Below are 202,710 nucleotides of genomic sequence, written 5' to 3'. Positions count from 1 at the left end.
GGGTTGGGTTGGGTTGGGTTGGGTTGGGTTGGGTTGGGTTGGGTTGGGTTGGGTTGGGCAGAATCCCATTTACAGCTCTAAATTATGAGCAATAACAAATGTGTATATCTTTATGTATAACCAGCGTAGACAGAAAAAATAATATAATTATAAATCAGATGCTTGCATTTATTTTACTATTCCTGCAGGGGACGCCATTTCATAGTTCGCCCACTTCCGACACCTTTCGCTTACAATCAGACATGGCACTGGTTTTTCGTTCCCATTTCTACTTGCCGTATACCAGCTTTATGCATGGGAAATTTCGGATGAAGAAAGATAATCTGTCTCAACATGCACACTGTAGGCGCTAAAATTATTACTTTCGTTACTACTTAACACCACTAAAAGTGACTTAATTGACACACAACGTCAAAAGGCACAAAATTCATCATTAATAATGTCATTTATTGTATTACTGTTTTATGGATAATGTTAAATGTATAAGACAAGATATCCTTATTCATTCCATTTTTATCGCCACGCCCGTTTAGCGATTTGTTATCCTGCCAGATTAGATACAAATGACTCACTTCAGAAATTAAAAAACACACTTATTGATGGCTTAGCTTTTTACCTTACAAAGGGCTATATAGATCCATATTATTTCAACCCTGACTGCGAAGATGAAGGTTCAGAAGAGGCTGATCGTTATCTGAGTAAGCTTGATATGATCGATATAGAAGCATCAATGTATTTCAGAAAGAAAATAGTAGAATCGACGTTTATAAAGAATGGACTTTTCAAATCCTTTTGCCTGGATAGACTGCTTCTGTCAGATAATCATAATTCCTATGCAATGGATTACTTAGCTGAAAACCATACACGTTTATCGTTACACCCATTAAGAGCTGCAATGTTTCATTTGATTTGCACTAAAAATGATTTTTCTAATCCTAACGATATGCCTGCCGAACTCATCTCAGGCCTGAAAAACCGTTATAACAAAATTATAGAAGAGAACAAAGTACCGCGCTATCAGGAGTTGTCAGCCTGTGAGATATTTTCAGATTTTGAAATATTTGAGCTTAACACCGAATATGAGGCTTTCTGTAAAGCCTGGCCATAGCAGTCATTTTTTAGAGGAGATCTTAATATTATTAAGACCCACATCAGAACATATATTTAAGCCTTCACGCCTAAAAGTTTAAGCAATTATACTTTTACCACTCACTCATGGAGCAGGCTGTATATTGCGCGCCCTTCAATATTTCCTTTTAAATCACACGCAAACTCAACACCTCCCTAACACAACATCAATATGCTTTTATTTAATTCACAAAAAATCATCATATTTTCACAACTGACAACATTTCACCCCTGATTAAGAATAGCGCCTGGTTCCGTTATTTATTTTAAACGCTATGATATTCCGCCGTTAAATAAATACGTAACGGTCATAGTGTAAATAAGGACAAATAATATGTTGAGAAAAAGTGCGGCTGAATTTTTCGGCACATTCTGGCTGGTGTTTGGAGGCTGCGGGAGCGCGGTGCTTGCCGCCGCGTATCCTGAGCTGGGCATTGGTTTTACGGGGGTTGCGCTGGCGTTTGGTCTGACCGTCCTGACCATGGCGTATGCCGTAGGGCATATTTCCGGCGGTCATTTTAACCCGGCCGTCACGCTGGGTTTATGGGCGGGTGGACGTATTACCTTTCAGGATGTCATTCCTTACATCATTTCCCAGGTCATTGGCGGTATTGCCGCGGCGGGCGTGCTGTATGCGATTGCCAGCGGTAAACCGGGCTTTGACGCCGTCGCGAGCGGCTTTGCCGCCAACGGCTATGGCGAACACTCGCCGGATGGCTATAGCCTTTCGGCTGCCATCCTGACTGAGCTGGTACTGACGGCGTTTTTCCTGCTAATTATCCATGGCGCAACGGATAAAAACGCGCCGGCGAAATTTGCGCCACTGGCGATTGGTCTCGCCCTGACGCTGATTCATCTCATCAGCATTCCTGTCACCAACACGTCGGTGAACCCAGCGCGAAGCACCGCTGTCGCTATTTTCCAGGGCGGCTGGGCTTTACAGCAACTGTGGGTTTTCTGGCTCGTACCGATTGTGGGCGGCGTAGTGGGCGGCCTGATGTATCGCTTCCTGTTGCAGAGCAAAGACTAAATACTGTCATTTGCTGCGGGCAAATCGGTATTATTGAGCGCCTGGTATAAACGCTACACGTCTTTATTTAAAAGCCCCGAAAGGGGCTTTTTATTGTTCGGAAATCTTTGCTGTGGTGAATTTATGGCGTCGAAAATCTTACTTCAATAATGCGTTCTCGTTTACGGGGAATATCGCCACGATAACACCATAACCCCCCTAAAAAACCCGCTTTACCTCGCCATAAAAAAACCCACCGCAGTAACGGTGGGTTTTCGGCATGTCCGAAAAGATAGATGATAAGAATTAACTGAATACCATACCGCCGTCGATCAGCAAGGACTGACCGGTCATGTAGTCGGAATCCGGGCCTGCCAGGAACGAAACGCAGGCAGCGACATCTTCCGGCTCGGAGAGGCGGCCAAGCGTGATGCGTTTGGCGAACTCTTCGGTGCCGTAGCCGAGCGGTTTGCCAGCGGCTTCGGAGATCTGACGGTCGATTTCCGCCCACATCGGCGTTTTCACAATGCCCGGGCAGAAGCCGTTGACGGTGATGCCGAGCGGCGCTAAATCGCGCGCGGCGGTCTGGGTCAGGCCGCGCACCGCGAATTTACTGGAGCTGTAGACCGCGAGCTCCGGGTTGCCGACGTGGCCCGCCTGCGAACAGGCGTTGATGATTTTCCCGCCGTGGCCTTCGGCTTTGAACGCTTCAATCGCCGCCTGCATGCCCCAGATAACGCCTTTGACGTTGATATTGTAGACCCTGTCGATCACCTCTTCGGTGATGGTCTCAATCGGCGTTGACGGCGCGATACCGGCGTTGTTGACGATAACATCGAAGCCGCCAAGCGCTTTACGGGTCTGCTCTACTGCGGCAAACACCTGGTCGCGTTTCGAGACATCCACGGTCACCGCCACGGCGCTGCCGCCCTGCTCGTTGATTTCCTGCGCCACGGCATTGGCCGTTTCGGTGTTGTAATCGGCAATCGCGACCGCAAAACCGTCTTTGACCAGTCGGAGGGCGATGGCTTTACCAATCCCCTGCCCTGCGCCGGTCACCAGTGCTACTTTTTTCATAATCCGTTCCTTTTGGTAAGTCAGAGAATCTGGCTGAGATGGAGCTGTCCCATCAGCAGCGGGTTATCGCTGTAGTCCACCGGAATGGCGACCACCGCCGGCCCGTCGACATCCATCGCGGCGCGCAGCGTCGGCTCCAGCGCCTCAGCGCTTTCCACCGCGAACCCGGCCGCGCCGAACGCTTCGGCGTAAACTTTGAAATCCACCGGCCCGAAGCTCACCCCTGAAAGCCGCTGGTATTTTTTCTCTTCCTGAATCGCCACCATGTTGTAGGCGTTATCCACCCAGATGATGTGCAACACGTTGGCTTTGAGGCGCACCGCGGTTTCCAGCTCCATGCTCGATTGCAGAAAACCGCCGTCGCCGGAAACAGAAACCACTTTGCGCGACGGATCCACCAGCCATGCGCCGATGGCCCACGGCAGCGCCACGCCCATGGTCTGCTGACCGTTCGAAATCATTACCTGGCGGGCGCGGAAGCTGTAGAGATAGCGGGCGATCCAGATATGGAAACTGCCCATGTCTACGGTCAGCGTCACGTCGTTGTTAATGATGTCCTGCATGGCGCGCACGATACGCAGCGGATGCAGGGCGAACTGGTTTAACTGCGCGCCCCGGCGCGCCAGCAGCTCGCGCTGGTTCTGACGGTCGATCAGGATTTCAGAGGCGCGGTCGCTTAACACCAGCGGCTGCTCGATGCGCCCGGCCAGTTTTTCCAGCGTGCCCGCGATATCCCCCACCAGCTCGATTTCCGGCGCATAGTGGCTCTCTTCATACGCTGGCAGCACGTCGATATGCACCAGCGTGGCGTTACCACAGTTCCACATGGCAGGCTCATATTCCACCGGGCTGTAGCCGATGCAGATAATGAGATCCGCCAGATGCAGCAAGCGGTCGCCCGCCTGGTTGTTGAAAAGCCCGACGCGGCCCGCAAAGCGCGTGAAGTGCTCCTGATTGACCGCGCCCGCCGCCTGATAAGTGCTGGTAACGGGAATATGGCTTTTCTCCAGCAGGCGATGCAGCGCGCGGCTGTTCTCCGGCTGGCTCGCCATCAGGCCCAGCAGGATGACCGGGTTTTTAGCGTTGCGAATCAGCCCGGCGACGTGGTCGATACACACATCCGGCGCTGGCCCCAGTTTCGGCGCGTTGCCCGCAGGCAGAATGTTGCCCTGCGCCGGTTGGTCAACGATATCCTGCGGCAGGCTGACAAAGGCGCTGCCCGGTCTGCCGTGCTCCGCCACGCGAAAGGCGTTAGAAACCACTTCGGCGATAGCGTCCGAGGACGAGACTTCAACGGAATATTTGGTGACCGGGCTGAACATCGCCACGGTATCCATGCTCTGATGCACCTGGCGTGCTTTATCCGCGCGCTTAACCGCCCCGCCGAGCGCGACCACCGGGTCGCCTTCGCTGTTGGCGGTCGCCATGCCGGTGATGAGATTGCTGCACCCCGGCCCGGAGGTGACCAGCGCGACCCCGGCTTTGCCAGTGATACGCCCGACGGCGGCAGCCATAAACGCCGCGTTCGCCTCGTGGCGCACCGGAATAATCTGGATGCTGGAATCCAGCAGGGAGTCGAAAACTTTATCGATTTTCGCGCCGGGAATGCCGAAGACCTGTTTTACGCCCTGGGCCTCAAGCTGGCCGACCACCATGTCAGCGCCGTGCGCCCACTGGCGCATCCGGTTTTCGTTATCCATGATATTTCCCCTTTCTGACTGTTAGTTTTCAACCGAGCGGATGGCCGCATCAAGATTGTCGGGATGCAGGTTGGCGTTGAGGAACGCCGGGTCCGACGGCAGATCGATCATCAGTTTGTGGATCTCCCCGAAGGTGAGAACGCCGTGCTCTAACTGGTAGTCGAGCAGATGTCCGCCGCCCTGACGATCGTCGGTGATGAAATGTTCGTGGTAACCCGCGACGTTAATGCCCTGCATATGCTGCGGCGTGCGAAACCCGACTAACACGCCGTCGCGACCGTCGAAGCGGAACACCGGCTGGTCGTCCAGCACATCGGTCATCGCGCGGTACGGCGGCGTCTGGCGCGGCACCGTGCGGGTGTGGGCATGGCGGAAGTGGCCGTCGATGCGCAGCGCGCAGAAGACGTTGTCGGACGGCACCTGGCGGTCGATCACGTCGTGAATTTGCTGGCGGCTCATCGGCCGGTCAAAGCGCTGGCGGTAGTGCGGTTTAAACCAGGTCATTACCGCGAACGGTGTTTTCTGGTCGGGCTGCGCTTTACGGGCGCTGCCGTCGGCGCGCAGCTGGTGAACCTCATGGCTGAAGGCAATTAATTCGCCGTCCAGCTCGTTAAAGGTGCCAAGGCCAAAATCGCCTTTGGTCAGGAGATCAGCAATGGTGGTATTTCCTTCGTAAACCCCACTGAGCAATGCGCTCATCATGGATGTTTGATATATCACACATTCTGTATCTTTTTCCCGCAGCGCCCGCACGGTTTCCAGCAAGCTTTCCTCGCAAGAACAATCGGTTGCATGGCTCATCGCACTGATCCTCACTCATATTTCGTAAGAAAGATTAATCAAATGTTGACGCGATTCAGCGCAGGGTTCCAATATAGAAAGCATCCCGGTTTGAGTCGTATTTGATATGGAACTTCGATATTTGCGTTATTTCGTGGCGGTAGCCCAGACGCGACACTTCACCCGTGCCGCTGAATTACTGGGTATTTCTCAGCCGCCGCTCAGCCAGCAGATCCAGCGCCTTGAGCGCGAAGTGGGCACGCCGCTGCTGCGTCGCCTGACGCGCGGCGTGGAACTTACCGAGGCCGGCGAGGCCTTTTATCAGGACGCGTGCCAGATACTGGCGCTTAGCGACGCGGCGCTGGAGAAAACCCGCGGCATCGCACGCGGCGTTAACGGCACGCTGTCGGTCGGCATCAGCAGTTCTAATGCTTTTCATCCGCGTATTTTTTCCCTGCTGCATGAATTTCAGCACCGTTATCCGGCGATTACGTTGCTGCAACAGGAGGCGAATATGGCCTCGCTGATGCACGATTTGCAGGAAGGGTTGCTGGACGCCGCGTTTGTCCGCCTGCCGTGTGAGAGCAGCAAAGCGTTTAACCTGCGTCTGATTGACGTGGAGCCAATGGTGGCCGCGCTGCACCGCAGTCATCCTCTGAGCGAGCGCGATGAAGTGGCGCTGAGCGAGCTGGCCGGCACGCCGCTGGTACTCTTCCCGCATGAAGTGGCGCCGGGGCTCTATGAACTGGTGTTTAACGCCTGCCTGCGCGCGGGGCTTGCGCCTGCCGACAGCCAGCAGGCGTCGCAGCTCTCCTCCTCGCTCAGCATGGTGGCGGCCGGGTTTGGCTTCGCGCTGGTGCCGGTGTCGATGCAGTGCATCGGGCACCCGGAGGTAACGTTCCACCGGTTAAGCGATCAGATGCTAAAAACCGATATCGCGCTGGCCTGGCGCAAGTTTGAGCGCTCGCCGTCGGTGCGCCGCCTGGTGGAGATGTTCTGAGCGCCAGAATCGCCTGAATTCACGCGAAAAAGAGGAAGACGGCACGCACGGTGTTTATAGTTACCCGATAAGCGTACCGCCAGGGATGAGAAAATGATTGTTAACAGTATGGTGTACCGGCGCGACAAAAAGCCGGAAGTGATTAACCTCGAAGATATCAGCGAAGCGATTGAAGATCCTGACGCCTTTATCTGGCTGGGGTTGTGGCAGCCCGACGCGCCGTTTATGCATATCATCCAGCAGGAGTTCGGCCTGCACGAACTCGCCATCGAAGATGCGCTCACCGCCCATCAGCGCCCTAAAATCGAACAGTATGGCGAATCGCTGTTTATGGTGGTGAAAACCGCGTGGATGAACCGCCAGGAGCAGATTGAATTTGGCGAAACGCATCTGTTTATCGGCAAAAACTTTCTGATAACGGTGCGCCACGGTGCCTCCGAAAGCTATGCGCCCATTCGCGCCCGCGCCGAGGAAAAGCCCGACATGCTGGCCATCGGGCCGGGCTACGCGCTCTACTGCCTGCTCGATTTTATCGTCGATAACTATCTGGAAATCACCTCGTCGCTCACCAGCCGCATCGGCGAGATGGAAAACACGATGTTCCGCACCGAGTTTGACAAACAGGCCGTGCAGCAGGTCTATACGCTGCGCCGCCAGTTGCTGGCTATCCGTAACGCCGCGCTGCCGGTGGATGAAATCTGCAACCAGTTGATCCGTCTGCATGAAGATATCGTGCCGAAAACGCTGCGCCCTTACCTGCGCGACGTGCAGGATCACGCGCATCACGTGGTGATGGATGCCGAGGATATGCGTGAAATGCTGACCAGCGCCATGCATGTGAATCTGGCGCTGGTGACGGTGCAGCAAAACGAGGTGGTGAAAAAGCTCGCAGGCTGGGGGGCGATTCTGGTGGTGCCGACGGTCATTTTCAGCATGTACGGCATGAACTTTGAAAATATGCCGGAGATACGCTCGGCGTTCGGCTATCCGGTGACTATCGGCGGCACCATTGCCGTCTGTTATTTGCTTTACTGGAAGCTTAAACGCTCGGGCTGGCTGTGAGATTAACCCGGTCGCCCCGCGTGGTCGGCTGGGAGATAACCAGAAATTCCACCGTCTCCTGCCCGTCGTTACGCGCCTGGTGCGGTGCCAGCGGCGGAATTTCTATCGCTTCGCCTGCCGTAAGCGTGACGTGCTCGCCGTTCAGCGCCATCGTCAGTTCCCCACTCAGCACAAAAAAGCACTGGCGCGACTGCTCGTGATAGTGGCGCTGCTCCGCCCGCCCGACGGGCATCCGCTCATGAATAACGCTAAGGTTTTGGTTTTTGACCAGATGCCAGCCATCGCAGTCACCGCCCCACAGATAATGTTCCGCATTTGCCTTGCTGATTTTCATTGCTGCTCCTGTTTTTTTACCCCTTCCAGAATGGCAGTCAGCGAAGCTGCTGGCAAGCGCCTGGAAGCGGGAGTTACGCCCCGTAATTAATTTCTTTTTAATTGTTTTTTAAGGAAAAAAGCAGGATGAAAAAATTTCTTTTAACGAGCCCGCGTGTCGCTTGTCACCTCTGAAATAAAGGATTACATTAGCGCCCGCTGACGTCATTTGACGCGCACGATTTTAGAGAGCGGCAGCCGGATTGGGGAATAGTCCCAAAGTGATTCGGCTGCGGCGTCAACTTTGTATACTGTGACCTTGCGTATTGATTCAGGCGTGTTTTAAGACATGCGGAGCGATGTAACGTGAAATATTTCTTTATGGGCGTATCGGTGATTTTACTGTTGTGGGCCGGCACGTTTGCCCTGATGATTTAGTAAAACACCTGAGTAAAAAGAAACAGGAGCCACTGGCTCCTGTTTTTTTATTCGGCGTCCTGGGCCGCGGCGCTCTTCGCGCTTGCCGGCAACAGCCCGTCGGCCCGGAACATCGCTTTAATGCCGCGCACTGCCTGGCGAATGCGATCGCGGTTTTCAATCAGCGCGAAACGTACGTGGGTGTCGCCGTAGTCGCCAAAACCAATCCCCGGCGACACGCAGACTTTCGCGTCCTGCAGCAGCTTTTTGGCAAATTCCAGCGAACCCATCGCCGCGTAAGGCTCCGGGATTTTCGCCCAGACATACATCGAGGCTTTCGGGCATTCGACCATCCAGCCCGCCTCGTGCAGCCCTTTCACCAGCACGTCGCGGCGGCGTTTGTACTGCTCAGCGATATCGCGCACACACTGCTGATCGCCTTCCAGCGCGGCGATGGCCGCCACCTGGAGTGGCGTAAAAGTACCGTAGTCGTGGTAGCTTTTGATGCGCGCCAGCGCGCTAACCAGTTCCTGATTGCCGACCATAAAGCCGATGCGCCAGCCCGCCATGTTGTAGCTTTTCGAGAGCGTAAAGAATTCCACGGCGACATCGCGCGCGCCCGGCACCTGCATGATGGACGGCGCTTTCCAGCCGTCGTAGACGATATCGGCGTAAGCCAGATCGTGTACCACCAGCACGTCATAGCGCTTCGCCAGCGCCACGACTTTCTCGAAAAATTCCAGTTCCACGCACTGCGCTGTCGGGTTCGACGGGAAGCCTAAAATCATCATTTTCGGCTTCGGATAGCTTTCGCGAATCGCACGCTCCAGCTCGTTGAAGAAATCCACGCCCTCCACCAGCGGCACCGAACGCACCTGCGCGCCGGCAATCACCGCGCCGTAGATGTGGATCGGATAGCTTGGGTTCGGCACCAGCACCGTGTCGCCGTGATCGAGCGTGGCGAGCATCAGGTGCGCCAGCCCCTCTTTCGACCCGATGGTGACGATGGCTTCGGTTTCCGGATCGATCTCCACCTCGTAGCGCTCCTGATACCATCGCGAAATGGCGCGGCGCAGGCGCGGAATGCCGCGCGAGGTGGAGTAGCCGTGCGTATCCGGGCGCTGGGCCACGGTGCAGAGTTTTTCAACGATATGCGGCGGCGTGGGGCCGTCCGGGTTGCCCATGCTGAAATCGATAATATCTTCGCCGCGCCGACGCGCAGCCATTTTCAGCTCAGCAGTGATGTTAAAAACGTAAGGGGGAAGGCGTTCGATACGCGAAAAACGGCGTTTGGGACTGAAGTCAGCCATAGGTTCCTCGATGTGACGTAAGCGCCCGGACCGTCCGAGCGACGCTGCCGCTGATGCGGCTTTAAGAACATAGCCTGGAAAATTTTCTGCTGTCGAGAGGCAATCGCAAAAATAATTTACGGAACAAAAAACGGGAACTTTCATTTGAAAGTTAACCCTGTTTTATTTGATGAGGCGTAGCTATATTAACTTCGACGCAACAAAACAATAACCCTGTTCCCGATTGCCGGAGTACACGCTATGACCCTGCACATTCCCGATCTTCCCACCGCTATCCGCGAGATAAAACAGCAGCTACGTGCGGCGCTGCCGAACTATCAGGCCGTGTTTGCCGAACTGGAAGCCGATATCGCGCGCCAGATTGACACCATCAAAAGCGAAACCGCGCGCGGCGAAAGCCCGGTGCCGCAGATCCATGCCGACGACATCATTAATGGCCGCATCAGCGACGCGCAGAAAGCCCGCATCCGCGAGCGCGGCTGCTGCGTGATTAAAGGCGTCTTCCCGGAAAACCAGGCGCGCGCCTGGAATCAGGAGATTGGCGATTACCTGGAGCGCAACGACTTTGTCGAAAAGCTTAAGAACGCGGCGGAAGATAACTATTTCGGCACGCTTGCCGACAGTAAGCCGCAAATTTACGGCATTTACTGGTCGAAGCCGCAGGTGGAGGCGCGCCAGCACGAGCGTATGAAAGCCGCGCAGGTGTTTCTCAATAATCTCTGGCAGACGGAGAGCCACGGCAAACAGCATTTCGACCCGAATCGCGTGGTGACGTACGCCGACCGCACCCGCCGCCGACCGCCGCGCTCGTCCTCGCTTGGCCTGTCGCCGCATGTCGACGGCGGCTCGGTAGAGCGCTGGCTTGATGAGAATTTCCGTCACGTTTACCGTCACGTCTTTAGCGGCGAGTGGCAGCGCTACAACCCGTTTGAAGCCGAGGGCCGCGTCGAGGCGCGGGAGATCCCCTCACCTGCCGTCTGCTCGATGTTCCGCACCTTTCAGGGCTGGACGGCGCTCTCCGAGCAGCGCAAGCACGGCGGTACGCTCACCCTGCTGCCGGTCGCCAACGCCATGGCGTATATCCTGCTGCGCGCATTGCAGGACGACGTGCCGGAGGATTCGCTGTGCGAGGCGAAGCCTGGCCGCGCGTTATCCATTAACGAACGCTGGCATCCCCTTTTACTGACCGGGATTTCCTCAATTCCCGATATGGAGCCGGGCGATACCGTCTTCTGGCACTGCGACGTTATTCACGCGGTGGAAAACGAGCATCAGGGCGAGTTTGACAGCAACGTGATGTATATCGCCGCCGCGCCGTGGTGTGAGAAGAACGACGCCTACCTGAAGCGCCAGTGGCCGGCATTTGTGGAAGGCCGTTCGCCGCCGGACTTCGCGCCGGATGATTTCGAAATCGATTTCAGCGGGCGCGCCACCGAAGCGGATCTGACCCCTGCCGGACGCGAACAGCTCAAAGGCGCATAACCGGCAACACCTGGCGGCTGGTCAAGGGCCGTCAGGTTTTCTATCATGTGCGCTTTCCTGCCAGACTTCGGGTTTTCCGTGCACGAGATTTTCGACATGCTGCTGGCGGTCTTCGACCGCGCGGCGCTAATGCTGATTTGCCTCTTTTTCCTGATTCGCCTGCGGCTGTTCCGCGAGCTGCTGCATAAGAGCGCCCACACGCCGAAAGAGTTGCTGGCGGTCACCGCGATCTTTTCGATGTTCGCGCTGTTCAGTACGTGGTCCGGCGTGCCGGTGGAAGGCTCGCTGGTGAACGTGCGCATTATCGCCGTGATGTCCGGCGGTATTCTCTTCGGCCCGTGGGTCGGCATCATTACCGGCGTTATCGCCGGGCTGCACCGTTACCTGATTGATATCGGCGGCATCACCGCCATTCCCTGTTTTATCACCAGCATCGTCGCGGGCGTGATCTCCGGCTTTATCAGCCGCCGGGTGCCGAAAGCGCAGCACTGGCGCGCCGGTATTCTCGGCGGCATGCTGTGCGAAACGCTGACCATGATTCTGGTGGTGGTCTGGGCGCCGACCACGGCGCTCGGGCTGGATATCGTCTCGAAAATCGGCGTGCCGATGATTTTAGGCACCGTGTCCATTGGCTTTATCGTGCTGCTGGTGCGAAGCGTTGAGGGCGAGAAAGAGGCCAGCGCCGCGCGTCAGGCCAAACTGGCGCTGGATATCGCCAACAAAACGCTGCCGCTGTTTCGCCATGTGAACAGCGAATCCCTGCGCCAGGTGTGCGATATTATCCGCCGCGATATCAACGCCGACGCGGTCGCCATCACCAATACTGAAAAGGTACAGGCCTATGTCGGCGTCGGCGAGCATAACTATCAGGATAACAGCGACGCGCTAAGCCCCACCACGCAGCAGGCACTCCGTCACGGTAAAATCATTATCAAAAATAACGACGAAGCCCACCGCACGCCGGAGATCCACTCCATGCTGGTGATCCCGCTGTGGGAGAAAGGCGTCGTCACCGGAACGCTGAAAATCTACTACTGCCACGCGCATCAAATCACCTCGTCGTTGCAGGAGATGGCCATCGGCCTGTCGCAGATTATCTCCACACAGCTTGAGGTGTCGCGCGCCGAGCAACTGCGCGAGATGGCGAACAAAGCGGAGCTGCGCGCGCTGCAGAGCAAAATCAACCCGCATTTTCTGTTTAACGCGCTAAACGCGATCTCATCTTCCATACGCCTGAACCCGGACACCGCGCGCCAGCTGATTTTTAATCTCTCGCGCTACCTGCGCTACAACATTGAACTGAACGACGACGAGCAGATCGATATCAAAAAGGAGCTGTACCAGATTAAGGATTACATCGCGATTGAGCAGGCGCGCTTTGGCGACAAGCTGACCGTGATTTACGATATCGACGACGAAGTGAACTGCCGCGTCGCCAGCCTGCTTATTCAGCCGCTGGTGGAGAACGCTATCGTGCATGGCATCCAGCCTTGCCGCGGCAAAGGCGTGGTGACGATTAGCATTGCGCAAAGCGGCAGCCGGGTGCGGATCGCGGTGCGGGATACCGGCCACGGCATCGACCCACACATTATCGAACAGCTGGATACCAACGAGATGCCGGTCAATAAAATCGGGCTGGTTAACGTACATCACCGCGTGAAGCTGTTATATGGCGAAGGGCTGCACATTCGCCGCCTGGAGCCAGGCACCGAGATTGCGTTTTACGTGCCCAATCAACCGCCGCGCCCTGACGCTGCAATGCTGTTGTAAGAGAGAATGCGATGAAAGTCATTATCGTTGAGGATGAAGTCCTCGCGCAGCAGGAGCTGAACTGGCTGATTAAAACGCACAGCCAGATGGACGTGGTCGCCACGTTCGAAGACGGGCTGGATGTGCTGAAATATCTGCAGCAGCACGATGTGGACGCCATTTTTCTTGATATTAATATTCCGTCGCTGGACGGCGTATTGCTGGCGCAGAACATCAGTAAATTCGCCCGCAAGCCGTTTATCGTGTTTATCACTGCCTGGAAAGAGCACGCGGTAGAAGCGTTCGAACTGGAAGCTTTTGACTACATTCTGAAACCGTATCAGGAGTCGCGCATTATCGGCATGCTGCAAAAGCTGGAAGCCGCCTTTGCGCAGCAGAGCGCGCCGCACGCCGCCGCTCCCGCCGGGCGTGAGAACGCGACCATTAATCTCATCAAGGATGAGCGGATTATCGTCACCGATATTAACGATATCTATTATGCCGAAGCGCACGAGAAGATGACGTTCGTCTATACGCGCAAAGAAGCGTATGTGATGCCGATGAATATCACCGAGTTTTGCAGCCGTCTGCCGGAGGCGCATTTCTTCCGCTGCCACCGCTCCTACTGCGTGAATCTCAATAAAATCCGCGAGATTGAGCCGTGGTTTAACAACACTTACGTGCTGCGCCTGCGCGATCTCGATTTTCAGGTGCCGGTGAGCCGCAGCAGGGTTAAAGCATTCCGCCAGCTGATGCGGCTGTGAGGGAAAAAGAAAAGGCGCCGCGCGGCGCCTTTTTCTCAGAGGATCTGTCCGAGCGTCTGGCGCAGATGCGCGCCCGCGCCGAGCAGCCCCGGCTGGTCGTGAACAATCAGATAGACCGGAATATCCTGCACATAAGATTTAAAGCGGCCTTTATCTTCAAACCCGCCGCGGAAACCGCTGGAGGTGAAGAAATCCAGGAAACGCGGCACGATACCGCCTGCGATATAGACGCCGCCGAAAGTGCCGAGCGTCAGCGCCAGGTTGCCGCCGAAACGGCCCATGATGACGCAAAAGAGCGACAGCGCGCGACGGCAGTCGGTGCAGCTGTCATCCAGCGCGCGTTCGGTGATGTCTTTCGGACGCAAATTATCCGGCAGACGGCCATCGGCTTTAACAATGGCGCGGTAAAGATTCACAAGCCCCGGCCCTGAGAGCACGCGCTCGGCGGAGACGTGCCCGACTTCGGCGCGCAGCTGCTCAAGAATAATCGCTTCTTCTTCGCTGTTAGGCGCGAAATCGACGTGACCGCCCTCGCCCGGCAGGCTGACCCAGCGTTTATCGACATGCACGAGGTGCGCCACACCAAGCCCGGTGCCCGCGCCATAAACGGCGATCGGTTTATTGGGCTGCGGTTCGCCGCCGCCAAACTGGATCAGATGGTCGGTTTTGAGCATCGGGATCGCCATAGACACGGCGGTGAAATCGTTAATAATTTCCAGATGATCGAAGCCGAGATTCTTTTTCATTTCGGCGACAGAAAACGCCCATACGTGGTTGGTCATCGCCACCCAGTCGCCGGTAATCGGGCATGCGATGGCGATACAGCCATCCGTCACCGTGGCGTTATGCTCTTCCAGATACACCCGCACCACCGCTTCCAGGCTCGGATAATCAAGGCCAGAATAGGTTTTCGCCTTGAGTATCTCGCCGCTGTCTACGTCGCACAGCGCTAAGCGTGCGTTGGTGCCGCCTACGTCTCCCACCAAAGCATATTTGGTCATTCTGTTGCTGCTCCGCTAAATACAAAATAATCTTGGCACACTCTAAATTCACGGCGCCTGAACAACAATGACCATAGCATAAGTGCCCCGCGTTTAGAGACTTACATCACAGATTACCTTGAACGTTTCAGCATCTTCTGTACCGAAAGGCGCTTATTCGTCCTGCGCGCCGTTGCGGGCCTCCAGCGCACGGCTGACGGCGTCGAGCAACGGCGGCACATCGTCGCGCGGCAGCATCACCTCAATTAACGACAACCGCTCGGGCCGCGAGAGACGCTCCAGCACCTCTTTGAGTTGCGCTGCGTCGCTGACGCGCCAGCTTTGCGCCTGGCTGTCAGCATGCAGCGCGTGCGGCAGTTTCGTCCATTGCCACGGGGCGATGTCGTTATAACGCTGCGTCGCGCCGTGAATGGCACGCTCCACCGTGTAGCCGTCGTTATTGAGCACGATAACCACCGGCGCCTGACCATCGCGCAGCATAGAACCCATTTCCTGAATGGAGAGCTGCGCCGCGCCATCACCGGTGATCAGCACCACGCGGCGGTTCGGGCAGGCCGTCTGCGCGCCGAACGCAGCAGGCAAGGCGTAGCCTATTGAGCCCCAGAGCGGCTGCACCAGGAAATCACAGCCAGCGGGCAGACGCAGCGCGGCGGCACCAAACGCGGCGGTACCCTGATCGACGGCGATGATGTCGCCCGGCTGTAAAAACGTCTCAATCAGCGGCCAGAAGTTTTGCTGGTTAAGCGCGCCTGCGGTGGTGGGTTTGGCTACAGGCGGCGCAACGTCCGGCGGCGGCAGGCGCGCACTGTGGCGTCTGGCGATGTCATGCAGAATCGCTACCGCCTGATCCATCGCGATCCCGCTGAACCAGCGGTCGCCTACGCGCGTCGCCCAGGGCTGGATGTCGATGGTCTGATCGCGCGTCAGACGCTGGGTAAACCCGGCGGTGATCGTATCGGCGAACTGCACGCCGACGCAGATAACCAGATCCGCCTCTTCTATCGCCTGGCAGACCGCCGGATCGCTCGCCGCGCCGCTGTAAGTCCCGGTGAAACCGGGTTTGGTTTCATCCAGCACACCTTTGCCCATCAGCAACGAACTGTGCGGCATCGGCGTGTCGTCCAGCCACTGATGCAGCGCGTTTTGCACGCCGAAGCGCTGGGCCAGAAAATCCGCCAGCAACGCCACGCGTCCGGCGCTGGCGAACCGCGCCTGCGCCGCCTCGCGAAATGCGGCCAGTTGCGCGTCGTCGCCCTGCGGGCGTGGCACGGTGATAGCGTTTACAGGCGCAACCGCCGGCGCACTTGCCACATCGGTGGGCAGCACCAGATATCCGGGGCGGCGGGTACGCAGCATTTCAGCAATCACCCTGTCAATTTCGCTGCAGGCGTTCGCGGGCGTGAGCCAGCCCTGGGCTGCGGTCACTTCGCGGGCGATGCGCATAAAGTGATGGAAATCGCCATCGCCCAGCGTGTGGTGCAGCACTTCGCCCTTACGCTGTGCCGACTGACACGGGGCGCCGACGATATGCAGCACCGGCACCGCCTCAGCGTAACTACCGGCAATCGCGTTGAGCGCGCTGAGTTCGCCGACGCCGTAGGTCGTCAGCAGCGCGCCGATGCCGTTGCAGCGGGCGTACCCGTCGGCGGCATAAGCGCCGTTAAGCTCGTTCGCGCAGCCGACCCAGGTAATACGCGGGTGGGCAATGACGTTATCGAGGAACAGCAGATTGTAATCTCCAGGCACGCCAAACAGGTGCTTAACACCACATCCTGCCAGACGATCCAACAGATAATCGGCAATACAATAGTGAGCTGGCATTTTTGCCATCCTTTTTCAGGGACCTGTAGTGAGTATTAATGAAGTGTGATCGCTGTCCAGAATGCGGCAGTAAAAAGCGGTGGCAAGCAAGATTTACGCGCGTCGGGCGTGTAGGCTGTCAGCTTTCGCGTTGAGTGTAAACGTATACACTTGCGGTACGGGTGAGTCACTCAATTCGATAATTTCACAGTGCACTAACCACATACAGAGGTGAAGAAGCATGGTTTATCAGGCAGATCCGGCGCGCTACGCCACCATGGAATACCGCCGTTGCGGACGCAGCGGCCTGAAGCTCCCGGCCATTTCTCTCGGCCTGTGGCATAACTTTGGCGACGCCACGCTGGTCGAGACCAGCCGCCAGTTGCTGCGCCGGTCGTTTGACCTCGGCATTACCCATTTTGATCTCGCCAATAATTACGGGCCGCCGCCGGGCTCCGCCGAAAGCCATTTTGGTCGCCTCCTGAAAGAGGATTTTCTGCCGTACCGCGACGAGCTGATTATCTCCACCAAAGCGGGCTACACGATGTGGGACGGCCCTTACGGCGACTGGGGCTCGCGCAAATATCTGATTTCGAGCCTTGACCAGAGCCTGAAGCGCATGGGCCTTGAATATGTCGATATTTTCTATCACCACCGCCCGGACCCGGAGACGCCGCTCGAAGAAACTATGCGCGCGCTGGACCATATCGTGCGTCAGGGTAAAGCGCTGTATGTCGGCATCTCTAACTACCCGGCAGACCGCGCGCGCGAGGCTATCGATCTGCTGGCCCAGCTCGGCACGCCGTGTGTTATCCATCAACCCAAATATTCAATGTTTGAGCGCTGGGTAGAGGATGGCCTGTTGGATCTCTTGCAGGAAAAAGGCGTCGGCAGTATCGCCTTCTCGCCGCTGGCTGGCGGGCAACTGACGGACCGTTACCTGAACGGCATTCCGGCAGATTCTCGCGCCGCCAGCGGCAGCCGTTTCCTGAACCCGGATCAGATCACGCCAGAGAAACTCGATAAAGTGCGCAAGCTGAACGATCTCGCCCTACAGCGTGGGCAGAAACTGTCACAGATGGCGCTCGCCTGGGTGCTGCGCGATGAGAAAGTGACATCAGTGTTGATTGGTGCCAGCAAGACCAGCCAGATAGACGATGCGGTGGGAATGCTCGCAAACCGGGGCTTTTCCGCCGAAGAACGGCAGGCGATCGAGGCGATACTCGCATAGTGCATCAGGTGACACTGCTTTAGCAAAAAGTGCGGTCATACCTGTTTTCAGAGTCGGAGCGATGCTGCAGGGATTTACAGGTCCGTAATATTACTGCAACAGGCCACTACGGCCCCGATCGTGAAGGAGATAAGTATGTTCAGGTCACTGATTCTTGCAGCAGCGTTACTGGCGGGCACCGCGCCGCTTATCGCCAGCGCTGGTGAAATCACCCTGTTGCCATCCATCAAATTACAAATTGGCGATCGCGACAATTACGGTAACTACTGGGACGGCGGCCGCTGGCGCGACCGCGACTACTGGCGTAATCATTATGAGTGGCGCGGCGACCGCTGGTGGCGTCATGACAATGGCCTGCACCGCGGATGGGATAAACATCGCGGCTGGGATGACCGCCGGGCGTATGAACGCGGCTATCGTGAAGGCTGGAACGATCGCGATGACCGTCGCGGTTGGGGTAAGCATGGCCGCGGCCATGGTCATCACCACTGATTTCACACGCTACATCACAAAAAAGGCAGGCTTAGCGCCTGCCTTTTTTACGTCTTTTACGTCGCTATAACCCAAGCGCCGTGCCCACCAGCAGCCAGATATTCAGCGCCACCACCAGTACGACAATCGCCCACCCGGTACGTTTCACCCACGGCGTGTTGACCAGCTCGGCCATCAGCGCTTTATTGCTGGTAAAGAACAGCAGCGGCACCAGCGCCAGCGCGATACCAAAGCTCAGCAGCACCTGGCTCATCACCAGAATACGCGTCGGATCAAGGCCCATCAGAATGACAATAAACGACGGTGCCATAGTGACCGCGCGGCGCACCCAGAGTGGAATACTGAAGCGTACAAACCCCTGCATCACTACCTGCCCAGCCAGCGTGCCCACCACTGTGGAAGAGAGACCCGCCGCCACCAGACTTAACCCAAAAATGGTCGCCGCCGCGTGGCTGAGCAGTGGTTCGAGCGTAAGATACGCCTGATCGAGCTCCGCCACTTTGGTGTGGCCGCTGAAGTGAAACGCGGCCGCCGCGGTTGCCATCATCGCCAGATTCACAAAACCGGCGATGGTCATGGCGATCGCCACGTCCCATTTGGTCGCCGAGTAGCGTTCTTTGCGCGAGCCGTCATGCAGGTTTTGCGTGAGCGACGAGTGCAGGTAGATAACGTGCGGCATGATGGTCGCCCCCAGCACGCCTGCGGCCAGGAACACCGCTTCGGACGTCGGCAGGCTTGGGATCAGCATCCCTTTGCCGAGCTCCGCCAGTTTCGGCTGCGAGAAGAAGAGCTCGACGATATAGGCCGCCGCCACAAACAGCAGCAGCCCGCCGATGACTTTCTCAAGCGGCTTTTGCCCGCGCTTTTGCAGCATCAGGATCAGAAACGTGGCGATACCCGTCAGTACCGCGCCCTGCAGAAGCGATACGCCAAGAATGAGTTTAAAACCTATCGCCGCGCCAATGAATTCCGCGAGATCGGTCGCCATCGCGATGATCTCCGCCTGCACCCAGTAAAACCAGACAACCGGGCGCGGATAGTGATCGCGAATTTGCTCAGCGAGATTTTTGCCCGTCGCGATGCCAAGCTTGGCCGAGAGCACCTGAATCAGCATCGCCATCAGGTTCGCCCAGACGACGACCCACAACAGCTGATAGCCAAAGCTCGCGCCTGCCTGAATATTGGTCGCAAAGTTACCCGGATCGATATAGCCAATGGCAGCGATGAAAGCTGGCCCCATCAGCGCCAGCCTTAACTTCCGCGCTGTACGGCCACGATTTTGCTCAACGCGAGTGTGGTTCATGCTCTGCCTCTGAAATATAGCCTTTGCTATGTTTCATGCTACCAAAATGAGAATGATTATCAAGTTCATTAAACCGGACAATCCTTAATGGCTCTGATAGCTGAAATCAATGAAAGGTGGGTTAAGATCGAGGAATACGCGGAAAATACTTTGCCGTGCGCCCACGTATGTTAAAAGTGTAGCAGCAAAAGATAACCTTTCACTGCTTTACGCAACATAACATTTTTGTATGTTTGATCACTCTTTTAGCGTTTGGTCACATGACGTAACTATAGTGTGTTGCAGATCTCGTTTTCTAAATGGTTGTTGCATAGAATGTGCACGGAAATTAAACCTGCCTCATATTTGGAGCAAATATGTCCCGCGTTCTTCATTTCGTTTTGGCGCTCGCCGTTGTAGCGCTGCTTGCTTTGCTGGTCAGTCATGACCGCAAAAAAATTCGTCTGCCTTATATTGGCCTGCTGCTGGTGATTGAAGTGCTGCTGGCCTGGTTCTTCCTTAATTCAAATATTGGCCTGGGCTTTGTTAAAGGCTTTGCCGATATGTTTGAAAAACTGCTCGGCTTTGCTAATGAAGGGACAAACTTTGTCTTCGGCAAAATGAACGATGAAGGTCTGGCATTTTTCTTCCTGAAAGTGCTTTGCCCTATCGTCTTTATCTCTGCGTTAATCGGTATTCTGCAACACATTCGCGTACTGCCGATTGTTATCCGGGCTATCGGTACGGTTCTCTCTAAAGTGAACGGTATGGGTAAACTGGAATCCTTTAACGCGGTAAGCTCGCTGATTCTGGGACAATCAGAAAACTTTATCGCCTATAAGGATATTCTCGGCAAAATGTCACGCAACCGTATGTACACCATGGCCGCAACTGCGATGTCCACGGTGTCCATGTCTATCGTCGGCGCGTACATGACCATGCTGAAACCGCAGTACGTGGTGGCGGCGCTGATCCTGAATATGTTCAGTACCTTTATCGTCCTCTCCATCATCAACCCGTACCGCGTTGAGAATGAAGAAGATTTGCAGATGTCTAACCTGCATGAAGGGCAGAGCTTCTTCGAAATGCTGGGCGAGTACATTCTGGCAGGTTTCAAAGTGGCGATTATCGTAGCCGCGATGCTGATTGGCTTTATCGCGCTGATTTCTGGTCTGAACGCGCTGTTCGCCGCAGTGCTGGGCATCTCCTTCCAGGGTATTCTGGGCTACATCTTCTACCCGGTTGCCTGGGTGATGGGCGTGCCGGCTAACGAAGCGCTGCAGGTCGGCAGTATTATGGCGACTAAACTGGTCTCCAATGAATTCGTCGCGATGATGGATTTGCAGAAACTGGCAGGCACAATTTCTCCGCGCGCGGAAGGCATTCTGTCGGTATTCCTGGTGTCGTTCGCTAACTTCTCCTCTATCGGCATCATCGCCGGCGCTATCAAAGGCCTGAACGAAGAACAAGGCAATGTGGTTTCCCGCTTTGGCCTGAAGCTGGTGTACGGCTCTACGCTTGTGAGCGTGCTCTCTGCGTCCATCGCCGCACTCGTGCTGTAATCAAACTCGATGCGTTAAAAACCGGAGCCTGGCTCCGGTTTTTTATGCCTCGCACTCAAGCCGTTCTGGCCGGCCCGGCAGGTGGCCCTGAATGTATTCCACGCCAAGCGCAAACAGCAGATCGCGCTGCGCTGGCGTTTCCACAAACTCTGCCACGACAGTCAGCGAACGCGCTTTCGCCAGATCGCAAATCGATTTCACCACCAGCGCGTCAAAGGTATTGCTCACCACGTTACGTATAAAACAGCCGTCGATTTTAATAATGTCAGCCTGTAAATTTTTAAGCCGCTCGAAGTTAGCGTAACCGGTCCCAAAATCATCAATGGCGATGCAAAACCCTCGCGCCTGCAACAGCGAAATATTTTGAACGGTGTTTTCCGAGCCGGAGAGCGCCTGCTCTTCTGTTACCTCCAGGATCACCGCGCTGATGGGCACCCGGTAGCGCTCAAACAGTGCGATAGCCTGTTGAGCGATGCCTTGCTGTTCCAGCGTTAAGGGCATTAGGTTAACGGAGAAGCGCGCGCCAGGGCGCGTTTGCGGGTGGGTATGCAGGTAAATAAGGAGTTTCTCAAGCACCTGCATATCGAAACGCGCGCTAAGATTAAAGCGGGTGATAAGAGGGATAAATTTGGCGGGCATGATGAGTTCGCCATCGCATTCAAGGCGCGCCAGGATCTCGGCATACCCCTCGCCTTGTGCGTTTTGTATCGGTTGTGCAAACAGCGTAACGCCCCCTTCTGAAAGCGCCTGTTTGACTTTCTGCAGCATAAGCACCGGCTCGCTGGTTTGCCCGGAAAGCCCCTGACTGCGACTCTCCAGCGCCACAACCGGATCGCCGGGGCCAGCAACCTCTGCCAGATAACTGAGTTGCCCAATGGTGCGGTAGAGCTCTTCTGGTGTCTGTGCCCGAGGCACGGGTGCCCAGGCGGCGCTATAGTCGAGTTCAAGCTGTGCGCCATTCCACTGGATGCGTTTGCTGTTCAGCAAATCCACCAGGTGGCGCAACCGGCTCTGCGGCTCGGGGCCTGCCAGATAAATGAGCAGGTCGCTGTCGGGCAACTGAAAGACTTTCTCACCGGTGTTAAGCCAGGGCAGCAGCAGCGTCGTGACCTCTTTTTTGCACTGAATGCGCATCATGAGGCCATAGTGGCGGCTCAGAAACTCAAGATTAGCGACGCGCAGGCAGCAGAGCGCGCCCCCGGAGATACCTTGCAGGTGCCGCTCCAGCGCACGCAGGTTCGGCAGGCGGGTAAGCGGGTCGGTCAAGGCGAGCATACGGTATTGCCGTTTCATCCATTCACTCTTGTTAAAAATGACCGTCATGAAACGCATTGAAACCGTAAATGCGATAAAGCCAGACAGCATAAACGCCAGTAAAAAGCCGTTTTTTTCAGCCGGTAAAAAGTTGCTGCTGCTGCCCAGTAATAATAACAATGAAAAAGACCACAACAGCGTAATTAACACCGGACCAATAAGGAAAATCCCGGCGGTAAATAAAACAAAGATGACCGGCAGGGTATAGATCGAAATTAAAAATAGTTTAAAGGGCAACAGGAAGAGTATCAGCAGAATGAAGACGCCCGCAAACCACCCTGCGGCCAGCACTTTCTTTTCAGGTGCCAGCAGCGGAATAACGCAACGATGCCAGAAAGCCCGCGCAAAAGCCCGGCTTAACGCCATACGAACGGGATAATAAAAAATATCGACAAAAATGACCGAGGCCGCCATTAACCCCTGCACGGTGACAACACTATAAAACGAGGTGCTTTCACCAAAGTAAGATGAAATAACCTCTGGATAATCAAGCCAGTAGCCTGAAACCACCATTAAAAACTTTATCAGGCAAGGGGCTAACAGACCGGGCAGAAATAGCCGCAGCCCGGTACTGTGACGGGAGATCGCAAAGCGCCAGCGCGGGCCTTTTAACGCGCGAAGAATAGCGCAAGTCAGAATCACCGGTAATAAAAAACTCGCGATAAACGCCAGCAGTTGTTGACTATTTAACGGGAAAAACCAGCCATAAAAAAATAAAAAAGTGATGACCAGAGGAAATAATGCATAGCGACCGAAAAGATAAATCATCGCCAGCATCAGGCTTAGCGGTAAAAACGTTAAATATATTCCCGCGCCATCGACAATGGCTTTGGGAGATAACAGGCGCGCTAGCGGCAACAGCAGGACGCAGAGCAATAACGCGATGCCTGACTTACGCAAACCGTAGCGAGCATTCATAGGGAGCTTCTCAGGCATCAGGGCGGCGTGTCGTACAGACTTTAATAATAAAAACCTTTCGACGGGCTGGCAAGGAAATGGCAGAGAACAAAGCACGAGCCGTCAGTGGCGACCTGCGCGCAAGACCCTGAAAACAAAAACCCCCGCTATTAAGCGAGGGTTTTAATTTTGGTGGAGCTAAGCGGGATCGAACCGCTGACCTCTTGCATGCCATGCAAGCGCTCTCCCAGCTGAGCTATAGCCCCACGAGATTTTAGTGTTACTGACCAAACCTGATGGGATGTAGGTTTGGTGGAGCTAAGCGGGATCGAACCGCTGACCTCTTGCATGCCATGCAAGCGCTCTCCCAGCTGAGCTATAGCCCCGTCGGAACACCTTGTCGCGTTGACGGGCGGGATAATAAGAATTCCACCGGACAGTGTCAACGCCAAATTCATCTTTGCCTTTCAAGTGCCGAAAAAGGCAGCAAAAAGGTTCCAAAAACGCGGTTCTCCCGATACGCTGTAGTTATTCACGTCACAGTTTCATGTACTGTGTTCTTGTACGATTAACTACTAACAGGTTTACATTTTGTAAGGATTAGTCATGGTCAAGGATCGAATGACCCCGGACGAGCTGGCGCACTATACCGGATATAGCCGCCAGACGATCAATAAGTGGGTGCGTAGAGAAGGCTGGCATACATCGCCGAAGCCAGGCGTGCAGGGCGGTAAAGCGCGCGTTATTCATATTGATGAAGAGGTGCTGTCATTTATCCGCAGCGCCCGCCGCGTCTCTGACAACGTGGCCCCTTATACAGCCACGGTCGACGCGCCGCTGGAAAATCTGCTGCTAAATTCATTGCGAGAGATGAGTCAGTCAGAGCAAAAACAGCTGACCTCGTTACTGCTGCGCGAAGGCATCGCCGGACTGTTGCAGCGTCTGGATATTCGCCATACGGATTAACGCATGAACCAATTTACACGCTGGATGACAGCGGGAGAACTGGGCGAGCTGTCAGGCTACACGGCCCAGGCCATCAGCCGCTGGGCGCGAAAGTATGGCTGGAAGCGCATTCCGCTTAAAGGGCGTAAAGGCGGCGCGCTGTTAATTCTTATCACGCAGCAGGTGTATGACTATTTCCTTGCCACCGATAAGCTGCGCTATTCCGCGCATCTTTATAACCGCATTGAAGAGACCCCTGCGCCCTACGTGACCTGGGATAACGAGATGATGGCACAGTTTATTCGCACGCTGGAGATGCTGAGCCCTCAGGAGCAGGCGCGCCTGAGCGAACTCATCAGCGAAGAAGGAGCGGCGGGCCTGGTGAAAAGGCTCGGCCTTCGCGACGAAAAGTAAAAGCCGGCGTGCGCCGGCTTTTTTATTACTGCTGGTTTTCGCGCTCGGCGATAAACGCCAGCGCTTTATTGATACGTTCCACGCTTCGGGATTTGCCAATCGCATGAACTGTCACATCCAGGCCCGGCGACTGCCCTGCCCCGGTCACAGCGACGCGCAGCGGCATACCGACTTTACCCATGCCCACTTCCAGCTCATCAGCCGTGGCCTGAATGGCGTGGTGCACGTTTTCGGCAGTCCAGTCGGTCAGGGCCGAGAGTTTATCGCGCACCACTTCCAGCGGCTGACGCGCGACCGGACGCAGGTGTTTTTTCGCCGCATCGGCGTCGAACTCGCTGAAATCTTCGTAGAAGTAGCGGCAGGTTTGCGCCATCTCTTTAAGGGTTTTGCAGCGCTCACCCAGCAGTTTCACCAGCTCCGCCAGCTGCGGACCGTTGCGGGTATCGATATTTTCCTGCTCGATATGCCACTGCAGATGCGTCGCCACATATTCCGGCGCCAGCGTATTAATATAGTGGTGGTTCAGCCACAGCAGTTTATCGGTATTGAACGCGCTCGCCGATTTACTGACCGCGTCAAGCGCGAAGAATTTGATCATCTCTTCACGGGAGAAAATTTCCTGATCGCCGTGGGACCAGCCCAGACGCACCAGATAGTTCAGCAGCGCTTCCGGCAGATAGCCGTCGTCGCGATACTGCATAACGCTCACCGCGCCATGGCGTTTAGAGAGTTTTTTGCCGTCATCGCCGTTGATCATAGAGACGTGCGCGTACAGCGGTACCGGCGCGCCCAGCGCTTTCAGAATGTTGATCTGGCGCGGCGTGTTGTTGATATGGTCTTCGCCACGGATCACGTGCGTGATTTCCATATCCCAGTCGTCTACCACCACACAGAAGTTGTAGGTCGGGGAGCCGTCAGTACGACGGATAATCAGATCGTCAAGCTCAAGGTTGCTGAACTCAATCGGGCCGCGGATCTGATCGTCAAACACGACGGAGCCATCCTGCGGGTTCGCAAAACGCACGACGCAAGGCTCATCGTCCGCGTGATGCTCATGGCTGTGACGGCAGCGGCCGTCGTAACGCGGCTTTTCACCCTTCGCCATTTGCTCTTCGCGCAGCGCTTCCAGACGCTCTTTCGAGCAATAGCATTTATATGCCGTACCCGCCGCCAGCATTTCATCAATGACCGCGTTGTAGCGATCGAAGCGTTTGGTCTGGAAATACGGGCCTTCATCCCACTCCAGGCTCAGCCAGTTCATCCCATCCATAATGGCTTCGATGGCTTCCGGCGTGGAGCGCTCAAGATCGGTGTCTTCGATACGCAGCACAAATTCGCCGCCCTGATTGCGGGCGAAAAGCCAGGAATAAAGAGCGGTACGAGCGCCACCGACGTGCAGATAGCCGGTCGGGCTTGGCGCGAAGCGGGTTTTGATTTTCATTGATTGGCCTTAGTGTTAAACAATGCCATTAAGCGGCACATGCCAGGGAGTGACAAAGTGGGCAATATTCTACCACCGTGCGCTGATTCCTCAATGTTGATACCTTCCACCCCTTATTTTCCGGCGTTATCTGTTGAGAAATCATACCTTAACGACCATAAAATCAGCGCACTGTCTAATTTTACGACGAACAAACAAAAACTTTGGAAAAGGCGTTGACTCATTTTCAACTCTCCCTATAATGCGACTCCACACAGCGGGGGTGATTAGCTCAGCTGGGAGAGCACCTCCCTTACAAGGAGGGGGTCGGCGGTTCGATCCCGTCATCACCCACCACTCTAAGTGGTTCCCGCCGTGTAGATAAGAAATGAGAAGTGGGTGATTAGCTCAGCTGGGAGAGCACCTCCCTTACAAGGAGGGGGTCGGCGGTTCGATCCCGTCATCACCCACCACTTTCTCGCCAGCGAATTTCTTGTCATTAGTAACAGAAGTACCGAAGTGGGTGATTAGCTCAGCTGGGAGAGCACCTCCCTTACAAGGAGGGGGTCGGCGGTTCGATCCCGTCATCACCCACCACTTCGGGTCGTTAGCTCAGTTGGTAGAGCAGTTGACTTTTAATCAATTGGTCGCAGGTTCGAATCCTGCACGACCCACCAATGTAAAAAGGCGCCCTAAAGGCGCCTTTTTGCTTATCTGTATGCCAAAAAGATTCGAACCTGCAGCAGGTTTGAGTCGAGCCATTTATGGCGAGACAACGGAGCCGCTTGCGGCGACGGCCCGAAGGGCGAGCGAAGCGAGTCATCCTGCACGACCCACCAATGTAAAAAGGCGCCCTAAAGGCGCCTTTTTGCTATGCGCGTTATTCTCATCGCTCACGTCTTTCCATATCCACCCGCCCTGCTTCGCTTTTATCCACGATTTATCCGTTGAACACTCAGTTTTCCCGTTGCGGTGCCGATACCTTCTCCAGGCTTATAAAAAAGGAGAACATGATGTCGACGACCATTACTGCTTCAACCCCATCGGTACAGACGAGCAGCAGCAGCGCGCCCACCGGCAACGATATTGCGTCGCAGATTGCCCGCCTGACCCAGCAGATCACTAAGCTCACAACCAAGCTTAAAGATCTTGCGACCAGCGAAGGCAGCGCGGAAGAGAAGCAGAAACAACAGCAGCTTATTCAAAACCAGATCAAAATGCTGCAGGCGCAGCTGGCTCAGTTGCAGCGTGAGCAGGCTGAACAGGCGCAGAAAAAACAGGAAAGCAAGCAGCTTGAAGCCGTGAAGCAGGCTTCCGGCGACCATCAGATTGACATCTACGTATAAGAACACGTTCTCACCGGCCGGTAACAGGGCCACGGTGGAATGGCAGGAAAAATCACGGCGCGAAGGTTCGCGCCGTTTTTTCAGGGCTTTTTCAGCGGCTGAACCAGGTGGCCCAGCCCTTCTGATTTGATAAGCAGCGTCACCGCCATCAGTTCGCCAAGTTTACCGGCGGGAAATTCATCCTTACGGGCAAACCACAGCAGGTACTCCTCCGGCAGGTCGATAAGCCGGCGGCCTTTGTATTTTCCAAACGGCATTTCCGTATTAGCGATAGCGATGAGTTGCTCTTTTTCCATATTACTCACCTAACAGACGCAGCATTTCCGCCTCGTCGATGACCTCAATGCCTAGCTCCTGCGCTTTCGCAAGCTTGGAGCCTGCCGCTTCACCGGCAATAAGCAGATCGGTTTTCTTCGACACGCTGCCGCTCACCTTCGCGCCCAGCGCGGCAAGTCGCGCTTTGGCGTCATCGCGCGACATCTGGCTTAACGTCCCGGTCAGCACGACCGTTTTTCCGGCGAACGGGCTGTCTATCTCTTCGGCTTTCACCACCTGCGGCGCGGGCCAGTGGATGCCCACCTCCTCGGTAAGATCGCGAATGACAGCGCGGTTGCTCTCTTCTTCAAAGAAGTTGAACACATGCGTCGCGACCACGATGCCGACATCCGGCACTTTTTGCAGATCGTCAATCGAGGCGTTAATCAGCGCCTCCAGCGTGCCGAAATGCGCCGCAAGCCCGGCGGCGGTCGCCTCCCCCACTTCCCTGATGCCAAGGGCATACAGGAAGCGCGCAAACGTGGTCTCTTTGGCTTTCTCCAGCGCATTGACCAGATTTTGCGCCGATTTCGGCCCCATACGATCGAGCCCGGTCAGTTTGCCCGCCGTCAGACGGAACAGATCGGCAGGCGTATGCACATATTCTTTCTCAACCAGCTGATCGATGATTTTATCGCCCATGCCGTCTACATCCATCGCGCGGCGCGAGACGAAATGCTTGAGCGCCTCTTTACGCTGCGCGCCGCAGATAAGCCCGCCGGTGCAGCGCGTTACGGCCTCGCCTTCAACGCGCTCGACATCCGAGCCGCAGACCGGGCACTGCGCCGGGAAGACCACAGGCCGCGTCTCTTCCGGGCGTTCTGAGAGCACCACATTGACCACCTGCGGGATCACATCGCCCGCGCGGCGAATGACGACTTTATCGCCGATGCGCAACCCAAGGCGCGCTATCTCATCAGCGTTATGCAGCGTCGCGTTGCTCACCAGCACACCTGCCACCTGCACCGGCTCAAGGCGCGCCACCGGCGTGATAGCGCCGGTACGTCCGACCTGAAACTCCACGTCGCGTACGGTCGTCATCTGCTCCTGCGCCGGAAATTTAAACGCCACGGCCCAGCGCGGCGCACGCGCTACGAAGCCAAGCTGCTCCTGAAGCTCGAGCGAATCGACTTTAATCACCACGCCGTCGATATCAAACCCGAGCGTCGGCCTGTCGGCCTCGACCTGATGGTAAAACGCCAGCACCTCTTCCGGCGTTTTCACGAGACGAATACGATCGCTCACCGGCAGGCCCCAGGCTTTAAACTGTTGCAGACGTTCCATATGGCTGCGCGGCAGTTCGCCGCCTTCCAGCAGCCCGACGCCATAACAGAAAAACGTCAGCGGTCGTTTGGCCGTAACGCGTGGATCGAGCTGACGCAGCGAGCCTGCCGCCGCGTTACGCGGGTTCGCAAAAACTTTCCCGCCGGTGCGACGGGCTTCTTCGTTGATCTTTTCAAAGCCCGCCTGCGGCAGAAACACTTCGCCGCGCACTTCGAGGCGCGCCGGAATGTTGTCACCACGAAGCTTCAGCGGAATGGCGCGAATGGTGCGCACGTTGAGCGTAATGTCTTCGCCGGTGGTGCCGTCGCCGCGAGTGGCGGCGCGGACCAGCAGACCATTTTCATACAACAGGCTGACCGCCAGACCATCGAGTTTTAGCTCGCAGCAGTACACCAGCGCATCGGTGCTTTTCAGGCGATCCTGTACGCGTTTGTTAAACGCGAGGAAACTCGCCTCGTCAAACACGTTATCCAGCGACAGCATCGGCACTTCATGTCGCACCTGGCTGAACTCGGTCAGCGGCGCTGCGCCAACGCGCTGAGTGGGAGAATCGGGCGTTACCAGCTCCGGATGCGCCTCTTCCAGCGCGCGCAACTCGCGCATCAGGCGATCGTATTCGGCGTCCGGCACTTCCGGCGCGTCCATAACGTGGTAGAGAAATTCATGATGGCGAAGCGTGGTTCGCAGTTGAGTCAGTTTTTCTTCGATTGATTCCATAACGCACCATCAATGATAAAAAACCCCCGACAGGCGGGGGTTAGGGGAGAAAACTTAACGGCGGGCGGTTAACCGTTCGCCTCTTTCACATCGCGAATTCTGTCCTGATATTCACGCAGCTTTTGCGGCGTCATCATACGGCGCTGATCGTCCAGCACCACGCCGCCGACTTCATCGGCAATATGCTGCGCCGACTGCAGCATCAGTTTAAAGTTTTGCAGTTCATCGCCAAAGCCTGGCACCTGCATAAAGATGGTGATACCCGGCGTGGTGAAATCGGTCATAGATTCCGGATCAAACGACCCGGGTTTAACCATATTCGCCAGGCTGAACAGCACCGGGCCGCTGCCGTCCGGGCTCAGGTGACGATGGAAAATATTCATGTCGCCAAACTTAAAACCGGCCTGCTGAATACTGTTGAATAACACATCACCATTCAGCTGGCTGCCCGCATGTGCCGCGACATTCATGATAATAACGGTTTCTTTCGGCTGCGGTTTTTCCGGGGCGCTCACGGGGACAGGCTCAGCAACCGGCTCGGGCTGTGGCGCGGGCTCGGTGACCGGCTGCGGCGCAGGCTGGCGCATGGCAGGCTGTGCCGGTGCGGGCTGCGACGGTTGCGGCGCGGTCTGGCGAACCGGCTGTGGTTCTTGCGGCTGATGCAGGGGCGCTTGCGGCGCTTCTCTGTAAGCCACTTCTGGCTCCGGCTCAACCGGCTCACGAACAGGCTGACGCGGCTGCGAAGGCGCGTAAGGCGGCTGATAGTTATGCTGAGGCTGGCGAGCAGGCGCGCTTTCCGGCGCCGGCGCGCTGCGGCGCACGCGAACTTCGCCAACGCCGTCATCATCCGGCTCATCGACGTCGTCTTCGTCTTCATCCTCATCGCGCTTCGATTTCATGCGCTTCATCGGACGATCGCGGAACATAGAAGAACGCTCCTTACGGCTGGTCCACAGACCGTGCACCAGTAAGGCGATTATGGCGATCGCGCCAACAATGATTAATATCAGACGCAAATCCTGCATCATTATATTCTCTGTTGTTCTAACACCTTGCCATGACGGCAAACATTTACTCACTAAGAGTATTTGCCCATTACGGCAAGTGCAAGTGCGCGCTCGGTTTTCCGGACAGAAAGATGAAAGAAATCGTGCTTTTTGCTGTTTTTTCGACCATTTCTCGGGTGGCGCAAATTTCCCTCTCGGTTAAGATAACCGGGCCCCGGTTCGGGGAGGCTAATAAGGAGCTTTGCGGAACTATGGTTTCAACGACAGGCGCGGGTTCGCGCAGCGGTCTGTACTACCTTTCAGAAGGATTCAGGCTGATAAGCCAGCCCGGCATTCGGCGCTTCGTCATCCTTCCCCTGCTGGTCAATTTCCTGCTGATGGGCGGCGCGTTCTGGTGGCTGTTTACCCGCCTCGATAACTGGATCCCGCAACTCATGTCCCATGTACCGGACTGGCTGCAGTGGCTTAATTACCTGCTCTGGCCCCTCGCGGTTATCTCCATTGTTCTTGTTTTCGGCTATTTCTTTTCGACGGTGGCGAACTGGATAGCCGCGCCGTTTAGCGGCCTGCTGGCGGAACAATTGGAAGCACGCCTCACCGGTGCCACGCCGCCGGATACCGGTATTCTCGGCATCATGAAAGATTTGCCGCGCATTATGAAACGCGAATGGCAAAAGCTCGCCTGGTATCTGCCCCGCGCGCTGGTGCTGTTACTGCTCTACTTTATTCCGGGTATTGGCCAGACCGTCGCGCCCGTGCTGTGGTTTCTCTTCAGCGCCTGGATGCTCTCAATCCAGTACTGCGATTACCCCTTCGACAACCATAAAGTGCCGTTTAAAACCATGCGCGCGGCGCTGCGCGAACGTAAGAGCTTAAATATGCAGTTCGGCGCGCTGGTCAGCGTTTTTACGCTGGTGCCGGTGCTGAATCTGGCGATTATGCCCGTCGCGGTCTGCGGCGCAACGGCGATGTGGGTGGATTGTTATCGCGGTAAACATGCCAGCTGGCGCTAGTCCGGCTGGCATATAGCCGGGCTTATTCCATACTCTTAAGCATTATTTCGCACGAGTATAACGATATACGAAATCCTTACTTCCTCACACGCGGTGAGCGGGTATGCTGGTGCGGTTCCCAAATTTCATACAGTTAAGGACGGGCTATGAGCAAGATTTTTGAAGACAACTCGTTGACTATTGGCCATACGCCGCTGGTTCGACTGAACCGCATCGGTAACGGACGCATTCTGGCGAAGGTGGAGTCACGTAACCCAAGCTTCAGCGTTAAGTGCCGTATCGGTGCCAATATGATTTGGGATGCGGAAAAGCGCGGCGTACTGAAGCCGGGTGTGGAGCTGGTCGAGCCGACCAGTGGTAACACCGGTATCGCGCTGGCGTATGTCGCCGCCGCCCGTGGTTATAAGCTGACGCTGACCATGCCGGAAACTATGAGCGTTGAGCGCCGTAAGCTGCTGAAAGCGCTGGGCGCAAATCTGGTACTGACCGAAGGCGCTAAAGGTATGAAAGGCGCTATTCAGAAAGCGGAAGAGATTGTCGCAAGCGATCCGTCGAAATATCTGCTGTTACAACAGTTCAGCAATCCGGCTAACCCGGAAATTCACGAAAAAACCACCGGCCCTGAAATCTGGGAAGACACGGACGGCCAGGTTGATGTATTTATCGCAGGCGTCGGTACTGGCGGTACGCTGACCGGCGTGAGCCGCTATATCAAAAATACCAAGGGTAAAACCGAGCTGATTACCGTCGCGGTTGAGCCGACCGATTCCCCGGTAATCGCCCAGGCCATCGCAGGTCAGGAGCTGAAACCAGGCCCGCATAAAATTCAGGGCATCGGCGCAGGGTTTATTCCAGGCAACCTGGATCTCAAACTGATCGATAAAGTTATCGGTATCACCAACGAAGAAGCCATCTCCACCGCGCGCCGCCTGATGGAAGAAGAAGGGATTCTGGCCGGTATCTCTTCCGGTGCCGCCGTTGCCGCTGCGCTCAAGCTTCAGGAAGATGAAACCTTTACCAATAAGAATATTGTGGTTATCCTGCCATCCTCGGGTGAGCGTTATTTAAGCACCGCGCTGTTCGCCGATCTCTTCACTGAGAAAGAACTGCAACAGTGATGCCAGATTGTTAAATATGCGCAAAAAAGCACCCAAAGGGGTGCTTTTTTGTGGCGTGCATCAAACTTTTGTCTTGTATGGCATTGCCTGGATCGACCGGGTCTGGTATTTAACCAGCAATTATTTCGATGCGTGAAATTAATCCTGAGGCGAATTGATGTGTGCTGAATCGATTTAACGATTTGGTTATGCTACTTCGATCGCGTCATAATGATTAATGACGAGCGAAACGCGAGCCGCATGGAACAAAAAGCCATGCGTTTTTCGTGGTTCTGGCATCCGTGCTGCGTTCCGTTACGCCGACGCTAACAATACAGGCTAAAGTCACGCCGCCAGGCTAGACTTTAGTTCCACAAACTAAACCTATAAGTTGGGGAAATACAATGTTCCAGCAAGAAGTGACTATTACCGCTCCGAACGGTCTGCATACCCGCCCTGCTGCTCAGTTTGTAAAAGAAGCGAAAGGCTTCACCTCCGAGATCACTGTGACTTCCAACGGCAAAAGCGCCAGCGCAAAAAGCCTGTTTAAACTGCAGACTCTGGGCCTGACTCAGGGCACCGTTGTGACCATCTCCGCAGAAGGCGAAGATGAGCAGAAAGCAGTAGAGCATCTGGTAAAACTGATGGCTGAACTCGAGTAAGTTCCGGGTTCTTATTAAAATCAGTCACAAGTAAGGTAGGGTTATGATTTCAGGCATTTTAGCGTCTCCGGGTATCGCTTTCGGCAAAGCATTGCTGCTGAAAGAAGATGAAATTGTCATCGACCGGAAAAAAATTTCTGCCGATAAGGTTGATCAGGAAGTAGAACGTTTCCTGAGTGGTCGCGCCAAAGCCTCCGCTCAGCTGGAAGCTATCAAGATCAAGGCCGGCGAAACTTTCGGTGAAGAAAAGGAAGCTATCTTCGAAGGCCACATCATGTTGCTGGAAGATGAAGAGCTGGAGCAGGAAATCATAGCCCTGATTAAAGATAAGCACATCACTGCCGACGCGGCAGCGCATGAAGTTATCGAAGGTCAGGCGACCGCCCTGGAAGAGCTGGATGATGAATACCTGAAAGAACGCGCCGCTGACGTGCGCGATATTGGTAAGCGTCTGCTGCGCAACATTCTGGGCCTGGCCATCATTGATTTAAGCTCCATCCAGGACGAAGTGATTCTGGTGGCAGCCGATTTAACCCCGTCGGAAACCGCACAGCTGAACCTGAAAAAGGTGCTGGGCTTTATTACCGATCTGGGCGGCCGTACTTCCCACACCTCCATCATGGCGCGCTCCCTTGAGCTGCCAGCGATTGTGGGCACCGGCAACGTCACCACTCAGGTGAAAAACGACGACTACCTGATCCTCGATGCGGTTAACAACAAAGTTTACGTTAACCCGACGAACGAAGAGATTGAATCCCTGCGCGCGATTCAGACTCAGGTTGCTGAAGAAAAAGCAGAGCTTGCGAAGCTCAAAGATCTGCCAGCTATCACTCTTGACGGCCACCAGGTTGAAGTCTGCGCGAACATCGGCACCGTGCGCGATGTCGCAGGCGCCGAGCGTAACGGCGCAGAAGGCGTAGGCCTCTACCGTACCGAATTCCTGTTCATGGACCGCGATTCTCTGCCAACCGAAGAAGAGCAGTTCCAGGCCTACAAAGCCGTTGCTGAAGCGTGCGGCTCGCAGGCCGTTATCGTGCGTACCATGGACATCGGCGGCGATAAAGAGCTGCCGTACATGAACTTCCCGAAAGAAGAAAACCCGTTCCTCGGCTGGCGTGCAATCCGCATCGCGATGGATCGTAAAGAGATCCTGCGCGATCAGCTGCGTGCCATCCTGCGCGCCTCCGCGTTCGGCAAACTGCGCATCATGTTCCCGATGATTATTTCGGTTGAAGAAGTGCGCGCGCTGAAAAAAGAGATCGAGATTTTCAAACAAGAACTGCGTGACGAAGGCAAAGCTTTCGACGAAACGATTGAAATCGGCGTCATGGTAGAAACCCCGGCGGCCGCGACTATCGCGCGCCACCTCGCCAAAGAAGTCGATTTCTTCAGTATTGGTACCAACGATCTGACGCAGTACACCCTGGCGGTTGACCGCGGTAATGATATGATATCGCATCTTTACCAGCCGATGTCACCGTCTGTCCTGAACCTCATCAAGCAAGTTATTGATGCATCTCATGCTGAAGGTAAGTGGACCGGCATGTGTGGTGAGCTTGCTGGCGACGAACGTGCTACACTTCTGTTGCTGGGGATGGGTCTGGATGAATTCAGTATGAGTGCCATTTCTATCCCGCGCATTAAGAAGATTATCCGTAACACGAACTTCGAAGATGCGAAGGTTTTAGCAGAGCAGGCTCTTGCTCAACCGACAACGGACGAGTTAATGACGCTGGTTAACAAGTTCATTGAAGAAAAAACAATCTGCTAATCCACGAGATGCGGCCCAAATTACTGCTTAGGAGAGAAGGCTAATGGGGTTATTTAGTAAACTGTTCGGTGATAAAGGCAATAGCGACACCGGAACCATTGAGATCGTTGCTCCACTGTCTGGTGAAATCGTTAATATTGAAGACGTGCCGGATGTAGTGTTCGCAGAGAAAATCGTTGGTGATGGCATCGCTATCAAACCGACCGGTAACAAAATGGTTGCGCCGGTTGATGGCACCATCGGTAAGATTTTCGAAACTAACCACGCTTTCTCTATCGAATCGGACAGTGGCATTGAGCTGTTCGTCCACTTCGGTATTGATACCGTTGAGCTGAAAGGCGAAGGCTTCAAACGCATCGCTGAAGAAGGCCAGCGCGTGAAGAAAGGCGATCCGGTTATCGAATTCGATCTGCCGCTGCTGGAAGAGAAAGCAAAATCCACGCTGACGCCGGTTGTTATTTCCAATATGGACGAAATCAAAGAGCTGACCAAGCTTTCTGGTAGCGTGACCGTCGGTGAAACGCCGGTAATCCGTATCAAGAAATAAGACTGACTCGTGTACAAAAATGGCGCCGCAAGGCGCCATTTTTTTATCCCTGCCCCGCCATTTTAGTCACACCCAGCCCCCCTTCTTTCCTTAAACTCACAGACGCTTTGCGCCAGCGACTGGCTCATAAGCAATATCGACAGGAATGTTTAATGTTATAAGGATATCAATGATGAAAAGGAATGCGCTGCTCTTCCTGCTGTGTACACTGTTTGCCACCCCGCTTTTGGCCAAACTAAACGCCCACGAAGAAGCCCGAATCGCTGCGATGCTCTCAGCGCTCGGTGAGAAGAAAGATCTGACCTTTATCCGCAACGGCAGCAGCCACAACAGTGAAGAAGCCGTTTCGCATCTCCAGCTAAAGCTCAGCAAAACCCGTAACCGGCTTGATTCGGCAGAACAATTTATCGATAACGTCGCCTCGACCTCATCGGTATCGGGCAAGCCTTATCTTGTTCGTGTTGATGGAAAAGAAGAAACCGCTCAGGTGTTTTTACATCAGTTGATAGCAGAAACAGACAAGACGGTAAAACCCTGAAACGAACCGGGGAGCCAAACGTGGCTCCCCGGTCTGGAGATTAGGCATGTAGCCGCACGCCGTTAAATCCCCGCGCCCTGGCTGTAGCTGTTCTCTTCGCTAAAGATGCCTGTAGAGAGATAACGGTCGCCCCGGTCGCAGATAATCGCCACCACAACAGCATCCGGGTTCGCACGCGCCACCCGCAGCGCGCCGCATACCGCGCCGCCGGAACTGACGCCGCAGAAAATACCTTCTTTACGCGCCAGCTCACGCATTGTGTTTTCTGCATCACGATGATGAATATCCAGCACTTCATCTACCAGCGACGGGTCAAAAATCCCCGGCAGATACTCTGCGGGCCAGCGGCGAATACCCGGAATACTGCTGCCCTCTTCCGGCTGTAAGCCAACGATGGTCACCGGTTTGGCCTGCTCACGTAAGAAGCGGCTGACGCCGGTAATGGTGCCGGTCGTGCCCATGCTGGAGACAAAATGCGTGAGACGTCCTTCAGTCTGGCGCCAGATCTCCGGCCCGGTGGTCGTATAGTGCGCCCAGGGGTTATCCGGGTTATTGAACTGATCGAGAATAATCCCTTCGCCCCGTTTCGCCATTTCAGAGGCGAGATCGCGCGCGCCTTCCATTCCCTGTTCGCGGCTCACCAGCACCAGCTTCGCGCCATAGGCCTGCATCGCCGCCTTGCGCTCCATGCTCATGTTATCGGGCATCAGCAGCGTCATACGATACCCTTTGACGGCGGCGATCATCGCCAGCGCAATGCCGGTATTACCACTGGTGGCTTCAATCAGCGTATCGCCGGGCTTAATCTCACCGCGCGCTTCGGCGCGGCTAATCATCGCCAGCGCCGCCCTGTCCTTGACGGAGCCCGCCGGGTTATTGCCTTCGAGTTTGACCCAGATTTCACTGCCGTTGTTCGGCGCAAGGCGCTGGAGCTTCACCAGAGGCGTATTGCCGATCGTTTGTTCGAGTGTGTTCACGATGTTTACTCAATAAAAAAGCCGGGTATCGCTTCGCTTACCCGGCCAGGAAAATGCGGTGATGACTGTCGGCACGGCAAGCGTAGCGCCACCGGGCGATAAACCTGCGCAATAAGCTATCAGGCAGACTTCGCCAGAGCAATATTCTCGCGCGTCTCGATACGCTCATTACCGTGGTAAATGCGCGCATGCTGCAGGCCGACAAACAGCCGCTCGCCGCGCTGCGGCACGTAATCCTCGCGCAGCACCACGGTGAGCGGTTCGTCATACCAGCCCTGCGGCTGTACCACGAGCTGCATGTAGTGGCCTTTCGGGCTCACTTCCAGCACGTGCACCGGCAGCGGCGAATCAAGGCTCGTGCGGCGGCTCACGTCCACTTCCCAGGGGCGTAAGAAAAGATCCACCGGCCCCTGGTATGCAGGCGTAAAGCCGAGCGGCCAGCGATGCGCGCCGACGTGGAATTGCCCGCCGCGCACGGTGCCCTTGAGCCGGTTCACTTCGCCTAAAAACTCCAGCACGAAGCGGGTCGCCGGTTCACGCCACACCTGCTCCGGCGCATCGGCCTGTTCGATATCGCCCTGGCTCATCACCACCACGCGGTCGGCCACTTCCATCGCCTCTTCCTGGTCATGGGTCACGAAGACGCTGGTGAATTTCAGTTCTTCATGCAGCTGACGCAGCCAGCGCCTGAGCTCTTTACGCACCTGGGCGTCAAGCGCGCCGAAGGGCTCATCGAGCAGCAGAATTTGCGGTTCAACGGCGAGCGCGCGCGCCAGCGCCACGCGCTGTTTCTGGCCACCAGAAAGCTGTGCCGGATAGCGGTCGGCCAGATGCGCCAGTTGCACCATTTCCAGAAGCTGCGTCACTTTTTGTTTAATCGCGGCGGCGTTCGGACGCTCGCGGCGCGGCAGAACGCTCAGGCCGAACGCGATGTTGTCAAACACCGTCATATGGCGAAACAGCGCGTAATGCTGGAACACGAACCCGACTTTACGCTCGCGCGCATGCAGGCGGCTCACATCGGTGCCGTGAAAGCGGATCTGCCCGCTGGTCTGGTGTTCAAGCCCGGCGATAATGCGCAGCAGCGTGGTTTTCCCGGAGCCGGACGGCCCCAGCAGCGCCACCATCTGGCCGGAAGGGATATCCAGAGAGATATCATTCAGCACCTGGGTGCGACCAAAAGACTTCTTAATATTGGCAATCTCAATGCTCATGATTTCCCTCCTGTTGCACGCGTTTCTCCTGATTATTCAGGCGCCATTGCAACGCACTCTTTAAAAACAGGGTCAGAATCGCCATCAGCGTCAGCAGCGCGGCGGCGGTAAACGCGCCGACGGTGTTGTAGTCCTGCTCCAGCAGTTCAATCTGTAACGGCAGCGACAGCGTCTCGCCGCGAATAGAGCCGGAGACCACCGACACCGCGCCGAATTCGCCGATGGCGCGGGCGTTGGTCAGCACTACACCGTAAAGCAGCGCCCAGCGAATATTCGGCAGCGTCACGCGGCGGAACATCTGCCAGCCCGAAGCGCCCAGCAAAATCGCCGCCTCATCTTCATGGCTGCCCTGGCTTAACATCACCGGCACCAGTTCGCGCACGACGAACGGACAGGTCACAAATATCGTTACCAGCGCCATGCCCGGCCAGGCGAACATAATCTGCATGTCGTGCGCGTCCAGCCAGCCGCCGAGCGGGCCGTTGGAGCCGTAAAACAGCAGATACACCAGCCCCGCTACTACAGGCGAGACGGCAAAAGGTATATCCAGCAGCGTCAGCAGCAGCTGACGACCGGGGAAGTTAAAGCGCGTCACCAGCCAGGCCAGCAGCGTGCCGAAGACCAGATTCACCGGCACGGTAATCAGCGCGATCAGCACCGTCAGCCAGATCGCGTGCAGCATATCCGGGTTAGCGATATTCTCCAGCACCGGCATCAGACCGTCGGAAAAGGCTTTGGCAAAGATATAGACCATCGGCACCACGAGAATAAACGCCGACAGCAGCATCCCGATGCCGATAAGCAGCCATTTACCCCAGTTTATGCGCGCGCTTTCGCGCGCCTGTGTCATCATCGTCATCAGTGTCCCACCACCCTGCGTCCAAACCGGCTTTGCAGCGTGTTAATCGCAAACAGCAGCAGCAGCGACGCGGCAAGAATCACGGAGGCAATCGCGCTCGCGGCCGGGTAGTCAAACTCCTGCAAACGAACAAAAATCATCAGCGAGGTCACTTCGGTTTTCCAGGCGATATTGCCCGCGATAAAAATCACCGCGCCGAACTCGCCGAGGCTGCGGGTAAAGGAGAGCGCCACGCCCGCCATCAGCGCCGGCGAAAGCTCCGGCAGCACCACTTTACGAAAGCTTTGCAGACGGGTAGCACCTAAGGTTTCCGCCGCCTCTTCATACTCCGGGCCCAGCTCTTCGAGCACCGGCTGAACGGTACGCACGACAAAAGGAATACTGGTGAACGCCATCGCCACCGCGATGCCAAGCCAGGTATACGTCACTTTGATATCAAACTTCGCCAGCCACTCGCCGTAAAAACCATTAACCGAGAACAGCGAGGCGAGCGTCAGGCCAGCCACGGCGGTCGGCAGCGCGAACGGCAGATCCATCAGCGCGTCGAGCAGCGTGCGGCCCGGAAAACGGTAACGCGTTAAAATCCAGGCCATCAGCAGGCCAAACGCGCCGTTAAAGAGCGAGGCGACCGCCGCGGAGAGCAGCGTCACTTTGTACGCTGCCACCACCTGCGGATTAGAAATCACGTCCCAGTACTGCGCCCAGGTCATCTGAGAAAGCTGCATTACCAGCGCGCTCAGCGGCAGCAGCAGGACAAGGCAGACAAACAACAAACTGGTGCCGAGGCTTAAGGTAAACCCCGGCAGCACGCGTTTAGACACAGCAAACATCACTTACGCCCCGCCGCCACCAGCTTGTCGAACTCACCGCCGCTCGCGAAATGGGTTTTCATCACGTCCGGCCATTTGCCAAAGGCGTCTTCCACGCGGAACAGCTCAGTTTGCGGGAATTTATCTTTCAGCGATTCCATCACCTGCGGGTTATTCACGCGGTAGTAATAGCTGGTGATAATCTGCTGCGCCTGTGGCGTGTAGAGCCAGTTCAGGTAGGCTTTGGCCGCTTTTTCCGTGCCGTTGGCCTTCACGTTTTTATCGACCCACGCCACCGGGAACTCCGCCAGGATATTCACTTTCGGCACGACCACTTCGTAGCCTTCTTTGGCGTACTGATTACGGATGTTATTCACTTCCGATTCAAAGCTAATCAGCACGTCACCCAGGCCGCGCTCGACAAACGTGGTGGTCGCGCCGCGCCCGCCGGTGTCGAACACCTCAACGTTTTTCAGGAACTGGGTCATAAACTGCTCGGTTTTGGCTTTATCGCCGCCGTCGGCTTTATCCGCCGCGCCCCAGGCCGCCAGATAGGTATAGCGCGCGTTGCCGGAGGTTTTCGGGTTCGGGAAAATCAGCTTCACGTCCGGGCGCACCAGGTCATTCCAGTCGTGAATGTTCTTCGGGTTTCCTTTACGGACCAGGAACGCCATGGTGGAGTAGAACGGCGAGCTATTGTTCGGCAGACGCGCCTGCCAGTCGGCCGGGATCAGATTGCCTTTGTCATGCAGGATCTGAACGTCGGTCACCTGGTTATAAGTTACAACGTCTGCTTTTAAGCCCTGTAAAATCGCGAGCGCCTGCTTTGAGGAGCCTGCGTGAGACTGTTTGATCGTCAGCTTGTCGCCGTTGTTCTCCTTCGCCCACTGCTGTTCAAACGGCGGGTTCAGGGCAGCGAACAGCTCGCGCGAAACATCATAAGAGCTGTTAAGCAGTTCAGTCGCCTGCGCGGAACCCGCCATCAGCAGAGAAATCGCCAGCGCGCCCCATGCTTTTTTCACTGATTTCACGGCCATTTTGCACCTTATAAATGTGATAACGATCGAGCCATCAGTGTATTTATACGGGTGAGAAAGCTATACCGCTTTTATATACCGTTTAGTGATTTGCAAGCGCAAAAGGATATAAGACGAAAGGCGTGACGGCGCGGCCCGTAAGGCCGCGCGCGAAGGGAATTAAAGGGCAAGCAGGCGGGTCAGCGACGGCGCGAAATAGTAGCCGCCGGTCACCGGACGCGTGAAGCGCAGCATGGCGTCGCGCTTGCCGTCGGTATCGCCGAACATGCTCAGCAGTTGCTGTTCGATGTTATAGAGTCGCGCGCAATAGGCGCAGAAGTAAAGGCCATGCACGCCGCTGGCCGTGCCGTAAGGCAGGCTCTGGCGCACAATCTTCAGTCCTTTGCCGTCTTCTTTCAGATCAACGCGTGAAAGATGCGACGTAACAGGACGCACGTCGCCGTCGATCTCTTCGTTAGCGACTTTGGTGCGCCCTATCATCATCTCCTGATCCGGCACGCTCATACGATTGAGCTGTTTGAGGTTATGCTCCCAGCGCTGCACGAACACGTAGCTGCCGCCCGCGTCGACGCCGTTCTGAATCACCGCCACTTCGCGGCGCGTCTCTTCGCCCGCCGGGTTTTCGGTGCCATCGACAAAACCGCTCAGGTCGCGATCTTCCACCCAGCGAAAACCGTGAGTTTCCTCTTCGATTTTCAGCGCGTCGCCGAACGCCTCCAGCGCCGCCTGGGCCACGGAGAAATTCACATCGTGACGCAGAGAGAGAATGTGGATCAGCACGTCATGCTGCGTCGCGGGCGCGAGCCCTTTACCAAGCGGCGCAAAGTCTTTCAGCTCCGCTGCGCTGTCATCCTTCGTCAGCGCCCGCCAAAGGGTGTGGCCGAACGCCACGACAACGCCAAGATTCGCCTCGGGAAACTGCGCCTGAAAGGTCGCGACTTTATCGGCGAAAATTTTACTCGCCGCGCGCAGCGCCTCACGCTGGCTTTCATCAACGCTCGCCTCAAGCCAGATAGCCGCACGACAATGCTCCGGCAAAATGCCGCTTTGAACCACAGACATCACTCCTCCTGATAAACCGCTGCCACCGGGTGGCAAAACCGGGCGTATTGTACCCGATTTCGCGGTTCAGGCGTTGCGTTTACGCAAGACTCAGCGACGCCAGATAATCTTTTTCAGCGTCCAGCCTTTGAGCGTGTCATCCGGCGGCATCAGCTCCTGCGGGCCGCGCCATTCACCGCTGAACACATAGCTGATGTGCTCGCTGTCAGGCGCTTTGCACTCCACGCCCTCATCATCCGGCGCGTTGGCTTTCTGGCAGACGCCCTGCGCTTTTTTATAGAGATCGCCAAACGGCGTGCCGATCTCCACACCGTTGTCTGCAGGAATCGCTTTATCCAGCACGTCGATGCGGCTCACCGTGCCGTTTTCGCCGTCAATGACCAGCGCCAGCTGGTTCTCTTTCATCGCTTCGAAGTAGCGCACAATCGTGCCGCCATTAGCGCGCATGCCGCTGCGCAGGCGATAATCGTCGCCCAACGCCTCGCTTATCGCGCCTTCCTGCAGCGGCGTCTCGGCAGTGATATCGCCGACGCCCTTTTCGGTGACTTCCAGCGACGATCCCCACCCGTCAAACCAGTGCCAGGGCGCCGCCTTTGACCAGTTAACGTTAGAGAGCGTTGAGCAGCCACCCAGTAACAGCGACGTTCCACAGAGCAGCAAAGGCAATTTCTTCATCCCGGTTCCTTTTATCAGTCGACAATGTCTCGTTGGAGCGTAAAGACGGCAAAAAGTGCCGTTCAGGGCTGTGGTGTTTCAAAACAGGCACGCAGTCGGCGATGCGAGGCCAGCAGCCAGAGCGCCCAGGCGTCCAGCACGAGCAGGGCCAGCGCGATGCCGCCCGGCGTATCGCGCCAGAGCAGCAGCGCCTGCGATAGCAGCATTACGGCCTGCGTCAGCATTAACAGATAACGCGCGCCGCGCCACAGGCGGGGGAAATCGTGCCGCCGCCCGCTTAATAGAAACGTCAGCAACGCAGGCAGGCCAGCAGCCAGCCCCAGCCAGAAGCTCTGACGGTCAGGGTAGAAGAGCCCCAGCAATGCCTCGCCCTGCCCGCGCGACGCGCCCGCCAGCACAAACAGCGCCCAGGTGCGCGCCTGCAATAACAGCACCGCCCAGAACAGCAACGGGAGTTTAAGCCAGCCGCGGCTGTCGTAATCGGAAGGTAAATACACGTATAAACCCTGGACTCTTTCGGTATTAGATCCAAAATTATGTCTTGTCTTATCCGACGAAGAAAGGTCTTCGTCGTACCTAACCCAAGGAGATGGAAATGAAAAAACAGCTTATCGCTCTGTGTATCGCCGCTTGCGCGCTGTCAGCGACGCCCGTGATGGCGCAGAAAGGCGGCTTCTCCGGCCCGGATAATAGCGCCAGCGCGACGGCCACAAAAGGCGGTTTCCAGGGGCCGGACGCCGCAAGCACGACCGTCAGCGAAGCGAAAAACCTGCGCGATGACGCGTGGGTGGTGCTGGAAGGCAACATCGTGCGCAAGATGGGTAAAGAGCTTTATGAGTTCCGCGACGCCAGCGGCACCGTCAACGTAGACATCGACGACCACGTCTGGAATGGCGTCACCGTCACGCCGAAAGACAAAGTGCGCATCGAAGGTGAAGTGGATAAAGACTGGAACTCCGTCGAAATCGACGTGAAGAAAATCACCAGAGGCTAAACGCCTGGCTCACCCGGCTACGGCCGGGTGAGTGGTTATCAGTACTCCTGATCCTCGATAAGCCGTTTGCCAAGGCTAATTACATCCTGATGTTCATAGCCCAGCCGCTCGTACATGCCGAGCACGACGTCGTTTTCTTCGCGGATCTGGATATTGATTTTCGGGCAGCCGCGCGCGATGAGTTTTTTCTCAAGCCGGTTTAATAGCGCGTTGGCGATGCCGCGGCCGCGAAACTCCGGGTGTACGCCCAGGTAATACGCCGAACCGCGATGGCCGTCATAGCCGCCCATAATGGAGCCGACGATTTCGCCGCTCACTTCCGCCACCAGGAAAAGATCCGGGTCATGGTTAAGTTTACGTTCGATATCCATTTCAGGATCGTTCCACGAACGCAGCAGATCGCAGCGCTCCCACAGGGTAATGACTTCTTCAAAGTCGGCCTGGCGAAAAACGCGTATCTCCATGGTATTCCCCGTCTTTTATGGCGTAAAAACCCCGATTATGGCGCTACCGACGCCAATAGCCAATATCTCCGGCAAAAGTTCGTTGAAAATGGCATACTGATGAATCATCACGCCCTGAAATGAATAGTAAAACTTTTGTTGCAACAGGGTGTCGTTCCACCCCGTTACGCCAGGTTATAACACTCCAGGACAGTAAAATCAGAAGTCAGGACGCATGAGCACTTTCAAACCCTTAAAAAAACTCACCTCGCGACGTCAGCTGCTGCGTACCGGCCTTGCCGCGCTGGCGCTGACCGGTCTTAACCAGGCGCTGGCGAAAGAAGAGAGCCCGGCGCTCAGCACGCGTAACAGCCACAGCAAGCCTAAAGCGAAAAAAGCGGGCGCACGCCGCCTCGTGATGCTCGATCCAGGCCACGGCGGCATCGACACCGGTGCCATCGGCCATAACGGCTCGAAAGAAAAACACGTGGTGCTCGCCATCGCGAAAAACGTGCGCGCCATTCTGCGCGCCCACGGCATCGACGCCAAACTGACGCGCAGCAACGACACTTTCATCCCGCTCTACGATCGGGTTGAAATCGCGCACAAGCATGGCGCGGATCTGTTTATGTCGATTCACGCCGACGGCTTTACCAGCCCCAGCGCTGCGGGCGCGTCGGTCTTTGCGCTCTCCAACCGCGGTGCCAGTAGCGCCATGGCGAAATACCTCTCCGAGCGCGAGAACGCCGCCGACGACGTGGCGGGCAGCAAGGTCAAAAATAAAGATCACTATCTGCAACAGGTGCTGTTCGATCTGGTGCAGACCGACACCATTAAAAATAGCCTGACGCTCGGCTCGCATATTCTGCGCCAGATAAAACCGGTTCACCGCCTGCACAGCCGCAACACGGAACAGGCGGCGTTCGTGGTGCTGAAATCACCGTCGATCCCGTCCGTGCTGGTGGAAACCTCGTTTATCACCAACCCGCAGGAAGAGAAGCTGCTGGGCACGGCCGCCTTCCGCCAGAAAATCGCGACCGCCATCGCCAACGGCGTCATCAGCTATTTCAACTGGTTTGATAATCACAAAGCCCACTCGAAACGAGGCTAACGATGGCACCTGATATTCAGCGCGTAAAAGCTTTCCTGCTCGATTTACAGGACCGTATCTGCCAGCAGTTGTCGGCGGTGGATGGCGATGATTTCGTCGAAGACGCCTGGCAGCGCGAGGGCGGCGGCGGCGGACGTAGCCGTGTACTGCGCGACGGCGTGGTGTTCGAGCAGGCGGGCGTCAATTTCTCCCACGTGCATGGCGACGCGATGCCCGCGTCCGCCACCGCGCACCGCCCGGAGCTGGCAGGCCGCAGCTTTGAGGCGATGGGCGTGTCGCTGGTTGTGCATCCGCGCAACCCGTATGTACCGACCAGTCACGCCAACGTGCGCTTTTTCATTGCCGAAAAACCGGGTGCCGATCCGGTCTGGTGGTTTGGCGGCGGCTTCGATTTAACGCCGTTTTACGGCTTTGAAGAGGACGCCGTGCACTGGCACCGCACCGCACGGGATCTCTGCGCGCCTTTCGGCGATGACGTCTACCCGCGTTATAAAAAGTGGTGCGACGACTATTTCTATCTGAAGCATCGCCAGGAGGCGCGCGGCATCGGCGGGCTGTTCTTTGACGATCTGAATACGCCCGATTTCGACACCTGCTTTGCGTTTATGCAGGCGGTGGGCGACGGCTATCTCAATGCTTATCTGCCTATCGTGGAGCGCCGTAAAACGCTGCCCTGGGGCGAGCGCGAGCGCGAATTCCAGCTTTATCGTCGCGGCCGCTATGTGGAGTTCAACCTGGTGTGGGACCGCGGCACGCTGTTTGGTCTGCAAACCGGCGGGCGCACCGAGTCGATACTGATGTCGATGCCGCCGCTGGTGCGCTGGGAATATGGCTATCAGCCGGAAGAAAACAGCCCGGAAGCAGCGCTGTACCGCGATTTCCTGCCGGTGCGCGACTGGGTTAAATAACGCGGCGTCCGCCTCGCGCGGACGCCCTTTTTATCCGGCGAAACGCCCGTTCGCCACATCCTCCGGCGTCACCACGCCGCTGTCCAGCACCCAGCCGCTAATCAGTGCGGCGGGTGTAACGTCAAATGCCGGGTTATAGACCCGCGCGTCTTCCGGTGCCCACTGTACCGCGCCGAAGCTGCCCGCCACGCCGGTCACTTCCGCCGCTGCGCGCTGTTCAATCGGGATCGCCGCACCGTTCGGGCACGCCGGATCAAGCGTGGTCTGCGGGGCCGCCACGTAAAACGGCACGTTGTGAAATTTCGCCAGTACGGCAAGCGAATAGGTGCCGATTTTATTCGCCACGTCGCCATTGGCCGCGATGCGATCCGCACCCACCCAGACGGCGTCCACCTGCCCCTGCGCCATCAGGCTCGCCGCCATCGAATCGGTAATCAGCTGATACGGCACGCCAAGCTCGCCAAGCTCCCAGGCGGTTAAGCGCCCGCCCTGCAACAGCGGCCGGGTTTCATCAACCCACACGTTCGCCACCTTGCCCGCTTCATGCGCGCGCGCAATCACGCCCAGCGCCGTGCCGACGCCCGCCGTCGCGAGCCCGCCGGTATTGCAGTGGGTGAGCAAACGGCTGCCAGGCTTCACGAGTTCACTCCCGGCGCGCGCGATGCGCTCGCACAGCTCGCGGTCTTCCTGCACCAGACGTAAGGCTTCCGCGCCCAGCGCCGCCACGAAATCCGGCTGCGTGAGGGCCTGTTTCATGCGGTCAAGGTTATTCATCAGGTTGACCGCCGTGGGCCGTGCTGCACGCAGTACCTCCAGCGCCTGGCCGAGCGCGTCGCGCGTCATGCCATGTTCGGCCAGCAGCGCCAGCAGCAGGCTCGCCGAAAGCCCAATCAACGGCGCGCCACGCACACGCAGCGCGTGAATGTGCCCCACCAGCGCCTCTGTGTTATCGGCGGGCAGCCAGTTTTTCTGCTGCGGTAGCGCCTGCTGGTCGAGGATCCAGAGCTTGTTATCCACCACCCGCAGGCTGGTCGTCTGAAGTGTCTGCATGCGTTAAATCCTTGTTGCGTTATTGTGCTCTATTGTGTCAGGATGAAGTCCAGATGTATAGACGTCCGTACGTCTTTATAACCAGATTGAATGAGGATCTCAGCAATGTCGCAATACCGAACCTTTACGGCCAGCGATGCGGTGGCTTATGCGCAACAATTTGGCGGACTCAGCGCGCCGGAAGCACTGGTGAGCGCGCAGGAGGTCGGCGACGGCAATCTCAATCTGGTCTTTAAAATCTTTGATAAACAGGGCATTAGCCGAATTGTCGTTAAACAGGCGCTGCCCTATGTGCGCTGCGTGGGGGAATCCTGGCCGCTGACGCTCGATCGCGCGCGTCTCGAAGCCCAGACGCTGGTGGCGCACTATCAGCACTGCCCGGCGCACACGGTTAAAATTCATCATTACGATCCCACGCTTGCCGTTATGGTGATGGAAGATCTCTCCGATCACCGCATCTGGCGCGGCGAACTGATCAAAGGCGTGCATTACCCACAGGCGGCCCGCCAGCTTGGCGAATATCTGGCCCAGACGCTGTTTCACACGAGTGATTTTTATCTGCATCCCCATGCGAAAAAGGCCGAAGTGGCGCGCTTTATCAACCCGGAGATGTGCGAGATCACCGAAGATCTGTTCTTTAACGACCCGTATCAGGTTCATGAGCGCAATAACTACCCGGCTGAACTTGAGGCCGATGTCGCCGCGCTGCGCGACGATGCCGCGCTGAAGTGCGCCGTTGCCGCACTCAAGCACCGCTTTTTCTCCCATGCCGAAGCGCTGTTGCACGGCGATATTCACAGCGGCTCGATTTTTGTCGCCGACGGCAGCCTCAAAGCGATCGACGCCGAGTTCGGGTATTTCGGCCCGGTGGGCTTTGACGTTGGAACGGCCATCGGCAACTTGCTGCTGAACTACTGCGGCGCGCCGGGCCAGCTCGGCATTCGCGAAGCCGCCGACGCGCGCGAGCAGCGCCTTATCGATATCGCCACACTGTGGCACACCTTCGCCGAGCGTTTCCAGACGCTGGCGCGCGAGAAAACCCGCGACGCGGCGCTGGCAGAGCCTGGCTACGCCAGCGAGTTTTTGAAGAAGGTATGGGCAGACGCCATTGGTTTTGCCGGTACGGAGCTTATCCGCCGAAGCGTCGGCCTGTCGCATGTAGCGGATATCGATACCATTCGGGATGAAGAGATGAAGCTGTCGTGCCTGCGCCACGCCATCGGGCTTGGCAAGGCGCTGATCCTTCTTGCTCCGCGCATTGAAAACGCCGACGAGTTTATCGCCCGCGTGCGGCAGTACGGGTAATTGGCCCCGGTGGGTGCGCTACGCTTACCCACCCTACAAAAAAGAAGGTCGAAACTGGGTTTGTAGGGCGGGTAAGCAAAGCGCACCCGCCGTCATGCCGCCTACCGCGCGATGCCCCTACCCCTGATACTCAATCACCGACAACCCGCCGTTGTAATCCGTGCTGTAAATAATTCCCTGCGCATCCACAAACACATCGCATGACTGAATCACCTGCGGGCGTCCGGGCCGCGTATCCATCATCTTCTCTGGCGCGGCGGGCACCAGCGCGCCGGTCTCCACTGGCCGGTACGGGTTCGAGATATCGTAAGCCCGCACACCCGCGTTCTGCCAGGTCGCGAAAATCAGCGTTGAACTAACAAAACTGCCGGGGCGGTTCTCATGCAGATTATGCGGCCCGAAGTGCGCGCCTTTCGCCACGTAGTCGGTTTCATCCGGCTGCGGGAAGGTCGAAATACTCACCGGATTTGACGGCTCGCGGATATCAAACAGCCAGATATGCTTTTCGCCATCCTGCTGGTTATCCAGCACGGCTTCATCCAGCACCACCAGCAGGGAGCGGTCCGGCAGCGGCAGCGCGGTATGCGTGCCGCCGCCAAACGGCGGGCTCCAGTTACGGTGCGCGATAAGTGTCGGCTGGCTGCGGTCTTTTATATTGAGAATCGTCAGCCCGCCGTCGCGCCAGCTCCCATAGGCCGTATCGCCCGCGATAATCGCATGGTGCAGCGCGTAGCGTTTGCCTTCAGGCCAGTAGGGCGTCTCCCCCGCCGCCTGATGCATCCCCGGCAGCCACCAGCGCCCCGCCACTTCGGGCTTACGCGGGTCGGCAAGATCGATGGTGAGGAAAATGTAATCGGTAAAGCCATCGAGAAGCGCTGAGACATAAGCCCAGCGCCCGCCCACATACCAGATACGGTGAATGCCGATGCCGTCGAGCGGCAGAAAGCCGATTTCGCGCGGCTTATCGGGTGTGGCGATATCAAACACGCGAAGCCCCGCGCTCCAGCCTTTGTCGTGGACATCGCGCACCGTCTCGCCGACCGAACGGGTGTAATAGACTTTTTCGTCGGCGAAACGCGCGTCGGCAAAGAGATCGCGGGCGTTGATTACCAGCAGCAGGTCATCGTGCGCCTGTAAATGCACGTTCCAGGTGCCGGGCGGCGCGGGCACATAGCCCGCCGCTGTCGGGTTTTTCGGGTCGCGCACGTCAACGATGGAAAAGCCCTGCGACACCATATGGCCGATATACGCGAAGCCCCTGTGCACCATCACCTGCACGCCGTCCGGGCGGCCGCCCTGGTCGGAGTGGCCAATCAGCCGCATATTGCGGCTGTAGTCCGGGCGCGGTAACTCGACCGCCATTATTTATGCTTCGCTTCAAGCGTCGCAAACCACGGCGCGATGAAATCCTCCGTCTGGCCCCAGCCCGGAATGATTTTACCGAGCGCCGCCACGTTCACCGGCCCGCTCTGGCTTGCCAGCAACGCCTGCGGGATGGCCGCGGCTTTAAAATCATAGGTGGCAGGCGTCGGCTCACCGGCGATTTTATTGGCGATAAGCCGCACGTTGGTTGCGCCAATCAGCTTCGGATCGACCGCCACGCTCACTTTCCACGGGCTGCCCGCTTCGCGCATCAGCTGCAAATCCTGGTTGGAGATATCGATGCTGTAGAGCTTGATCTCGGTGCGGCCGTTCTCTTTCAGCGCCTTGTAGGCGCCCTGGCTGAAGGCGTCCCAGGTGCCCCAGATGGCGTCAATCTGGCCTTTCGGGTATTTCGCCAGCACCGCGCCCACTTTGTTGGCGGTATCGCCCTGCACGTCTGACGAGACCGCGCCTATCGATTCCAGCTCTTTAATGCCGGGGTTTTGCTTCAGGATCTCCTGGTACGCCGCCTGGCGACGCTCCATCGGCGGGAAGCCCGCTACCCAGAGCTTAATGATGTTCGCCTTGCCGTTGAAATCTTTCACCAGCTGGCCTGCGGAGAGCTGCGTGAGCGACGCGTCATCCTGCTGGGTGACGGTGACGCCCGGGATCTCGCCTTTCACCGCGGTATCAAACACTGAGACTTTAATGCCCGCGTCCACAATACGCTTCACCAGTTCGGTGGAGTACGGATCGCGCCCCTGAGAGAGAATGATGCCGTCATATTTCTGGCTGATGGCCTGATTGACGAAATCCTGAAATTTCGCGTCGTCGCCGTTGCTTAAAAAGGTGCTGACCTTAAAGCCGAGCTTTTTGCCTTCCTGGATCGCGCCCGCCACAAACTGCGTGGTGTTGTCGTCCGACCCTAAATTGCGGATAACGGCGATGCGCACCGGCCCGTTATGACTGGCGATGGCGTCCGGCACCGGCGCGGGCGTGGCGGCGAAACCGGGTAGCGATGAGAGCAGGCCCAGCGCCAGTAAAGAGAGCGTCAGTTTTTTCATTCTGTTTATTTCCCTGTCTGTGATTAACGTCGCTGGATGTAAGTGATGGCAAGCGCCCCAGCGAGCACCAGCCCTTTGATAATGTCCATTGCGTAATACGGCACCGAGAGCATCACCAGGCCGTTGGAGAGCACGCCCAGGATCACCGCGCCCACTAACGTACCGAGCGCGTTCGGTTTGCCGGAGCCGGCCAGCGAAAAGCCAATCCACGCCGCCGCGACGGCGTCCATCAGATAACCGCTGCCCGCGTTCACCTGCGAGGAGCCAATGCGCGAAGCAAGCAGAATGCCGCCAAGGCCCGCCAGCAGCGAGGCGATGACATACGCCGCCACTTTGTAGCGCGTAATGCGAATGCCGGAGAGGCGCGCCGCCTCCGGGTTGCCGCCGATGGCGTACATGCGCCGCCCGTGGGTGGTCAACGACAGCCCAAGCTGCGCCACGACCGTCACCACCAGCATCACAATCACAATCACCGGCACCTGGCCGAGCAGGCTGAAGGCGTCAGGAATCACGCCCTCCGCCATCTCGCCGCTCGGCAGAACCATGTTCTGGGTGATTGAGCCACCGTAGCTGTAGGTCATCGCGACGCCCTGAATCACAAACAGGCTGGCAAGCGTGGCGAGCATGTCCGGGATTTTCAGCACCACAATCAGAAACGCGTTAAACAGCCCGACCAGCGTGCAGAGCGCAAGCGTGATGACAATCGCCTCCGTTGTGCCGAAGCCGTGCCAGACGAACAGCGAGACAACCAGCGCATTGGCCAGCGACGCCGTCGAGCCCACCGAGAGATCGAACCCGCCGATAGTCAGCGAGATAGAGACGCCGATAGCGATCACTGTCACGATGGCGATAGAGCGCAGAATGTTGATGATGTTGAACGGATCGAGAAAGTTGTCCGAGGCGATGCCGAACAGCGCGACCAGCGCCACGACCGTCAGCAACATTCCCCACTTATAGAAAAACTCAAACAGCTGGTGGCGCGCCGACGGCGTGCTCTTCAGGGTTGCGGCCTTGCTCACGCGGGGGTTCCTCCGGTGGAATAGAGTAATAAGGTTTCTTCGCTGGCGTCGCGGCCATCCAGCTCCGCCACAATGCGCCCGTCCCACAGCACGCAGATGCGGTCGCACAGGCCCACCAGCTCGGTGAACTCGCCGGAGGCGTAAATAATGCCCTTGCCCTGGCGGGCCAGCCCGTCAATCAGGTTGAAAAGATCGGTTTTGGCTTTGACGTCCACGCCTTTCGTCGGCTCGTCGAAAATCAGCACGTCGCTATTGCCGCGCAGCCATTTGCCGATAGCCACTTTCTGCTGGTTGCCGCCGGAAAGCCTGCGCAGCCGCTGCCCTGGCCCGCTGGCGCGAATGCCGAGACGCGAAATCACCTCCTGCGCCCAGCGCCAGGCGTCGCGGTGACCAAACAGCCCCCAGCGGGTAAAGCTGCCATCAGCGCTGGCGGCGAGATTCATGGCGATCGGCTCGTCGATAAAAATGCCCTCTTTGCGTCGCTCTTCCGGCACCAGCGCCAGCCCGCGCGCCACCGAATCCGCAGGATCGGTGGGCCGCCACGGACGCCCCGCAAGCTCGCCCTGGCGCAGCGTACTTTTGCTCGCGCCAAAGAGCGCCTTGCACAGCTCCGTTTTCCCGGCCCCCGCCAGCCCGGCGATCCCCAGGATCTCCCCTTTACGCAGGTGCAGCGAAATGTCCTGTAGCAGCGTGTCGTCATGCAGCCCGTCCACCGCCAGCAATACGGCATTTTCAGGCGTCGGGCGGCGCGGCGGGTAGAGCGTGTCGAGCGCATGTCCCAGCATTTTCTCGACGATCTGCGAGCCAGAGAGCGACGCCATCGGCCCGCTCTCAATCAGCCTGCCGTCGCGCAGCACCGTCAGGGTGTCGCTGATGGCTTTTAGCTCATGAATGCGGTGCGAGATAAACACCACGCCCATGTCCTTCGCCTGGAGGCGTCTGACCACTGCGAACAGACGTTCGCTTTCGTGCTGATCGAGCGGCGCGGTCGGTTCATCGAGGATCAGGTAACGGCAGTGATGCGAGAGCGCGCGCGCCAGCAGCACATGCTGTTTTTCGGCAAGCGAACAGCTGTCGATGCGGCGGTTAACGTCCATTTCCACATCAAGCTGCGCCAGCGCCGCTCGGGCGCGGCGGCGGGTTTCACCCCAGCGGTAGCGCAGGCCGCCTTCACGCAGGCTGTCGAGCATAATGTTTTCCGCAACGCTCAGCCCCGGCACCAGCGCGGCGTCCACTTCCTGCTGCACCAGATGAATGCCGAGCGCTTTGGCGTCGCGCGGCGAGCGGATGTGTACGGGTTCGCCATCCAGCAGGATCTGGCCCTGATAGTGATCCCAGGCACCGGAGAGCACCGCCATCAGCGTCGATTTTCCGGCACCGTTCGCGCCGGTGAGCGCGTGTACGGAGCCTGCCCGCAGGGTGAAATCCACCTGCGTCAGCGCCGGAAAGCCGCTAAAGGCCAAAGATATTGCGCGCATCTCAAGGCGCGGGTTCAGGGACATAGCAGGCCGTCTCCACATGAATGATTAATCAGCTAAGGCAATCATTCACGCGGATATATCCGCTTGCAATGAATGAATCGGCATAAGATAAAGCAAAAAATTATTAGCCGTCCAGATGTCTGGACGTAACATTAGAATTTTTCAGGTTGCCGCTGCGTTTCGCTGCCAACGTGAAAAGATTGCATGCGCGAGGACGACAATAATCAGACGTCCGGACGGCTTTCTGTGGCAGGATGGTAAAAAAGACAAGGACAACTCTCATGAGCGATACCGACATCCGCGTGGTTCCCGGCCCGGCAAACTACTTTTCTTATCCCGGCGCGCTGGCGCGCCTGCACGATTTCTACACCCCGGCGCAACTCGCGCGCGCCGTCTGGATCTATGGCGAACGCGCTATTGCCGCCGCGCGCCCTTTTCTCTCAGACGCCATTGACGCCCCCGGCGCTACGCGGATTTTGTTTCGCGGGCATTGCAGCGAAAGCGATGTCAGCGCGCTTGCGGCAGAGGCGGGTGACGATCGGGCGGTGGTGATTGGCGTTGGCGGCGGCGCGCTGCTGGATACCGCCAAAGCGCTGGCGCGACGTCTTGGCCTGCCGGTGGTCGCCATTCCGACCATCGCCGCCACGTGCGCTGCCTGGACGCCGCTCTCCGTCTGGTACAACGACGCTGGTCAGGCGCTGCATTTTGAGATTTTCGACGACGCCAACCATCTGGTGCTGGTGGAGCCGGAGATTATCCTGCGCGCGCCGGCGGAATATCTGCTCGCGGGCATCGGCGACACGCTCGCTAAATGGTATGAAGCCGTGGTACTGGCACCTGCGCCCGCCACCCTGCCGCTCACCGTGCGGCTCGGCCTCAACGCCGCGCTCGCCATTCGTGACGTGCTGCTGGAACAGAGCGAAGCGGCGCTCGCCTGTCAGCATCGTGGCGCGCTCACGCAGGATTTCCGCGATGTGGTGGATGCCATTATCGCGGGCGGCGGCATGGTCGGCGGGCTTGGCGAGCGCTATACGCGCGTGGCGGCGGCGCATGCGGTACATAACGGCCTGACCGTGCTGCCGCAGACGGAAAAATATCTGCACGGCACCAAAGTGGCTTACGGCATCCTGGTACAGAGCGCTCTGCTCGGCCAGGACGACGTGCTGACGCAGCTGATTGACGCCTGGCGGCGCTTCAGGCTGCCTACCACGCTTGCAGAGCTGGATGTCGATATTCATAACGCGGCGGAGCTGGACCGTGTTATCGCCCACACGCTGCGCCCGGTGGAATCCATTCACGCCCTGCCGGTGGCGCTGTCACCCGCAGCCCTGCGCGCGGCCTTTGAAAAAGTGGAAACCTTTGCTCGCTAACTAAATCGCACAGGGTGCGATGCCACTTTTTGCGAAATCCCTGTAGGCTTAAACCTCGCTCACGCGGCGATAACTATTCTTTCACGCCGCGTTTTTATACGTTCGGGATGGTTTATGGCTTCTGTACACTCTGATGGCGGCGCGTCGCTGATGGCGCACCGCTCGTTTGTCGCGTTCTGGCTGGCGCGTACCTGCTCCGGCTTCGGTTTCCAGATGTTGTCTATCGTAGTGGGCTGGCAGATTTACGCCCTCACCCACAGCGCGTTTTATCTCGGCCTGATAGGCCTGGTGCAGTTTCTTCCCTCTATCACGCTGGCGCTCTGGGCAGGGCACATTGCCGATCAGCGCGATCGCCGCCGCGTGGTGTTGATTGGCCAGTTGGTGGAATGGCTCGCCATCGTCGCACTGGCCGCCGCCACCGTGGCGCATCTCGCCGATGTGAAGATTATCCTCGGGCTGATTTTTATTATTTCCGTCGCCAAAGTGATGGAAGCGCCGTCGTTGCAGTCGATGCTGCCGGCGCTGGTGCCGCCTTCCCTACTTGCGCGCGCCACGGCGGCGAGCGCGGTATCAAGCCAGGCGGCGATGATCATGGGCCCGGCGCTGGGCGGCCTGCTGTATGTCTTCGGCGCACAGGTGGTTTATGCACTGACCGCCGTGCTGTATCTCATTTCGGTCGTGATGGTGAGCCGCCTGCGCTATGAACAGGCACCGCCTGCGCGCCAGCCCGCGAGTCTCGCCACGCTCTTTGCAGGCGTGAAGTTTATTCGCGAGCGCCCGGACGTGCTGGGCGTGATTTCGCTCGATCTCTTTGCGGTGCTGCTGGGCGGGGCCACTGCGCTGCTGCCGATTTACGCCCACGATATTCTGCACACCGGCCCGTGGGGGCTGGGGCTGCTGCGTGCCTCGCCTGCCGTGGGCGCGCTGCTGGTGGGATTCTGGCTGAGCCACCGGTCGCTTGAGAAACATGTCGGGATGATTATGTTCTTATCGGTAGCGGGCTTTGGCGTGGCGACGCTGGTGTTTGCGCTATCAAGCAACCTGTGGCTGTCGCTTATCGCCCTCTTCGCAACAGGCGGGTTTGATATGGTGAGCATGGTTATTCGCGGCGCGCTGGTGCAGCTCGATACCCCCAACGAGATGCTGGGCCGCGTGAACGCGGTGAACTCGATATTTATCAATACCTCGAACCAGCTTGGCGAATTTGAATCCGGCATGCTGGCCGCGCTGCTGGGCACCGTGCCCGCTGCGGCCATTGGCGGTATCGGCACGCTGGTGGTCGTCGGGCTCTGGATGCGCCTGTTTCCGTCGCTGCGTAAACGCCAGCGCCTGGAAGAAACCCCCGCCTGATCCCACGCAACGCCTTCTTCAGAAGGCGTTTTTGCGAGACGTCACGAAGAATCTTTCCCTGCTGCTTCCCCTGTACCCTGACCGGGTTTAACGTTGCCATATAAGAAAACGCTTTTCGGATAAAAGCTTATATTCTTATATTTTACTTATAAAAAGGAAACGGATAAAGTGAGGGAACCACATGGAGATCAGATGGACGAAGCGGGCGATTGCGCAGTTGCAGGCGATTAGCCAGAACGACCAAAAAGCCATTGTGAGTAAAGTCGCGGCGATAGCGTCTCCCGGCCAAACGAGACTGGATATCGTCAAACTGGCGTGCCGTCAGGCTCGCTACCGGCTGCGGGTGGGAGATTACCGGGTAATTTTTGAACGCCGTCAGGGCGTGCCGGTTATCTGCCTTATCATGGAAGTCAAACGCAGAACGACAACCACATACCTTAACTAAATCAGGGTGGCGCTATGTTTAATGCACAGGTGATTCACGATAAAGAAGGGAAACCAGAATATGTCGTTATCCCTTATGAGCTTTACTTATCGCTGCTCACGCAGCTTGAAGACAACGAAACGCTCATGCCGTTACCTTTTGAAATGAGCGATGAAAACGACGTCACCGTGCCGCATGAAGTGGTGGGGATTTCCGTCGAGCAGAACGTGAGCTTACAGGCCGCCTGGCGCATCTGGCGCGGCCTTTCCCAACAGGACGTGGCGGAAAAACTCGGTATCAGTCAGTCCGCCGTTTCTCAGCTGGAATCACCGGATTCACGTCCACAAAAACGCACCCGCGAAAAACTGGCAGCGCTGTATGACTGCCAGCCAGAACAGCTAATCCTTTACCGTTGAGGTACGGCGCTCAGCAGCATTTCGCGCCGCCTTTCGCGCCGTAACGGGCGTCCTGGCGTTCGCGAAAGAACTCTTCATAAGTCATCGGCGTCTGGTCCGGGTGGTTCACACGCATATGCTCGACGTAGTTATCGTAGTCGGGCACGCCAACCATCATTTTCGCGGCCTGACCGAGGTATTTACCGGCTTTGGCGAGGGTATCGAACATATCTTTATCCTTACGCGTTGGCTCTGATTCATTGTGACCCGTGGCCGGGTTCTGGACGGCGGGCGCGCTAACGCTTACCCGCCCTACGATATGTGCCATTCCTGTAATCACGGCGGGTGCGCTTCGCTTATCCGCCCTACAACAACGAACAGCGCGGTAGTCCCACGTAGGGTGGGTAAGCGTCAGCGCACCCACCTGCCCGGGCCACCTTTCCCCCCCCCACCTTACCGGCACCTACCGTTCCCCACGCCCCAATCAATGCGCGTTCTTCGCCTGCGCGACTATCTGCTCCGCACTGGCAGGCATCGGCTCATACGGTGTCTCGTTGGCGGTCGGTTTATCCTGCTTCAGCGCCGCCAGCGCCGTTTTAATCGAGAACACTGCCAGCACCACGACCACCACCATAAAGAAAATGGTCAGGCCCGCGTCAAGACGGTTATTGAACACCAGCTGGCTCAGTTGCGCCTCGGTGTACTGCGGCGGAATGGTGCCGCTGTCCAGAATCGCCTGGAACTTATTGGCGATGGCGAGGAAGCCCACTTTGTTATCCGGGCTGAACGCTTTCTGCCAGCCGGCTGTCAGCGTACAGACCAGCAGCCACGCGGTCGGCACCAGCGCCACCCACGCATAACGCTGGCGCTTCATCTTAAACAGCACCACCGCGCAGAGCATCAGCGCCATGCCCGCCAGCATCTGGTTGGCGATACCAAACAGCGGCCAGAGGGTATTAATGCCGCCAAGCGGATCCACCACGCCCTGATGCAGGAAATAACCCCACGCCAGCACACACAGCGCTGTCGCCAGAAGGTTCGCGGGTAGTGAATCGGTACGTTTGAGACCCGGCGAAATCACGCCCAACAGATCCTGCAGCATAAAGCGCGCGGCACGGGTACCCGCATCCACCGCCGTCAGGATAAACAACGCCTCAAACAGAATAGCGAAGTGATACCAGAATGAGACATCCATCAGGCCGCCGAGCGCCCCGTGGAGGATATACGCCATGCCGACTGCAAGCGTCGGCGCGCCGCCCGCACGCGAGATAATCGTCTGCTCGCCCACTTCATTCGCGATCTGATTAAGCGTATCGGGCGTTATCTGGAAGCCCCAGCCGCTGACCACCTGGGCGGCCGACGCGACCACATCCGCCGTGCCTGCGGGTGCCAGCACCGCCATCGGGCTGTTCATCGCAAAATAGACGCCGGGGTCAATAACGCAGGCCGACACCAGCGCCATGATCGCGACAAACGACTCCATCAGCATGCCGCCATAGCCGATGAAACAGGCCTGATTTTCATTGGCGAGCATTTTCGGTGTGGTGCCGGAGGCGATGAGCGCATGGAAGCCCGACACCGCGCCACAGGCTATCGTGATAAACAGGAACGGGAACAGGTTACCGGTCCAGACCGGGCCAGTGCCGTCGATAAATTTGGTCATCGCGGGCATCGTCAGCGTCGGGCGCATGATCAAAATGCCAATGGCGAGGCCAACAATAGTGCCGATTTTCAGGAAGGTAGAGAGGTAATCGCGCGGTGCCAGCAGCAGCCAGACCGGCAGAACCGCCGCGACAAACCCGTAACCGACCAGCATCCAGGTCAATTGCACGCCTGTGAAATCAAACCACGGCGCCCAGGTCGGGCTCTCCGCCACCCACCCGCCGGAAACAATCGCAAACACCAGCATCACAAGGCCGATGACCGACACTTCGCCGATGCGTCCTGGCCGCAGATAACGAATATAGATGCCCATAAAGAGCGCGAGCGGAATGGTAAAGGCGACGGTGTAAGTGCCCCACGGGCTGTGGGTCAGCGCTTTCACCACAATCATCGCCAGCACCGCCAGGATGATTATCATAATCATAAAGCAGGCGACGAGCGCGATGACGCCCGCCGTGTTGCCCATCTCTTCTTTTACCAGCTCGCCGAGCGAGCGCCCGTCACGGCGGGTGGAGACAAACAGCACCATGAAATCCTGCACCGCCCCTGCCAGTACGACGCCTGCGAGGATCCAGATCATGCCCGGCAGATACCCCATCTGCGCCGCCAGCACCGGCCCGACCAGCGGCCCGGCACCGGCAATCGCCGCAAAATGGTGACCGAACAGCACTTTTTTATCGGTGGGTACATAATCAAGCCCGTCGTTATGGCGCACCGCAGGCGTCATGCGCGTCGGGTCGACGGCCAGCACCTTTTTCGCGATATACAGACCATAAAAACGGTAAGCGATGAGATAGATACAGACAGCAGCAACCACGATCCAGAGCGCGTTGATCTGTTCGCCGCGGTTAAGCGCGATATAGCCCAGCGCAAACGCACCCACGACAGAGAGCGCTGCCCAGATAAGGTATTTCCCTGAGTTCGTCATAATAGTTATCCATTCAGTGAAACAGTGAGTGAAACACAGGTGTTACATTTTGTTTCTATATCACCAAAAAGGATTTAACAACTTAGCCACCCGAGAAACGCGGGATGGCGGCAGGGATTTACGTGAGTCTGCTAGCGGGATCACGTGATGATGGCGGGTGCGCTTCGCTTACCCGCCCTACGAAAACAAGATTTCCGAAATTGCACGCCGATACGTGGGGGTTTCCCGGCGGCTGCCCTTTGGCCGCGAGCCGGGATTGTTAAGGGGGCGGCGGCGAGCCCCCTTAACACGTTCGCGTGAGGAAAGGCGGCAGAGAAAGACAGCGTGTCGGCGAACGGAACCGTTCACCGAGCGTATATATTCGCCGCTCATCAAGATACAGACCATCGCCTTCTGCAATGGTGGGTGCGCTTCGCTTACCCACCCTACATCCTTTGTGAACCGGGCTTTTGTAGGGCGGGTAAGCGAAGCGCACCCGCCAGATGTGAAGGCGCACCCACCACACAAAAAATCTACCCCAGGATCGCCGTGCTTAACCGGCTGGTGCAGCAGCGCCGCCCCTGTTCGTCATAAATCACGATTTCCCAGCACTGGCTTTGGCGCCCCAGATGCAGCGGCTGGCAGACGCCGCGCACCTGGCCCTGCGACACCGCGCGATGATGAGACGCGCTGATTTCGGTGCCCACCACGCACTGCCCGTCGCGGGTTGTCAGATAACCGGCCATCGAGCCGAGCGTTTCGGCAAGCGCCGCGGAGGCGCCGCCGTGCAAGAGACCAAACGGCTGATGGGTACGGGTATCAACCGGCATCGTCGCCTCCAGCAGATCATCACCAAGACGGGTGTAAACAATCCCGAGATGTTCCACCATCGTGCCGACACTGGTCGCGTTCAGCGCCTCAAGCGTCATGTGTCGTTTCCAGATCATCTATGCTCCAAGCGTCGAGCCGCCGTCGATAACGATATCCTGCAGCGTAATGTGGCTCGCAAGATCCGAGGCGAGAAACAGGATGGTGTTCGCCACTTCCTGCGGCTGCGCAATTTTGCCAAGCGGAATGCCGAGCTTAAATTGCTCCGCGAAACCGCGAATGCGCTGCTGTTCGGCATCGTCACTTTTCCAGAGCGTGCGCTGCATATCAGTGTCGGTCGAGCCCGGCGACACCAGGTTTGCGCGCACGCCAAAGGAGGCCAGCTCCAGCCCCACGGTCAGCGCCAGGCTTTTGAGCGCCGCTTTCGACGCGCCATACGCCGACATCCCGATGCGCGGCGTATGGGCGGCGTCGGAAGCAACCGTCACAATAGCCCCGCCCTTCTGCGTGCGAAACCGCGCCATCGTCTGCTGAAAGAAGTTAAACGCGCCACCCACGTTTACCGCGAACGTCTGCTGCCAGTCGTCGGGAGCGATTTCATCCGTCGCGCCCATACGCAGAATGCCCGCCGCGTTCACCAGCACATCAAGGCGCGGGTTATTGCCGAGCAACCGCTCGCAAACGCCCGCCACCGCCGCGGCGTCCGCCACATCCAGTGTTTCACTGGCGAACGGATAGTCAGCCAGTGGAAACGCGAGATCAAAACCGGTCACGTTTGCGCCCGCTTCGGCAAACGCCAGCGCGGTGGTATAGCCAATGCCTTTGCCCGCGCCGGTCACCCAGACGTTTTTCCCCTGGAAATCGAGCGTCATGCCTGCGGCTCCCGGCTTAGCAGCGCCCACCAGGCATCGATGGTCGGGTTTTTCGCGAGCATCACGAAGTCGATATCGCCATGCACTTTGCGCCAGCGCGCCGCCAGCGCCATCATGCGCACCGAGTCGAGACCGTAGTCGATCAGGTTTTCGTCATCTTCCGGCTCGTCGGACTCATCCAGCAGCGGCAGCACCAGCGCACGCAGCGCTGCTTTGCTGCCCGGCGCGTCCGGCTCACTGGCAGGCAGCAGATCGGCAGTCATTACCACGCGCCCGGCGCGGCCCGCGACGTAATTCAATGCCATCAGATGCTCATCCCGGCTGAAATCCGCCAGCGCGTCGGCCACCATAAACGGTTGAATATCACGCATAAACGCGTCGGTGGCGGTGATCATGCAGCCGATATGCGCATACACCCCGCAGATAATGAGCTGATCGCGGCCCGTCTCTTTCAGCGCGTGCTCAAGCGGCGAGCGATGAAACGCGCTATAGCGCCATTTCACCAGCACGGTGTCGTCGGCATCCGGTGCCAGCGCCGCAACCACCTTTTGCTTCTCCGGATGGTTATTCAGCCCCGGCCCCCACATGTCGTTCAGCAGCGCGCGATCGGCGTCGCTCTGATTATTGGGCTGCGCGGTGTAATAAACCGGAATGCCCTGCGCCTTACAGTACGCTCGCAGCGCGGCGATATTCGCCACCACCTGCTCGATCATCGGGCAGTTTTCGCCCCAGAAGTTAAGGAAATACTCCTGCATATCATGAATGAGCAGCGCCGCGCGCGGCGGCTCCAGCGCCCAGCTCACTTTATTTTGCGGGAGATCCGCCGCCGTGGGCAGCGTATAGGCGTTCAGTTTTGGGATAGCCATCTTCTTTCCTTACTCAGAGACGGGCTGACGCGCGGCCAGCCACAGACGCAGTTGTTTTTTATCCACTTTGCCGACCGGCGTGAGCGGCAGCGCATCGACGCGCTCCACGCGATCCGGCAGTTTGAAATCGGCGACGCCCAGCTCGCGTAAAAAACGGCGGATCTCCACCGCCTTGACCGGGCGGGTGGTGACGATATACGCGCAGCTTTTTTCGCCAAGCAGGCTGTCTTCCATCGAAACCAGCCCCGCGTGCACAATGGCCTCGTGGCCGAGCAGCAGGTTCTCGATCTCTTCCGCGGCGATCTTCTCGCCCCCGCGGTTTATCTGATCTTTCTCGCGCCCCTGAACGGTGATGTAGCCCTGCTCATCGATGGCCACCAGATCGCCGGAGCAGTAAAAGCCGTTCTCATCAAAAGCGCTGGCGTTGTGTTCAGGGCTGTTGTAGTAACCGCGGAAGGTGTAAGGGCCGCGCGTCATCAGCCGTCCTGTCTCACCGCGCGGCAGCGGATTGCCGTTTTCATCGGCTACCCAGACTTCATCATCCGGGCTCATCGGTCGCCCCTGGGTGGTGAAGATGCGCTCGTCCGGGTCGTCCAGGCGGGTGTAATTCACCAGCCCTTCGGCCATGCCGAACACCTGCTGAAGCTGGCAGCCGATTTCCGCCGGAATGCGCGCGGCGAGCGTGTCGGAAAGCCTTGCACCGCCGACCTGCAACAGTTTCAGCGACGCCAGCTGGCGGTTGTCGCCCCACTCCTGAATGGCCTGTAGCCAGAGGCTGACGGCGGGCGGCACCAGCGCGGTGACGTTAATCTGGTGCGCTTCGATAAGCGGGAAGCAGAGCGTCGCGCTCGGGTCGCGCGCCAGCACCACACAGCCTTCGGCGAAGAAGACGCCGAGCGCGCCGGGGGAGCTTAACGGGTAGTTGTGCGCCGCGGGCAGCGCGCAGAGGTAGCGCGTTTCGCGGGTGAATTCACAAATCTCCACGCTGCGGCGAATGCTGTAGTAGTAGTCGTTGTGCGTGCGCGGAATGAGCTTCGGCGTGCCGGTACTGCCGCCGGAAAGCTGGAAAAACGCCACTTCATCGGCGGCGGACGGCGTGGGCGTGAAATCCGTCGTCGGCGCTGAAATGAGCGCGTCCAGCCCGTCGCCACGCAGAAGCGTCATGCGCAGCGACGAATGCTGCGCTTTCAGCGCCGTGATATACGCATCGTCGCTAAAGAGCGCGTGCTCGCGGTCGGCAATCAGCAGCGCGGGTGCAATCTGGCGCGCGTACGCGTCAAGCTCGGTGCGCTGATGGCTGAACAGCGCATTAACCGGCGCCACGCCGATTTTCAGCAGCGCGAAGAACACGATATAAAACTCCGCCACGTTGCCAAGCTGCACCAGCGCGGTATCGCCACGCTGAAGCCCGCGACGCGCCAGCGCGCCCGCAAGACGTGTGGCTGCCGCGTCCAGCTCGCGGTAGCTGTAGCGGCGCTCGCCGTCGATAAGCGCTGTCGCGGCACTCTGCGCGTGGCGGCTTAAAATATCGGTGAGCGGCAGGTCAAGCCAGTAGCCGCGGGCGCGGTAGCGTGCGGCGAGATCGTCCGGCCAGCGGGTGTAAGGGATCGTCATGCGTAAAACCTCAGTGAAGACCTAAAACGTGGAGCATGGTGGAGAGCTTGACGCCGGTTTCGCGCCACTCGGACGCCGGATCGGACGCCGGAACAATGCCCGCGCCCGCAAACAGCCGCACCTGGTTTTCCCGCAAACGCGCGCAGCGGATAGTCACCGCCCACTCGCCGTTGCCGTCGGCATCGCACCAGCCAACGATCCCGCCGAACAGTTCGCGATCGAACGGCTCCAGCTCAGCGATATACGCTTTCGCCGCCTCGTGCGGGTAACCGCTCAGCGCGGGCGTCGGGTGCAGCAGGCAAGCGAGCGACAGCGCGTTGTCATCCGCAAAGCGCGTTTCGCCCTCCACGGGCGTCGCGAGATGCCAGAGCGTCGGCGTGGTAATCAGCTCCGGCGCGCCCGGCATCGCAAGGCGCTGGCTGCGCGGCGCGAGTACGTCGCGCATTGCCTGCGTCACAAGTTCATGTTCATGGCGATCTTTGGCCGAACAGAGCAGCGCCTGGCCTGCGCTTTTATCCTGCGCCGCGTCGGCATGGCGGCGCGCGGAGCCCGCCAGCGGCAGCGAGCTGAACGTATTGCCATCTTTGCGCAGCAGCAGTTCCGGGCTTGCGCCGAGCAGCGCGCCGCCGTCCGGCAGCGGCACGTGAAAGTTAAAACTCGCGGGGTTCTGCGCCACCAGACGCGCCAGCAGCGCGAGGCTGTCCGGAGCCTGTTCGGTGGTGATGTCGATAAGGCGGGATAGCACGATTTTGCTGACCGCAGGCGTCGCGGTCAGCGCGGCGGCGCGCGCCACCATCGCCATAAACGTCTCTTCATCCGGGAGTGCCTCACGGCTCATCACACGCGGCGCGGCGCTGTTGTCGATAAGCGAATAACCGCCGCGGGCGGTCTCACTGTAGCTTTCGGGAATGAAAAGCGCGGACGGCTTGCGCGTATCGAACGGAATAGCGCCGACGACTATCGGGCGCGCGATGCCCTGCCGGCGGGCGCGGTCAAACGCGTTACGCAGTGCGGTCTGAAATACGCCGTGACGCGCTGCGCCGTCGGCCGCGGGCGTCTCCAGCCGCATAAAACAGCCGCGGGTGGTGAAGCTGCGATAAGGCGACATGAAGAAAAAGCTGTCAGATGAAAGGGTTGCGGCAGCGTCGCAGCGTTCCCCGGCCAGTGACGTGTCCATGCGCTCCTCCTGTACCAAAAAGTGAACTGATAATTGTTATCATTTGTATTTGGAGGCGTAACCTAAGGCGAAATGACGGGGTTGTCAACCGTGGGGGTGAAGTGAAGGCGACAGCGGCGCTTGCATCCTGTCGGCAAATGATGAAAATGAGAAGCATTATTAACTCATCGTACAGGAATTGTTGCCGTGACGTTCACTTCCGCTCTGCGCGCCGCATTCGTCGCCAGCCTGCTGCTTTTAGGAATATCCTCAGTCTCACAGGCGGCGTCGTGGCCGCGTCAGGTGACCGACAGCCGCGGCGTACATACGCTTGAAAAAGCGCCGCAGCGCATCGTCTCCACCAGCGTCACGCTGACCGGTTCGCTGCTGGCGATCGATGCGCCGGTGGTGGCAAGCGGCGCGACGTCGCCCGGCAACCGCGTCGCTGACGACCAGGGTTTTTTGCGCCAGTGGGGTGATATCGCCAAAGCTCGTCATGTTGAGCGGCTGTACATCGGCGAGCCAAACGCTGAAGCCGTCGCCGCGCAGATGCCGGATCTGATACTGGTGAGCGCGACCGGCGGCGATTCCGCGCAGGCGTTGTATGAACAGTTTTCCGCTATCGCGCCGACATTAATCATCAATTACGACGACAAAAGCTGGCAGGCACTGTTAACGCAGCTTGGCGAGATAACAGGCCATGAGAAGCAGGCCGCCGAACGCATCGCGCAGTTTGATCAGCAGCTTGCGCAGGCAAAAGCGCAGATGACGCTGCCGCCGCAGCCCGTGAGCGCGCTGGTTTATAACCCTGCCGCGCACGGCGCGAATCTCTGGACCGCCGAATCGGCGCAGGGGAAACTGCTCGGCCAGCTCGGCTTTACGCTCGCGCCGCCGCCCGCCGCGCACGGCCTCACCAGCATGGGCAAACGCCACGACATTATTCAGCTCGGCGGGGAAAATCTGGCGGCGGGGCTGAACGGCGAGACGCTGTTTTTGTTCGCGGCTGATGATAAAGACGCGGCGGCACTGATGCGCGACCCGTTGCTCGCGCACCTGTCGGCGGTGAAAAATAAACGCGTTTACGCGCTTGGCACCGAAACCTTCCGGCTCGATTACTACAGCGCCAGCCTGTTGCTGAAACGGCTTGAAGCGTTGTTCAAAGAGTAAAAGACGGGGCCGGATGGCCCCTTTTTTAATGCGGCGCGGGTTCCGGCGGCGGCTGGCGTAGACAGCGCAGTTCCGCCAGCAGCAGCGCCAGCGCAAGGGTAATAATCGCAAGCCCCATCCCGCCCACGCTCGCTGCGCTCACGGGCGACAGCCACGCGCCCATACCGCCGAGCGCCGCCGCGCCGATGGCGTCGCCCGTCACGTTTTGCGCCGTCCACAGCCCGTTGATGCGCCCGAGCATGTGATCCGGCGTGCGGGTCTGGATAAGCTGATACTGGATCAGCGAACTCACGCCGCTCAGGTAGCCGAACAGCGTCAGGCAGATAAACGCCAGCGGCCAGAACGGCATCAGGCTGAACACACTCACTGCCGCCAGCGCCAGCACGGAAGAAACCAGCAGCGTGCGGCCCGGGCGTGGCGCGTGTGCCAGCCCGCCGCTGGTGAGCGCGCCCAGCGCCGCGCCGAGCGGCACGGCGGCGTACAACACGCCGATTTCGCCGCTTGCCATCTGCCAGTGGTTCGCAAGCGCCGGATAGAGCACGCGCACCGCGCTCGCCATCGTCAGCAGCGCGCCGATCAGCGCCACGCCGCCCACCACCGGGCTTGCCGCGAGAAAGCGCAGCCCGTCGGCCAGCGCGCGCAGCGGATGCTGGCGCTGCATCTGCGGCGCAGGCAACGCCGGAAGGGTCAGCAGCGGCAGGAGCGTGAGAAAGGTGCCGAGCGCCGCCAGCGCGTAGTTCCAGGCCACACCGCCCCAGGCCAGCAGCACGCCGCCGAGCAGCGGCGAAATCACCGACCCCAGACGCACCGTCAGCATGGTAATCGCCCCCGCCTGCATCAGGTTTTCACGCCCGACAATAGCGGGCGTCGCCGCCAGCAGCGCCGTCACGCCGATCGCCCCGAAAAACCCGTCCCACAGCCCGAGCGCGTAAATCGCAATAACCGACGGCGCGGGCAGCATGGCGTTGATCCAAAGCCCGATAAACCCGAGGCCGCAGGTGGAGCGCGCCAGCAGAATGAGCGTTTTGCGCTCGTAGCGGTCGGCCAGTACGCCGCCCGTCATCAGCCCGATAAACATCGCCGCCCCCGTCAGCGTGACCGCAAGCCCCACCTGAAAAGGCGAGCCGGTGAGCGTCTGGATCTGTACCGGCACCGCCACGCCAAGCAGACCAAGACCGAGAATGGAGATAAAGCGCGCCAGAAAGACGGCGCGGTAAGCGGGATGAGTTTTCAGTAACGAGAGGTTCAGTAACAGCGAATGTCGGTTCATTACAGGGCCTTAACGCGAATTTTCCTTGCCGGATAACGGGACGGCCATGCTAACATAGCCAGATAAGAGTGATAATAACTATCATTATCGATTCCAGGATGTGCGTTATGTCGGCCTCGCGCCTTTCCTCCAGGATGGTTGTCCTGTTGTGTCTCTTGTTATTGCTGCTGTTGATGGCCGCCCTCAGCCTGCGGGTGGGCGCCAAATCCCTGCCCTTTTCTCTTGTGATGGACGCGCTCACCGGCACCTGCCGCGAGGCGGACTGCACTATCGTGCTCGACGCACGCCTGCCGCGCACCCTTGCGGGGATTGTCGCCGGGCTGTCGCTCGGGCTTGCCGGCGCGCTGATGCAAACGCTGACCCGCAACCCGCTCGCCGACCCCGGCCTGTTAGGCGTGAACGCCGGTGCCAGCTTCGCCATTGTGCTGGGCGCGGCGCTGTGGGGCGTGAGCGATCCCCTGCCTGTTCTCGCGCTGGCGCTGTGCGGCGCGCTGGCCGCCACGCTCATCGTGGCGTTTACCGGCAGCGCGGGCGGCGGACAGCTTAGCCCGGTGCGCCTGACGCTCGCGGGCGTGGCGCTGGCCGCGGTGCTGGAAGGGCTTTCCGGCGGTCTCGCGCTCTTAAACCCGACGGTGTATGACCAGTTGCGCTTCTGGCAGGCAGGCTCGCTTGATATCCGTACCCTGACGACGCTTAAAGCCATCGCGCCGCTCGTGCTCCTGGGCGCGGTTATCGCGCTGCTGCTGGGGCGCGCGCTGAACAGTCTCAGTATGGGAGCCGACACGGCGACGGCGCTCGGCAGCCGCGTGGCGCGCACGCAGGTGCTAGGGCTTGTCGCCATTACGCTTCTGTGCGCCAGCGCCACCGCCGTGGTTGGCCCCATCGCCTTTATCGGCCTGATGATGCCGCACCTGGCGCGCTGGCTGGTGGGCGCGGATCACCGCTGGTCGCTGCCGGTGACGCTGCTCGCCACGCCGTCGCTGCTGCTACTCGCGGATATCATTGGCAGGCTGGTAGTGCCGGGCGAACTGCGGGTCTCGGTGATCAGCGCGTTTATCGGCGCGCCCGCGCTGATTTATCTGGTGCGCCAGCGGCGCGGCGGAGGCGCGTTATGAGATCCGTTCCCCCTCGTTTAGGGCTCTTTTGCCTGCTGACGCTGAGCCTGTGCACAGGTCTCGGCCTCTGGGCGTTGACGCAGGGCGCGGTGACGCTTGAGGCCCGCAAGGTGCTGGACGCGCTGACCGGCCACGCGCCGCGCAATGTTTCGCTTATCGTCACCGAATGGCGGCTGCCGCGCGTGGCGATGGCGCTGCTGCTGGGTGCCGCGCTCGGCGTGAGCGGCGCGATTTTCCAGTCGCTGATGCGCAACCCTTTAGGCAGCCCCGATGTGATGGGCTTCAACACCGGCGCGTGGAGCGGCGTGCTGGTGGCGATGGTGCTGGCGGGCCAGCATCAGTCCGCTATCGCGTTCGCCGCCATCGCGGGCGGCACGCTGACGGCGTTTGTCGTCTGGCTGCTCGCCTGGCGCAACGGCATTGACACTTTCCGGCTGATTATTATCGGCATTGGGGTGCGGGCGATGCTGGTGGCGTTCAATACGTGGCTGCTGCTGCAGGCGTCGCTTGAGACGGCGCTGTCCGCGGGCCTGTGGAACGCCGGTTCGCTGAACGGCATTACCTGGGGGAAAACGCTGCCCGCCTCCCCGCTGCTTGTGCTGGCGCTGCTGGCGAGCGCGCTGCTGGTGCGCCGGATGCGGCTGCTGGAGATGGGTGATGACAGCGCCTGCGCGCTGGGGGTGGCGGTGGAACGCTCCCGCCTGCTGCTGATGCTAACCGGCGTCGTGCTGACCGCAGGCGCGACGGCGATGGCCGGGCCGATTTCCTTTGTGGCGCTGGTGGCCCCGCATATCGCGCGTCGCTTAAGCGGCACCGCGCGCTTTGGGCTGACGCAGGCGGCGCTGTGCGGCGCGCTGCTGCTGCTGGCCGCTGACCTGTGCGCTCAGTATCTGTTCACGCCTTATCAGCTGCCGGTGGGCACCGTCACTGTCTGCCTCGGCGGCATTTATCTCATCGCCTTGTTGATACAGGAGTCACGCAGGAGATGACTATGACTTCACGCTTGACCGGCGAAGCGCTGACGCTGGGTTACGGCGATTTTCGCGTCGCCGACGGGCTGAACGTGGCGATCCCCGATGGCAAATTTACCGCGATTATCGGCCCGAACGGCTGTGGCAAATCGACGCTGCTGCGCACGCTGAGCCGCCTGATGAAGCCGCTCGGCGGGCAGGTGCGCCTCGACGGCCAGGCTATTCAGCACTTCGCCACCAAAGAGGTGGCGCGGCGCATTGGCCTGCTCGCGCAGAACGCCAGCGCGCCGGGGGATATCACCGTTGCGGAGCTGGTGGCGCGTGGGCGTTATCCGCATCAGCCTTTGTTTACCCGCTGGCGCGACGAGGACGAGCGCGCGGTGCAAAAGGCGATGGCGGCGACCGGCGTGACCGCGCTTGCCGACCAGAGCGTCGATACGCTCTCCGGCGGCCAGCGCCAGCGCGCCTGGATTGCGATGGTGCTGGCGCAGGAGACCTCGATTTTGCTGCTCGACGAGCCGACCACCTGGCTTGATATCAGCCATCAGATCGATCTGCTGGAACTGCTCTGCACGCTTAACCGTGAGCAGGGGTATACGCTTGCCGCGGTGCTGCACGATTTGAACCAGGCGTGCCGCTACGCGAATCATCTGATTGCGTTGCGGGACGGGAAGATTATCGCCGAGGGCGCGCCGTCAGAGATTGTGGACGCGGCGCTTATCGAGGCGATTTACGGGTTACGGTGCATGATTATTGAGGATCCGGTGGCGGGTACGCCGCTGGTGGTGCCGCTCGGGCGGCGGTGAGCGTGGGTGAATGGCGGGTGCGGCTGGAAAAATGGTGGGTGCGCTTCGCTTACCCACCCTACAAAACCACGAACAACCGCTTTCCCTTGTAGGGCGGGTAAGCCTGCGCACCCGCCGTTAACCAATTACAGTGGGTTGGTTTGCGCTTCGACCACCGCCAGCGCCACCATATTCACGATACGGCGAACCGAGGCGATCGGCGTCAACACGTGTACTGGTTTCGACACCCCCATCAGCACCGGCCCCACGGTCACGCCCTCGGAGCTTGATACGCGCAGCAGGTTATAGCTGATACGCGCCGCTTCCACGTTCGGCATAATCAGGATATTGGCCGAGCCTTTCAGCGGGCTGTCCGGCATACGATCGTTGCGGATGCTCTCTACCAGCGCCGCGTCGCCGTGCATCTCGCCGTCGATCATCAGATCCGGGGCGCGCTCACGCACCAGCTGTAGCGTTTCGCGCATTTTGCTGGCGGCAGGCGAATCGGAAGAACCAAAGTTAGAATGCGACAACAACGCCACTTTCGGCTCGATCCCGAAACGACGCACCGTTTCCGCCGCCATGACGGTGATCTCCGCCAGCTGTTCCGGCGTCGGATCGTCGTTCACATAGGTATCGGCGATAAACGTATTGCCGCTCGGCAGCAGCAGCGCGTTCATCGCACCCGCGGCTTTCACGCCGTCGCGATAACCGAAAATCTGCTGAACCACGCTGAAATGCTCATGATAATCACCGATCGTGCCGCAAATCATCGCGTCGGCTTCGCCACGATGCACCATGATGGCACCAATCACCGTGCTGTTGCCAATCACCGCGCGCTGCGCCTGTTCCTGCGTGATGCCACGGCGCTTCATAATGTTGTAATACTCGTTCCAGTACTCCTTAAAGCGCGGGTCCGACTCGTTATTCACGATCTCGAAATCTTTGCCCGCCTCGATTTGCAGACCGAGTTTTTTCAGGCGCATCTCGATAACGCCAGGACGGCCCACCAGCACCGGCTTCGCCAGCCCAAGCGTAATGAGCTCCTGAGTGGCGTGCAGCACGCGCGGCTCTTCGCCTTCGGTCAGCACCACGCGCTTCGGATCTTTGCGCGCCTGGTTGAAGACCGGCTTCATGAACAGGTTGGTTTTGTAGACAAATTCGGTGAGCTTGTCTTTATATGCGTCGAAATCCTCAATCGGGCGGGTCGCCACGCCGGAATCCATCGCCGCTTTCGCCACCGCAGGCGCGATAGTCACAATTAAGCGCGGATCGAACGGTTTCGGAATGATGTAATCCGGCCCGAACGACAGCTCCTGATCTTCATACGCGGAGGCCACCACTTCGCTCTGCTCGGCGTGTGCCAGTTCAGCGATGGCATGGACCGCCGCGAGCTTCATCTCTTCGTTGATGGCGGTCGCGCCGACATCCAGCGCGCCACGGAAGATAAACGGGAAGCAGAGGACGTTGTTCACCTGGTTCGGGAAATCCGAACGACCGGTGCAGATGATCGCATCCGGACGCACCGCTTTGGCGAGCGGCGGCATGATTTCCGGCTCCGGGTTGGCGAGCGCCAGAATGAGCGGCGAATCCGCCATTTTTTTGACCATCTCCTGGGTCAGGACTTTCGGGCCGGAGCAGCCAAGGAAGATATCCGCGCCTTCGATCACTTCGCCCAGCGTGCGCTTACCGTTGTCGTCAATCGCATAAGCGGCTTTGGTTTCCGCCATGTTCTCTTCACGGCCTTTGTAGATAACGCCTTTGGAATCGCACACCACGATGTTGTGCTTCTGCATGCCAAGCGCCACCAGCAGATTCATACAGGCGATGGCGGACGCGCCCGCGCCGGAAACCACGAGGCGCACGTCGGAAATGTTTTTCTGCACCACGCGCAGGCCGTTTAACACCGCGGCGGTACAGATGATGGCGGTGCCGTGCTGATCGTCATGGAACACCGGAATATTCATGCGCTCGCGCAGCTTCTGCTCGATATAAAAACACTCCGGCGCTTTGATATCTTCCAGGTTGATGCCGCCGAAGGTCGGCTCCAGCGCCGCCACCACATCGATGACTTTATCGGGATCGTGTTCGTCGATTTCGATATCAAACACATCGATACCGGCGAATTTCTTAAACAGAACGCCCTTGCCTTCCATCACCGGTTTACCGGCCAGCGCGCCGATATTGCCAAGCCCCAGCACCGCGGTGCCGTTGGAGATAACCGCCACGAGGTTGCCGCGCGCGGTGTATTTATGGGCGGCCAGCGGGTCGGCGGCGATTTCCAGACAGGGCGCGGCTACGCCTGGCGAATAGGCCAGCGCCAGATCGCGCTGAGTGGCCAGCGGTTTGGTCGGAGAAACCTGAATTTTGCCTGGGACAGGGAATTCGTGAAAATCGAGGGCGCTCTGTTTTAGTTGCTCATCCATTTTACTGATCCTTTTTCTTCTGCAGGGTATGAAGCGGCATGTCGCACGCTCGTTTAACCAGGCCGTCAGTATCGCCCGTTAGCGGCGGCTAAACTTTGAAGACCGCCAAACTCTGAGTCATGCAACCCTTTGATGTTATCAATTTATAGCAGCGATGTTGCCGGTTCGGGAAAGCATTGCTATGCGCGTCTGCTATGCTTTTTTGTTATGTCCCTGATGAGATCCCGGCGGGCGACACTGACAGCGCCCCATAAAATCTTTGCTTTTCAAGGAGTAGCAAAATGAACCAACTCGATGGCATTAAACAATTCACAACGGTAGTCGCCGACAGCGGCGATATTGAATCCATTCGTAACTATCAGCCTCAGGACGCGACCACCAACCCTTCCCTGCTGCTGAAGGCCGCAAGCCTTGAGCATTACCAGCATCTGTTCACCGATGCGCTGGAATACGGCAAAAAACGCGGCAGCACGCAAAAAGAGCAGGTCGCGGAAGCGAGTGACAAACTGGCCGTCAATGTGGGTGCGGAAATTCTGAAAAGTATTCCAGGACGCGTCTCAACCGAAGTGGACGCGCGTCTGTCGTTCGACAAAGAAAAAAGCATCGCCAAAGCGCGTCGCCTGGTGGAGCTGTACCAGGAACAGGGCATCGATAAATCGCGCATTCTGATTAAGCTCGCTTCCACCTGGGAAGGCATTCGCGCCGCAGAAGAACTGGAAAAAGAAGGCATTCACTGCAACCTGACACTGCTGTTCTCCTTTGCCCAGGCGCGCGCCTGCGCCGAAGCGGGGGTGTATCTCATCTCCCCGTTCGTGGGCCGTATCTATGACTGGTACAACACCCGCAAACCGATGGACCCGTATGTGGTTGATGAAGATCCCGGCGTGAAGTCGGTGCGTAACATCTACGACTACTACAAGCAGCATAACTACCAGACCATCGTGATGGGCGCGAGCTTCCGCCGTACCGAGCAGATCCTGGCGCTGGCGGGCTGCGACCGTCTGACCATCTCCCCTAACCTGCTGAAAGAGTTGCAGGAGAGCGATGCGCCGGTGGCGCGTAAGCTTATTCCGGCCTCCCAGGGCTTTAACCGTCCGCAGCCGATGACCGAAGCCGAATTCCGCTGGGAGCATAACCAGGACGCGATGGCGGTCGAAAAACTGGCTGAAGGCATTCGCCAGTTCGCTGTCGATCAGCGTTCACTTGAAGATCTGCTTGCCGCCAAACTTTAACTTTTGCCATGGAGAGAAACATGTCTCGTCAGCTTTTAGCCAACGCCATCCGTGCGCTGAGCATGGATGCGGTTCAGAAAGCCAAATCCGGTCACCCCGGCGCGCCGATGGGGATGGCGGATATCGCCGAAGTGCTGTGGAACGATTTCCTCAAGCACAACCCGACAAACCCGACGTGGTATGACCGCGACCGCTTTATTCTTTCCAACGGCCACGCCTCGATGCTGCTCTACAGCCTGCTGCATCTGTCGGGCTACGACCTGCCGATGGAAGAGCTGAAAAACTTCCGACAGCTGCACTCCAAAACGCCGGGCCACCCGGAAATCGGCTATACACCGGGCGTGGAAACCACCACCGGGCCGCTCGGTCAGGGGCTCGCGAATGCTGTGGGTCTGGCGATTGCCGAGAAAACGCTCGCGGCGCAGTTCAACCGCCCGGGCCATGAGATTGTCGATCACAATACCTATGTGTTTATGGGCGATGGCTGCCTGATGGAAGGTATCTCCCATGAGGTCTGCTCGCTCGCGGGCACGCTGGGTCTTGGCAAGCTGATTGGCTTCTACGATCACAACGGCATCTCGATTGATGGCGAAACCGAGGGCTGGTTTACCGACGACACCGCCAAACGTTTTGAAGCCTACCACTGGCACGTAGTGCATGAGATTGACGGCCACGATCCAGAGGCTATCAAGCGCGCCATTGAAGAGGCGAAACAGGTTACCGATAAACCGTCGCTGATTATCTGTCGCACCGTGATTGGCTTCGGCTCGCCGAACAAAGCGGGCAAAGAGGAGTCCCACGGCGCGGCGCTTGGCGAAGAAGAAGTGGCGCTGACCCGTAAACAGCTCGGCTGGAACTACCCGCCGTTTGAAATTCCGGATGAAGTCTACAAAGGCTGGGATGCGAAGGAAAAAGGCCGCCAGGTTGAAGCGAGCTGGAACGAGAAATTCGCCGCGTATCAGGAAGCCTACCCGGAGCTGGCGGCCGAGTTTAACCGCCGTATGGGCGGTGAAATGCCGGAAAACTGGCAGCAGGTGACGCAGGAGTACATCGAAAAACTCCAGGCGGAACCGGCGAAAATCGCCTCCCGTAAGGCGTCCCAGAACGCGCTGAACGTTTATGGCCCGGTACTGCCGGAGTTGCTGGGCGGCTCGGCAGACCTCGCACCGAGCAACCTGACTATCTGGTCGGGCTCGACATCGCTGAAAGAAGATCCGGCGGGCAACTACATTCACTACGGCGTGCGCGAATTCGGCATGACGGCCATCGCCAACGGCATCGCCCACCACGGCGGCTTTGTGCCCTACACCGCCACCTTCCTGATGTTCGTCGAATACGCCCGCAACGCGGCGCGCATGGCGGCGCTGATGAAGGCGCGGCAGATTATGGTCTACACCCATGACTCTATCGGTCTTGGGGAAGACGGCCCGACGCACCAGGCGGTGGAGCAGCTCGCGAGCCTGCGCCTGACGCCGAATTTCAGCACCTGGCGTCCGTGTGACCAGGTGGAAACCGCGGTGGCGTGGAAAGCCGCTATCGAGCGCCATAACGGCCCGACGGCGCTGATCCTCTCTCGTCAGAATCTGGCGCAGATCGAGCGCTCGCCGCAGCAGCTGAAAGATGTGGCGCGCGGCGGGTATATCCTGAAAGACGCGGGCGGCAAACCGGATCTGATCCTGATTGCCACCGGGTCGGAAGTGGAAATCGCCGTTCAGGCGGCAGAAAAACTGCGCGGCGACGGCGTGGCGGTGCGTGTGGTGTCGCTGCCGTCGACTGATGTCTTTGACGCGCAGGATGAAGCCTATCGTGAATCGGTGCTGCCGTCCGACGTCAGCGCGCGCGTGGCGGTGGAAGCGGGCATCGCCGACTACTGGTACAAATACGTCGGCCTGAAAGGCGCTATCGTCGGCATGACCGGCTATGGCGAATCCGCGCCCGCGGAGAAACTCTTCCCGTACTTCGGCTTTACCGTCGAAAACGTGGTAGAAAAAGCCCGCAAAGTGCTCGGCAAATAAGCCAGCCTTAACGGGCTGACGCCGATCGTTTAAGCGTACCTGAACGATCCTGCCAGTAAGAAATAAGCCAGAGTCAGTTTCCTGATTCTGGCTTTTTTATGACTGCACACGATATGGATTTCGTTATCCGTTCAGCTTTAAATCACATAAAGCTTAAGTGAGCGGCATTACGGCAGATGACTGGGGTTATTCTTTACAGGCCGCCTTGAGCAGCAGACTTCGCGCGAGCGATGGCGCCGGCGTTAAATATTGGATGCTCATAGTTATCGGTGACATCACGGACTCGGTATATCTTCCAGATGTCTGACTCCCGACGAACAAACACTTCCAGCTCTAATTTTTTCCCGCCCTCCCTGCCAATCCATACCGACATTACCTCGCCCCCCATGAACGGCCTGGCGGCACCGACAGTTAGCGCCGATATCCATGATGGATCATAGTCCTGTGCATAAGCGAAGTAATCCGAGCCAATCAGGTCTTGTTCTGATATCGACTCGATATCCTCCAGTCTCTTGATCGTGTCGGCAGAAACATATTCGCGCAAATCAGACGGCGAATATTGATTGTCGCTACTTGTAAGAGACATCAGATAAGTAGAATAAAAAGAATGTACTCGCGTCGGCGCGCTCTGTTCCGGCTTAACTGCGCAAGCGGAGAGCAAGAAAGCGCATAACACTATTGCAGCTCGCATCAATTCATCCTGTATATTTTGAAAGCCGGTTGGGCGGCGCGATACCCTGGGCCCGGGTACATACTGCGTTGCCTGAAATCGGAGATCCACTGCGTGCCATCATACATTGTCATATGCCCGCTCGGGTTCCCTCCGGGATACGGCTGAATCACAGCAACATCACCGCTCAATAATGTTGAGCCCGGCGGGACTTCATGAAATCCAGCGCGCAGTAATGCAGGCCCGTAATCTTTTGCGTTTAGCGTTCTCTCCAGCCGTATGCCGCCAGCAGCTATAGCCTCCCTTGTAAAGGTCGCACATTCGTTATGTGAATGACCGAGCGCGCGGGACCGGAGATGCGAAATAGCAACGTCTTTATTCCAGTTCATTCTTAGTTCCTTTAAGCATGAAAAATGGAATTATTGCGTTAACCACAACTATTTTGTGGGATAAAAATGCTGAAATTATCCCACGTAAAATGATTATTTCCGGATTCAGCCCGGCAGAACTCGCCTGCAAGCAAACAGGATCGAACGGGTGCCTCTCGTTCCTCGGCGCAAGGGTTTTAAATTAGCCTTAACGGGCTGGCTTTTTTATTTCCGGCGCGGTTTTATTTCAGGACGTTCAGCGTCTCGGCGCTTTTGTTTATCACAATATCTTCCGTTTTCTCATCCCACTGCGCCTGCGAGACAATCACCTGCCCCGGATGCTGCGGGTCGCGCGCTACCAGCGACGTGCCATCCACATCCTCCTGCACGTTCAGGTTCATGGAGAACGAGGGAATCGCTTTTACCCACTGCTGTTGCTGCACGTCATAGAGATAGGTCGCCCGCCAGGCGCTGCTCCACCATTCGGGATAAATCAGCGCGCGGTCACGTCCGCTGTCGTCAAGGTTTGAGAGCGCCTCGACGCCGCCACCGATGCAGGAGGCAATTGCTGCCGGTTTGATCGCCGGATCGCTGTTCCACAGCTGGCACTCGCAGTCGCCACTCTCATCGCAGACGCCGTTGGTTTTCGGGTCATGCGCCGTCAGCCAGGCGTAGCTTTTCGCCGTGCCGTTAAACCGCCCACCCGCCAGACGGTAATCGCGCGTTTTCTGACGGTTCGCCTCGGTTATCCAGTCGGTTTCTTCGCTGATGTGCCAGCCTGCGGCCTGTTTCGTTAAGGTGAGCTGCGCCGGATAGTTGCGCGGCGTTTGTGGCTCAAGCCCCGCCTGTTTCACAAACGTGGCCTGTACGGCAAGCGGCTGCCCGTCCTGTTCGGTGAGCGTGATATTGCTGATGATGGCCTGCGCGTAGTGCGGATGTTTTTGCACGAAGGCGGCGTTTTCCTGGATAACGGCGTCGCGCGCAAGCGCTTTGCCGTACCAGCTGACCTGTTCGCCATAAAGCGCCGCGCCTGCCTGGGCGGAGGGATGATTTTTAAACTCGCTCCAGCGCGCGACCAGCGCGTTCGCGTCGCGCTCGTCCTGCGGTGTCATCGCGGCACTGGCGCAAAGCGTCAGTCCTGTGAGCGCCAGTCCGAGAACCGCGCGCAGCCCCTGTGTGAAAGCCATACATTCCCTGCCATTGTTATTGGTTATGTTAAGCCACAGGAATATACGCAAAAACGCGCGCCGCCAGAAGCGGGATTATTGAGTCACCCAGAGCGTCGGCCAGGCGTCCGGGCCGTGCCAGTTGTCGCAGCTTGGCTCTTCGGCGTAGCGCACCAGGCGAAACCGCTGGCCGTCGAAGCGCCAGCGCGTCGCGACGCCGCAGTCGCCGAGGCCGCGGCCTTTGGAGTGCGTGGTCAGTTCTTTGGTTTTTTCATCGAAGCTCGCGTTCATCAGTTCCAGCTCTTGCTCTTTATCGGCAGGCAGGAACGGCAGGCGCAGGCGCACCATGCGCGAGGCAAACGGCTTCTGGCGCGACACCAGCCAGGCGAGATCCACCGTGTTGTAAGCACCCGCTTCACAGCTGATTATCATCAGCGCCGTGTCGTCAGTAAGCGCGGAAATACGCACTTCGCGGCGCATCGGATCAAGCGAGCACTGGCTGTTGGTCATCCGCCAGGTGCCGTAATCGAGCAGTTCGTTCAGCTCGTCGTGAGAGAGCGGCGTCGGCGTCGGGTTGGTGATTTTGACGCCCTTTAACGCAGGAGCAGGCGGCACGCTGAGCGGCGGGTTGTTGCCCTTTTTGATCCACGCGGTTTCGCTGCCGACGCGCTTTTGCTGGGCGTCGATAAACAGCAACGCGGCTTTCAGCCCGTCGAGCGATAAATGCCCCGGCCCGTCTTTCAGCGTAATGACCGACGATTCTTTAATCTGATCGAGAAAATCGATAATGGTGGTCGGGTCGTCCGTCATCAGGCGGCGCGGCATATCACGCCATTTGCTGCCCGCCGGCACCAGCGTTTTGCCATCCAGCAGGAGACGCGGGGCAAGCGGCGGTGCTTTATTCACGGCGGCCTCCGGTTTGCCCGCCTCGATGCGCAGCGACGCGTCGGGTTTCGCACCGGCGCTACGCGACAGCGTCATCACCAGATCCTGATGGCCGCCGACGTTACGGGCCGTGCAGAAATTCTGGTTATTGCAGGTCACCTGCCAGTCACTAAAAATCTTCTGCGCGGGCGCAGCCCAGAGCGGCGAGGCGAGCAGCAAAGAACAGCTAAAGAGTGACAGCAGACGAAAAAGCATGAACGGCGCGTATCCCGGGCGTAAACAGCGGTAGAAGAAACGCGCCTATCTTCGTTGCCCTGCACGGGCGGCTCAATCGGATTTATCGGATAGCAATATCCGTAATACCGCCTCTTATTGTGAGGGAAATCAGTCCATTATTCCGCGTAGCTGAAGATGCTGAAGCAGCAGCACCGTTTTCGCATCGCGAATCACGCCTTGTCTGACTTTTTCCAACGCTTCACTGAAGGGCATTTCCAGCACTTCTATCTCTTCATCTTCCACGCCGCCGCCTTCGTTCGCGCGTGAGGCATCGTCATATTCCGCGATGAACAGATGAATGAGTTCGGTAACGCCGCCGGGGGAGGTATAAAGCTCAAAGACTTTCTCCGCCGCGTTCACGCGGTAGCCGGTTTCCTCGATAGCCTCTTTGCGAATGCAGACTTCCGGCTCGTCATCGTCAAGAAGACCTGCACACGCCTCAATCAGCATCCCGTCCGGGTTACCGTTAACCCAGGTGGCGACGCGAAACTGACGGATCAACACGACGCTTTTTTTCTCGCGGTTATACAACAGTACGGCAGCGCCGTTGCCGCGATCGTAGACTTCGCGCTTGTGGCGGACCACTTCGCCATCTTTTCGTGTCAGATCGTAGGTGATATTGCGCAGAACAAAGTAGTTTTCCGACAGAATTTTATCTTTTATCAGTTCGACATTTAACGACATAGCGACTCCATAAACGCCTGGTGTGGGGTGAATAGTACGACCCGAAACGCCATTTGTCGCCCCCGGCGCGTCGCCGGAATAACGGCGCTTTTTCCGGTATTCTGCCCATTGCCGGCGGCGTCTGGCGGTTAAGCTTACGCTCAGGCTATGGTTTATCCAGCCGCAACGCAGAAAAAACCCACAAGAGCGGAGTAAGCATGTCGCAAATTATCCCCTGGCACGTTCTTATCGTTGACGATCACCCGCTGATGCGTCGCGGCCTGCGACAGCTGCTTGAAACCGATGCGCGGTTTCGGGTGACGGGCGAAGCAGGCAGCGGTGAAGAAGCGATAGCGCAGGCGCGGGCGCTTTCCCCGGACGTCATTTTGCTGGATCTGAATATGCGGGGTTTAAGCGGGCTGGATACGCTGACGATGCTGCGCCGCGACGGCGTGAACGCACGGATTATCGTACTGACGGTCTCTGATGCGCAAAGCGATATTTTTGCCATGACCGATGCGGGCGCTGACGGCTATCTGCTGAAAGACAGCGAACCAGAAGCGCTGCTGGAGGCCATCCGGGCCGGTGCGGCGGGTGCTGGCGCATTCAGCGAGCAGGTGCAGGCGTATCTGCTCGCGCGCAAGCCTGATGAGCAACGCGACGCGCCGTTTGCGCTGCTGACCGGGCGCGAGCTTGACGTGTTGCAGGAAGTGGCGCGCGGGCTTTCCAATAAGCAGATTGCGTCGGCGTTACAGATCTCGGAAGAGACGGTAAAAGTGCATATTCGCAATTTACTGCGCAAACTTAACGTGCGTTCGCGCGTCGCGGCGACCGTCCTGTTTCTGGGCTCCCGGAGCGCGTAAGGGTCTGCGCGGCGTCGCGCGAGATAATTTACATTATCTCCTTATTTTCTCCACGTTTGTTGTGTGCCCTGAGGCTACAGTGATTGCGGCTACCAATAATAACGACGCTAAGCATTTAAGAGGTCCCGACTCGCATGGCGAATTTCTTTATCGATCGCCCGATTTTTGCCTGGGTGCTGGCAATTCTCATCTGCCTGACCGGCACACTGGCGATATTTTCACTTCCCGTTGAGCAATATCCCGAACTGGCGCCGCCTAACGTGCGCATCACGGCAAACTATCCTGGCGCCTCCGCACAGACGCTGGAAAATACCGTCACTCAGGTTATCGAGCAGAACATGACCGGCCTCGATAACCTGATGTATATGTCGTCGCAAAGCAGCGCCACCGGCCAGGCGACCGTGACGCTGAACTTCAAGGCAGGCACCGACCCGGATGAAGCGGTCCAGCAGGTGCAAAACCAGCTGCAATCCGCGCTGCGAAAGCTCCCCCAGGCCGTACAGACGCAGGGCGTGACGGTGCGCAAAACCGGCGATACCAACATTCTGACTATCGCGTTTGTCTCCACCGATGGCAGCATGGATAAACAGGATATCGCCGACTATGTGGCGAGTAATATTCAGGAGCCGCTCAGCCGTATTAACGGCGTCGGGGATATCGACGCTTACGGCTCGCAGTACGCCATGCGCATCTGGCTTGACCCGGACAAGCTCACCAGCTTTCAGCTCACCACGGCGGATGTGGTGGCAGCGATTAAATCGCAGAACAGCCAGATAGCGGTCGGCCAGCTCGGCGGCACGCCGTCTGTGGATAATCAGGCGCTGAACGCCACCATCAACGCGCAGTCGCTGTTACAGACGCCGGAGCAGTTTCGCGCCATTACGCTGCGCGTGAATCAGGACGGTTCGACCGTCACGCTCGGCGACGTGGCAACCGTCGAAATGGGGGCCGAGAAATATGATTATCTGAGCCGCTATAACGGCAAAGCGGCGTCGGGGCTTGGCGTGAAGCTCGCCTCCGGCGCGAACGAGATGGCGACGGCGCAACTGGTGCTGAACCGGCTCGACGAGCTGTCGCACTATTTCCCGCACGGGCTGGAATATAAAGTCGCGTATGAGACCACGTCTTTCGTGAAAGCCTCGATTACCGACGTGGTGAAGACGCTGCTTGAAGCGATCGCGCTGGTGTTTCTGGTGATGTATCTCTTTTTGCAGAATTTCCGCGCCACGCTGATTCCGACCATCGCGGTGCCAGTGGTGCTTCTAGGCACTTTCGCGGTGCTCTACAGCTTCGGCTACAGCATTAATACCCTGACGATGTTCGCGATGGTGCTGGCGATAGGCCTGCTGGTGGATGACGCCATCGTGGTAGTGGAAAACGTCGAGCGCATCATGAGCGACGAAGGGCTGTCGCCGCGCGCCGCCACGCGTAAATCGATGGGCCAGATCCAGGGCGCGCTGGTGGGTATCGCCATGGTGCTCTCGGCGGTGTTTATCCCGATGGCGTTTTTCGGCGGCACCACCGGCGCGATTTACCGCCAGTTCTCCATCACGATTGTCTCGTCGATGGTGCTGTCGGTGCTGGTCGCGATGATCCTCACCCCTGCCCTGTGCGCCACGCTGCTTAAGCCGCTGAAAAAAGGCGAACACCACGGTTCGCGCGGCTTTTTCGGCTGGTTTAACCGCACCTTTGAGCGCAGCGCGCTGCGTTATGAATCCGCCGTAGGAAAAATTTTACAGCGCAGCCTGCGCTGGATTTTGCTCTACGCCCTGCTGCTCGGCGGCATGGTGTTTCTCTTTTTACGCCTGCCCACGTCGTTTCTGCCGCAGGAGGATCGCGGCATGTTTATTACGTCAGTCCAGTTGCCCTCTGGCTCCACCCAGCAGCAGACGCTGAAAGTGGTGCAGCAGGTGGAGCGGTATTTCTTTGAGAAAGAAAAAGCCAACGTCGCCTCGGTGTTCGCGACCGTCGGCTCCGGCCCCGGCGGCAACGGCCAGAACGTGGCGCGCATGTTTGTACGCCTGAATCCGTGGGAGGATCGCGACCCGGACACCGGCAGCGCGGATGCCATCATTGAGCGCGCCACGCAGGCTTTTCGCCATATTAAAGAGGCGCGCGTGTTCGCGAGCAGCCCGCCTGCCATCAGCGGCCTTGGCAGCTCCGCCGGGTTTGATATGGAGCTTCAGGATCACGCCGGGCTTGGGCATGACGCGCTGATGCAGGCGCGCGATCGCCTGCTCGATATGGCAAGCCAGGAGCCTGCGCTGACCCGCGTGCGCCACAACGGCCTGGATGACAGCCCGCAGTTGCAGATAGACATCGACCAGCGCAAAGCCCAGGCGCTCGGCGTTTCCATTGACGATATTAACGACACGCTGCAAACCGCGTGGGGCTCAAGCTATGTGAACGACTTTATGGATCGCGGGCGCGTGAAAAAGGTCTATGTGCAGTCGGCCGCGAAATACCGGATGCTGCCGGAAGATATTACGCGCTGGTATGTGCGCAACCAGGCGGGTGCAATGGTGCCGTTCTCGGCCTTTGCGACGTCGCGCTGGGAAACCGGCTCGCTGCGCCTTGAGCGCTACAACGGCTATTCAGCGCTGGAGATTGTCGGCGAGGCGGCACCGGGCGTCAGTACCGGCACCGCGATGGACGTGATGGAGAAACTGGTGAGCCAGTTGCCGACTGGCTTTGGCCTGGAGTGGACGGCGATGTCGTACCAGGAGCGGCTTTCCGGCTCGCAGGCACCTGCCCTTTACGCGCTCTCGCTGCTGGTCGTGTTCCTGTGCCTCGCCGCGCTGTATGAGAGCTGGACGGTGCCGTTCTCGGTCATGCTGGTGGTGCCGCTCGGCGTAATTGGCGCGCTGCTCGCCACCTGGCTGCGCGGGCTTGAGAACGACGTCTATTTCCAGGTGGGGCTGCTGACGGTCATCGGGCTTTCCGCCAAGAACGCGATATTGATTGTCGAATTCGCCAATGAGATGAACAGCAAAGGCCACGAGCTTATCGCCGCGACGCTCGATGCCTGCCGCCAGCGCCTGCGGCCGATTTTAATGACGTCGCTGGCGTTTATCTTCGGCGTTTTGCCGATGGCGACCAGCAGCGGCGCAGGCTCCGCCAGCCAGCACGCGGTGGGCACCGGCGTGATGGGCGGGATGATCTCCGCAACGCTGCTGGCAGTTTTCTTCGTGCCGCTGTTTTTTGTACTGATCCGCAGACGTTTTCCGCTTAAGCCTGCGCCGGAAGAATAACCCTGAAAAGAAAAAGGCGACCTTAACGGTCGCCTTTTGGTATGTTCAGTGAGTGGAATCACTGCTGTGTGTCTATTAAAGCGATGTGCTCTTGCTTATTGCTGGACTTATTTACGAAGCATCGCTTCAATAAAATCTTTCCAGTTCCCCAGTTCATGTTCAATCATAATGACCTCTCTTATTATTGTTTGCATGGTACAAAAATAATGACGCGGAGTGAAGACAATTTAACCAATCGAATTGATAAGCCTCCCTCATGTATTTGTTATCGGCTTACAGTTCACTATGACGAGGATAAGTTTTCTGTTGTGTGACGGCTGGCAATATTCGGGAATTTTTTACTGAAAAAGAGGCAACCTGGCATGCGCATCATCACAAATCAAAACCATGAAACGCCTGACTGGCAGGCGCTGGCGACGCTGATTGAACGAGCGGGACTCGGCGCGCGCGACCTGCAGGAGGTCGAACGCTGCTACCGCAATAGCACCTTCTGCTGGTACGGATTTCACGAGGGAAAGCTGGTCGCGACCGCGCATGCGATTAGCGATCTGACATGGTCAAGTTACGTCGCCGATATTGTTGTCGATCCCGATTATCAGGGCCGCGGTTTCGGGAATCAATTAATGGACGAGATCCTCGCAACGCTTTTACCTTTTGGTAAAGTTTTTATCTATGCAGTTTTAGATAAGGTCGCTTTTTATAAAAAATATCAATTCCGCGAATTAACCAGCGGAATGGTCTGCGCCACCGATGAAAAATTATTCAAAATGCACGAACAGGGATATATACGCTAACCATAATTGTCAGTGATACGTTATATTAGCAGGCTATTGTTTACCCTATTATCTGTTCGGATAATTTGTTTAACTGGACCGATTTTGGACAAAAGGATTCAATTATGGTCGTGATGTACGGCATTAAAAACTGCGACACCATCAAAAAAGCCCGCCGCTGGCTTGAAAATAATCACGTCGATTATCAATTTCACGACTACCGTACCGACGGCCTTGATGCACAAATGATGCATAAATTTATCGCTGAGCTGGGCTGGGAGGCGCTGCTGAATACTCGCGGTACCACATGGCGTAAACTCGACGAGGCGCAACGCGCGGCAATTACCGACGCCGACAGCGCGGCCGCGCTGATGCTGGAAATGCCGGCAATCATCAAACGACCATTGCTCTGCGCGCCGGGTAAGCCTATGCTGCTTGGTTTCAGTGAATCCACCTACCAGCACTATTTTAACGAGGTCTAGTGTTATGTCTTGCCCGGTTATTGAGCTGACGCAGCAGCTAATTCGTCGCCCTTCTCTGAGCCCCGATGACGCGGGCTGCCAGGCGCTGCTGATTGAGCGGCTGCAGGCCGTAGGGTTTACGGTTGAGCCGATGAACATCGGCGACACGCAGAATTTCTGGGCATGGCGCGGCACCGGCGAGACGCTGGCCTTCGCGGGGCATACCGATGTGGTGCCGGCGGGCGATGTCGAGCGCTGGATCAATCCGCCGTTTGAACCGACCATTCGTGACGGGATGCTGTTTGGCCGCGGCGCGGCGGACATGAAAGGCTCGCTGGCGGCGATGGTGGTGGCGGCGGAGCGTTTTGTCGCGCAGCATCCGCACCATCGCGGGCGTCTGGCGTTTCTGATCACCTCTGATGAAGAGGCGAGCGCCACCAACGGCACCGTGAAAGTGGTCGAAGCGCTGATGGCGCGCGGCGAACGTCTCGATTATTGCCTGGTGGGCGAGCCCTCCAGCAGCGAAGTGGTCGGCGATGTGGTGAAGAATGGCCGTCGCGGCTCGCTCACCTGCAACCTGACCATTCACGGCGTGCAGGGCCACGTGGCGTATCCGCATCTGGCGGATAACCCGGTACATCGCGCCGCGCCGATGCTCAATGAGCTGGTCGGTATCGAGTGGGATCGCGGCAATGAATTTTTCCCGCCGACCAGCATGCAGATCGCCAATATTCAGGCGGGCACCGGCAGCAATAACGTGATTCCGGGCGATCTCCACGTACAGTTTAACTTCCGCTTCAGCACCGAGCTGACCGACGAGATGATTAAACAGCGCGTCGTGGCGCTGCTGGAGAAATATCAGCTGCGCTACACGCTGGACTGGTGGCTCTCCGGCCAGCCGTTCTTAACCGCGCGCGGTAAACTGGTCGATGCGGTGGTGAACGCCGTTCACCACTATAATGAAATTAAACCGCAGCTGCTGACCACCGGCGGCACGTCCGACGGGCGCTTTATCGCCCGCATGGGCGCGCAGGTGGTGGAGCTTGGGCCGGTCAACGCGACGATTCACAAGATCAACGAATGCGTGAAAGCGTCCGACCTGCAGCTGCTGGCCCGTATGTATCAACGCATTATGGAGCAGCTCGTCGCCTGACGCGCGCTCTCAAGACGAGGATAACGTCATGGAATGGCTCGGAAAATATTGGTGGGTGCTGGTGCTGGTGTTTCTGCTCGGCGTCCTGCTGAACGTGATTAAAGATTTAAAACGGGTGGATCATAAAAAATTTATGGATAACCGCCCGGAACTGCCGCCCCACCGCGATTTTAACGATAAGTGGGACGACGAAGACGACTGGCCGAAGAAGAAGTAAGCGCCTGCTTATTCTCTCCAGCCTCTCCGTCAGGCAGCCCGCCTGACGGAGCACCCCGCGTTACATCATCTGAATCACATCGTCATCGCCAGGCTTACCGCCGCTTAACGCCTCATCAAAATAGTGCTTCGGCACGGTATAGCGCAGATGATCGAGCGCTAACTGCATGCTGCGGTTATCGATCGCATGCCCAAGATCTTCAACGATATCGAGCGTGACGTCGCCACCGGCGCGCAGCAGCGCATCCGCCGCCGCCTGAGCGTAGCGGGAATCGATCACTTCATCGTCTTCGCCGTGGATCAGATGCACCGTGGTGGCGGTTGTCGCCGACGTCGGCAACTCAGCAAAGCGTCCGTTAAACGCAATAACGCGAGAAGCCAGACCAGGCGCGGCTTTCACCCCTTCCAGCACCATAATCGCGCCCTGCGAAAAGCCGATTAGCGCCGTGGCGGCCGGGCTAACGCCACTTTCGCGCTGCCAGTGGCGCACAGTGTCGATGAACGTGGGCATAATTTCATCCACCCGCTGCTGGCGGTTGGATTCGGTGACGCCCTGCACGGAAAACCACTCTCTGCCGGGTGCCGGACCGCTCGGCGCAGGCCCGCCGACGCTGACCACCAGCGCATCCGGGAACAGCGGCGCGAAATAGCTGCCTATCTCGCCCATCGCCACCGGGTTATCCCCGACGCCGTGGAACAGCAGCAGCAGTTGTCTGGCAGGCAGTTCAGGGCTCTGAACCACAAAATGATCATGTCTCATGGCACTCTCCTTCATGGGTTACAGCCAGTTTACGCCGGCCTGAACAGATGACCATCGCAATTCATTGATGGACTTAGTGGAAAAATTGCCATTGCATGAGTTGCGCGTTTAAGGTCGCGGCACGCGGCGCATCAAGTGCCTCCAGCGCCAGCGCGGTTTCCTGACGCAGCGCGGCGAGCAGCGCTTTGCGCCCGGAAAGCCCGAGCTTACGGCAGAGCGCATCCACCGGCATTTGCAGCGCCAGCCGCCCGCGCAGCGCCTGCAACGTCTGCGGGCTCGCCTCAAGCAACCGGTAGAGCGGGCCGAGAGAGGTTTCCAGCGGGCGATGCGCGAACGCGAATCCGGCGAGCGCTAACCAGTCATCACTATTAAGGGTAGCCTGGGGGGCGGGCGTTAGCGGCAGCGTTTCATCCACCCAGCGCTGAAGCAGCGTCGCATCGCGCGCCAGCCGCTGGTGTTCTTCACGCACGAGCCGTGCGCCCGCCGCACTCAGCGCCACGAGCGCCATCGCGTTATAACAGCCGCTGCTGGCCTCGCGATGGCTGCCAAAACGCACCAGCGTAAAACCACAGCGCTGCCAGAAGCGCCACAGCGCAGGCGTATAGCCGAAACTCACGGAAAGATAGTCGCAGCCTTCAGGCGCCTGCGCGCGCGCCTGCTCAATCAACTGGCGTCCAATGCCTTCGCGCTGGCGACCCGGATGCACCGCCACACGGCTAATGCGAAGCCCCCTGAGCGTGGCCGCGAGCGGATCGCCGCCGTGCGCCGCCAGCGACTGCGCCACCAGATTGCCGCGCGGACGGCGATAACCGGCCCACACCGCCTGGCTGAGCGCCGCATCAAGACCGCCTTCCGCCACTAACCACAGCGCGCCGACCGTCTCGCCGCCCGCCTCGGCGGCGATAAAAGACTGCCCCGGCGCATCCATCATCCGGCGCAGATCGAGCGGCGACGTGCGATAGTGCGCGCCCGCCAGCAACCGGTACAACGCGGCCGCGCGGTCGGGTCGGGTTTGCCAGTCGTTCTGCGAAACAGAATAAAAGCGAACTTCGCCTGCGGGCGTGCGGGCGAAATCATCATCCTCAAACAGCAGCGCCTGACTGACCAGCCGCTCCAGCGGATCGTCCTGCGCCCAGCGCACCGGCGTACTCAACGTGCGGTAGCGCAGGCCGTCGATGCCCGCGCAGAATTTCAGCAGGAAACCGCGCCCGGTGCCTTCATAGCCCTGCACGGTGCTGGTCAGAAGCGTGGCGGGAAACGCCCGCACCAGTTTTTGCAGCACCGGGCCTGGGAGCGCCGCGGCTTCATCAATAACCAGCCAGTCGCAGGGCGCGAGCGTGCCATCCTCAAGCGCGGCCAGTAGCGCGTCTGGTGCCATGAAGACAAATTTCTCGCCCGCGTGCGCGGCGATAACCTCCGCCGAGGCGCGCGACGGCGCGGTCACCAGCGCCCTGCCCGGCAGCGCGCGAATAAACATGCCAGCCAGCGCCGATTTACCGCGCCCGCGCGCGGCGGTGATTGCCGTCACGCCATCAGTGGTGGTTAATAACTCATCCAATAGCCGCGCCTGTTCCTGTTGCGGCTCACCGCAGGCCGGGTGCCATCGCGGGCGCGGCGCAGACGGGCTTAACGGTAACGGCTGCTCCTGACGCCAGCAGATAACATCAGGATCATCAAGAAAAAGCCGCTGAAGATGATGGATAAAATGCGGGGTGGCGATGGGCTCCCGGCTGTCGCTCCAGCGGCAGGAATCGTTATCCACGCGCGTGGGCCAGGCCTGCCACGGCGGCGTTAGCAGCACCAGCCAGCTGCCCGCTTTCAGCGTGCCTGCGAGCGCGGCAAATGCCGCAGCGTCAAAACCGCTACGGGCATCAAAGACCGCATGCAGGTATTCGCGCCCGAGCAGCGTATTGATAGCGCCCGGCGCGCCGTTGAGCGCCATCTCCGGCGCGGTGCCTACCCACAGCCAGTCGCCGGGTAGAGCATTCGCCAGCTGTCGCGCCTGCTGTGAGCTCCAGGTTTCATCACCGCTTAACACTAACAGGCGGCGGATGCCCGCCGCCGCCATCTGCGCCGTCAGCGTGGCGAGACTGTCATTCACGTCAACCTGCCTGCGTTACAGCGCGTTGCCAAAAGTGTTGCACTGGGCCGGGTCGCCGCTGTCAAAACCGCGTTTAAACCAGCTGTAGCGCTGATCGGACGTACCGTGGGTAAAACTGTCCGGCACCACGCGCCCCTGACTCTGCTGCTGAAGGCGGTCATCGCCAATCGCCTGGGCGGCGTTCAGCGCCTCCTGCAAATCGCCGGTTTCCAGCACGCCCTCTTTCTGCATCGCATTGCCCCAGACGCCCGCAAAACAGTCCGCCTGTAACTCAAGGCGCACCGAGAGGCGGTTCACTTCGGTCTGAGAGGCGTTTTGCTGGAGCTGGCGCACTTTCGGCTCAATGCCGAGCAGCTTCTGCACATGGTGGCCGACTTCGTGCGCGATGACATAGCCCTGCGCGAAATCGCCGCCCGCGCCAAGTTTCTCTTTCATTTCGTCATAGAAAGAGAGATCGATATACACGGTGCTGTCCGCCGGGCAGTAGAATGGGCCCATCACCGACTGGCCGGTGCCGCAGCCGGTGCGGGTGGCACCGCGGTACATCACCAGTTTCGGCTCCTGATAGGTACGGCCCATTTTCTGGAATTGCTGGCCCCAGGTCTCTTCGGTGGTGCCGAGAATCACCGAGGTGAATTTCGCCGCTTCGTCGTCGTTCGGGCTGATGGAGCGCGACGCCTGCTGGCTGACCGGCGCGCCGCCGGTCAGAAGCCCGGTGAGATCGACACCGTAATAACTGGCGACCACCACAACCACCAGCAGTACCAGCCCGCCCTTCCCGGCAGGCAGGCGGAATCCGCGCCCGCCCATCATCGGCGAACTGCTGTTTCTTCTGTCTTCGACGTTGTCGCTTTCGCGACGTCCTTGCCAACGCATACTCTGACCTCATCACTCTCAATTATTATGATAATGATCGTAGGTGGTTCAGGCGCGCTTTACCATAAGAAAACGGGGGAAGGCGCAGGGTATGAGAGCCATACCCTGCGAAAATGCGAAGGAAAAGCTTAGTCGAGATTCACGCCAAGACGGCGCGCGACTTCTTCGTAGGCTTCGATAAGGCCGCCCAGGCTCTGACGGAAACGGTCTTTGTCCATTTTGTCCATGGTTTGTTTATCCCACAGACGCGCACCGTCCGGCGAGAACTCATCGCCCAGCGTCACTTCACCTTTGAAGAGACCAAACTCCAGCTTGAAGTCGACCAGGATCAGGCCCGCGTCGTCAAAGAGCTTTTTCAGCACGTCGCTGGCTTTATAGGTCAGTTCTTTCATGCGCGCGAGGTTTTCCTGGCTCACCCAGCCGAACGTTTCGCAGTAGGATTCGTTAACCATCGGATCGTGCATCGCGTCGTTTTTCAGGAACAGGTCGAACAGCGGCGGATTGAGTTCGATACCCTCTTCAATGCCGAGACGCTTCACCAGCGATCCCGCTGCGCGGTTGCGGATAACGCACTCCACCGGCACCATGTCGAGCTTTTTCACCAGCGCTTCGGTATCGGAAAGCAGCCGTTCCATTTGCGTCGGGATACCCGCTTCAGCCAGTTTGCTCATAATGAAATAGTTAAACTTGTTGTTCACCATTCCCTTACGGTCAAACTGTTCAATGCGGGCGCCGTCGCCTGCTGACGTATCATTGCGGAACTCGAGCACCAACAGATCCGGGTTTTCCGTGCTGTATACGGTTTTCGCTTTGCCACGATACAACTCAGCTTGCTTTTGCATCTTTATTACTCCAGGTGTGGTGACCGCTCGCGCGGCCTGAGGATTTATCACAAAACTTGCTATTTTCTGGCGACGCACACGTTTGCGTCCACCACAGAAAAAAGGGCCGGAGTGATCCGACCCTGCGTATTACTTGCTGAATGCAGCCTGGAAGGCGGCGACCAGCGCATCGTTCTGCGACTGGGTCAGCGTATGGCCTTTCGGGTCGATAAACTGCAGGCTGGTGCGGTTATCGAGATCGCCGACCTGAAGTTTGTAATCGCCGTTAGAGAGGCCCGGATCGCGTGCGCCCAGCGCCTGCCAGTCGCTGTCAGACAGCGCTTTGTAGGTCACGGCGACGCTGCCCGTTGAACGGGTGGAGTCGGTCACTTTCATGCCCACTTTAGCGAGCGTATCCGGCAGGCGGTTCCAGACGGCGTTGAACGGCGCGCGCACCACCAGTACCGGCAGGCCGACATCGTCGGAACCGCTGGTCACGTCGATTTGCGACGCGCTGCGGTTATCGGCGGCGTTCTGACGCGCGGTCTCGTTTTTATCAAGACCGGAGGCGATCGCGTTCAGCATTTCGGCGCTGTAACGCTGCAATGAGGCGGTATCCGCTACCGGTTTGCCATCCTGCTCAAGATTGACGAGCTTCACCACCAGCGCCTGCTGATAGCCCTGCGGCTTCACGCTGACCTGATAGCGACCGCGATACTGCTGGTCTTCATCGGCGCGGTTCCACTGTACCCAGTCGGTGTTGAGCGTCTGAGCGGCGTCGTCGCGTTTTTCTATGGTGTAATTGAGCGACTGCACGACGCTGACCACCTGCGGCCAGAGCGCACCGTTGCGGCCGCTTTCCAGCAGCAGCGTCGCGGTGTCGCCCGTGAACTGCGTACGCGCGCCGCTGACCAGCGCCAGCGGCTGTGTGGGCGGGCGAATATCAAGCTGTTTGCCAACCGGGCCGTTGGTACGCGGGGTCGGGATGTTATAGTCGCCGTTCTGCACCGGCAGGATCATACCGGCCGGCGCGTGCAGTTCTGCCAGCGGAGCCGCGTCCAGATAGGACTCGTCGCCGCTCACCTGACGCTTGTAGCGCGAATCGGAACTACAGGCGGCGAGCAGCATCACCAGCGATACGGTTGCTACTTTCGCCACACGCGACTTCTGTACTGAGTAAGCCATCAAATCTCCCTAAACTTTACAGCAGGCCGGCATGCTTAAGCGCGGAGCCAACAATGTCGCGACCGGCATCGGTAATCGGCGTCATTGGCAGGCGCAGCGTATCGGTCGCCACAAGTCCCAATTCCTTACAGGCCCATTTCACCGGGACAGGATTGGGTTCGACAAATAATTTATGATGCAAAGGCATCAGGCGACGATTGATGATGCGCGCATCGTCAAACTTCCCTTCCGCCGCGAGCCGGCACATATCGGCCATATCGCGCGCGGCGACGTTGGTGGTAACAGAAATCACCCCGTGGCCGCCAAGCTGCATGAAATCCATCGCCGTGGCGTCATCGCCGCTTAACAGCGCGAAATCTTCATTGACCAGCTCTTTGATCAGGTGAACGCGGCTTAAGTTCCCGGTCGCTTCTTTGATACCGACAATATTTTTAATTTTTGACAGACGACCTACCGTCTCCGGCAGCATATCGCAACCGGTACGGGACGGCACATTATAGAGGATCTGCGGCAGGTCGGTATGCTCTGCGATAGCTTTAAAATGCTGGAACAGGCCTTCCTGGGTCGGACGGTTGTAATACGGCGTAACGGTCAGACAGCCTGCGATGCCGCTGTCGTTGAAACGCTGAGTCAGGCTGATGGCCTCGGAAGTGGCGTTCGCGCCCGTGCCTGCGATAACCGGAATGCGGCCGTCGGCAAGTTCCAGCGTCATCATCACCACATCAGCATGCTCGTCATGGCTGAGCGTGGCGGATTCCCCGGTCGTCCCTACCGATACAATCGCCGACGTTCCGTTAGCGACATGGTAATCAATCAGTTTTTTCAGGCTCGCCCGGCAGACATTACCTTTTTCATCCATCGGCGTGATAAGCGCGACAATACTTCCCGTGAACATTGGCCATCCTCTGTGCAAACAAGAGCCTCAATGGTACGTTTGGTGCCGTAATAAAAGCAAGCGGCCAGGGCGCGCTATGCGGTTGTATGGCGGATTTTTTTATGGTTTCCTAAGGAATAATTCATCGTTTCAACAGGAAGCACAGGTTTGACATCCTCATCCCCCCATTATCTGGTGATTACCGCGCTGGGAGCCGACCGCTCGGGTATCGTTAACACTATCACCCGCCATGTCAGCAGTTGCGGCTGCAATATCGAAGATAGCCGTCTGGCGATGCTGGGAGAGGAGTTCACGTTCATCATGCTGCTGTCCGGAAGCTGGAACGCGATTACGCTGATTGAATCCACGCTGCCGCTCAAGGGCGCCGAGCTGGATTTGCTGATTGTGATGAAACGCACCACCGCCCGCCCTCGCCAGGCGATGCCGGCGTCCGTCTGGGTGCAGGTCGAGGTGGAAGACTCGCCGCATTTGATTGAGCGCTTCACCGAACTGTTCCATTCCCACGACATGAATATCGCTGAACTTATCTCGCGCACGCAGCCTGCACAGGAAAATAAGTCCGCACAGCTCTATATTCAGATAACGGCGCACAGTCCGGCTTCACAGGATGCGACGATTATCGAACAGCCTTTCCGTCAACTCTGTACAGAGCTGGGCGCGCAAGGCACTATTAGCGTGGTTAATTATCCACAGCAAGATGAACAGGATGGAGTGTAGTGATGAATCCACTGAAAGCCGGTGATATCGCACCGAAATTTAGCTTGCCCGATCAGGACGGTGAACAAGTAAATTTGACCGACTTCCAGGGACAGCGTGTTCTGGTTTATTTCTATCCCAAAGCCATGACGCCGGGCTGCACCGTCCAGGCATGCGGGCTGCGCGATAATATGGATGACCTGAAAAAAGCGGGTGTGGAAGTGCTGGGCATCAGCACCGATAAACCTGAAAAGCTCTCGCGTTTCGCTGAAAAAGAGCTGCTTAATTTCACGCTGCTCTCGGATGAAGATCATCAGGTGAGCGACCAGTTTGGCGTCTGGGGTGAAAAGTCCTTTATGGGGAAAACCTACGACGGCATTCATCGCATCAGCTTTCTGATCGATGCCGAAGGAAAAATCGAACATGTGTTCAACGATTTCAAAACCAGCAATCACCACGACGTGGTACTGGCCTGGCTGAAAGAACACGCCTGAAGACAGATTGCCGGGAGGCGTAACGCCTGCCCGGCCCGTATGACGTTACTCTTGCGCCGTCGGCGTGGTTTCCGGCCAGGCGTGAACCACCGCTTTAATCAGCGTCGCCAGCGGAATGGCGAAGAAAATCCCCCAGAAGCCCCACAGCCCGCCGAAAATCACCACCGAGAGAATAATTACCAGCGGATGCAGATTGACCGCTTCGGAGAACAGCACCGGCACCAGCACGTTGCCATCCAGCCCCTGAATAATCAGATAGACCGCAAAGCAGCTCCAGAACTCTGTGCCCATGCCGAACTGAAACAGCGCCACGCACACGACCGGGATAGTCACCATAAACGCGCCGATATACGGAATGAGTACTGAGATGCCGACCAGCACCGCCAGTAACAGCGAGTAGTTAAGGCCGAAAATCAGGAAACCTATCCAGGTCGCGACACCCACCACAATCATCTCCAGCACTTTGCCGCGGATGTAATTGGTAATTTGCTGGTTCATCTCCACCCACACCTGCCCTGCGAGACCGCGGTTACGCGGCAGCACGCGCCGCACCGCGTTCAGCAGCTGTTCTTTATCTTTGACTAAAAAGAACACCATCAGCGGCACCAGAATCAGGTAGATAGCAAGCGTCAGCAGGCCCACCAGCGAGGCGAGCGAATATTTCACTACCGAATCACCAAGCGTGATGATGCGGGTGCGCATATTTTCGGCGATGGCGTCGATAATGCCCGCGTCCATCAGCGCCGGAAAACGCTTCGGCAGCGTCGCCGCAAAATCGGAGAGCTTATTGAGCATGCCGGGAATATCGCGGATCAGGTTAATTCCCTGCTGCCAGGCCACCGGCACCACGACAAACGCCATGACCAGCACAATACCGATAAAGAGCACCAGCACCAGCGTTGCGGCAAGGCCACGTGAACAGCCGATGCGTTGCAGCCGCGACGTCGGCCACTCCAGCAGGTAGGCAAGAACGATAGCGACCAGCAGCGGTGCCAGCAAACCATGCAGGAAGAAGAGGATACAAAAACCAGCGACCAGAATCGCCAGCAGCGCTATCGCCTCCGGATCGCTGAAGCGACGACGATACCACTGGGTTAACATTTCAAGCATAAAAACCTTCCCTCACGGGTGACGGCACGGGCGTGAGGGCGAATTGTATCGAAATGTCACAAAAAAGACCGTGATTTTTGTGCCCCCCGCAAGACAACCCGTTGCCGGATGAATATGATTTCCCGACGCATTTGTAAAACGGACTTCCCAGCCGGGCGCGCGGACTGAACAAAGCGATGCCGGGCGGGTCAAAAGAGACTCTATACAGACGGGAAAGAGGCTATGTTCAGGCAGTTGAAAACGACACTGGTTGCAACGCTTATCGGCGGCATGCTGGCAGGCCAGCTTGCGCCCGCCTTTGCAGCGGACCCGGCCGACGGTTTGCCGGATATGGGTACCTCGGCGGGCAGCACGCTCTCTATCGGTCAGGAGTTACAGATGGGCGATTACTACGTCCGTCAGTTGCGCGGCAGCGCGCCCCTGATTAACGACCCGCTGCTGGTGCAATATATCAACGGGCTGGGTATGCGCCTGGTATCGCACGCCGATTCGGTAAAAACCCCTTTCCACTTCTATCTCATCAATAACGATGAAATTAACGCCTTCGCCTTTTTCGGCGGCAACGTAGTGCTGCACTCGGCGCTGTTTCGCTATGCCGATAACGAAAGCCAGCTCGCCTCGGTAATGGCGCATGAAATCTCCCACGTCACCCAGCGCCACCTGGCGCGCGCGATGGAAGATCAAAAACGCAGCGCCCCGCTCACCTGGGTCGGCGCGCTCGGCTCAATACTGCTCGCGATGGCAAGCCCGCAGGCGGGTATGGCGGCGCTCACCGGCACGCTCGCCGGTACGCAGCAGGGCGTTATCACGTTTACTCAACAGAATGAACAAGAAGCCGACCGCATCGGTATTCAGGTGCTGCAACGCTCTGGCTTTGATCCGCAGGCGATGCCGACTTTCCTTGAGAAACTTCTCGACCAGGCGCGCTACTCCACGCGCCCGCCGGAAATTCTGCTTACTCACCCGCTGCCGGAAAGCCGTCTGTCGGATGCCCGTAACCGCGCGAACCAGATGCGCCCCGTCGTATCGCAATCCTCTGAAGCGTTCTACATGGCGAAAGTGCGCACGCTGGGCATGTATAACTCCGGGCGTAACCAGCTCACCAGCGATATTCTCGATTCGCTCGCCAAAGGCAACCAGCGCGAACAACACGCCGCGCAATATGGCCGCGCCCTGCAGGCGATGCAGGATAAACGCTTCGCCGAAGCCCGCCAGCAGCTGGAACCGCTGTTGCGCGCGCAGCCGGACAATGCCTGGTATCTCGACCTCGCCACCGATATTTCGCTTGGCGAACACAAAGCGCAGGAGGCGATTGACCGTCTGAAAAGCGCGCCGGATCTGAAAACCAATCCGGTGTTGCAGTTGAACCTTGCTAACGCGTATCTGGAAGGCAGCCAGCTGGCGCAGGCGGTAACTATCCTTAACCGCTACACCTTTACCTGGCCGGATGACACCAACGGCTGGGATCTGCTGGCGCAGGCGCAGGCGGCGCTCGGCAATCGCGATCAGGAGCTGGCGGCGCGCGCCGAAGTGATGGCGCTTCTGGGTAAACTCGATCAGGCAATCACGCTGCTCAGCAGCGCCAGTTCGCAGGTGAAGCTCGGCAGTCTGCAACAGGCGCGTTATGACGCCCGTATCGATCAGATCCGCCAGCTGCAACAGCGCTTCCGCCCTTACGAAAAAATGTAACAGGAGAGACCATGTCCCGGGACGTGACGATTTACCATAACCCGCGCTGCTCAAAAAGCCGCGAAACCCTGAGCCTGCTGACCGAACGCGGCATTGAGCCGGATGTCGTGCTGTATCTGGAGACGCCGCCGGATGCCGCGACAATCAAAACGCTGCTGAACCAGCTCGGGTTCAGCCAGGCGCGCGAGCTGATGCGCACGAAAGAAGATCTCTACAAAACGCTGAATCTGGCTGACCCGTCGCTCAGCGAAGAGGCGCTGATTCAGGCAATGGTGGACAACCCGAAACTGATTGAGCGCCCGATTGTGATTAGCCACGGCAAAGCGCGACTGGGGCGTCCGCCGGAGCAGGTGCTGGAGATCCTCTAAAAAAAACGCCGCGGGCACTCCTCGCGGCGTTCTTCTTTTTGCGACGGGTTTTACAGCCCGAGCGTGTCTTTCACAAACGGGATCGTTAGCTTGCGCTGGGCGCTGATCGAGGCGCGATCGAGCTGATCGAGCGTCAGGAACAGCGTGCGCATTTCACGATCGAGCCGTTTTAACAGAAAACGCCCCACATCTTCCGGCAGTTCAAAACCGCGCATCCGGGCGCGCAGCTGCAGCGCCTGGAGCTTATCGTCATCGGAGAGCGGCTGGAGCCGGTAGATTTGCCCCCAGTCGAGGCGCGAGGCGAGATCGGGCAGCTTCAGGTTGAGCTGGCGCGGCGGCCTGTCGCCGGTAATGAGCAGCCGGGTATTGCCCGATTCCAGAATGCGGTTATAGAGATTGAAGATAGCCATTTCCCAGGGCTCATCGCCTGCGATGCACTCGATATTATCGATGCACACCAGCGAGAGTTGCTCCATGCCCTCCAGCACTTCCGGGACAAACCAGGTGCGTTTATCGAGCGGCACATAACCAACCGCGTCTCCGCGCTGCGAAAGCTCAGCGCAGGCGGCATGCAGCAGATGACTGCGCCCACCGCCCTCTCGCGACCAGAAATAGATGTAGCCGCTGCGGTCGTGACGCAGCATCGTCTGGAGTGCGGCTAATAAAGAGGGGTTGTCGCCCGGCCAGAAGCTGGCAAACGTTTCGTCATCGGGCAGCCAGAGCGGCAAGGAGAGCTGTGCCGGTGTGTTCAGAAGGACCTCTTCAAGGACATACGAAAAAACGCATTGAGTCTATCACACAATCGCTTCGCTGTTGAACCGGGCGACAGCGCCGCCCGGCAGGCGGATCAGTGCGGCGATTTTTCGTGCTCGTCAGCGTCAAGCACCGTCTCTTCCGGGCGCAATACGTTGATAAGTTTGAAAATCAGGCTCAGCGCCACGCCGACAATCGTCGCCAGCGCCATGCCTTTCAGCTCGGCCGCGCCGATATGCACTTTCGCGCCGCTGACGCCGATGATCAGGATGACTGACGTCAGGATCAGGTTCTGCGCCTTGCTATAATCCACTTTAGATTCAATCAGTACGCGAATACCGGATGCGCCGATCACGCCGTAGAGCAGCAGCGAAACGCCGCCCATCACCGGCACCGGGATAATCTGGATCGCCGCCGCCAGTTTGCCAACGCAGGAGAGCAAAATCGCGATGATCGCAGCGCCACCAATAACCCAGGTGCTGTAAACGCGTGTGATCGCCATAACGCCGATGTTTTCGCCATAGGTCGTGTTCGGCGTGGAGCCGAAGAAACCGGAAATCATCGTCGAGAAACCGTTCGCAAACATCGAGCGGTGCAGACCCGGATCGCGGATCAGATCTTTTTTTACGATATTCGCCGTCACCACCAGGTGCCCGACATGCTCGGCTATGACCACCAGCGCCGCAGGCAGAATGGTGAAGATAGCAAACCACTCAAAGCGCGGCGTATAGAATGTCGGCAGCGCAAACCAGTGAGCATTGGCAATCGGCGTGGTATCCACAACGCCCATCGCGAAGGAGAGCGCATAGCCCGCCAGCACGCCGATGAGAATCGGGATGATCGCGAGAAAACCGCGGAACAGCACCGAGCCAAACACCGTTACCGCCAGCGTCACCAGCGAAATAGTGATTGTGGTGGAATCCGCCGTCTGGCCTTCCGCAGGCAGCAGGCCCGCCATATTGGCCGCGACGCCCGCCAGCTCCAGGCCGATAACCGCGACGATGGCACCCATCGCCGCAGGCGGGAACATCACGTCGAGCCAGCCGGTGCCCGCTTTTTTGACAATCAGCGCCACGATGCAAAACAGCGCGCCGCAGACGATAAACCCGCCGAGCGCCATCTCATAGCCGAGCGGCAGCAACAGCAACACGGGCGAGATAAAGGCAAAGCTTGAGCCCAGATATGCCGGGATTTTGCCTTTACAGATAAAGAGATACAGCAGCGTTCCGATACCGTTAAACAGCAGTACGGTGGCCGGGTTAATATGAAACAGGATGGGCACCAGCACGGTTGCGCCAAACATGGCGAACAGGTGCTGCAAACTAAGCGGGATAGTCTGTAAGAGCGGCGGACGTTCACTTACCCCGATAGCACGGCGCGTCATAGCGTTTTCCTCAAGAGTGTTGATGTGTGATGTGTTAAGTGTGGGACCAAAAAAAAGCCGACTAATAAGTCGGCTTAATGTTTATTTCGTACCAAATATTTTATCGCCCGCATCGCCGAGGCCCGGGATGATGTACCCGTGCTCGTTAAGCCCCTTGTCGATGGACGCGGTATAAAGCTCGATATCCGGGTGCGCTTTTTCCAGCGCCTTGATGCCTTCCGGCGCGGCAACCAGAACCAGCACTTTGATGCTGGTGCAGCCCGCTTTCTTCAGCAGGTCGATAGTGGCGATCATCGAACCGCCTGTCGCCAGCATCGGGTCGACAACCAGCGCCATGCGCTCGTCGATATTAGAAACCAGCTTCTGGAAATACGGCACCGGCTCCAGGGTTTCTTCATCACGGTAAACGCCAACCACGCTGATACGCGCGCTCGGTACGTTCTCCAGCACCCCTTCCATCATGCCAAGACCGGCGCGCAGAATAGGCACTACGGTAATTTTCTTGCCTTTGATCTGCTCGATTTCCACCGGGCCATTCCAGCCTTCGATAGTCACTTTTTCGGTCAGCAGATCCGCCGTGGCTTCATAGGTCAGCAGGCTGCCCACTTCAGAGGCGAGTTCACGAAAACGCTTGGTGCTGATGTCATGCTCGCGCATCAGGCCCAGCTTGTGTTTAACCAGCGGGTGCTTCACTTCAACGATCTTCATTCTCTTTCTCCCCAGCAAGATGGCAACCACAAAAAAAATCGCCGGATTATACCGCTTTTTGCGGGCCGCGCCATACGTAATGGGCTTGATCGGGATCAACCGAACAGAAGTCAGTCATCTTATTAGTGTGTTTTATTCAACGCAACAAGGGCTCGCAAACGTTTGCCTGGACTGTTAGAATTGCCGCGTTTTCTCTACTACCACCAACCGCAACCGCGTGGGGACTTTAGCAGTGACCGACAAAACCTCTCTCAGCTATAAAGATGCCGGTGTTGATATTGATGCTGGTAACGCTCTGGTCGACCGAATCAAAGGCGTCGTGAAAAAAACCCGTCGCCCGGAAGTGATGGGTGGCCTGGGCGGCTTCGGCGCCCTCTGCGCGCTGCCGCAGAAATACCGCGAGCCGGTGCTGGTCTCCGGGACGGACGGCGTCGGCACCAAGCTGCGTCTGGCGATGGATCTGAAACGTCACGACACGATTGGCATCGACCTGGTGGCGATGTGCGTAAACGATCTGGTGGTACAGGGCGCCGAGCCGCTGTTCTTCCTCGATTACTACGCGACCGGCAAGCTGGATGTGGATACTGCGGCAAGCGTGATTAACGGCATCGCCGAAGGCTGCCTGCAATCCGGCTGCGCGCTGGTGGGCGGCGAAACGGCGGAAATGCCGGGCATGTATCACGGCGACGATTACGACGTGGCCGGTTTCTGCGTCGGTGTAGTGGAAAAATCAGAGATTATCGACGGCTCGAAAGTCGCCGATGGCGACGTACTGGTGGCGCTGGCCTCCAGCGGTCCGCACTCCAACGGCTACTCGCTGGTGCGTAAAATTCTTGAAGTGAGCGGAGCGGACCCGCAAACCACCGAGCTTGACGGCAAACCGCTCGCCGATCACCTGCTGGCGCCGACCCGCATCTATGTAAAACCGGTGCTGGAGCTGATTGAGAAGCTTGAAGTCCATGCCATCGCCCACCTGACCGGCGGCGGCTTCTGGGAAAACATTCCGCGCGTGCTGCCGGACAACACCCAGGCCGTGATTGATGAAGCCTCCTGGCAGTGGCCGGCGGTCTTCAACTGGCTACAGCAGGCGGGCAACGTCAGCCGTCATGAAATGTACCGCACCTTTAACTGCGGCGTTGGCATGGTCATCGCCCTGCCAGCCGCAGAAGCGGATAACGCGGTAGCGCTGCTCAATAGCCTTGGCGAAACCGCATGGAAAATCGGCGCGATTAAAGCCTCCGATGCCCAGGAACGCGTGGTTATTGCGTAATGAAGCGCATCGTAGTGCTGATTTCCGGCAGCGGCAGTAATTTACAGGCGATTATCGACGCCTGCGCGCAGAAGAAAATCAACGGCGTGATTAGCGCCGTCTTCAGCAACAAGGCCGACGCATTCGGCCTTGAACGCGCGCGCGAGGCCGCCATTCCCGCCCATGCGTTAAGCGCATCTGATTTTGCCAGCCGCGAGGCGTTTGACCGTGAGCTGATGCAGGAGATAGACGCCTACGCGCCGGATCTGGTGGTGCTGGCGGGCTATATGCGCATTCTGAGCCCGGCCTTTGTGGCGCACTATGAAGGACGGCTGCTGAATATTCACCCTTCCCTGCTGCCGAAATATCCGGGGCTGCATACGCACCGCCAGGCGCTCGCCAACGGCGATGACGAGCACGGCACGTCGGTGCATTTTGTCACGGACGAGCTGGACGGCGGCCCGGTGATTTTACAGGCCCGCGTCCCGGTCTTTCCCGGCGACAGCGAAGAAGACGTCACCGCGCGCGTTCAGGCGCAAGAGCACGCCATCTACCCACTGGTGGTAAGCTGGTTTGTTGATGGCCGCCTCGCCATGCGCGAAGGCCGCGCCTGGCTGGACGGGCAGCCGCTCCCGCCGCAGGGTTACGCTTCTGACGAATGATTAAAGGGCCACGAGGCCCTTTATTTTTTCTTTCGTCTGGCGTTAATTCCGTCATCGACACGGAAAACTTGCCCGCCAACATCACGGTTTCACAGGCTTTTTGCCGCTTTCTCGTAAGCCTGCGGATAACTGTCATACTTTTCTGGCACAGTTGGACAGAGCATGACAAAGCTCGCCATAATAACCCCGAGACGGATTTGCCACGTCCCGAGTTAATCAACCGGAGTGTGAGTAGTAATGGGTCAGGAAAAGCTTTATATCGAAAAAGAACTGAGCTGGTTATCGTTCAACGAACGCGTATTGCAGGAAGCGGCGGATAAATCTAACCCGCTGATTGAGCGCATGCGCTTTCTGGGCATCTACTCTAACAACCTTGATGAGTTTTATAAGGTCCGGTTTGCCGAGCTTAAGCGGCGCATTATCATCAGCGAAGAGCAGGGTTCTAACTCTCATTCGCGCCACCTGCTGGGCAAGATCCAGTCGCGGGTGTTGAAGGCTGATCAGGAGTTCGACGGCCTGTATAACGATCTGCTGCTGGAGATGGCGCGCAACCAAATCTTTCTGATTAACGAACGCCAGCTTTCTGAAAACCAGCAGGTGTGGCTGCGCCACTACTTCAAACACTATCTGCGCCAGCACGTCACCCCGACGCTGATTAATCGCGACACCGATCTGGTGCAGTTTCTGAAAGACGATTACACCTATCTGGCGGTCGAAATTATTCGCGGCGAATCTATTCGCTACGCGCTGCTGGAGATCCCGGCCGATAAAGTGCCGCGCTTCGTGAATCTTCCGCCCGAAACCCCGCGCCGCCGCAAGCCGATGATCCTGCTGGATAACATTCTGCGCTTCTGTCTGGATGACATCTTTAAAGGCTTTTTCGATTACGACGCGCTGAACGCCTATTCCATGAAAATGACGCGCGACGCGGAATACGATCTGGTACATGAGATGGAATCGAGCCTGCTGGAGCTGATGTCTTCAAGCCTCAAGCAGCGTCTCACCGCCGAGCCGGTGCGTTTCGTTTACCAGCGCGACATGCCGGACGCGATGGTGCAGATGCTGCGCGAGAAGCTCTCTATCTCGCGCTATGACTCCATCGTGCCGGGCGGTCGCTACCATAACTTTAAAGATTTCATTAGCTTCCCGAATGTCGGCAAAGCGAATCTGATCAACAAACCGCTGCCGCGCCTGCGCCACATCTGGTTCGATCAATTCCGCAACGGCTTTGACGCCATTCGCGAGCGCGACGTGCTGCTTTACTACCCGTATCACACGTTCGAGCATGTGCTGGAACTGCTGCGCCAGGCATCGTTTGACCCGAGCGTGCTGGCCATCAAAATCAATATCTATCGCGTGGCGAAAGACTCGCGCATTATCGACTCGATGATCCACGCCGCCCACAACGGCAAAAAAGTGACCGTCGTGGTGGAATTGCAGGCGCGATTTGATGAAGAGGCGAATATTCACTGGGCGAAACGCCTGACCGAGGCGGGCGTACATGTGATCTTCTCAGCGCCGGGCCTTAAGATCCACGCCAAACTGTTTCTCATCTCGCGTAAAGAGGGTGACGACGTGGTGCGCTACGCGCATATCGGCACCGGCAACTTTAACGAGAAAACCGCGCGTCTTTATACCGACTACTCACTGCTGACCGCCGATGCGCGCATCACCAACGAAGTGCGCCGGGTGTTTAACTTTATCGAGAACCCTTACCGGCCGGTGAGCTTCGATTACCTGCTGGTGTCGCCGCAAAACTCGCGCCGCCTGCTTTATGAAATGGTCGACCAGGAGATAGCCAACGCGCAGCAGGGGTTGCCGTCGGGGATTACGCTTAAGCTTAATAACCTCGTCGATAAAGGGCTGGTGGACAGGCTCTACGCGGCGTCCGGCTCCGGCGTAAAAGTGAATCTGCTGATTCGCGGCATGTGCTCGCTTATCCCGCAGCTGGAAGGCCTGAGCGACAATATTCAGGTCATCAGTATCGTTGACCGCTATCTCGAACATGACCGGGTTTATATTTTCGAAAATGGCGGCGATAAGCGCGTTTATCTGTCGTCTGCCGACTGGATGACGCGTAATATCGACTACCGCATTGAAGTCGCCGCGCCGCTGCTGGACCCGCGCCTGAAACAGCGCATTCTGGATATCATTGATATCCTGTTCAGTGATACGGTGAAGGCCCGTTATGTGGACAAAGAACTGAGTAATCGCTATGTGCCGCGTGGTAATCGCCGCAAAGTTCGCGCACAATTGGCGATTTACGATTACATAAAATCTCTGGAACAGCCTGAATAATCTATGCCGATAACTTCTGATGCTCCACGACCGGAGGAATTTGCTGCGGTCGATCTCGGCTCTAACAGCTTCCATATGGTGATTGCCCGTGTGGTGGATGGCGCCATGCAAATCATTGGTCGTCTGAAACAGCGCGTACACCTGGCCGATGGGCTGGACGAAAATAATATGCTGAGCGAAGAGGCCATGGAGCGCGGCCTCGCCTGCCTCTCCCTGTTCGCCGAGCGCCTGCAGGGGTTTTCCGCGGCGAAAGTCTGCATCGTGGGCACCCACACGCTGCGCCAGGCCGCTAACGCGACGGATTTCCTGCGTCGCGCGGAAAAGGTCATTCCCTACCCGATTGAAATTATCTCCGGCAATGAAGAAGCGCGCCTGATTTTCATGGGCGTGGAACATACGCAGCCAGAGCGCGGGCGTAAGCTGGTTATCGATATCGGCGGCGGCTCGACAGAGCTGGTGATAGGCGAATATTTCGAGCCGCAACTGGTGGAAAGCCGCCGCATGGGCTGCGTCAGCTTCGGGCAGCATTTCTTCCCGAACGGTGAGATAACGCCGGATAATTTCCGCCGCGCGCGTCTCGCCGCCGTGCAAAAGCTTGAAAGCCTCGCCTGGCAGTATCGTCTTAAAGGCTGGACCGTGGCGCTGGGCGCTTCCGGCACCATTAAAGCGGCGCATGAAGTGCTGGTAGAGATGGGCGAGAAAGACGGTTTTATCACGCCGGATCGCCTCGATATGCTGCGCGATGAAGTGCTGAAATTCGGCCACTTCTCCGCGCTTACCCTGCCGGGGCTATCGGAAGAGCGCAAAGTCGTCTTCGTGCCGGGGCTGGCTATTCTCTGCGGCGTGTTTGACGCGCTGGCGATCCGCGAGCTGCGTCTCTCAGACGGCGCGCTGCGCGAAGGCGTGCTGTATGAGATGGAAGGCCGTTTCCGCCATCAGGATATCCGCATTCGCACCGCGCAGAGCCTCGCCAATCAGTACCATATCGACAGAGAACAGGCGCACCGGGTGCTGGATACCACCATGCTGATGTATGAGCAGTGGGAGCAGCAGAATCCTAAGCTTGCGAACCCGTCGCTGGCGGCACTGCTGAAATGGGCGGCGATGCTGCATGAGGTCGGGCTTGGCATTAACCACAGCGGCCTGCACCGCCATTCGGCGTATATCCTTCAGAACAGCGATCTGCCGGGCTTTAACCAGGAGCAGCAGATGATGATGGCGACGCTGGTGCGCTATCACCGTAAGGCGATTAAGCTCGACGAGCTGCCGCGCTTTACCCTGTATAAGAAAAAGCAGTTCCTGCCGCTCATCCAGCTGCTGCGCCTCGGCGTGCTGCTGAACAATCAGCGTCAGGCGACCACCACACCGCCGACGCTGGTGCTGAATACCGATGAGAATCACTGGACGCTGCGTTTCCCGCACGACTGGTTCAGCCAGAACGCGCTGGTGCTGCTGGATCTCGAACGTGAGCAGCAGTACTGGGAAGGCGTCACCGGCTGGAAGCTGAATATTGAAGAAGAAGCGAGCCCGGAAGTGGCCGCCTGAAACGCGAAACGGTGAGCCTGGCTCACCGTTTTTTTTATGCCTGCGCTTGGGGCTTCGCCGCGATAAGCGACTCCAGCGGTTGCGGCTTACCAATCACATAGCCCTGCAGATAATCGATACCGAGCGAACAGGCCACGTTTTTGATCTCTTCGCTTTCCACATACTCCGCCACCACCTGCATATTTTTCATCCGCGCCAGATGGCACATCGATTCAACAATCTGATAATCCAGACTGCTGGTCACGATGTTGCGAATAAAACTACCGTCGATTTTTAAAATATCGGCATTGATGCTTTTCAGCCGCGCGTAGCTCGCATAGCCGGTGCCGAAATCGTCAATTGCAATGCGACACCCCATTGCTCGCAGTCGCGAGAGCGTCATTTGCGTCTGTTCCACATTCGTGAACGACTGGCTTTCAGTGATTTCAAAAATCAGTTGCCAGGGCTCAATGTGATAACGCGCCAGCAGCCGCTGGACCTCGCCCGGAAACGGCACGCGACAGACTGTGGCAGGCGTCAGGTTGATAGAGAAACGGCTGCCTGGCAGCTGTTCGCGCCACTCATCCATAAATTGCAGCGTGCTTTCCAGCACCATCAGATCAATGCGCGACGAAAGACCGAACTCATGCGCTACCGGCAGGAAATTCTCCGGGGCAATCAGTTCGCCGTCATCACCGCGCATACGCAACAGAATTTCGTAGTAGCTGTCGCCGCGCATCCCTTCGATACGCTGCGCCATCAATCGGAAATGATGATTATCCAGCGCCTGCTGGAGGCGGTTGAGCATATCCACTTTCAGCTTCACAGCTTTCTGCACGTGGTTTGCGCCACGACACTGCAAGCTTTCGGGCTGATTGGTGGCAAGCGACAGATCCGCCATGGTGCTCATTTCACCAAGCAACAAATGCAGATGCGTGACCGGCGAGCGCACAAAGCTGTAACTGATACCCACCTGCGGCTGTAACGGCATGCCATCCCACATAAAGCGGAACTGTCGCACGCGTTTATCCAGCGCGTCAATGCGCTCAAGATACGATTCCGTGTGAATACGCAGCACTAAATCGTGCCCGGAAAGTTGGTACGCCAGCTCATCCGGCAGCAGGATCTGGCGCAACCACGCCGCCATCTGCTGTTTATAGAGAATGCGCAGCATGACGCCATAGTTTCGCCCGAGCAGCTCAAGCTCGGGAATACGCATAAAGCACAGCACTGACCAGGGGGCTTTGCCAAGATCCCGGTTCAGCGCTCGCAGATTCGGCATATGGCTTAACGGATCGATTAACGCCAGACGACGGCCGCGCAGATGCATCGTGCGCTGGCGGGTGGCAGTCAGCGCCATAAAGACAATCACCAGCGAAAAGACGCCATAGCTGGAGGTATTGACCACCATCTGGGTTTCGTAGCCGGGTACCGACGGGAAGTAGAGATAATAGAAATGACATAACACAGCCAGCACCGGCGTCCAGACGGTGGTGATGAAGAAATAGCCAAACCGCATCGCGCCCCAGAGCATCACGGGCAACAGTAATGAAAGCGTATAGGTGGTACTGAACAGCGAACTGCTGTCGCCCGTCGGCTGCACCAGACAGCCAAGCAGGAACAGAATCACGCCGAGCCAGACAACCACTTCGATTTTGCTGACTTTCTTATCGCGCTGGGCACGCGCCTGCGAGAGAAAACTCTTCAGATAGCGCGGGTGGCGCAGCACGCGAATCAGCAGATAGAAAAAAGGCATCCCCGTAAGGCAGCCGACCAGTACGGCCTGATAGCTGATAAGCGTCAATACGGTAAAAGGATTATCGCCCGTCAGCGACGTTGGACGCTCATAGAGCCCGAGAAACGCGGCTATCTGGTAAAACAGCATAAAGACCGAGGCGTTAAAGAACACCAACCAGAACATACGCTGCGCGCCGCTGCGTGAATGCCACCACGAAACTGCGTGCTGGCCCGGCGCAAAAATACGGTAGCCTGCCCAGCTCAGCGTTATCGGGACAAAGAAATTCAGCAGCGTGACCGAGAGATCTAATAACCCCACATTGCGGTGATAATAGACAACGATGCCAAGGCCGATGCCGGGCAGCGCGCGACGGCCATAAATCATCAGAAAGGCGCTAAACAGCGACAGCGGCAGGTAATAAAGCACCACCAGACCGCCTTCGATATGCACGTAAGTATTGCCTGCGCGGGCGAGTGGTAATAACAACAGCGGTAACACCAGCGGCAGAGCCCACCACTGATCTTTATTTTTCTTGAGTGTTTCAACCGATAACATAGATGCTCGATACCAGGGTCCCGTTCCCGGGCAAGAATTTCAGGCAGGCATCCGACCTGGCTGTTGAGAAGCGCGACAGACCTGAGCCGGACGCGGCGCGGTTAGCCAATCTTAGCCACAGGAAACCGCTTTCTTTTGATATACATCAAGTAATGCAACTGCACCATACGCGAACCGGCATTTGCAGAAAAAGACTCTTATCGCGTTATGCATCAAATGCTTAAATCCATTGATAAAAATCAGCCCCGGCAGATTCGTACGGAAATTTACATGATGAATAATTGACCTCTTCGGCTCGCTGTGCCTTAATATTTACGTCGCCCGCAGTTGACGGGTAAACCTGAAGGGTAAAGGCGTGTCACAGGCCACCAGCATACGAAGACGGGACAGATTCAACGGTCGAATGACCCGTATTGTACTGCTTATCAGTTTTCTTTTCTTCTTTGGTCGCTTTATCTACTCCGCCATCGGCGCGTGGTATCACCACCAGGATAAAGTCCAGGCCCAGCAAATCAGCATGCCTCTCGACGCCTCCTCGCAGCAACAGCAGCAGCGCTAGTGTCTTAAGCTTCCCTTGCGACGCCAGAAAACGCCCGCAATCGACGATTAACGGGCGTTTTCTTAGATCCTGCCAGACAGAATATTCTGCATCCGACAAAAGTTTATGCCGCGTCATCCGGGATCAAACGTCCTCATGCATAACGACATATTCCTGCATAATGATAAGGCTTCATTAGTGTTCAGAAAAAGTGTCTGCCAACGCTACAAATAATGGCTCATCTGATGCAATACCGCGCATTGTGCAGATGGCCCAGGGTGCGGTTTATGAAAAGCTTTATCGCAGTGGGCATGATAATTAAGAAATAAAAAAACCCGCAGCGATGCGGGTTCAGAAGTCGTGTCCTGCTTGTAACGTTACATACAGCAGAAAGCGTGGCCGGGAATCATTCCCACTCAATCGTCGCGGGCGGTTTACCGCTGATATCATAAACCACACGGGAAATGCCGTTGATTTCATTGATAATGCGGTTGGAAACGCGGCCCAGGAAATCGTATGGCAGATGCGCCCAGTGAGCGGTCATAAAGTCGATGGTTTCGACCGCACGCAGTGAGACGACCCAGTCATACTTACGGCCATCGCCCATCACGCCGACAGAGCGCACCGGCAGGAACACCGCGAATGCCTGGCTCACTTTGTCGTAGAGATCCGCACGGCGCAGCTCTTCGATGAAGATAGCGTCGGCGCGGCGCAGCAGGTCGCAGTACTCTTTTTTCACTTCGCCCAGCACGCGCACACCGAGACCCGGCCCCGGGAACGGGTGGCGATAGAGCATGTCATACGGCAGGCCCAGCTCCAGACCAATTTTGCGCACTTCGTCTTTAAACAGCTCTTTGAGCGGCTCGACGAGGCCCATTTTCATCTCTTTCGGCAGGCCGCCCACGTTGTGGTGAGATTTGATCACGTGCGCTTTGCCGGTGGCAGACGCCGCAGATTCAATCACATCCGGGTAGATAGTGCCCTGCGCCAGCCATTTCACATCTTCCAGCTTCAGCGCTTCTTCGTCGAACACTTCCACAAATACACGGCCGATGGTTTTACGTTTGGCTTCCGGCTCGTCGATGCCCGCCAGCGCGTCGAGGAAGCGCGCTTCCGCCGGAACGTGAACGATGTTAAGCCCGAAATGGTCACCGAACATATCCATCACCTGCTCGGCTTCGTTCAGGCGCAGCAGGCCGTTATCAACGAATACACAGGTCAGACGGTCGCCAATCGCGCGGTGCAGCAGCATGGCGGTGACGGAGGAGTCCACGCCGCCGGAGAGGCCCAGGATCACGCGATCGTTACCCACCTGCTGACGAATGCGCTCAACCGCGTCGTCGATGATTTTCGCCGGCGTCCACAGCGCTTCGCACTCACAGATGTCGCGCACGAAGCGCTCCAGCATACGCAGGCCCTGACGGGTGTGAGTCACTTCCGGGTGGAACTGCACGCCGTAGAAACGCTTCTCTTCGTTCGCCATGATTGCGAACGGACAGGTTTCGGTGCTGGCGACGGTCACGAAATCAGACGGAATGGCGGTCACTTTATCGCCGTGGCTCATCCAGACATCCAGCAGCGGGTTGCCGTCGGCGCTCAGCGCATCTTCAATACCACGCACCAGCGCGCTGTCGGTTTTAACTTCTACCTGCGCATAACCGAATTCACGCTCGTTAGAACCTTCCACATGGCCGCCCAGCTGCATCGCCATGGTCTGCATACCGTAGCAAACGCCAAGCACCGGCACACCGGCGTTAAAGACATATTCCGGCGCGCGCGGGCTGTTTTCTTCGGTGGTGCTCTCCGGGCCGCCGGAAAGGATAATCCCGTTAGGATTAAAGCCGCGGATTTGCTCTTCCGTCACGTCCCAGGCCCACAGTTCACAGTAAACGCCCAGCTCACGCACGCGGCGCGCCACCAGTTGGGTGTACTGAGAACCGAAGTCGAGGATAAGGATACGATGCTTATGAATGTTGTCCGTCATTGACGCGTTTTCCAGAAAGTAGCTGATACAAAGTAAACGCCCGGCGCGAACGCCGGGCGAAGAAAATTAAGAACCCATACGGTAGTTCGGAGACTCTTTGGTGATGGTCACATCGTGAACGTGGCTTTCCTGAATGCCCGCGCCGCTGATGCGCACGAATTCCGCTTTGGTACGCAGCTCGTCGATCGTGGCGCAGCCGGTCAGGCCCATGCAGGAGCGCAGGCCGCCCATCTGCTGGTGGATAATCTCTTTCAGACGGCCTTTATACGCGACGCGGCCTTCGATGCCTTCCGGCACCAGCTTGTCAGCGGCGTTATCGGTCTGGAAGTAGCGGTCGGAAGAGCCTTTGGACATCGCGCCGAGCGAGCCCATGCCACGATAGGATTTATACGCGCGGCCCTGGTAGAGTTCGATTTCGCCCGGGGATTCATCCGTGCCGGCCAGCATAGAGCCGACCATCACGACGCTTGCGCCCGCCGCGATCGCTTTGGCGATATCGCCGGAGAAACGAATGCCGCCGTCAGCGATAACCGGAATACCGGTGCCTTCCAGCGCTTCTACCGCGTCCGCCACGGCGGTGATCTGCGGTACACCCACGCCGGTTACGATACGGGTGGTACAGATAGAACCAGGACCGATGCCCACTTTCACCGCGCTGACGCCCGCGTCCGCCAGGGCTTTCGCGCCGGCGGCCGTCGCGACGTTACCGCCGATGATTTGCAGATCCGGGTATTTCGCGCGGGTTTCGCGAATGCGTTGCAGCACGCCTTCGGAGTGGCCGTGAGAAGAGTCAATCAGCAGCACGTCAACGCCTGCGGCAACCAGCGCGTCAACACGCTCTTCGTTACCGGCACCCGCGCCCACCGCCGCACCGACGCGCAGACGGCCCTGCTCGTCTTTACAGGCGTTCGGTTTACGTTCGGCTTTCTGGAAATCTTTCACGGTGATCATGCCGCGCAGGTGGAAACTCTCATCCACGACCAGCGCCTTCTCAACACGTTTTTCGTGCATTTTCGCCAGCACGACGTCGCGGGATTCGCCTTCGCGAACGGTCACCAGACGCGCTTTCGGCGTCATGTAAACACTGACCGGCTGGTTCAGATCGGTCACGAAGCGCACGTCGCGCCCGGTGATGATACCGACCAGTTCGTTCTCTTCAGTCACAACCGGGTAGCCTGCGAAGCCGTTGCGCTCGGTCAATTCTTTCACTTCACGCAGGGTGGTGGTCGGCAGAACAGTCTGCGGGTCGGTCACGACGCCGGATTCATGTTTTTTCACGCGGCGAACTTCTTCCGCCTGGCGCTCGATAGACATGTTTTTGTGGATAAAGCCGATGCCGCCTTCCTGCGCCAGGGCAATCGCCAGACGCGCTTCCGTGACGGTATCCATCGCCGCTGAAAGCATCGGGATGTTCAGGCGAATGGTTTTGGTCAGTTGTGTGCTGAGATCTGCGGTGTTCGGCAGAACGGTAGAGTGAGCGGGAACGAGGAGGACGTCGTCAAACGTCAGTGCTTCTTTAGCGATACGTAGCATGGGCAATATCTCAACCTGGGGTGAATGAGAACAGATAAAATATTGCCGCGGCATTATACAGAGCGTAACCGATTGCTTCTACATTTTTTTGCGAAAAAAGGTTGCGCTGGTCTGCATGCAGGTTACTATCGATTGAATAACCCGCTGATTTAAAATTTGATCCAGCTCACATGCCGCTTACTCAGACACCCTCAATTTTTACCGTCAGCCGCCTTAACCAGAGCGTGCGTCTGCTGCTTGAGCAGGAGATGGGCCAGGTCTGGATCAGCGGCGAAATCTCCAACTTTACTCAGCCCGCGTCCGGTCACTGGTACTTTACGCTCAAAGACGACACCGCCCAGGTGCGCTGTGCGATGTTTCGCAACAGCAATCGTCGCGTGACGTTCCGCCCGCAGCATGGCCAGCAGGTGCTGGTGCGCGCCAATATTACGCTCTACGAGCCGCGCGGCGACTATCAAATCATCGTCGAAAGCATGCAGCCTGCCGGTGAAGGCTTGCTTCAACAGCGCTATGAACAGCTTAAGCAGCAGCTCGCCGCCGAAGGGTTGTTCGATCCGGCGCTGAAAAAGCCGCTGCCCTCCCCGGCGCGCCAGGTGGGCGTGATTACGTCGAAAACCGGCGCGGCGCTGCACGATGTGCTGAATGTCTTACGCCGTCGCGATCCGTCGTTGCCGGTGGTTATCTACCCGACCGCCGTACAGGGCGACGACGCGCCCGCGCAGATTGTGCGCGCCATTGAGCTTGCCAACCTGCGTGATGAATGCGACGTGTTAATCGTCGGGCGTGGCGGCGGCTCGCTGGAAGATTTGTGGAGCTTTAACGACGAACGCGTCGCGCGGGCGATTTTCGCAAGCCGCATTCCGATCGTCAGCGCGGTCGGCCATGAAACCGACGTCACCATCGCCGATTTCGTGGCGGATCTGCGCGCGCCAACGCCGTCCGCCGCCGCCGAGATAGTCAGCCGCAACCAGCTTGAACTGCTGCGCCAGGTACAGGCCTTGCAGCAGCGTCTGGAAATGGCGATGGACTACTCGCTGGCTAACCGCCAGCAGCGCTTTACGCGCCTGCATCACCGTCTTGAACAGCAGCACCCGCAGCTGCGCCTCGCCCGCCAGCAAACGCTGTTGATGCGCCTGCGCCAGCGTATGGATAACGCGCTGGACAGCCGGATGCGCCATGCAACGCAGCGTCAGACCCGCCTGATGCAACGTCTGAACCAGCAGCAGCCGCTGCCGCGTCTGCATCGCGCCTCGGCGCGCGTTCAGCAGCTGGAGTATCGCCTCGGGCAGATTGTCGCGGCCCGCCTGAGCCACACGCGTGAGCGTTTCGGCAACGCTATTACGCATCTGGAGGCTGTCAGCCCGCTCGCGACGCTGGCACGCGGCTACAGCGTTACCACGGCGCAGGATGGCAACGTGCTGAAGGCGACGAAGCAGGTGCGGCCCGGCGATACGCTCACTACACGGCTTGCCGACGGCTGGGTGGAAAGCGAAGTCCGCCAGATCACGCCCGCCAAAAAAACGCGCAAAAAGAAAACCGGATAAACCTCAGCAGCGCCGGACTGGTCGCGAACTATACTGCAAGTGTTGGTTTTTTCAACGGCACTTGCCGTGTAAGGAGACCCTAATGAACCAGTCACGTTATCCAACCGTTATTCCCCCGTACATCCTGCGCCGCATTATCGATCATGGCTCAGAGCCCCAGCAGCAGAAAGCGCGCCAGACCCTCACCCACGTCCAGACCCTGATGGCGCATCAGCCCAAAGAGACCGCTGCCGCGCACGTCTCCGCCAAAGGCAAGCTGGAGCGCGATATCTATGACGCGCAGAACCGCGAAACGCTGCCAGGCGAGCTTGTGCGCCGCGAAGGCGCGCCATCCAACGGCGACGTCGCCGTGGACGAAGCCTACGACTATCTGGGCGTGACGCACGATTTTTTCTGGAAAGCGTATAAGCGCGATTCGCTCGACAACAAAGGCCTTGTGCTCAACGGTACGGTCCATTACGGGCAGGAATACCAGAACGCCTTCTGGAACGGCCAGCAGATGGTCTTTGGCGACGGCGATGGCGAAATCTTCAATCGCTTTACTATCGCCATTGACGTGGTGGGCCATGAGCTTAGCCACGGCGTGACGGAAACCGAAGCCGGGCTTATCTACTTCGAGCAGGCCGGCGCGCTCAATGAATCGCTTTCTGATGTCTTCGGCTCGCTGGTGAAACAGTATCAGCGCCAGCAGACGGCAGACCAGGCGGACTGGATCATCGGCGAAGGGCTGCTGGCGGAAGGCATCAACGGCAAAGGGCTGCGCTCGATGTCAGAGCCAGGCACCGCATATGACGACCCGCTGCTCGGCAAAGATCCACAGCCCGGCCACATGAAAGATTATGTGAAAACCCGCGAGGATAACGGCGGCGTGCATATTAACTCCGGCATACCGAATCGCGCGTTTTATCTCGCGGCGACAGCCATCGGCGGTTACGCCTGGGAAAAAGCCGGTTATGCGTGGTATGACACGGTTTGTGACCGCTCACTCTCGCAAAATGCGGATTTTGCCAGCTTCGCGAAGCTGACTATCGAGCATGGGCGTAAACGCTCCGGCGACAGCGTGGCGCAGGCAATTGAACAGGCGTGGAAAACCACAGGGGTGTTGTGATGGATTTGCCAGATCTGACGGATGATGCCGTCGTGGAGCTGGCGCGTGAAGGCGGCGTGGCGTATATGCCACGCCTGGCCGGTCAGCGACGCATCGCCGTCGCTGAGTTAAACGCCCAGCAGCGTCAACGGCTTATCGATATTCTGCATCAGGCTCTGCCACAGGCGTTCCCGCCCGGACAGTCCGATTCGCCAGGGCGCGGCGATCAGCGCTACTTCCGCATCCAGATCCTCTGGACGCAGCATGATCAGGCGGGCTACGCCGACATCGTTCTGCTGGTGCCGGAAAACGCCGCGCCGGAAGGGCTGCGTGAACTCTGGAAGCGTGGCGAAGACTGCATCTGCGACTAGTGCGCGTGCAGCGTAAATTCCACGCGTTTACGGGAAATGAGACCGTGGCCGTTACGGCAGAAATAGTCCACCGCACCACACGCTTTCAGCACTTCCAGGGGCTGATGGCACTCCGGGCAGCGCGCCTCGACCTGGTAATCCTGATGACATGCAGAGCAATGCGCGCCGCGCTCGCTTTGTTCAAGCTCGTGCTGACAGTTCGGACAACGTAATTCCACGTGAGACCTCCTTGAAAACACAGCGGGAGTCATGATGACTCCCGCTTCGGTTATTTACTTTTCTTGATGTGCTTAATCAGGCGCTTACGCTTACGCAACTGGTTTGGCGTCAGCGTGTTGCGCTTGTTGGCGAACGGGTTCGCGCCTTCCTTAAACTGAATGCGAATCGGCGTACCCATCACATCCAGCGATTTGCGGAAGTAGTTCATCAGATAGCGTTTGTAGGAATCCGGCAGGTCCTTCACCTGAGTTCCGTGGATCACCACAATCGGCGGGTTATAACCGCCCGCATGCGCATACTTCAGTTTCACGCGGCGGCCACGCACCATCGGCGGCTGATGGTCTTCTTCCGCCATTTTCATAATGCGTGTCAGCAGCGCCGTGCTGACGCGGCGCGTGGAGCTGTCATAGGCTTCGCGTACCGATTCAAACAGGTTACCAACGCCGCTGCCGTGCAGCGCGGAGATGAAGTGTACGCGGGCGAAGTCGATAAAGCCGAGACGGTAATCCAGCGTCTCTTTTACTTCCTCTTTCACTTCCTGGCTCAGGCCGTCCCACTTGTTGACGACGATAACCAGCGAGCGGCCGCTGTTGAGAATAAAGCCCAGCAGCGAGAGATCCTGATCGGAAATGCCTTCACGCGCATCAATAACCAGCAGCACCACGTTGGCATCTTCAATCGCCTGCAGCGTTTTGATAACCGAGAACTTCTCCACCACATCGGTGATTTTGCCGCGCTTACGCACGCCCGCGGTATCGATGAGGACGAATTCGCGTCCGTCACGCTCCATGGGAATGTAGATGCTGTCGCGCGTGGTGCCCGGCATGTCAAAGACCACGACGCGGTCTTCACCAAGAATACGGTTAGTGAGTGTGGACTTACCTACGTTCGGTCGCCCAACGATAGCCAGTTTAATCGGCAGATCCTGAGGGTTGAAATCGTCCTCTTCTTCTTCGACGAGTTCACCGTTCTGCTCGGCTTCAAACTGCGCCCAGTATTCGGCTTCTTCATCCACTTCTTCCGGCGGATCGACATCGTCCATCCACGGCACCAGCACGTGTTCCAGCAGCGAGGTCACGCCACGGCCATGAGAAGCTGCAATCGGATGAATTTCACCCAGGCCAAGCGAATAGAAATCCGAAACCGCCTGATCCGGATCGAGACCGTCGGTTTTATTGGCGACCAGGAAGGTCGGTTTCTGGCGGCTGCGCAGATGTTTAGCGATGGCCTCATCCGCCGGCATCAGGCCAGCACGGGCATCCACCATGAAAAGCACCACGTCGGCTTCTTCAATCGCCAGCAGCGACTGTTCCGCCATGCGGGTTTCCACGCCCTCTTCCGAGCCGTCGATACCGCCGGTATCGATACAGATAAATTCACGTCCTTCTACTTCGGCACGACCATATTTGCGGTCACGCGTCAGCCCCGGGAAATCCGCTACCAGCGCATCCCGGGTGCGGGTTAAACGGTTGAACAACGTGGATTTTCCGACGTTAGGGCGCCCGACCAGCGCGACCACAGGTATCATTCTTAAAGCCTCATTACTGATAAATCATTGTTAAACCCGCAGAAAATCCACGGGCTTCAGAAAACAGGAAACGGCCCCTGCGCTAATCAGGAGCCGTTTTAGCTGTGCTACGCCTGTCTGTTAACGCGAAATCGCGTAAAGCGTACCGTCTTTGGCCTGGATCAGGATTTTATTATCCGCCACGACCGGCTCAGTCTGGAAGCCGGAGCTGTCCACTTTTTGCTGAGCCACAAAACGGCCGTTATCGGTATCCATCCAGTGCAGGTAACCTTCGCTGTCGCCGACCACCAGCGATCCATTATAGAGCACCGGCGCGGTCAGATTACGGTGCAGCAGCTGCGTCTGTGTCCAGAGCGTTACGCCGCCTTCCACGTTCAGCGCCAGCACGTTATCGTTCTGGTCCACCAGGTAGATACGCCCGCCATCGACGATGAAATCATTCACCGAGCCCAGCTCGCGTTTCCACATAATCTGACCGGAGCGCAGATCCAGCGCGGTCAGGTTGCCGTTGTACGCCAGCGCATACACCACGCCATTAACAACAACCGGCGTTGTATCGACGTCGCTCAGACGATCGATTTCGGTCGCACCTGTCGCCTGCGAAATACGCTGCTGCCAGATCATCTGGCCGCGCTGCATCAGCACCGCGCTGACGCGGCCGTTATCACCGCCCACAATGGCTGCGCCAAAGGCGGACGCCGGTGCGGATTCGCCGCGCAGCGAGAGCGACGGCATATCCAGATTGACGGTCCACTTAATCGCGCCGTCGCTTTCGTTCAGCGCCTGCAGCATACCGTTGCTGGTATGGATAAGCACCAGCCCGTCGCTGACTACCGGACGGGAAAGCGCTTCGCCCGCCACTTTGGTCTGCCAGGCGATAGAGCCGTCAGACGTGTTCAGCGCATATACCTGCGCTTTTTCGCTGCCCACGTAAACGTGCGCGCCGACGGCAGTCAGGCCGCCTGAGAGCAGTGCCGGACGGTTACGGGAGAAGAAGCCGGTTTTCTCAGAGAGATCGATGCTCCAGATTTCTTTACCGTCCTGCGAATTCACGGCTTTCACCGTGCCGCGACGGTCAGCCGCGTAGACGTTGCCATCAAGAAACGCCGGGTGCAGGTTGGAATAAAAATCGCCAATCCCGCTTCCCACGGAGGTATCCCACGCGACTTGCGGCGAGAACTGGTTTTCGACAGTCGGCAGCGGCGACATTTTCACTACGTCTTCTTCACCGCTAAACAGTGAGCAACCGCTTAACAGCGTGACGGAAAGCATCGCTGGCAGAACTAATTTACGCAATTGCATCGGGTCCCTCTCAGATGGACAAGTTATTGATTTTCATCTGCATCATATCGCCAAGCGCCGGAGAATTTTTATCATCCGCCCCTTTGCTCCAGGCATCACGCGCGCCCTGCTTATCGCCTTTGCTCAGCAGCGCATCGCCACGCAGATCGGCCACCATCGCCGACCAGTTTTCGCCTTTGACGCTTTCCAGGGTTTTCAGCGCGGCATCCGCCTGTTTCTGCTGGATCTGAATGCGCGCCAGGCGCAGATTAATCAGCGAGCGCAGATTCTCGTCCTTCGTGTTCTCAAGGCCCTTCTGTAACTGCTGCGCGGCGTTGGTGAGATCGTTTTTATCCACATAACGCTGCGCCAGTTCCAGCGCGGCCAGCGCACCGTAGGTGTTTTGATTCTGAGCGACGAACTGCTGCGCCGCGCTCAGGGTTTTCGGATCGTCAGCGCGCACATCGGTCATTACATTCTGATAATGCAGCGAGGCTTCGCGGGCGGAATCGACCTGCGACCCGTTCCAGAAACGCCAGCCGACGAGCGCGCCAATCCCTAATACCACACCCACCGCCAGCGCTTTGCCATTTTCAGCAAAGAAACGCTTTACCGCGTCGAGCTGCTCGTTTTCGTTCTCGTAAATTTCCACGCAGTCCTTCTCCTTAACGATATGTCGCCGGGAAATCAGCCCAGCAGCGTCTGCAGATGCGCGGCCAGCTCGCTTTGTGCAAGCGCCTGCTGCTCACCTGAGCGCAAATCTTTCACCACAACCTGACGGTTGGCGACTTCGTCCTCGCCCAGAACCAGCGCGATGCGCGCGCCCCATTTGTCCGCGCGCGCGAACTGTTTCTTGAAGTTGCCGCCGCCATAGTTGGTCATCAGCTTGCAGCCCGGCAGCGCGTCGCGAACCCGCTCGGCCAGTTGCATTGCCGCCGACTGCGCGCCGTTGCCGGACGCAATCAGGTATATATCGACAACAGGATCCGCCGTAAATTCCGGATTAACCGCCTGAACGAGTAAAACGAGGCGCTCAAGGCCCATCGCGAAGCCCACTGCCGGGGTCGCGCGGCCGCCTAACTGCTCAACCAGACCGTCGTAACGACCGCCCGCGCACACCGTACCCTGCGAGCCGAGGCTCGTGGTCACCCACTCAAACACGGTGCGGTTATAGTAGTCGAGGCCGCGCACGAGGCGCTGGTTAACGGTGTAAGCGATACCGGCATCGTCAAGGAACGCGCACAGGCCCGCGAAATGTTCGCGGGACTCTTCATCCAGATAATCGCCCAGCATCGGCGCGTCGTTTAACAGCGCCTGGACGTCCGGGTTTTTGGAATCGAGCACGCGCAGCGGGTTCGAATACATGCGGCGTTTGCAGTCTTCATCGAGCTTATCGACGTGCTGCTCAAGGAAGGCAATCAGCGCATCGCGGTAGTTAGCGCGCGCGTCCAGCGAGCCGATGGAGTTCAGCTCCAGCGACACGTGCTCAGCGATGCCCAGCGCTCGCCACCAGCGGGCCGTCAGCATAATGAGTTCAGCGTCGATATCCGGGCCCTGCAGGCCAAACACTTCTGCACCTAACTGATGGAACTGACGATAGCGGCCTTTCTGCGGACGTTCGTGACGGAACATCGGGCCGATGTACCACAAGCGCTGTTCCTGATTGTACAGCAGACCATGTTCGATGCCGGCGCGCACGCAGCCCGCGGTGCCTTCAGGACGCAGGGTCAGGCTGTCGCCGTTGCGGTCCTCAAAGGTATACATCTCTTTTTCAACCACGTCGGTCACTTCACCGATAGCGCGTTTGAACAACGGGGTCTGCTCTACAATCGGCAAACGGATTTCGCTGTAACCGTAGCTGCCGAGCACCTGCTTGAGTGTGCCTTCAATGCGCTGCCAGATGGCGGTATCGCCCGGCAGGTAATCGTTCATGCCGCGGATGGCTTGAATGTTTTTTGCCACGTTTATTCTCTTTTTCTATACAAAAAATGAACCCGAAACAGACCGCTCCGGTGTGGCTGGGGCGGTTCGCGGGTTCAATCATACACGGGAAGCACGCCGCTTCCCACGTTTGCGTTATTTTTCCAGCTGCTGCACGCTGATACGACGGCTCTCGTCGAGCATCGAGGCCTTGGCGCGAATGCGCGCTTCGAGTTGCGTAATCATGTCGTCGTTATCGAGGCGGTCTTTGCGCACGCCTTCTTCATAGAAGCCGCTTTTCTTGTTGCCGCCGGTGACGCCAAGTGTGGAGACCAGCGCTTCACCCGGACCATTCACCACGCAGCCGATGATAGAAACGTCCATCGGCGTAATGATATCTTCCAGGCGCTGCTCCAGCGCGTTCACCGTGCCGATAACATCGAACTCCTGGCGGGAACAGGTCGGGCAGGCGATAAAGTTAATGCCGCGCGAGCGAATACGCAGGGATTTCAGAATGTCGAAACCGACTTTGATCTCTTCCACTGGATCGGCCGCGAGCGAAACACGCAATGTATCGCCGATCCCTTCAGAGAGCAGCAGCCCAAGACCGATCGCGGATTTCACCGCGCCAGCACGGGCCCCGCCCGCCTCGGTGATCCCAAGATGCAGCGGCTGATCGATCTGTTTCGCCAGCAGGCGATAAGACTCGACCGCCAGGAAAACGTCAGAGGCTTTCACGCTCACTTTAAACTGATCGAAGTTCAGCCTGTCGAGATGATCGACATGGCGCATGGCGGATTCCAGCAGCGCCTGCGGCGTCGGCTCGCCATACTTTTCCTGAAGATCTTTTTCAAGCGATCCGGCGTTCACGCCGATGCGGATCGGAATGTTTTTATCGCGCGCGCAATCCACGACGGTACGAATGCGCTCTTCATTGCCGATATTGCCGGGGTTGATGCGCAGGCAGTCGACACCGTATTCCGCCACTTTAAGCGCGATGCGGTAGTCGAAGTGAATATCTGCGACCAGCGGCACACTGACCTGCTGCTTGATGAGACGAAACGCCTCGGCGGCATCCATCGTTGGCACCGAGACGCGAACGATATCCGCGCCCACGCGCTCCAGCGCTTTGATTTGGTTTACCGTCGCCTCGACATCCGTCGTGCGGGTATTGGTCATCGACTGCACGGCGATGGGTGCGCCATCGCCGATGGGGACGTTACCGACGTATATCCGTTTCGATTTTCTACGCTGAATGGGCGCTTCATTATGCATGACAAATCTCCCTCATTGCCCGTCTGTTACTGCGTTACTGATTGTTCGGCATTGAGGGTCAGACGTGCAACCTGGTTAGTTCTGATAAAACGGCTCAAATCGACCGGTTTGCCCTGGTACTGAATCTGCACTGCCGACGGCGCGCCGATTTTAAGGCGGTACGGCGCCTGACCGGACAGATTCAGATTAGTATCTTTACGTTGCAGACCGCTGAATAATTTCTTACCGGTCGCGTCAGTCACTTCAAGCCAGCAATCGGCGGTGAAATTCATCACCAGCGCGTTGGCGTCCGCCGCAGGCGCAGTGGAAGCCTGGCCTACCGGCAGCTGGCTTTGTGCCGGCTGCGTCGTATTCTGCTGCGCCGCGGTGTCGGTGTTCGCCTGGCTCGGCGGCACCACCACTGGCTGCTGGCTCGCCGTATTTGACGACGGCACCGGCGTCGGCTGCGGGTTGTTAGACGCGGTGTTCTGCGTATCGCCAGACGGCAGATCGGCAGGCGGCGTCGCCTGATCCTGCGACGCGTCAGCGGTGTTATCGGTATTCAGAGGAACGGATTGCGGGCTGTTGGCCGCGTTCTGGCTCAGCTCAGCGCTGGACTGATCCGCCATGGTGCTGATTTCTTCCTGCTGCGCTTTGTGGTTTTGCCACCACCACGCGCCTGTCAGGCCGACCACCACAAAAAGCACAAGCCAGGTGAAACTCATTAGCCAGCCGTCACGTTTTTTACGGCTTTTGCCAAGCGCGTAGGTTTGCATCGGCGCGACCTGAGCGGTTCTCACCGGCGCCTGTTTGGCGAGCATCGGCAGCAGTTCTTCTTCCGGAACGTGCACCAGACGCGCATAAGAACGGATATAACCGCGCAGGAACGTGGAAGCCAAATCGGCAGGCGCTTTGTCCTCTTCGATGTCGCGAACCGTCGATACCTTCAGGCATAAACGTTCCGCCACAACCTGTTGGCTGAGTCCCAGTTGTTCACGGGCCAGGCGCAGACGCTCACCCGTGGTGTGTGGTGCATTTTCTTCGTGAGTGGCTTCAGTATTCATTAGCTACAACTGCTGGTACTGTTTTCATTAGGAACCTGGCACCGGCAGGAATAAGACAACGTTTCGCTGCCCTGTCTGCCCATACCGCGAAATCATTCTCATCGAACACGCACATAACGCGTATCCGTTACCCGTTTCCGTATTTTAACGCCTCAGACGACATAACGCCGCAGGCGATAATCAGAAACGTTAGTTAACCATAGCCAGCTTTTTATCCGGTGTCTGTTAAGTAACGCCAGATAAGCCAGAAAGCCCCAGCTAACATGTTGTTGCGACGCTACATACTGCCTCAAAGCACAGAGAAACGCACCGTAATTATTTACCATGCACGCTTCTTTACGCAGCAATCGCTGCGCCTGTGCGGAAAGTGGTCACGCGATAGCCTGTTCGCGTGACCTTACCGGCTTTTGGCTCGCTGTCAGACCGCCTTAACGGCAATCGGCTCACCCTGCATACGCTTGCGCATAGTGCGTTTGGTACGATCGATAACATCGCCCGCCAGCTGCCCGCAGGCCGCGTCGATATCATCACCGCGCGTTTTACGCACGATCGTGGTGAAACCGTAGCTCATCAGCACTTTAGAGAAGCGATCGATACGGCTGTTAGAGCTGCGGCCATACGGCGCGCCCGGGAAGGGGTTCCACGGAATCAAGTTGATTTTGCACGGCGTATCTTTCAGCAGTTCCGCCAGCTGATGCGCATGCTCGGTGCCGTCGTTCACGTGATCCAGCATCACGTATTCGATGGTCACGCGGCCCTGATTGGCGTTGGATTTGCCGATATAACGACGCACGGCAGCGAGGAACGTCTCGATGTTGTACTTTTTGTTGATAGGCACAATTTCATCGCGAATTTCATCGTTCGGCGCATGCAGGGAGATAGCCAGTGCAACGTCAATCATATCGCCAAGCTTATCCAGCGCCGGCACAACGCCGGAGGTAGAGAGCGTAACGCGGCGTTTAGACAGCCCAAAGCCAAAATCATCGAGCATGATTTCCATCGCCGGAACGACGTTGGTCAGGTTCAGCAGCGGCTCGCCCATGCCCATCATCACCACGTTGGTGATAGGGCGCTGGCCGGTCACTTTCGCCGCGCCAATGATTTTTGCCGCGCGCCACACCTGGCCGATAATTTCAGACACGCGCAGGTTACGGTTAAAGCCCTGCTGCGCCGTTGAACAGAATTTGCACTCCAGCGCGCAGCCCACCTGGGAGGAAACGCACAGCGTGGCGCGGTCATCTTCAGGAATATAGACCGTCTCGACGCGCTGATCGCCGACCGCAATCGCCCACTTAATGGTGCCGTCAGAAGAGCGCTGCTCTTCGACCACTTCCGGCGCCCGGATTTCCGCCACTTCCTTGAGCTTACCGCGCAGCACTTTGTTGATGTCGGTCATCTCATCGAAATCATCACAGCAGTAGTGATACATCCATTTCATCACCTGATCGGCGCGAAACGGCTTTTCACCCAGCGTTTTGAAGAACTCGCGCATCGCCTGGCGGTTCAGATCGAGGAGGTTAATTTTTTCAGATTTAATAGCAGGCGCCGCTGAGGCATCCTCAGGCGTGACAATGTGTTCAGACATATTCGATCCTGGCCTCGTTGTTACACGTTACGGCCTCTGGAGGGTTGATAAAAAAGAAACGCCCCGGTCAGAGCAGGCTCATCCGGGGCGCAGCATTGTACAAATTCTATGGCAGTGACGCCACGGCTTAAAGCGACATCATGAAAATAAAATGTAAATGTCTCTTTGCCGTTTCGCTTATTAGCGAGTGCGCGGGCAGATTTCGCCTTCGCCGAAGAAGTAGGCGATTTCGCGGTTAGCCGATTCAACGGAATCGGAACCATGGGTGCCGTTTTCGGTGAAGCTGTCTGCGTAGTCAGCGCGCAGGGTACCTGCCAGCGCGTTTGCCGGGTTGGTCGCGCCCAGCAGGTCACGGTGACGCTGTACCGCGTTTTCGCTTTCCAGTACGGAAACTACGATCGGGCCAGAGGTCATGAATTCCACCAGACCGTCAAAGAACGGCTTGCCTTCGTGCTCGGCATAAAAACCGCGCGCCTGCTCAACGGTCAGGTGCAGCATTTTGGTACCGATGATTTTGAAGCCTGCGGATTCAAAACGCGCGAAAATGCTGCCGATAACGTTTTTAGCGACTGCGTTCGGTTTGATGATGGAAAAAGTACGCTCGATTGCCATGATTACCTCTGTAAGTTGTTCTGTTTGCCCGACAGGCAAGTTTAGAATTGGCGGCGATTATAATGAGCATCGAAAGCCTTGCCTACCTTCGGGGATAACATTTTTTTAAAATAATATGAGCTTCGGCAACACTTCATGCCAAAAGCGTGCTTTTCAGGTGTCTTAACTCATTCCACCCGAAATTGCGCGGCCGCGATCTGCCCTACTTCATCCATCAGCAAGACCTGATAATCCCCGCTTTTATCAAAGATCAGCGTCACGCTGTCGCCTTCTTTATCAAGCGGTTCGCCGTTTAAAAACCACCAGTGGCGTCCGCCACCGCCCTGACTGCGCAGCGGCAGCGACAACGCGGCTTGCCCCGGCAGTCGTTTCAGCACAGCCCCTTCGCTTACGCCGGTGAGCAGCAGCGGCACCTGATCCTGCTGATGAACTGGCGGACACTGCGCTGAAACCGGCGGCAGGCGGGCGGCCCGCCGCTCGGCGGGCGGCAGCCACGGTTCAAGCGGCAGCGGCCAGAGCAACAGGCGGCTTTCGGAAACATGCGGGCAATCCGCTGCCACCCGCTCGCCCTTCGCATTCAGCCACAGCGGGAACTGAATGCCCTGGCTCCCTTCCTGCCCTTCGGCAAGCAGCGTTGGCGGTTCGCTGTTATCAAGAAGCCACGTCGATAACCGGCGGCGGCAGTTGCTGTCTCCCGCCGGTAAGTGCTGCCCGCCCGGCCAGCAGATGGTACCTGCCGACACGGAAGCCGGGCGCGGATCGACAGGCTGTCTCGCCTGCTGCACCACCGAGGCGGCCCCCGCCTGTAACAGATTATTGACCTGATTCAGCACCGGCACGGCGCTTGCGAAACCAAACTGTCCGGCGACCGGCGTCGCATCCGGGCGTCCGGTCCAGACGCCAATCAGATAGCGCGACGTCACGCCGACAGCCCAGGCGTCACGGTAGCCGTAGCTGGTGCCGGTTTTCCAGGCGAGCGGCACCACCTGCGGCAGTGAACCGTCCGGCAGCGGCTGCGCCTCGTTCGCAAGGATGCGGCGGATAATCCATGCCGCGCCCGGCGACATCAGCGGACGCTCCACCAGCGGATCGCCTTTGACCACGCGCAGGCGCGCCGCCTGCCCGTGACGGGCGAAAGCGCTGTAGGCCGCCACAATCTCATCAAGTCTTGCGCCCGCGCCGCCCAGGATCACCGCGAGGCTTGGCTGCGCCGTCGGCGGAAAACGCAGCGCCAGCCCGACATTACGCAGCTTCGCCGTAAAGCGCTTCGGCCCGTAGGCTTCCAGCACCTGAACGGCGGGCAGGTTCAGCGAACGCACCAGCGCCTCGCTCATGCTCACCGGCCCGTTAAAACCGCTGTCGAAATTGCCGGGCCGGTAATCCCCGAAGCGACGCGGCACATCCTGTAACAGCGACGCCGGATGAATAAGCCCCTCATCCAGCGCCAGCCCGTAGACAAACGGTTTTAACACCGAACCGGGTGAACGAATCGCCGTCACCATATCGACATGACCAAAGCGGGCATCATCGTTAATATCCGCCGAACCGACCCAGCCGCGCACTTCCATGGTGGTGTGATCGACCACCAGGATAGCCAGCGATGTCCGCGCCGGGAGGCGGCCTTTCCAGTTCAGCGCGAGATCTTCAAGCTGACGCTGTAAAGCGGCGTCAAGCGTAGTGGTGATTTTAGTGTCGCGACGCTGCGTCACCAGCCGCCGTGAGAGCAGCGGCGCCAGCTGCGGCATCTGGCGCGGAGCCAGCCAGACCGGTTCTTCCAGCGACTCGCGTACCTGTTTTTCACTCCAGACGCCCTGCGTCGCCATGCGGCGCAACACTTTGTCGCGCGCTGCCTGTGCGCGATCCGGCCAGCGGTCGGGCCTGAGCCTGCTCGGCGCCTGCGGGAGTACCGCCAGCAGCGCGGCGTCGGAATAGCTTAGTCCTGATGGCGGCTTGCCGAGATACACCCAGCTGGCGGCGCCAATTCCCTGCAACGTCCCGCCAAACGGCGCGCGGTTCAGGTAGAGCGTGAGTATCTCGGCTTTGGAGAGATGCCATTCAAGCTGCATCGCCCGCCATACCTGGCGCAGCTTGCCACCAAAGGTACGCGGATGTGGGTCCAGCAGGCGCGCCACCTGCATGGTAAGCGTACTGCCACCGGAGACAACCGAGCCGGAGCGCAGATCCTGCCAGGCCGCGCGCGCGATAGCGAGCGGGTTAATACCGGGGTGACGCCAGAACCAGCGGTCTTCGTAGTTCAGCAGCGCCTCAAGGTAACGCGGCGAGACATCGTTAATGGTGACCGGGTAGCGCCAGATGCCGTTTTTGTCGGCGAAGCGCCACAGCGGCGTGCCGTCCTGGGCCACGACCACGCGCGCGGGCTGCACTTCATACAACGGCAGCGGCCAGCACTTATCGGCAAGCCACAGCGCAGCGCACAATAAAAGCGGCGCCGCCGCCAGAATTATCCAGCGGCGGCGCCTTTTACACAGGCTTTTAATCACAGCTCACCTGTCAGGGGTTAATGGTCAGCGCAGGGATGGTCGCACCGGTCGAACGCCATTGTGGCACATACATCGACTCCACCTGCGGCGCGGGCACTTTATAGGTGCCCGGCGTCACGGCGCGCGCCATGTAGACCAGCGTGGCGTTAACGCCTTCGTTCACCGGCAGCGCCGCGACGAAGCGGTCGTTACGAAACTCCATATGCTGAATATCCATCTGCTGCATCCGGTTGATGAGATCGCTCGCCTCACCCGCGCTACTCAGACTGGCGCTGGCGTTCGCCAGGTTCTGGTTCTCAAGCTCCAGCCCGGCCGGGAGAAGATCGACCACCAGCGCGTCAGGCACCGTTTTGCTGGCTGAAACTTCAAGCCACACCAGCACCAGCTCGCCGCTCTTGAGATTTGAGAGCGAAATCGACTCGCCTTTGCTGTTGAGGTAGTGACGCTCAATATGCAACACGTTGCTTGACGGCTGCGGCGCAACGTCCGGGTACCCCTGGCTGTCAAGACGCAGCCAGAGCGGGGTCTGGGCCGTGTTAGTCACCTGCAATGCGCCAAGCTGATCGGCGTTAAGCGCTACGCTCTGCGCTTTGTCGCCGCTCATGAACTGGCCTTGCAGCGTGGTTTGCGCCTGCCAGTTCCCCGGCTGGTTTACCAGATTGCGGCCTGCCAGGAACAGCGCGTTGCTTTCCTGGGTGGAGAGCCAGCGCTTGCCATACGCTTCATCAGAGAGCGCGTTAAGCAGCGAGCTCTGCGTGTCAGCCTGCAGGTTATATTCCTGCAGCAGGCTCAGCTTGAGCGCATCGTCACGCAGATCGCTGCCGTAGTCGCCAATCCAGACGTCGTTATGCGGCCGCTCGGTTTTAAGGCCCAGATCCAGCGCGGCCTTACTGCGCGGCGCGTCACCCATCAGTTTCAGTGCCACACCAAGCTGCACCAGCGGCAGACCGCTGCCCGCTTGCGCGCGATGCTCCCAGAGGTCGCGCAGCGCGCCGAGCGGCGCTTTCTGCTGACGAGCCAACACCAGGCCCGCATAGGCCTGCACCGCAAAGCGCGAGGCCGCGTTATTTTCGCTGTAGCGCAGCGCGATGGTGGCCGGATCCTGGAGATAACGCAGCAGGCGCGCGTTAGCTTTATTTAAAGCATCAGCCGGCACGCTGTAGCCCTGTTCGCCCGCGCGTACCAGGAAATCGGTCACATAGGCCGTCGCCCAGTACTCTTCCGGGCTTTCTTTATCCCACAGCCCAAAACCGCCCTCTTCACGCTGCATCTCCAGCAGGCGGGCAATGCCGATATCCACCGCCGCGCGGCGCTGTTCATCGGTGTCGCCTTTGATGCCGAGCGCTTTGAGCTGGGCGGCATTGGTGTAGAGCGACGGGAACAAGCCGCTGGTAGTCTGCTCAAGGCAGCCGTACGGATACGCGCGCAACTCTTCAATGTAGCGGGCGATGTTCAGCGGCGGACGACCGCTTAACAGCAATCGGCCTTCCAGCGTGGAGGCGTTAAGCCCCTGCAGATGCGTGGCCGGTACGGTCCAGATTTCACCTGCGCGCAGCATCGCACCGCTGTTGATAGTCTGTGCCGGATACGCCGGACGCACGCCAATTTTCCACTCGCGGTTAATCGGCGCGAAACGCTCGCCCGGCAGTGAAAGCCCGGTGATCTGCGCCTGTACCGCGCCATCGCCAAACCCGTTGCTGGCAGCGACCGGCACGTACAGCGTTGTGCGCCCGCCCGCTTTCAGGTTCACCTGCTGGCTCGACTGCGCATCAAGGCGCACGAGCCCGCTGGCGCTAAAGGTGACGTTAAGCTGCTGCGGCTGTTCGGTCAGGTTCGTGACATCCAGCGCCAGGCGCGAGGTATCACCACCCGCGAGGAAGCGCGGCGTACTCATCTCGGCAATCACCGGTGCTGCCACAATCACTTTGCTTTCGCCGCTGCCGAAGCGGTCGTCGCTCCAGGCCTGCGCCATCACGCGCAGTTCACCGTTAAAGTCGCCGACAGGCAGCGTAATTGTGCCTTCACCCTGGTCGTTCAACTGCACCGGCACCGCCTGTTCAGCGATGATAGTGACATGGTTGACCGGCGGTTTGCCGCCGCGGTTCAGCTCATCGCCGTCGCCACCAAAGCGCAGTGCCGCCAGACGGCCCTGTCCTTCAATGACCTGGCCGTAGATATCATAGATATCCGCGCCATAGCGTTTCTTACCAAAGAAGCCGCGCCACGGATCCGGCGTGACGTAGTCGGTGATGTTAAGCACGCCGCTGTCCACGGCCGAAACCAGCACGTTGATCTGCTTCGGCAGCTCGCCGTTTTTCACGCTGGCTTTCACTTTCACCGACAGCGTGCTGTCCGGGCGCATCTTCGCGGGGGTTTCCAGCGACAAATTCAGGCGACGGTTTTCATCGCCCATCGGCAGATGCAGCAGGCCGACCGCGCGTTTTTGCGTCGCGGAGCGGGATTTATCGCCAGGGCGCACCACCAGCGTGCTGAGATAGAGATCGTGACGCTTCCAGGCTTTATCCACCGGAATGTCCAGATCGAGGCCTTTCTCCGGCACGTCGATCTCTTGCCACCACAGCGGGCCTTCAGAGGATTCCACCATCGCATAGCCTTTGCCTGCGGCTGGCGCGGCGATATGCAGCTTGATGGTGTCGCCTGGCTGATAGAACGGCTTATCAATTTTCAGCGTCACACGGTCCGGGCGCGGCGCGCTGGCACCGTCGTTGTTATCCTGCCAGCTGTAACCCGCCCAGAAGCGCACACTGCTGACGAGATCGTCAGGCGAGACGACTTCCAGGCGATAGGAACCCCACTCCACCGGGAAGCTGACTTTGCCGGTTTCACCCGCCGCCAGATCGATAGTCTGCTCGGCTTCCACCAGATCTTTCTGATCGAACTGCGACAGCCAGCCTTCAGAATCTGACCAGTTCCAGTAATAGTCGCGGCGCTCGCGCACCAGGCGCACTTTGAGGCCTTTGACCGCGACTTTTTCACCCTGCGCGTTGGCATAGACGATATCGAAACCGGCATTGCCGTTTTCATCGACCATCGGCTGACTGACGGTATCGTCGGTACGGTAGTCGTAAACCGCTTTTTCACCAAACTGCGGGCGAATGCCCACCAGCGCGTCGGCAGGCCAGATGGCCTGTTCAACGCGGCGCGTCACCGGGCGACCGCCCGATTCCAGCAGGCTCGCCTGCAAAATCAGACGCAGCGGCGAGCGCACATCCTGCCACTGGCTTTCAGCAGCGACCTGCGCGACACCCGCGTCGTCAAGATTAAGCTGCACTTCATCCAGGCTGCGGGAGAGGTTTTCTTCCGCGATATTGCCGAACTGGAAGCCCGGCAGTTGCGCCACCGCGTCACGCAGCGGACGCAGATAGAGCTGCCCCTGCAGGCTGTTGCCCGCGGCAGGTGCGCCGTAGAGGTAATGACCTTCAATACCGAAATTAACGGTATCAGAAGGTGCCAGCGGCGTTTTCTGCACGTTGAGGTTGAGCGCCATCCGCTCCGGCATAAAGTCTTCTACATGGAAGAGCCAGTTACGGTTCTGGTTGTCGCCGGTATTGGCGCGGATCACCCATTGGCCGGTGGCGGCCTGAGCATCCAGTTTCCAGGTCAGTTGATAAAGCCCGTTATTCGGCTCCACCACCTGCGTGCGCGCCACCTGGCCATCCGGGCGCACCACTTCAAATTTCACCGGCTGCGCCGTCAGCGGCTTGCCGTCGCTGTCGCGCAGCAGGCCATTAACGATCACCGTCTCACCCGGGCGGTAAAGATCGCGCGGGCCAAACATAAAGAACTGTTTGCTGTAGCCGCGATCGCCATCGATATCAAACTCGGCGAGATCCAGCGCCGGCAGGTTGAGATCGAGCATCGTGGTCTGCTCGCCCATACGGGCCAGCACCAGCGCCGCCTCTTTCGGGTTTTCCAGACGCACGTGACCGGTGCTGTCGCTGGTCGCTTGCGCCAGCGTCTGCCCTTTGTCATTCAGCAGACGGACTTCCACGCCGCTTTGCGCCGCGCCGTTCTCCAGGCTCTGGGTGAAGATATCCATGCGGTCGTGGTAGCGGTGCAGCGAAAGACCGACATCGCTCAGCGTAAAGAGCGTCGCGGCGTTGCTGTAGTTGTAGTGCCCCGCCTGGTTCATTACCGCCAGATAGACGCCCGGCTGTTGCAGCGGCTTGATGTCGCTTAACGGCAGCAGCAGTTTTTCGCGCGTATTGCGGGCCGGGTTGAGATCAAAACGCCCGGTGTAGACCAGATCCGCCATTTTCAGCAGCTGGTCTGATTCCCAGTTGCTGAGTGAATTACGGTATTCCCACTGGCTCACCATCGCCGCCAGCGATTCCGGCTTCACGCGATAGAAGTTAACATCGACGCTTGCGATATTGAGCGCCATCACCGGTAGCCCCTGCACGACTTTGGTCGGCAAAAGCGAGCCACGGCTCGCGAACCCGACGCTCGGCGCGATATCGCGCGTGGTCAGGGTTTTCTCATACGCTATGCCGAAAGTGGCTTTATTCAGCGCCAGCAGTTCGCGATCGACGCTCAGCACCAGTTCACGGTTCGGCTCAAGATGGCGCAGGCGAAGCTCTTTTAAATTCGGCGCCAGCTCCCACGCGCCGTCCACCTTGCCGTCTTTCTTATCAACAAGATGCACCACGCGGCCGAAATCCTGGTTGGGATCGAGCGGCACCGAGAAGGTAAGCACCAGCGTACTGGCACCATCAAGCTGAACCTCGGAGGCGTCCAGTAATTTGAGTGGTTTTCCGGCGCTTTGCTGCGCCAGTTTTTGCAGGTCAGCCGCCTGGGGCTTTGCCTGGGGCGCCGGAGCGCTACTCTGGGCCGCAGGCGCGGTGGAATCGGCGGAAGCACTCTCCTTGTCGTCGCACCCGCCGAGAGTGAAAGACGCCAGTAACGCTGTCGCGATGACAGCCAGACGCAATGATTTCATAGTTTTCCCTGGCCGTAGTGGCCGTCGGTTGCCGGTAACGGCGGCTATTATGCTTAAAAGCTGTGACAAAAAAAAACCACCAAAAATAAATAGCGGAAGATGCTTTGCAAATTCCTTGCAACGGCCTGCAAAACGCTAACTTTCTCTCCACTTCCCGCCGGATGTTACCGCGATCACAGTGCATAACGTTACATGTTACCTTTAGAGTTATTTGTTTTTAAAACAATTAGATAACTGGATTTTGAAGGCAGCGGGTTGCTACCTTTGAGCGGTGCCTCTGCACATCAGGTGGTTTAGCCAGACGATAAAAAAGAGAGAGCTAAATGAGATACGCCGTAAACGCCCTACAAAACTTTGGCAAGTCCCTTTACGGACCGGTATTAATCCTGCCGATTGTCGGCCTGTTTATCGCCTTCGGCAACGTACTCGGCAACGGCAGCCTGGCGGGTTATCTGCCGTTTCTCGGCCATCCGGCGCTGCAGCACACCGGTCAGCTTATCGCTAAATCGGCGGTCTCGGTGCTGGCGAACCTGGCGCTGGTCTTCGCCGTCGGCATTCCCATCGGTCTTGCGGCGCGCGACAAAGGCTACGCGGCGCTGACAGGGCTGGTGACGTTTATTGTTTTTATCAACGCCATGAATGTGACGTTACAGCTACAGGGCGAACTGGCGCCTGCCGATCAGATGCGCGCGGCAGGGCAAAGCATGGTGCTTGGCGTGCAGGTGCTGGAGATGGGCGTATTTGCGGGCATCCTGACCGGCGCGCTCTCCGGCTGGCTCTATAACCGCTACTCCAGTGTCCAGTTCTCGGGTGCGATGGCGATTTACTCCGGCCACTGCTTTGTCGCCATCATTATGCTGCCCGTCTCGATGGTATTGGGCGTAGTGATGAGTGAGATCTGGCCCTTCGCCCAGCACGGCATCAGCGCGATGGCGCTGGCGATTAAAGGCGCTGGTGCGCTCGGCGTGGCGGTGTATGGCTTCCTGGAGCGCATTCTGGTGCCGACAGGCCTGCATCACCTTGTCTATACGCCGTTTCTCTATACCGAACTCGGCGGCACTCAGGACGTCTGCGGTACGGTCTACCAGGGCGCGCGCAATATCTATTTTGCCGAGATGGCCTGCCCTTCCGTCACGCAGTTAAGCCCGACCGTAGTCTGGGACGCGCGCGGCATCAGCAAAATGTTCGGCCTGCCCGCGGCGGCGCTGGCGATGTATATGACGGCCAAACCAGAGCGCAGAGCCGCCGCCAAAGCGATTCTGATCCCGGCGGCGCTGACGTCGCTTTTGGTAGGCGTCACCGAACCTATCGAATTTTCATTCCTGTTTATCGCCCCGCTGCTGTTTGTGGTGCACGCGGTGCTGACCGGCATCGGCATGATGTTGTTTTATCTGCTGGACGTTCACGCCATCGGCGCTAACGGCATTATCGATTTCATTCTCTATAACCTGCCGCTTGGCACCACGAAATCAAACTGGCCGATGTATCTGCTGGTGGGGCTGATTATGGCGGTTCTCTATTTCACCGTGTTCCGCTTCCTGATCCTGCGCTTCAACATGAAAACGCCGGGGCGCGAGGATGACGACCAGGAGACGCGCCTCTATAGCAAGCAGGAGTATCAGGCGAAAGGCACGAACGACGGTCTGGGCGAGGCGATTATCGAGGGCCTCGGCGGTCGGGCCAACATCGAAGTGGTGGATAACTGCTACACCCGGCTGCGCGTCACGGTGCGCGACGTGGCCACTATCGATGAGCCGCGCCTGAAATCAACCGGCGCAAAAGCGGTGATTAAACAAGGCAATAACGTTCAGGTGGTCTACGGGCTGCATGTAAAAAAAATGCGTGAAGCCGTTGAAATGTTTCTCTGACAGGAGCTGATGATGTTGAAACCTCCCTTTATTCTTGCTATCGCCGGCGGCGGCAGCACCTATACGCCAGGTATTGTAAAAAGCCTGATGGTGCGCTTAAGCGATTTCCCGCTCGCCGAAATTCGTCTCTATGACATCGACAGCGCGCGTCAGGAGACGATCGCGCCGGTGGTGGAGAAAGTGATCCGCGATCACAGCCAGACCATTAAATTCACTACCACCCGCGACCCGGAAGTGGCGTTCAGCGGCGCGCATTTTGTCTTCGCCCAGATGCGCGTCGGCCAGTACAAAATGCGCGAGCAGGATGAAAAAATCCCGCTGCGTCACGGCGTGGTGGGCCAGGAAACCTGCGGACCTGGCGGCCTCGCTTACGGCCTGCGCACTATTCTGCCGATGGTCGAACTTATCGATATGGTCGAGCGTTACGCCGATGAAAAAGCCTGGATTGTGAATTACTCCAACCCGGCGGCGATTGTGGCGGAAGGCGTGCGACGCCTGCGCCCCACTGCCCGCGTGCTCAATATCTGCGATATGCCGGTGGCGGCGATGCGCAACATGGGCGCGATTCTCGGGGTCGACCGCCATAAGCTTGAAGTGGATTACTTCGGCCTGAACCATTTCGGCTGGTTCACTCGCGTGCTGGTGGATGGCGAAGATCAACTGCCCGCGCTGCGCCGTCATATCGCGAAATTCGGCCTGCTGACCGAAGACGCGGCGCAGACCGATCCGCAGCACTCCGATCCGTCATGGGTGAAAACCTGGCGCAATATTAAGCCGATCATGGATCACTTCCCGGATTATCTGCCGAACCCGTATTTACAGTATTACCTGATGCCAAACGACATCGTCGAGCATCAGAACCCGGATTACACCCGCGCCAATGAAGTGATGGACGGGCGCGAGAAAAAACTGTTCGCGGCGGCGGAAGAGTATAAGCGTACCGGTATCCTGCCGGATGCGTTCCACGTAGGCGTTCACGGCGCGTTTATTGTAGATGTCGCCTGCTCGCTGGCGTTCGATTTACGCCAGCGGCATCTGGTGATTGTCGAAAACAAAGGCGCTATCGCCAATCTGCCTTACGACGCGATGGTGGAAGTGCCGGCGTATATCACCGCCGCCGGGCCGGAGCCGGTGCGTATGGGCGCGGTGCCGCTCTTCCACCAGACACTGCTGATGCAGCAGCTCGCCTCCGAGCAACTGCTGGTCGAGGCGACGCTCGAAGGCAGTTACGAAAAAGCGCTGCAGGCATTTACACTTAACCGTACTGTCCCCACGATGCAGCACGCTAAAGCGATCCTTGATGACATGATTGAGGCGAACCGCGACTACTGGCCGGCGCTGCAAAAAGCCTGGGTGAACGGAGAAGCGGCGTCATAACCGGAGCCTGCTCGCGACATCAATAATGATGGCTTGTGGTGAGGTGAAAAAGCGCTGACAATCCGTTTCTCAGCGATGACACGGAGAACGCCATGTCCACATCCTTTTTTGTCGCGAGCCACTGGCTTGCAGAGCATATCGACGACCCGGAAATTCAGATCCTCGACGCCCGTATGGCCCCTGCGGGCCAGGAGCACCTGCGCAATATGGCGCAAGAGTATCGCGCGGGCCATCTTCCCGGCGCGCGCTTTTTCGATATCGAAGCGCTGTCCGATCACTCTACCCCCCTGCCCCATATGATGCCGCGCCCGGAAGCGTTCGCGGTCGCGATGCGTGAACTGGGCGTCAGCCACGACAAACATCTCATTGTCTATGACGAAGGCAACCTTTTCTCGGCGCCGCGCGCCTGGTGGATGCTGCGCGCCTTCGGCGTACAGAATGTGTCGATTCTGGCGGGCGGCCTTGCCGAATGGCAGCGCGACGGTTTTCCGCTGGAAGAAGGTATGGTCGACGCGCCGGAAGGCGACTTTGAAGCCAAATTTGACGACGGGCTGGTGAAACGCCTGACCGATGTCTTACTGGCAAGCCATGAGAAAACCGCTCAGCTCGTTGATGCCCGCCCGGCGGCGCGCTTTAACGCCGAAGCCGATGAACCACGACCGGGCCTGCGGCGCGGCCATATTCCCGGCGCGCTGAACGTACCGTGGACGGATCTGGTCGTTAAAGGCCAGCTGAAAACCACCGACGAACTGCGCGAAATATTCGCAGACCAGGGCGTGGATCTGCATCGCCCGATTATCGCCAGCTGCGGCTCCGGCGTGACGGCAGCGGTCGTGATGCTCGCCCTCGCCACTCTTGAGGCCAGCGATGTGAAACTCTATGACGGCTCCTGGAGTGAATGGGGCGCGCGCGACGATCTGCCCATCGAACCGGCGTCATAATGGATAACCGCCTGACGCCATTGCTGCTGCGCGGCGAGTCGCTGACCCGCGCTGAGTATCGCGTGCTTTCCCACCTGACGGCGCACCCGCTGCGGGTGGGGAATATCACGGTGCGGGAGCTGGCGCAGGAGACGTTTGTCTCCACCGCCACGATTATGCGGCTGTGCCATAAGCTTGGCTTCAGCGGTTACAGCGAACTTATCTGGCACTGTAAGCAACTGCTCACTGACACGCCCCATCTCGCCATTGAACCCGACGCCGCGCCCGATGTTCTGCCCGCCCTGTTTAACCGCTTTGTCGAAAATTATCAGCAGACCTTTCGCTGGGTGACGCCCGAAAAGATCGCCGCCTTCAGCGAGCTGCTGCGGGAAAAAGAGCGTTTTTTTCTCTACGGCGCGGGGTTTTCGTATCTCTTCGCGGAATATCTGACCAAAAAGCTACAGGTGCTCGGCAAGACGGCCTTTATCTCCGGCCCCGGCGACAGCCGTAACATTTTTCTCAGCAACGCGGCGCGGTATGAAGTGTTTATTGCCGTCTCACGCAGCGGCGAAACGGAACAGGTGCTCGACAAAGCGCGCATCGCCCGTAATGTCGGCATGGAGGTGGTGGCGTTTACCCGCGCGTCGCCAAATCCGCTGGCCGAGCTGTCCGGGCTGCATTTTCCACTCTATGACGAGGCAATCCATTTCGCCGCCGAAGCGGCGGGGATCACCTCGTTTGAATCCAATCTGGTGATGCTTATCGACCTGCTGCTGTTACAGGCGCAGGCGTAACGGCGCGACCGCAGGCCGCGCCGCTTCCTTACGAGAAACGCGACAGCGCGTCGCGCGCGTGGATAGCGTTAAGGTTACGCACCAGCAGCTCCACCAGCATGTCGGCGGAGTACGCCTTACGGCTCTCCCCTTCGCGAAGCCCGCCGATAAACACGAACGCCAGCTTACGTTTACCGCGCTTCACGCGGGTGAAGTTTTTCCAGCGGCCGCCGACGGCGCGCGGCGGCTCAAACCCTTCGCGATAAATCAGCGTCACGGTGGTGGTATCGTTGGCGGTCTGCACCGAGAAATCTTCAATGGCGCTCAGCGGAATTCCCGCGGTGAACTGACGGCAGTGCAGCGAATCGGGCGTCATCGTCAGGAACGGGATCTCGCGCTTCTGCCACTGCTGCCAGAGCACGTAACAGGTCAGTAAGCTCAGCAACCCCGTGCCAATCGCGATGGCGACGATTTTACCGTCGGCAATGCCCTGAATATTAAACGGATCAACGATTTTCAGCATGGCGACCGTCGCGACAAACAGCACCACCGCCAGAATACCGCCGACGAAAAAGACTTTTTTGCCGGAGTAGAGCGTGACGGTCTCGCCAGACTGCTGCACCACCTCTTCCAGCTCGCGGCGAAACTCTTCGCGATGCTCCGCGGCTTTCCCGGCGAGCTCGCCAGTCATTTTGCCGGAGAGCGCTTCTGGCTGTGCGAACCACAGGCGCAGGTTTTCCCACGGGTCCTGCGGCACCGCGCGGGTGGCGTGCTGAATCAGCGTGTCGTCGATGGCGCAACCGAGCGCTTCGATACGCGCGCGTGACGGCGGGTGGCTGTCGGTCGGGTGCGCGGCTTTGTGCTCCAGATAAGCCTGGATATCGCCAAAGCCCTCTTCGCGCAGGCGAGTCACCAGCGCGGCCACCAGATCCTCAAAGCCCGGTTTGCCGTTAAAGAAATCGTCAAGCGTATTATTCAGCGGCTCACTGACGGCGGAAATACGCAACAGCGACGATGCCAGCGCCTGCGGGGAGCTGGCGCGCGCGCCCATCTCATCGGCGGCGTGTTCGCGGATGCGGCTCCAGTGGCTCACCGTTTCATGCAGTTGTTCGATGAAATAGACGCCCATATAGAGCGACGGGTAAAGCACCACGTGATCGATAAACGGCGCGCTCTGCTGGTTTTGCGCCATGGTATTGATGCTGTTGGTAATCCCCGCGTACAGCGGCGCAAACCGCAGGCTGTACTGCGTATCCTGCCCTGCGAAGTGGCCCAGTTCGTGACCGATAACCGCGCAGGTTTCGTCTTTATCAAGAAGCGCCGCCCAGGTGAGCGGGAAATAGAGCGTCTGACCGGTTAACAGCGGGCCGTCTTCCAGCTGCACGCTGTTGGCGGTGACGTAAAAGCCTTCCAGCATACCGACCACGATGTTATCCGGCATCATCGCACCGGTTTTCTGCGACAGCGCTTCCACCATGCTCCAGAGCGCGGGCGCCTGTTCGCGGGTCAGGTTATAGCCCACCACTTCATTTGGCTCCGGCTGGAACAGCGCGAAGCAGCGGCGGATGCTGCCGAGGCTTTTGTAAAGCACCCAGAGAATACCGAACAGGATCACCAGCGCGAACAGCATCACTTTGATGCCGCCGGCGTTCATTTTGTAATGCGTGGCGAACCAGAGCGTCTCATACCCGACGACCGCGAACAGCGCCAGGCCGCAGCAGACGATCTGCGACACCATCAGCCACGGCAGCAGTTTGCGGCACTTATCAAATGCCTGTACCAGCGCATCCTGCGACTGCTTCGCGATGGTCACGCTGCGCCGACACAGCGCGATCGCCCCGGCGTTCAGCACCATGCACAGCAGCGCCAGCCCGACGGCGAAAGAGGCCAGCCCGCTCTGGGTGCGCGCCAGCATGATTTGGCCCGCGTATTCGTTCTGAACGCTCCGTTCGCTCTCAATCACTTCTGTTGCGGGAACGCGATAGTTTTTCCCGTCGCTGGTGAATTCAATGATTGCTTTCGGATCCTGTTTCAGCGCGTCGCTCGCCGTCTGAATCAGGCTGTTTGAGCTGTCGACGCTCTCCAGAATGTCGCTGACGCGCCAGTGCTGCCAGACGGCATAGCAGGCCACCAGCAGCGGCACCAGAAAAAGATAAGCGAGATGCTTCCTGTTCATCGTTACGTCGTTTCCTTGTTAATCCATAGACGGCGGGGACACGCCCCGCGGTTAAACACGTCTGTCTGATAACAGACGCCTCCTCCCACAGCCCTCTGACGGGGCCGATGGGTTACTGCATCGTATCGAGCTGCGCCTTTACATCAGGGGCATGGAAATACATTTCGATCATCTCCATCAGCGCCTCCTGTGAAACCGGATTGTTGTCGGCGTCATACAGCTTGCCATCTGCATCCAGCAGCATCAGACGCTCTTTTTTATTCACGTAGCGGTAAGGCCGAAAGCGCGCGCCAGCCAATGCAGGTGGCTGATAGCCCTCTTTATATTCAAGGCCTATCATCATTTCCTTTTTTGCTGCCATGAACAGATAACTGGTCAGCGCTGAAAATGGCACAGGTTCTTTTAATTCACGGAAAATCAAATGTTGTGGGGTTAACACCAGCAATGGCGCTTTGCTTTCGCGCCAGAAACGCAGCACGCTCCTGACGCCAAGCCAGATGAAATACGCAAATATCAGCGTAATGATAAGCCCCGCCCATTCCCGCTTACCGGGCGGAAACTGCCACTCGCGATCGGCATGAAACGCCACAAGCATCGACACAAACGTCACGATGGTCAGCACGCCGCCGCGCGAAATACGGCGGCGGGAATAAATGACCTTCTCGCCAGAGACGGCCTGCACCACGGTTTGTAATTCGTCGCGCCAGGCATTGCGTTGCTCAGCAACCCGGCCAGTCAGTGTGGCGGTCAGCGAACGCGCCAGCTCATCGGTGTTGGTGAACAATGCGTGCAAATGTTCGTAATTCTGCAGGCTTACCGGACGTGAAGCCTGAATCGCCGCCAGCTCGACCGAGCAGCCCAGCGCTTCAATGCGCGCACGGCACGACGGGTGGGAGTCATAAGGGTGCGATATTTCGTTTTCCAGATACTCGCGCGGGTCCGGCACGGGATGTCCGCTAAGATGCGTCAGCAGCGTTGCCGCCACATTATCGGTTTGTACCTGCGCCTGATAAACGGCCTCCAGATACGCATTCACCGGGCCGCTTAGCGCCACAATGCGCAACAGCGCTGAGGCAAGCGCCTCTGGCGAGCTGGCCTGCGCGCCCGCCTCGTCTGCAGCATGTTCGCGTCGCTGGCGCCACATCATGACCAGCCTGTGGAACTGCTCAAGAAAGTAATGCGCGCTGTACAGTGCCGTGCGTAACTCAACCCGTCCCACGTACGGTTTTTTCCCGTCATCAGGATCGAGCACGTCAAGGCTGCGGCTAAAGCCGTCATAAACCGGCAAAAACCGCTGGCTGAATTCAGTATCTTTACCCGAGAAGTGGCCCAGTTCATGGCCGATGACCGCTGTCATCTCCTCCGGGCTTAGCAACGCCGCCCAGGTAAGCGGAAAATAGAGCGTCTGTCCGGTAACCGTTTCGCCATTATCAAGCAGAAGCGGGTTTGCGGTGACGTAGAAATTGTCCGTCAGCCCCACGACGATATTATCCGGCACCACAGCGCCAGGGCCGCTGGCCAGTGCTTCTACTGCCTGCCAGAGCGCAGGCGCGTCGTGACGACTGAGTCGGTGTCCCATTATCGGCTTCGCCATTGGGCGGAAAAGCGCGAAGCATTTCACCATGACTTTCAATATGTGCCAGAACACCCAGAACACGACGCCTGCCATCATCAGAAGGTAAAGGCCTATCGTAAAAGCGTTAATGTTCGGCTTAAAAGTAACTGCAGCCCAGACGACTTCGTAAAAAATAATACTGAACTGATAAACCGCGCCGACCACCAGCTGCGCGGCCATAATAAAAGGCAGCAGGAGTCGGCACAGCCAGAAGGCGCGCAGTAACGCGCCCTGCGAACGCTGCCCCTGCGCCACGCAAAAGCGGCAAAGCGCTACGGTCGCGGCGTTAATCATCAGGCTGATAAAGGCGAAGAGCATCCCCCCGCGCGCCAGAAACAGCTCAACATCCGCCGCATCAATCCAGTCACGATTCTCCGCAAGATATGCCTGCGCCCGCTCCTGCGCGTCGATGGCGGGCATTTCCGTCTCCTGACCATCGTGACGATACGTCAGCGTCGCGCGCGGCGACTTGCTCGCGGTTTCAACGACTTGCGTTTCATACTGCGCGCGCTCCAGCACATGGCTGACACGCCAGTGTTGCCAGGTGGCATAGCAAAACAGGATCAGTGGAATTAAAAAGAGGTAAACGACGCTCTTTTTATGCATGGTATGGCCCTTGTGCGATGAAAACAGAAACGGCGCCCGCCCATGAATTCAGGCAGCGAAAGCGTGGATAAACGTAATGAGGGGCGCAGAAGGCCGAAAGCTTAACAAAGCGAGCCCGCAGGCGGGCCTACCAGAATTTGGCTTGCTACTGAAAACAAGGTGTTAACGAGAAAGAAAAACGCGGCATTGGGCGCCGCGTGAAGAGAGGTTCAGATAATGCGGTTTTGTTTGAAATCGCGAAGGAAGCTGCCCCAGCGGCGCTCGTAGAACGGGGTCAGGTGCGCCATCATAAAGTGGCTGATGCCCTTCTCGCCTTCCACCACCTGGCAGATATCCACCGGCTCGTCGCCCGGCAGGGTGTCGGTCGCCACGCTACCAGCGGCGTTAATCACCGGCTCGATGTCGCCATCCGCCTCAATGCCGATAAGATAGTTCGCGGGCTCGTCGGCATGTTCTTTTAAAAGGCACAGATACGCGCGTTTTACCGTTTTCATCTCTTTGAACAGCACGGTCAATGATTCGATCATTTGCGCTGGCGGTTCAGCGACTTCGGAAAGCAGCAGCGACGCGCCGCCTTCCAGCACTTCCTGCTGGCTGAGCGCGGAGCCTTCCGGGCTTATCAGGTGGCGAATCTCATTGGGGGTGAACTCTTTGCCGGTCGGCAGTTTGGCGTTAAGGAACAGCGTTTCGCCGAGCGTCATTTCAAAGAGCGTGCGCACCGGCATCGCCACGAACGCCTGCTCGCCTTCGACTGCCTGTTCCAGCGCCGCAGGAGAACTAAAGAAAGGGATCACCGACGTGCCGTCGTCCTTTTCCCAGTGCTGAAGATCCACCGCGCTTTCAGCGACCACCGCTTCGCCATCCGCCGCTTCGCCTGGCACCCAGACGGTGGATTCCAGCAGCGTGCGGAAAAACGCCGGACGGAACGCAGGCTCCGCCGCGGCCTTTTCCAGCAGGGTTTCGAGTTCGTTTTTTTCTGCGTTGTTTTCGTTTTTCGTTTCGGACATAGCGTTTGTATTTGTCAGTAATGGGCGAGAGAAAAGCCTCTCGCCCCGGCCCTCGCCTGCCGGAGAGGGGGAACCTGGGCATCGCGCTAACAGGGATGTAAGGCAGATAAAGGCAGCGCAATCATCGCTTCACATTATTATCGCGTTGGTGGGTGCGCTTCGCTTACCCACCCTACAGGAATAAAACTTTGTTTCCAGGGGGTGAGGCTTCGTGCGTAGGGCGGGTAAGCAAAGCGCACCCGCCGTACAGGGTATGAGGCTTCGTGTGTAGGGCGGGTAAGCAAAGCGCACCCGCCACGCCCCTAACACGCCCCGCCGTTACTCGGCGGTCAGCAGATTCGCCAGCGTGCGCACGCCGATACCGGTCGCGCCCGCCGCCCACTGCTCCACCGCCGCTTTACGATACGTGGCAGAACAGTCGATATGCAGCCAGCCCTGCTGATAATTTTCCACAAAGTGCGACAGGAAACCGGCGGCCGTACTGGCCCCCGCCGGATACGCGCCACCCGCCGTGTTGTTGAGCTCAGCAAAGTTCGACGGCAACTGGTTACGGTGGAATTCCGCCAGCGGCAGACGCCAGAAGGCTTCGTTTTCCGCCTGCGCGCTTTGCAGCAGACGGTTCGCCAGCGCGTCGTCAAAGCTGAACAGCGCATGGTAATCGTTGCCGAGCGCCGTTTTGGCCGCGCCGGTCAGCGTCGCGGCGTCGATAATCAGCGCCGGCTTCTGGGCGCTGGCGTCAATCAGCCCGTCCGCCAGCACCAGACGCCCTTCCGCGTCGGTATTCATCACTTCCACGGTTTTGCCGTTGCGGTAGCGAATGATGTCGCCCAGACGGAAGGCGTTGCCGCTAATCATGTTATCCGCGCAGCAGAGGATAAGCTTCACGCGCTTGTTCAGGCCGCGCGTAATCGCGAACGCCAGCGAGCCGGTCACCAGCGCCGCGCCGCCCATATCGGATTTCATCGAATCCATAAACGCGGTCTGCTTGATGCTGTAACCGCCGGAGTCAAACGTAATGCCTTTGCCGACGAGGCAGGCAAAGACCGGCGCGTTCGCATCGCCCGTCGGGTTGAAATCAAGCGCCAGCAGCACCGGCGGACGCTCAGAGCCGCGGCCTACGGTATGCAGCCCCATGTAGTTCTGCTCGCGCAAATCTTCGCCTTTGGTGATGCGGTAGCTCACGCGCTCGCCGCCGACATCCGCCAGCAGATCCACGGCGCGCTGCGCCAGATGCTCCGGGCCCATCTCTTCCGCCGGGGCGTTGATGACATCGCGCACCCAGTCGATGACTTTCAGGCGGTTGTTCAGCTCTTTCTGCTGCGCGTCGTCAAGCGGCGCCCAGGTGACGGTGCGTTTGCCTTTCGGGCCGCGATAGCCCATCCAGAACGCCCAGCTTTTCTCCACATCCCAGCCATCGCCGGCAAGCTCAACGTGTTTAAGCCCCTGGCCGTCGATTTTGCGCCCGGCGCGTTGAATCAAACCGAGATCGTCTTTGCCCGTCAGGTGCAGCGCGATACCGTCCTGCGTAAAACTGTACAGTGCTTTTTCACCCCAGCGAGCATCGGCAGGCTCGTGGGAAAGGGTAATCTTCATGGCTTCGGTCATTTTATTTTCCTTATATTGCCTGATGCGCAACGAAAACGGGCCGCCTTCTGGCAGCCCGTTACGTTATTCTGCTTCGTCTAACCAGACCAGCAGTATAGCCTCTAAAATCTTTTCATTAGAGGCCTGTGGATCGTCATCGAACTCTTCGAGAGAGCAGATCCACTGGTGCATATCGGTAAAACGCACGGTTTTTGGGTCCACGTCCGGGCGGCTGTCATACAGCGCCTCGCCGATTTCGCGGCTGTCGGTCCATTTCAGTCCCATATTAATGCTCCCTGGCGTGGTTGATGGTGTAACGCGGCATCTCCACCACCAGATCTTCGTCCGTGACGCGCGCCTGGCAGCTCAGACGGCTTTCCGGCTCCAGACCCCACGCTTTATCCAGCATGTCGTCTTCATCTTCGGTGCTTTCCGGCAGCGAATCGAAACCTTCACGCACGATGCAGTGGCAGGTGGTGCAGGCGCACGATTTCTCACAGGCGTGTTCAATTTCAATGCCGTTGCGCAGCGCAACGTCAAGAATGGTTTCACCGCTTTGCGCTTCCAGTACTGCGCCATCAGGGCAAAGATCCTGATGAGGCAAAAAAACAATCTTAGGCATTATTAAACCTCGTCAACGGAGTGGCCTTTCAGCGCCTGACGGATGGATTCATCCATGCGGCGAGCGGCAAACTCCTGGGTCTGTTTATCTGTATTTTTTATGGCGTCTTCAATGGCGCTGGCGTCATTGCCTTCCGCGGCGGCGCGCAGTTGCGCCATCGCGTCATCAATGGCGGCGCGCTCGGCCGCGCTAAGCAGCGCACCGTCGCTTTTCAGCGCGCCGTCGAGGCTTTCCAGCACCCGCGCGGCTTCCACTTTTTGCTCGGCGAGCATGCGTGCCTGCACGTCCTGCTCGGCAAAGCTCATGGAGTCCTGAATCATGCTGGCGATTTCGCCGTCGGTCAGCCCGTAGGACGGTTTCACCTGAATAGACGCTTCAACGCCGGTGGATTTCTCCATCGCCGTCACGCTCAGCAGGCCATCGGCATCCACCTGGAAGGTCACGCGGATATGCGCGCCGCCCGCGGGCATCGCCGGAATGCCGCGCAGCGTAAAGCGCGCAAGCGATCGGCAATCCTGCACCAGCTCACGTTCGCCCTGCATGACGTGAATCGCCATCGCGGTCTGGCCATCTTTAAAGGTGGTGAACTCCTGCGCGCGCGCCACCGGGATCGTGGTATTGCGCGGGATGACTTTCTCCACCAGGCCGCCCATGGTTTCAAGACCGAGCGACAGCGGGATAACGTCCAGCAGCAGCATTTCGCTGTCCGGCTTGTTGCCCACCAGAATATCGGCCTGGATAGCGGCACCGATGGCGACCACGCGATCCGGGTCGATGGAGGTGAGCGGCGTGCGGCCAAAAAACTCGCCGACGCGCTCGCGCACCAGCGGCACGCGGGTCGAACCGCCGACCATCACCACTTCCAGCACGTCGCTTGCTTCCACGCCCGCGTCTTTCAGCGCGCGACGGCATGAGAGCAGCGTGCGCTTGACCAGCGGCGCGATAAGTTCATTGAACTGCTCGCGGGTGATGCTGCCCTGCCAACCTGCCACATTCACCTGCGCGACATCGGCGTCGCTGAGTTCGATTTTCGCCTGGGTGGCGGCGTCGAGCAGCTGGCGCTGAATGCGGTTGTCGCTGCGATCGGCGATACCCGCCTGCTCGCGAATGTAATCCGCCAGCAGATGGTCGAAATCGTCGCCGCCGAGCGCGGAATCACCGCCTGTCGCCAGCACTTCAAACACGCCGCGGCTTAAGCGCAGCACGGAGATATCAAACGTGCCGCCGCCTAAATCGTAGACGGCGATAACGCCTTCCTGACCGGAATCAAGGCCGTAGGCGATCGCCGCCGCGGTCGGCTCATTAAGCAGGCGCAGCACATGCAGCCCGGCAAGACGCGCGGCGTCTTTAGTGCCCTGGCGCTGCGCATCGTCAAAATAGGCCGGAACGGTGATGACCACGCCGTCGAGATCGCCTGCCAGCGCTTCGCGCGCGCGTTCGGCGAGGGCTTTGAGAATATCGGCGGAGACGCGTACCGGGTTCAACAGCCCTGCCGGCGTGTCGATCATCGGCAGACCGTTTTCGCTCGCGCGCAGCTGATATGGCAGATGCGGGTAGCGCGCCTGAATGTCGGCAAGGGAGCGGCCCATGAGGCGCTTTACGGAGCTGATGGTGTTTACCGGATCGTCCGCCGCCTGGGCGCGGGCGTCGTACCCGACGTTGTAGCCCTGTGCCTGGTAGTGCACCACGGACGGCAGCAGATGACGCCCCTGATGGTCTGCCAGCGTTTCCGGCTGGCCGCTGCGAACCGTCGCGACCAGCGAATGCGTAGTGCCAAGATCGATGCCCGCCGCCAGTCTGCGCTGGTGCGGCGCGCTACTCATGCCGGGCTCACTGATTTGTAATAAGGCCATGTTGAGCTTCCAGAATTAAAAATCGAGCCACTTTTCTTCGAGTTGTTCTGACTGGCTTAACAGCTTGTCGAGAAAACGCAGCTTGCGTACCGTATCGGCCGCCTGCGCCCACGCGCCGTCGTCCAGCTCCGTGACCATATGCTGGTGGCGTTCCTGATACATTGCTTTAACGTTACGGACGAAGGCTTCGAGGCGATCGGCGTCTTTGGCCTGCTCAATCTCATCCAGCGCTTCGCGAAGCTCCAGTTGCTCCATCAGAAACGCGGTATCGCGCACGGTGTGCTGTTCATTCGCCAGATCAAAGCCGTGCAGAGAGAGCAGATATTCCGCGCGCGTCAGCGGATGGCGCAGCGTTTGCCATGCCTGATTGATAGTGGCAGATTGCGAGAGCGCCGCCAGTTGTTCGGCCTGGGAATGGCTTGCGTATTTATCGGGATGATACTGACGTTGCAGATCCTGGTATCGAGCCGCCAGTTGGGCACTGTCCAGCGCATAACGGGCCTGCAGCCCAAAGAGGGTGAAGTAATCCATAACAGTCTCGGGGTCAGTCAACGTGATAAAGCAAATACCCCGCCTGCGGCTGGCGCAGACGGGGAGAGGCGGGAAAGACTATCAGACGTTAAAGCTTTCGCCGCAGCCGCACTCATCTTTAACGTTCGGGTTGGTGAATTTAAACCCTTCGTTCAGGCCTTCTTTGACGAAGTCCAGCTGAGTGCCATTAAGGAATTGCAGGCTTTTACCATCGACCACCACCTTCACGCCCTTGTCTTCGAACACCGTATCTTCTGGCTGCGGTGCGTCAACAAATTCCAGCACATAGGCCATGCCGGAACAGCCGGACGTACGAACGCCAAGACGCAGGCCAAAACCTTTACCGCGGTTGGCCAGGAAAGCGTTGACGCGCGCGGCGGCGGTGTCGCTAAGGGTAATCGACATACTACAACCTCAACTCATCAATGATTATTTTGCTTCACGTTTGCTTTTATAGTCCGCAATAGCGGCTTTGATGGCGTCTTCCGCCAGGATAGAGCAGTGAATTTTTACCGGCGGCAGTTCGAGTTCGTCTGCGATGTCGGTATTTTTAATTGCCTGCGCTTCGTCCAGGGATTTGCCTTTGACCCACTCGGTGACCAGCGAGCTGGACGCGATAGCGGAGCCGCAACCGTAGGTTTTGAAACGTGCGTCTTCAATGATACCTTCATTGTTGACTTTGATCTGCAACTTCATCACGTCGCCGCACGCCGGCGCGCCGACCATGCCGCTGCCGACGTTGTCGTCGTTGTTGTCAAAAGAGCCGACGTTGCGCGGGTTTTCGTAATGATCGATGACTTTTTCGCTGTATGCCATGTGTTATTTCTCCTGAATCCGATACCGATTAATGATGAGCCCATTCGATGGTGGTTAAATCCACGCCCTGCTTAAACATCTCCCACAGCGGAGAGAGGTCGCGCAGGCGGCCGATAGATTTGCGAACCAGTTCGATGGTGTAGTCGATCTCTTCTTCAGTCGTGAAACGGCCCAGAGAGAAACGGATAGAGCTGTGCGCCAGCTCGTCATTCATACCCAGCGCGCGCAGCACGTAAGACGGCTCAAGGCTCGCAGAGGTACAGGCGGAACCCGACGATACCGCAAGGTCTTTCAGCGCCATGATCAGCGACTCGCCTTCAACATAGTTGAAGCTCACGTTCAGAATGGTCGGAACGCCCTGCTCAAGATCGCCGTTCAGGTAAACTTCTTCGATATCTTTAATGCCGTTCCACAGACGGTTACGCAGACCGCGCAGACGTTCCATTTCGCTCGCCATCTCTTCTTTCGCGATACGATAGGCTTCGCCCATGCCGACAATCTGGTGAACCGGCAGCGTACCAGAACGCATGCCGCGCTCGTGACCGCCGCCGTGCATCTGCGCTTCGATACGGATACGCGGTTTACGACGCACGTAGAGCGCGCCGATGCCTTTCGGGCCATAGATTTTGTGGCCGGTGAAGGACATCAGGTCCACTTTCAGCTGGGTCAGGTCGATAGGCAGTTTGCCGACACTCTGGGTGGCGTCAACGTGATAGATAATGCCACGCGCGCGGCACATCTCGCCGATGGTCGCGATATCCTGCACCACGCCGATTTCGTTGTTCACGTGCATGATGGACACCAGGATGGTGTCGTCACGCATCGCGGCTTCGAGTTCTTTGAGATCGATAATGCCGTTGCTCTGCGGGGCGAGGTAAGTCACCTCAAAGCCTTCGCGCTCCAGCTGACGGCAGGTATCCAGCACCGCTTTATGCTCGGTTTTGCTGGTGATGATGTGCTTGCCTTTTTTCTGGTAGAAATTGGCCGCACCTTTAATAGCGAGGTTATCGGATTCGGTCGCGCCAGAGGTAAAGACGATTTCGCGCGGGTCGGCGCCAATCAGATCGGCCACCTGGTTACGGGCGATATCCACCGCCTCTTCCGCCTGCCAGCCGAAACGGTGGGAGCGGGAGGCCGGGTTACCGAAGGTTCCGTCCATCGTTAAAAACTGCATCATTTTCTCGGCGACGCGCGGGTCCACCGGCGTGGTCGCGGAGTAATCGAGGTAAATCGGTAATTTCATTGCTCTTAAGCTCCGTACATCTCAAAGCGGTGAATCAGGCAGCCGGCTGGATGTACGCCGCAGTCTACAGGATGCCGGAGCTTCCTGGCCTGATTCGGGAAAAGCGTATTATTTTTTTAAGCGCGCAGTTTAACGTCGATAGCGTCCTGAGCGCGGGTCGGGCGATGGGCTTCATTATGCTGACGGTCAGAGACGTCCAGCACTTCCTGGTTGTTCACCAGTTCACCTAAGGTAATGTTGTTCAGAAAACCGGTCAGGCGGTCGCTCAGATCGCGCCACAGCGCGTGGGTCAGGCATTTATCGCCGCCCTGGCAGCCGCCTTTGCCCTGACAACGGGTCGCATCGACAGACTCATCAACGGCGCTAATTACTTCACCGACCGCAATCTGGCCCGCGTCTTTACCCAGCAGATAACCGCCGCCCGGACCACGCACGCTGGCCACCAGGCCATTTTTACGCAGACGAGAGAACAGCTGCTCCAGATAAGAAAGGGAGATACCCTGACGTTCAGAAATATCTGCCAACGGTACCGGACCGGATTCGGAGTTGAGCGCAACGTCCAGCATTGCGGTCACGGCATAGCGCCCTTTAGATGTCAGTCTCATGTCTTACTTAACCTCAAGCTCGCCCCTCGACGCGGGGGTTTTTATGAAAATGGGGGTATTGCATAGCAGGCGCAAGTCTGACATTCCCGAGTAAAATGGTCAACTATTTACCCGAGTATTTTACTCAAGTATTACGGCTTCTCATTACGGCTGCTTTCTATCGACGCCAGCATGCCGCGCAGGATGTTAAGCTCCTGACTTTCCGGGCGTGCGCGGGTAAAAAGACGACGCAATTTGTTCATTACCTGGCCGGGATGATTCGGGCGAATGAAGCCGGTTGAGAGCAAAACTTGCTCAAGATGACCGTAAAAACGCTCCAGATCGTCCACCAGCGGATACGGGGTTTCTTCTTCACCAGGCGCAGGCGTTTGGGCGTCCTGCGAGGCAAGCCACGCCATGCGAACTTCGTAGGCTATGACCTGTACCGCCATCGCGAGATTGAGCGAGCTGTACTCCGGGTTCGCCGCGATAGCCACGTGATAGTGGCACTTTTGCAGTTCGTCATTGGTCAGTCCCACGCGCTCGCGGCCAAATACAATCGCCACCGGCGCATGCGTCGCTTCAGAAACGCTTTTCAGCCCGCATTCGCGCGGATCGAGCATCGGCCAGGGCAGCGTGCGCGAACGCGCGCTGGTGCCCACCACCAGGCTGCATCCCGCCAGCGCTTCATCCAGCGTATCGACGATGCTGGCGTTGCCAATCACATCGCTGGCACCGGCGGCGAGCGCGATGGCCTGGGAATCCGGTTTCACCAGCGGATTAACCAGCCACAGGTTGGTGAGGCCCATGGTTTTCATGGCGCGGGCAACAGAACCCATGTTGCCGGTGTGTGAGGTTTCAACCAGCACGATACGAATGTTTTGCAGCATAGCGACTCAGTATCCGAAAAGAATATCAGCGCATCTTATCATAAACCTGAGACATATTCCGAACCCTCTGCTATAATCCGCGCCGTTTTCCCGTTCTTTAACATCCAGTGAGAGAAACCTGATGCATCCGATGCTCAACATCGCCGTGCGTGCTGCGCGCAAGGCCGGAAATTTTATCGCCAAAAACTACGAAACCCCGGACGCCGTAGAGACCAGCCAGAAAGGCAGCAACGACTTTGTGACGAACGTGGATAAAGGCGCAGAGCGCATTATTATCGACACCATTCGCCAGTCCTACCCGCAACACACCATCATCACCGAAGAAAGCGGTGAGCACGCCGGCACCGAGCAGGATATTCAATGGGTTATCGATCCGCTGGATGGCACCACCAACTTCGTTAAACGTCTTCCGCATTTCGCCGTTTCTATCGCTGTACGCATTAAAGGCCGCGCGGAAGTCGCCGTGGTTTACGATCCGATGCGTAACGAACTCTTCACCGCCGTTCGCGGCCAGGGCGCGCAGCTTAACGGCTACCGTCTGCGCGGCAGCACCGCTCGCGATCTGGACGGCACCATTCTGGCGACCGGCTTCCCGTTCAAAGCCAAACAGCACGCCACGCCGTACATGAATATCGTGACCAAACTGTTTACCCAGTGTGCCGATTTCCGCCGCACCGGTTCCGCCGCGCTGGATCTGTCCTATGTGGCTGCAGGTCGTGTGGATGGTTACTTTGAAATCGGCCTGAAGCCGTGGGATTTCGCTGCGGGCGAACTGCTGGTACGTGAAGCTGGCGGTCTGGTATGCGATTTCGTCGGTGGTCATAACTATCTGACGACCGGCAACATCGTGGCCGGTAACCCGCGCGTCGTGAAAGCGATGCTTAGCAATATGCGCGATGAGCTGAGCGAAGCGCTGAAGCGTTAATCGCTTCCCGGCACGAAAAAGGCAGGTACGCGCAAGCGGCCTGCCTTTTTTATTGGTTTTTTGGCGCGTGAGATTTCGTCAGCCGGTGGGTGCGCTGCGCTTACCCACCCTACGTGCCAAAATCCCGACTGACCCGGTGGGTGCGCTTACCCACCTCACATTCAACCCGCCAATCTCGTAGGGCGGGTAAGCGAATGCGCACCCGCCGTGCCGCGTCTAAAACGGTCTCAACCCCTGCGCGACGGGCGCTGTGCCGGACCACATCACCAGCGCGGCGACGACCAACACCACGCCGCCTGCAAGCGCCAGCGTCGCTCCGCCCGTCCGCCGCCACAACGGGGGCGTTTTCTGCCCGCCGAGCCGCGCCGCCAGATGCCGGAAACTGTGCACAAACAGCGCGATGGCTGAGATGGTCAGCGACGTTCCCGCCGCCATCGCCAGCGCCGACGCAACACCCCAGCCAAACACGCCGATCACCTTGCTGAACAACAGCACCATCAGCGCGCCGGAACACGGTCGCATCCCCATCGAGAGCACCACCATGAGCCTCGCGCGCCAGTCTTCGCCGCGTTCAAGCTGCGCCTGCGACGGCACATGCTGATGCCCGCAACCGCAGGTGTCGCTGTGCGTATGATGTGGCGTAAACGCGGTAAAAACCGGACGCCGCACCAGCCCGCGCAGCGTTTTCACCGCACGCCAGCAAAGCAGCAACCCCAGCGCGCCGACCAGCAGATAGCTCCCCTTCTCCAGCCAGTACCCGCTCAAATGCAGTTGCCGCGCGGGCAGCGCCAGCACCGTCAGCACTACCGTCACCAGCGCAATCGCCACCAGCCCCTGCAGTAATGACGACGCGAACGTCAGTTGCAGGCTGGTTTTCAGGCGCGACGGATGTGTGGCAAGCCAGGTGGCGATCACCACTTTGCCATGACCCGGCCCCAGCGCGTGCAGCACGCCATAAACCAGGCTAAACAGCAGCAGCGAACTGCCCGCGCGCGTCGGGTTTTCCGCTACCTGCTGAAGCAGCCCGCTCATCTCACGGTTAATATCGCGCTGCCAGACAGTGCTTTTCATCAGCACCTGCGGCCACTCAAGCCACAGCCAGACGCCCGCGCCGAGCGCCAGCACAACAAACAGCGCCAGCGGCCAGAAGTGCAGCCAGCGGCGGGTTGCGAGCGGCGTTGAAATCACTGACATTGCAACGTCACCTCCTGAGCAAATTGTTTGCCTAAATCCATATCTTCCGGCGGCGCGTCAGATTTATCGAGCGACAGCGCGAAATCCTGCACGGCCGCATCCGGCTGCGGCGTTTTCACCGCCACCTTGCAACGCTCGCGCAGCTCATCATTGAGCGTCACATCGCCCGGTGCGTCATAACTCATCGACACATAATAGGTAGGATCGAACGTGGCGAACGTATAGCGCGCGCCCGAGGCTTTTTGCGGATGCGCGAGCGGCAACGTAAAGGTCAGCACCGCCTGATGCCCTTCGCGTGCCAGACCATACGCCAGCGGCGTGGCGGCGAATTTCACCTTCTGCCCGTTGTGCCAGAACTCGGTGAAATAGTGCTGCCCGATAACATTGGCCATCACTTCCGCCGCCAGCTTTTTCCACACCGGCGAACCGGGCGCGGCGTCGCCCGCGTCATACAGTAGATCTGCTGAAGTGATTTCATCCATTTTCCAGCGCATTTTCAGCGCCGTTATCTGCCCCGCTTCGCTGATGATGTCGGTTTTCAACGAGATAAAGCTGTGCGGATGCGCCAGCGCCTCCTGCGCCGGAAACAGCGATACTACAGCCGCAGCACACATTAACCGGTAAAGACGAGCGCTCATTATCTTCCTCTGGCGAAAAATTCTGTGAGCCAGCCAGAATTCCGCGATCAAACTGGGCACCCTGAACGGCATTCAATAATCCTTTAGCTATTCTTAGCAATATTCTCACTCACTGGACAAAACGGATGATGACTCTGCTCTGCCCTCCACCATCTGTGCTCTCCAGTCCGCAGCGCCGCTGCCAGGTACTTTTAATGCTCTATCTGCCGGGGCAAACCATCACGCCGGAAATGTTAGGCCGGCTGAATGGCGTTGACGGCGCCATCGCCCGTCAGGACATTGCCGAAACCGGCGACGAAATTAAGCGGTATCACCGCCTGAGTATTATCACCCAGCAGGACGGCAGCTACCGGATTGAAGGCACGGCGTTAGACAGACGCCTCTGCCTGCTGCACTGGCTGCGCCGGGCGCTGCGCCTGTGCCCCGAGTTTATCCAGCAGCATTTCACGCCCGCGCTGAAAAACGAGCTTCGCCAGCACGGCATCGCGACAGCGCTGTATGACGATACGAATTTACACGCGCTGGTCAACCTTTGCGCGCGTCGCCTGAACCGCCAGTTCGAGCCGCGCGACGTGCAGTTCCTGCGTCTCTACCTGCAATACTGCCTGGTGCAGCACCATTACGGCCAGACGCCGGAATTCACCGAACCGCAACAGCTCTGGATGCGCGCTCGCGCCGAGTTTCTCGCCGCGCAGGAGATAGTCCGCCACTGGCAGCGCCGCGTCGCGCAGTCGCCGCACGTGAACGAACACTGCTTTCTGGCGCTGCTCTTTATGATGCTGCGCACGCCCGATCCGCTGCGCGACGCGCACCCGGAAGATCACCGACTGCGTCACGCCGTGCTTTCGCTGATTGCCCGCTTTCGCGAGCTCTCCGGCATGGCGTTCAGCGATGAGCAGGGACTTGCGGATCAGCTCTATATTCATCTCTGCCAGGCGCTTGACCGCAGCCTGTTCGGCATCGGCATCGATAACGCGCTGCCGGAAGAGATTAACCGTCTCTACCCGCGCCTGATGCGCACCACCCGCAAAGCGTTTGATAGCTTTGAGGAAGAGTACCGGGTGACGTTTTCTGATGAAGAAGTCGGGCTGGTGGCGGTGATTTTCGGCGCGTGGCTGATGCAGGAGGCGGATCTGCATGAAAAACAGGTGCTGCTGCTGACGGGCAACGACCCTGCGCTTGAGGCGGAAATCGAGCAGCAGCTACGGGAACTTACCCTGCTGCCGCTCAACATCAAACATCTGACGCTGCATACCTTTCAGCAGGAAGGCGCGCCGAAAGAGGTGGCGCTGATTGTGACGCCATACACCACCTCGCTGCCGCTCTTCTCGCCGCCGCTCATTCACGCGACGCTGCCGCTCGGTGAACACCAGCAGCAGCGGATACGCGAGATTCTGGAGGCTTAAGCGCGCGCCACGACTTTCGGGCGCAGGAAGAGCGCGGGCAGCGCAACCAGCGCCATCACCCAGAAGACGCCGCCTGCAAGGTGCTGATACAGGAAGCCTGCAAAGACGGTCATCACCGCAATCCCGCCGCCCATCGCGACGGCGGAGTAGACCGACTGTAGCCGGATGACTTCCGAGCCTTCGCGGGCGGCGATATAGCGCATCGCCGCCAGATGGCAGATGGAGAAGCTCCCGCAGTGCAGGATCTGCGCCACGATGAGCCACGGCAGCGCGGTCGTCCAGCCCATCATTCCCCAGCGGATAATCCCCAGCACGCCGGAGAGCAGCAGCAGATCGCGCGCGCCAAACCGGCTGAACAGCCGTTTACTGAGCGCGAAGATGATAATTTCCGCCACCACGCCGAGCGACCACAGATACCCCACGACCGAGGCGGAATAGCCTTTGCTCTGCCAGTAAATGGCGCTGAAGCCGTAGTAGGCCGCGTGCGCGCCCTGAAGCAGGCTTACGCAGGCGAGAAAACGCCAGTTTTCAACCATTAACTTGCGCCATACCGGCCAGCCTGCGGCCTCGTTATGACGCGCTTCGCCCTTCGGCATCACGGACGGTTTCAGCAGCATCCCGATAAGCATTGACGCCACGCCGAGCGACAGCAGCGCCAGAATAGCGCGGTAATCGTAGACGCTTACCAGCTTGCCGGTGAGCGCCGAGCCAATCACAAACGCCAGCGATCCCCACAGCCGCACTCGCCCGTAATCCATCGCTATTTGACGCTGCCAGGTGGCGGCGAGCGCGTCGGTGAGCGGCACCAGCGGCGAGAAAAAGAGGTTAAAGCCCACCAGCACGACAAACAGCCAGGCGGTCTGATGCCCGAACCAGAAGCCGAGCGCGAAAACGAGCGTCAGCAATGCAAGCAGGCGCAGCGCAAACACTAAACGGGAAGGATCTTTGACGCGCGGTGCCAGCAGCAGGCTGCCAAGAAAACGTGCAATCAGGCCGGAGCCGAGCAATAGGCCGATAGTTTCCGGCGCGACGCCGACGCCTGCGAGCCAGACGCTCCAGAACGGCAGGAAAATACCGTAGCTGAAAAAATAGGTGAAATAGCTGAGCGCCAGCCAGCGCGTGGATTGCAACACCATGATTCCCTCCCGTTTCGCAGGCGTTAGTCTGGCGGGAAAGCGCAGGGGTTGCAAGCGATGCATAACACGTTAATAACAATTCGCTTTTACTGCGTAATGAGGCCGCCGCAGCGGCCTGTCCTGTTATATGCCCGCCTCGGCAAAGACCTTTTTGGCGGTAAACATCGCATTCAGCGCCGCCGGGAAACCGGCATAGAGCGCAATCTGGATGATGACTTCAATAATCTCTTCGCGGGTGCAGCCGACATTCAGCGCCGCGTGCAGATGCACCGCCAGCTGCGGCTGCGCGTGGCCAAGCGCGGTAAGCGCCGCGACGGTCGCGAGCTCCCGGCTTTTCAGCGACAGCCCCGGCCTGCTGTAGATATCGCCAAAGCCGAATTCAATGACGTAGCGCCCCAGATCCGGCGCGATATCGGCCAGCGCTTTAATGACATTTTCCCCTGCCGCGCCGTCGATTTCAGACAGCCGCGCGAGGCCTGCCTCGTAACGTGATGAAGTCATACCGTTCTCCTTTTGTGTGGTTGAGATAACGGTAAGCCTTCGAGTTAACTCCAGGTCAAGCGCTGTTTTTTAACAGCGTTTCATCGTAATAGGCCATTTTCTCTTTCAGGCGCGCCAGATGGTCAGCCTGCTCCGCGAGCCGGGCTTCGAGCCGCTGCGCGTGATGCGCCAGCAGTTCACGGCGTGCGCCAGCGGTCGTCTCCCCCTGCGCGCGCAAGAGGGCGTAACGCTGGATCTCCTCAAGAGGCATATCGGTCGCCTTTAGCCGTTTGATAAACGCCGCCCAGTCGAGATCCGAACGAGAATAGTCGCGATGCCCGCTCGCATTACGCGCCGGCACCAACAACCCCAGCTTTTCGTAATAGCGCAGCGTATAAACGCCAAGCCCCGTCAGCGTCGCGAATGCCTGAATACGCATGACCGTCTCCTGCCTACCATTGCCCCATAAAAAAAGGCCGCGCGAGGCGGCCTTCAGCGGTAAGTGAACGCTTACGCGTAAACCGGGAAGCGTGCGCAGATATCCAGTACTTTACCTTTGACGCGCTCGATAACCGCTTCGTCATTGATGTTATCCAGGATGTCGCACATCCAGCCTGCCAGCTCTTTAACTTCGGCTTCTTTAAAGCCGCGACGTGTGACCGCCGGAGAACCGATACGGATGCCGGAGGTGACGAACGGGCTCTTCGGATCGTTCGGCACGCTGTTTTTGTTAACGGTGATGTTGGCGCGGCCAAGTGCGGCGTCCGCTTCTTTACCGGTCAGGTTTTTATCAACCAGATCCAGCAGGAACAGGTGGTTTTCCGTACCGCCGGAAACCACTTTGTAGCCGCGGTTCAGGAACACTTCCACCATCGCTTTGGCGTTTTTGGCCACCTGCTGCTGGTAGGTTTTGAACTCCGGCTCCATCGCTTCTTTCAGCGCGACCGCTTTCGCCGCGATAACGTGCATCAGCGGGCCGCCCTGCGCGCTCGGGAACACGGCAGAGTTCAGTTTTTTGTACAGCTCTTCGCTGCCGCCTTTGGCGAGGATCAGACCGCCGCGCGGGCCAGCGAGCGTTTTGTGGGTGGTCGTGGTGACGACGTGCGCGTGCGGAACCGGGTTCGGGTAGACGCCTGCGGCAATCAGGCCCGCCACGTGCGCCATATCGACGAACAGGTATGCGCCGATGCTGTCGGCGATTTCACGCATTTTTGCCCAGTCAACGATGCCGGAGTACGCGGAGAAACCACCGATGATCATTTTCGGTTTGTGCTCTTTCGCCTGCTTCGCCATATCCTCGTAATCGATTTTGCCGGACTCGTCGATACCGTAAGGAATGATGTTGTAGAGCTTACCGGAGAAGTTAACCGGGGAGCCGTGGGTCAGGTGGCCGCCCTGCGCCAGGTTCATACCAAGAACGGTATCGCCCGGTTGTAGCAGCGCGGTATAGACCGCGAAGTTGGCCTGGGAACCGGAGTGCGGCTGCACGTTAGCGTAGTCAGCGCCGAAGAGTTCTTTCGCGCGGTCAATCGCCAGTTGCTCAACGATATCCACATATTCGCAGCCGCCGTAGTAGCGCTTGCCCGGATAACCTTCGGCATATTTGTTGGTCAGCTGAGAGCCCTGCGCCTGCATCACGCGCGGGCTGGTGTAGTTTTCGGAGGCGATCAGTTCGATGTGCTCTTCCTGACGTACTTTTTCCTGCTCCATAGCCTGCCACAGTTCGGCATCATAATCGGCAATGTTCATTTCACGCTTTAACATCCGCATCTCCTGACTCAGCTGACAATAAAATGTACTGCAATTAGGGGCCCTTTTGGGCGACGGCCAACAGTGTAAACCGATTGGCAGCGTGAAGATAGGGCTTGACAGAGGTTTTTACGCAAACGTTTGGCATGGCGTGGCGCAAGGGTTTGAACGATTAAGCAAACGTGCCGTTTACGCGACTTATTTTCATTTTCAACCTGTCGTTTTTTCATACGCCGTGGTGTTTTCCCAAGGCTTGATAAAACCATTTACAGCGTGCAGGTATTTTTTATAAGATGCATTTAAAATACATTTTATAGAAAAACGGAAGGAAGCAACCATGCTGGATAGTCAAACCATCGCCGTCGTGAAATCCACCATCCCACTGCTGGCGCAGACTGGCCCGAAACTCACCGCGCACTTTTATGACCGGATGTTTACACACAACCCGGAGCTGAAAGAGATTTTCAACATGAGCAACCAGCGCAATGGCGATCAGCGTGAAGCGCTGTTCAACGCCATCTGCGCCTACGCCACCAATATCGAAAACCTCGCGGCCCTGCTGCCGGCGGTGGAGAAAATCGCCCAGAAGCACACCAGCTTTAATATCAAACCGGCGCAGTACAACATTGTGGGCGAGCACCTGCTGGCGACGCTCGATGAGATGTTCAGCCCAGGCCAGGAAGTGCTGGACGCCTGGGGCAAAGCGTATGGCGTGCTGGCGGGCGTGTTTATTAACCGCGAAGCCGAAATTTACCAGAGTAACGCGCAGAAAACCGGCGGCTGGGAAGGTACGCGTGAATTCCGCATCGTGAATAAAACGCCGCAGAGCGCCATTGTCACAAGCTTTGAGCTGGAGCCGGTGGATGGCGGCCCGGTCGCCGATTACCTGCCCGGCCAGTACACCGCCGTCTGGATCAAGCCGCAGGGGTTTGCGCATCAGGAGATTCGCCAGTATTCGCTCACCCGCAAGCCGAACGGCAAAAGCTACCGCATCGCGGTGAAACGCGAAGGCGAAGGCCAGGTGTCGAACTGGCTGCATCAGCATGCGCAGCCGGGCGATGTGATTAATCTTGCCGCGCCTGCGGGCGATTTCTTTATGGATGTCGAGCCGCAGACGCCGGTGACGCTTATCTCGGCGGGTGTGGGTCAGACGCCGATGCTGGCGATGCTCGATACGCTGGCAAGCGCGCAGCATCCGGCGCAGGTGAACTGGTATCACGCGGCGGAAAGCGGCGATGTGCATGCGTTTATTGAAGAAGTGGCGCAGCTCGGCGCGAAACTGCCCCGCTTTACCAGCCACGTCTGGTATCGCGTACCGACCGATGCCGATCGCAGCGCGGGCCGTTATAACAGTGAAGGGTTGATGGCGCTTCACGATCGCAAGGCGCAAGTGACCACGCCCGGTATGCAGTTTTATGTCTGCGGCCCGGTGAAATTTATGCAGTTCGCCGCGGAGCAGTTAGTGAGCATGGGTGTGAATAAAGAGAACATTCATTACGAATGTTTCGGCCCGCATAAGGTGTTGTAAGCGCCTGGCGTTTTTTTGGGGCGGTTCGGCGGGTGCGCTTCGCTTACCCGCCCTACGAAATCACACCGTATTCTGTAGGGTGGGTCAGCGCAGCGCACCCACCACGTCCAACCCCAACCTCCCGTAGGGTGGGTAAGCGCAGCGCACCCACCACCGCGAACCCCAGCCTCCCGTAGGGTGGGTAAGCGCAGCGCACCCACCATTTACCTGCGCGCCCCATGAGCGTCGGGCATAAAAAAAGCAGGCCCACTGGCCTGCTTTTTTTGTCCATCGCGCCCGCTTAAATCGCGGCGTCGTCTTCCTCGCCGGTGCGGATACGCACCACGCGCGCCACGTCGAAAACGAAAATCTTGCCGTCGCCGATTTTACCGGTCTGGGCGGTACGGATAATCGTATCCACGCAGGTATCGACGATATCGTCGGTCACCACGATCTCGATTTTCACTTTCGGCAGGAAATCCACCATATACTCTGCGCCGCGATACAGCTCGGTATGGCCTTTTTGACGACCAAACCCTTTCACCTCGGTCACCGTCATGCCGGTGATCCCGACTTCCGCCAGCGCTTCACGTACATCATCGAGTTTGAAGGGTTTAATAATCGCATCAATCTTTTTCATGGTGGATCCTTAATTCCTGCCAGCGCCTGCACGGCGATTCAGTTCGCGAAATCGGTTGCTCAAATTACCATACCTTGCAGCGGTTTGGGCACCAAAAACTACTCTTTAAAATCATTCGCCTCAAGCTCGTGGCGAGCCAGCAGTTTATAGAATTCGGTACGGTTACGCCCCGCCATCCGCGCGGCGTGCGTCACATTGCCTTTGGTGATTTGCAACAGCTTGCGCAGATAGTTGAGCTCAAACTGATTGCGCGCCTCGACAAACGTCGGCAGCACGGTGTTCTCGCCCTCCAGCGCCTGCTCCACCAGCGCCTCGCTAATGACCGGCGCGGAGGTCAGCGCCACGCACTGCTCAATCACGTTCACCAGCTGGCGCACGTTGCCCGGCCAGCTCGCCGCCATCAGACGCTTCATCGCATCGGTAGAGAAACTGCGCACGAACGGCTTATGGCGATCCGCCGCCTGACGCAGCAGATGGTTCGCCAGCAGCGGAATATCTTCCGCGCGCTCCTGCAACGCCGGGATCTTTAAATTCACCACGTTCAGGCGATAAAAGAGATCTTCGCGGAACTCGCCGCGCGCCATCGCCTTCGGCAGATCGCGGTGGGTGGCGGAGATAATCCGCACGTTGATATCGATATCGCGGTTGCTGCCGAGCGGGCGTACTTTGCGCTCCTGCAGGACACGCAGCAGTTTTACCTGCAACGGTACCGGCATATCGCCGATTTCATCGAGAAACAGCGTGCCGCCTTCAGCCGCCTGAAAAAGCCCTTCACGGCTGCTGACCGCGCCGGTAAACGCGCCGCGCGCATGGCCGAACAGCTCAGATTCCAGCAGCTGTTCCGGCAGCGCGCCGCAGTTAATGGCGATAAACGCGTTTTTGGCGCGCGGGCTGGCGTTATGGATGGCCTGCGCCAGAATTTCTTTGCCGGTGCCGCTCTGGCCGTTAATCAGCACGCTGACATCCGACTGCGCCACCATGTGCGCCTGCTCAAGCAGCCGCAGCATCACGGGGCTGCGGGTGACAATCGTCTCGCGCCACTGTTCGTCGCCTGCGGGCGCGGCATGCGCCAGCGCATCATCGATAGCTTTATACAGCGCGTCTTTATCCACCGGTTTAGTGAGAAAACTGAAGACACCCTGCTGGGTTGCCGCCACCGCATCAGGGATCGAGCCATGCGCGGTCAGAATGATCACCGGCATGCCCGGCTGGAGCTTCTGGATCTCGGCGAAAAGCTGCATGCCGTCCATTTCATCCATCCGCAGATCGCTAATCACCAGATCGATCTTCTCACGCGCCAAAATGCGCAGCCCTTCATGGCCGCTTTCAGCGGTCTCGACGGTAAATCCTTCGCTGGTGAGCCGCAGGCCCAGCAGTTTCAGCAGGCCCGGATCGTCATCCACCAGCAACAGGCGCGCGGGTTTATGCTGCGTCATGGTTTGGTCTCCTCCTGCGCGGGTGCGGTGTCCTTATCAGCCGGCGCGGCGCCCTCTTTCTCGGCATCCGGGCTGTGGCTGTTGTCCTGAATATAGCCGCCCGCGCTTTTCCGCGTGGAGAGCTGGCGTTCAATATCGGTCAGGTTTTCCAGCTTGCGGGTGGTGAGCTCAAGCTCAGTGCGCAGGTGCCGCTGCTGCTCGCGCAGGGCATCCAGTTCGCTGTCGGTGCTTTCCTGAAGCTTGCTGTAGCGGCCACGCTCTTCCGAAAGCGCAAGCTGCGCCGCCTGGCCGTCGCGCCAGGTTTCATACAACGGACGCACATGCGCCGGTATCGCGCCGGAGGTGGCGCTGAGCGTGGTGAGATAGCTGCGGCGTTCGGCAGGTGTTATGCGGGCGTTAGCCAGCAAAATGCCGCGTCGGAAGGCATGCTGCCAGGTGTCGTCCGGGAAACGACGCGCCTGCGCGCGCGCCTCGGCGGGCGAAAGGCGTTCCGCGCAGTCCATGCCGCGCAGCCAGAACAGCGGGTTATTTTCGACACTGGTGCCGGAGAGCTGCCAGATGCCGGAACAGTCGGTAAAGAGAAAATCCGCCAGTTGCTGTTCCGGCAGTTTTGGGTCGTGCGTTTGTTTGATATGGCTGGAAACCGGGCTTTGCACGCAGCCTGCCAGAAGGCATGGCAACAGCACGGAACAGGCCCGCGTGCGAAGAGAGAAAAACCGTGTGCCGCGCGAGCGCAGGCTGCGCCATGCGCTTACCAGACGTGAATTCATTTTTTTAATCGTTCCGGGTCAAAGAGCGGTAATTCGATACGAAAACAGACGTCGGCGGTGTCATCTTCAACCAGACGCAGTTCGCCGTGCATACGTCGGATGCAGTCCTGTGCAATGCTCAGGCCCAGGCCGCTGCCTTTCACCGCCCCTTTACGTTGATGGCTTCCCTGATAAAAGGGCTCGAAAATCATTTGCCGTTCCGCCTCAGGAATGGGCGTGCCGGTATTCGCCACCTCAATACATAACGTACTGGCAAGGCGGCGGCTTCGCAGATAAATGGTACCGGATTCACGCCCGTAGTGCACCGCATTGGAGTAGAGATTATCCAGCACGCTCATCAGCAGCATCGGCTCCGCGAGGCAAGGCGCATCGGCAAGCGACACCTCGGTATGCATCATTTTAGCCCGCGCTGGCAGACTGTGTGAGGCGATGACAATCTCCACCAGCGGCGCCAGCTCCACTTTTTCAAGCTCCACCGCGCCGCCCGCCAGTTTACGGTTGTAATCAAGGAGTTGCTCTATCAGCGTTTGCAGGTTGCGGCTGCTGGTATCGAGAATTTCCACCACCTCGCGCTGCTCCGCGGTCAGCGGCCCGACGACCTGATCGGCGAGCAGTTCGGTGCCCTCGCGCATACTGGCAAGAGGGGTTTTTAATTCATGGGAGATATGGCGCAAGAATTGATGACGCTGCGATTCAAGCCAGGCGAGACGCTCGCTGAGCCAGATAATACGCTGGCCTACCGATCGCAGCTCGCGCGGGCCTTTAAACATCATGGCAGTGCCGAGCGATTTCCCCTCGCCCAGCCGGTTGATCATTCGCTCGATGCCTTTTACCGGGCCGATAATCATCCGCGTGAAGAGCAGCACCAGCGCGAGGCTTGCCAGAAACAGCGCCAGCGCCTGCCAGCCGAACAGTCGCCCGCGCGAGGCGATTTCCTGCTGAAGCTGTTGACCGCGGGCGTAAATCACCGCGCGGGTAGCCTGCACCAGCCGGGTGTTGGTATCCGCGAAGGCTTCCAGACGTGTGGCGGCATCCGGCTTCGGGCCGCTGTTATGACACTCCAGTTGCGCCAGATCCACCAGGCTCTGGCGCAGGGCTTTATAGAGTCTCGCGTCAGGCAGCACGCTCGCCTGCGCCTCCAGCATTCGGGAATAGCGCTGACGCTGGCTTTCATAGACTTTCGCCAGCGTCACGTCATCCAGCACGCAGTACTGCCGGTAGCTGCGCTCCATTTCGAGCGCGATATTGGTCATCGCCTCGCTGCGCCGGGCATCCATCTGGGTAAGCGTGTTCGACTGCGCCGCCTGGGCGCTTAACGTATTCAGGCTCTGCCAGGCCTGCCAGGCGAGAAACAGCAACGGCACCATCACCAGTAAGAAAGCCATCATGACTAGTTGGCGAAGCGAGCGGGGAAAAGCAGGCCAGCGTTTCACGGCGTTATTCCGAAGTGATTGCAAAAGCCTGATGCTAACCGACAGCCGCGCCGGAGCAAAGCCAAACGCAAAAAACAACAAAGGCAGGGGATTAACCCTGCCTTTGTGATGGAATCAGGCGGTGCCTTACTCAACGTGTCGCCCGGGTTCTGAAATAGCAGCGCTATGATCAGCAGTTGGACGGCAGGCACCTTTAAGTGCGTCATTCGAAGTTTATGTAGCGCTCGCAATGGGGCTGACATAAGAAGGTGAATGAGCCACTGCGTGTTATTATGCAGTAACCGTGCCAGGTTTACTACATAAATCATAAGTTGCTGTTATGTAATAGTTTTAATTATATGAGACGCTTCAAAGTTTTGCGTTATTTTTCGCCAGAGTGTCGCTAAATCCCAACACTTCCCCCGATGCTTTTTAGGCACTATATAAATCAATCATTTAAATGTCGCAAATCAGCGACACCGCGATCATACCGCTGTCGCAATTTACCGACACCTGCCGGATTCGCACTCAAAAAAAAAGCGATTAAAAGAAAAAAGGCCTCTTGCGAGGCCTTTATCAGGATAAAACGAGCAGGATTAACCGAGCTGCTTACGCGCGTTGCGGAAAATGCGCATCCACGGGCTGTCCTCGCCCCAGTTCGCCGGATGCCAGGAGTTCGCCACGGTACGGAAGACGCGCTCCGGATGCGGCATCATGATAGTGACGCGCCCGCTTTCGCTGGTCACGGCGGTAATGCCGTTCGGTGAACCGTTCGGGTTCGCCGGATAGGTTTCCGTTACCGCGCCGAAGTTATCGATATAGCGCAGCGCCACCAGCCCTTTGCTCTCAAGCGCCGCCAGATGCGCGTCGTCGCGGACTTCCACGCGGCCTTCGCCGTGGGAAACCGCAATCGGCATATGGGAGCCGGTCATGCCGTCCAGCAGCAGCGACGGGCTGGCCGTCACTTCCACCAGGCTGAAGCGCGCTTCAAAGCGGTCGGACTGGTTACGCACAAAGCGCGGCCACAGTTCGCTGCCGGGGATCAGCTCGCGCAGGTTGGACATCATCTGGCAGCCGTTACAGACGCCGAGCGCCAGCGTCTGCGGACGGTGGAAGAATTCGGTGAACTCGTCACGCACGCGGTCGTTGAACAGAATAGACTTCGCCCAGCCCTCGCCCGCGCCCAGCACGTCGCCGTAAGAGAAGCCGCCGCAGGCGACGAGGGTGTGAAAATCGCCGAGGCCACGACGACCGGCGAGCAGATCGCTCATATGCACGTCGATGGCGTCAAAGCCCGCGCGGTGGAACGCGGCCGCCATCTCCACATGGGAGTTCACGCCCTGTTCGCGAAGTACCGCGACTTTCGGGCGCGCGCCGGTGGCGATAAACGGTGCGGCGATATCTTCTTTGATATCGAACGTCAGCTTCACGTTAAGGCCCGGATCGCTGTCGTTGGCTTTCGCCTGATGTTCCTGATCCGCGCATTCCGGGTTATCGCGCAGGCGCTGCATCTGCCAGGTGGTTTCCGCCCACCACATGCGAAGCTGGGTGCGGCTTTCGCTGTACACCACCTTGTCGCCCGCCGTCAGCGTGAAGCGATCGCCCGCGACCGCCTTGCCGAGATAGTGCGTGCATTCGCCAAGACCGTGATCTTTCAGTACGCGCTCTACCTGCTCGCGCTCGGCGGCGGCAATCTGAATCACCGCGCCCAGCTCTTCATTAAACAGCGCCGCCAGGGCGTCGTCGCCGAGGGCGGCGATATCCGCTTCAATGCCGCAGTGACCGGCAAACGCCATCTCCGCGAGCGTCACCAGCAGGCCGCCGTCGGAGCGGTCGTGGTAGGCCAGCAGTTTACGCTGCGCCACCAGCGCCTGGATGGCGTCGTAGAAGCATTTCAGCTGACCGGCGTCGCGCACGTCGGCAGGCTTGTCGCCGAGCTGACGATAAACCTGCGCCAGCGCCGTCGCGCCCAGCGCGTTCTGGCCGTTGCCGAGATCGATTAACAGCAGGGCGTTATCTTCGGTAGTGAGTTCCGGCGTTACGGTGCGGCGCACATCTTCCACGCGGGCGAAAGCGGAGATCACCAGCGACAGCGGCGAGGTCATCTCGCGCTGTTCGCCATCCTGCTGCCAGCGGGTTTTCATCGACATCGAATCTTTACCGACCGGAATGGTCAGGCCGAGCTGCGGGCAGAGCTCCTCGCCCACGGCTTTGACGGCAGCATAGAGACCGGCGTCTTCGCCAGGGTGCCCCGCCGCCGCCATCCAGTTGGCGGAAAGTTTCAGGCGTTTGATATCGCCGATTTGGGTCGCCGCAATGTTAGTGAGCGCTTCACCTACCGCCAGACGGGCGGAGGCGGCGAAGTCCAGCAGCGCCACCGGCGCGCGCTCGCCCATCGCCATCGCTTCGCCGTAGTAGCTGTCGAGGCTTGCGGTCGTGACCGCGCAGTTCGCCACCGGCACCTGCCACGGGCCGACCATCTGATCGCGCACTACCATGCCGGTCACAGTGCGGTCACCAATGGTCACCAGGAAGGTTTTCTCCGCGACTGTCGGCAGATGCAGCACACGCTTCACCGCGTCGGCAAGCGTAATGCCCGTACGGTCAAACGGCTGGCCCTCGGCCTGTAAGCGCGTAACGTCGCGGGTCATCTTCGGTGTTTTGCCGAGCAGAACGTCAAGCGGCATATCCACCGGCTGGTTGTCGAAGTGGCTGTCGTTAAGCGTCAGGTGCTGCGCTTCGGTCGCCTCGCCAATGACGGCGTATGGCGCGCGCTCGCGGCGGCACAGCTCATCAAACAGCGCCAGCTGTTCGGGCGCCACGGCCAGCACGTAACGCTCCTGGGATTCGTTACACCAGACTTCCAGCGGGCTCATGCCCGGCTCGTCGCTTAAAATGTCGCGCAGTTCAAAACGCCCGCCGCGTCCGCCGTCGCTTACCAGCTCCGGCATGGCGTTCGAAAGGCCGCCCGCGCCAACGTCATGAATAAAGAGGATCGGGTTGGCCTCGCCAAGCTGCCAGCAGCGGTCGATCACTTCCTGGCATCGGCGCTCCATTTCCGGGTTGTCGCGCTGTACTGAGGCGAAATCGAGATCGGCGTCGGACTGGCCGGACGCCATAGAGGACGCCGCGCCGCCGCCAAGACCGATATTCATCGCCGGGCCGCCGAGTACAATCAGCTTAGCGCCTGGCGGAATTTCGCCCTTCTGCACATGGTCGGCGCGGATGTTGCCAATGCCGCCTGCCAGCATGATCGGTTTATGGTAGCCGCGCAGCTCTTCGCCGTTGTGGCTGGCCACTTTCTCTTCATAGGTACGGAAATAGCCGTTCAGCGCCGGACGACCAAATTCGTTGTTGAACGCCGCGCCGCCAAGCGGGCCTTCGGTCATGATATCGAGCGCGGTAACGATACGATCCGGCTTGCCGAAATCTTCTTCCCACGGCTGCTCAAAGCCAGGAATGCGCAGGTTAGAAACAGAAAAACCGACCAGGCCCGCTTTCGGCTTCGCACCGCGGCCCGTCGCGCCTTCGTCACGAATTTCACCGCCAGAGCCTGTCGCGGCACCCGGCCACGGTGAAATGGCGGTCGGGTGGTTGTGCGTTTCCACTTTCATCAGAATATGCGCCGGTTCCTGATGGAACGCGTAGCGGCCCGCTTCATGATCGGCGTAGAAACGGCCCACGGAAGAGCCTTCCATAACCGCCGCGTTATCTTTATACGCGGAGAGCACGAAATTCGGGGTCTTCTCGAAAGTGTTTTTAATCATTTTAAACAGCGACTTCGGCTGTTTTTCGCCGTCGATAACCCAGTCGGCGTTAAAAATTTTGTGACGGCAGTGCTCAGAGTTGGCCTGCGCGAACATGTAGAGTTCGATGTCGTTCGGGTTGCGCCCCAGGCGGGTGAATGCGTCATGCAGGTAGTCGATTTCATCTTCTGCCAGCGCCAGCCCCAGACGCACGTTGGCGTCTGCCAGCGCCTGACGGCCCTGCCCCAGCAGATCCACGCTCTGTACCGGCGCGGGGTCGTGGTGCGCGAACAGCTGCGCGGCGTCTTCCAGCGCGCCGAACACGCTCTCCATCATGCGGTCATGCAGCTCTGCCGCAATCTGGCGCCAGGCGTCGTCGCCCGCGGTGGGATCCACATCGAGGTAATACGCCACGCCGCGCTCCAGGCGTTTGACCTGGGCGAGCCCGCAGTTATGGGCGATGTCTGTCGCTTTAGAGGACCAGGGAGAGATAGTGCCAGGGCGCGGCGTCACCAGCAGCAGACGGCCCGACGGCGCGTGGCCTGTAAGACTCGGACCATATTTCAGCAGGCGCTCAAGGCGCGCGTGCTCTTCGGCATTCAGCGGTGCGGCGAGGTCAGCAAAATGGACATACTCGGCATAAAGGGTTTTCACCGGGAGGTGAGCGTCTTTGAAACGAGCCAGCAGTTTGTTAATACGAAATGCCGACAGAGCGGGCGAACCACGCAGAATTTCCATCATCTAGTCTCTCGTCTTCGAAGCGCCGGAGGGCACCTCAGTGGGCGCAAGGGGGAAAACGGGCGTCATTATAGAGAATCCGGCGCGCTGACGAAACCGTTTGCGTAGAAATAAAATCCCGCCGTCGCGTTAACGTTTGGTGTGGCCGATTCCTCTAATTAGTTGCCAAGTGGCGCTTTGTTACGCAAAATGCCGCTCCATGCCATTCAAACGAAACGGTTTACTAACGATTGTTCGCTGAGCCCCGAGGCAACGCAGAGAATTAACTAATTGAAAAAATTAAAGCTTAATTATCTGCTCATCGGCGTCGTTACCCTGCTGCTGGCAGTGGCCTTGTGGCCGGCCATTCCCTGGTCCGGCAAAGCCGATAACCGTATCGCCGCGATTCAGGCGCGGGGGGTTTTGCGCGTCAGTACCATCGCCACGCCGCTGACCATGTACCGCGCTGGTGACACGATGTCCGGGCTTGATTACGAGCTAAGCCAGGCCTTCGCCGACTATCTGGGCGTGAAGCTTAAAATCACCGTGCGCCAGAACATCAGTCAGCTCTTTGACGATCTCGACAATAACGACGCCGATCTTCTCGCCGCAGGCCTGGTCTATAACGAAGCGCGCAGCCAGCACTATCAGGCTGGCCCTATCTATTATTCCGTCTCGCAGCAGATGGTTTACCGCGTCGGCAGCCTGCGTCCGCGAAGCCTCGCCAGTATTAAAGAGGGGCAACTGACCATTGCGCCGGGCCACGTGGCGCAAAGCGAGTTGGAACAACTCAAAGCAAGCAAATACCCGGATTTAACCTGGCGCGTCGACCCGAAACTCAGCAGTAATGAGCTGATGCTGCAGGTGGCGCAGGGCACGCTGGATTACACCATCGCCGATTCGGTCGCCATCAGCCTGTTCCAGCGCGTTCATCCGCAGCTTGCGGTCGCGCTCGATCTCAGCGATGAGCAGCCGGTGACATGGTTCAGCCGCCGCAGCAGCGATAACTCGCTCTCGGCCGCGCTGCTCGATTTCTTCAATCAGATTAACGAAGACGGTACGCTGGCGCGCCTGGAAGAGAAGTATCTGGGCCACGGCAATGATTTCGATTACGTGGATACCCGCAGTTTCCTGCGCGCCGTAGACAGCGTGCTGCCGGAGCTGCAGCCGCTCTTTGAGAAATACGCGACGGATATCGACTGGCGACTGCTGGCGGCTATCTCGTATCAGGAATCCCACTGGGACAGCCAGGCCACCTCGCCCACCGGCGTACGCGGTCTGATGATGCTGACGCGCAATACGGCGCAAAGCCTGGGGCTGACCGATCGTCTTGATGCCGAGCAGAGCATCAGCGGCGGCGCGCGCTATCTGAAAGATATGATGAGCAAAGTGCCGGAAAGCGTTCCGGAAGAGGAGCGGATCTGGTTTGCGCTGGCGGCGTATAACATGGGCTACGCGCATATGCTGGACGCCCGCGCGCTGACGGCAAAACAAAAAGGCAACCCGGATAGCTGGTCTGATGTAAAACAGCGGCTGCCGCTGTTAAGCCAGCGCCCCTATTACAGCAAGCTCACCTATGGCTACGCGCGCGGGCATGAGGCTTACGCCTATGTGGAAAATATCCGTAAATATCAGATAAGCCTGGTCGGTTATCTGCTGGAGAAGGAAAAGCAGGCCGCCGCGGCAGCGCAGCCTAAGCTTGTGCAGAGTTACCCGACGAATATTACGCCGCAGGGTCTGTTCCCGTCGCCCTTTTCGTCGCTTCCTTTAGGGCCTTTTTCTCAAGCCGGCGCTGGCGGAAAAACGCACTCAGCATTGCCGAACACTCTGTCGCCAGTATCCCCTCGATAACCTGCACCTGATGGTTCATGCCGGGATGCCCGGTGATGTCCATCAGCGACCCGACCGCGCCGGTTTTGGCATCACGCGCGCCGAACACCAGCGTGCCGATACGCCCATGCACCATCGCGCCTGCGCACATGACGCACGGCTCAAGCGTGACATACAGCGTGGTATCCAGCAGACGATAATTTTGCAGCACCAGCCCGCCCTGGCGCAGCGCCATGATCTCGGCGTGTGCGGTCGGGTCGTGGCGGCCAATCGGGCGGTTCCAGCCTTCGCCGATAACCTGATTGTTGTGTACCAGCACCGCGCCTACCGGCACTTCTCCCTCGTCCCAGGCGCGCTGCGCGAGCGTCAGCGCGTGGCGCATCCAGTATTCGTGGGTGAGTTCAGTCTGTGACACAAGCTTCTCCGGGAGTATAAGGCGGGCGGCATTATACACACCGTTTATGGGTTGCGAAACGCGCCTTATTCGAGCTGCTGGAGCTGCCCCTGCGGGGTGACGCGCCAGCGGTGCTGGCAAAAGTAAAGCAGCGGGTTATCTTGCTTGCTGTCGCTGTAGCCACTGTAAAGACGCAGCGGCGTGCCAATCTGGCGCTCCAGCTGCGCTACTTTTTCATGGCCGAGGCAGCGCAGCGTCAGTACCCAGCCACCAAAGCGCCGCTCCATTTGGCTGGCGATGACATTCACGCGCGGCAGCCACGGGGTATCGTAATAGACCTGTTCCACCAGCGTCTGCGGGGAGCCGGTGATGAGCCAGACGTCGGCGTCGGTGCTGGTGAGGTAACCGGTCAGGCGCTCATGCACCACCGGAAAGGTGACGACATGGGTGCGAAACCAGTCGGCGAAAGCTTTCTCAAGCATTTTCAGACGCGCCTCGCTGTGGCCGAAGGTACAGCCCCAGAGCAAGAGGCTCATCGGCCAGCGGGCGGCGCGCCCTTTGATTAACAGCCCGCCCAGGATAACGGGCAGCAGAGGAATAACCAGCAGCAGGTTAAGCGGCTGACGCCGCAGCAGATAGCGCATAAAAGTGCCGAACATATCCTGTTGATGCAATGTGCCATCCAGATCGAAAAACACCACCCGACGCTCGTTATTGGCCAAACCTTACTCCTCTGGATCGTTAAAGCCCAGGAACCACGTAAACAGAAAACCGGCGATCACCGCTACCAGATAGCCTAACAGATAGAGCATCACTTTTCCGGTCACGATGGTAAGCGCCAGCGGTAGCCCGGAGATGCCAAAAGTGATGACCGTCGCCACTTTAAAGTAGCTGATAATCGCGCCGCCTGCCGCCCCGCCAAGACACGCGCCGATAAACGGCTTGCCGAGCGGCAGCGTCACGCCGAAAATCAGCGGCTCGCCGATACCGAGCAGACCGACCGGCAGCGCGCCTTTAATCACCTTTTTCAGCCGGGCGTTACGGGTTTTCAGCAGCACCGCCAGCGACGCGCCAATCTGCCCCACGCCCGCCATCGCGAGGATGGGAAAGAGCGCGTTATAGCCGTGCGCCTGAACCAGCTCGACGTGAATGGGCACCAGCCCCTGATGCAGGCCCGTCAGCACCAGCGGTAAAAACGTGCCCGCCAGCACCGCGCCCACCAGCAACCCGCCTTTATCAATAGCGAGCGACGCGCCATGCGCGATGGTTTCCGAGATCCAGCCGCCGAGCGGTTGCAGCGCCACAATAGCGATGGTGCCAGTAATCAGCGTTGTCAGCAGCGGGTTCAGGATAAGCTCCACCGAGACCGGCAGCAGATTACGCAGCTTTTTCTCAAGCCAGCACATCAGCATCACCACCAGCAGCACGGCGATGACGCCGCCGCGTCCCGGCTGTAACTGCTCGCCGAAGAGCGTAATCTGCGCCAGCTGCGGGCTGGAGAGAATACCCGCCATGACGCCGCCCATCGCCACCGAGCCGCCGAACACCCGCGCGGCGTTAACGCCGACCAGGATGTTCATGATGGCAAACACGGCGCTGCCGAAAATGCCGAGTAACCCCAGCAGATTGGGATAACTGGTGGCGAAGCCGCCGACGATATCCGGGCGTTTGAGGATATTAATAATCCCGGTAATCAGCCCCGAGGCAATAAACGCCGGGATCAGCGGAATAAACACGTTCGCGAGCTGGCGCAGCGCATCGCTCATCGGCGCTTTATAGCGCGCTTTCGCCTGGGCTTTCGTACGTGCGGCGTCATCAATCGCCGGTTCGGTGGACATCGCGCCCTGCATCTGCGCGCGCATCGCATCGACGATTTGCGCGGCGCGTCCGGGGCCGGCAATCAGCTGATGCTGTTCGCCCTGCTTCACATAACCGCTGATGCCTGGCAGCGCCTTCAGCGCCGGGAGATCCATCAGACTCTCGTCGCGCAGCTCCAGACGCACGCGCGTCATGCAGTTTTCCAGCCGTAAAATGTTGCCTTCACCGCCCACGCCGTTGAGGATTTGCGTGGCGAGCGTCACCGATTTTTCCATACGTTACGTCCCCTTACGGCTGCAACGCCGCTCTTAAAAAGCCGTTATGCGCCGCGAGACGCGCATGGGCGGCCTGCGCGTCCAGCCCGGTCAGCACCATTAAAATGGCGGGCTTCACCTCGTACTCGGTCTGCGTGAGCACCGCTTCGGCCTCTTCACGCGTCACACCCGTCGCTTCCATCACCATCCGGCAGGCGCGATCCACCAGTTTGACATTGGTCGCTTTCATATCCACCATCAGGTTCTGGTAGACCTTGCCGCACTTCACCATCGCGCCGGTGGAAATCATATTAAGGACGAACTTCTGCGCCGTACCGGATTTCAGGCGCGTGGAGCCAGTGAGCGCCTCCGGGCCGACCACGGGCGAAATGGCGATTTCCGCCGCTTCAGCTATCGGCGAGCCGGGGTTACAGGAGATGGCCGCCGTCGCGCAGCCCAGCGCGCGGGCGTACTTCAGGCCGCCGATGACATACGGCGTGCGGCCTGATGCCGCCAGCCCCACCACCATATCGCGCGCGTTAAGCCCAATGGCTTTAAGATCGTCTTCGCCAAGCTGCGCGTTATCTTCCGCGCCTTCGACGGCTTTCAGCAGCGCGCCGGGGCCGCCTGCGATAAGCCCGACCACCACGCCATGCGGCACGCCGAACGTCGGCGGGCATTCCGAGGCGTCCAGCACGCCAAGGCGCCCGCTGGTGCCTGCCCCCATATAGATGAGCCGCCCGCCGCGGGTGAGCGCCGCGGCCGCCGCGTCCACCGCTTTCGCGACCTCCGGCAGCGTTTCACTGACGGCGTACGCCACACGCTTGTCTTCTTCGTTAAAACGCCTCAGCATCTCAAGCGTCGGGAGCGCGTCGAGATCCAGGGTATCGGGATTGCGGGTTTCTGAGACCAGCGAGCCAAGATTCATATTGCACCTCTGAATTTTTAATTCATAATGATGGCGCTATAATGGAATATAAAATTCAAAGTGGCGAGTAAATTTCCCGGCATTGAAAAGCCGATCACACTTAATCCAGCCGGAGGCGTTGATGAATACCCTGATCCTTATCCGCCAGCGATACCCGACGCTGGCGCAAAGCGACCGAAAACTTGCCGACTTTTTGCTTCAGTTCCCCGACTACGCTCGCCATTTAAGCTCGCAGCAGCTAGCGGCGGAAGCAGGCGTCAGCCAGTCGAGCGTGGTAAAGTTTTCACAGAAGCTCGGTTATAAAGGCTTCCCGGCGCTGAAACTCGCTATCAGCGAAGCGCTCGCGAGCCAGAGCAACATTCACTCGGTGGCGGTACATAACGAGATCCTGGGCGACGATCCGCTGCGCCTGGTCGGTGAAAAGCTCATTAAAGAGAATGTCGCGGCGATGCATGCGTCGCTGGATATCAACCCGGAAGAGAAACTGCTGGCGAGCGTCGGGCTGCTGCGCAACGCGCGGCGCATCGTGCTGACCGGCATCGGCGCGTCGGGGCTGGTCGCGAAAAATTTCTCCTGGAAGCTGATGAAAATTGGCCTTAACGCCGTCGCCGAACAGGATATGCACGCGCTGCTGGCCACCGTGCAGGCGATGGAGCCGGAAGATTTGCTGGTGGCGCTTTCTTACTCCGGCGAGCGGCGCGAAATCAATCTCGCCGCCGACGAAGCGCTGCGCGTGGGCGCACGCATTCTCGCCATCACCGGTTTTACGCCGAACGCGCTGCAACAGCGCGCGACCCAGTGTCTCTATACGATCGCCGAAGAGCAGGCGACGCGCAGCGCGGCAATCTCCTCCACTTCCGCCCAGATGATGCTCGCGGATCTGCTGTTTATGGCGCTGGTGCAGCAGGATCTGGAGAAAGCCCCGGAGCGCATTCGTCACAGCGAGGCGCTGGTAAAAAAACTGGTCTGAGTAACAAATGGGCGTATAATGCCCGCCCTGTTTGTGTTGTTTCTGAGATTTTCCTGATGGCGCTGCTAATCACTAAAAAATGTATCAACTGTGACATGTGCGAGCCGGAGTGCCCGAACGAGGCTATCTCAATGGGAGACAACATCTACCAGATTGACACCAGTCGTTGCACAGAATGCGTGGGGCATTACGAAACGCCCACCTGTCAGAAAGTGTGCCCGATCCCCAACACGATTATTAAGGATCCGGCGCATGCAGAGAATGAAGAGCAGCTGTGGGATAAATTCGTGCTGCTCCATCATGCCGATAAGATCTAGCTTTCGATAATTACCGTGGCGCAGGCGTAGTGCCGCTCGTCAGCAAGCGTGACGTGCACTGATGTCACGCCCATCCGCGCCGCCAGCCGTTCAGCCTCATCCCACAGCCGCAGCTTCGGTTTTCCCAGCTCGTCGTTAAACACTTCAAACTGATTAAACGCCAGCCCGTTGCGGATGCCGGTGCCGAAGGCTTTCGCCGCCGCCTCTTTCACCGCGAAGCGCTTCGCCAGAAAGCGCACCGGCTGCTGGTGCGCCTGATACTGCGCCCATTCGTTCGCGCTCAGGACACGCTTCGCCAGCCGGTCGCCTGAGCGGGAGATGACCGCCTCGATGCGGTCAATCTCCACGATATCGGTACCGAGCCCCAGAATCGCCATTAGCGACGCGCTTCCAGCATCAGGCGTTTCATCTCAGACACCGCCTCTTTCAGGCCGCTCATCACGGCGCGTCCGATAATCGCGTGACCGATATTCAGCTCATGCATTTCCGGCAGCGCGGCAATCGCCTGGACGTTGTGATACGTCAGCCCGTGTCCGGCGTTCACTTTGAGGCCCTTGCTCGCGGCGTAGGTAGCGGCTTTCGCGATACGCTCAAGTTCGCGCGCGCGGGTGGCGTCGTCTTCGGCATCCGCATAGCAGCCGGTGTGGATTTCAATGTACGGCGCGCCGACGGCCACCGCGGCGTCAATCTGCGCGTTATCGGCGTCGATAAACAGCGACACCAGAATGCCCGCCGCCGCCAGACGCTGGCAGGCGTCGCGCATTTTATCGAGCTGGCCTGCGACATCGAGCCCGCCTTCGGTCGTCACTTCCTGACGCTTCTCCGGCACCAGGCAGCAGAAATGCGGTTTTGTCTCGCAGGCGATGGTCAGCATCTCTTCGGTGACGGCCATCTCGAGGTTCATACGGGTGTGGAGTGTCTGGCGCAGGATACGCACATCGCGATCGGTGATATGACGGCGATCTTCGCGCAGGTGAACGGTGATGCCATCCGCACCTGCCTGTTCGGCGATGAACGCCGCCTGTACCGGGTCCGGATAAGCCGTGCCGCGGGCGTTACGCAGCGTGGCGATGTGGTCGATGTTAACCCCTAACAGCAATTCAGCCATGACAATCCTCGTAAATCGACAAAAAGTGCAGGCAGTTTACACCTGGTCGGGAAAGGCTGGCTATGGTTGCGCGGTCAGGCGGTTTCGCCTTCCGGCGGAAGCGGACGTTTTTTAGGCACAAACTGGCGAAACAGCTCGCGGCTCTTTAACGGTTTGCCGCCAAGATACGGTTTGAGCGCCATACGCGTGAAACGCTTGGCGGCGCGCAGGGTGTCAACATCGGGGAATTCGCGGGTGGCGAGCGCTTTGAGCTGGCGGCCGGTAAAGGAGGTGTTGTCGATAACCAGGCTTGCGATAAAGCCCTTCTCTTCGCGGTAACGGTACGTCATGGCGTCATCGACTTCATCACCGGTGCCCGCGCAGTGCAGAAAATCGACGCCGTAGCCGAGATGCCCGAGCAGCGCGAGCTCAAAGCGACGCAGCGCAGGCTCCGGTGAGCCACTCGCGCCAGCCAGCGCCTGAATGCAGTGCAGATAATCAAAGAAAAGTTCGGAAAAGCGGGTTTCCGGCTCCAGTACGCGCGCGACCAGTTCGTTAACGTACAGGCCGCTGTAAAGCGTGATGCCGGAAAGCGGAAGCGCGAGCGAAACGGCTTCGGCGCTGGTGAGGTTTTTGACGTCGCCGCGCCCGCTCCAGCGCACCAGCAGCGGGGTAAACGGCTGCAGCGCGCCTTTGAGATTAGAACGTTTGCGACGCGCGCCTTTGGCGACCACGCGCACGCGGCCGGATTCTTCGCTGAACAGATCGATAATCAGGCTGGTTTCGCTCCACGGACGCGCGTGGAGCACAAAGGCACGCTGCCAGCCTTCCATCAGGCGGCCTTAGAGATCGTCGACGTAACCGAGACTGCGCAGGGCGCGCTCATCGTCGGCCCAGCCCGATTTCACTTTGACCCACAGCTCCAGATGCACCGGCGCTTCGAACATGTCCTGCATGTCCTTACGCGCTTCGATACCGATGGTTTTGATTTTGGCGCCTTTATTGCCAATCACCATTTTCTTCTGCCCTTCGCGCTCAACGAGGATCAGCCCGTTGATGTCGTAACCGCCGCGCTCGTTGGTCACGAAACGCTCGATTTCGACCGTCACCGAATACGGCAGCTCAGCGCCCAGGAAACGCATCAGTTTTTCACGGATGATTTCAGAGGCCATAAAGCGCTGCGAGCGGTCGGTGATGTAATCTTCCGGGAAGTGGTGAATCGCCTCTGGCAGATGCTTGCGCACAATCGCCGCGATAGTATCCACATTCATACCGGTTTCCGCGGAGATCGGCACGATATCGAGGAAATTCATCTGGCTTCCCAGGAACTGTAAATGCGGCAGCAGCTCCGCTTTGTCCTGCACGTTGTCGACTTTGTTGATAGCCAGAATGACCGGCGCTTTGCCTTCGCGCAGTTTGTTCAGCACCATTTCGTCGTCCGGCGTCCAGCGGGTGCCTTCGACCACGAAAATCACCAGCTCAACGTCGCCGATAGAGCTGCTGGCCGCCTTGTTCATCAGGCGGTTAATGGCGCGTTTCTCTTCCATATGCAGGCCGGGGGTATCGACGTAAATCGCCTGATACTCGCCTTCGGTGTGAATGCCTACGATACGGTGGCGCGTGGTTTGCGCCTTACGGGAAGTAATTGATATTTTCTGCCCGAGCAGTTTGTTCAGCAGCGTTGATTTCCCGACGTTCGGGCGGCCAACGATGGCGATAAATCCGCAGTACGTTTTGGTTTCGCTCATTCCAGCTCCAGTTTTTTCAGCGCCTGCTCAGCGGCTGCCTGCTCCGCTTTGCGGCGGCTGGAACCCGTGCCGACCACCGGTTCGCTCAGGCCACTTACCTGGCAGTGGATAGTAAATTCCTGATCGTGAGCTTCCCCACGCACCTGCACCACCAGGTAAGACGGCAGCGGCAGATGGCGCCCCTGCAGATATTCCTGCAGACGCGTTTTCGGATCTTTTTGTTTATCGCCCGGACTAATTTCATCCAGACGCGTTTGATACCAGGTGAGAATTAAGCGCTCAACGGTCTGGATATCGCTGTCGAGGAACACGCCGCCAATTAAGGCTTCAACGGTATCGGCAAGAATCGATTCGCGACGAAAACCGCCGCTTTTCAGCTCGCCCGGCCCAAGACGCAGGCACTCGCCCAGCTCAAATTCACGTGCGATTTCGGCGAGCGTATTGCCGCGCACAAGCGTTGCGCGCATACGGCTCATGTCGCCTTCGTCGACACGCGGAAAACGGTGATACAGCGCGTTCGCAATCACGAAACTTAAAATGGAGTCACCCAGAAACTCCAGACGCTCATTATGTTTGCTGCTGGCACTGCGATGCGTTAATGCCTGCTGCAACAGATCCTGATGATGAAAAGTGTAGCCCAGCTTTCGCTGAAGCCGATTAATTACGATGGGGTTCATGCGATACCAATTAATGAATGCGTCAAAAATTCAGCACACGGAACAGGGCTGATGGGGTTCAAAGCTGTTTCGTGTGCCGTGGCTCCCTTGCGGGAGCCAGCCGGAAATCGTCGGGGGAATATTCTATACACAACGACAGGGGATGTCGTTAGTTCCAACAGATTTAATTCGTTAATGAATGCCGCCGATTCGATTCAGGCGCACGCCTGTCGGCCATTCACCTTCCTGCTTCTCGAAACTCATCCAGATAGCGGTCGCTTTACCCACCAGATTCGCCTCCGGGACGAAGCCCCAGTAACGGCTGTCGGCGCTGTTATCGCGGTTGTCGCCCATCATGAAGTAGTGGCCCGGCGGGACAATCCAGGTGCCGGTCTGCTGGCCCTGCTGACGGTAGTAAATACCGACCTGATCCTGCGCGATAGGCACTGTCAGAATACGGTGCGTGACGTCGCCTAAGGTTTCCTTACGCTCGGTCAGGCGGATGCCGCCGTCTTTGCTTTCGTTTTTCGGTACCTGGAAGAAACCGCTGCTCGCCTCGCCGCCGTTCTGACGGCCAAAGGTCTGCACGAAATCGCTCGGCTCGACGTTCGAATAGGTGATAGGCAGCGCGTTCGCGCACGCCTGGCCTGAACTGCAGTTCGGCTGGACGGTCACCTCTTTCGCGACTGGATCGTAGCTGACTTTATCGCCCGGCAGACCAACCACGCGCTTGATGTAGTCAAGGCGCGGATCGCCCGGATATTTAAACACGGCGATGTCGCCGCGCTTCGGATGGCCAGTTTCGATAAGTGTTTTCTGGTAAATCGGATCTTTGATGCCGTAGGCGAATTTCTCCACGAGGATAAAATCGCCGATAAGCAGCGTCGGCATCATGGAGCCAGACGGGATCTGGAACGGCTCATAAATAAACGAGCGCACCACCAGAACCACCGCCAGAACCGGAAATATCGACGCGCCGGTTTCCAGCCAGCCCGGTTTCGGGCCTGCTTTCTTCGACGCGCCCGCGTCCTGCGCATCCGCGGCGGCAAGCGCCGCACGCTCGCGACGCTTCGGCGCGAAGATAAATTTATCCACGCACCACAAGATGCCCGTCACCAGCGTTGCGATGACCAGGATCAGGGCAAACATATTCGCCATGCCAACTCCTTAGGTTATTTACCGTCTTTCCCAACGTGCAGAATGGCGAGGAACGCTTCCTGCGGCAGCTCGACGTTACCGACCTGCTTCATGCGTTTTTTACCCTCTTTCTGTTTCTGCAACAGCTTTTTCTTACGGCTGACGTCGCCGCCGTAGCATTTTGCCAGCACGTTTTTACGCAGCTGTTTCACTGTGGAGCGGGCAATAATGTGGTTGCCGATGGCCGCCTGAATGGCGATATCGAACTGCTGGCGCGGGATCAGATCTTTCATCTTCTCCACCAGCTCGCGACCGCGGTACGGCGCGTTGTCGTTGTGGGTGATCAGCGCCAGCGCATCGACACGCTCGCCGTTGATCAGCACGTCGACACGCACCATGTTTGAGGCCTGGAAGCGTTTGAAGTTGTAATCCAGCGACGCGTAACCGCGCGAGGTGGACTTCAGGCGATCGAAGAAATCGAGCACCACTTCCGCCATCGGAATTTCATAGGTCAGCGCAACCTGGTTGCCGTGATACACCATGTTGGTCTGCACGCCGCGTTTTTCAACGCACAGCGTGATGACGTTGCCAAGATATTCCTGCGGCAGCAGCATGTGACACTCGGCGATAGGCTCGCGCAGCTCCTGAATGTTGTTCAGCGGCGGCAGCTTGGACGGGCTGTCGACATAGACCACTTCGTTATTGGTCATCTGCACTTCATACACAACGGTTGGTGCCGTGGTGATGAGGTCGAGATCGTATTCGCGCTCCAGACGCTCCTGGATGATTTCCATGTGCAGCAGGCCGAGGAAGCCGCAGCGGAAGCCGAAGCCCAGCGCCGTAGAGCTTTCCGGCTCGTAGAACAGCGAGGCGTCGTTCAGGCTCAGTTTGCCAAGCGCGTCACGGAAGGACTCGTAATCGTCAGAGCTGACCGGGAAGAGGCCCGCGTAAACCTGCGGCTTCACTTTCTTAAAGCCAGGCAGCGCTTTTTCCGCCGGGTTACGGGCGAGCGTCAGGGTATCGCCCACCGGCGCGCCGAGAATGTCTTTAATCGCGCACACCAGCCAGCCCACCTCGCCGCATTTCAGCTCGGTGCGGTCGATTTGCTTCGGCGTGAAAATACCGAGACGGTCAGCGTTGTACGTCTGGCCGGTGCTCATGACTTTCACTTTGTCGCCCTTGCGCAGGGTGCCGTTTTTCACGCGAATAAGTGACACGACGCCGAGATAGTTATCGAACCAGGAGTCGATAATCAGCGCCTGTAACGGGGCATCCGGATCGCCTTCCGGCGGCGGAATGTCGCGCACCAGACGTTCCAGCACATCCTGCACGCCCACGCCGGTTTTCGCGGAGCAGCGCACCGCGTCGGTAGCGTCGATGCCGACGATATCTTCGATCTCTTCTGCCACGCGCTCAGGATCGGCGGCAGGCAGGTCAATTTTGTTCAGTACCGGCACCACTTCGAGATCCATTTCGATCGCGGTATAGCAGTTGGCGAGCGTTTGCGCTTCCACGCCCTGGCCTGCGTCAACCACCAGCAGCGCGCCTTCGCACGCGGCGAGAGAGCGGGAAACTTCATAGGAGAAGTCAACGTGGCCGGGGGTGTCGATAAAGTTAAGCTGGTAGGTTTCGCCGTCAGAGGCTTTGTAGTCCAGCGTCACGCTCTGGGCTTTAATGGTAATGCCGCGCTCGCGCTCCAGATCCATGGAATCCAGCACCTGCGCTTCCATTTCGCGATCGGAAAGGCCGCCGCAAATTTGAATAATACGGTCAGACAGCGTCGATTTACCGTGGTCGATGTGAGCGATGATCGAAAAGTTGCGTATGTTCTTCATATAGCGAGATTTTTATGCCTTATAAATCCTGAGAGGCTCGGCGCAACGCGCGGTACTGAGCATGATGTCTCTGGCTGTCTTATGCCTGAAACGCTGCATTCTACACTACAACCAGAAAGCGGGGAAACTGCGTCTCAGGTAAGCATAGACGGCGAATGAAAATCACAGGGAAAGGAGGCGTAAAACCAACAGCCGGCGATTACCGGCTGTCAGAGGAAGGGGTGGTTTCAACGCGCAACGCATCGGGCGGAAGCCCGACGCTGAGAATGACCGGCTGCCAGCTTTCACGGGAGGCGAATTTCGGCGACAAACCGCGCGCCAGCAGAAAACCGCCCACGCCGCCCAGCGCCGCGCCGCACATCGCGGCAAGGTCAGAGCCAAAGAGCGCCTGGAAAACACCGGCCATGACAAACAGCCCCACCAGCGGAGAGAGATAGACCAGCATCGCGGAGCCCAGCAGACTGCCTTCGGCGATGCCCAGCTCCACTTTCTGTCCGGCTACCAGCGGCTGCTCGCTCGGTACGTTGATATAGTGCGTATTCTGCGGCCCCAGCTTGTTCAGCACGCGCGTGCCGCAACCGGCGCGAGACGCGCAGCTGCTGCAGGAGGCTTTAACGTCGCAACTGAGTACGGCTTCGCCGTCTTGCCACGACACGACCGTGGCCCACTCTTTAATCATTGAGATGCCCTGAAGGTAATGCTACTCGCGATGCGCTTCGCCGTCGGCGGCGGCAGCTCGCCTACTACTGTGATTTCAGCATTATTGCGCACTTCGGTGCTGACGGTGCGTCTGCCAGTGCGCAGCATCTGTTCGCTGCTGTTAGCGCTGGCGCGGCTGACGTTAATCGAGAAGCTAAAGAGCCCGTCAGAATAGAGCCGCGACTCCACCGGCGAATCGATACCCGGCAGCGGCCGGCGGCTGCTGGAGATTTCAGTAAAGCCCTGCGGCAGCCACGACGCTGACCAGCCAAATTTAGCATTATCGCCCGACGGTACCGAGAGCAGCGGCGGCAGCGAGGCCTTCGCCAGATTCTGCATCATCGTGCCGGGCTTATCGTTAACCGTAAAAGAGACGACGCGGAACTGCTCCAGCGTTTCGCCATCGCGATCCAGCAAATCGACACGCATTGGCAGGCGCGTTTCGCTGTCTACCCATGCGATATAACCATAACGGGTGCCATCGCGCGCCACCACGCGGATCACTTCGCAAAGCCGGTCGGCAATGCGGGTGCGCCCGACAGAGATAAAATCGTAATACGGCGCAAGGCGGCGGAAATCGGTGTAAACCAGCGACGGCAGTGAATCGACGATAAAATCGCCGTTCAGGGTAAACGGCTCAAGCCCTGGCTCGAAATAGCTGATTTCCGAACCACGCTGCACGACTTCGCGACGCGGGCCGTCCAGCTGCAATAACTGCGCGAGGGGCTTATTGTCGAGCCTGGCGTGGCGGTAGCGTAAAGATTCCACACCCTGCTTGTTGATGCTGACAAATGAGAGCTCGTAGTTGAGTGACTGGCTCGCCAGGTTCATTTGCTGCAACAACGCCTCGGACGATGCATCTGCCGAGGCGTTGAAGGAAACGAACAGGCTGCCCGTCAAAAGAGAGACGGCGCACCAAAGTTGCTTCATTACTGCGATTGAGTTCCTAAAGTCTGGTTACCAGGCACTTGTAAGGCGGCCTGCTGCGTCTGCGACTGCTCCAGCTGGAGCTGCTCGGCATGCAGGCGGCGTTGCAGTTCGTAATCCTGCAACATCGCGTTGATGCGACGACGCTGTTCCTGCACCTGCGGCTGACCGCCTGCGGCGTTGTTATCCGCTGTCGGCACGCCAAGGCTGACCGGGCTGGCTTTACCCATCATCGGCAGCGTATTGAACACCGGCGCTTCCGGCTGTGCGCTCGCATCAGGCTGCGCATTATAGTGCTGAACGCCGACAATCACCGCCAGCGATACGCATGCGGCCATACCGACTTGCGTGAGCTGACTCGCCCAGGGCCGCACTTTCTGCCAGAACGGCATTTTGCTCCACTGCTGTGGCGCAGGCTGTGATTCAGGGATGAGCGGCGCAGCCTGTCGGGCGGGCTCATTTTCGATCGCCGCCATGACACGTGCGGAGATATCAAAATGAAGCGTTTCGCCGGTATCGCCGCGCAGGGTATCGCGAATGAGGTGATAGCTTTCCCAGGTTTGCTGTAACGCTTTGTCATTTTCGACCGCGCTCAACAATTCGCTGTCCAGTGCTTCCCCATCCATTAAAGCGGAAAGTTTTTCTTTCTGCATGCTTAATACCTTTTCCAGTATCCCGCTATCGTCAACGCCTGATAAGCGGTTGAACTTTATTATCAATGGCTTCCCGCGCACGGAAAATGCGGGAGCGTACCGTACCGACCGGGCAATCCATAATAGCCGCTATCTCTTCATAGCTCAGGCCATCCAGCTCCCGCAACGTAATTGCCATGCGTAAATCTTCCGGGAGTGACTCTATGGTACGGAATACAATCTGTCTCAGTTCCTCAGACAACATTAAGTTCTCTGGGTTCGAAATTTCTTTCAACGCGCCGCCACTTTCGAAATTTTCCGCCTCGTTGGCGTCCACATCACTGGACGGCGGGCGACGGCCCTGAGCGACTAAATAGTTTTTTGCCGTATTCACGGCGATACGGTAGAGCCAGGTATAAAACGCGCTGTCGCCGCGAAAAGAATCAAACGCGCGCCAGGCTTTAACAAAAGATTCCTGAACAACATCAGAGACGTCGCCTGAGGGGACATAGCGGGACACCAGATTCGCCACTTTATGCTGGTAGCGAATGACCAGTAAGTTAAAGGCTTTCTGATCTCCCTTCTGGACCCGTTCGACAAGGACCTGATCCGTTAACTGCTCGCTCATCCGAGGTAATGTCTCCCCAAACCTGAATTTCCACGCGTAATCGAAATGCCACCCGAACTCTGCACTGTGAGCAAGCAGAAGCTTAGAGCGCCGGTTGCCCGGAAAGTTCCGTTACGCCTTTGTTTTTGTGCGGCAATGGCGAACGCCAGTTCTACTCATTATATGTTCACAATCTGAATAACGGCCTGCCAGGGCTGTATTTTGTTGCACAGACCGCTTGCAGGGTAACGCAACACCACCATTTTTTCACCTTTAAATCCTGAGGATGCGCGGCGGTACGCAGCGTTTTGAGTATGCGGTTATGCGTTAAGTCAGAATCTCTCTCTCGTGTTTAGCGTTTACAACGCAGATTAAAAAAAGCGTGTTTGATTTCGCATTACGGTGCTATGCTGGCCAAACCTTGTTTAGTAAATTAAACACGACAATGAATAAGACACCTGAACTTCACTGTGATGTGCTGATTGTCGGCAGCGGTGCCGCCGGCCTTTCACTGGCGCTGCGCCTGGCGGAACATAGCCAGGTGATAGTATTGAGCAAAGGTCCGTTGAGCGAAGGCTCCACCTTTTATGCCCAGGGCGGTATAGCCGCGGTTTTTGACGAAACCGACAGCATCGCCTCGCACGTAGAAGACACGCTGATTGCAGGCGCTGGCCTGTGCGATCGCAGCGCCGTCGAGTTTGTCGCCAGCAACGCCCGCCACTGCGTGCAGTGGCTTATCGATCAGGGCGTGCTGTTTGACACTGAAGTGCAGTCGAACGGCGAAGAGAGCTACCACCTCACGCGTGAAGGCGGCCACAGCCACCGCCGCATTCTGCATGCGGCGGACGCCACCGGTAAGGCTGTCGCCACGACGCTGATAGATAAAGCGTTAAGCCATCCGAACATCCGCATTCTTGAGCGTCATAACGCCGTGGATTTGATTATCTCTGATAAAATCGGTCTGCCGGGCACGCGCCGCGTGGTGGGTGCCTGGATCTGGAACCGCAATAAAGAAGAAGTGGAAACCTGTCGCGCGAAAGCTGTGGTGCTTGCCACCGGCGGCGCGTCAAAAGTCTATCAGTACACCACCAACCCGGATATCGCCTCGGGCGACGGCATCGCGATGGCCTGGCGCGCCGGTTGTCGCGTCGCGAATCTCGAATTCAATCAGTTCCATCCAACCGCCCTGTTTCATCCGCAGGCGCGCAATTTCCTGCTGACCGAAGCGCTGCGTGGCGAAGGGGCTTATCTTAAACGCCCTGACGGCACCCGCTTTATGCCGGAGTTTGACGAGCGCGCCGAACTGGCACCGCGCGATATCGTGGCGCGCGCCATTGACCATGAAATGAAACGTCTCGGCGCCGACTGCATGTATCTCGACATCAGCCACAAACCGGAGGCGTTTGTCCGCCAGCACTTCCCAACGATTTATGAAAAGCTACTGGGGCTTGGCATCGATCTCACCCGAGAACCGGTGCCGGTGGTGCCCGCGGCGCACTACACCTGCGGCGGCGTGATGGTCGATGAGCACGGACGCACCGACGTCGACGGGCTTTACGCTATCGGCGAGGTGACCTACACCGGGTTGCACGGCGCGAATCGTATGGCCTCGAATTCGCTGCTGGAGTGTCTGGTTTACGGCTGGTCGGCGGCGGAAGATATCCGGCTGCGCCTGCCCTATGCGCGCGAGGTCAAAACCCTGCCCGCCTGGGACGAAAGCCGCGTGGAGCACCCGGACGAACTGGTGGTATTGCAGCATAACTGGCATGAGCTGCGCCTGTTTATGTGGGATTACGTGGGCATCGTGCGCACCACCAAACGTCTGGAGCGCGCGCTGCGGCGCATTACGATGTTACAGCAGGAGATAGAAGAGTATTACGCCAACTTCCGCGTCTCCAATAACCTGCTGGAGTTGCGTAATCTGGTTCAGGTGGCGGAGCTTATCGTCCGCTGCGCCATGATGCGCAAAGAGAGCCGCGGGCTGCACTACACGCTGGATTACCCGGAAACGTTGCCGGAATCCGGGCCGTCGGTGCTCGCCCCGCTGGTTCACATAAACAGGTAGAAAGCTTCCGTGAGCGCACAATAGGCCGGTGAATAGTGCTGATCCGGCCCGCGGATCAGTAAATCATCACAGAAGCATTCGCCAGGCGATGGGGAAAACGCCAGCAGCACCCGGTGCGGCAGTTTTCCTGCATTTTCGGCCACATCGGTGCGTAGCCGCAAATGCCAGCCTTGTTCGCCGGCCAGACGGCTAAACGCTTCGCCGCTGCTTTCCGGCAACACCACGCAGAAGAACCCCTCTTCCGTAATTAACTGTGCCGCACAGGCGAGCAGCGTTCCGTGATCGAGCGTTGTGGTGTAGCGCGCCTGTTCACGGGCGGGCGTGGCGCAGGCGACGCCTTTGTCATAATAAGGTGGATTGCTGACGATAAGCTCGTAGCGTTGCGTCTGCTGCTGCGTCCAGGTCTGAATATCGGCGCTATGCACCTGAATCCGCGCCGCCCACGGCGAGGCATCAATGTTTTCACGCGCCTGCTCTGCGGCCTGGGCGTCAAGCTCGACGGCATCCAGCGTCACGGTATCCTCCGTGCGCTGCGCCAGCATCAGCGTCAGCAAACCGCTGCCCGCCCCGATATCCAGCACGCGCTGCGCTTTTGCGACCGGCGCCCACGCCCCGAGCAGAATGCCATCAGTACCGACTTTCATCGCACAGCGGTCGTGCGCGACAAAAAATTGTTTGAAGGTAAAACCATTGCGGCGTAACGGGGTTTTTGGCTGCGACATCTTTAAGACCTGGTAACAAAACCGCTGTAGCATAGGCGAAAGCGCCGCCGGGGAAAAGGAGAAGCCGGGAAAGGGATGAACATTGGGCGCTGAACGTCTATAATCTGCGCCCCACACTGAGGTAGAAAATGACTGTAACCACTTTTTCCGAACTTGAACTAGATGACAGCCTGCTGGACGCGCTCCAGGAAAAAGGCTTCACCCGCCCGACCGCTATCCAGGCGGCCGCCATTCCGCCTGCGCTCGACGGGCGTGATGTGCTCGGTTCTGCGCCAACAGGCACCGGTAAAACGGCAGCTTATCTGTTGCCGGCGTTGCAGCATCTGCTCGACTTCCCTCGCAAAAAATCGGGGCCGCCGCGCATTCTTATCCTGACCCCGACCCGCGAACTGGCGATGCAGGTTGCAGAGCATGCGCGCGAACTGGCAAAGCATACGCATCTGGATATCGCCACGATCACCGGCGGTGTGGCTTATATGAACCACGCGGAAGTCTTCAGCGAAAACCAGGATATCGTTGTCGCCACGACGGGTCGTCTGCTGCAATACATTAAAGAAGAAAACTTCGACTGCCGCGCGGTGGAAACCCTCATCCTTGATGAAGCCGACCGTATGCTGGATATGGGCTTCGCGCAGGATATCGAAACCATCGCGGGTGAAACCCGCTGGCGCAAACAGACTTTGCTGTTCTCCGCCACGCTTGAAGGCGACGCGATTAAAGATTTCGCCGAACGCCTGCTGGAAGAGCCGGTGGAAGTCTCTGCGACGCCCTCCACGCGCGAGCGCAAAAAGATCCACCAGTGGTATTACCGCGCCGATAACATCGAACACAAAACCGCGCTGCTGGTGCATCTGCTTAAGCAGCCGGAAGCCACCCGCTCCATCGTGTTTGTGCGTAAACGCGAGCGTGTGCATGAGCTGGCGAACTGGCTGCGTGAAGCGGGCATCAATAACTGCTATCTCGAAGGCGAAATGGTGCAGGTAAAGCGTAACGAGGCGATTAAACGTCTGACCGACGGCCGCGTTAATGTGCTTATCGCCACCGATGTGGCCGCTCGTGGGATTGATATTCCGGATGTCAGCCATGTCTTTAACTATGACATGCCGCGCACCGCCGACACCTATCTGCACCGCATTGGCCGTACCGGCCGCGCAGGGCGTAAAGGCACCGCGATTTCGCTGGTTGAAGCGCACGACCACCTGCTGCTGGGCAAAGTGGGCCGCTACCTCAACGAGCCGCTGAAAGCCCGCGTGATTGACGAGCTGCGTCCGACCACGCGCGCGCCGAGTGAAAAGCTCACCGGCAAACCGTCCAAAAAAGCGCTCGCGAAACGCGAAGAGAAGAAAAAAGAGAAAGAAAAAGAGAAGCCGCGCGTGAAAAAACGTCACCGCGACACCAAAAATATCGGCAAACGCCGTAAGCCGAGCGGTAACGCGACAGCGTCATCCGATAAGGCAGAGTGATAAAAAAACCGCCAGCAGATGCTGGCGGTTTTTGTTTTACCCGACGGCGCGCCGCCGGTGAACGAGCGCCTGAACTTACAGGCTTTCGGTAAAGGTACGGGCAATCACGTCGCGCTGCTGTTCCGGGGTCAGCGAGTTAAAACGTACGGCGTAACCGGAAACACGGATAGTCAGCTGCGGATATTTTTCCGGGTGCTTAACGGCATCTTCCAGCGTTTCACGACGCAGTACGTTCACGTTCAGGTGCTGACCGCCTTCCACACGCACTTCCGGTTTGATTTCCATTGGAATTTCACGGTATTCGAACTGGCCAAGCTGGCTCACCGGCACGATGTCATCTTCATTGAAACCGGCTTTGGCGCAGACGCAGCGTGCTTCACCTTTTTCGTTATCGAGCAGCCAGAAAGAGTTCAGCAGACTGTCGTTTGCGGCTTTAGTAATCTGGATACCTGTGATCATAAGTTGCCTCCCTGTGGGCGAGTTTGATGCGTTCAGCCAGCAGGCGTCAGAACAGGCGGCTGGCTAATTGGTAAAACCAATGTTGTCTTATTGTTTTATATACCACCAAAGGGCGGTCATTCTTTGATTTAAATCAAAATAAACCACTCTATGAATGTGGGTATAACATAAAGGAATTGCTTTACATCAACTTAGCCCCGTCCTGATCCTTCGGGAATTTTGTAAACCTGCGTCATGGACGTCCCGGTTTTGTTCTTCGGAAATAAGGCGTTAAGCTTAGGAAACAGAAAATCGCAGGAGAGCGAGATGACCGATAAACTGACCTGGCACGATGTGCTGGCTGATGAAAAAGAAAAGCCTTACTTCAAAAAGATCCTGACCACTGTCGCTGCCGAGCGTGAAGCAGGCGTCACCATCTATCCGCCGCAGAAAGAGGTGTTTAACGCGTTCCGCTTTACCGAGCTTGGCGATGTGAAAGTGGTGATCCTGGGCCAGGATCCTTACCACGGGCCGGGGCAAGCGCATGGTCTCGCCTTTTCGGTGCGTCCGGGCGTCGCGCCGCCGCCATCGCTGGTGAACATGTATAAAGAGCTGGAGCAATCGGTGCCGGGTTTCACCCGCCCTTCTCACGGTTATTTAGAAAGCTGGGCGCGCCAGGGCGTGATGCTGCTTAATACTGTGTTGACGGTACAGGCCGGCAAAGCGCATTCGCACGCCAATCTGGGCTGGGAGACGTTCACCGATAAAGTGATCTCGCTGATTAACGAACATCGTGAAGGCGTGGTGTTTCTGCTGTGGGGCTCGCATGCGCAGAAAAAAGGCGCGATTATCGACCGCAACCGCCACCATGTGTTGCAGGCGCCGCACCCGTCGCCGCTCTCCGCGCATCGCGGTTTCTTCGGCTGCGGTCATTTCGTCAAAACAAATCAGTATCTGGAAAGCCGTGGCGAAGCGCCCATCGACTGGATGCCCGTTCTGCCGGAAAACGCCCAATAAAAAACCTCCCGCAGGAGGTTTTAACGTTTATCACGCCAGCCTTACGCTGGCGTTTTTTTACGCTTTATTCTGACGCCACCACTCGGCGAGCAGAACGCCGGTCGCGACAGAAACGTTCAGGCTTTCTACATTGCCGGTGCCGTCGATGGAGAGGCTTAAATCGGCATTCGCCTGCGTCGCTTCAGAAATACCTTCGCTCTCCTGACCCAGCACCAGCACCATTTTCTTCGGCAGCGTCGCTTTAAAGAGCGGCGTACCTTTATGGCTGGAGGTGGTCACAATGGCATAACCGGCAGCGCGGAACTGCGCCAGCGCGTCGCTGAAGCTGTCGCCGGTGATCGGCTCGACATGCTCGGCACCGCCTTCTGCGGTACGCACCGCCGCGCCGGATTCCAGCAGGGAGGCATCCTGCACGACCACGCCTTTCACGCCGAAGTGCGCGCAGCTGCGCACAATAGCGCCGAGGTTATGCGGGTTGCCCACATCTTCCAGCGCCAGCACGCAATCTTCATCGCCCGCTTTACTCAGCCACTGGTCAACGCTCGCGCCGCTGCGTTTTTTAATCAGGAAGCAGACGCCGCCGTGATGCTCGGTGCCGGAGGCTTTGGTGAGCTCCGCGTCATCCACCACGTGATACGCTTTGCGGTTCGCCGCCATCCAGCGCAGCGCTTCTTTAAAGCGCGGGGTCACGCTCTGGATAAACCAGGCGCGAACGATAGATTCCGGACGGCTCTGGAACAGCGCCTGACAGGCGTTTTCGCCATAGACGCGGGTCTCTTCGGCGCGCTGACGGCGCAGCACTTCCGGATCGATAAAACTTTTGCCACTGATGCCGCCATGATCCGGCTTCGCTGGCGCTTCAGCACCCGGCGCGCGGGAAACGGTGCGCCATGGGGACGCCTCACGGTCGCTGTCGCGGTCCCGGCCACGGCTGCGTTCACGGTCAGACGGTCTGTCACTGCGCGCAGCACGACGACCGCCTTCCGGTTTACCGTTGCCAGCGGGACGACCGCCGCCTTTTCCGGTACGCGGGTTTGAGCTGCGTTTGTCCGTATTTTCATCACTGCGGACATACATCACTTTGACCTTGCCGCTCTTGCCTTTAAATTCGTCGTTCATGTCTTTCTCCACCTGCGCTGCGCGAAGCGCGCAGATTACCCGATGTGTCCGCGCTTAGCCATTCTTTCGCGCAAAAGCTAATAACTATTGTACTCATTGGATAAAACGGTTTGAGCCTCGAAACATTCTTGCAGATACTGAATAACATTATCGAAACATAGCCGACGTTTCCGCGTCGGTTTCTGTCACCTGCAACCCAGAGGTTAGCTATGAATACCGTTTGTGCCGCTTGCCAGACTGTCAATCGCGTGGATGAAGAGCGTATTGAAGACGGCGCGAAGTGCGGCCGCTGTGGCCACGCGCTGTTTGACGGCGATGTGATTAACGCCACCAGCGAAACGCTGGATCAGCTGCTTAAAGATGACCTGCCGGTAGTGATTGATTTCTGGGCGCCGTGGTGCGGCCCGTGCCGTAGCTTTGCGCCGATCTTTGAAGATGTCGCCGAAGAGCGCAGCGGCAAAATACGCTTTGTAAAAGTGAACACCGAGGCCGAGCCGGAGCTGAGCGCGCGTTTTCGCATTCGCAGCATCCCGACCATCATGATGTTCAAAAACGGACAGCTGGTGGATATGCTCAACGGCGCCGTGCCAAAAGCGCCGTTCGATACCTGGCTGAACGAAGCGACGAACGAAGCCGTATAACGTCTGCCGCGGGGCGCGTCTTGTGCCCCACGATTCCCTCTGCGACAATGGCGTTTTTGCCGACTTCCCATGACTGAAAACGCCGTCCTTCGCCTGCGCGCCGAGCGCCTGGCTCGCGCCACCCGCCCTTTTCTCGCCCGTGGTAACCGCATTAAGCGCTGCCAGCGTTGCCTGCTGCCGTTACGCCACTGCTTATGCGACACGCTGCAACCGCAACCGGCCCGCAGCCGTTTCTGTCTGGTGATGTTTGATACCGAGCCGATGAAGCCCAGCAATACCGGCAGGCTTATCGCCGATATTCTGCCTGATACGGAGGCGTTTCAGTGGTCGCGCACCGAGCCGCCCGCAGCGCTTCTTGAACTCGTGGCAAACCCTGACTATCAGCCTGTGGTGGTGTTTCCGGCGTCTTACGCCGATGCCGGACGCGACGTGCTGACTGCCCCGCCGCGTACCGGCAAGCCGCCGCTTTTTATTATGCTCGACGGCACCTGGACCGAAGCGCGCAAAATGTTTCGCAAAAGCCCTTATCTTGACGCGCTGCCGGTGATGTCGGTGGATTTAACGCGGGTATCGGCCTATCAGCTGCGCGAAGCGCACGCCGACGGGCAGTACTGTACGGCGGAAGTGGCGATAGCACTGCTGGACGGCGCGGGCGATACCGCGGCGGCGCAGGGATTAAGCGATCACTTTGCGCTGTTTCGCGAGCGCTATCTGGCCGGTAAACCACATCATCAGGGCAGCGTCACAGCAGCGCAGGCAGAAAGCGTTTAAAATCATCAGGTCACTTCGACGCCGGAGGAAATGATGAGCCAACGTGGCCTGGAAGCGCTGTTACGTCCCAAATCCATCGCCGTCATCGGCGCGTCGATGAAACCCGACAGAGCCGGTTTTCTGATGATGCGCAATCTGCTGGCGGGCGGTTTTAGCGGGCCGGTTCTGCCGGTGACGCCCGCCTGGAAAGCGGTTTGCGGCGTGCTGGCCTGGCCGGATGTCGCAAGCCTGCCGTTTACGCCCGATCTCGCGGTGCTGTGTACCCACGCAAAGCGCAACCTGGCGCTGCTGGAGGCGCTTGGCGAAAAAGGCTGTAAAACCTGCCTGGTGCTCTCATCGCCCCCGGAACAACATGCCGAACTGCTGGCTTGCGCGGCGCGCTTTCAGATGCGCCTGCTCGGCCCGAACAGCCTGGGGCTGCTGGCGCCGTGGCAGGGTCTGAACGCCAGTTTCTCGCCGGTGCCGATCCGCAAAGGCAAGCTCGCGTTTATTTCGCAGTCCGCCGCCGTCTCTAACACCATTCTCGACTGGGCGCAGCAGCGCCAGCTCGGCTTCTCCTGGTTTATCGCGCTGGGCGACAGCCCGGATATCGACGTCGATGAACTGCTCGATTACCTGGCCCGCGACAGTAAAACCAGCGCCATTCTGCTCTACCTGGAGCACCTGAGCGACGCCCGGCGCTTTGTCTCCGCCGCCCGTAGCGCCTCGCGCAATAAACCTATTCTGGTCATCAAGAGCGGACGCAGCCCCAGCGCGCGCCGTCTGCTGAATACCCACGCCGGGCTGGACACAGCCTGGGATGCGGCAATCCAGCGCGCCGGTCTGCTGCGCGTACAGGACACTCATGAGCTGTTCTCGGCGGTGGAAACCTTAAGCCATATGCGCCCGCTGCGCGGCGAGCGACTGATGATTGTCAGCAACGGCGCCGCCCCTGCCGCGCTGGCGCTGGACGAACTCTGGCGGCGACAGGGAAAACTCGCCACGCTCGATGACGCCATGCTGACGCGGCTGCAGCAGCAGTTGCCGGAAGGCATCCACGCCGACAACCCGCTCGACCTGCGCGATGACGCCACGCCCGCGCGGTATCTGAAAGCGATCGAAGCGCTGCTGGACAGCCATGATTTCGACGCGCTGATGGTTATCCACTCGCCAAGCGCCGCCGCGCCCGGCAGCGAGAGCGCCCGCGCGCTGATCGATCTCTTTAACCGCCACCCGCGCGGCAAGTACGTGACGCTGATTACCAACTGGGGCGGCGAGTTTTCTTCCCAGGAGGCGCGTCATCTTTTCAGCGAAGCGGGTATTCCCACCTATCGCACGCCGGAAGGCGCAGTCACCGCGTTTATGCATATGGTGGAATATCGCCGCAACCAGAAACAGCTGCGGGAAACCCCGGCGCTGCCCGCCACGCTCCCGGCGGATACCGCCCAGGCGCACCAGTTGTTGCAGCAGGCGTGCGCCGAAGGCGTGACGCAGCTCGATACCCATGAAGTGCGCCCGATACTGGAAGCCTATGGCCTGCACACGCTGCCGACATGGATAGCGGGCGACAGCGCCGAGGCGGTGCATATCGCGGGGGAGATTGGCTATCCGGTGGCGCTGAAGCTGCGCTCGCCGGATATTCCGCATAAATCTGAAGTTCAGGGGGTGATGCTTTATCTGCGCACCGCCCACGAAGTGCAGCGCGCGGCGGACGCGATGCTTGACCGGGTGAAAATGACCTGGCCGCAGGCGCGCATTCACGGTCTGCTGGTGCAGAGCATGGCGAACCGCGCAGGCGCGCAGGAGCTGCGGGTGGTGGTTGAGCACGACCCGGTCTTCGGGCCGCTGATTATGCTGGGCGAAGGCGGCGTCGAGTGGCGTCCTGAGGCGCAGGCCGCCGTCGCGCTGCCGCCGCTGAACATGAATCTGGCGCGTTATCTGGTGATTCAGGCCATCAAAAGCGGCAAAATTCGCGGGCGTAGCGCGCTGCGTCCCCTGGATATCGCAGGCTTAAGCGAGCTGCTGGTGCAGGTGTCTAACCTGGTAGTGGATTGCCCGGAAATCGCGCGTCTGGATATTCATCCGCTGCTTGCTTCGGGCAGCGATTTTACGGCGCTGGACGTCACGATGCAGCTTGCGCCCTTTAGCGGTGATGCAGACGCGCGGCTGGCGGTTCGCCCCTATCCGCACCGTTTAGAGGAGTGGGTGACGCTGAAAAACGGCGAGCGCTGCCTGTTCCGCCCTATTCTTCCCGAAGATGAACCCCAGCTACAACGCTTTATCTCGCAGGTGACGAAAGAAGATCTTTATTACCGTTACTTTAGCGAGATCAATGAATTTACCCATGATGATTTAGCCAATATGACCCAGATCGACTACGATCGAGAAATGGCTTTTGTGGCGGTACGTCAGCAGACAGGCAGTGAGGAAATTATCGGCGTTACCCGCGCCATTTCCGATCCGGATAATATCGACGCCGAGTTCGCGGTCCTTGTCAGATCCGATCTGAAAGGCCTCGGCCTCGGGCGTCGGCTGCTGGAAAAATTGATAGCCTACACGCGCGATCATGGTTTATCGCGGCTGAATGGCATTACCATGCCGCATAACCAGGGGATGGTGGCGCTGGCCCGCAAGCTTGGCTTTAGCGTCGATATTCAGCTGGATGAAGGCATCGTTGCCCTGAGCCTGGCGCTGGCAAAACCCGTCGATTCGTGAGTAAGGTACTGGAAATGTTGACCACTTTTTTGGACAGTAATGGTATTATCGTCCGCTTCCGTCGTCTGCATTGCACAGAAGACCATCCACTTCAGAGAAGATATGCACTGTGATGTTGTCAAAATTTAAACGCAACAAACATCAACAACACCTTGCCCAACTACCGAAGCTTTCTCAGTCAGTTGATGATGTCGCGTTCTGTTTCGCGCCCGCCGATTTCCGCAAACAGCTCCTGGAAAAGATAGCGACGGCGACCACGCGTATCTGCATCATCGCGCTCTATCTTGAGCAGGACGATGGCGGCAAAGGCGTGTTGTCGGCACTTTATGAAGCCAAGCGTCAACGCCCGGAGCTTGACGTCAGCGTCCTGGTGGACTGGCATCGCGCGCAGCGCGGACGCATCGGCGTGGAAGCCTCGAACACTAACGCCGACTGGTATTGCCGCATGGCGCAGGAAAACCCGGACGTCAGCGTGCCGGTCTACGGCGTGCCGGTGAATACCCGCGAGGCGCTGGGCGTGCTGCATTTCAAAGGCTTTATCATCGATGATTGCGTGCTCTACAGCGGCGCGAGCCTGAACGACGTGTATCTGCACCAGCACGATAAATATCGCTATGACCGCTACCATTGCATCCGTAACGCGAAGCTTGCCGACGTGATGTTTGACTGGGTGCGCACGCAGTTAATGAATGGCCATGCGGTGAATCGTCTCGACGATCCGAACCGTCCAAAAAGCCCGGAAATCAAAAACGACATCCGCCAGTTCCGCCATCTGCTGCGCGATGCCGCGTACCATTTTCAGGGCGATGCCGATAACGATCAGCTGGCTGTGACGCCGCTGGTGGGGCTTGGCAAATCGAGCCCGCTGAATAAAGCCATTTTTCACCTGATGCCCTGCGCGGAAGAGAAGCTGGTCATCTGTACGCCGTACTTTAACCTGCCCGCGGTGCTGGTGCGTAATATCATCCAGCTTCTGCGCGACGGCAAAAAAGTGGAAATCATCGTCGGCGATAAAACGGCGAACGACTTCTATATTCCGGAAGATCAGCCGTTTAAGATCATCGGCGCGCTGCCTTATCTCTATGAGATCAACCTGCGCCGTTTCTTAAGCCGTCTGCAGTATTACGTCAACACCGATCAACTGGTGGTGCGTCTGTGGAAAGATGGTGATAACAGCTATCACCTGAAAGGCATGTGGGTCGACAATGAATGGATGCTGCTGACCGGCAACAACCTTAACCCGCGCGCCTGGCGTCTCGATCTGGAAAACGCGATTCTTATCCACGATCCGAAGCAGCAACTGGCTTCCCTGCGCCAGCGTGAACTTGCCGAAATCCGCACCCATACCACGGTGGTAAAACACTATCGCGACCTGCAAAGCATCGCCGATTACCCGGTAAAAGTGCGCAAGCTTATCCGCCGCCTGCGCCGTATCCGTATCGACCGGCTGATTAGCCGCATTCTCTGACGCCTGTCGCTTAACGAAGCCCTGCCATGCAGGGCTTTTTTATGGAGAACGCTATGCGCGCCTTTCTGCTTTCGTTAGTTGTCACACTTACCGGTTGTAGCCATATGGCGCAGGACAACTGGGCAGGCCAAGATAAAGCCCAGCACTTTTTAGGCTCAGCGCTGCTCGCTGCCGCCGGGAATGAATACGCCCAGCGGCAAGGGCATTCCCCGGATCGGTCCGCCGCGTTCGGGCTGATGTTTTCGGTTTCCCTTGGCGCGACGAAAGAACTCTGGGACAGCCGCCCGGCGGGGAGCGGCTGGAGCTGGAAAGATCTGGCGTGGGACATAGCGGGTGCCAGCGCTGGTTACGCAGTCTGGCAAATGGCGGAGCATTAAAGCCGCATGCCTTTTCCTTTGCGGTGAAGCTTCAGCGAAACCAGAAACGCGACGGCACCCATCGCCGAGACATACCAGAAAAACGCCGTTTCTGAACCCAGCGATTTCAGCGACAGCGCCACATATTCCGCCGAGCCGCCAAAGAGCGCGTTGGCAACCGCGTAAGAGAGACCGACGCCCAGCGCGCGCACCTGCGCCGGGAACATCTCCGCCTTCACAATGCCGCTTATCGAGGTATAGAAGCTGACAATCAGCAGTGCGAGCATCACCAGCCCGAATGCCGCCAGCGGCGAGCTGACATTTTGCAGCTCCATCAGGATCGGCACGGTACAGAGCGTGGCAAGCGCGCTGAAGCAGAGCATCGAACTGCGACGGCCAATTTTATCCGACAGCGCCCCGAAGAACGGTTGCAGCAGCATAAATGCGAAGAGTGCGGCGGTCATCACCATACTCGCGGTATTCGCATGCATTCCCGCCGTGTTGACGAGATATTTCTGCATATAGGTCGTAAACGTATAAAAACTCAGCGAACCGGCGGCGGTAAACCCGAGGACCATGATGAACGCCCGACGGTTGCGCCAGAGACCTTTCAGCGAGCCCGCCTCTTTCAGCGCGCGCGTCTCCTGCTGCGAGGTTTCATCAAGCGAGCGACGCAGCCACAGCGCCACCACCGCCAGCACCGCGCCCAGCGCGAAGGGAATGCGCCAGCCCCAGGCGCGCAGAGCGTCATCTGACAAAATCTGTTGCAGCACGACGACAACCAGCAGCGCCATTAACTGCCCGCCGATAAGCGTCACGTACTGGAATGACGCATAAAAGCCTTTGCGCCCTTCGATAGCCACTTCGCTCATGTAAGTCGCGCTGGTGCCATATTCTCCCCCGACCGACAGCCCCTGGAACAGGCGCGCCACAAGTAACAGCAGCGGTGCCCAGGTGCCAATCACTGCGTAACCCGGCAGACAGGCAATGACCAGCGAGCCGAAACACATCATACAGACAGAAATCAGCATGGAGGTTTTACGGCCATGTTTATCGGCGATGTAACCAAAGAGCCAGCCGCCGATAGGGCGCATCAGAAAGCCTGCGGCGAAGATGCCTGCCGTTTGCAGAAGCTGTGTGGTGCTATTGTCAGAGGGGAAAAAGATATGCGCGAAGTAGAGCGAACAAAAGGAGTAGACGTAGAAATCAAACCACTCGACGAGGTTGCCAGACGAGGCACCGACAATCGCCCAGACACGTCGGCGGGTATCGCTGGAAGTCAGTGACGGTTTATCTGTCCGGGCGGTAACTTCGGTCATGTCTCTCTCCTTTTTAAATCCGCGGCTTGTACTCCGGGGCAATTAGCAGGCTATAAAATATCATGTTAATTATATGTTAATAGCATTTCCGTGAGGAGGCGGGGAATTTACGCGTCGTTAGCCCCACTTTTCCTGATGGGCTTTTTTACGCCGCAGATAATCTTCATCTGCCCGGATGCGATCCCACCACCCTTTAAAGACTTTTGCCGCCGCCGCTTTAGTCGGATCGTTGCCGCGCGGATTCAGGTTACGATCGGCATCATACTTTTTGCCGCCTTTATAGTTGGCGTAACGACGCGCGCGGGTATACCCCATCTGAATAAACTTGCGCGCCATATCCATACCGACAAAATCGTCCTTTTCACGGTATGCCTCGAATAACTCATAAATCTTTTCCGCCGAGGCGTTGGCGCTCTCTTCGTCTTTATAGCGCCAGTACGGGAGGATTTCGCTTTTATACGGCTCAACCAATAAGACGCCCTGTTCGCCACGCCCGACCTGATACCGTTCCGGGTGCGCGCGAAAGTCGATGCTGTCGAAGTCCTGCTGATAATCAAAAGGCTTTGTGGCCACGATAATGCCTCCTGTAATGCGTTTCGTATAACCATAGCAGGCTTCAGAGAACTCCCGCTTTTCGCTTACCTCTATGAAGTGGACTACCCTTCAACAGGTTAGCTTTTCGAGCGCAGCTCAGGATCTATGCGCACACTCACCTGATGCGAGGCACGATAATGACCAAAAAAACGAGCGATTTTTTTGTAGAACGACTCAAAGCGTGGGGCGTAACCCGGATTTACGGCTACCCCGGCGACGGCATTAACGGCGTTCTGGGCGCGTTGCAGCGCGCCGATAAAGCCGGCGACGGCATTGAGTTTATCCAGGTGCGCCATGAAGAGATGGCGGCATTTATGGCCTGTGGCCATGCGAAATTTACGGGCGAGCCGGGTGTTTGCCTCTCAACTGGCGGGCCGGGTGCCACGCATCTGCTGACTGGCCTGTATGACGCGCAGATGGATCATATGCCGGTTATCGCGATTGCAGGCCAGGCGGAAACCACCGCCCGGGGCGCGACCTATCAGCAGGAACTGAATCTCGATCGCGTATTCAGCGATGTGGCGAGCTTTGTTCAGGAGGCGGCAACGCCTGCGCAGTTGCGTCATCTGGTGGATCGCGGCGTGCGAATCGCGAAAGCGAATAATGGCGTGACGGTGCTGATCCTGCCCAAAGATCTTCAGGATGAGCCCTGGCAGGAGCCGCAGCACGCGCATGGCTTCACGCATTCCGGGCCCGGCTATCAGCGCCCGCACGTGATCCCGCATCAGTACGATCTTCAGCGCGCCGCGGATATTCTTAACGACGGCAAAAAAGTCGCGATCCTGATAGGCGCGGGTGCGCGCGAAGCGGCGGTGGAAGTGGTACAGGCGGCAAACCTGCTCGGTGCGGGTGTTGCTAAAGCGTTGCTTGGCAAAGATGTATTGCCGGATGATGCGCCGTTTGTGACGGGCTGTATTGGCCTGCTTGGCACCGAGCCGTCGTGGGATCTGATGCAGGGCTGCGATACGCTCCTGATGATTGGCACCGGCTTCCCGTGGACGGAATTCCTGCCGAAAGAAGGCCAGGCGCGGGCGGTTCAAATAGATCTGGACGCATCTATGCTCGGCCTGCGTTACCCGACAGAAGTGAATCTGCATGGCGATGCCGTGAGCACGTTACAGGCGCTGCTTCCTCTGCTCAAGCGTAAAGAGGACCGCAGCTGGCAGGAGAAAATCGCGGTTTCCGTCAAAGCGTGGTGGGAGAAAATCGAAGAACGTGCAATGGCGAAAGCGACGCCGGTCAACCCGCAGCGCGTGGTGTGGGAGATGTCGCCATTGCTGCCGGATAACGCGATTGTCACCTCAGATTCCGGCTCGTGCGCCAACTGGTTTGCGCGGGATTACAGAGTGAAGCAGGGCCAGCGGGCGTCTCTCTCGGGCGGTCTGGCGTGTATGGGCGCGGCGGTGCCATATGCCATTGCCGCGAAATTTGCTTTCCCGGAAAAACCCGTCGTGGCGCTGGTGGGCGATGGCGCGATGCAGATGAATAACCTCGCGGAGCTGATTACCATCCAGAAATACTGGCAGCGTTGGTCCGATCCGCGGTTGATCGTCTGCGTATTTAATAACCAGGATCTGAATCAGGTAACGTGGGAGCAGCGCATTATGGAAGGCAACCCGCGCTTTACCGCGACGCAGGATGTTCCGGACGTGCCCTATGCGCAGTTTGCGGAATCAATCGGGCTGAAAGGGATTTATGTAGATTCGCCGGAAGAACTTCAGGCCGCCTGGCAGCAGGCGCTGGCGGCCGATCGTCCGGTCGTACTGGAAGTGAAAACCGATCCGGAAGTGGCACCGCTGCCACCGCATATTAGCTTCGCCCAGGCGAAAGGGTTTATATCATCCATGGCGAAAGGCGATAAATCGGCGGGTAAGGTGATTGCGGATACCGCGCATCAGGTGATGAATACCGTCCTGCCGGGTAAAAAATAGTAACGCGTCGGCTCCTCAGGCAAGCTGAGGAGCCTTTTCTCTTACTTGCGCAGTAATTTTTGCAGCCGCTGCTGCTGCCATTGTTCAATCCAGCCCCGTAGTAAGAATAAACGCAGGCCTTTCACTACCAGTAATCCACCCCAAATGAGCATCACCCATAATGACCAGTGACTTTCCGGCGATGTAAAACGGTTAATCAGGAAAAGCCCAACGCAAACCACCACCGCAGTGGATAGGCTGCGATAAAAGTGCCGCTCCTCATCCAGACGTCTGCGGGCAGTGGACACCGCTTCATCCAGCGGGCCCGCAGCCTGTAGCGGCGCGCCCGTTAATTCTTCTACGCGCGTTTCAAAAACAGCGGCCAGCGCGCTTAACGTTTCGAGCGAGGGCGGCTCCCCTTTTTCTATGCGCTGAATAGTGCGAACGCTGACCGAGGAGAGTTCTGCCAGTTGTTCCTGAGACCAGGCGCGAGCGAGGCGAAGCGCGCGGATGCGGTTTTCGGTTTGCATAACTGTGACCTTCTTTATGAGAAATGTGGCAGACAGTATTTCGCTCTGCTGGTAAAAACCGCCACGACACGGGCCTGACAGAGACACGACAGTAAGGCGACACGCTGCTGACATAGCTTCATAGGCTGAAAATCAGAATATGACGTGACCGCAGGTTGAGCAAGATCGGGGCTTTTTGTAAGCGGGGTATGGATGAATTTAATGTAGCAACCCTGATGTGCGTAGCGTCGGTGTTCTGTTGCGAAGCTTGATTCTGGTGAAAGGGTTTAAACACGAGGCGGTAGCGAAAATCATGCTGTTCCGGGAGGGGGCCGGGCGGGACGTTGAAGAACTGACGCCGGATGATCATGTTATCGCCATTGCCAGTGACAGACCGTTATCTGAGGCGGAATTACCTGTGCTGGATATCAACGAGCCCGCGCAGGTGGCGGCGTTTATCGCTGACTGGCTGGCGGCGCAGCGCTCGTAAGGGATTCAGTACGGACAGAGGATGAGGCGTATAAAAAAGAGGGGACACTTTTCCGGTGGCGCTGTTTTTCTGTCACGCGCAAAAGCAAAAACCCCTCAGCGGTGCTGAGGGGTTCTTTATTTGATGCCTGGCAGTTCCCTACTCTCGCATGGGGAGGCCCCACACTACCATCGGCGCTACGGCGTTTCACTTCTGAGTTCGGCATGGGGTCAGGTGGGACCACCGCGCTACAGCCGCCAGGC

Annotated in this window: 181 protein-coding genes, 6 tRNA genes, 1 rRNA gene and 2 pseudogenes; 76 read left to right on the top strand and 114 right to left on the bottom strand. The window is 58.2% G+C overall.

From position 1 onward, the window contains the following. The first annotated feature begins 478 nt into the window (after positions 1–478). Both G6041_RS21520 and aqpZ read left to right on the top strand, forming a co-directional pair. Positions 479–1,108, top strand: coding sequence for a hypothetical protein (locus G6041_RS21520; RefSeq protein ID WP_012124119.1), 630 nt, complete (start codon positions 479–481; stop codon positions 1,106–1,108). Positions 1,109–1,462: 354 nt separating this feature from the next. After that, positions 1,463–2,158, top strand: a complete 696-nt coding sequence (gene aqpZ, locus G6041_RS19480) for an aquaporin Z (protein ID WP_012124117.1) — start codon at positions 1,463–1,465, stop codon at positions 2,156–2,158. A gap of 285 nt (positions 2,159–2,443) precedes the next feature. On the opposite strand, the gene G6041_RS19475 is transcribed toward aqpZ, so the two are convergent. The 3 genes from G6041_RS19475 to budA are packed head-to-tail and all read right to left on the bottom strand — an operon-like array spanning position 2,444 to position 5,715. After that, entirely contained in the window at positions 2,444–3,214 is a 771-nt protein-coding gene (locus tag G6041_RS19475; RefSeq protein ID WP_012124116.1) for a (S)-acetoin forming diacetyl reductase, read from the bottom strand. Positions 3,215–3,234: 20 nt separating this feature from the next. Beyond that, a complete protein-coding gene (alsS, locus tag G6041_RS19470; RefSeq protein ID WP_012124115.1) occupies positions 3,235–4,914 on the bottom strand; it encodes an acetolactate synthase AlsS in 1,680 nt (559 codons plus the stop codon). Between the two features lie 21 nt (positions 4,915–4,935). Continuing rightward, complete coding sequence (gene budA / locus G6041_RS19465) at positions 4,936–5,715, bottom strand: acetolactate decarboxylase (RefSeq protein WP_004388539.1); 780 nt, start codon at positions 5,713–5,715, stop codon at positions 4,936–4,938. A gap of 106 nt (positions 5,716–5,821) precedes the next feature. Between budA and G6041_RS19460 the strand changes: the two genes are divergently transcribed. Together G6041_RS19460 and G6041_RS19455 are read left to right on the top strand one after the other, a co-directional pair. Further along, on the top strand, positions 5,822–6,694 hold the full coding sequence (locus tag G6041_RS19460; protein WP_012124113.1) for a LysR family transcriptional regulator: 873 nt from the start codon (positions 5,822–5,824) through the stop codon (positions 6,692–6,694). A 93-nt stretch (positions 6,695–6,787) separates the two neighbouring features. Continuing rightward, the gene (locus tag G6041_RS19455) at positions 6,788–7,756 is read left to right on the top strand and encodes a magnesium and cobalt transport protein CorA (RefSeq protein WP_004388537.1); all 969 of its coding nucleotides are present in this window, start codon (positions 6,788–6,790) and stop codon (positions 7,754–7,756) included. On the opposite strand, the gene G6041_RS19450 is transcribed toward G6041_RS19455, so the two are convergent. After that, entirely contained in the window at positions 7,734–8,090 is a 357-nt protein-coding gene (locus tag G6041_RS19450) for a cupin domain-containing protein (RefSeq protein ID WP_012124112.1), read from the bottom strand. The genes G6041_RS19455 and G6041_RS19450 overlap by 23 nt on opposite strands. A gap of 359 nt (positions 8,091–8,449) precedes the next feature. Between G6041_RS19450 and ypdK the strand changes: the two genes are divergently transcribed. Continuing rightward, positions 8,450–8,506 carry a membrane protein YpdK gene (gene ypdK / locus G6041_RS21700; RefSeq protein WP_097566156.1) on the top strand — a complete coding sequence of 19 codons (57 nt, stop codon included), beginning with the start codon at positions 8,450–8,452 and terminating at the stop codon, positions 8,504–8,506. 47 nt (positions 8,507–8,553) lie between these two features. Here ypdK and alaC read toward each other — a convergent pair whose 3' ends face one another. After that, entirely contained in the window at positions 8,554–9,795 is a 1,242-nt protein-coding gene (gene alaC / locus G6041_RS19440; protein WP_004388535.1) for an alanine transaminase, read from the bottom strand. 240 nt (positions 9,796–10,035) lie between these two features. Here alaC and G6041_RS19435 point away from each other — a divergent pair, with 240 nt between their 5' ends. The 3 genes from G6041_RS19435 (at position 10,036) to G6041_RS19425 (ending at position 13,790) form a co-directional block, all read left to right on the top strand. Beyond that, positions 10,036–11,277, top strand: coding sequence for a DUF1479 domain-containing protein (locus tag G6041_RS19435; RefSeq protein WP_012124111.1), 1,242 nt, complete (start codon positions 10,036–10,038; stop codon positions 11,275–11,277). A 78-nt stretch (positions 11,278–11,355) separates the two neighbouring features. Further along, positions 11,356–13,047, top strand: a complete 1,692-nt coding sequence (locus G6041_RS19430; protein WP_094301140.1) for a sensor histidine kinase — start codon at positions 11,356–11,358, stop codon at positions 13,045–13,047. A gap of 11 nt (positions 13,048–13,058) precedes the next feature. Then, a complete protein-coding gene (locus G6041_RS19425; protein WP_004388532.1) occupies positions 13,059–13,790 on the top strand; it encodes a LytR/AlgR family response regulator transcription factor in 732 nt (243 codons plus the stop codon). 35 nt (positions 13,791–13,825) lie between these two features. Here the strand turns inward: G6041_RS19425 and glk are convergent, their stop codons facing one another. Both glk and G6041_RS19415 read right to left on the bottom strand, forming a co-directional pair. Continuing rightward, positions 13,826–14,791 (bottom strand): glucokinase, encoded by a 966-nt coding sequence (gene glk / locus G6041_RS19420; RefSeq protein ID WP_004388531.1) that lies wholly within the window; start codon positions 14,789–14,791, stop codon positions 13,826–13,828. A 153-nt stretch (positions 14,792–14,944) separates the two neighbouring features. Continuing rightward, positions 14,945–16,612 carry an alpha-keto acid decarboxylase family protein gene (locus G6041_RS19415; protein ID WP_041460423.1) on the bottom strand — a complete coding sequence of 556 codons (1,668 nt, stop codon included), beginning with the start codon at positions 16,610–16,612 and terminating at the stop codon, positions 14,945–14,947. 220 nt (positions 16,613–16,832) lie between these two features. Between G6041_RS19415 and mgrA the strand changes: the two genes are divergently transcribed. Continuing rightward, positions 16,833–17,822 carry an L-glyceraldehyde 3-phosphate reductase gene (gene mgrA / locus G6041_RS19410; protein WP_012124108.1) on the top strand — a complete coding sequence of 330 codons (990 nt, stop codon included), beginning with the start codon at positions 16,833–16,835 and terminating at the stop codon, positions 17,820–17,822. A 135-nt stretch (positions 17,823–17,957) separates the two neighbouring features. Continuing rightward, positions 17,958–18,314, top strand: coding sequence for a DUF2502 domain-containing protein (locus G6041_RS19405; protein WP_004388528.1), 357 nt, complete (start codon positions 17,958–17,960; stop codon positions 18,312–18,314). Between the two features lie 64 nt (positions 18,315–18,378). Here the strand turns inward: G6041_RS19405 and G6041_RS19400 are convergent, their stop codons facing one another. Further along, a complete protein-coding gene (locus tag G6041_RS19400) occupies positions 18,379–19,617 on the bottom strand; it encodes an Nramp family divalent metal transporter (protein ID WP_012124106.1) in 1,239 nt (412 codons plus the stop codon). 356 nt (positions 19,618–19,973) lie between these two features. Between G6041_RS19400 and G6041_RS19395 the strand changes: the two genes are divergently transcribed. Then, positions 19,974–21,158, top strand: a complete 1,185-nt coding sequence (locus tag G6041_RS19395) for a NupC/NupG family nucleoside CNT transporter (protein WP_012124105.1) — start codon at positions 19,974–19,976, stop codon at positions 21,156–21,158. A 42-nt stretch (positions 21,159–21,200) separates the two neighbouring features. Here the strand turns inward: G6041_RS19395 and G6041_RS19390 are convergent, their stop codons facing one another. The 3 genes from G6041_RS19390 to G6041_RS19380 all read right to left on the bottom strand — a co-directional run bounded on the left by G6041_RS19390 (position 21,201) and on the right by G6041_RS19380 (position 23,755). Continuing rightward, complete coding sequence (locus tag G6041_RS19390; RefSeq protein ID WP_041460422.1) at positions 21,201–23,390, bottom strand: sensor domain-containing phosphodiesterase; 2,190 nt, start codon at positions 23,388–23,390, stop codon at positions 21,201–21,203. 169 nt (positions 23,391–23,559) lie between these two features. Beyond that, positions 23,560–23,635 (bottom strand) — tRNA-Ala (locus tag G6041_RS19385). 44 nt (positions 23,636–23,679) lie between these two features. Then, positions 23,680–23,755: transfer RNA gene (locus tag G6041_RS19380), tRNA-Ala, on the bottom strand. A 220-nt stretch (positions 23,756–23,975) separates the two neighbouring features. On the opposite strand from G6041_RS19380, the gene G6041_RS19375 reads away from it, so the two are divergent. Both G6041_RS19375 and G6041_RS19370 read left to right on the top strand, forming a co-directional pair. Continuing rightward, positions 23,976–24,335, top strand: a complete 360-nt coding sequence (locus G6041_RS19375; RefSeq protein WP_004388524.1) for a YfeC-like transcriptional regulator — start codon at positions 23,976–23,978, stop codon at positions 24,333–24,335. 3 nt (positions 24,336–24,338) lie between these two features. After that, complete coding sequence (locus tag G6041_RS19370) at positions 24,339–24,728, top strand: YfeC-like transcriptional regulator (protein ID WP_004388523.1); 390 nt, start codon at positions 24,339–24,341, stop codon at positions 24,726–24,728. Positions 24,729–24,753: 25 nt separating this feature from the next. Here G6041_RS19370 and gltX read toward each other — a convergent pair whose 3' ends face one another. Beyond that, on the bottom strand, positions 24,754–26,169 hold the full coding sequence (gene gltX / locus G6041_RS19365; protein ID WP_004388522.1) for a glutamate--tRNA ligase: 1,416 nt from the start codon (positions 26,167–26,169) through the stop codon (positions 24,754–24,756). A gap of 260 nt (positions 26,170–26,429) precedes the next feature. Between gltX and G6041_RS19360 the strand changes: the two genes are divergently transcribed. From G6041_RS19360 to G6041_RS19340, 5 genes are all read left to right on the top strand, one after another. After that, positions 26,430–26,505 (top strand) — tRNA-Val (locus G6041_RS19360). A 40-nt stretch (positions 26,506–26,545) separates the two neighbouring features. Beyond that, positions 26,546–26,621: transfer RNA gene (locus G6041_RS19355), tRNA-Val, on the top strand. Positions 26,622–26,669: 48 nt separating this feature from the next. Beyond that, positions 26,670–26,745, top strand: a tRNA-Val gene (locus G6041_RS19350). A 4-nt stretch (positions 26,746–26,749) separates the two neighbouring features. After that, positions 26,750–26,825, top strand: a tRNA-Lys gene (locus G6041_RS19345). Between the two features lie 336 nt (positions 26,826–27,161). Next, complete coding sequence (locus G6041_RS19340) at positions 27,162–27,494, top strand: FlxA-like family protein (protein WP_041460421.1); 333 nt, start codon at positions 27,162–27,164, stop codon at positions 27,492–27,494. 80 nt (positions 27,495–27,574) lie between these two features. Here the strand turns inward: G6041_RS19340 and G6041_RS19335 are convergent, their stop codons facing one another. The 3 genes from G6041_RS19335 to zipA form a co-directional block, all read right to left on the bottom strand. Further along, positions 27,575–27,790 (bottom strand): DUF3820 family protein, encoded by a 216-nt coding sequence (locus tag G6041_RS19335; RefSeq protein WP_007700262.1) that lies wholly within the window; start codon positions 27,788–27,790, stop codon positions 27,575–27,577. Between the two features lies 1 nt (position 27,791). Next, the gene (gene ligA, locus G6041_RS19330) at positions 27,792–29,810 is read right to left on the bottom strand and encodes an NAD-dependent DNA ligase LigA (protein ID WP_012124102.1); all 2,019 of its coding nucleotides are present in this window, start codon (positions 29,808–29,810) and stop codon (positions 27,792–27,794) included. 68 nt (positions 29,811–29,878) lie between these two features. Then, positions 29,879–30,838, bottom strand: a complete 960-nt coding sequence (gene zipA / locus G6041_RS19325) for a cell division protein ZipA (RefSeq protein WP_012124101.1) — start codon at positions 30,836–30,838, stop codon at positions 29,879–29,881. 230 nt (positions 30,839–31,068) lie between these two features. Here zipA and cysZ point away from each other — a divergent pair, with 230 nt between their 5' ends. The 6 genes from cysZ to G6041_RS19295 all read left to right on the top strand — a co-directional run bounded on the left by cysZ (position 31,069) and on the right by G6041_RS19295 (position 36,445). Continuing rightward, positions 31,069–31,830: a sulfate transporter CysZ gene (gene cysZ, locus G6041_RS19320; protein ID WP_041460420.1), complete on the top strand. Its 762-nt coding sequence runs from the start codon at positions 31,069–31,071 to the stop codon at positions 31,828–31,830. 146 nt (positions 31,831–31,976) lie between these two features. Next, positions 31,977–32,948 carry a cysteine synthase A gene (gene cysK, locus G6041_RS19315; protein ID WP_004385844.1) on the top strand — a complete coding sequence of 324 codons (972 nt, stop codon included), beginning with the start codon at positions 31,977–31,979 and terminating at the stop codon, positions 32,946–32,948. 383 nt (positions 32,949–33,331) lie between these two features. Next, positions 33,332–33,589 (top strand): phosphocarrier protein Hpr, encoded by a 258-nt coding sequence (gene ptsH, locus G6041_RS19310; protein WP_000487600.1) that lies wholly within the window; start codon positions 33,332–33,334, stop codon positions 33,587–33,589. 43 nt (positions 33,590–33,632) lie between these two features. Next, positions 33,633–35,360 (top strand): phosphoenolpyruvate-protein phosphotransferase PtsI, encoded by a 1,728-nt coding sequence (gene ptsI, locus G6041_RS19305; protein WP_007795342.1) that lies wholly within the window; start codon positions 33,633–33,635, stop codon positions 35,358–35,360. A gap of 43 nt (positions 35,361–35,403) precedes the next feature. Beyond that, positions 35,404–35,907, top strand: a complete 504-nt coding sequence (crr, locus tag G6041_RS19300; RefSeq protein ID WP_004385842.1) for a PTS glucose transporter subunit IIA — start codon at positions 35,404–35,406, stop codon at positions 35,905–35,907. 169 nt (positions 35,908–36,076) lie between these two features. Next, positions 36,077–36,445 carry a YfeK family protein gene (locus G6041_RS19295; protein ID WP_072193684.1) on the top strand — a complete coding sequence of 123 codons (369 nt, stop codon included), beginning with the start codon at positions 36,077–36,079 and terminating at the stop codon, positions 36,443–36,445. 62 nt (positions 36,446–36,507) lie between these two features. Here G6041_RS19295 and cysM read toward each other — a convergent pair whose 3' ends face one another. The 8 genes from cysM to G6041_RS19255 form a co-directional block, all read right to left on the bottom strand. Continuing rightward, complete coding sequence (cysM, locus tag G6041_RS19290; protein WP_012124098.1) at positions 36,508–37,422, bottom strand: cysteine synthase CysM; 915 nt, start codon at positions 37,420–37,422, stop codon at positions 36,508–36,510. Positions 37,423–37,541: 119 nt separating this feature from the next. Further along, on the bottom strand, positions 37,542–38,636 hold the full coding sequence (gene cysA, locus G6041_RS19285; RefSeq protein WP_007893753.1) for a sulfate/thiosulfate ABC transporter ATP-binding protein CysA: 1,095 nt from the start codon (positions 38,634–38,636) through the stop codon (positions 37,542–37,544). Beyond that, positions 38,626–39,495 (bottom strand): sulfate/thiosulfate ABC transporter permease CysW, encoded by an 870-nt coding sequence (cysW, locus tag G6041_RS19280; RefSeq protein WP_012124097.1) that lies wholly within the window; start codon positions 39,493–39,495, stop codon positions 38,626–38,628. The genes cysA and cysW overlap by 11 nt, the downstream gene beginning before the upstream one ends. Beyond that, positions 39,495–40,325: a sulfate/thiosulfate ABC transporter permease CysT gene (cysT, locus tag G6041_RS19275; protein ID WP_004388574.1), complete on the bottom strand. Its 831-nt coding sequence runs from the start codon at positions 40,323–40,325 to the stop codon at positions 39,495–39,497. Before cysT ends, cysW begins: the two co-directional genes overlap by 1 nt. After that, positions 40,325–41,341 carry a sulfate ABC transporter substrate-binding protein gene (locus G6041_RS19270; RefSeq protein ID WP_004388573.1) on the bottom strand — a complete coding sequence of 339 codons (1,017 nt, stop codon included), beginning with the start codon at positions 41,339–41,341 and terminating at the stop codon, positions 40,325–40,327. Before G6041_RS19270 ends, cysT begins: the two co-directional genes overlap by 1 nt. Before the next feature lie 159 nt (positions 41,342–41,500). Beyond that, positions 41,501–42,403, bottom strand: a complete 903-nt coding sequence (locus G6041_RS19265; protein ID WP_012124096.1) for a Dyp-type peroxidase — start codon at positions 42,401–42,403, stop codon at positions 41,501–41,503. Between the two features lie 90 nt (positions 42,404–42,493). After that, positions 42,494–43,078 carry an RpoE-regulated lipoprotein gene (locus G6041_RS19260; protein WP_012124095.1) on the bottom strand — a complete coding sequence of 195 codons (585 nt, stop codon included), beginning with the start codon at positions 43,076–43,078 and terminating at the stop codon, positions 42,494–42,496. 62 nt (positions 43,079–43,140) lie between these two features. After that, the gene (locus G6041_RS19255; protein WP_012124094.1) at positions 43,141–43,575 is read right to left on the bottom strand and encodes a DUF2919 domain-containing protein; all 435 of its coding nucleotides are present in this window, start codon (positions 43,573–43,575) and stop codon (positions 43,141–43,143) included. Positions 43,576–43,673: 98 nt separating this feature from the next. On the opposite strand from G6041_RS19255, the gene G6041_RS19250 reads away from it, so the two are divergent. Further along, positions 43,674–44,072, top strand: a complete 399-nt coding sequence (locus tag G6041_RS19250) for a YgiW/YdeI family stress tolerance OB fold protein (RefSeq protein WP_014728347.1) — start codon at positions 43,674–43,676, stop codon at positions 44,070–44,072. Positions 44,073–44,110: 38 nt separating this feature from the next. Here G6041_RS19250 and G6041_RS19245 read toward each other — a convergent pair whose 3' ends face one another. After that, positions 44,111–44,536, bottom strand: coding sequence for a GNAT family acetyltransferase (locus G6041_RS19245; RefSeq protein WP_004388568.1), 426 nt, complete (start codon positions 44,534–44,536; stop codon positions 44,111–44,113). A 214-nt stretch (positions 44,537–44,750) separates the two neighbouring features. On the opposite strand from G6041_RS19245, the gene amiA reads away from it, so the two are divergent. Both amiA and hemF read left to right on the top strand, forming a co-directional pair. Further along, positions 44,751–45,626 (top strand): N-acetylmuramoyl-L-alanine amidase AmiA, encoded by an 876-nt coding sequence (gene amiA / locus G6041_RS19240; protein WP_004388567.1) that lies wholly within the window; start codon positions 44,751–44,753, stop codon positions 45,624–45,626. A gap of 2 nt (positions 45,627–45,628) precedes the next feature. Next, complete coding sequence (hemF, locus tag G6041_RS19235) at positions 45,629–46,534, top strand: oxygen-dependent coproporphyrinogen oxidase (protein WP_012124090.1); 906 nt, start codon at positions 45,629–45,631, stop codon at positions 46,532–46,534. A 30-nt stretch (positions 46,535–46,564) separates the two neighbouring features. Here hemF and mtnA read toward each other — a convergent pair whose 3' ends face one another. Next, complete coding sequence (gene mtnA, locus G6041_RS19230; protein ID WP_012124089.1) at positions 46,565–47,584, bottom strand: S-methyl-5-thioribose-1-phosphate isomerase; 1,020 nt, start codon at positions 47,582–47,584, stop codon at positions 46,565–46,567. Positions 47,585–47,689: 105 nt separating this feature from the next. On the opposite strand from mtnA, the gene mtnK reads away from it, so the two are divergent. After that, positions 47,690–48,889, top strand: a complete 1,200-nt coding sequence (gene mtnK / locus G6041_RS19225; protein ID WP_041460418.1) for an S-methyl-5-thioribose kinase — start codon at positions 47,690–47,692, stop codon at positions 48,887–48,889. 117 nt (positions 48,890–49,006) lie between these two features. Here the strand turns inward: mtnK and G6041_RS19220 are convergent, their stop codons facing one another. The 4 genes from G6041_RS19220 to G6041_RS19205 are packed head-to-tail and all read right to left on the bottom strand — an operon-like array spanning position 49,007 to position 53,836. Then, entirely contained in the window at positions 49,007–50,251 is a 1,245-nt protein-coding gene (locus G6041_RS19220; RefSeq protein ID WP_012124087.1) for an LVIVD repeat-containing protein, read from the bottom strand. Continuing rightward, positions 50,251–51,315: a sugar ABC transporter substrate-binding protein gene (locus G6041_RS19215; RefSeq protein WP_007777072.1), complete on the bottom strand. Its 1,065-nt coding sequence runs from the start codon at positions 51,313–51,315 to the stop codon at positions 50,251–50,253. Before G6041_RS19215 ends, G6041_RS19220 begins: the two co-directional genes overlap by 1 nt. A 23-nt stretch (positions 51,316–51,338) precedes the next feature. Then, positions 51,339–52,334, bottom strand: a complete 996-nt coding sequence (locus G6041_RS19210) for an ABC transporter permease (protein ID WP_007893777.1) — start codon at positions 52,332–52,334, stop codon at positions 51,339–51,341. After that, entirely contained in the window at positions 52,331–53,836 is a 1,506-nt protein-coding gene (locus tag G6041_RS19205; RefSeq protein WP_012124086.1) for a sugar ABC transporter ATP-binding protein, read from the bottom strand. Before G6041_RS19205 ends, G6041_RS19210 begins: the two co-directional genes overlap by 4 nt. Positions 53,837–54,096: 260 nt before the next feature. On the opposite strand from G6041_RS19205, the gene G6041_RS19200 reads away from it, so the two are divergent. The 4 genes from G6041_RS19200 to G6041_RS19185 all read left to right on the top strand — a co-directional run bounded on the left by G6041_RS19200 (position 54,097) and on the right by G6041_RS19185 (position 57,375). After that, a complete protein-coding gene (locus G6041_RS19200; protein WP_032988717.1) occupies positions 54,097–55,185 on the top strand; it encodes an oxidoreductase in 1,089 nt (362 codons plus the stop codon). A gap of 114 nt (positions 55,186–55,299) precedes the next feature. Further along, positions 55,300–56,535, top strand: coding sequence for an MFS transporter (locus G6041_RS19195; RefSeq protein WP_054628497.1), 1,236 nt, complete (start codon positions 55,300–55,302; stop codon positions 56,533–56,535). 181 nt (positions 56,536–56,716) lie between these two features. Next, positions 56,717–56,980 carry a type II toxin-antitoxin system RelE family toxin gene (locus G6041_RS19190; RefSeq protein WP_004387583.1) on the top strand — a complete coding sequence of 88 codons (264 nt, stop codon included), beginning with the start codon at positions 56,717–56,719 and terminating at the stop codon, positions 56,978–56,980. A 14-nt stretch (positions 56,981–56,994) separates the two neighbouring features. After that, entirely contained in the window at positions 56,995–57,375 is a 381-nt protein-coding gene (locus tag G6041_RS19185) for a helix-turn-helix domain-containing protein (RefSeq protein ID WP_004387582.1), read from the top strand. Between the two features lie 10 nt (positions 57,376–57,385). Here the strand turns inward: G6041_RS19185 and G6041_RS19180 are convergent, their stop codons facing one another. The 7 genes from G6041_RS19180 to entC form a co-directional block, all read right to left on the bottom strand. Then, a complete protein-coding gene (locus G6041_RS19180; RefSeq protein ID WP_004387581.1) occupies positions 57,386–57,583 on the bottom strand; it encodes a YbdD/YjiX family protein in 198 nt (65 codons plus the stop codon). 255 nt (positions 57,584–57,838) lie between these two features. After that, complete coding sequence (gene cstA, locus G6041_RS19175) at positions 57,839–59,944, bottom strand: pyruvate/proton symporter CstA (RefSeq protein ID WP_007869845.1); 2,106 nt, start codon at positions 59,942–59,944, stop codon at positions 57,839–57,841. Positions 59,945–60,456: 512 nt separating this feature from the next. After that, a complete protein-coding gene (gene entH, locus G6041_RS19170) occupies positions 60,457–60,870 on the bottom strand; it encodes a proofreading thioesterase EntH (protein WP_012124082.1) in 414 nt (137 codons plus the stop codon). Continuing rightward, entirely contained in the window at positions 60,871–61,623 is a 753-nt protein-coding gene (entA, locus tag G6041_RS19165; RefSeq protein ID WP_012124081.1) for a 2,3-dihydro-2,3-dihydroxybenzoate dehydrogenase EntA, read from the bottom strand. Then, on the bottom strand, positions 61,620–62,489 hold the full coding sequence (locus G6041_RS19160; RefSeq protein ID WP_004387540.1) for an isochorismatase: 870 nt from the start codon (positions 62,487–62,489) through the stop codon (positions 61,620–61,622). The genes entA and G6041_RS19160 overlap by 4 nt, the downstream gene beginning before the upstream one ends. A gap of 9 nt (positions 62,490–62,498) precedes the next feature. After that, complete coding sequence (locus G6041_RS19155) at positions 62,499–64,103, bottom strand: (2,3-dihydroxybenzoyl)adenylate synthase (protein ID WP_012124080.1); 1,605 nt, start codon at positions 64,101–64,103, stop codon at positions 62,499–62,501. 10 nt (positions 64,104–64,113) lie between these two features. Continuing rightward, a complete protein-coding gene (gene entC / locus G6041_RS19150) occupies positions 64,114–65,280 on the bottom strand; it encodes an isochorismate synthase EntC (RefSeq protein ID WP_012124079.1) in 1,167 nt (388 codons plus the stop codon). Positions 65,281–65,466: 186 nt separating this feature from the next. Between entC and fepB the strand changes: the two genes are divergently transcribed. Next, positions 65,467–66,426, top strand: a complete 960-nt coding sequence (gene fepB, locus G6041_RS19145; RefSeq protein WP_012124078.1) for a Fe2+-enterobactin ABC transporter substrate-binding protein — start codon at positions 65,467–65,469, stop codon at positions 66,424–66,426. Between the two features lie 25 nt (positions 66,427–66,451). Here the strand turns inward: fepB and entS are convergent, their stop codons facing one another. Next, the gene (entS, locus tag G6041_RS19140; RefSeq protein ID WP_012124077.1) at positions 66,452–67,696 is read right to left on the bottom strand and encodes an enterobactin transporter EntS; all 1,245 of its coding nucleotides are present in this window, start codon (positions 67,694–67,696) and stop codon (positions 66,452–66,454) included. A gap of 107 nt (positions 67,697–67,803) precedes the next feature. Here entS and fepD point away from each other — a divergent pair, with 107 nt between their 5' ends. From fepD to fepC, 3 genes are read left to right on the top strand one after another with little or no spacing between them, the layout of a single operon-like run. After that, complete coding sequence (gene fepD, locus G6041_RS19135) at positions 67,804–68,811, top strand: Fe(3+)-siderophore ABC transporter permease (protein WP_041460417.1); 1,008 nt, start codon at positions 67,804–67,806, stop codon at positions 68,809–68,811. Continuing rightward, positions 68,808–69,800 carry an iron-enterobactin ABC transporter permease gene (gene fepG, locus G6041_RS19130; RefSeq protein ID WP_012124075.1) on the top strand — a complete coding sequence of 331 codons (993 nt, stop codon included), beginning with the start codon at positions 68,808–68,810 and terminating at the stop codon, positions 69,798–69,800. The genes fepD and fepG overlap by 4 nt, the downstream gene beginning before the upstream one ends. Further along, positions 69,797–70,588, top strand: coding sequence for an iron-enterobactin ABC transporter ATP-binding protein (gene fepC / locus G6041_RS19125; protein WP_012124074.1), 792 nt, complete (start codon positions 69,797–69,799; stop codon positions 70,586–70,588). Before fepG ends, fepC begins: the two co-directional genes overlap by 4 nt. A 125-nt stretch (positions 70,589–70,713) precedes the next feature. Here fepC and maeB read toward each other — a convergent pair whose 3' ends face one another. Then, on the bottom strand, positions 70,714–72,993 hold the full coding sequence (maeB, locus tag G6041_RS19120; protein WP_004386549.1) for an NADP-dependent oxaloacetate-decarboxylating malate dehydrogenase: 2,280 nt from the start codon (positions 72,991–72,993) through the stop codon (positions 70,714–70,716). Positions 72,994–73,274: 281 nt separating this feature from the next. On the opposite strand from maeB, the gene tal reads away from it, so the two are divergent. Both tal and tkt read left to right on the top strand, forming a co-directional pair. Beyond that, positions 73,275–74,225 carry a transaldolase gene (tal, locus tag G6041_RS19115; protein ID WP_007893829.1) on the top strand — a complete coding sequence of 317 codons (951 nt, stop codon included), beginning with the start codon at positions 73,275–73,277 and terminating at the stop codon, positions 74,223–74,225. A 20-nt stretch (positions 74,226–74,245) separates the two neighbouring features. Continuing rightward, entirely contained in the window at positions 74,246–76,240 is a 1,995-nt protein-coding gene (gene tkt, locus G6041_RS19110; RefSeq protein ID WP_014728327.1) for a transketolase, read from the top strand. Between the two features lie 193 nt (positions 76,241–76,433). Here the strand turns inward: tkt and G6041_RS19105 are convergent, their stop codons facing one another. The 5 genes from G6041_RS19105 to nudK form a co-directional block, all read right to left on the bottom strand. After that, on the bottom strand, positions 76,434–76,931 hold the full coding sequence (locus tag G6041_RS19105) for a YbjP/YqhG family protein (RefSeq protein WP_041460416.1): 498 nt from the start codon (positions 76,929–76,931) through the stop codon (positions 76,434–76,436). Next, on the bottom strand, positions 76,931–77,299 hold the full coding sequence (locus G6041_RS19100; protein WP_032968345.1) for a hypothetical protein: 369 nt from the start codon (positions 77,297–77,299) through the stop codon (positions 76,931–76,933). The genes G6041_RS19105 and G6041_RS19100 overlap by 1 nt, the downstream gene beginning before the upstream one ends. A 221-nt stretch (positions 77,300–77,520) precedes the next feature. Next, positions 77,521–78,465, bottom strand: coding sequence for a hypothetical protein (locus G6041_RS19095; RefSeq protein ID WP_012124070.1), 945 nt, complete (start codon positions 78,463–78,465; stop codon positions 77,521–77,523). A gap of 75 nt (positions 78,466–78,540) precedes the next feature. Continuing rightward, positions 78,541–79,584, bottom strand: coding sequence for a DUF1176 domain-containing protein (locus G6041_RS19090; RefSeq protein ID WP_012124069.1), 1,044 nt, complete (start codon positions 79,582–79,584; stop codon positions 78,541–78,543). 129 nt (positions 79,585–79,713) lie between these two features. Next, positions 79,714–80,289: a GDP-mannose pyrophosphatase NudK gene (nudK, locus tag G6041_RS19085; RefSeq protein WP_004386542.1), complete on the bottom strand. Its 576-nt coding sequence runs from the start codon at positions 80,287–80,289 to the stop codon at positions 79,714–79,716. A gap of 197 nt (positions 80,290–80,486) precedes the next feature. Between nudK and narP the strand changes: the two genes are divergently transcribed. Beyond that, positions 80,487–81,131 (top strand): nitrate/nitrite response regulator protein NarP, encoded by a 645-nt coding sequence (gene narP / locus G6041_RS19080; protein WP_004386541.1) that lies wholly within the window; start codon positions 80,487–80,489, stop codon positions 81,129–81,131. 134 nt (positions 81,132–81,265) lie between these two features. Beyond that, positions 81,266–84,382, top strand: coding sequence for a multidrug efflux RND transporter permease AcrD (gene acrD / locus G6041_RS19075; RefSeq protein WP_084999163.1), 3,117 nt, complete (start codon positions 81,266–81,268; stop codon positions 84,380–84,382). A 107-nt stretch (positions 84,383–84,489) separates the two neighbouring features. Here the strand turns inward: acrD and ypfM are convergent, their stop codons facing one another. Continuing rightward, on the bottom strand, positions 84,490–84,549 hold the full coding sequence (gene ypfM / locus G6041_RS19070; RefSeq protein WP_100207200.1) for a protein YpfM: 60 nt from the start codon (positions 84,547–84,549) through the stop codon (positions 84,490–84,492). Between the two features lie 195 nt (positions 84,550–84,744). Between ypfM and G6041_RS19065 the strand changes: the two genes are divergently transcribed. The 4 genes from G6041_RS19065 to G6041_RS19050 all read left to right on the top strand — a co-directional run bounded on the left by G6041_RS19065 (position 84,745) and on the right by G6041_RS19050 (position 86,986). After that, positions 84,745–85,176 (top strand): GNAT family N-acetyltransferase, encoded by a 432-nt coding sequence (locus tag G6041_RS19065; protein WP_012124067.1) that lies wholly within the window; start codon positions 84,745–84,747, stop codon positions 85,174–85,176. Positions 85,177–85,280: 104 nt separating this feature from the next. Next, positions 85,281–85,637, top strand: a complete 357-nt coding sequence (locus G6041_RS19060) for an ArsC family reductase (protein WP_004386537.1) — start codon at positions 85,281–85,283, stop codon at positions 85,635–85,637. A 4-nt stretch (positions 85,638–85,641) separates the two neighbouring features. Next, complete coding sequence (gene dapE / locus G6041_RS19055) at positions 85,642–86,769, top strand: succinyl-diaminopimelate desuccinylase (RefSeq protein WP_012124066.1); 1,128 nt, start codon at positions 85,642–85,644, stop codon at positions 86,767–86,769. A 28-nt stretch (positions 86,770–86,797) separates the two neighbouring features. Then, on the top strand, positions 86,798–86,986 hold the full coding sequence (locus tag G6041_RS19050) for a YpfN family protein (protein WP_007700459.1): 189 nt from the start codon (positions 86,798–86,800) through the stop codon (positions 86,984–86,986). Positions 86,987–87,046: 60 nt separating this feature from the next. On the opposite strand, the gene ypfH is transcribed toward G6041_RS19050, so the two are convergent. The 6 genes from ypfH to dapA all read right to left on the bottom strand — a co-directional run bounded on the left by ypfH (position 87,047) and on the right by dapA (position 93,623). Beyond that, on the bottom strand, positions 87,047–87,745 hold the full coding sequence (ypfH, locus tag G6041_RS19045; protein WP_041460415.1) for an esterase: 699 nt from the start codon (positions 87,743–87,745) through the stop codon (positions 87,047–87,049). A 73-nt stretch (positions 87,746–87,818) separates the two neighbouring features. Beyond that, positions 87,819–89,813: a tRNA(Met) cytidine acetyltransferase TmcA gene (locus tag G6041_RS19040; protein WP_049761343.1), complete on the bottom strand. Its 1,995-nt coding sequence runs from the start codon at positions 89,811–89,813 to the stop codon at positions 87,819–87,821. 48 nt (positions 89,814–89,861) lie between these two features. Next, positions 89,862–90,722 carry a KPN_02809 family neutral zinc metallopeptidase gene (ypfJ, locus tag G6041_RS19035; RefSeq protein WP_007900068.1) on the bottom strand — a complete coding sequence of 287 codons (861 nt, stop codon included), beginning with the start codon at positions 90,720–90,722 and terminating at the stop codon, positions 89,862–89,864. Positions 90,723–90,850: 128 nt separating this feature from the next. Continuing rightward, a complete protein-coding gene (purC, locus tag G6041_RS19030; protein ID WP_084999333.1) occupies positions 90,851–91,564 on the bottom strand; it encodes a phosphoribosylaminoimidazolesuccinocarboxamide synthase in 714 nt (237 codons plus the stop codon). 129 nt (positions 91,565–91,693) lie between these two features. After that, on the bottom strand, positions 91,694–92,728 hold the full coding sequence (gene bamC, locus G6041_RS19025) for an outer membrane protein assembly factor BamC (RefSeq protein WP_004387001.1): 1,035 nt from the start codon (positions 92,726–92,728) through the stop codon (positions 91,694–91,696). Between the two features lie 16 nt (positions 92,729–92,744). Next, the gene (gene dapA, locus G6041_RS19020) at positions 92,745–93,623 is read right to left on the bottom strand and encodes a 4-hydroxy-tetrahydrodipicolinate synthase (RefSeq protein ID WP_012124062.1); all 879 of its coding nucleotides are present in this window, start codon (positions 93,621–93,623) and stop codon (positions 92,745–92,747) included. A 147-nt stretch (positions 93,624–93,770) separates the two neighbouring features. On the opposite strand from dapA, the gene G6041_RS19015 reads away from it, so the two are divergent. Beyond that, on the top strand, positions 93,771–94,340 hold the full coding sequence (locus tag G6041_RS19015) for a glycine cleavage system transcriptional repressor (RefSeq protein ID WP_004386999.1): 570 nt from the start codon (positions 93,771–93,773) through the stop codon (positions 94,338–94,340). A 2-nt stretch (positions 94,341–94,342) separates the two neighbouring features. Next, on the top strand, positions 94,343–94,813 hold the full coding sequence (gene bcp, locus G6041_RS19010; protein WP_004386998.1) for a thioredoxin-dependent thiol peroxidase: 471 nt from the start codon (positions 94,343–94,345) through the stop codon (positions 94,811–94,813). Between the two features lie 45 nt (positions 94,814–94,858). Here bcp and G6041_RS19005 read toward each other — a convergent pair whose 3' ends face one another. Continuing rightward, positions 94,859–95,923: an AI-2E family transporter gene (locus G6041_RS19005; protein ID WP_004386997.1), complete on the bottom strand. Its 1,065-nt coding sequence runs from the start codon at positions 95,921–95,923 to the stop codon at positions 94,859–94,861. A gap of 222 nt (positions 95,924–96,145) precedes the next feature. Here G6041_RS19005 and bepA point away from each other — a divergent pair, with 222 nt between their 5' ends. Both bepA and arsC read left to right on the top strand, forming a co-directional pair. Continuing rightward, positions 96,146–97,612, top strand: coding sequence for a beta-barrel assembly-enhancing protease (gene bepA / locus G6041_RS19000; RefSeq protein WP_012124060.1), 1,467 nt, complete (start codon positions 96,146–96,148; stop codon positions 97,610–97,612). An 11-nt stretch (positions 97,613–97,623) separates the two neighbouring features. Beyond that, entirely contained in the window at positions 97,624–97,980 is a 357-nt protein-coding gene (arsC, locus tag G6041_RS18995) for an arsenate reductase (glutaredoxin) (RefSeq protein WP_004386995.1), read from the top strand. A 50-nt stretch (positions 97,981–98,030) separates the two neighbouring features. Here the strand turns inward: arsC and hda are convergent, their stop codons facing one another. The 3 genes from hda to upp all read right to left on the bottom strand — a co-directional run bounded on the left by hda (position 98,031) and on the right by upp (position 100,825). Next, positions 98,031–98,732: a DnaA inactivator Hda gene (hda, locus tag G6041_RS18990; RefSeq protein ID WP_029039616.1), complete on the bottom strand. Its 702-nt coding sequence runs from the start codon at positions 98,730–98,732 to the stop codon at positions 98,031–98,033. Positions 98,733–98,827: 95 nt separating this feature from the next. Continuing rightward, the gene (gene uraA, locus G6041_RS18985; protein ID WP_004386993.1) at positions 98,828–100,117 is read right to left on the bottom strand and encodes a uracil permease; all 1,290 of its coding nucleotides are present in this window, start codon (positions 100,115–100,117) and stop codon (positions 98,828–98,830) included. An 81-nt stretch (positions 100,118–100,198) separates the two neighbouring features. Continuing rightward, positions 100,199–100,825, bottom strand: a complete 627-nt coding sequence (upp, locus tag G6041_RS18980; protein WP_007763150.1) for a uracil phosphoribosyltransferase — start codon at positions 100,823–100,825, stop codon at positions 100,199–100,201. A 232-nt stretch (positions 100,826–101,057) separates the two neighbouring features. Here upp and purM point away from each other — a divergent pair, with 232 nt between their 5' ends. From purM to ppx, 4 genes are all read left to right on the top strand, one after another. Further along, positions 101,058–102,095, top strand: coding sequence for a phosphoribosylformylglycinamidine cyclo-ligase (purM, locus tag G6041_RS18975; RefSeq protein WP_007869947.1), 1,038 nt, complete (start codon positions 101,058–101,060; stop codon positions 102,093–102,095). Continuing rightward, complete coding sequence (gene purN / locus G6041_RS18970; RefSeq protein WP_012124058.1) at positions 102,095–102,736, top strand: phosphoribosylglycinamide formyltransferase; 642 nt, start codon at positions 102,095–102,097, stop codon at positions 102,734–102,736. Before purM ends, purN begins: the two co-directional genes overlap by 1 nt. Positions 102,737–102,973: 237 nt before the next feature. After that, positions 102,974–105,034: a polyphosphate kinase 1 gene (gene ppk1, locus G6041_RS18965; RefSeq protein ID WP_007900053.1), complete on the top strand. Its 2,061-nt coding sequence runs from the start codon at positions 102,974–102,976 to the stop codon at positions 105,032–105,034. 3 nt (positions 105,035–105,037) lie between these two features. Then, complete coding sequence (gene ppx, locus G6041_RS18960) at positions 105,038–106,579, top strand: exopolyphosphatase (protein WP_166491678.1); 1,542 nt, start codon at positions 105,038–105,040, stop codon at positions 106,577–106,579. A gap of 34 nt (positions 106,580–106,613) precedes the next feature. On the opposite strand, the gene G6041_RS18955 is transcribed toward ppx, so the two are convergent. Beyond that, positions 106,614–108,851, bottom strand: a complete 2,238-nt coding sequence (locus G6041_RS18955) for a sensor domain-containing phosphodiesterase (RefSeq protein ID WP_012124057.1) — start codon at positions 108,849–108,851, stop codon at positions 106,614–106,616. A 355-nt stretch (positions 108,852–109,206) separates the two neighbouring features. Here G6041_RS18955 and G6041_RS18950 point away from each other — a divergent pair, with 355 nt between their 5' ends. Further along, positions 109,207–109,410, top strand: coding sequence for a YfgG family protein (locus G6041_RS18950; RefSeq protein WP_004386987.1), 204 nt, complete (start codon positions 109,207–109,209; stop codon positions 109,408–109,410). A gap of 385 nt (positions 109,411–109,795) precedes the next feature. Here G6041_RS18950 and guaA read toward each other — a convergent pair whose 3' ends face one another. Together guaA and guaB are read right to left on the bottom strand one after the other, a co-directional pair. Further along, a complete protein-coding gene (guaA, locus tag G6041_RS18945) occupies positions 109,796–111,373 on the bottom strand; it encodes a glutamine-hydrolyzing GMP synthase (protein ID WP_007897290.1) in 1,578 nt (525 codons plus the stop codon). Positions 111,374–111,439: 66 nt separating this feature from the next. Further along, positions 111,440–112,906: an IMP dehydrogenase gene (gene guaB, locus G6041_RS18940; RefSeq protein ID WP_004386985.1), complete on the bottom strand. Its 1,467-nt coding sequence runs from the start codon at positions 112,904–112,906 to the stop codon at positions 111,440–111,442. A gap of 170 nt (positions 112,907–113,076) precedes the next feature. On the opposite strand from guaB, the gene xseA reads away from it, so the two are divergent. The 3 genes from xseA to G6041_RS18925 all read left to right on the top strand — a co-directional run bounded on the left by xseA (position 113,077) and on the right by G6041_RS18925 (position 115,908). Then, positions 113,077–114,450, top strand: a complete 1,374-nt coding sequence (xseA, locus tag G6041_RS18935; protein ID WP_012124055.1) for an exodeoxyribonuclease VII large subunit — start codon at positions 113,077–113,079, stop codon at positions 114,448–114,450. An 82-nt stretch (positions 114,451–114,532) separates the two neighbouring features. After that, complete coding sequence (locus G6041_RS18930; protein WP_054628479.1) at positions 114,533–115,558, top strand: M4 family metallopeptidase; 1,026 nt, start codon at positions 114,533–114,535, stop codon at positions 115,556–115,558. Beyond that, entirely contained in the window at positions 115,558–115,908 is a 351-nt protein-coding gene (locus G6041_RS18925; RefSeq protein ID WP_004386982.1) for a protealysin inhibitor emfourin, read from the top strand. The genes G6041_RS18930 and G6041_RS18925 overlap by 1 nt, the downstream gene beginning before the upstream one ends. Here the strand turns inward: G6041_RS18925 and G6041_RS18920 are convergent. The 11 genes from G6041_RS18920 to G6041_RS18870 form a co-directional block, all read right to left on the bottom strand. Next, complete coding sequence (locus G6041_RS18920; RefSeq protein ID WP_012124053.1) at positions 115,905–116,159, bottom strand: zinc ribbon domain-containing protein; 255 nt, start codon at positions 116,157–116,159, stop codon at positions 115,905–115,907. The two genes, G6041_RS18925 and G6041_RS18920, sit on opposite strands and share 4 nt — an antisense overlap. Positions 116,160–116,176: 17 nt before the next feature. Continuing rightward, positions 116,177–117,655 carry a ribosome biogenesis GTPase Der gene (gene der / locus G6041_RS18915; RefSeq protein WP_004386980.1) on the bottom strand — a complete coding sequence of 493 codons (1,479 nt, stop codon included), beginning with the start codon at positions 117,653–117,655 and terminating at the stop codon, positions 116,177–116,179. A 120-nt stretch (positions 117,656–117,775) separates the two neighbouring features. Next, positions 117,776–118,957: an outer membrane protein assembly factor BamB gene (bamB, locus tag G6041_RS18910; RefSeq protein WP_007869979.1), complete on the bottom strand. Its 1,182-nt coding sequence runs from the start codon at positions 118,955–118,957 to the stop codon at positions 117,776–117,778. A gap of 10 nt (positions 118,958–118,967) precedes the next feature. Beyond that, a complete protein-coding gene (locus G6041_RS18905; protein WP_004386978.1) occupies positions 118,968–119,588 on the bottom strand; it encodes a YfgM family protein in 621 nt (206 codons plus the stop codon). 35 nt (positions 119,589–119,623) lie between these two features. Further along, entirely contained in the window at positions 119,624–120,898 is a 1,275-nt protein-coding gene (gene hisS, locus G6041_RS18900; protein WP_041460413.1) for a histidine--tRNA ligase, read from the bottom strand. A 114-nt stretch (positions 120,899–121,012) separates the two neighbouring features. Further along, a complete protein-coding gene (gene ispG, locus G6041_RS18895; protein WP_004386976.1) occupies positions 121,013–122,131 on the bottom strand; it encodes a flavodoxin-dependent (E)-4-hydroxy-3-methylbut-2-enyl-diphosphate synthase in 1,119 nt (372 codons plus the stop codon). A 26-nt stretch (positions 122,132–122,157) separates the two neighbouring features. Next, the gene (gene rodZ / locus G6041_RS18890; RefSeq protein ID WP_012124051.1) at positions 122,158–123,174 is read right to left on the bottom strand and encodes a cytoskeleton protein RodZ; all 1,017 of its coding nucleotides are present in this window, start codon (positions 123,172–123,174) and stop codon (positions 122,158–122,160) included. A 418-nt stretch (positions 123,175–123,592) separates the two neighbouring features. Next, positions 123,593–124,759 (bottom strand): bifunctional tRNA (adenosine(37)-C2)-methyltransferase TrmG/ribosomal RNA large subunit methyltransferase RlmN, encoded by a 1,167-nt coding sequence (locus G6041_RS18885; protein ID WP_004386974.1) that lies wholly within the window; start codon positions 124,757–124,759, stop codon positions 123,593–123,595. 180 nt (positions 124,760–124,939) lie between these two features. After that, complete coding sequence (gene ndk / locus G6041_RS18880) at positions 124,940–125,371, bottom strand: nucleoside-diphosphate kinase (protein ID WP_004386973.1); 432 nt, start codon at positions 125,369–125,371, stop codon at positions 124,940–124,942. A 167-nt stretch (positions 125,372–125,538) separates the two neighbouring features. Continuing rightward, positions 125,539–127,872 (bottom strand): peptidoglycan glycosyltransferase PbpC, encoded by a 2,334-nt coding sequence (gene pbpC, locus G6041_RS18875; protein WP_012124047.1) that lies wholly within the window; start codon positions 127,870–127,872, stop codon positions 125,539–125,541. A gap of 10 nt (positions 127,873–127,882) precedes the next feature. Continuing rightward, positions 127,883–132,832: an alpha-2-macroglobulin family protein gene (locus G6041_RS18870; RefSeq protein WP_054628478.1), complete on the bottom strand. Its 4,950-nt coding sequence runs from the start codon at positions 132,830–132,832 to the stop codon at positions 127,883–127,885. A 323-nt stretch (positions 132,833–133,155) separates the two neighbouring features. Here G6041_RS18870 and G6041_RS18865 point away from each other — a divergent pair, with 323 nt between their 5' ends. From G6041_RS18865 to G6041_RS18850, 4 genes are all read left to right on the top strand, one after another. Then, entirely contained in the window at positions 133,156–134,700 is a 1,545-nt protein-coding gene (locus tag G6041_RS18865) for a PTS transporter subunit EIIC (protein ID WP_012124045.1), read from the top strand. 12 nt (positions 134,701–134,712) lie between these two features. Then, positions 134,713–136,077 (top strand): 6-phospho-alpha-glucosidase, encoded by a 1,365-nt coding sequence (locus G6041_RS18860; protein ID WP_041460412.1) that lies wholly within the window; start codon positions 134,713–134,715, stop codon positions 136,075–136,077. Positions 136,078–136,169: 92 nt separating this feature from the next. Next, complete coding sequence (sseA, locus tag G6041_RS18855; RefSeq protein WP_007870012.1) at positions 136,170–137,018, top strand: 3-mercaptopyruvate sulfurtransferase; 849 nt, start codon at positions 136,170–136,172, stop codon at positions 137,016–137,018. Continuing rightward, complete coding sequence (locus tag G6041_RS18850; RefSeq protein WP_012124043.1) at positions 137,018–137,791, top strand: MurR/RpiR family transcriptional regulator; 774 nt, start codon at positions 137,018–137,020, stop codon at positions 137,789–137,791. The genes sseA and G6041_RS18850 overlap by 1 nt, the downstream gene beginning before the upstream one ends. A 28-nt stretch (positions 137,792–137,819) precedes the next feature. Here the strand turns inward: G6041_RS18850 and G6041_RS18845 are convergent, their stop codons facing one another. The 13 genes from G6041_RS18845 to trmJ all read right to left on the bottom strand — a co-directional run bounded on the left by G6041_RS18845 (position 137,820) and on the right by trmJ (position 151,297). After that, the gene (locus G6041_RS18845; protein ID WP_007897260.1) at positions 137,820–139,946 is read right to left on the bottom strand and encodes a M48 family metallopeptidase; all 2,127 of its coding nucleotides are present in this window, start codon (positions 139,944–139,946) and stop codon (positions 137,820–137,822) included. Between the two features lie 112 nt (positions 139,947–140,058). Further along, positions 140,059–142,167: a M48 family metallopeptidase gene (locus G6041_RS18840; RefSeq protein ID WP_012124042.1), complete on the bottom strand. Its 2,109-nt coding sequence runs from the start codon at positions 142,165–142,167 to the stop codon at positions 140,059–140,061. 209 nt (positions 142,168–142,376) lie between these two features. Then, positions 142,377–143,174, bottom strand: a complete 798-nt coding sequence (gene sseB, locus G6041_RS18835) for an enhanced serine sensitivity protein SseB (RefSeq protein WP_012124041.1) — start codon at positions 143,172–143,174, stop codon at positions 142,377–142,379. A gap of 318 nt (positions 143,175–143,492) precedes the next feature. Then, on the bottom strand, positions 143,493–144,779 hold the full coding sequence (gene pepB, locus G6041_RS18830; protein ID WP_012124040.1) for an aminopeptidase PepB: 1,287 nt from the start codon (positions 144,777–144,779) through the stop codon (positions 143,493–143,495). Between the two features lie 63 nt (positions 144,780–144,842). Continuing rightward, a complete protein-coding gene (gene iscX / locus G6041_RS18825; RefSeq protein WP_012124039.1) occupies positions 144,843–145,043 on the bottom strand; it encodes a Fe-S cluster assembly protein IscX in 201 nt (66 codons plus the stop codon). 1 nt (position 145,044) lies between these two features. After that, positions 145,045–145,380 carry an ISC system 2Fe-2S type ferredoxin gene (gene fdx, locus G6041_RS18820; protein ID WP_004385928.1) on the bottom strand — a complete coding sequence of 112 codons (336 nt, stop codon included), beginning with the start codon at positions 145,378–145,380 and terminating at the stop codon, positions 145,045–145,047. Positions 145,381–145,382: 2 nt separating this feature from the next. Continuing rightward, entirely contained in the window at positions 145,383–147,233 is a 1,851-nt protein-coding gene (hscA, locus tag G6041_RS18815) for a Fe-S protein assembly chaperone HscA (RefSeq protein WP_012124038.1), read from the bottom strand. 15 nt (positions 147,234–147,248) lie between these two features. After that, entirely contained in the window at positions 147,249–147,764 is a 516-nt protein-coding gene (hscB, locus tag G6041_RS18810; RefSeq protein WP_007897252.1) for a co-chaperone HscB, read from the bottom strand. An 81-nt stretch (positions 147,765–147,845) separates the two neighbouring features. Beyond that, positions 147,846–148,169: an iron-sulfur cluster assembly protein IscA gene (iscA, locus tag G6041_RS18805; protein ID WP_004385926.1), complete on the bottom strand. Its 324-nt coding sequence runs from the start codon at positions 148,167–148,169 to the stop codon at positions 147,846–147,848. 24 nt (positions 148,170–148,193) lie between these two features. Next, positions 148,194–148,580: a Fe-S cluster assembly scaffold IscU gene (iscU, locus tag G6041_RS18800; RefSeq protein ID WP_004385925.1), complete on the bottom strand. Its 387-nt coding sequence runs from the start codon at positions 148,578–148,580 to the stop codon at positions 148,194–148,196. Positions 148,581–148,608: 28 nt separating this feature from the next. Further along, complete coding sequence (iscS, locus tag G6041_RS18795) at positions 148,609–149,823, bottom strand: cysteine desulfurase (RefSeq protein ID WP_007777299.1); 1,215 nt, start codon at positions 149,821–149,823, stop codon at positions 148,609–148,611. Positions 149,824–149,939: 116 nt separating this feature from the next. Beyond that, positions 149,940–150,428, bottom strand: a complete 489-nt coding sequence (gene iscR / locus G6041_RS18790) for a Fe-S cluster assembly transcriptional regulator IscR (RefSeq protein WP_004385924.1) — start codon at positions 150,426–150,428, stop codon at positions 149,940–149,942. Positions 150,429–150,559: 131 nt separating this feature from the next. Continuing rightward, positions 150,560–151,297 (bottom strand): tRNA (cytosine(32)/uridine(32)-2'-O)-methyltransferase TrmJ, encoded by a 738-nt coding sequence (gene trmJ / locus G6041_RS18785; RefSeq protein WP_007870043.1) that lies wholly within the window; start codon positions 151,295–151,297, stop codon positions 150,560–150,562. 121 nt (positions 151,298–151,418) lie between these two features. Between trmJ and suhB the strand changes: the two genes are divergently transcribed. After that, positions 151,419–152,222 (top strand): inositol-1-monophosphatase, encoded by an 804-nt coding sequence (suhB, locus tag G6041_RS18780; RefSeq protein ID WP_004385922.1) that lies wholly within the window; start codon positions 151,419–151,421, stop codon positions 152,220–152,222. A gap of 216 nt (positions 152,223–152,438) precedes the next feature. Here the strand turns inward: suhB and G6041_RS18775 are convergent, their stop codons facing one another. Both G6041_RS18775 and G6041_RS18770 read right to left on the bottom strand, forming a co-directional pair. Continuing rightward, positions 152,439–153,416, bottom strand: a complete 978-nt coding sequence (locus G6041_RS18775) for a nickel/cobalt transporter (RefSeq protein ID WP_012124034.1) — start codon at positions 153,414–153,416, stop codon at positions 152,439–152,441. After that, positions 153,407–154,054 carry a DUF1007 family protein gene (locus G6041_RS18770; RefSeq protein WP_041460411.1) on the bottom strand — a complete coding sequence of 216 codons (648 nt, stop codon included), beginning with the start codon at positions 154,052–154,054 and terminating at the stop codon, positions 153,407–153,409. The genes G6041_RS18775 and G6041_RS18770 overlap by 10 nt, the downstream gene beginning before the upstream one ends. A 125-nt stretch (positions 154,055–154,179) precedes the next feature. On the opposite strand from G6041_RS18770, the gene csiE reads away from it, so the two are divergent. Beyond that, a complete protein-coding gene (gene csiE / locus G6041_RS18765; protein ID WP_029590932.1) occupies positions 154,180–155,460 on the top strand; it encodes a stationary phase inducible protein CsiE in 1,281 nt (426 codons plus the stop codon). Here the strand turns inward: csiE and G6041_RS18760 are convergent. The 4 genes from G6041_RS18760 to glyA form a co-directional block, all read right to left on the bottom strand. Beyond that, complete coding sequence (locus G6041_RS18760; protein WP_041460410.1) at positions 155,457–156,596, bottom strand: 3-phenylpropionate MFS transporter; 1,140 nt, start codon at positions 156,594–156,596, stop codon at positions 155,457–155,459. The two genes, csiE and G6041_RS18760, sit on opposite strands and share 4 nt — an antisense overlap. Before the next feature lie 123 nt (positions 156,597–156,719). Then, positions 156,720–157,097: a carboxymuconolactone decarboxylase family protein gene (locus tag G6041_RS18755; protein ID WP_007897242.1), complete on the bottom strand. Its 378-nt coding sequence runs from the start codon at positions 157,095–157,097 to the stop codon at positions 156,720–156,722. Positions 157,098–157,152: 55 nt separating this feature from the next. After that, the gene (locus G6041_RS18750) at positions 157,153–157,515 is read right to left on the bottom strand and encodes a MerR family transcriptional regulator (protein ID WP_012124031.1); all 363 of its coding nucleotides are present in this window, start codon (positions 157,513–157,515) and stop codon (positions 157,153–157,155) included. A gap of 71 nt (positions 157,516–157,586) precedes the next feature. After that, positions 157,587–158,840: a serine hydroxymethyltransferase gene (glyA, locus tag G6041_RS18745; RefSeq protein WP_007897240.1), complete on the bottom strand. Its 1,254-nt coding sequence runs from the start codon at positions 158,838–158,840 to the stop codon at positions 157,587–157,589. A 322-nt stretch (positions 158,841–159,162) separates the two neighbouring features. Here glyA and hmpA point away from each other — a divergent pair, with 322 nt between their 5' ends. After that, positions 159,163–160,353 (top strand): NO-inducible flavohemoprotein, encoded by a 1,191-nt coding sequence (hmpA, locus tag G6041_RS18740; RefSeq protein WP_012124029.1) that lies wholly within the window; start codon positions 159,163–159,165, stop codon positions 160,351–160,353. A gap of 280 nt (positions 160,354–160,633) precedes the next feature. On the opposite strand, the gene glnB is transcribed toward hmpA, so the two are convergent. From glnB to purL, 5 genes are all read right to left on the bottom strand, one after another. After that, entirely contained in the window at positions 160,634–160,972 is a 339-nt protein-coding gene (gene glnB / locus G6041_RS18735; RefSeq protein ID WP_002438074.1) for a nitrogen regulatory protein P-II, read from the bottom strand. 98 nt (positions 160,973–161,070) lie between these two features. Further along, positions 161,071–162,408 (bottom strand): two-component system response regulator GlrR, encoded by a 1,338-nt coding sequence (gene glrR, locus G6041_RS18730; RefSeq protein ID WP_007851747.1) that lies wholly within the window; start codon positions 162,406–162,408, stop codon positions 161,071–161,073. Beyond that, complete coding sequence (gene qseG / locus G6041_RS18725; protein ID WP_041460409.1) at positions 162,405–163,178, bottom strand: two-component system QseEF-associated lipoprotein QseG; 774 nt, start codon at positions 163,176–163,178, stop codon at positions 162,405–162,407. Before qseG ends, glrR begins: the two co-directional genes overlap by 4 nt. Next, positions 163,175–164,611: a sensor histidine kinase gene (locus G6041_RS18720; protein ID WP_041460408.1), complete on the bottom strand. Its 1,437-nt coding sequence runs from the start codon at positions 164,609–164,611 to the stop codon at positions 163,175–163,177. Before G6041_RS18720 ends, qseG begins: the two co-directional genes overlap by 4 nt. 575 nt (positions 164,612–165,186) lie before the next feature. Beyond that, a complete protein-coding gene (gene purL, locus G6041_RS18715) occupies positions 165,187–169,077 on the bottom strand; it encodes a phosphoribosylformylglycinamidine synthase (protein WP_012124026.1) in 3,891 nt (1,296 codons plus the stop codon). 267 nt (positions 169,078–169,344) lie between these two features. Here purL and mltF point away from each other — a divergent pair, with 267 nt between their 5' ends. Further along, positions 169,345–170,904 carry a membrane-bound lytic murein transglycosylase MltF gene (gene mltF / locus G6041_RS18710; protein WP_012124025.1) on the top strand — a complete coding sequence of 520 codons (1,560 nt, stop codon included), beginning with the start codon at positions 169,345–169,347 and terminating at the stop codon, positions 170,902–170,904. On the opposite strand, the pseudogene tadA reads toward mltF, so the two are convergent. From tadA to murQ, 4 genes and pseudogenes are all read right to left on the bottom strand, one after another. Continuing rightward, positions 170,864–171,265 (bottom strand): annotated as a pseudogene (gene tadA, locus G6041_RS18705) (tRNA adenosine(34) deaminase TadA); the annotation flags it as partial. The gene mltF and the pseudogene tadA overlap by 41 nt on opposite strands. A gap of 98 nt (positions 171,266–171,363) precedes the next feature. Then, positions 171,364–171,999 carry a phosphatidylglycerophosphatase C gene (gene yfhb, locus G6041_RS18700; RefSeq protein WP_012124023.1) on the bottom strand — a complete coding sequence of 212 codons (636 nt, stop codon included), beginning with the start codon at positions 171,997–171,999 and terminating at the stop codon, positions 171,364–171,366. A gap of 3 nt (positions 172,000–172,002) precedes the next feature. Next, entirely contained in the window at positions 172,003–173,370 is a 1,368-nt protein-coding gene (locus G6041_RS18695; RefSeq protein ID WP_012124022.1) for a PTS transporter subunit EIIC, read from the bottom strand. 13 nt (positions 173,371–173,383) lie between these two features. Next, positions 173,384–174,277, bottom strand: coding sequence for an N-acetylmuramic acid 6-phosphate etherase (murQ, locus tag G6041_RS18690; RefSeq protein WP_012124021.1), 894 nt, complete (start codon positions 174,275–174,277; stop codon positions 173,384–173,386). Positions 174,278–174,398: 121 nt separating this feature from the next. Here murQ and G6041_RS18685 point away from each other — a divergent pair, with 121 nt between their 5' ends. Together G6041_RS18685 and G6041_RS18680 are read left to right on the top strand one after the other, a co-directional pair. Then, positions 174,399–175,247 (top strand): MurR/RpiR family transcriptional regulator, encoded by an 849-nt coding sequence (locus G6041_RS18685; RefSeq protein WP_004387386.1) that lies wholly within the window; start codon positions 174,399–174,401, stop codon positions 175,245–175,247. A 56-nt stretch (positions 175,248–175,303) separates the two neighbouring features. Then, positions 175,304–175,564, top strand: a complete 261-nt coding sequence (locus G6041_RS18680) for a YfhL family 4Fe-4S dicluster ferredoxin (protein WP_004387385.1) — start codon at positions 175,304–175,306, stop codon at positions 175,562–175,564. On the opposite strand, the gene acpS is transcribed toward G6041_RS18680, so the two are convergent. From acpS to rpoE, 11 genes are all read right to left on the bottom strand, one after another. After that, a complete protein-coding gene (acpS, locus tag G6041_RS18675; protein WP_004387384.1) occupies positions 175,561–175,941 on the bottom strand; it encodes a holo-ACP synthase in 381 nt (126 codons plus the stop codon). The genes G6041_RS18680 and acpS overlap by 4 nt on opposite strands. Beyond that, positions 175,941–176,672: a pyridoxine 5'-phosphate synthase gene (pdxJ, locus tag G6041_RS18670; RefSeq protein WP_007700675.1), complete on the bottom strand. Its 732-nt coding sequence runs from the start codon at positions 176,670–176,672 to the stop codon at positions 175,941–175,943. Before pdxJ ends, acpS begins: the two co-directional genes overlap by 1 nt. 74 nt (positions 176,673–176,746) lie before the next feature. Then, positions 176,747–177,484, bottom strand: coding sequence for a DNA repair protein RecO (recO, locus tag G6041_RS18665; protein WP_004387382.1), 738 nt, complete (start codon positions 177,482–177,484; stop codon positions 176,747–176,749). Between the two features lie 9 nt (positions 177,485–177,493). After that, entirely contained in the window at positions 177,494–178,399 is a 906-nt protein-coding gene (gene era / locus G6041_RS18660; protein WP_004387381.1) for a GTPase Era, read from the bottom strand. Beyond that, positions 178,396–179,076 carry a ribonuclease III gene (gene rnc, locus G6041_RS18655; RefSeq protein WP_004387379.1) on the bottom strand — a complete coding sequence of 227 codons (681 nt, stop codon included), beginning with the start codon at positions 179,074–179,076 and terminating at the stop codon, positions 178,396–178,398. Before rnc ends, era begins: the two co-directional genes overlap by 4 nt. 171 nt (positions 179,077–179,247) lie before the next feature. Then, complete coding sequence (lepB, locus tag G6041_RS18650; protein ID WP_004387378.1) at positions 179,248–180,213, bottom strand: signal peptidase I; 966 nt, start codon at positions 180,211–180,213, stop codon at positions 179,248–179,250. 14 nt (positions 180,214–180,227) lie between these two features. Continuing rightward, positions 180,228–182,027 (bottom strand): translation elongation factor 4, encoded by a 1,800-nt coding sequence (gene lepA, locus G6041_RS18645; protein WP_004387377.1) that lies wholly within the window; start codon positions 182,025–182,027, stop codon positions 180,228–180,230. A gap of 199 nt (positions 182,028–182,226) precedes the next feature. Continuing rightward, positions 182,227–182,706 carry a SoxR-reducing system protein RseC gene (rseC, locus tag G6041_RS18640; RefSeq protein ID WP_007897214.1) on the bottom strand — a complete coding sequence of 160 codons (480 nt, stop codon included), beginning with the start codon at positions 182,704–182,706 and terminating at the stop codon, positions 182,227–182,229. Next, positions 182,703–183,656, bottom strand: coding sequence for a sigma-E factor regulatory protein RseB (gene rseB, locus G6041_RS18635; RefSeq protein WP_004387375.1), 954 nt, complete (start codon positions 183,654–183,656; stop codon positions 182,703–182,705). Before rseB ends, rseC begins: the two co-directional genes overlap by 4 nt. Next, a complete protein-coding gene (gene rseA, locus G6041_RS18630) occupies positions 183,656–184,306 on the bottom strand; it encodes an anti-sigma-E factor RseA (RefSeq protein WP_004387374.1) in 651 nt (216 codons plus the stop codon). The genes rseB and rseA overlap by 1 nt, the downstream gene beginning before the upstream one ends. 31 nt (positions 184,307–184,337) lie before the next feature. After that, a complete protein-coding gene (gene rpoE, locus G6041_RS18625) occupies positions 184,338–184,913 on the bottom strand; it encodes an RNA polymerase sigma factor RpoE (RefSeq protein ID WP_004387373.1) in 576 nt (191 codons plus the stop codon). Positions 184,914–185,337: 424 nt separating this feature from the next. Between rpoE and nadB the strand changes: the two genes are divergently transcribed. Further along, a complete protein-coding gene (nadB, locus tag G6041_RS18620; protein ID WP_004387372.1) occupies positions 185,338–186,957 on the top strand; it encodes an L-aspartate oxidase in 1,620 nt (539 codons plus the stop codon). Here nadB and trmN read toward each other — a convergent pair. After that, positions 186,942–187,679, bottom strand: a complete 738-nt coding sequence (trmN, locus tag G6041_RS18615) for a tRNA(1)(Val) (adenine(37)-N(6))-methyltransferase TrmN (protein WP_041460407.1) — start codon at positions 187,677–187,679, stop codon at positions 186,942–186,944. The two genes, nadB and trmN, sit on opposite strands and share 16 nt — an antisense overlap. Positions 187,680–187,807: 128 nt before the next feature. Between trmN and srmB the strand changes: the two genes are divergently transcribed. Beyond that, the gene (srmB, locus tag G6041_RS18610; RefSeq protein WP_007870105.1) at positions 187,808–189,142 is read left to right on the top strand and encodes an ATP-dependent RNA helicase SrmB; all 1,335 of its coding nucleotides are present in this window, start codon (positions 187,808–187,810) and stop codon (positions 189,140–189,142) included. A 75-nt stretch (positions 189,143–189,217) separates the two neighbouring features. Here srmB and grcA read toward each other — a convergent pair whose 3' ends face one another. Next, positions 189,218–189,601 (bottom strand): autonomous glycyl radical cofactor GrcA, encoded by a 384-nt coding sequence (gene grcA, locus G6041_RS18605; RefSeq protein WP_004387369.1) that lies wholly within the window; start codon positions 189,599–189,601, stop codon positions 189,218–189,220. Between the two features lie 306 nt (positions 189,602–189,907). Here grcA and ung point away from each other — a divergent pair, with 306 nt between their 5' ends. Next, positions 189,908–190,597, top strand: coding sequence for a uracil-DNA glycosylase (gene ung / locus G6041_RS18600; protein ID WP_014728269.1), 690 nt, complete (start codon positions 189,908–189,910; stop codon positions 190,595–190,597). A 57-nt stretch (positions 190,598–190,654) separates the two neighbouring features. Here the strand turns inward: ung and G6041_RS18595 are convergent, their stop codons facing one another. Beyond that, positions 190,655–191,716, bottom strand: a complete 1,062-nt coding sequence (locus G6041_RS18595) for a tRNA/rRNA methyltransferase (RefSeq protein WP_041460406.1) — start codon at positions 191,714–191,716, stop codon at positions 190,655–190,657. Between the two features lie 209 nt (positions 191,717–191,925). Here G6041_RS18595 and trxC point away from each other — a divergent pair, with 209 nt between their 5' ends. From trxC to G6041_RS18570, 5 genes are all read left to right on the top strand, one after another. Next, positions 191,926–192,357: a thioredoxin TrxC gene (trxC, locus tag G6041_RS18590; protein ID WP_007851786.1), complete on the top strand. Its 432-nt coding sequence runs from the start codon at positions 191,926–191,928 to the stop codon at positions 192,355–192,357. Positions 192,358–192,426: 69 nt separating this feature from the next. Next, positions 192,427–193,128 carry a tRNA-uridine aminocarboxypropyltransferase gene (locus G6041_RS18585; RefSeq protein ID WP_007870112.1) on the top strand — a complete coding sequence of 234 codons (702 nt, stop codon included), beginning with the start codon at positions 192,427–192,429 and terminating at the stop codon, positions 193,126–193,128. Positions 193,129–193,161: 33 nt separating this feature from the next. Continuing rightward, on the top strand, positions 193,162–195,822 hold the full coding sequence (locus tag G6041_RS18580; protein ID WP_041460405.1) for a bifunctional acetate--CoA ligase family protein/GNAT family N-acetyltransferase: 2,661 nt from the start codon (positions 193,162–193,164) through the stop codon (positions 195,820–195,822). Between the two features lie 112 nt (positions 195,823–195,934). Next, positions 195,935–197,290: a CDP-diacylglycerol--serine O-phosphatidyltransferase gene (gene pssA, locus G6041_RS18575; RefSeq protein ID WP_004386364.1), complete on the top strand. Its 1,356-nt coding sequence runs from the start codon at positions 195,935–195,937 to the stop codon at positions 197,288–197,290. Between the two features lie 53 nt (positions 197,291–197,343). Further along, positions 197,344–197,667: a YfiM family lipoprotein gene (locus tag G6041_RS18570; protein WP_041460687.1), complete on the top strand. Its 324-nt coding sequence runs from the start codon at positions 197,344–197,346 to the stop codon at positions 197,665–197,667. On the opposite strand, the gene G6041_RS18565 is transcribed toward G6041_RS18570, so the two are convergent. Next, the gene (locus tag G6041_RS18565; protein ID WP_012124013.1) at positions 197,664–198,965 is read right to left on the bottom strand and encodes an MFS transporter; all 1,302 of its coding nucleotides are present in this window, start codon (positions 198,963–198,965) and stop codon (positions 197,664–197,666) included. The genes G6041_RS18570 and G6041_RS18565 overlap by 4 nt on opposite strands. Before the next feature lie 117 nt (positions 198,966–199,082). Beyond that, entirely contained in the window at positions 199,083–199,538 is a 456-nt protein-coding gene (locus tag G6041_RS18560) for a DUF4385 domain-containing protein (RefSeq protein ID WP_012124012.1), read from the bottom strand. Between the two features lie 158 nt (positions 199,539–199,696). Between G6041_RS18560 and G6041_RS18555 the strand changes: the two genes are divergently transcribed. Next, on the top strand, positions 199,697–201,490 hold the full coding sequence (locus tag G6041_RS18555) for a thiamine pyrophosphate-requiring protein (RefSeq protein WP_041460404.1): 1,794 nt from the start codon (positions 199,697–199,699) through the stop codon (positions 201,488–201,490). Positions 201,491–201,531: 41 nt separating this feature from the next. On the opposite strand, the gene G6041_RS18550 is transcribed toward G6041_RS18555, so the two are convergent. Further along, positions 201,532–201,999: a helix-turn-helix domain-containing protein gene (locus G6041_RS18550; protein WP_041460403.1), complete on the bottom strand. Its 468-nt coding sequence runs from the start codon at positions 201,997–201,999 to the stop codon at positions 201,532–201,534. Positions 202,000–202,246: 247 nt separating this feature from the next. Here G6041_RS18550 and G6041_RS18545 point away from each other — a divergent pair. Then, positions 202,247–202,468 (top strand): annotated as a pseudogene (locus tag G6041_RS18545) (molybdopterin-guanine dinucleotide biosynthesis protein MobB); the annotation flags it as partial. Between the two features lie 125 nt (positions 202,469–202,593). Here G6041_RS18545 and rrf read toward each other — a convergent pair. Beyond that, a 5S ribosomal RNA gene (gene rrf, locus G6041_RS18540) occupies positions 202,594–202,709 on the bottom strand. Position 202,710 lies beyond the last annotated feature (1 nt).

This window comes from Cronobacter sp. HA18003, from assembly GCF_011605905.1.
GTDB lineage: Bacteria > Pseudomonadota > Gammaproteobacteria > Enterobacterales > Enterobacteriaceae > Cronobacter > Cronobacter sakazakii.
Note: the sequence above shows the minus strand (reverse complement) of the source record. Positions and strands in the feature narration are given on the sequence as shown.

Bases quoted from the DNA above. Each gene is read 5' to 3' on its own strand.
- G6041_RS21520 (WP_012124119.1), top strand. From the start codon at position 479: ATGTATAAGACAAGATATCCTTATTCATTCCATTTTTATCGCCACGCC.
- aqpZ (WP_012124117.1), top strand. From the start codon at position 1,463: ATGTTGAGAAAAAGTGCGGCTGAATTTTTCGGCACATTCTGGCTGGTG.
- G6041_RS19475 (WP_012124116.1), bottom strand. From the start codon at position 3,214: ATGAAAAAAGTAGCACTGGTGACCGGCGCAGGGCAGGGGATTGGTAAA.
- alsS (WP_012124115.1), bottom strand. From the start codon at position 4,914: ATGGATAACGAAAACCGGATGCGCCAGTGGGCGCACGGCGCTGACATG.
- budA (WP_004388539.1), bottom strand. From the start codon at position 5,715: ATGAGCCATGCAACCGATTGTTCTTGCGAGGAAAGCTTGCTGGAAACC.
- G6041_RS19460 (WP_012124113.1), top strand. From the start codon at position 5,822: ATGGAACTTCGATATTTGCGTTATTTCGTGGCGGTAGCCCAGACGCGA.
- G6041_RS19455 (WP_004388537.1), top strand. From the start codon at position 6,788: ATGATTGTTAACAGTATGGTGTACCGGCGCGACAAAAAGCCGGAAGTG.
- G6041_RS19450 (WP_012124112.1), bottom strand. From the start codon at position 8,090: ATGAAAATCAGCAAGGCAAATGCGGAACATTATCTGTGGGGCGGTGAC.
- alaC (WP_004388535.1), bottom strand. From the start codon at position 9,795: ATGGCTGACTTCAGTCCCAAACGCCGTTTTTCGCGTATCGAACGCCTT.
- G6041_RS19435 (WP_012124111.1), top strand. From the start codon at position 10,036: ATGACCCTGCACATTCCCGATCTTCCCACCGCTATCCGCGAGATAAAA.
- G6041_RS19425 (WP_004388532.1), top strand. From the start codon at position 13,059: ATGAAAGTCATTATCGTTGAGGATGAAGTCCTCGCGCAGCAGGAGCTG.
- glk (WP_004388531.1), bottom strand. From the start codon at position 14,791: ATGACCAAATATGCTTTGGTGGGAGACGTAGGCGGCACCAACGCACGC.
- G6041_RS19415 (WP_041460423.1), bottom strand. From the start codon at position 16,612: ATGCCAGCTCACTATTGTATTGCCGATTATCTGTTGGATCGTCTGGCA.
- mgrA (WP_012124108.1), top strand. From the start codon at position 16,833: ATGGTTTATCAGGCAGATCCGGCGCGCTACGCCACCATGGAATACCGC.
- G6041_RS19405 (WP_004388528.1), top strand. From the start codon at position 17,958: ATGTTCAGGTCACTGATTCTTGCAGCAGCGTTACTGGCGGGCACCGCG.
- G6041_RS19400 (WP_012124106.1), bottom strand. From the start codon at position 19,617: ATGAACCACACTCGCGTTGAGCAAAATCGTGGCCGTACAGCGCGGAAG.
- G6041_RS19395 (WP_012124105.1), top strand. From the start codon at position 19,974: ATGTCCCGCGTTCTTCATTTCGTTTTGGCGCTCGCCGTTGTAGCGCTG.
- G6041_RS19390 (WP_041460422.1), bottom strand. From the start codon at position 23,390: ATGAATGCTCGCTACGGTTTGCGTAAGTCAGGCATCGCGTTATTGCTC.
- G6041_RS19375 (WP_004388524.1), top strand. From the start codon at position 23,976: ATGGTCAAGGATCGAATGACCCCGGACGAGCTGGCGCACTATACCGGA.
- G6041_RS19370 (WP_004388523.1), top strand. From the start codon at position 24,339: ATGAACCAATTTACACGCTGGATGACAGCGGGAGAACTGGGCGAGCTG.
- gltX (WP_004388522.1), bottom strand. From the start codon at position 26,169: ATGAAAATCAAAACCCGCTTCGCGCCAAGCCCGACCGGCTATCTGCAC.
- G6041_RS19340 (WP_041460421.1), top strand. From the start codon at position 27,162: ATGTCGACGACCATTACTGCTTCAACCCCATCGGTACAGACGAGCAGC.
- G6041_RS19335 (WP_007700262.1), bottom strand. From the start codon at position 27,790: ATGGAAAAAGAGCAACTCATCGCTATCGCTAATACGGAAATGCCGTTT.
- ligA (WP_012124102.1), bottom strand. From the start codon at position 29,810: ATGGAATCAATCGAAGAAAAACTGACTCAACTGCGAACCACGCTTCGC.
- zipA (WP_012124101.1), bottom strand. From the start codon at position 30,838: ATGATGCAGGATTTGCGTCTGATATTAATCATTGTTGGCGCGATCGCC.
- cysZ (WP_041460420.1), top strand. From the start codon at position 31,069: ATGGTTTCAACGACAGGCGCGGGTTCGCGCAGCGGTCTGTACTACCTT.
- cysK (WP_004385844.1), top strand. From the start codon at position 31,977: ATGAGCAAGATTTTTGAAGACAACTCGTTGACTATTGGCCATACGCCG.
- ptsH (WP_000487600.1), top strand. From the start codon at position 33,332: ATGTTCCAGCAAGAAGTGACTATTACCGCTCCGAACGGTCTGCATACC.
- ptsI (WP_007795342.1), top strand. From the start codon at position 33,633: ATGATTTCAGGCATTTTAGCGTCTCCGGGTATCGCTTTCGGCAAAGCA.
- crr (WP_004385842.1), top strand. From the start codon at position 35,404: ATGGGGTTATTTAGTAAACTGTTCGGTGATAAAGGCAATAGCGACACC.
- G6041_RS19295 (WP_072193684.1), top strand. From the start codon at position 36,077: ATGATGAAAAGGAATGCGCTGCTCTTCCTGCTGTGTACACTGTTTGCC.
- cysA (WP_007893753.1), bottom strand. From the start codon at position 38,636: ATGAGCATTGAGATTGCCAATATTAAGAAGTCTTTTGGTCGCACCCAG.
- cysW (WP_012124097.1), bottom strand. From the start codon at position 39,495: ATGACGATGATGACACAGGCGCGCGAAAGCGCGCGCATAAACTGGGGT.
- cysT (WP_004388574.1), bottom strand. From the start codon at position 40,325: ATGTTTGCTGTGTCTAAACGCGTGCTGCCGGGGTTTACCTTAAGCCTC.
- G6041_RS19270 (WP_004388573.1), bottom strand. From the start codon at position 41,341: ATGGCCGTGAAATCAGTGAAAAAAGCATGGGGCGCGCTGGCGATTTCT.
- G6041_RS19265 (WP_012124096.1), bottom strand. From the start codon at position 42,403: ATGTCTGTGGTTCAAAGCGGCATTTTGCCGGAGCATTGTCGTGCGGCT.
- G6041_RS19260 (WP_012124095.1), bottom strand. From the start codon at position 43,078: ATGAAGAAATTGCCTTTGCTGCTCTGTGGAACGTCGCTGTTACTGGGT.
- G6041_RS19250 (WP_014728347.1), top strand. From the start codon at position 43,674: ATGAAAAAACAGCTTATCGCTCTGTGTATCGCCGCTTGCGCGCTGTCA.
- G6041_RS19245 (WP_004388568.1), bottom strand. From the start codon at position 44,536: ATGGAGATACGCGTTTTTCGCCAGGCCGACTTTGAAGAAGTCATTACC.
- amiA (WP_004388567.1), top strand. From the start codon at position 44,751: ATGAGCACTTTCAAACCCTTAAAAAAACTCACCTCGCGACGTCAGCTG.
- hemF (WP_012124090.1), top strand. From the start codon at position 45,629: ATGGCACCTGATATTCAGCGCGTAAAAGCTTTCCTGCTCGATTTACAG.
- mtnA (WP_012124089.1), bottom strand. From the start codon at position 47,584: ATGCAGACACTTCAGACGACCAGCCTGCGGGTGGTGGATAACAAGCTC.
- mtnK (WP_041460418.1), top strand. From the start codon at position 47,690: ATGTCGCAATACCGAACCTTTACGGCCAGCGATGCGGTGGCTTATGCG.
- G6041_RS19220 (WP_012124087.1), bottom strand. From the start codon at position 50,251: ATGGCGGTCGAGTTACCGCGCCCGGACTACAGCCGCAATATGCGGCTG.
- G6041_RS19215 (WP_007777072.1), bottom strand. From the start codon at position 51,315: ATGAAAAAACTGACGCTCTCTTTACTGGCGCTGGGCCTGCTCTCATCG.
- G6041_RS19205 (WP_012124086.1), bottom strand. From the start codon at position 53,836: ATGTCCCTGAACCCGCGCCTTGAGATGCGCGCAATATCTTTGGCCTTT.
- G6041_RS19200 (WP_032988717.1), top strand. From the start codon at position 54,097: ATGAGCGATACCGACATCCGCGTGGTTCCCGGCCCGGCAAACTACTTT.
- G6041_RS19195 (WP_054628497.1), top strand. From the start codon at position 55,300: ATGGCTTCTGTACACTCTGATGGCGGCGCGTCGCTGATGGCGCACCGC.
- G6041_RS19190 (WP_004387583.1), top strand. From the start codon at position 56,717: ATGGAGATCAGATGGACGAAGCGGGCGATTGCGCAGTTGCAGGCGATT.
- G6041_RS19185 (WP_004387582.1), top strand. From the start codon at position 56,995: ATGTTTAATGCACAGGTGATTCACGATAAAGAAGGGAAACCAGAATAT.
- G6041_RS19180 (WP_004387581.1), bottom strand. From the start codon at position 57,583: ATGTTCGATACCCTCGCCAAAGCCGGTAAATACCTCGGTCAGGCCGCG.
- cstA (WP_007869845.1), bottom strand. From the start codon at position 59,944: ATGACGAACTCAGGGAAATACCTTATCTGGGCAGCGCTCTCTGTCGTG.
- entH (WP_012124082.1), bottom strand. From the start codon at position 60,870: ATGATCTGGAAACGACACATGACGCTTGAGGCGCTGAACGCGACCAGT.
- entA (WP_012124081.1), bottom strand. From the start codon at position 61,623: ATGACGCTCGATTTCCAGGGGAAAAACGTCTGGGTGACCGGCGCGGGC.
- G6041_RS19160 (WP_004387540.1), bottom strand. From the start codon at position 62,489: ATGGCTATCCCAAAACTGAACGCCTATACGCTGCCCACGGCGGCGGAT.
- G6041_RS19155 (WP_012124080.1), bottom strand. From the start codon at position 64,103: ATGACGATCCCTTACACCCGCTGGCCGGACGATCTCGCCGCACGCTAC.
- entC (WP_012124079.1), bottom strand. From the start codon at position 65,280: ATGGACACGTCACTGGCCGGGGAACGCTGCGACGCTGCCGCAACCCTT.
- entS (WP_012124077.1), bottom strand. From the start codon at position 67,696: ATGAACCGACATTCGCTGTTACTGAACCTCTCGTTACTGAAAACTCAT.
- fepD (WP_041460417.1), top strand. From the start codon at position 67,804: ATGTCGGCCTCGCGCCTTTCCTCCAGGATGGTTGTCCTGTTGTGTCTC.
- fepG (WP_012124075.1), top strand. From the start codon at position 68,808: ATGAGATCCGTTCCCCCTCGTTTAGGGCTCTTTTGCCTGCTGACGCTG.
- fepC (WP_012124074.1), top strand. From the start codon at position 69,797: ATGACTATGACTTCACGCTTGACCGGCGAAGCGCTGACGCTGGGTTAC.
- maeB (WP_004386549.1), bottom strand. From the start codon at position 72,993: ATGGATGAGCAACTAAAACAGAGCGCCCTCGATTTTCACGAATTCCCT.
- tal (WP_007893829.1), top strand. From the start codon at position 73,275: ATGAACCAACTCGATGGCATTAAACAATTCACAACGGTAGTCGCCGAC.
- tkt (WP_014728327.1), top strand. From the start codon at position 74,246: ATGTCTCGTCAGCTTTTAGCCAACGCCATCCGTGCGCTGAGCATGGAT.
- G6041_RS19105 (WP_041460416.1), bottom strand. From the start codon at position 76,931: ATGCGAGCTGCAATAGTGTTATGCGCTTTCTTGCTCTCCGCTTGCGCA.
- G6041_RS19100 (WP_032968345.1), bottom strand. From the start codon at position 77,299: ATGAACTGGAATAAAGACGTTGCTATTTCGCATCTCCGGTCCCGCGCG.
- G6041_RS19095 (WP_012124070.1), bottom strand. From the start codon at position 78,465: ATGGCTTTCACACAGGGGCTGCGCGCGGTTCTCGGACTGGCGCTCACA.
- G6041_RS19090 (WP_012124069.1), bottom strand. From the start codon at position 79,584: ATGCTTTTTCGTCTGCTGTCACTCTTTAGCTGTTCTTTGCTGCTCGCC.
- nudK (WP_004386542.1), bottom strand. From the start codon at position 80,289: ATGTCGTTAAATGTCGAACTGATAAAAGATAAAATTCTGTCGGAAAAC.
- narP (WP_004386541.1), top strand. From the start codon at position 80,487: ATGTCGCAAATTATCCCCTGGCACGTTCTTATCGTTGACGATCACCCG.
- acrD (WP_084999163.1), top strand. From the start codon at position 81,266: ATGGCGAATTTCTTTATCGATCGCCCGATTTTTGCCTGGGTGCTGGCA.
- G6041_RS19065 (WP_012124067.1), top strand. From the start codon at position 84,745: ATGCGCATCATCACAAATCAAAACCATGAAACGCCTGACTGGCAGGCG.
- G6041_RS19060 (WP_004386537.1), top strand. From the start codon at position 85,281: ATGGTCGTGATGTACGGCATTAAAAACTGCGACACCATCAAAAAAGCC.
- dapE (WP_012124066.1), top strand. From the start codon at position 85,642: ATGTCTTGCCCGGTTATTGAGCTGACGCAGCAGCTAATTCGTCGCCCT.
- G6041_RS19050 (WP_007700459.1), top strand. From the start codon at position 86,798: ATGGAATGGCTCGGAAAATATTGGTGGGTGCTGGTGCTGGTGTTTCTG.
- ypfH (WP_041460415.1), bottom strand. From the start codon at position 87,745: ATGAGACATGATCATTTTGTGGTTCAGAGCCCTGAACTGCCTGCCAGA.
- G6041_RS19040 (WP_049761343.1), bottom strand. From the start codon at position 89,813: ATGGCGGCGGCGGGCATCCGCCGCCTGTTAGTGTTAAGCGGTGATGAA.
- ypfJ (WP_007900068.1), bottom strand. From the start codon at position 90,722: ATGCGTTGGCAAGGACGTCGCGAAAGCGACAACGTCGAAGACAGAAGA.
- purC (WP_084999333.1), bottom strand. From the start codon at position 91,564: ATGCAAAAGCAAGCTGAGTTGTATCGTGGCAAAGCGAAAACCGTATAC.
- bamC (WP_004387001.1), bottom strand. From the start codon at position 92,728: ATGGCTTACTCAGTACAGAAGTCGCGTGTGGCGAAAGTAGCAACCGTA.
- dapA (WP_012124062.1), bottom strand. From the start codon at position 93,623: ATGTTCACGGGAAGTATTGTCGCGCTTATCACGCCGATGGATGAAAAA.
- bcp (WP_004386998.1), top strand. From the start codon at position 94,343: ATGAATCCACTGAAAGCCGGTGATATCGCACCGAAATTTAGCTTGCCC.
- G6041_RS19005 (WP_004386997.1), bottom strand. From the start codon at position 95,923: ATGCTTGAAATGTTAACCCAGTGGTATCGTCGTCGCTTCAGCGATCCG.
- bepA (WP_012124060.1), top strand. From the start codon at position 96,146: ATGTTCAGGCAGTTGAAAACGACACTGGTTGCAACGCTTATCGGCGGC.
- arsC (WP_004386995.1), top strand. From the start codon at position 97,624: ATGTCCCGGGACGTGACGATTTACCATAACCCGCGCTGCTCAAAAAGC.
- uraA (WP_004386993.1), bottom strand. From the start codon at position 100,117: ATGACGCGCCGTGCTATCGGGGTAAGTGAACGTCCGCCGCTCTTACAG.
- upp (WP_007763150.1), bottom strand. From the start codon at position 100,825: ATGAAGATCGTTGAAGTGAAGCACCCGCTGGTTAAACACAAGCTGGGC.
- purN (WP_012124058.1), top strand. From the start codon at position 102,095: ATGAAGCGCATCGTAGTGCTGATTTCCGGCAGCGGCAGTAATTTACAG.
- ppk1 (WP_007900053.1), top strand. From the start codon at position 102,974: ATGGGTCAGGAAAAGCTTTATATCGAAAAAGAACTGAGCTGGTTATCG.
- ppx (WP_166491678.1), top strand. From the start codon at position 105,038: ATGCCGATAACTTCTGATGCTCCACGACCGGAGGAATTTGCTGCGGTC.
- G6041_RS18955 (WP_012124057.1), bottom strand. From the start codon at position 108,851: ATGTTATCGGTTGAAACACTCAAGAAAAATAAAGATCAGTGGTGGGCT.
- guaA (WP_007897290.1), bottom strand. From the start codon at position 111,373: ATGACGGACAACATTCATAAGCATCGTATCCTTATCCTCGACTTCGGT.
- guaB (WP_004386985.1), bottom strand. From the start codon at position 112,906: ATGCTACGTATCGCTAAAGAAGCACTGACGTTTGACGACGTCCTCCTC.
- xseA (WP_012124055.1), top strand. From the start codon at position 113,077: ATGCCGCTTACTCAGACACCCTCAATTTTTACCGTCAGCCGCCTTAAC.
- G6041_RS18930 (WP_054628479.1), top strand. From the start codon at position 114,533: ATGAACCAGTCACGTTATCCAACCGTTATTCCCCCGTACATCCTGCGC.
- G6041_RS18925 (WP_004386982.1), top strand. From the start codon at position 115,558: ATGGATTTGCCAGATCTGACGGATGATGCCGTCGTGGAGCTGGCGCGT.
- G6041_RS18920 (WP_012124053.1), bottom strand. From the start codon at position 116,159: ATGACTCCCGCTGTGTTTTCAAGGAGGTCTCACGTGGAATTACGTTGT.
- der (WP_004386980.1), bottom strand. From the start codon at position 117,655: ATGATACCTGTGGTCGCGCTGGTCGGGCGCCCTAACGTCGGAAAATCC.
- bamB (WP_007869979.1), bottom strand. From the start codon at position 118,957: ATGCAATTGCGTAAATTAGTTCTGCCAGCGATGCTTTCCGTCACGCTG.
- ispG (WP_004386976.1), bottom strand. From the start codon at position 122,131: ATGCATAATGAAGCGCCCATTCAGCGTAGAAAATCGAAACGGATATAC.
- rodZ (WP_012124051.1), bottom strand. From the start codon at position 123,174: ATGAATACTGAAGCCACTCACGAAGAAAATGCACCACACACCACGGGT.
- G6041_RS18885 (WP_004386974.1), bottom strand. From the start codon at position 124,759: ATGTCTGAACACATTGTCACGCCTGAGGATGCCTCAGCGGCGCCTGCT.
- ndk (WP_004386973.1), bottom strand. From the start codon at position 125,371: ATGGCAATCGAGCGTACTTTTTCCATCATCAAACCGAACGCAGTCGCT.
- G6041_RS18870 (WP_054628478.1), bottom strand. From the start codon at position 132,832: ATGAAATCATTGCGTCTGGCTGTCATCGCGACAGCGTTACTGGCGTCT.
- G6041_RS18865 (WP_012124045.1), top strand. From the start codon at position 133,156: ATGAGATACGCCGTAAACGCCCTACAAAACTTTGGCAAGTCCCTTTAC.
- G6041_RS18860 (WP_041460412.1), top strand. From the start codon at position 134,713: ATGTTGAAACCTCCCTTTATTCTTGCTATCGCCGGCGGCGGCAGCACC.
- sseA (WP_007870012.1), top strand. From the start codon at position 136,170: ATGTCCACATCCTTTTTTGTCGCGAGCCACTGGCTTGCAGAGCATATC.
- G6041_RS18850 (WP_012124043.1), top strand. From the start codon at position 137,018: ATGGATAACCGCCTGACGCCATTGCTGCTGCGCGGCGAGTCGCTGACC.
- G6041_RS18845 (WP_007897260.1), bottom strand. From the start codon at position 139,946: ATGAACAGGAAGCATCTCGCTTATCTTTTTCTGGTGCCGCTGCTGGTG.
- G6041_RS18840 (WP_012124042.1), bottom strand. From the start codon at position 142,167: ATGCATAAAAAGAGCGTCGTTTACCTCTTTTTAATTCCACTGATCCTG.
- sseB (WP_012124041.1), bottom strand. From the start codon at position 143,174: ATGTCCGAAACGAAAAACGAAAACAACGCAGAAAAAAACGAACTCGAA.
- pepB (WP_012124040.1), bottom strand. From the start codon at position 144,779: ATGACCGAAGCCATGAAGATTACCCTTTCCCACGAGCCTGCCGATGCT.
- iscX (WP_012124039.1), bottom strand. From the start codon at position 145,043: ATGGGACTGAAATGGACCGACAGCCGCGAAATCGGCGAGGCGCTGTAT.
- fdx (WP_004385928.1), bottom strand. From the start codon at position 145,380: ATGCCTAAGATTGTTTTTTTGCCTCATCAGGATCTTTGCCCTGATGGC.
- hscA (WP_012124038.1), bottom strand. From the start codon at position 147,233: ATGGCCTTATTACAAATCAGTGAGCCCGGCATGAGTAGCGCGCCGCAC.
- hscB (WP_007897252.1), bottom strand. From the start codon at position 147,764: ATGGATTACTTCACCCTCTTTGGGCTGCAGGCCCGTTATGCGCTGGAC.
- iscA (WP_004385926.1), bottom strand. From the start codon at position 148,169: ATGTCGATTACCCTTAGCGACACCGCCGCCGCGCGCGTCAACGCTTTC.
- iscU (WP_004385925.1), bottom strand. From the start codon at position 148,580: ATGGCATACAGCGAAAAAGTCATCGATCATTACGAAAACCCGCGCAAC.
- iscS (WP_007777299.1), bottom strand. From the start codon at position 149,823: ATGAAATTACCGATTTACCTCGATTACTCCGCGACCACGCCGGTGGAC.
- iscR (WP_004385924.1), bottom strand. From the start codon at position 150,428: ATGAGACTGACATCTAAAGGGCGCTATGCCGTGACCGCAATGCTGGAC.
- trmJ (WP_007870043.1), bottom strand. From the start codon at position 151,297: ATGCTGCAAAACATTCGTATCGTGCTGGTTGAAACCTCACACACCGGC.
- suhB (WP_004385922.1), top strand. From the start codon at position 151,419: ATGCATCCGATGCTCAACATCGCCGTGCGTGCTGCGCGCAAGGCCGGA.
- G6041_RS18775 (WP_012124034.1), bottom strand. From the start codon at position 153,416: ATGTCAGTGATTTCAACGCCGCTCGCAACCCGCCGCTGGCTGCACTTC.
- G6041_RS18770 (WP_041460411.1), bottom strand. From the start codon at position 154,054: ATGAGCGCTCGTCTTTACCGGTTAATGTGTGCTGCGGCTGTAGTATCG.
- csiE (WP_029590932.1), top strand. From the start codon at position 154,180: ATGATGACTCTGCTCTGCCCTCCACCATCTGTGCTCTCCAGTCCGCAG.
- G6041_RS18760 (WP_041460410.1), bottom strand. From the start codon at position 156,596: ATGGTGTTGCAATCCACGCGCTGGCTGGCGCTCAGCTATTTCACCTAT.
- G6041_RS18755 (WP_007897242.1), bottom strand. From the start codon at position 157,097: ATGACTTCATCACGTTACGAGGCAGGCCTCGCGCGGCTGTCTGAAATC.
- G6041_RS18750 (WP_012124031.1), bottom strand. From the start codon at position 157,515: ATGCGTATTCAGGCATTCGCGACGCTGACGGGGCTTGGCGTTTATACG.
- glyA (WP_007897240.1), bottom strand. From the start codon at position 158,840: ATGTTAAAGCGTGAAATGAACATTGCCGATTATGATGCCGAACTGTGG.
- hmpA (WP_012124029.1), top strand. From the start codon at position 159,163: ATGCTGGATAGTCAAACCATCGCCGTCGTGAAATCCACCATCCCACTG.
- glnB (WP_002438074.1), bottom strand. From the start codon at position 160,972: ATGAAAAAGATTGATGCGATTATTAAACCCTTCAAACTCGATGATGTA.
- glrR (WP_007851747.1), bottom strand. From the start codon at position 162,408: ATGACGCAGCATAAACCCGCGCGCCTGTTGCTGGTGGATGACGATCCG.
- qseG (WP_041460409.1), bottom strand. From the start codon at position 163,178: ATGAATTCACGTCTGGTAAGCGCATGGCGCAGCCTGCGCTCGCGCGGC.
- purL (WP_012124026.1), bottom strand. From the start codon at position 169,077: ATGATGGAAATTCTGCGTGGTTCGCCCGCTCTGTCGGCATTTCGTATT.
- G6041_RS18695 (WP_012124022.1), bottom strand. From the start codon at position 173,370: ATGGAAAAATCGGTGACGCTCGCCACGCAAATCCTCAACGGCGTGGGC.
- murQ (WP_012124021.1), bottom strand. From the start codon at position 174,277: ATGAATCTTGGCTCGCTGGTCTCAGAAACCCGCAATCCCGATACCCTG.
- G6041_RS18685 (WP_004387386.1), top strand. From the start codon at position 174,399: ATGAATACCCTGATCCTTATCCGCCAGCGATACCCGACGCTGGCGCAA.
- G6041_RS18680 (WP_004387385.1), top strand. From the start codon at position 175,304: ATGGCGCTGCTAATCACTAAAAAATGTATCAACTGTGACATGTGCGAG.
- acpS (WP_004387384.1), bottom strand. From the start codon at position 175,941: ATGGCGATTCTGGGGCTCGGTACCGATATCGTGGAGATTGACCGCATC.
- pdxJ (WP_007700675.1), bottom strand. From the start codon at position 176,672: ATGGCTGAATTGCTGTTAGGGGTTAACATCGACCACATCGCCACGCTG.
- recO (WP_004387382.1), bottom strand. From the start codon at position 177,484: ATGGAAGGCTGGCAGCGTGCCTTTGTGCTCCACGCGCGTCCGTGGAGC.
- era (WP_004387381.1), bottom strand. From the start codon at position 178,399: ATGAGCGAAACCAAAACGTACTGCGGATTTATCGCCATCGTTGGCCGC.
- rnc (WP_004387379.1), bottom strand. From the start codon at position 179,076: ATGAACCCCATCGTAATTAATCGGCTTCAGCGAAAGCTGGGCTACACT.
- lepB (WP_004387378.1), bottom strand. From the start codon at position 180,213: ATGGCGAATATGTTTGCCCTGATCCTGGTCATCGCAACGCTGGTGACG.
- lepA (WP_004387377.1), bottom strand. From the start codon at position 182,027: ATGAAGAACATACGCAACTTTTCGATCATCGCTCACATCGACCACGGT.
- rseC (WP_007897214.1), bottom strand. From the start codon at position 182,706: ATGATTAAAGAGTGGGCCACGGTCGTGTCGTGGCAAGACGGCGAAGCC.
- rseB (WP_004387375.1), bottom strand. From the start codon at position 183,656: ATGAAGCAACTTTGGTGCGCCGTCTCTCTTTTGACGGGCAGCCTGTTC.
- rseA (WP_004387374.1), bottom strand. From the start codon at position 184,306: ATGCAGAAAGAAAAACTTTCCGCTTTAATGGATGGGGAAGCACTGGAC.
- rpoE (WP_004387373.1), bottom strand. From the start codon at position 184,913: ATGAGCGAGCAGTTAACGGATCAGGTCCTTGTCGAACGGGTCCAGAAG.
- nadB (WP_004387372.1), top strand. From the start codon at position 185,338: ATGAATAAGACACCTGAACTTCACTGTGATGTGCTGATTGTCGGCAGC.
- trmN (WP_041460407.1), bottom strand. From the start codon at position 187,679: ATGTCGCAGCCAAAAACCCCGTTACGCCGCAATGGTTTTACCTTCAAA.
- srmB (WP_007870105.1), top strand. From the start codon at position 187,808: ATGACTGTAACCACTTTTTCCGAACTTGAACTAGATGACAGCCTGCTG.
- grcA (WP_004387369.1), bottom strand. From the start codon at position 189,601: ATGATCACAGGTATCCAGATTACTAAAGCCGCAAACGACAGTCTGCTG.
- ung (WP_014728269.1), top strand. From the start codon at position 189,908: ATGACCGATAAACTGACCTGGCACGATGTGCTGGCTGATGAAAAAGAA.
- G6041_RS18595 (WP_041460406.1), bottom strand. From the start codon at position 191,716: ATGAACGACGAATTTAAAGGCAAGAGCGGCAAGGTCAAAGTGATGTAT.
- trxC (WP_007851786.1), top strand. From the start codon at position 191,926: ATGAATACCGTTTGTGCCGCTTGCCAGACTGTCAATCGCGTGGATGAA.
- G6041_RS18585 (WP_007870112.1), top strand. From the start codon at position 192,427: ATGACTGAAAACGCCGTCCTTCGCCTGCGCGCCGAGCGCCTGGCTCGC.
- G6041_RS18580 (WP_041460405.1), top strand. From the start codon at position 193,162: ATGAGCCAACGTGGCCTGGAAGCGCTGTTACGTCCCAAATCCATCGCC.
- pssA (WP_004386364.1), top strand. From the start codon at position 195,935: ATGTTGTCAAAATTTAAACGCAACAAACATCAACAACACCTTGCCCAA.
- G6041_RS18570 (WP_041460687.1), top strand. From the start codon at position 197,344: ATGCGCGCCTTTCTGCTTTCGTTAGTTGTCACACTTACCGGTTGTAGC.
- G6041_RS18565 (WP_012124013.1), bottom strand. From the start codon at position 198,965: ATGACCGAAGTTACCGCCCGGACAGATAAACCGTCACTGACTTCCAGC.
- G6041_RS18555 (WP_041460404.1), top strand. From the start codon at position 199,697: ATGACCAAAAAAACGAGCGATTTTTTTGTAGAACGACTCAAAGCGTGG.
- G6041_RS18550 (WP_041460403.1), bottom strand. From the start codon at position 201,999: ATGCAAACCGAAAACCGCATCCGCGCGCTTCGCCTCGCTCGCGCCTGG.